The organism is Hymenobacter ruricola, from assembly GCF_015694525.1.
In the GTDB taxonomy this organism is placed as follows: Bacteria; Bacteroidota; Bacteroidia; order Cytophagales; family Hymenobacteraceae; genus Hymenobacter; species Hymenobacter ruricola.
The window spans coordinates 1-189,665 of sequence record NZ_JADQDM010000009.1; the positions used below are offsets into that span (position 1 = coordinate 1).

Genomic DNA, 189,665 nt, shown 5'->3' on the forward strand with positions numbered 1-189,665 from the left:
CTACCTGGCCTTTGTCGGCCTCATGCTGGCCAAGGCCGCGACCCTTAATTTGCTCGCGGGTTCATAACACCCTCTAGGCGCGTGGTGGCTAAAGCCTCCTCACCCTGTTCAGGAAAAGGGTCCAGGCAGGAGAACGAGGAGTTATTGCGTTCTACTAGGTCCATTGCTGGCCTGACGAATTACCTTTAAGCGGCGCATTGCCGCCCTCTGCTCGCCTTTCTTATGCCCGCTGATTCTTCCCACGTCGTGCTGTTCGCCGGGCCGTTTGATTACGCGGCCTTTGCCGTGCTGGTGCTGGCCAATGCGTGGTATGCCCGGCGTCCTGGTGCAGCAAGGCCGAAGTGGTGGGCCAAACCGGCCGTTATTGTGCTATTTGTGCTTGTCTTGCCCCTGCTCTCCATGCGGGCGGAAATGGTCCGCACCCTTCGGCCCCCGGGCACGCCCACCGACGCTTTCGAGCTTCTCTACACCATGTTTCGCTTCCCGATATATTGGTTCCTACTCGCTGTCCAAACAGGCGTATTCAATGCGTACAGCCGCCGCAAAAGACTCTTATTTATTCGCCGCTATCGGCTGAAAACGTAGCAAATCCCATGGTTTGACCAAGGTAGGCCCGTTCATTCAAAGGGTCGAGCAGGCAGGCCGCCATCCACGTAGAAGTCCAGGTAACTGAAATTGCGGCTTAGTTCGCTGCTCCACACGGCGGCCAGTAACCCACCCCACGAGCGCCAGCCGCAGCCCATGAAGTGCCTGCCCGCTACCACCGGCACGCCCTGCGGGCTGTACTGGTGCCAATCCCCTCCGGCCCACACCTGGCCCTCGACGATGGCGTGCCGAATGGCCTCGACGTACGGGTGCCATTCCGGCTCGTACCCGGCCAAGTAATCCGGCCAGCGCATGCCTTCCTTGAAATCGAAACTCCCGCCCAAGTCGTTCAGGTTGTAGCTCTCGAGGGTGTCGATGTTTTCATAGCGATGCCACGTGACGGGGAGCTGGTGCATGACGTAAAACTATGCGTCCTTGCTTGGGTGGTGCCGTTCACGCAAAGGGTCCAAAGAGCGAAAGGAGGGTACTGATGGTCACTCATCCGCTAACGCTAGTGTTGCCCGACCGCTTGGCGCGGCGTTTCACTGGGGGCATGTCCGAAGTGACGCGAAAAGCTGGTGGAAAAGTTGGACGGGTTGCTATAGCCCACTCGGTAAGCCGCTTCGGCTACGGTGGCCGCGCCGCCAGCCAGCAGCGCGTGGGCATGGGTGAGGCGCAGGAAGCGGATGAAGTCGCTGGGGGCTTGGTCGGTGAGGGCTTTAAGCTTGCGGTGCAGCTGGGTGCGGCTCATGCCCAACTCGCGGCTCAGTGATTCTACGCCCAGGGTTTCGTCGTCGAGGGCCGCTTCCACGGCTTGGCGCACTCGGGCCAGAAAGGTCTCTTCCGTGGTGGGCGGGCGGGCAGGGGATGGCTCGGTGAGGCTGCGGCGGTAGGCGACCTGCAACTGCTGGCGGCTGAGCACGAGGTTGCGCAGCTGGGCTAGTAGTTCGTCGCGCCGGAAGGGCTTGGTGAGGTAGGCGTCGGCTCCGGTATCGAGGCCCTGGAGCTTGCTGGGCAGGTCGGCCTTGGCCGTGAGCAACACCACCGGAATGTGGCTGGTGCGCTCGTCTTGCTTCAGCGCCCGGCACACGCCGTAGCCATCGAGGCGGGGCATCATGGCATCGGTCAGCACGAGGTCCGGCAAGTGTTCGACGGCGAGGGCGACGCCGACGGCTCCGTTTTCGGCCGTCAGCAACTGGTAAGAGCCCGCCAACAGGGTGCACAGGTAGGCGCGCACGTCGGCATTGTCTTCAATCACGAGCAGCAGCGGGGCGTCCGCTGGCGCGACGGCGAGGGACTCGGCGGCGAGGGAAGGCGGCGGGACGACCGCCTTACCCCGCCCAATGACCGGTGCGGATGCGGGCGCCCCGCTGGCCACCGCCAGGGGCAGCCGCACCGTCACGGTAGTGCCGCAGTCTACCTCACTGGCGAGGGCAATGGTGCCTCCATGCAGTTCAACCAACTCCTTGGTCAGGGCCAAACCGATGCCGGTGCCCTCCTGTTCGCGCGTAGGCGAATGGTCGACTTGGTAGAACCGGTCAAACACATGCGGCATTTGGGCCGGGGCGATGCCACAACCGGTGTCGCGGACCGTCAGCGTCACCCATGTTGGAGCCGGTGCTGGGGCGGCTTCTTCCTGGAGCCGCACCGTCACGGCGCCACCGGCGGGGGTAAATTTAAACGCATTGGTGAGCAGGTTGGCCAGTATCTTCTCCAGCATGTCGGCCTCAAAGTCGACGAATAATTCGAGCGGGTCCGCTTCGAAGGAGCAGCCGATGCTGCGTTGCTGGGCCAGCGACGCAAACGAACCGACCACGCCGCGCACGAAGCCCACCACCTCGCCCGGCGCGGGGTGCAGCACCTGCTGGCCGGCTTCGAGGCGGCTCAAATCCAGCAGTTGGTTGATGAGATGCTGCAGGCGCTGGGCGTTGCGCTGCACCAGCTCGGCCTGCTGGCGGGTGCCGGGCTCGCGGGTGTCGGCCGCAATCTGGGCGGCCGGCCCCAGCATGAGCGTCAGCGGGGTGCGGAACTCGTGGGTGATGTTGGTGAAGAAGCGGGTTTTTGCTTCGTCCAGCGTCCGCAGCTGGTCGGCCTGGGCGCTTATCTCGTCGCGCTGGGCCGCCAGGGTGAGGTTCTGGGCGCTGATTTCTTCGGTACGCGCCCGCACGGTGGCTTCGAGGCGCTCCTTTTCGGTGCTCAGCAGTTGCCGCCGCTCGGCTTCCTGGGCCAGGTTTTGCGCCGAGAGCTGCTCGACCTGCCGCAGCTGCACCTCCAGGTGGTGGCGCGTGGCGGCAAAGTCGCGGGCCAGGTAAATGGACATGCAAATCGGCAGCACGAGCCCGCAGACCTGAACGAAGATTTGCGCAGCCAGAAAATCGGGATTGTCCCAGCGGTGAACGAAACGGAAGGCACTACCGGCCACCAAAGGCATCAGCATGGCGCCCAGCATCCCGACGAGCAGCAGCCCCATGCCCGGCTGCTGCTGCTTCAGCGCCCGGCCCAGGGCCGGCAGCAACCGGAGCCAGGCCAGCAGAAAGACGCCTATCATCACGGCGGGCACCTGGTTGCCGGCGGTGGGCGCGGCCAGCCATTGGACGGCGTGGCCCAGGCTCGCCAGCCCCAGCAGCCCCAGCCAGAACCACGGCAGGCGGGTGCGGCACATGGCATACAGAAACACCAGCAGCGACCCGCTGCTCAGCGCCGCTCCCAGTTGAAAGCCCAGCTCCACCCACCAGCGAATTTCTTCGTCCACGCACGTGGCCCGCAGAAACACCAGGAAGGTGGTGGCCGCGGTGGCGGCCAGGTAGCAGCTGAAATACAGGTTGGTACGCTGGGGCCGGTAGAACCAGAACAAGCAGAAGTGCAGCACCGCTAGGACCATGGCGCTGGCCACGGTAATCAGGCTGAGCGTGTCGGAGCGCGCCTGGCGCACGCGCTCGGCTATCAGGCGCTCGGCGGGGGCCACCCACAGGTCCAGGCCGGCGTAGGGCCGGGGCCAGGCCGCAAACCTGGCGTAGCGAATGGCCAGCAAGTGGGGGCCCGGCTCGCGCAGCATAAACGGCAGCAGGCGGTAGCGCGGCCGCACCCCCTGGGTGGTGGAAGCCGAGGTGCCAATGGTGCCGTAGCGGCCCAACAAGCGGCCGTCGAGGTAGATTTCGGAGGCGCCGTCCTGCACCATGTGCAAGCCCAGGGGCTGCCCCAGCAGGGCCGGGTCGAGGGTGAAGCGCAGCCGGAAGCAGCCCGTGCCGCGCCAGCCCGGCGGCTCCTTGCCCACCAGAAAATGGGGGCCGACCAGCCGCCAGTGCTGGTCGCGGGTGGCGGGACTGGCCCAACCGGGAGGGGAACCCGGCTGGTAACGCCACGGCCGGCTGCCGCCGAGCCGCTGCATGGCTGGCGAATACACCTGCGCGGCGCGCAGCTGCACCAGGGCGCTATCGGACGCGGCCGGGACGATGGCCGCCGCTGCTTGGGGAGCGGACCGGGCGTAGGCCACCAGCCCGCTGAGCAGGCTGCTGAGGAGAACGACAAGATGACGAAGATTCATCAACATCGGCAGGAGGGAATGGAAAAACAGCAAGGCCCGCACTACTAAGGTAAAGGCTGCGACCTTGACGGTAAGCAGATTATCCTATCGATTAGTGGCACCCGCTGGTTTGTCAGCGCGAATCTGAAAAAATGCCCCGGCGTTACCTCCGCAAATGCATTTGCACCCTGCGCAAACGCTCCCGCTACGGCAGCATATGCTTTTGCAACGTGCGCAAAGGCCCACTGGGGTCATTTGGCCTTGCTTTGCAGGCGTTCCAGCGCCTCACTTTTCACTGGGTGCTGGGGCCCGCAAGGGATTTCCTGACCTCCGGCTGTCGTCGGTCAAAACGGTGGGTTGCTCGCCGGAGCTCCTTTTTAACCTCAAGCTACTTGTCAGGGCCTTTTTCACTTTTACACGAAGAATACTCATGCGCTTTTTCTTACTCCTCCTCCGGTTCTGCGGCTGCTGGCTGCTGGGGGCTGCCGCCCTTTTCGGCAGCGCTGATGCGCTGGCCCAAACGTCGACCACCTCATTCAGCTGCGGTTTCGACCGCTTGCAACAGGCGGCCTTTGCCCGGCAACCCGGCTCGAAAGCGGCCTATGAGCAGTTTTTGGCCCAGGCCGCCCGGCTGGCCGGCCAGCAGCGCAGCTCCTTGGGTGCGGCCCCCGATGTGACGGTGCCCGTGGTGGTGCACATTATGTTCTCATCGACGGGTGGAACGTCCGCCGGCATCACCGACGCGCAGGTGGCGGACGCGCTGCGGGTCGTGAACCTGGACTTCAGCAAAACCAACCCCGACACGGCCGCCGTCATCCCGGCGTTTCAGGCGCGGGTGGCCAACGTGGGCTTCCGCTTCCGGCTGGCCCAACTCGACCCCAACGGCAACTGCACCACCGGCATCACCCGCACGTTCTCGGCGACTGCCACGGCGCAGTCAGGCAACGACGACCTGCTGAAGCGGCAAGTCCGCTGGGACCCGGCCCGCTACCTCAACATCTGGGTGGTAGAAGGCATCAACAACAGCCTGACCAGCCTCGGCGGCTACGCCTACCTGCCCTGCACCGGCGGCACGCTCGATGGCATCGTGATTTTGAAGAGCCTGTTTGGCACCGTGGGGGCCGCCGCGGGCAATGGCTTTGCCGGGCGGGCGCTCACCCACGAAATTGGGCACTACTTCGGCCTGTCGCACACCTGGGGCAATACCAACACCCCCGGCCTGCCCGCCAACTGCGGCCTCGGCGATGGCATTGCCGACACGCCCACCACCATCGGCACGTTTACCTGCAACCTGGCCTTCACCTCTTGTGCCGACCCGCTCACCGGCGCGCCCATCCTGGCCAACGTGCAGAACTACATGGACTACGCGCCGTGCATCTGCATGTTCACGCTGGGCCAGCGCGCGGTGATGCGCGCCGCCCTGGCCCTGGGCTGCCGCCAGCAGCTGACCAGCGCGGCCAACCTGGCGGCCACCGGCACTGCCGATGGCTACCAGCCGCCGGCCGGCGGCTGCCCGGCGGCAGTGGCCATCGGCGTGGACCAGCGCCGGGTGTGCGCCAACCAGAGCGGCGGGCCGCGCTACTTCACGGGCTTCGGCACCAGCGACGCTCTGAACGCGGCCACCGCCACGGTGCAGTGGGCGTTTCCGGGCGGGGTGCCGGCCACCAGCACCTCGCGCGTGGCGCGGGTGAGCTACCCCACGCCCGGCGTCTACGCCGTGACCCTGACCATTACGCCGGCCGGCGGCCCGCCCGTGACCCGCACCGAGCCGCAGTGGATGCAGGTGAGCGGGCCCGGCACGGGCCTCGCGGGGGCCGTCAACGAATCGTTTGAGAACCCGGCCTTCCCCAACAACTTTGGCCCCGCCGACCTGCGCAACTGGTTGGTGGACACCGTGAACCGAGCCGTGGCCAACCGCTGGCAGCGGGCGGGCGGCGGCGCGTTGGTGGCGGCCGACGGCACGGCCTGCCTGGTGGTGCCCAACGTGCTGGTGCAGGCCAACCAGCCGTATTATTCCATCATCACCTCGCCCGCCCTCGACCTGAGCGCGTTTCAGGGGGCGGGCCATTCGGCGCGGCTCAGCTTCCGCACGGCGCGGGCTAGCAATCCCACCCTGTCGGGCTCCGGCAACGACGTGCTGGTGGTGCAGTACGGCCCTGACTGTGAAGTGTATAGCAACGTCACCGGCCAGAGCTACACCACCGGCAGCCTCCAGGTGCCGGGCCAGACGGCCCAAAACGGCTTCGTGCCCACTTCCGTGCAGCAGTGGACCACCATCACGCTGCCGCTCGACCCGCAGTACATCGGCCCGGCCACTTGGCTGCGCTTCCAGTTTCAAAGCACCGGCGGCAACCCCTTCTACCTCGACCGCGTGCGCATCGAAGACCCCGCTGCGCCCCTGGCCACCCACAACGAAACACTGGCCCGCCCCGCCCTAGAAGTGTACCCCAACCCGGCCACCCGCGAATTGCGCCTGCGTTACCCGGCCCCCGGTCCGGCCCCCACCGGGCTGCGCCTCTACGACGCGCTGGGCCGGCAGGTGCGGGCCTTTGCCGCGCCCGTCCCCGATGGCCCCCTCTCGCTGCAGGGACTGGCGGCGGGCGTGTACGTGCTGCGGGGCGAGCTGGCCGGCCACCCCATGAGCTGCCGCGTGGCGGTAGCCGAGTAAACCGCCACTGCCTCTTCACCCGCTCTTTTCTGCTTCTATGAAAACCTGTTTTTCCCTGTTTACCCTGCTGCTGTTGTCGGCCCGCTTTACCGCCTGCGCCCAGTCGGTGGGCATTGGCACCACGGCCCCCGATGCCAAGTCGGCGCTCGACATTCGGGCCAGCGACCGGGGCCTGCTCATCCCGCGCCTCACCGCCGCCCAGCGCACGGCCATCACCAGCCCACCCCAGGGCCTGATGGTGTACCAGACCGACGGCACGCCCGGCGGTGGCCTCCAGACCGGCTTCTGGTACTATGCCGGCACGCCTGCCGCCTGGGTGTTCCTCAACCCGGCCGGGGGCGGGGCCGACAACCTGGGCAACCACACCGCCACCCAGGTCCTGAACCTGCAAGGCAATGCCCTGACCGGTACCGGGGCCTCGGTGGGCACCGCGGTGGGCGTGGGCGTGCGGGCCGACGGGGGCCTGAACCTGGGCCAGAACACGACCGGCAACAACGTATTCCTCGGCTACCAGGCCGGTGCCACCACGACAGGCAGCTTTAACACGTTCAGCGGCTACCAGGCTGGGGCCGCCGCCACGACGGGCAGTTACAATACCTTCAGCGGCTACCAGGCCGGCACCCGCAATACGACGGGCAACTACAACCTGTTCAGCGGCTACCAGAGCGGCTATTCTAACTCGACGGGCAGCAACAACACGTTCAGCGGCGGCTATCGGAGCGGCTTCTACAACACGACGGGTGGCAACAACACGTTCAGCGGCACCGATAGCGGGTTCAACAACTCGACGGGCAGCAACAACGTGTTCAGCGGCTACAGCAGCGGTTTCTTCAACCAAACGGGTAGCAACAACTACTTCAGCGGCTATCAGGCCGGCTACTACAACTCAACGAGCAGTAATAACCAATTCAGCGGCTACCAGAGCGGCTACAACAACACGACGGGCGACCAGAACCAGTTCAGCGGCTACCAGAGTGGCTACGTCAACACCACGGGCTTCCGCAACCTGTTCATTGGGTACCAGAGCGGCATCAGCAACACGACGGGCTCTAGGAACTGGGCGTTTGGCTACCTGGCCGGCCCCAACGTCAATAACCTGACCAACGCGGGGGCCATCGGCTACCAGGCCACGGTCAGCCAGAGCAACAGCTTGGCGCTGGGCGGTCTCGGCGTCTTCGCCGTGAACGTGGGCATCGGCACGAGCCGGCCCAGCCAGCGACTGGAGGTGAACGGCAATATCCTGGCCACCGGCACCGTCAACATGGGCTGGACGCAGCTATCCGGCACATACAACCTGCCCGGCCACGTCCAGGATAGTTATACCCTCACCTGTCCCAGCGGCATGCGGGTGCTGGGCGGTGGCGGCGGCCACCGCGACAACACCATCGCCGCCTCGGTTATTACCATCCACTACTCGGGCCCCGACCCCAACGACCCCGAGCATACCTGGCGCGTAATCGTCGGCAACGTTGCCAACAACGCCCGCGCCATCCGCGTTTATTGCAACTGCGCCCGTATCGCGCCCTAATCCGGGAACTGCCCAGCTCGTGGTGCCGCTCGTGCAGGCCGTGCAGGAACTGAGCGCCGAGTACGAGGTGCTCAGCGCCGCCACCAACCACGCCGACTTGCAAGCGCTTCAAGCCCAGTTGGCCCGCCTGATTGGCGAAGTGCCCTCAATAAGTCTCTCCCCGGATAAATAAACTGGTACAGTCAGCTACTTCTGCTGGCACAACGCGAAATAACCAGACCGCACGTGCCTAACTAAGTTTACGCAAAGGGTGGTTTTACCCTACCCGCCCTACAGCATGCCCTCGTCGGCAAAACTATAGTAGCCCTGGTCGGAATAGATGAGGTGGTCGAGGATGGGCAAGTCCAGGAAGTTGCCGGCTTCCTTCAGCTTTTTGGTGAGCTGAATGTCGGCGGCGCTGGGGTTGCGGTTGCCGCTGGGGTGGTTGTGCACCAGGATGATGCTGCTGGCCAGCTGCTCCAGGGCTTCTTTGAAAATCATTTTGGGGTCGGCCACGGTGCCGGCCACGCCGCCCCGGCTGATGGCGGTTTTGCGCATCACCACGTTGGCCCGGTTCAGCAGGATAACCCAGAATTCCTCGTGCGGCAGGTCCATCAGGTTGGGCCGAATCAGGTTGTAGATGTCGCGCGAGCAGGTGATGGTGGTGCGCGGGGCGGCGTCGGCTTCCTTGCGGCGGCGGCCCAGCTCCAGCGCCGCCACCACCGTAATGGCCTTGGCCTCGCCGATGCCGGGGTGGCGGCAAAGCTGCTTCACGCTCTCGCGGGCCAGGGCGTTCAGGTCGTTGCCCACGCCTTGCAGCATGAGCTTGGCCACATCCACGGCCGATAATTTCACGGTGCCCGAGCCCAGCAGAATGGCAATCAGCTCGGCATCGGACAGGGCGGCGCGGCCCTTGGCCTGCAGCTTTTCGCGGGGCCGGTCGTCCTCGGCCCAGCTCTTGATGCCGGAAGCGGCGGGCGCGGCGTAGGGCGCGGCAGCGGGGGAGGGTTCGGGCAGGCGGTCAAGGGGTTCCATGCGGCTTGGGGCGGGTAGATGGCAAAAGTTCGATTAAATGTAAAGCAAAAGCCGCCGGGGCGCGTTTAAACTTGCAGCCCGCGGCGGCGTTAATGCGGCGGGCGCGTTCTCCGCTCCGTTTTTAGAATATGCGAAATCCGATTGTGTTGTGGTTGGTGCTGGGCCTCGTGGTGCTGGCCGAATGGTATGGGTATCAGGCCGTGCGCACGCTGGCGCAGCACCTCTCGCCGGGCGCGCGGCGCGGGGTGGCCATCGGCTACTGGCTGCTCACGGTGGCCGTGTGGGGCTTGGCCATCTGGGCCGGCAGCACCCGCCAGGCGGGCAACACCGTGCTGAAAAGCTACCTCATGAGCCTGCCGCTGCTGCTGCTGGCCGCCAAAATCGTCGTCCTCGTCCCGCTGCTGCTCGAAGACCTGACGCGCCTGGGCCGCTGGGCCCTGAGCTCGGCCACGCGGCCGGCCGGGGTGGCCGGCGAGGCCATTCCGCGCAGCAAGTTCCTGGCCATGGTGGCGCTGGGGCTGGGCGCCATTCCCTTCGCCGGCCTGCTGTGGGGCATGGTGAAAGGCGCCACCGACTACCAGGTGCGCCGCGTCACGCTGAAATTTCCCAACCTGCCGCCGGCTTTTGATGGCTTCAAGGTCATCCAGATTTCGGACCTGCACACCGGCAGCTTCAATTCCACCGAGCCCCTGCAGCGGGCCGTGGCCCTCATCAACCAGCAGGCCGCCGACCTCGTGCTGATGACCGGCGACCTGGTGAACAACCGCGCCACCGAAGTCGAGCCCCACATTCCGGCCCTGCAGGGCATCAAGTCCGACCTGCCCATTTTCTCCAGCCTCGGCAACCACGACTACGGCGACTACGTGCAGTGGGGCAGCGCGGCCGAGAAGCGCGCCAACCTGGAGCGCCTCATGCAGAACCACGCCAAAATCGGTTGGACCCTGCTCAACGACACCGCTCACACCATCGAGCGCGGCGGCGACAAAATTGCCATCGTGGGCGTGCAAAACTGGAGCAGCCACGCCAACTTCCCCAAGCACGGCAACCTGCCCAAGGCCCACGCCGCCAGCGGCGACGCGCCCTTCAAAATTCTGCTCTCGCACGACCCCTCGCACTGGGAAGCCCAGGTGCTGAGCTACCCCGACATCGACCTCACCCTCAGCGGCCACACCCACGGCATGCAGTTCGGTGTGAACCTGCCCTTCCTGAAATGGAGCCCCGTGGAATACGTGTATAAGCAGTGGGCCGGCCTCTACGAGCAGGGCCGCCAGAAGCTGTACGTGAACGTGGGGCTGGGCTTTCTGGGCTACCCGGGCCGCGTGGGTTTCCTGCCCGAAATCACGCTGTTCGAATTACGTCGGGCGTAACGTGACTGGTGAATAAGGAGAATAGATAGAACGCCGAACACTCAGAACGTCATCTTAAAAGAACGTCATGCTGAGCTTGTCGAAGCATCTCGCGTGCCGCAGTAATTATTCACTCTTGCCCGCGAGATGTCTCGACCAGTTCGACATGACGTTCTTTCTATATCGCCCGGCAACATCCGCTAGGCCATTGCCGTAAAGCGCCCCCAAACCAGTTACGGTTGTTCTTTTAATTCCTTCAACACCATGAAAAATTCCCTCCTGATGCTCGCGGGCGCTGCTGCCCTCTCGTTGGCTTCCTGCTCGCAGGAAAAAACCAAGGACACCACCGTGGCCGCCGGCGACGGCACCACGACCACTACGACCACCACGGGCCCGATGACGGACGCCCAGATTGAGGCCCGCGCCCAGCAGATTGCCGACAAGATGGCGGCCAACATGAAAATCACGGACGAGGCCACCAAAACCAAAATCCGCACCGTGTACGTGAACCGCTACAAGCGCATGAACGACCTGCGCAGCAAGTACACCGCCGACACCACCGGCATGGCCGCCGCCATGCGCGACGCCTACGCCGCCGAGGACCAGGAATTCAAAGTGATTTTCGTGGACCCCACCCAGTACCAGGCCTACGAGTCGAGCCGCTCGACCTACGACGACAGCAACTACGCCGCGGACCAGAGCAGCGACATGTCGTCGTCGTCGATGAGCGGCGACACGGCTTCTTCGGGTGCAATGTCCTCGGATATGTCGGCCGGCGGCACGCCCTCCAGCATGACCACCACCGAAACTTCCACCACGACCACCAACGGTGGCACGATGAGCGCCGATGCCATGTCGGCCTCGAAAATGAAAGCCAAAGCCGACGACGGCAGCAAGCTGAAGGTGAAAGAGAACGGCAAAGTGAAGGTGAAAGAAGCCGACGGCACCAAAATCAAAAACTAGCGGTTTGGTCGATGCAATCGGCCGAGCCGTCGTAGAAAAGCCCGCGCCTGCAACGGTGCGGGCTTTTTTTGGCTCGTTGGGTTGCTACTTTGTGGTTGCGATTTGCGTATTCAATGGATGTTTGCTGAAGTAGTGCCTTGTGTGCGTGCCGGTTGGGCCGTGTGGAGCCGGCGGCTGAACCTGCTAGCCGTGCTGTGCCTGCTGGCGCTGGCCGCCCGCGCCCAGGCACCCAACACCGTGCGCCTGAGCGGCAGCGTGGCCGAAGCCGGCGCCCGCACGCCCGTGCCCGGCGCCACCGTGCAGGTGCAGCGCACCCGCCGCGGCGTGGTCACCGACGCCACCGGCAACTTCGGCCTCGACGTGCTGCCCACCGACACGGTGCTGTTCCGGGCCCTGGGCTTCAAAACCCAGCGGCTGCCCATGGGCGGCACCGGCCTCTCGCAGCTGGTGGTGCGCATCCAGCTGGTGCGCGACAGCGTGCAACTGGGCGAAGTGCAGGTGGTGAGCGACCGCGCCGACCGCGCCGTCATCAACCGGGCGCTGCGCAACATCAAGCGCCCCGCGCCGCCCGTGGTGAGCGGCGCCAAGCGTCCGCCGAAACCCAAGCCCCTCTTCGCCGTCGACTCCACCGCGCCCAAAGCGCCGGTGCCCACCCTGGAAAGCCCCATCAGCCTGATTTACGACCAGTTTTCGCGCGAGGGCCGGCAGCGCCGCAAGATGGAGGAAATCGAAGCCGAGCAGAAAGCCGAGAAGCTGCGCAAAGCCCGGGCCGAGTACAACAAAGCCTTCCGCGACAACCGCGGCTACGAGCCGTAGGAAAAGAGGAATCAACAGAACGGTCATGTCGAGCCTGTCGAGACATCTCGCGTGGGGTAGTAATTATTTACTCCTGCACGCGAGATGTCTCGACAGGCTCGACATGACCGTTCTGTTGATTTGCTTGGGCCTTCTTCGTTCTGATAACCGTGCCGCTGCCCTTCCCGTAAGCCCGAAGTATGAAAATCGGGTATCCCTGCGTGAACGAGGCGATGGATTGCAGCGCCGCCAACACCTTCCGGCTGGCCTCCTACAGCGAAGAGCGGCTGGTGGCGGCCGTGACGGCCAACTTGGCCTGCCTGCGCCGCATGCTGGAATGGAACGTGGCCCAGGGCCTGCTTTTTTTTCGGATGGGCTCGGGCATCGTGCCCTTTGGCTCGCACGAAATCAACACCTTTCCCTGGCAAACGCATTTCGCGGCCGATTTCCAAAGCATCGGCGACTACATCAAGGCCCATAACCTGCGCGTCAGCTTCCACCCCGACCAGTTTGTGGTGCTGAACTCGCCCAGCCCGGACATTGTGCAGCGCAGCATTCAGGAATTGGTGTACCAGGGCTCGATGCTGGATTTGATGGGGCTGGACGGCACCGCCAAGCTTCAGATTCACGTGGGCGGGCTCTACGGCGAGCGGGAGCTGGCCATTGAGCGGTTTGCGGCGGTGCACGCCACGCTGCCCGAGGCCGTGAAAGCCCGCGTGGTGGTGGAAAACGACGACCGGCTGTATTCGCTGCGCGACTGCCTGCACTTGCACGAACTGACCGGCGTGCCCATTCTCTTCGACAACTTCCACCACGAGTGCCTCAACCACGGCGAGCCCATGCCCGAGGCCCTGCGCCTGGCCGCCGCCACCTGGCACCCCACCGCCGACGGCGTGCCCATGATGGACTACAGCTCCCAAGCCCTGGGCGAGCGCAAAGGCAAGCACACCGACGACCTGGTGGACGACCTGTTTCGGGCCTTTCTGGCCGAATTGAACGGGCTAGACTTCGACATGATGCTCGAAATCAAGAACAAGGAAGCCAGCGCCCTGCGCGCCGTGGCCATCCTGCGCGAGCTGGGCCTGAGCGCCCCAGCGCCCAACGTCCCCAGCCCGCCCCTCACCCTGCCGCCCGACCCAAACGCGCCCGCCAAGGCCAAGCGCGCCAAGAAAGAGGCAAAAGTTTAAAGCGAGGAGTTATAACCGGCTGATTCAACTCTTCTTCAGCACATCAGCACCTTAAAAAATCAATTCATCAACCTCATGCCCTCCGACCAACTTCTTGCCACCGTCAGCGCCCTGAAAAACGGCCTCACTAGCCTGCCCCTGGGCTCGGCCATGGACAACACCGAAACCTGGCAGCAAACCTTTCTGCAGAGCGGCGAGCCCGGCCTGCAGGACATTGCCCGCGAAATCGGCAACCTGCAGTCGCTGCTCACCAGCGGCGCGCTCAGCGCCCACGCCATCGGCAATTCCCTCACCATGCTGGGCAACCAAACCAGCCAGCTAGCCACCCAGGCTGCGGCCGACGTGAAAAAGCCCCTGCAAGAGCTGGCCGACCTGCTCCGCAAGCACGGCGGCGACCTGCTGGCCCACGCCGAAAAAAACCAGAAAAAGAAGTAGCCTCGCCCCAAGACAGCGCAAGCAAAAGCCCCGTTCAGCTACTGAGCGGGGCTTTTTTGTGTGGAAACCTAAGCTAAGCGGCCTAGCGTGGCACGTTGCTGCTGTTGCTGCGGCGCGAGCGGCTGGGCACCACCTCGTTGGACTGGCGGCGCTTGTCGTCGCGGATGAGGGGCTGCTCGCGCACGTCGGGCACGGTGTTGGGCGACAGCTCGGGCGTTCCGGCTGGGATGTAGGTGCTTTCCGACGACGTCTGGCGGCTGGGCTGGGCGTCGCGGTTGGTGGGCGTGCGCTGCACCTCCGGCGGCCCCTGAATGGTGCTTTGGTTCAGGGCCGGGTTCACGGGCGGGATGGTGGTCTGGCCCTGGCTGCCGCCGCGCACAGGCGCCGAGGGGTCGAAGGGCACGGTTTGGGCCTGGGCCGAGGCGGCCAGCAGCAGGTTGGCCAGTAACAGGAACGATTTCATGGGCGGGGAGGAAAGGAGGGAACAATAAAAAACCGGCTGCTTCGGGAGAAACAGCCGGTTTTAGACTACTTACGGCGCTGAGCCGCAAAAAGTTACTAGCGGGGCGACGAGGAGCCTTTCATTTTGCCTTTCGAAGCTTTGTCTTTCGACTTCATGCGACCCGAAGTGCTGCTGCCCGAAGTGCTGCCCGACGTGGAGCCCATGGTGCTGCCCGAAGTCGACATGGAGCCGGAGCCCGACGTGGTACCCATGGAGCCGCTGGTGCTGGTGTTCATCGTGCCCGTGGTGGAGCCGGTGGTGCCCGACGTAGTGCCCATGGAGCCGCTGCTGGTGGTGCTGCCCACCGTGGTGCCCGTGGTGCCGCCTACAGTGGAGCCGCTGGTGGTGCCCGACGTGGTTTGCGCGAAGGCGGCGCTGCTCAGGCCGGTAGTCAACAATAGGGCAAGAAGAATTTTGGTGATTTTCATGGTAAGCGGAGTGGAAATGTGGAAAGGAAGGGATTGTTGTGGATGCGGCTTTACGGACTAATACCCCGATTGGGTTACAGAAACAAAGCCGTAATATTCATTGCAACAGCTATTTGATTTAATTCTTGCCGCTGATTTTCAAGGTTCAGACCGCAATAGGCAGGAGCTAGGGACAGCAACAATAAAAAATCTGCTCACCTTCCGGTAACCTTCGGCGGCGGCAGCGGTGTCCACCGTCAAATAACCCTAACAACCCCTTGTACCTGCTTGGACTCGCTATCGGATAATGCCTTGATGCTGCGGGTGAAGGCCGGCGACGTGGACCGCATGGGCCTGCTGTTTGAGCGCTACCACCGGCCGCTGTTCGGCTTTCTCTACCACATGCTGGGCCACGCCGACACCAGCCAGGACCTGGTGCAGAACGTGTTCTACCGCATGCTCAAGTACCGCCACACCTTTACCGGCGAGGGCGAGTTCCGCACCTGGATGTACCACCTGGCCCGCAACGTGCTGGCCGACCACGCCAAGAAAAACCGTCACGCCCGGCACCACGCCGACGTGGACGACCTGGCGGAGCACCTCGGCGGCGGCAGCCCCGCCGACGCCGGCCTGGAGCGCGCCCAGGAAGTGGCCACCCTGCACCAGGCCCTGGCCCGCCTCAGCCCCGACCACCGCGAAGTGCTGGTGCTAAGTCGCTTCCAGGAAATGAAGTACGGGGAAATTGCCCAGGTGCTGGGCACCACCGAAGGCGCCGTGAAGGTGCGCGTGCACCGCGCCATGAACGAGCTGAAAACCGCTTACCTCCGCATCGAAAATTAACTACCTATATGAACTGTGACCGCACCAAAGACCAGTTGGTCGACTACCTAAGCAGTCAGCTTTCCGAAACCGAACAAGCCGCGTTGTCGGCCCACCTAGCCGAGTGCGCCGACTGCCGCGAGGAGCTGCAAACCACCCAGCGCGTGTGGCAAACCTTGGGCGCCGTGCGCGTGCCCGAGCCCAGCCCCAGCCTGCGCCCCGAGTTCTACGCCATGCTGGCGGGGTTCAAAGAAGAAGTGAAAGCCACGCCCGATTACTCGCTGAAAGGCCTGTGGCAGTGGTGGCTGCACCTGGACGTGCCCCGGCCCATTCTGCGGGCCGTGTACAGCCTGTGCTTGCTGGGCGTGGGCCTAGTGGGCGGGTACTGGCTGAACCGCCAGCCGCCAGCCGCTACCGGCCAGCAGGAGCAGATTGCCGCCCTGGCCAGCGAGGTGACCCACATGAAGCAAGTGATGCTGCTCTCGCTCATCAAAAACCCCTCGGCCACCGAGCGGCTGCGCGCCGTGAGCTATACCCAGCAGCTCGATGAGCCCACGGCCAAAGTGGTGAACGCCCTGCTCAGCACTCTGAACAACGACCCCAACGTGAACGTGCGCCTCGCCACGCTGGAAGCTTTGGCACCGCTGGCCGAAGACCCGCGGGTGCGCGAAGGCCTGGTGCACGCACTGGCCCAGCAGGACTCGCCGCTGGTGCAAACCGCCCTGGCCGACGTGATGGTGCAGCTGCAGGAGCGCCGCTCGGTGCAGCCGCTGCGCCAGCTGCTTCAGCAGCCCAACCTCGACGAGTCGGTGAAAAGCAAAATCGAAGAAAGCATCAAAACCCTGCAAACCGGCCGGCCCGCCGCGCCCTCAACCCCTCCCAGCCATGACCAGACCCTTATTTCGCCGCAGCCTGAGCGTGTTCGTACTCTCGCTGTGTAGCGCCGCCGCATGCCGCGCCCAAAGCAAAGAAGCCATCGAGAAAATCAGCAAAGAGCTTGCCCTGACCGCCGAGGCCGGCAAGAGCACGCTGGCGCTTTACAACATCTTCGGCTCGGTGCGGGTGGAGGGCTACGCGGGCAACAAAGTGCTGGTGGAAGCCACCAAAACCATTCGGGCCGACAACGCGGCCGCCCTGGAACAGGGCAAGAAGGAAGCCCAAGTAGGCTTCTACCAGCACGGCGACAGCGTGGTGGTGTACCTGACTGGTCCGCAGGACTCGCGCCCGCACGACAACCACAACCGCTGGGACAATCGGGACCGCGACATCGACTACCGCTACGAGTTCGATTTTGTGGTGAAGGTGCCCTACGCCATGAACCTGCACGTGCGCACCATCAACAACGGCACCATGGAAGTGAAAGACGTCACGGGCCAGCTGTTCGTGGGCAACGTGAACGGCCCCATTACCCTCACCAACGTGCGGGGCACCACCCGGGCCCACACCGTGAACGGCAACGTGGACGCCACTTACGCCGCCAACCCCAGCGGGGCATCATCTTACCACACCATCAACGGCAAAATCCGGGTGAAGTACCCGGCCGGCCTCGGCGCCAACCTGCACTTCAAGAGCATGCACGGCGAGTTTTACACCGACTTTCCGGACGCCGAAATTCTGCCGGCGCAAGTCACCAAAAACCAGGAAGGCAAAGGCGGCGGCACGGTGTACCGGCTGAGCAAAGACCAGGCCGTGCGCATCGGCAAAGGCGGCCCCGACTTCCGTTTCGAAACCCTCAACGGCGACGTGACCGTCTCCAAACTTTAGCTAATTCATTTCCTCACAATGACTATTTTCCTTCGACTATCCCGCGCCCAACTGGCGCGCCGGCTCGCGCTGGCCCTGGTTTTCCTTAGCACTGCCCTGGCCGGCCAGGCCCAGGACGACAAAGACGCCAAAGAAAGCCTCACCGTGGCCCTGAGCGCGCCCGGCAAGCCCGGCACGCTGGAAGTGGGCCTCGTGAACGGCTTCATCCACGTGACCGGCTACGGCGGCAAAGACGTGGTGATTGACGCCAGCACCCGGCCCGCCAAGGCCAGCCGGCGCTCGCCCGAGCCCCCCACGCCGCCCGGCGGCATGAAGCGCCTCTCGTCGGTGAGCGGGCTGAACCTGACGGCTGAGGAGAAAAACAACCACGTGGAAATCTCCACCCAGTCGCACGCCCACCCGGTCGACCTCACCATCCGGGTGCCGCAGAACTTCTCGCTGCAGCTCAGCACCGTCAACAACGGCGACATCATTGTGGAAAACGTGAACGGCCAGCTCGAAATTTCCAACGTGAACGGCGCCATTCAGCTCAACAACGTCTCCGGCTCGGCCGTGGCCAACACGGTGAACGGCAACCTCGTGGCCACCTTCAAAAGCGTGAACAACGGTGCGCCCATGGCCTTTTCCACCCTCAACGGCAAGGTCGACGTCACGTTCCCGTCCAATGTCAAAGCCTCGCTGAAAATGAAATCGGAGCGCGGCGAAGTCTTCAGCGACTTCGACGTGGCCGTGGACAAAACGCCCGCCAAAGTGACCCGCACCTCGCAAAACGGCCTCACCCGCCTCAGCACCGACGACTGGACCTACGGCAAGGTGAACGGCGGCGGCGCCGAAGTGATGATGAAGACCTTCAACGGGAATATTTACCTGCGGAAAGTGAGGTAGGCGTTAATTGGCAATAAGCAAAAACCAGAACGTCATGTCGAGCTTGTCGAGACATCTCGCGTGCCAGAGTAATTGATTACTTCGGCACGCGAGATGTCTCGACAAGCTCGACATGACGTTCTGATGTTAGGCTTTTATCTAACCCGGCTCAGCCAGGCTTTCTATCGCACCACTAGGCGGCTGGTGGCGCCATCGGAAGCGCGCAGCAGGTAGAGGCCCACCTGCAGCCCGCGCACATCCAGCCGGTCGGTGGCGGTGGGCAGTTGGCGCACGGTGCGGCCGAGGCCATCGAGCAGCGCACCAGACACCGGGCGGCTCAGCAGCACGGTGGCATCATTCGCAGCCGGGTTGGGGTAGCAATACAGGGCAGCGGGAGCGTTGAGGCCGTTTTTGGTGCTGCTCACCAGGCCGCGTAGGCCAATTTGGTATACGGCCACGGTGCTGCTCACTTCGTTGGCCAGCAGCAGGAGTGGGGCGCCGGTGGGGCTGTTGGCGGCCGACACGAACACGAGGCCTTCGGGGCCCTGGTCGCCGGCGCCGGTGGTCAGGCTGCGGTTGTTAATGTACTGCACCAGGCGCGGGTTGGCCGGGTCGTTCACGTTCAGAATCAGCACGCCGCCCTGGCGCTCCAGGCTCACGAAGGCGTACACCGTGTCGCGAATCATACCAGTGGTGGTGCCTTCGGGCTCGGGGCCTTTGTCGTCGGAGCGGTTTTTTCGCACGGGGTTGCCGGTGGTGTTGCTGGCGTTGAAGATGCTGCCAAACGCGGCGTCGGTGCTGGTGAGGCGTTCGAGCAGGTCGCCGCTGTCGTGCACCAGCGCGCCGGTGCCGGCATTCAGAATGCTGAACGAGCGGCCGCCGAAGGCATAAATCTGGTCGAAGTCGCCGTCGCCATCGGTGTCGCCCAGCTTGTTGGTCACGTTCAGCCGGCCCAGGGCGCTGGTGTTTTTCAGCAGGGCGGCCTGCGGGAAAGCGGTGGGGTCGAGCACGTAGCCGGCATCGCCGAGGCGGTTTACCTCGTTCATGCCGGTGTATTCGCGGGCATCGCCCTCGTTGGCCGTGATGAGGTAGCGGCCGCCGCCCAGCGCCGCCGGCAGCTCAAAGCTGGCAATGGCGTCGGGCTGGCGCATGCCGCGCACGGGCCAGTTGGCCAGCAGCACATCGGCGGCCTGGTCGGAGGCATCGAAGCTGAAACCGGGCTGGCTGTGGTCCTGGTAGCCCACGGGCCGCAGGCCGGTGAACTGCATGGTGGCCAAGTCGAGCGTGGCCAGGGCGTTGTTTTCCTGCAAGCTGATGTAGGCCGTGCGCGAGTCGGCCGAAACCGCCACGTACTCCGGCTCCAGGTCCTGCGCCACGGTGCTGGGCGTGCCCGCCGGCCCGCCGTAGATGCGGATGCCGGCCGTGCGCAGCGCCGCAGCCTGTGAGTTGTAACTGCTGAAATCCAGCGTGGTGACGCGGGCCTGGGTGACGGCCGCGATGCCGCCGGTCATATCCACCACCGACACCGAGCCGAGCGGGTCGTCGGTGTAGGCTTGGTTGGGTTCGCCCTCGTTGGCGGTGATGACGTAGCGGCCATCGGGCGAGAAAGTGACCATATCGGGCATGGCGCCGGCCGTGACCTGCTTGATGAAGGTGCCGTTCTGGTCGAAGAAGACGATGCTGCCGTTTTGCTGCGGCGCGGCGTTTTCCACGGCGCAGGCCACCAGTCCGTTGCGCACCGCCACCGAGTTGATGCCGCCGTACGGCGCCATGCTGATGGACGCCACCGAGGTGAGCGCGCCCGGCGTGCTGAAGTTGAGAATATCCAGCTTGCCGCCCACGGAATTGGCCACGTACAGCCGCTGCGTGGTGGGGTCGTGGGCCACGATTTCGGCCGAATTGGTACCGCTGACGCCGTTCTGGTAGCTGCCCAGCAGGTTCAGGCGCAGGTTGCCGGTGCGGGCCGGTGCCTGCGCGTCGTTGTCCTTGATGAACACCAGAAACTCCGTGGCCCCGGCCGTTAGAGTAGCATTAACCGGATTTTGCAGGCGCACCGTGAAGTATTCGGCCGCTTCCGCCGTGGCATCATCTATAATAGGAAGCGTGAGCGTGGCCGTGGTGCTGCCCGGCGCGAAGGTGATGGTCTGCGTGGTGGCAAAGGTGAAGTCGGCGCCGGCCGTGGCCGTGCCCAGCGGCGCCACAATGGCTTGCACCGTGCTGGCCGTGGCGTTGGCGTTGCGAAGGCTGAGCGGCAGGGCCACCGTGCCCGCGTTTTCGGTCACGATGAGCGGCGTGGCGGCGCCGGTGAAACCCAGGTCGGGCACCACCGCAGCAGCGCTTTGGCCCAGGCTGATTTCGTCGAAAGCCACCCAGTCGTCGTTGCCGTTCTGGCGCACGGCCAGGCGCAGGCGGGCGTGGGTGCTGCCGGCCGGCACGGGCACCGTGACGGTGGTCCAGGCCGCGGTGTTCTTGTTAAGCTGCGTGTAGGTGCGCGGGATGGGCCAAGTGGTGCCGTTATCAAACCGCACCACGTAGGCCAGCGAGTCGGGCGTATCGAACCCCGTGCTGTTGTATTTGAAGGTAACCGTATTGGCCGCCGTGGCGCCCGTGGCAATGGCCACCGGCGCGAAATCCAGGTAGTGCCAGATACTTAGGTTGTTGGTGAGCGGGCCTTCCAAATCGCGCCCGCCCCACAGGTTGGCGCCGGCCGAGGGCGTGGTGACCGTGACCCCGGTGCCGGCCGTGCCGATGGTGGTAAGCACGCCCCACTGGTCGGTGGCGGCGAGGTCGTTGTACGTGGCCGGGGTGGGGGTGAAGGCCCAGGTATCGGCGGCGCTGCCCTCGAAACTTTGGGCCACGGACTGCGCCTGGGCAGTGGTGCCCGCCACGCTCATAGCCAGCGTGAAGGCGATGGAAACACGAGAAAAGTAAGCGTGTAAGGGCATGGAATAAGCTTGGGTGAATAATCAGCCAAAACTATTGCCGTGCCATTACCCCAACATTACAAGCGAGTTACCGAATTACTTGGCCTTGCTTTAGGCGTCGCTGCCAAATTTTTTTCAGCACCTTGTAACGAATAGGCCAAGTCCCGGTACTCCTTGCACCTCACCCCAAAACACCCACCCGTGACCCTCACGAGTACGAGCGACGAAGAACTAATGGCCGCCGTGCGCGCCGATGACCTGGACCAACTCGTGCCCTTGTTCGAGCGCTACCACGGGCCCTTGTTCAACTACCTCACCCGCCTCACCAACGACCGCGAAACCGGCGAAGACCTCACCCAAACCGTGTTCGAGCGCATTCTCAAATACCGCAGCAGCTACCAGCCCACGCAGCCCTTCAAGGCCTGGGTGTACCAGATGGCCCGCAACGTGCACGCCGACTACTGGCAGCGCCAGCAGAAGCTGCGCGCCGCCGATGCCGACGTGGAGGACGTGGAACGCACCGGCGCCCTGCGCGGCGCGGCCTTCTCCCAAATGCGCGTCAGCAACCACCACGATGACCTGCACGAAGCCCTGAACCTGCTGCCCGCCCCGCAGCGCGAAATCCTGGTGCTGAACCGCTTCCAGGGCTTCGGTTACGAGGAAATCGGCCAGCTGCTGGGCTGCACCGCCGAAGCCGCCCGGGTGAAAGCCCACCGCGCCCTGCAAGCGTTGCGCAAAATCTATTTCGCCAATTGAGACCATGAAAACGCCCGAACTATCTGCCTGCCACGAGCTCGAAACGCTGCTGCCGGCCTACGTCGAGCGCAGCTTGCCCGCCGCCGAGGCCCAGCGCGTGGCCGCCCACCTGCCCACCTGCCTCAGTTGCCAGCTGCAAGTAACCCAGCTTCGCGCTCTCACGGATGACTTGGATGCAGCCCTGCCCGAAGTGCCCCGCACCGCCCTGCGCGCCAATTTCATGGCCCTGCTGGAGCAGGAAAAGCAACTGCTGAAACCTGCCGTGGCGCCCGCCGCGCCGGTTCAGCCCGAAGCCAAAGAAGCCAAAATGGTATCGATGTGGCCCACGGCCCTGGCCAACGGCTGGATGCGCATTGCCGCCAGCATCGTCCTCATCGCCGCTGGCGTGCTGCTGGGCCGCAACCTGAGCTGGAAGGACGGCGAGAGCAGCAGCGTGGCCACCAACGCCAAGCCGGCCCCGGCCGAACTGGCCCAGTCCATGCGCCAGGCTTCGGCCAGCGACCGGATTCAGCTGGTGAGCAATACCAGCAAGCAAACCGAGCCCGGCGACCCCACCGTGCAGGTGCTGCTCAACACGCTCAACTTCGACGCCAGCCCCAACGTGCGGCTGGCCGCTTGCGAGGCCCTCTACCGCCTGCGCGAAGACCCGCAGGTGCGCGAAGGCCTGGTGCACTCGCTGTCCATCCAAACCGACCCCAACGTGCAGATTACGCTGATTGACATGGTGGTAGCCATGCGCGTGCGCCGTGCCGTGCCGCAGCTTGAGAAGCTCTCGAAGCGCGCCGACGCCTTGCCCGTGGTGCGCGCCCAAGCCGAAGCCGGCATCGGCAAACTGATTTAGCAGAACGTCATGGCCAGTAATAGAACGTCATGTCGAGCGCAGTCGAGACATCTCGCGTGCTGCCGCTAATCAATGAATACTGCCACAAGCGAGATGTCTCGACTGCGCTCGACATGACGGCTGAACTTCACTTTCACCCTCCTTTTCTCACCTCTTTTTCTGCACGCGGCGCCGGCCCCTTGGTGCCGCGCCGGTACCTCACTTGCTTAATCTTCCCCTTATTATGAACAAGTTCTTATTGTTTGCCCTAACGGGCACTCTGGCAGTCCAGGTGGCCAACGCCCAGGAATTCAAAACCAAAATCGGCGGCAAAGACCGCAAAGTCGTGCTCGAAATGCAGGGCAGCGACATCACCGTGGAAGGCATCGGCGGCGACGAGCTAGTGATTCGCGGCAACGGCTTCGAGGAAGCGCCCAAGCGCGCCGAGGGCCTGCGCCCCATCTACAACTCGGCCGTGGATAACACCAAAATCGGCCTTTCGGTGACGCAGACCGACAACACGGTGCGCATCGTGCGGGCTTCGCGCCGCGACGCCAGCTACGTTATTCAGGTGCCCAAAGGCGTGAGCGTGCAGTACAACCAAACCAACTGGAACGGCGGCGACCTGACGGTGCGCGACGTGGCCGGCGACCTGGAACTGAACGTGAAAAACGGCGACATCAAGCTCACCAACGTGACCGGCCCCGTGGTGGCCAACACCGTGAGCGGGGACATTCAGGTGCGATTTGCTCCGATGCGGCAGGGCCCCAGCTCCATCTCCACGGTGAGCGGCGACGTGGACGTGAGCATGCCCTCGAACACCAAATCGACGCTACACCTGCGCTCGGTGTCGGGCGAAGTGTACACTGATTTTGACTTGACCATGGGCAGCAAGGGCGACAACATGCAGCACATCGGCGGGCAGGTGGTAGACGGCACCATCAACGGCGGCGGCAACTCGGTGTCGCTCAAGACGGTGAGCGGCGACATTTTCGTCCGCAAGGCCAAGTAGGCAGGCTGTAGCGCGGACTCTGCGAGTCCGCGTCTGGGCGAACGTTCTGCCATGCGCGGACTCGCAGAGTCCACGCTACAGCCTACCACGGCGTTCATGTGCACTGAAAATAACCTTTCCCTTCTGCAAAACTCCATCCTCATGCGCCGCTTCCTGTTCTTCCTCCTGTTGCTTGCCACCGCCGGCGCCCAGTCAGCTTTCGCCCAGAAAACCCTCGAAAAAAGCGTGAGCCTTGCCAAAGGCCAGCGCCTGTACCTCAACCTCAAGCAGGCCAGCAGCATCCGCATCCACGCCGGCGCCGGCGGCAAAATGACGCTGAAAGCCTCCGTCAGCATCAACCAAAACCACTTGAACGATGCCCTGCTGCTCGGCACCGAGCAAAGCGGTGAGGAAGTGAAGGTGACTTCGGAGTTCGACAAGGAAATGCTGCGCCAAGCCCAGCCCGGCGACTGCCCCACCGGCGGCTCCTACTACGGCGACACCTACATCAGCAACGGCAAGGCTCAGGACCGCGACGGCAACCACATCAGCCAGGTGTGTGCCGTGATTGAATACGACATCACGGTACCGGCCGACGTGAACCTGCGCGTGAGCACCCTCAGCGGCAACATCGACATCGCGGGCCTTACCGGGCCCATCGAAGCCAAGTCGCTGAGCGGCTTCGTGGACGTTGCCTGGTCCGCTAGCCAGGGCGCCGAGCTGGCCCTGAAAACCATCACCGGTGAGGTGTACACCGACCAGGAAATTGCCTTCACCTCGGAGCCCAAGAAAAACCCCCTGGTGGGCTACCAGATACGCGGCACGCTGAAGGGCAGCGGCCCGCTCGTTAAGCTCGAATCCATCAGCAACGACGTGTATTTCCGCAAGCGGAAGTAACCATTCGACACAACGGGAGTTTCCGCGCAAAAGAGAGCCTGCCTGGTTTTCTGGATGAACAAATGCGCCTAAAATTCAGCTGGTTGGGATGGTGATATAAAGCAATGGGAGTGGGGCACCCCGGGGCGCTGGTCTGCAAGCCGGCGCTTTGGGAGTAGCGGTTTTAGTCTGGTTTTGGTGAGTGAAAACAGCCTTATGAACCCGCCCCGTCCCGTTGTTTTTACCGCTTCGCAAGCAACGCTGTGACTATTAGGTACTCCTTGTGGCCTCGTTCTTTTCATTCCCGCTCTATGCCCTTCCCCTTTTTTCTGCGCGCCGTCTTTCTGCTGATATTGTTGGGCTTGCCGTGGCCTGACGTACAGGCCCAAACCCCCGCAGCCGCCCTAGCCCCCGCCACGGCCGCGCCCCGGCGCCAGTTGGCGGCGTTGCGCATTACCACGCCGCCCAAGCTCGACGGCGTGCTCGACGAGGCCGTGTGGCGCGAGGCCACCGTCACGGGCGGCTTCACGCAGCAGCGGCCCAAGCCCGGCGTGCCCGAAACCAACCCCACCGAAGTGCGCGTACTCTACGACGACGCGGCCATTTACGTGGGCGCCGTGATGCACGACGTCTCGCCCGATTCCATTCCGCGCGAGCTCACGGCGCGCGACAACACCGGCAACTCCGACTTCTTCGGCATCTTCCTCGATACCTACAACGACCACCTGAACGGCTACGGCTTCATCGTGACCAGCAGCGGCACGCAGCTCGACTCGCGCTACTCGCCGGCCGGGGGCGAAGACTTCAACTGGAACGCCGTGTGGGAAAGCCGCACCACCCTGCAAGGCACCGACTGGGTGGCCGAGCTGCGCATTCCCTACTCCGCCATCCGCTTCAGCACCGCCGATGTGCAGCAGTGGGGCCTGAACTTCATGCGCCAGCGCAAGCGCTACAACGCGGCTTATTTCTGGAACGAGGTGAAGCCCGAAGTCGACGGTTTCGTGAACCAGTGGGGCGTGCTCACGGGCGTCCAGGGCGTGAAGCCGCCGTTGCGCCTCTCGCTCACGCCCTACGTGAGCGCCTACGTGAACCACAACCCGCTGAACGCCGAAGGCACCCGGCGCACCACCACCAGCCTCAACGGCGGGGCCGACGTGAAGTGGGGCATCAACGAAAGCTTCACCCTCGATGCCATTCTGGTGCCGGATTTTGGGCAGGTGCAGAGCGACAACCAGGTGCTCAACCTCTCGCCCTTCGAGGTGCAGTTCAACGAAAACCGGCCCTTTTTCACCGAAGGCACCGAGCTGTTCAACAAGGGCAACCTGTTCTATTCGCGCCGCGTGGGGGCCACGCCCATTGGCTTCTACGACGTGACGGCAGGCGCCACCGAGCGCATCGTGCGCAACCCTTCGGAAACCCCGCTGCTGAACGCCACCAAAGTATCGGGGCGCACGAGCAAGGGCCTGGGCATCGGCGTGTTTAATGCCCTGAGCAACGACGTGTACGCCACCATCCGCAACAGGGAAACCGGCGAGGAGCGCGAGGTACTGACCCAGCCCTTCGCCAACTACAACATTGCGGTGCTCGACCAGAGCCTCAAGAACAACTCCTACGTCTCGCTCATCAACACCAACGTGACGCGCGCCGGCCAGACCTACGACGCCAACGTGACCGGCGGCCTGTTTCGCTTCGCCAACAAGGCCAACGCCTACGCCGTGGACGGCCGCGTGGTGTATTCCAACCGCCGCGGCAAGGTGTTTGGCCAAGACGCGGAAGTGGCCGACCGCGACGGCTACAAGTACCAAGTGGGGCTGAGCAAAATCAGCGGCAACTTCACCTGGTACCTCAACCACGGCATCGAATCGGACACCTACAACCCCAACGACCTGGGCATTCTGTTCGGCAACAACAACATCTCCCAAACCGCCGGCGCCGCCTACCGCCGCTACAAGAAGATTTGGAAGGTGAACAACTACGCCGTATTCGCCGAAGCCACGCAGTCGTTTCTCTACCAGCCCACGCTGTACCAGGCGCTGGGTTTCTACCTCGGCGGCAATACCACGTTCACCAAGAGCTTCAACCAGTTCGGGTTCGATTTCAACCTCGACCGGGCCACGCACGATTTCTACGAGCCGCGCCTGGAACCGCTGGGCCAGAAGTACGTGCGCGTGCCCGGCAACGCCCGCCTCGTGCTGTTCGAGAATTCCGACTCGCGCAAGAAGTTCGCCTACGGCTGGAACGCCGGCATTCAGCACTACAACCTGGACGAGCGCCTGCCCCGGGCCCGCCGCACCGGCTACAGCTTCGGCCTCTACCCGCGCTACCGCGTCAACAACCACCTCACCTTCCGCTACAGCATCGACTGGAGCCTCTACCGCAACCAAATCGGCTACGTGAACGGCGGCCTGGACGGCGCCCAGCCCCTCGACCAGCCCTTCCTGGACCAGATTATCCTGGGCCGGCGCGACGTGGCCACCGTCTCCAACGTGGTGTCGACGGCCTACACCTTCACCAACCGCATGTCGTTCACGCTGCGCCTGCGGCACTACATCAGCAACGTGCACTACCACGACTTCTCGGCCCTGGGCCAGGACGGCGACGAAACGCTGGTGGACTACCGCCGCAACCGCGACAACACCTACAACGCCTTCAACGTGGACGCCGTGTATTCGTGGTGGTTCGCGCCCGGCTCCCAAATCAGCATCGTCTGGAAAAACGCCAACAACACCGGCCTCAACTACTACGAAGGCAGCGCCGCCACCCCGCTTTACTTCGACAACCTGGCCAGCACCATCAATACCCCGCACAATAATTCCGTGTCGGTGAAGGTGCTGTATTACCTCGATTACCTCGCCCTGCGCCAGGCCGTGCGGTAGGAAGAACGGAGCATTCCGGAGAGCAAAGTGGCCTCGGCAAGGAAAATTCGCCGTCCTTTGCGCGGCCTTTTTCTCAAAAAAACTGCATGTCGGCACCTTCTGCTCCCGAACTCCGCACCGTGGCCGTGACGCGCTACGTGACCCCGCTCCGCGAGGGCGGCTCGCTGCCCGCCCTGGTTGAGGCCGACGACGGCTTCCTGTATGTCGTTAAATTCCGGGGCGCCGGGCAGGGCGTGAAAGCCCTCATTGCCGAGCTGATTGTGGGCGAGCTGGCCCGCGCGCTGGGTTTGCGCGTGCCCGAGCTGGTGTTTTGCGAACTCAACGAAGCTTTTGGCCGCACCGAGCCCGACGAGGAAATCCAGGACCTGCTGCGCGCCAGCACCGGCCGCAACCTGGCCCTGCACTACCTTTCCGGCGCCATCACCTTCGACGCGCTGGTGACCACCGTCGACGCGCGCCTGGCCTCGCAAATCGTGTGGCTCGATTGCCTCACGCTGAACGTGGACCGCACGCCCCGCAACACCAACATGCTGATGTGGCACAAGGAACTGTGGCTCATCGACCACGGCGCCGCCCTCTACGCCCACCACGCCGGCCCCGACTGGGCCGCGCCGCGCCCCCGCCCGTTTCCGCAGGTGAAGGACCATGTGCTGCTGCCCCGGGCCAGCGAGCTGCCCGCCGTGGACGCCGAAAGCCGCGCCAAGCTCACACCCGAAGTCCTCCGCGCCATCGTGGCGCTGGTGCCCGACGAGTGGCTCACCAACGGCGACGCCCCCGCCGCCGAGCAGCGTGCCGACTACGTGCGCTTCCTCGAAGCCCGCCTGGCGGCCTCAGAAACCTTTGTTCAGGAAGCCCAAGCCGCCCGCCATGCACTTGTTTGAGTACGCCGTGCTGCGCGTGGTGCCCCGCGTGGAGCGCGAAGAGTTTATGAACGTGGGTGTGGTGCTTTTGTGCCGGGCCCAGGGATTCCTGCAGGTCTGCATCGCCCTGCCCGAAGCGCGCCTGCGCGCTTTCGCCCCGGATTTGGATATGGAAGAAGTGACGGCACGCCTGCGCGCGTTCGAGCGCATCTGCCAGGGCCGGGCCACCGGCGGCACCATCGGCCAACTGCCCCTGGCCGAGCGGTTTCGCTGGCTCACGGCCATGCGCAGCACCATCGTGCAAACCTCGCCCGTGCACCCCGGCCTCTGCGAGGATGCGGGCGAGACGATGGCGCGGCTGCACGCGCAACTGGTGCTGTAAGGTGCTGTAAACAATAAAATAGAACGGTCATGTCGAGCTGGTCGGGACATCTCGCGTGCTTCAACTAATCTAATCCGCAGGATTACGGCGGCACGCGAGATGTCCCGACCAGCTCGACATGACCGCCTTTATTGCACCCGGCGCACCCGCAAATAATCCAGCATGGCCTGGTTCACCTCGCCGTTCATGTTTTCGTTGGCGGGCTCGAAGGCTAGTGTGAGCTGATGCGTGCCCTTTTCCAGTTGCACCAGCACCGGGTTCGAGAAGCCCCAGTTGCTCCATTCGCCGGTGCCGCGCTGGGGCAGCACCAGCGTCCCGAGCTGCTTGGTGCCCATGCGCAGCGTGCGGATGGCGCACTTGTTCTCGGTGTTGATGGGGCCGTTGCCGTTGGCGTAGCGCACGTCCACGGCGTAGAGGCCGGCTTCCGGCACCGTGACGGGCAGGGTAAGGCTTGTGTTTTTACTCTTGGTAATTTCCACGAAGCCTTTATCGGTGTAGCCTTTGTAGGGCAAGGAGGCTTTGGGGGCTACCGTTTCGAATTGCACCTGGCGTTCGGTTGTCCCTCCGGGACCCATCGAAATCAGTACCACCGGCTCGCTGGCGAAGGACATCAGGCCCTGCGCATTTTCGGCCACGACTTGGTACTCGTTGTTTCCGTCCGCATCGGGCAGGGCAAAGTTAGCTTCCGTGGTGCGGCCGAGCGGCTGGCCGTTGCGCAGCACCTGATACGCCCGAATGCCCGGCTGAGCAGCCCAGGTGATTTGGTGCTCTTTGGTTAGGGCCACCACCGGCGTTTCGGGCGAGAAGGCGTTGGCCACTTTGTTCACCTGAGCGGCGGGCGGTATCTGGTTTTTCAGTTGAATGCGCACGGCGTGGCGGCCCGTGAGGCTGGCCGGCACCGCGGCATCAGCCAGCGGCTGGCCGTCCATGGTGATGCGGCTGATTTCATTGCCGAAGCCTGCCATCTCAATATCCAGCACCGCCTTGCGGTAGCGGAAGCCGGTGAGCTTGCGCTGGCCCTGAAATGTTTGGGGCACGAAGGGCCGGAACACCAGCCGGTCGGCTTCCCACTGCATGCCAAACAGCACCTTGTACACCAAACTCAGGCTGCCCGATAGGCTCCAGAGCATGTTGCTGCTGTTGATTTGGGTGCCTGCGAAGTCGCCGTTTTCGGCCACGTAGTTTTCCTTGTTGGTCAAGAATAGCGCCGCCGGGCGGTAGATGGCGGCCATGCTTTCCAGCACCGAAGCCTCGTTGCCGGCCTTGGCCCCGGCCAGTGCCCAAAAGCTCTGCACGAAGGGCCACACGGCATTGTTGTGGTAGGGCGGCAGGCCCGGAATCTGCGGGTAGATGCACGAAATGCCGAAGGGCGTGGTGGGGGTTTTGGCCACCACTTCCCGTGCCCGCTCGCCCTCGGCCACGCCGAACAGCACGCTCAACGCCTCGCCCAACGCCTCGGCGCGGGGCGAGAGCAGCAGCGCGGTGCGGCCGTAGCGGTACTGGCCGTAGTAGCCTTTGTCGGCCTGCCAGAGGTGCTGGTTCAGGCCGGCCTTGATTTGCTGGGCCAGCTGCTCGTGCCGGGCGGCCACGGCGGGCTCGCCCAGGCGGGTGGCCATTTGGGCCAGCACCACGTTGGCGTGGTGGTGTACGGCGTTGGTGCCCAGGTTTTCGCTCTGGTAGATGTCGGCCGGCTGCATCCAGCGCGGGTAGGTTTGCTCGCGCCAGTCCAGAAACGACGACTCGCCGCGCACCAGGCCGGTGGCGGGGTCGTAGGCATTGTACACGTCGTCGGCAATCGACTTTCTGATGATGGGATACACCCGCTTCAGCCAAGCTTCGTCGCCCGTCACCTTGTAAATTTCCCAGGCCGCCGTGGCCCAGATAATACGGTCGGTGGAGCACGGATACGCGCCGCCCGTGCCGGTGTCCTGAATGATGCGCCCGTCGGCCGAAACCTTGCGCAGCAGGCTGTTCATGGCCACTTTGGGCTGCAGGGCGGCCTGCGCCAGAATGATGCTGTAGCTGATGTCGCGCGTCCAGACGCCGGCCCATTCCTTGCCGGTGCGGAAGGTGCTGTCGGGCTCCACGGCGCGGCGGGCTTCTTCTAGGGCCAGGTTGTAGAGCGCATCGGCCAGCGGATATTCCGACGAGTATTGCGGAAAGTCGGCCGTGTTGATACTTTGTTTCCACTGGCCGGCGGTGGTTTTGGCGGCCTGGGGCTGGTTCAGCACCAACGTCACTTCGTAGATGCCGTCGCCGTCGGCGTCCTGCAGCTCCAGCTCGGGCTTGTTCACCAGGTTGTCGAAATCCCAGCTCAGCGGCGCGGCCGAGCCGGCCACGAACACGTGCTTGAAATCCGACTGGTACAGCTTTTCGCCCTTGAACGTGGTGTAGTAACCCTGCTTTTTGAACGCCGCCAGCACCGGCCGCAAATCGAGCCGGATGCGCACCGGCGTGTTGGGCGCCAGGTAGGTATTGGGCGGCAGGGGCGTGGCGTCCGCATAGCGCTGGCCAAACACGATGGGCGGCGTCTCAATGGGGGCGCCGCCGGGCCGGGGCACGGCTACCAGTTGGTGGTCCTGGCCGGCGGGCATCTCGTTGTCCTTGCCGTTGATGCTGAACTTGAACGCCACCTGCGGGCTCTGGAAGGCATTGGCCGGGCTCTGGTAATTCGACACCAGCTCGGTGGCCGAGCGGGCCCGGCCCTCGAACCGGCCCTGCACCACCCGGTCGCGGTAGAGCGTGTAGGCGTCGGATTGCCAGACGGGCACATCCGCTACGGGCGCGGCCGGGGCCGCCGAGGCAGTAGTGCCCGCACTCGCGGCGGGTTTGGGGGTTTGGCAGGACAGCATCAGCAGGGGAGCCAGCAGGCCGGCCGGCAGCGAAAGATATTTCACGAGCAACAAGGTCGAAGAGGGCGGGAGTGCGCCCGCAAAGGAACAAAGTGCCCCGGGAATGGTCTTCGGGACACTGAGCTACCCGGCCAACCCGAACCGGAAACCCCAGCGCGGCAAATTCGGCCACGCGGCCTGCCACGGCCGCGCCCAAATCCGCAAGCTCGACCGCATCGGAAGCAGCGGCGACGCCGTACTACCCGTACCCGGCCGCGCCTTTCTTCTCCCTACTAGACTATTGTTTATGAACTCAGAACCCGAAGCCCCCGCCAACCACGACGACAACCGGCGCACCTTTCTCAAGCAGTCGTCGCTGCTCACGGCCCTGGCCCTGGTGCCGGGCCCGGTGGTGAGCGCCGCCGCGGCCAAGCTGGACGAGCGCGTGGCCGAAGCCTTCGAGCAGGTGCCAGTGAGCCTGAAAGTCAACGGCAAGAAGTACAAGCTCAACGTGGAGCCCCGCACCACGCTGCTGGACCTGCTGCGCGAAAACCTGCACCTCACCGGCACCAAGAAAGGCTGCGACTACGGCCAGTGCGGCGCCTGCACCGTGCACGTCGAGGGCCAGCGCGTGAACTCCTGCCTGAGCTTCGCGGTGATGCACGACGGCAAGGAAATCACCACCATCGAGGGCTTGAGCAAGGGCGACGACCTGCACCCCATGCAGGAGGCTTTCGTGAAGCACGACGGCTTCCAGTGCGGCTACTGCACGCCGGGCCAGATAATGAGCGCCGTGGCCTGCGTGCGCGAAGGCCACGCCGGCTCGGAGGCCGAAATCCGGGAGTACATGAGCGGCAACATCTGCCGCTGCGGGGCCTACACCAACATCGTGGCCGCCATTCAGGAAGTTAAAAACGGAGGGCAGAAAGTATGAACCAGTTCCAATACGCACGGCCCAGCAAGCCGCAGGCCGCCATCAGGGCCGTGGCCAAAGACGCCAACGCCCAGTTCATCGCCGGCGGTACCAACCTCGTCGACCTGATGAAGCGCGGCGTGATGACCCCGCAAAAGCTGGTCGACATCAACCGCCTGCCCCTGAACAAGATTGAGCGCCAGAACAATGGCCTGCGCCTCGGTGCGCTGGCCCTGAACTCGGCCGTGGCCGACGACAAGCTGGTGCGCGAGCGGCAGCCGCTGCTGGTGCAGGCCCTCAACGCCGGCGCCTCGGCCCAACTGCGCAACATGGCCACCGTGGGCGGCAACATGCTTCAGCGCACCCGCTGCCCCTATTTCTACGACACCACCATGCCCTGCAATAAGCGCGCGCCCGGCACCGGCTGCGGTGCCCTGGAAGGCATCAATCGCATGCACGCCATCTTCGGCTTTTCGGATAAGTGCATTGCCGTGCACCCCTCCGATATGAGCGTGGCCCTGGTCGCCCTCGACGCCACCGTGCTGGTGAGCGGCCCCCAGGGCGACCGTCGCATACCGTTTGCCGACTTCCACCGCCTGCCCGGCGACACCCCGCAAAAGGACACCAATCTGGAGCGCGGCGAGCTGATTACCGCCGTCGACATTCCCGATGCGCCCTTCACCCGGCACGTGAGCTACTACAAAGTGCGCGAGCGGGCCAGCTATGCCTTCGCGCTGGTGAGTGCCGCAGCGGCATTGGAATTGGATGGCAACACCATCAAAGCCGCGCGCCTGGCCCTGGGCGGGGTGGCCCACAAGCCCTGGCGCCTCACTGCCGCCGAGCAGGTGCTGGTGGGCAAGCCCGCCACCGAAGCCACGTTCCGGCAGGCCGCCGAGGTGGCCATGCAGGGCGCCAAGGCGTTTAAATACAACGAATACAAGCTGAAGCTGGCGCCGAATACGCTGGTGCAGGCTTTGAAAACCGCCACCGCCGCCTAGCTGTAGCGTGGACTCGGCGAGTCCGCGCCCGGGCGAACGTTCCGCTACGCGCGGAATCGCCGAGTCCACGCTACACCCCTTCCTTATGAAACCACTACAGAAGCAAATCGGGACCGGCATGAACCGGGTGGACGGCCGGCTGAAAGTGACTGGCGCGGCCACCTATGCGGCCGAGTACGAGCTGCCGGGCCTCGTCTACGCCGTGTTGGTGGGCAGCACCATTGCCAAAGGCCGCCTCGCCAGCCTCGACACCAAGGCCGCCGAGCGCGCGCCCGGCGTGCTGGCCGTCGTCAGTCACCTCAACGCGCCCAAGGCCCCGGGCGCCAAGCCGGCGGGCAAAGACCCCTCGCAGCCCCAGACGGTGGGCAACCCGTTGGCCGTGTTCACCGACGACAAGATTCGCTTCAACGACCAGCCCATTGCCGTAGTGGTGGCCGACACATTGGAGCGCGCCCGCTTCGCCGCCGGCCTGGTGAAGGCGCAGTATGCCCAGGAAGCCCACCAAACCAATCTGGAAGCGAACCGGCCCCAGGCTTTTCTGCCCACTCAGGCGAAGAAAAACCCGAAGTCGCCGGTGGCCGACTACCAGCGCGGCCAGGTGGACGCCTACAAAACCGGCGCTCTGAAACTCGAAGCCGAGTACGTGATACCCACCGAGGTGCACCACCCCATGGAACTGCAGGCCATCACGGCGCACTGGGAGGCGCCCGACCGCCTCACGCTTTACGACAAAACTCAGGGCACCATGGCCACCCGCCGCGACTTTGCCAAGCAGTGGGGCCTGCCCGAGGAGAACGTGAAAGTGGTGGCCACCTTCGTGGGCGGCGCTTTCGGCAACGCCCTGCACAGCTGGCCCCACGAGTCGGCGGCCATCATTGCGGCCAAAGTGGTGAACCGGCCGGTGAAGCTCATGCTCACCCGCGAGCAGATGTTCACGATGGTGGGCTACCGGCCGCACACCTGGCAGAAAATCGGGATGAGCGCCACGGCCGACGGCAAAATCACGGCCATCACCCACGAAGCCACGGGGCAGACTTCTACTTATGAAGAGTTTACCGAGTCGACCTTGGGCCAGACGCGCATGATGTACCAAGCGCCCAACCTCACCACGCGCTACCGTTTGGTGGCCCTCGACATCGGCTCGCCCATCTGGATGCGCGGGCCCGGCGAAGCCACCGGCGCCTTCGCCCTGGAGTCGGCGATGGACGAAATGGCCCACCTGCTGAACCTCGACCCGCTGGAATTTCGCCTGCGCAACTACACCGACCAGGACCCCGAGCGCAACCGCCCCTGGAGCACCAAATTCCTCAAGGAATGCTACCAGGCCGGTGCCGACCGCATTGGCTGGAGCAAGCGGCAGCTCAAGCCTGGCATGTTGCGCGACGGCGACTGGCTGGTGGGCTACGGCATGGGCGTGGGTACCTTTGGGGCGCACCGCGGCGCCTCCAAAGCCAATGCCCAACTGCTACCCAACGGCACCGTGCTGCTGCAAAGCGCCGTCACCGACATCGGCCCCGGCACCGGCACGGCCATGACCCAGATTGCCGCCGACACCCTGGGCCTCGACCCCGCAAAAATCCGGTTTGAATGGGGCAATTCCTCATTTGCATCGGCCCCTACCCAGGGCGGCTCGGCCATTGTGAATTCCGTGGGCCCAGCCGTGCAGGAAGCCTGCCTGGCCCTCAAAGCCAAGCTGCGCGAGCTGGCCGCCGCGGGCAACGGCGCCTTTGCCGCCGCCCGCCCGGAAGACGTGGCCTTTGCCGACGGCCACCTCACGCTGAATGGCAACCCCGCCGCCCGCGCCACCTACGCCGACCTGGTGAAGCAAGCCGGCGGCACCGCCGTGGCCGTGGATTCCAAGCCCGGCCCGGATGGGCAGAAGTACTCCATGTATTCCTTCTCGGTGCATTTTGCCGAGGTGCGCGTACACCCGCTCACGGGCGAGGTGCGGGTGAGCAAGCTGGTGAGCTGCGCCGACGCGGGCACCATCATCAACGAGAAAACCGCCGGCAACCAGATGAAGGGCGGCGCCGTGGGCGGCATCGGCATGGCCCTGATGGAGCACGCCATGATTGACGACCGGTTCGGCCGCTACGTGACCAAGGACTTGGCCGACTACCACGTGCCGGTGCACGCCGACGCGCCCGCCGTGGAAGTCTTTTTCGTGAACCAGCCCGACCCGCACGTGAATGCGCTGGGCACCAAAGGCATCGGCGAAATTGCCACCATCGGCGTGGCCCCCGCCATTGCCAATGCCGTGTTCAACGCCACCGGCAAGCGGGTGCGCGAGCTGCCCATCACGCCCGACAAGCTAATATAAACCGGCACCGATAGAGCAAAAGGCTGCCCTGGCGGCTCATGCTTTGGGGTGGTGTAAAACGAAAAAGCCCGTTTGCAATTTGCAAACGGGCTTTTCTGTGGAGATGCAGGGATTCGAACCCTGGTCCAGACAAGGAAATCAACGTGCTTTCTACGTGCGTATCCAGACTTGAATTTTCGAAGAACCTCAGGCGTCAGTCAGGCCCTTGAGTTTCCCTTAGCTGCAGTTGGGTTTCGCCCCCGCATCACAGCTCTGCGAAGGCTATTTTCTACTTACGACGCTCCGAACTCCCAGGTGTAGAAACTTACCCGGGCGGAACGATGACGTTACCTAATTCTAAACTAGGCAGCCATGGCGTACGAATAGTCGCCGGTTGTTTTTCGATAGATTTTTTTACAGGAGAGCTTCCATCAACTCCTGGCACGCTTACCCGCAATTTGCGCAAGCTGTCAATTCCGGTCATCCCCAAATGGTAAAGAACGAGTCCCGCGGACGCATCGAAAGGCCAAGCGGGCCGCGAAGGTACGCGGTGAAAGTGAAACGATGGGGGAGGAGGGAAGGTTTCCGGCGGTTTGGGTGTTTGTGAAAGAGGAAGAACGAAGGCGTCTGAATAAAAAAAGGCGGTCATGCAGAGCGCAGCGAAGCATCTTGCCCGCTTCGTTACAAGCAGTGAATTAGTTACGCTGGCAAGATGCTTCGCTGCGCTCTGCATGACGTTCTGAATACCCAAAACCGCTTCCAAAGCCGCCCGTTTCTGGGTAACTTTGTAGACAGAACTTATGGATAATTTCGTCGTTTCGGCCCGCAAGTACCGCCCTTCCACGTTTCGCAGCGTGGTGGGGCAGCAGCACGTCACCACCACGCTGCAGAATGCCATCCAGAGCCAGCACCTGGCCCAGGCGTTCCTGTTTTGCGGCCCGCGTGGCGTGGGCAAAACCACCTGCGCCCGCATCCTGGCCAAAACCATCAACTGCACCAACCTCACGGCCGAAACCGAAGCCTGCGGCACCTGCGCCTCCTGCGTGGCTTTCCAGGAAAACGCCTCGTTCAACGTGCACGAGCTGGACGCGGCCTCCAATAACTCGGTCGAAGATATCCGCTCGCTGGTGGAACAGGTGCGCTACGCCCCGCAGGCCGGCAAGTACAAGATTTACATCATTGACGAGGTGCACATGCTCTCGAACGCGGCCTTTAATGCGTTTCTAAAAACGCTGGAGGAGCCGCCGAGCTACGCCATTTTCATCCTCGCCACCACCGAGCGCCACAAGATTATTCCCACCATCCTGTCGCGCTGCCAGATTTTCGATTTCAGCCGCATTCGGGTGGAGGACATGCGCGGGCACCTGCGCTACGTGGCCACCCAGGAAGGCATCACCGCCGAAGACGACGCCCTGCACCTGCTGGCCCAGAAAGCCGACGGCGGCCTGCGCGATGCCCTGTCGATGTTCGACCAGATGGTGACCTTCGGCGGCAACAATCTCACCTACAAAGAGGTGGTGCAAAATCTGCACATCCTCGACTACGACTATTATTTCCGCTTAGTCGACAGCCTGCTGACCGAAAACCTCTCCGCCGCGCTGCTCTTGCTCGATGAGGTGATGCAGAACGGCTTCGACCTGCACAACTTCGTGGTGGGCACCGCCGAGCACCTGCGCGGCCTGCTCGTGTGCAAAGACGCCGTGACCGTGCAACTGCTGGAAGTGTCCGAGGGCATCCGGCTGAAGTACGTGCAGCAGGCCCAGGCCGCGCCGCTGGCTTTCCTGCTCTCGGCCCTGAACCTCATCAGCCAGTGCGACCGGGAGTTCAAGCAGGCCAAAAACCAGCGCCTCCACGTCGAGCTGGCCCTGATGAAGCTGGCCTACTTAAATGGCGCCGTGCAGTTCGTCCGCGAGCTAAGCCCCGCCGGTAACGGCGAGGCTAAAAAAAAAACTAGCAGCTTAGGTAACAGCGAAGCTCCGGCTCCCGCCAGCAACAGCAGCAACGGCCATGCCCAACCGGCGCCGACAGCTGCGGTACCTACGCCGGCCGCTTCGCACGCAGCCCCCGCGGCTTACGCCACCGAGTCGCTGGCCGCTTCTTATGCAACTGCGCCGCGCCCGGCGCCCGCGCCGGGTTCCGCCCCGCTCCCCATGCCGGCCGGTGCGCCCGTAGCCACCGGCCCGGCCCCGGCCGACGGCCCCGAGCCGCTGCCCGTGGAAAGCGGCGTGGAGGAATTGCACGACACGCCCAGCATCGAAGACGACCCGGCCGCGCCCGTCACCGAGCGCCACCAGATGCGCGACACGCTGCCGCACGTCGAAATCGGCGTGCCCAGCTTTGAGGGCATCGAGCCCGCGCCGCGCCCCACGCCCCAGGCCGCCCTTGCCAAAATCCCCAGTCTGGCCGGCAGCAAGCTGCCCAGCCTCAAAAGCCTGAGCAGCCGCACCGCCGCTACGGCCAATGCCGCCGCGGCATCGGCCGAGCCGCAGTCCACCAGCGGCCCGGTGGCGCCCACTGACCCCGCCGTGCTGCAGCGCGTGTGGCAGGAGCTGGCCGAGGAGCGCCGCGCCCAGGACCGCATGAGCGAGTTTTGGGTGCTGAACCGGCCGGTGACGGCCGACGCGGAGCACAGCATCGAACTGGCCGTGGATAACCCCATTCAGGTAGACCAGTTCAACGAAATGCGGGTGGAATTCCTGGCCGAGCTGCGCCGCCGCACCGGCAACCCGCGCCTCAACGTGCAACCGGTCGTGAACACGGCCGTGCCCACCGCCCGCAAGCTGTACACGTCTTCGGACAAGTTCGAGTACTTGGCCGAGCGGTTCCCCGCCCTGCGAGAGGCCAAGCAACGGCTGGGACTTGAGGCGGAGTTTTAGAACAATGCAAAAAAGGCAATGGGCCGCGCCACCGGAGACCTGCGGGTTTCTGGTGGCGCGGCCCATTGCCTTTTATTGCCGCAAACGTTTGGGGCGAGCCGCTTCCTCAAAGAGGAGACCAAACCCGGGATGAAACAATCTGCCAAGTTAAGACAAAATTTCGTTTTTTATTCCCCTATCAGCCAGCTACCTTTGTTTTTTGAATCCCCCAGCTACCCTCCTGCGCCCTTCGTGAAAAACAACTTTTTGCTGCTGTTTCCTGCCTTGGCAGTGTTAGGTTTTGCCACGCAGTGCCAATCAAGCAAGTCCGTTACGACGGCCCCGGTAGCGACCGCTGCCGCGCCTGCCGCCGCGCCTGCCGCCACTCCCGCCGCCCCGAAAGAATACCGCTACGAATCGGTGCCGGGCGACCCGCTGGGGGTACGAATTTATCATTTGGATAACGGGCTGACGGTCTACCTGTCGGACTACAAAGACGCCCCGCGCATCCAGACCTACCTGGCCGTGCGCGCCGGCTCGAAGAACGACCCCGCCACTGCCACCGGCCTCGCGCACTACCTGGAGCACATGGTGTTCAAGGGTACCTCGCAGCTGGGCACGCAGGACTGGGCCAAGGAAAAAGTAGAGCTCGACAAGATTGAGGCGCTGTACGAAGTGTACCGCGGCCAGCGCAACGACCCCGCCGCCCGCAAGCGCACCTACCACCAGATTGACTCGATTTCGGGCGTGGCCGCGCGCTACGCCGTGCCGAACGAGTACGACAAGGTAATGGGCGCCATCGGCGCGAAAGGCTCCAACGCCCACACCTCGAACGAGGAGACGGTGTACCAGGAGGACATTCCCAGCAACCAGTTGGAGAAGTGGGCCGCCATTCAGGCCGAGCGCCTGCGCGAAATGGTGCCCCGCCTGTTTCACACCGAACTGGAGGCCGTGTATGAGGAAAAAAACCGCGGCCTAGATTCGGACTTCAACAAGGAGTTTGAGGCGTTGAATGCCTCGCTTTACCCCACGCACCCTTACGGTACGCAGACGACCATTGGCACGATTGAGCACCTGCAAAACCCTTCCATCACGGAGATTAAGAAGTATTTCGGCCAGTACTACGTGCCGAATAACGTGGCGCTGTGTTTGAGCGGTGACCTGGATTTTGACCAGACCATCCGGGTTATCGACAAGTACTTTGGTGCCATGCCGAGCAAGCCGGTGCCGGCCTTCAACGCGCCGGTGGAGCAGCCCATTACGGCGCCCATTACCAAGGAAGTGCTGGGGCCGCAGTCGGAGAACGTGATGCTGGGCTTCCGCCTGCCGGGCAAGGCGTCAAAAGACGGCGTACGGCTGCGCATGATGGATAAAATCCTGACCAACGGCCAGGCCGGCCTCATCGACCTTGACCTGAACCAGCAGCAGAAGGTGCTGGAAGCCGCCTCGTTCACGGACCTGAACGACGACTACTCCACGCACGTCATCTACGGCACGCCGCGCCAGGGGCAGAAGCTGGAAGACGTGAAAGCCCTACTGCTGGGCGAGCTGGCCAAGGTGAAAGCCGGCAATTTTCCCGATTGGCTGATTCCGGCCATCATCAACAACGAGAAGCTGACGCGCACCAAAAGCTACGAAAGCAACGAAGCCCGCGCCAGTGCCATGTACGAGGCCTTTATCGAGCGCATCGACTGGAAAGACTACCTGCAGCAGCAGGACGATTTCGGCAAAATCACGAAGGCCGAAATCGTGAAATTCGCCAACGACAACTACGGCCAGAACTACGTGGCCGTATTCAAACGCACCGGCGTCGACCCCAACAAGGTGAAGGTGGTGAAGCCCGCCATCACGCCCGTGCCGGCCAACCGCGACGTGGCTTCGGCCTACTACAAGCAGCTCACGGCCCTGCCCAGCACGGACCTGCAGCCGGTGTTCGTGGACTACAAAAAGGACATTCAGGAAACCGAAATCAAGCCCGGCCTGCCGCTGTACTACACGCACAACGCCGAAAACGGCTTGTTCAGCCTGTACTACGTGTTCGACCTGGGCAAAAATCAGGACCCGCGCTGGAGCCTGGCCGCCGACTACCTGCAATACCTCGGCGCCGGCCAGTACTCGGCCGCGCAGCTGCAACAGGAATTCTATAAGCTGGGCTGCTCGTTCAGCGTGACCAGCGGCGCCGACCGCACCTTCGTAACCCTGAACGGCCTCGACAGCAACCTGGAGCCCGCCCTGAAGTTGTTTGAACAGCTGCTGAACGCGCCCAAGCCTGATGCCGCCGCCCTGAAAAACATGGTGGCCGGCGTGCTCAAGCAGCGCCAGGACGCCAAGCTCGAAAAGCGCGTGATTCTGAATCAGGCGATGGTGAACTACGTGAAGTACGGCCCGAAAAACCCCTTCACGAACATTCTGAGCGAGAAAGAGCTGAAGGCGCTGAAGCCGGAGCAACTCACGGCGCTGATTAAGAAGCTGCCGACGTACCAGCATCGGGTGTTGTACTACGGGCCGCGTCCGCAGGACGGCACCGTAGCCGTGCTCAAAGCCGACCATCAAACGCCCGCCAAGCTCACGCCCGCGCCTGCCGCCAAAGACTTCGCCGAGCAGCCGCTGAAGGACAAAAAGGTCTACTGGGTAGACTACAACATGGTGCAGGCCGAAATCCTGTTCCTGACCAAGGGCGATTTGTACAGCAAGGAACTGGCCCCGACGGTGGCGCTCTACAACGAGTATTTCGGCGGCGGCATGGGCAGCATCGTGTTTCAGGATTTGCGCGAGAGCAAGGCGCTGGCCTACTCGGCTTACTCCGGCTACTCGAACGCCGACAAGCTGGGCCGCTCCAACTACAACCTGAGCTACATCGGCACGCAGAGCGACAAGCTGCCCGAGGCCATGGCCGGCATGGAAGCCCTGCTCACCGACATGCCCGTGGCCGACGCCAACCTGGAAATTGCCAAAAACGCCATCCGCAACAGCATCAGCACGGAGCGCATCACCAAGGGCGACATCCTGATGAGCTACGAGCGCGCCCGCCGCCTCGGCCTGGATTACGACATCCGCCGCGACGTGTACGCCAGCACCCAGAAAATGACTTTCGACGAGTTGAAGAAGTTTCAGCAGGCCAAGATTAAAGGACAAAACCAGGTTATTCTTGTTATTGGCTCGAAGGACCGGCTGAATTTCAAGGAGCTGGCCAAATACGGCCAGGTGCAGCAGCTCACGCTGAAGGAGATTTTCGGGTATTAACCCACCAGTGGTTGAATGCAGGGAAGCACCTTATCCTGCCTGCACTCAGCGAGATTTTTACCAACGACGCCTGACGCGATAAGGTCCTTCGCTGCGCCCAGGACGACAGATTACTATAACACACGACCCACATGGCAGAGCAAAAAATCACCATTAAAAACGGCAAGCTGACCGTTCCGGACAAACCCACCATTCCCTTCATCGAAGGCGACGGCACGGGCCCGGACATCTGGCGCGCCTCCAAGCTGGTGTTCGACGCCGCAGTGGAAAAGGCCTACGGCGGCAAAAAGCAGTTGGTGTGGAAAGAAGTGCTGGCCGGTGAGAAAGCCTACAAAGCCACTAACAACTGGCTCCCCAACGAAACCCTCGACGCTTTCCGCGACTACCTGGTGGGCATCAAGGGCCCGCTGACTACGCCCGTGGGCGGCGGCATCCGCTCGCTGAATGTGGCCTTGCGCCAGGAGCTCGACCTGTATGCCTGCGTGCGCCCCGTGCGCTACTACGACGGCGTGCCATCGCCGGTGAAGCAGCCGGAGCTGACCAACATGGTCATCTTCCGCGAAAACACGGAGGACATCTACGCCGGCATCGAGTACATGAACGGCACGCCCCAGGCCCAGAAAATGCTCGAATTCCTGCAGGACGAGATGGGCGTGAAGAAAATCCGCTTCCCCGAATCGTCTTCGTTCGGCATCAAGCCGGTGAGCAAGGAAGGCACCGAGCGCCTCGTGCGCGCCGCCATCAAGTACGCCCTAGAAAACAAGCTGCCCAGCGTGACGCTGGTGCACAAGGGCAACATCATGAAGTTCACCGAAGGTGCCTTCAAAACCTGGGGCTACGAGCTGGCCGAGAAGGAATTCGGCGCCAAGGTGTTTACCTGGGCCCAGTACGATAAAATCGTGGCCAAGCAGGGCGTGCAGGTGGCCGATGCCCTGCAAAAGCAAGCCCAGGAGCAGGGCAAGCTCATCGTCAAGGACAGCATCGCCGATGCCTTCCTGCAGCAGATTCTGCTGCGCCCCGCCGAGTACTCGGTGGTGGCCACGCTGAACCTGAACGGCGACTACATCTCCGACGCGCTGGCGGCCATCGTGGGCGGCATCGGCATCGCGCCGGGCGCCAACATCAACTACCTCACCGGCCACGCCATCTTCGAAGCCACCCACGGCACGGCCCCCAAATACGCCAACCAGGACAAGGTGAACCCCGGCTCGGTCATCCTCTCCGGCGTGATGATGCTGGAATACCTGGGCTGGAAAGAAGCCGCCGCCCTCATCAACAAAGGCCTCGAAGCCGCCATCGCCAGCCGGCGCGTGACCTACGACTTCGAACGCCAGATGGAAGGCGCCACGCTCCTGAAAACAAGCGAATTCGGCCAGGAGATTGTGAACAATATGTAGTAGCTTGGCGGCTGCCTACCCAACCAGAGAAACCCCCGCGTCGGCTGCAAGGCTGGCGCGGGGGTTTGTTTATTCACGACATTATGAGAAGAAATAATTACCTGCTCGCCGGCTGGGTTTTATTATTAATTACAGCAATAGCTAGTTTGTATTTTTACTTATTTCACTTTGAAGCTACGCTCTACTTTATAGCTACTTCTTCTGAGAGAGTTAAAGATGTTTCTCATATGAGCCCACAAGATGAATATGAATTGTATGATACAATAATTCCTTATAAACAGCCTGCCTTTTTTACCCAGTTTGCTTTAGTTATCTCACTATTTATTTACACCATAATTATTCGCCGATATCTTGATTTGATTGTTGTCAGAGTAGTTTACTGGATAACATTGTTATTGATGATTTTATTTTCGCTACTAACACTGGCAATGCCATTCATCCCGTATGGGGGAATGGTTGGTTAAAGCTTTTAAGATACACTACTGGCCGGAACCAGTGGATGGCTTGGCCTTGGTGCTTTCGTCGCCCGCCGCGTTATTCTGTAATACTGCTTTCCCGAATTTAATGGTCATCATCAAGCTACAGCCGCTGCGGGAGTTTCTCGAAGCGTACCCCGATGCCCGCGCCAGCCTCAGCCAGTGGATTGCGACGGTGGAGCAGGCCGATTGGGGAACGCCGAACGAGTTGAAAGCCGTTTACCCCAATGCCTCGCTGGTAGCCAACGACCGGGTGGTATTTAACATTAGTGGCAACAAATACCGCTTGGTCGTCCTGATTATCTACCGGGTGCGAACGGTCTTTATCCGCTTCATCGGCCCGCACAGCGCTTACGACAAACTTGATGTTGCCACCATTTAATTATCTTTCGTTATGCTAGCCATCCAAACCATTACCACCGTTTCGCCCATCCGCACCGATGCCGAATTAGCGCAGGCTCACATCCGGCTGGATGAATTGATTGCCGCGAATGCCTACGATTCGCCTGTGCAGGACGTGCGCGACGAGTTTGAGGTCCTGACTGCACTGATTTACTACTACGAGCAGCGCACGAGGAAGCCCAGCGAGTTTGCCGCTTAGCAACCCCCGGCACTTTTGCCGCCCGCCGCGTAGTTTAGCAAACGCGCACCACCAAGCCCCTTCCTGCCATGACCAAAGAGCAAATTCTAGAAACTGTTCAGCAACTGCCCGACAACTTCGAGCTAGAAGACCTTTTTGAGCGCCTGCTGTTTATGCAGCGGCTGGAACAGGCTGCGCAGAACAACGTGGTTTCTTTCGAGGATGCCTGCAAGCTTGTCTGATACAACGCATCAAATATTGAAGACAAAGCAAGATGCTGATTGGGTATTTCGACTGGGCATTCATCATGCTTTTGGTAGGGCTGAATCTCAAATATCGCAATTGGGTAATAAGCTTTAATCAGGGGTGCTTGGTTGGGTTAGTAATTTTTGGTTTTGCACTACCGCTAATTTCGATAGCTATTGAGTTTCGAATTAGTGAATGGCAAAGAGGACCCATGATTGATGCGCTTGAGATGGCATACACCTATTTGCGATTTCCTCTGTATTGGATATTGTACTTGCTACAATGTGTTGTTCTAACCTTTCGAAAGGGAATAAGGAATGAGTACTGAGGCCAGTGAATTACCACGCATGCTTAGATATAAAAAAGGGCACCCGCATTGCGCAGGTGCCCTTTTTCGTAACCTAATTACGTCAGCCACCTACGTCGCCTTCGGACCCTTCGCGGCATCGCCGTCCTTTTGCTCGCGGCGCACCTGCTGCAAAATCTTGCGCAGCGTGTAGTCCTGCAGCTTCACCTTGTCGGCGGTTTGGTAGAGGCTTTTGCCGTCGTCGAGCAGGTGCTTCATCGGGGCGAAGAGGGCGCGGTAGAGCGTCACGTTGGCGGCCGTGAGCAGGCGCTGGTCGCTGAGGCTGCTGCCCTGGGCGGTGCTGTCGGCCACCAGCTGGTCGTAGAGCTCCTGCAGTTGGTCGATTTCGGCCTGGGTCTGGCCTTTGGCCAGCAGCGCGGCCTGGTTGGCTTCGATGTTTTGCAGCAAGGTGCGCAGCGACTCGGCCAGGCCCTCGTGCTCGTCGTTGTTGCGGTCGTGGCGCACGGCTTCCACGCCGAACTTTTTGGCCGCCACCGTGAGGCCCTCGGCGCGGCGCAGCCGGGCTTCGAGGCGGTTGAGCAGCTGCGGCAGGGCCTCAAGCAGCGTCTCGATGCGGGCCGTGATGGCCCCGCGCCGGGCCACGGCCACGCTGCTGCGCACGGCCTTTTCTACGGCCAGCACGGCCGCGTCGTAGTCGGCCAGGAACTTGGGTTTGTAGTCCTCGGGCAGCAGTTCCCGGAAATCGGGTTGGTCGCGCACGTAGCTGGCGCGCAGCCGGCGGGCCACGGGCAGCAGCTCATCGATGCGGAAAGAGAAGGGTAGACGTTCGTCAGCCATTGGGAAAGAGGGAAATAAAGTGAAAATGCAATGCGCAATAGTACCGCTTTTTCCCGACTGGCCGCGCCCGCCCGCGGAACCTCGTCCCAACCGCGCGGAACCCGTGCCCGAGCGTGCGGAACGCACCCCCGGATGCGCGGAACCGTCTCCCGGGCCCGCGGACCCTTTCCCGGACGCGCGGACCGCCCTTCCGGCTGCGCGGACCGCCTTCCCGGATGTGCGGAACGTCCTCCCGGATGCGCGGACCGCCTCACCAGGGGCGCGGACCCCGCCGCCCGTTGCCCAAAAGCGAAACGCGGGTATCTTGGGGCCGTATTGTACCCCTCCATTCTTCCTCCCGCTTCCCCGCCCGCCCCATGCGCATCTCCGGCAAAGGTTTCTGGTTGTTGATTTTGGTGTCGGCCTGCCTGCTGCTCAGCTCTTGGCTGCCGGCCCACCACAAGCTCTGGTTCGTGAGCGAAACCGGCCACGTGGGCCACGGCCAGGCCCTGAACGGGCTGCTGATTCTGCTGCTGTTTGCGCGGTGGAAGCACGCCCGCCCCCTCGCCCTGCTGGTGAATGGGTTCCAGTTTCTATTCGGGGCTTTGATTTTGTTCACCGCCTGGAAGTGGGGTGGCCCCGTGTTGGGCTACAGCCTCACCACCGCGCTGCACCTCGTGGCGCTCAAGGTGCTGAACGATTCCAAATCGGTGCGCGAATACTTGGAGGAAAAACCGGCGGAGTTAGACACACAGTCCACCTAAATCAGGCCGTAGCGAACCGTAGCGCGGACTTTGCAGTCCGCGTCCCCGCGCCGTTCGGTAGTCGTTTGGCTATCCGTCCGGGACGCGGACTAAAAGTCCGCGCTACTCCACCACCACCTTGGTCACGGTGCTGCCGGCGCGCACCAGGTAGGTGCCCGCGTGCAGCGTCTGGGTGTCGAAGTAGCACATCGTGGAGCCGGGCACCAGCGTTTGGCGGGCCACCACGCGGCCGCTCAGGTCGAGCAGCTCCACGGGCTGGGCCTGGCTGCTGGCCACGGCGGCCTGCACCACCAGCAGGTCGTGGGCGGGGCTGGGGTACACGGTCAGGCGCAGGTTTTCGGCGGCGCGGGCCGTGCTGCTCACCACCGGCGCATACACCGTCACGGGCTCGTTGATGACGACTTGCGTGGAGCCCGCGCCGGGGCCCATGAGGGGGAAGTTGGCGGTTTCGACCACGCCGTAGTAGGTCGGCCCCAGCACGTAGGGGTACACCGAATTGCCGTTGCGGTCGATGGTGGCGAAGTAGGCGTAGGTGCCGTTCGGGTACTCCGGCGTCTTGCAGAAGCGGCCGTTGTGGCTGTCGAGGTCGCCGGAGTTGGCCACGTACTCAAAGTCCTCAAAATAGCTGCCCAGGGGCTGGGCCGCCAGCGTGGGGCCCACCTGGCTGGCCGTGGAGCCGTCGGGCAGGGTGGTGCGGCTGCTGATGCTGCGCTTGCGGTAGGAGGGCACCATGCGCTTGAGGGCGCCGGGCGTGGTGGGGGTGGCGTAGCCGTAGCCGCCGTAGATGGGGAAACCGTCGAAGGCAAAACCGATGAGCGGGCCGTGCCGGGTGCTGTCGGGCACGTAAAGGCCATCGGCCAGGTACACGTTGCACACCGTGGAGAGCGGCACGGTGGCGATGTTGAAAGCCGACGGGTTCTGGTGGTGGTGGTAGCTGCCGCCCACCAGCGTGCCCCCTGGCCCGCCCTGAAACACCGGCGACGGGTGCCCCTTGGCGCAATCAAACCCGGCGTTTTCGAACATGATGGCGTTTTGGTGCCATACGCCGCCGTTGTTGTAGCTGCGGCCGTCGGCGTAGTTATACACCGGCACGCCGTTGATGAGCACGCCGGTATTGCCCATGCCCACGGCCGTGGGCGTGCCGGTGTTGGCCTGCGGCGTCAGGGGCAGCTTGAACAGGTAGCGGCGGTTGCTAGCCTGCGAGGGGTTGTTGTCGAGGTAGGGCCCGACGACGTAGGCCGGCAGCCCCGAGCAGTTCACGTACACGCTACTGGCGGAGTAGCGCACGCGCTGCACGTTGGCGTGGGCCGTGTCCTGCACGGGCGTGGGGTTGCCGCTGAGGTAGTGGCGGGCGCGCACGTTGGTGGTGTTTTGCAGCCATTTGGTGATGGCCGGATTGGTCTGGCCGAAGGCGGCTGGCAGCACCGGTAAGGCCAGCACAGCGGCCAGGGAGAGGAGGTGGCGGGTCATGGAGTAGGAATGGGTTGGATGGCAGCTGGGTCGGTGGGAAATGCCGGGCCCGCGCCGGGGTAAGCAAAGCGGGAATCGGTCAGGAAATCGTGGTCGGTCAGCGTCAGCAGGAAGGCGGTGAGGTCCTTCTGCTCATCGGGCGAGAGGCGCAGCGGCGCGCGGAGCTGGGGCGCCAGCGTGGCGCTTTGGTGCAGGCCGGCGGTGTAGTGGTGCAGCACGTCGCGCAGGCGCCGGAAGCGGCCGTCGTGCATGTAGGGCGCCGTCCGCTCGATGTTGCGCAGCGAGGGCACCCGGAACCGCAGCGAGTCTGCGGCCCGGCCCGTGATGGCCGCCCGTCCCGCATCCGGCGCCTGCGAATCGAGTGCCAGCCCGTTGTTCTGAAAGGAGTAGTCGGTGAACAGCGGCTCGCGGTGGCAACTGGCGCAGTTGGCCCGAAACAGTGCCAGCCCGTTCAATTCCTGCGCCGAAAACTCCCCGCCGGCCTCGTGGCGCACGTACTTATCGTAGCGCGAGCGGTACGACACCAGCCCGCTCGTGAACTGCGCCAAGGCCAGCAGCACCCGCTGCCCCGTCACCACCGAGTCGCCCCGAAACGCCCGTGCAAACTGCCCCCGGTATGCCCGGGAGCGGGTGAGCGTGCCCACCACGGCGGCCAGCGTGTTGTCCATCTCCGCCGCGTTGGTGATGGGGTTGAGGGCCTGCACGTCGAGCTGGTTCACGCCCCCGTCCCAGTGAAAAGTGGGGTTCCAGGCCAGGTTGACAAGGGCAAGGGAGTTGCGCCGCCCCAGCCGCCCCTCAATGCCGTGGCTCACCGCGTGGTCGACGTGCGTGAAGCCGGTGGCCTGTAAATGGCAGCTGGCGCAGGAAATGGTGCCGTCGCGCGACAGGCCAGGGTCATAAAACAAAGCTCGGCCCAGCGCCACGCCGGCCCCGGTGAGCGGGTTGCGGGTGGCGTCGTACGTGGGCCGGGGCCAGCCGGCGGGCTGCACCAGCGGCACCGGGCCGCCATCGGCCGGCGCTGGCCCAAAAGCCACCGCGCCCAGCAGCGTCAGGCTTGCGGCCGCCAGGGCCAGCCAGCGGCTAGCGGCGCGCACGGGCCGAGGGGGTTGCGGCCGCCGCAGCGGGCCAGCGGAACATGGCCGCCACGCGGTCGGCCTGGGCAGCGGCGGCGGCGCCGGGCACCTGCACGTCGGGCGTTTGGGCCAGCGGCGCGGCGCCGAGCCATTTATCGGCGTCGGCCAGCAGCGTCAGGGTTGCGGCTGGGCTGGGCGTTGGCAGCGGCAGCCGCACCGGGCGCCGGGTGGCGTAAGGCCGCGCGTACCCGCCGATGTGGAAGGCAAACGCTCGGCGCACGCTGGCGGGCCGGCTGGGGCTGTGGCCCTCAATCTTAGCGTTGATGTATCCGCTCTGCCAGGCCCAGTACATGCCCAGGGCGGGGTCGAGGGGGCCGCCCTGGGCGCCGCCAGTGCTGGCCGCACTGTCAATGCCCACGCTGAAGGCCACGGCCGCTACCGGCTTGGCTGGCGCCTGGGGCAAGTCGATAATCCAGGAATTAGCTTCCTCCAAATCCAGTAAGTGAGCCGCGGCAGGGTCGTGGTAAGTGGTGCCGTCCGTAAAATGCAGGGTGAGCGGGCCCAGGTAGCAGCGCAGCATGGTCACGCTCACGTCGTCGCCGGCCGAAGTGCGTACGGCCGGGCCGTCCAAAACGAGCGGAATCGTTTGCAGCACCGGCTGCACTACGATGCGCCGCCCCGGCATGGCAGCCGGCCGCAAGCCTGGCAAAGCCAGCAGCGCCACAAAGCAGGACAGCAAACGGAAAATCACGGGCTTAGCGGGCAGATGCTATTCGGTACAGCACAATGCTACGCGCCATTGCTTGCGCGCGCGCCGCCCACTCGACCAATGGAAGCCTGCACTCGACCAATTGCGAACTGCGCGCGCCGTTATTCGCCCGGCTTCAGCCGCTGGAAAGCGTTGTTCAGCACTTCGGCCCAGGTGGGGTGGGCCAGTATCATGTTTTCCAGCTCCTGGTAGCGCAGCCGGCCGGCCATGGCCAGTTGGAACATGGTCATGATTTCGCCGCCCTGCTCGCACAGCACGGCCGCGCCCAGCAGGCGGTCGTCCTCGCCCACCAGCACTTCCACGAAGCCATCCGTCTCGCCCGTTTGCACGGCCCTGCCGATGGTGCGGGCCGGCAGCCGGCTCACGCGGTAGGCGATGCCTTGTTCCTTAGCCTGGTTTTTCGACAAGCCGATGCGGCCCAGCTGCGGTTCCGTAAACACCACGTAGGGCAGGGGCCGGTGCGCGGTGGTGCGCTGCCCGGAGTGCAACAGCGCGTCGCGCACAATGCGGTAGTCGTCGTAGCTGATGTGGGTGAATTGCGGGCCGCCCTTCACGTCGCCCAGCGCGTACACGCCACGGGTGCTGGTTTGCAGGTGCTCGTTGACTTCAATGTAGCCCTTTTTGTTGAGCGTGATGCCGGTGTGCTCCAGGCCGAGGTGCTGCGTGTTGGGCTCGCGGCCCACTGCCACCAGCAGGTGGCTGCCGCTGAGGCGGCGCTCGCCGTCCTTAGTGTCCACGGTGAGGGTGATGCGGCCGTCGGCGGCGCGGGCCACGCGGTGGGTTTCGGCGCCCAGCACCAGCTCCACGCCCGAGGCGGTGAGCAACTCTTCCAGCGGGTGGCTCACGTCGGGGTCTTCGCGGGCCATGAGGCGCGGTTTGGTGTCGACGACGGTGACGCGGGTGCCCAGCCGCCGGAACATCTGGCTGAATTCAACCCCGATGTAGCTGCCGCCCATGATGAGGAGGTGCTCGGGCTGCTCGGTGAGGCCGAGCAGCAGCGAGTCGCTGGTGAGGTAGCCGCTGTCGGCCAGCCCCTCGATGTCGGGCACGGCCGCCCGGGTGCCGGTGTTGATGAAAATAAGCGGGGCCGTGAGCTGCTGCTCGCCGCCCCCAACCAGGGCAATGCGCAGGCTGTGCGGGGCCGTGAACTGCGCCCGGCCGCGGATGAGGGTGATGCCGTCGCGGTCCTCGGTAAGCTTGCGGTGGAGGCTGTCGCGCGAGTTCTGGCGCAGGCGGTGCATGCGTTCGATGACGGCCTGGAAATCCACTTCCGGCTCCGGGGCTTTGATGCCCAGCTCGCCGGCGGTGCGCACGTGGTGGGCCCGCTGGGCCGAGGCCAGCAGCGCCTTGGTGGGCGCGCAGCCGTAGTTGATGCAGGAGCCGCCCAGGTAGTCGCTTTCCACCATGGCCACGCGGCGGCCGGCGGCGGCCAGGGCGTAGGCGAGGGGCGTGCCGGCCTGGCCGGCCCCGATAATGATGGCATCAAATGAATCAGCAGGCATGGGGTGGGGGAGGCGAATGGTTGGTGCTACATACGGCCGGGCTTGCGTGCCCGGCTGAGCGCCGCCGCAGAAAACCGCCGCGATGTGCGGCGGAAACCCGAACTTGCCGTATCTGACGTGGTCCGCCGTCTTTTTTTCTTCGCTCTGCTATCCATGAAGCACTTGCTGCGCCTCACTTTTCTGCTGGTACTTGGGGGCCTCACCGGCTGCGCCTCGCTCTACTTTCCGCCGCCGCCGCACGCGCCCATGCTCACGCACCAGGGCGAATTTTACGGCGCCGTGAGCACCAACCAGCACACCAACTACGCCCTGCAGGGCGCCTACGGCCTCACCAACCACCTGGCCGTGGCGGGTACGTTCTCGTCGTTGCACCGCAAGAAATCCGACAAAACCGAAGACATCGACTTCGGCGAAGCCAGCCTGGGCTACTTCACGCGCCTGCCCGACAAGCGCGTGCTGGAAGTGTACGTGGGCGGCGGCGGCGGCGCCACCCGCCGCATCGAGCGCAACGACGCCCAGCTCGCCACCCGCACCCTCGACGGCAGCCTGTCCAAAATCTTCGCCCAAGTGAACTACGCGAAGAAAAAGCAAAACAGCCTGCACCTGTTCAACCGCGACTTCCCGCTCACCTACGGCGCCGCCATGCGCCTGAGCTACATGCAGCTCAACAACTTCACCATCGACAACCTTCCCGCGCCGGGCGAAAACAATGTGTTTTTCGAGCCCATCACCTTCACCCGCACCCAGATTGCGGGGCCGGTGCAGCTGCAGCTCATCAGCGGGCAGATTTTCGGCTTCCGCAACAACAAGTACCTGAAAGCGGCCAACTCGGTGTTTCAGGTGGGCATTGTCATCAACCTGGACAAAAACACCACGCTGGACGACTAGCCCGCAAGCGGCTTCTTTCCTATTGCGGCTTGCTCTCGAAGAAGGTTTTGAGCGGGCGCTTGAAAAGGCCGCCGGTGGTGGTCACGTACACCGTGTCGCGCAGCTGCTCGATGCCGGTGATGGCGGTTTGGCCCAGCCCGTCGTTCTTGAGCTCGCGCACGCGCCCCGTGCCGCCGTTCCACCGCAGGGAATACAGCTGGTTGAACGGGCGCACATAGCCCACCAGACTATCGCCCAGCACCTTAAATCCGCTGCTACGCAGCACCGACGGCACGCCCGTGTACGTGCGCCAGGTTTCCCCGGCGTCGGCCGACACCAGCAGGTTGCTGAGCCCGGCGTGCGCGTACACCTGGCCTTGGTACTTGTAAAAAGCCGTGACGTTATCCTGGCTGCTCACGAGCCGGACGGAGCCGTCCTGCTTTATTTTAAAGACGCTGCCGCCCGTCAGGGCCACCAGGAAATAGTCGTCGATGGCGGTGATGCGCAGGATGTAGGCCCCGGCCGTGGGCACCACGCCCGGCAGGGTGAGCACCCGGGGCTGGACCTGCAACACACGAAACGCATCGAACGTCACTGGGGCCAGCACCAGCCGGATGGCCGGGTCGGTGGGGCCCGCAGCAGTGCGGCGATAGCCCAGCAACAAGTACCGGTTCTGGTTGATGGCCGCAAATTGGTAGTCGCCCTGCGACGATTCTCCGGCCAGCGCCTTGTAGGTAATGGCCTGCGGGTCGAGTTGATGCAGCCGGATGTCCACCGAATAATCCGAGTCAGCCGCATTGGCGTAGGGGGTCACCCGCACTAGCGTATCCGTCAGGGGCCGGGCATACACGTCGGCCGCTAGCGGAAACCGCACGCTCACATCGGTGCCCGCAAAGCCGAGGACCGACAGGTACGGCTGGCCACTCACGCCCGGCGCGGCCTTCCACACGGCGGAGGCCGTTTGCAGGTACAGCGAACTGGCGTCTTTGCCGGTGCTCAGCAGGACTTTGTTGAGGCCGAAAAAGGTTTTCTCCTCGACCCAGCTGTAGGTCTTGTCCACCTCTTTGATTTGAACGTCGGTGTCCTTCTTGCACGCGCTGAAACTCAGCCCAGCGGCCAGCAGCAAGGCCAGGCGTGGGAGGGGAAATGATTGAAAGAGCATGGGGGATAAGTAAGAAAGCGGAAAAATACCGCGCCGGGCTATTCTTTCCGCAGGCGCAGCGTGCGCTGGCCTTCGGGGCTGGCCAGGTGCAGCTGGTAGATGCCGGCCGGCAGGCTCGCGGGCAGCCGCAAGCCGTCGCGCCCGGCCACGGCCACCGGGCCCAGCACCTGGCGGCCCAGCAGGTCGTAAAGCGTTGCCGTGGCCGCCTCCACGCCGCTTCCGCTGAAGAACACCTGCTCCTGGACCGGGTTGGGGTACGCCTGCCAGCCGGCCATCAGGTGGCTCGGCTGCGCAGCAGTGCCCAGGCTGTAGTCGGTGATGCCCACGTCGTCGAGGTTGATGCGCGGGTTGGTGGCCGCCGCAGTGTTGGTGCTCCGGAAGCGCAGGCGCACGTTGCCCACCCGGTTGGCCGTGAACGAATACGGCGTGAGCGTGCCCGTGAGCACCGGCGGGGCGCTGCCGCCCAGCAGGCTGGCGTACGTCACGCCGCCGTCGGTCGAAATTTCGGGCACGAAGGAAACGCCGGTTTCGGTTCCGTAGGTAGCGGCGCTCACCGTCACCACGCCCGCGCCGTTGGACTTGTCAGTGTCCATTTCGATGAAGCCGCCCCCGCGGAGGCGCGCGCCTTTGGCTCCGTTGAACTTGTCGGCCCCGGCGGTGGTGCCAATCAAGGCTTCGCCAAACGTCCAGCCGCCGCTTTGCAGCAGCACCGAAGCGGCGGCGTAAGAGCTTTTGGTGCCCTGTTCAAAGTCCTCGAAAAAGGGCGGCCGGGGCGGCGGCACCACGAACACGCTGGGGCTCACGGCGCCGCCGTTGCCGTTCGTGAGCGTGATGAAGCCCGTGGTGGCCCCGGCGGGCACCACCACGTAGTACTCCCGGTCAGACGGAATCCGAGGGGCCGCGGCGGCCGCAGTACCATTGAAAAAGATGGCGCTGCCGCTACCGCTCGAAACATAAAGATTGGTGCCATAAATGGTAACCAGGGTGCCTGGAGGGCCACTTGTAGGCGAGAATCCGGTGATGGTGGGCGGGCTGGGATTGATGGTAAAGAACTTCATGCCGCCGCTGCCGCCCCCGCCGGGCGGTGGGTTGCTGGCATAGAAATACGAAACCATGGGGGTCGCGACACTGGGCAACGTGACCAGCGCCGTGAGTTGCGTGGGAGAAACATAGGTGGCCGTGATGTTGCTGGCAAGGCCGGCCTGAAAACTGACCGAGGCCCCCGGCACAAAGCCGCTGCCATAAAAGGTGATGAGCACCTGCGTGCCGCCGGGCCCGGAAGTGGGCGAAATGCTGTTGAGCACGCTGGGCGGGTTGGGCGTGGCGGCCGCCGTCACCGAGCCCGCCACCGCCACGTTCTGCGTGGCGGCGCCCGGGCTGGCAATGGTCACCACGCCGCTCACGGAGCCCAGGGCGGCGCCCGTCAGGCGCACATACAGCGGAATGTTGACCACGCTGCCGTTCGTCTGGGTCAGAATTTGGCTGGCACTGAAATTAAAGCCCGACGTCCACGACACCTCAAAGCCGGCGGGCGCAGTGGCCGTCACGTTGCCGGTCAGGCCCGTGCCGTTCACCGTCACCGCTTGCTGGGCCGAGGGCGTGCCCACCGCCGTGGTGAAGCCGCTCAGGCTGGCGGGCGCGGCCGTGAGCACCGCCTGGCCGTGGGCGGCCCAACTGGCGAGCAGAAGAATCAGCAGCAGAAAATAAGGAGTAGCGGGTGCTTTCATAGGGATTGGGCGCACGGGTGGTGAAGTACGCTCCGCCAAAGTACAATGAAAAAGCCCCAGCCGTGGTGGCTGGGGCTTTTTGTGAGAAGCTTCTCGGCTTGCCTGGTCGCTGAACGCAACTACTTGTTGCCCAGCACGCGCAGCATGGTGTCGCCAATCTCGGCCGGCGAATCCACGACGTGGATGCCGCACTCGCGCATGATGGCCATTTTGGCCGCGGCCGTGTCGTCGGCACCGCCCACGATGGCGCCGGCGTGGCCCATGCGGCGGCCGGGAGGCGCCGTTTGGCCGGCGATGAAGCCCACCACGGGCTTCTTGTTGCCGGTTTCTTTAATCCAACGCGCGGCTTCGGCTTCCATGCCGCCGCCGATTTCGCCAATCATCACGATGCCTTCGGTTTCGGGGTCGTTCATGAGCAGTTCCACCGCTTGCTTGGTGGTGGTGCCGATGATGGGGTCGCCGCCGATGCCGATGGCCGTGGTCTGTCCCAGGCCGGCCTTGGTGAGTTGGTCCACGGCTTCGTAGGTCAGGGTGCCCGACTTGCTCACGATGCCGATTTTGCCTTTCTGGAAGATGAAGCCGGGCATGATGCCCACTTTGCACTCGCCGGCGGTCATCACGCCGGGGCAGTTCGGGCCAATCATCGTGATGCCCTCGCGGTCCTTGAGGTAGTGCTTCACGGCAATCATGTCCTTGGTCGGGATGCCTTCGGTGATGGTGATAATCACCTTGATGCCGGCGTCGGCGGCTTCCATGATGGCGTCGGCGGCGAAGGCCGGGGGCACGAAGATGATGCTGGTGTCAGCGCCAGCCTTCTCCACGGCTTCGGCCACGGTGTTGAACACGGGCCGGCCCAGGTGTTCGGAGCCGCCTTTGCCGGGCGTGACGCCGCCCACCACGTTGGTGCCGTAGTCCATCATCTGCTGGGCGTGGAACGAACCCTCGGAGCCGGTGAAGCCCTGCACGATAACCTTGGAATTTTTATTGACCAGAACGCTCATTCGGAGGTGTTTTTGGGAAATTTGATGGGGTGGGAAGGGTGGCCCGGACGGGCAACGGTGGTGCAAAAGTAGGGCTTTTTGAGGCTAGGGCAAGGCGCTTAGCGTAATAACCAAACGCCTGTCATCCTGAGCGCAGCGAAGGACCTTTTCACGTTGGCACTTATTCAACGATGGCAAAGGAGCAAGCGTGAAAAGGTCCTTCGCTGCGCTCAGGATGACAGGCGGTGCGCTACTACAACCAACCCAACCAACCGCGCCCCGACGCCGAAGTTCTTACCTTTGCCCCCTCACCCAAACCCATCCCCACCCAGCCACTTTCAATGTATTTCAACCACGTCATCGAGGCCGTTGGCCACACTCCACTCGTCAAGCTCAACAGCGTCACCAAGGGCATCAAAGGCACGGTGCTGGCCAAGGTGGAGTACTTCAACCCCGGCAACTCGGTGAAAGACCGCATGGCCATCCGCATGATTGAGGACGCCGAAAAGGCCGGCATCCTCCAGCCGGGCGGCACCATCATCGAAGGCACCAGCGGCAACACCGGCATGGGCCTGGCCCTGGCCGCCATCGCCAAAGGCTACCACACCATCTTCGTGATGAGCGACAAGCAGAGCAAGGAAAAGCAGGACATTCTGCGCGCCGTGGGTGCCCAGGTGGTGGTGTGCCCCGTCGACGTGGCCCCCGAAGACCCGCGCAGCTACTACTCGGTGGCCAAGCGCCTGAGCCAGGAAACGCCCAACTCGTTCTACCCGAACCAGTACGACAACCTCTCGAACACCGCCGCGCACTACGACCACACCGGCCCGGAAATCTGGAACGGCACCGACGGCAAAATCACGCACTGGGCCGCCGGCGTGGGCACGGGCGGCACCATCTGCGGCGTGAGCCAGTACCTGAAGGAGCAGAATCCCAACATTTTCACCCTGGGCCTCGACACCTACGGCTCGGTGTTCAAGAAGTACAAGGAAACGGGGATTTTCGACGAAAACGAAATTTACCCCTACAAAACCGAAGGCATCGGTGAAGACATTTTGCCCAAAAACGTCAACTTTGACGTCATCGACCAGTTCATCAAAGTCGCCGACCAGGACGCGGCCCTCATGACGCGCCGCCTGGCCAAGGAAGAAGGCCTGTTTGTGGGCTGGAGCTGCGGCTCGGCCGTGCACGGCGCGTTGGAGTACGCCCGCGAACACCTCGAAGAGGAGGACACAATGGTGATTTTATTGCCCGACCACGGCACGCGCTACCTCGGCAAGATTTACAACGACGACTGGATGCGCGCCCAGGGCTGGCTATAAATAAGCTGAACCATTGCCGGGGTAGTTTCGGTTCGGTATCTTCGTGGAAGCTACGATTAACGCTTTATCCATGTCTGCTAATTTGAACCACATTGTACTCGTTGACGACAACGAAACGACCAGCTTTCTCAACAACCGTTTGCTGGGCCGCTTAGCCGTGGCCGACCACGTGAGCACGTTTTCGCGGGCCGACGAAGCCTTCGAGCAGCTGTGGGGCAACGCCAAAGGCGGCAGCGCCGCCCCCGCGCCCGACCTGGTGTTTGTGGACCTGAAAATGCCCGGCGTGTCCGGCTTCGAGTTTCTGGAGCTCTACAACGCCCTGCCCCAGCCCGTGCAGGACAAAACGGTGATGGCCGTGCTCACCACCTCCATGCACGGCGCCGACACCGCCCGCGTGGCCAAGTACCCCAACGTGGAGTACCTCACCAAGCCCCTCACCGAAGAAAAGATGCTTAAGCTGCTCGAAAAACGGTTTCAGTAATCTGCGTTTTGTTGCAATAAAAAGCCCCGACTCCAACGAGCCGGGGCTTTTTATTTGCCTTTTACCTTGTCAATGATGTCCTGAAAAATGCCCGTCTTTTTCTGCTTCAGGATGATGTAGCGCACCGAGAAAGCCGTAGGGAAGCGGTTCCAGTCGGCGGAGTTGAATTCAATGGTGGGCTTGAAGTCGAAGGCGAGCACAACGCGCCCAAACGGCAGCTTGTACTCGGCCCCAATGATGCCGTCGAAGCCCCAGAAATTGCCGTCGTCCTTGTGCGTGCCGAAGTGCCCGCCGCCGCCCAGATAGTAGTTCAGGCTGGGCCCGAGGATGCCGAAATGCCGCTCGGCCAGCACCGTGGCGCTGCGCTCGCGCGGGGCCAGCATGCCGAGGCCTTCCACGGTGGCTTTGGGCAGAAACACCTGCTGCACGGTGAGGCCGTAGCTGCCCCCGCCGCTGCGCAGGCCGGCGGCGGTGCGGTATTTCTGGGCCGAAGCCGGCGCGGTGGCCAGCAGCGCCAGGCCAACCGAAAGCAAAAGAAGCAGGTGTTTCATAGCAGGGTGCGGGGCTTGCCCCCGTCCGCCGTTAGAACGTCACTTAACCGAAACCGTTCTGCTGGCGGGCGGGGGCGAGCCCCGCACCCTACAACACAACAGGCTATTCCACCGCGTCCACGAACGCGAATTGCTGCCCGTCGAACAAGCCTTTGTCGCTCAGCTTGAGGCTGGGAATGACCAGCAGCGCCATGAACGAAAGCGTCATGAACGGCGCGCCCAGCGGCGAACCCAATTCCTTCGCCAGCGCATCGACGGCGGCGTAGGCGGCGGCCACCTCGGTCCCGGGCTGGTCCGACATGAGGCCGGCCACGGGCAGCGGCACCAGGATTTCGCGGCCGTCGGCGCCCACGGCGGCCAGGCCACCTTTGGCCTGAATGACCAGGTTCACGGCGCGAGCCAAGCTTTCGTCGTCGCAGCCCACGGCGGTGATGTTGTGCGAGTCGTGCCCCACGCTGCTGGCCAGCGCGCCGTGCTGCAGCCCAAAGCCGTGAATGAAGGCCACGGCCGGCTTCGCGTGGGGCTGGTAGCGGTTGACGACGGCCAGCTTGAGCACATCCTGCCCCAGGTTGGGCACCACGAGGCCGTTGGCTACCGTGGCCGGCACGTCGACGCGCGCCGTGATGAGCTGCCCGTCGAAGCACTCGATGACGCGCAGCACCGGTTGCTCCGAAGCAGGCGCGGGCACCTGAAAATCGGTGGCCGCCACGGGCCTGGCGTGGAAATTGTTGACCACCGCAATGGGTGCGGCCGGCAGCAGCGACTGGCCGTTTTCGGCCACCAGTTCGCCGTTCAGGTAGGTTTGCAGCACTTCGAAGTTCTGCAAGTCTTTCACCACGATGAAGTCGGCGGGGTCGCCTTCGGCCAGCAGGCCCACGGGCAGGTTGTAGTGCTTCACGGGGTTGATGCAGGCCACGCGCAGGACGTGGAACAGGTCGTTGCCGAGGGCCACGGCGCGCTGCACCAACTGGTTGATGTGGCCCAGCACCAGCGTATCGGGGTGCTTGTCGTCGGAGCAGAACATGAGGTTGGCGTAGTGCTCGGGCAGCAGGCCGATGAGGGCATCGAAGTTGCGCGCCGCCGAGCCTTCCCGGATGAGCACTTTCATGCCCACGGCCAGCTTGTCGAGGGCTTCTTCGGCCGTGAAGCACTCGTGGTCGGTGCTGATGCCGGCGCTGGCGTAGTGGGCCGCGTCGGTGGCGCGCAGGCCGGGGGCATGGCCGTCCACGGGCCGGCCGGCGGCTTGCGCAATGGCAATTTTGGCCATCACGTCGGCGTCGCGGTGCAGCACGCCGGGCCAGTTCATCATCTCGGCCAGGTAGCCGATTTTGGGGTTCTCGAACAGCTTGGCGATGTCCTGGGCCGTAATTTCGGCGCCGGCGGTTTCAAACGGCGTGGCCGGCACGCAGCTGGGCGCGCCGAAGCAGAACTTGAACGGCGAATGCGCGGCGTTTTCGAGCATGAATTCCACGCCGGCCACGCCCAGCACGTTGCCGATTTCGTGGGGGTCGCTCACGGTGGCCACCGTGCCGTGCGTCACGGCCAGGCGGGCAAACTCGGTGGGCACCAGTAGGGAGCTTTCCACGTGCACGTGGGCGTCCACGAAGCCGGGCAGCAGGTAGGGGAGGGCCGGGTCGGGCGTGGCCTCGTCGGTGGGGGCGATGCCGACGATGCGACCGCCTTCGACGGAAACAATGGCGGGCTGAATGGAACGGGCGAAAACGTCGACGACGTTGGCGGTGAGCGAAAACGAGGAAGTCATGCGTTGGGCGAAAAAGCGGCGGGCCACCGGGTGGGTTCGCAAAGAAGCTTAACTTTGAGTAAAATGAAGGCGCTATGAAAAAATCCTCGTCGTGGCTGTGGCTGCTTGCGGTGGTGCTCGTGCTGGGCGGCAGCTTGTTGGGCGGGTGCGCGGCGCGCACCCCGCAGCAGAAAAAAACCAGCTGGTACAAGCACCACAGCGGCGGCAAGAGCGTGCCGTGCCCCTGCGGCCACTAGCCATTCACCCAAACTATGCCCGATACCAACCCCACGCCCCTCGAATCCATTGAACTGGCCGCCGAACAGGTCCGGCAGCAGCTCAAGCTAAAGGCCTTCGATGCCGAAGGTGTGGCGCACCTGGCCAACTTTATTGAGGCCCAGCGGGGCATCCTGCCGGCCGCTGAGCGCGAGGGCGTGGTGCTGGCGCTGGGCTGCTTTCTGGGGCAGTGCCTGGTGCAGGTGTACCGCGGCGAATGGGGCACCGGCAAGGACGGCAGCACCGGCGTGGGCCTGGCCGGCAGATTTTTTTTTAACCCCTTCCATTTGGTCAATGCGCAACTGAATGAGGGAGAAAGCGCGTCGGTAGCGGCCTTCTTTGCCTCGGTGCCGGGCCGGTTGAAGGCGCCTCCCGCCGCGCGTAAGGGCTGGATTTCGTAATCTTGCGGGGCCAATGGCCGCCCGCGTCGTTATGAAACAACTCGTTATCGCCATTGACGGCTACTCCTCGTGCGGCAAAAGCACCACCGCCAAGGCCGTGGCTGCATTGCTCCACTACGCCTACGTCGACACCGGCGCCATGTACCGCGCCGTGACGCTGTACCTGCTGGAAAACCACATCACCTTCGACGATTTGGCCGGCATCGAAAAGGCGCTGCATGACATCCACATCAGCTTCCGCCGCAACCGCCGCACCGGTCGCAACGAGCTGTTTCTGAACGGGGTGAACCGTGAGGACGACATCCGCCAGATGCGCATCTCCAACTCGGTGAGCGAGGTTTCCGTCATTCCGATGGTGCGGCACGCCATGGTGGCCCAGCAGCAGCAGATGGGCCGCAAGCGCGGCGTGGTGATGGACGGCCGCGACATCGGCACCACCGTTTTCCCCGACGCGGAGGTCAAGATTTTCATGACCGCCGACGTGGAGCTGCGCGCCCGGCGCCGCCAGGAAGAACTGGCCGCGAAAGGCGAAATCGTGCCCCTGGAAGACATCATCGAGAACCTGCGCAAGCGCGACCACCTCGACTCAACCCGCGCCGAAAGCCCCCTGCGCCGCGCCCCCGACGCCGTGCTGCTCGACACCACGCACATCACCATCACCGAGCAGGTCGATTTCGTGCTCGACCGGGCGTCGTCGGCGCTGTTTGCGGCGGGCTGGGATTGAGGGGGCTGGGTTGCGCCACATCATCCGCCCGTTATGTCGAGCTTGTCGAGACATCTCGCGTGGGGCAATTAATTAGTTTTTGCACGCGAGATGTCTCGACAAGCTCGACATGACGGGCGAATTTATGGGAGTGCCCCGCCGCCTTGCCGTACCTTTGCCCCGGCGAACCCCTCGCCGCCGCGTGGTGTTAAACTCACAGCATGAAGGTCACGATTGATAAAAATTCCGGCTACTGCTTTGGCGTTGAATTCGCCATTCAAATGGCCGAAGACGAGCTGGCCCACGGCCACAGCCTTTACTGTCTGGGTGATATCGTGCACAACCGCATGGAAGTGGAGCGCCTGCACCAACTGGGCCTGCGCATCATCGACCGCGAGCAGCTGGCCGAGCTGCACGACACCAAAGTCCTCATCCGGGCCCACGGCGAGCCGCCGGAAACCTATCAGCTGGCCCTGCAAAACAACCTGGAGCTGATTGACGCCAGCTGCCCGGTGGTGCTCAAGCTGCAAAACCGCGTGAAGCACGCCTTCGACCTGAGCCAGCGCCAGGACGGCCAAATTGTGATTTACGGCCAGCCCGGGCACGCCGAAGTGGCCGGCCTCACCGGCCAGACCGGCAACCGCGCCATCATCGTGATGAACGAGGCCGACCTCGACCAGATTGACTTTGCCCGCCCCGTCACGCTCTTTAGCCAAACCACCAAAAGCACGGCCGGCTTCTACAAAATGAAGGCCTTAATGGAGGCCCGCATTGCCGCGGCCGGCGGGCAGCTCGACAGCTTTGACGCCAACGACAGCATCTGCCGGCAGGTGAGCAACCGTGAGCCCGCCCTGGCCAAATTCGCCGCCGAGCACGACGTGGTGCTCTTCGTGAGCGGCCGCAAAAGCTCCAACGGCAAGGCCCTGTTTTCGGTGGTGAATGCGGTGAACCCGCGCAGCTACTTCATCGAAAACGAAACCGAGCTGGACGAGGAATGGCTGGCCGGTGCGCAGTCGGTGGGCATTTGCGGGGCTACCAGCACGCCGCTGTGGCTCATGCAGCAAGTGGCCGAGCGCGTGGAAGGCGTGGGCGAGCTCGCCTAAGGTTTAACGCAGCGTTTTTGTGGCCCGTCAGGTTCCGCTTGACGGGCTTTTTTGTGCGCTCAGCCCAATAACTCCTGTTCGTATAGCCGCCGGCTTTCCTCATCGAAAGCCACCAATACTACCAGCTTGGGAAACTCATTTTCCGCCAGCCATTGCCGCACTTCGCGCACGGCAATGGCCGCGGCTTGCGGCTTGGGGTAGCCGTAAATGCCGGTGCTGATGCCGGGAAAGGCCACGCTCTCCAACCGGCCGGCGGTGGCCAGGCGCAGGCTATTGCGGTAGCAGCTGGCCAACAGCTCCGGCTCGCCCTTGTGGCCGCCGTTCCAGACCGGGCCCACCGTGTGGATGACGTGCGCGGCCGGCAGGTGCCCGCCGGTGGTGATGACGGCCTCGCCGGTTTTGCAGCCGCCCTGGCGGGCGCGTATTTGGCGGCATTCGTCCAGGACTTGCGGGCCGCCCGCGCGGTGGATGGCCCCGTCGACCCCGCCACCGCCGAGCAGGCTGGAATTGGCGGCGTTGACGATGGCCGCCACGGGCTGGCGCGTGATGTCGCCCCGCACGATTTGGATACGACCGGAAAGGGGAGAAGCCATGCGAATGAGCAGCGGGTTGTAATGCCCCGCGAAGATGCGCGATTTAGTCCGTACGCTTCGGCAGCCCCAATTGCTGCTCCAGCCACGGGCTTCGACGCTTCGGCAACGGAAAGTGGCGAAGCCTGCCGGCAAAGGGCCATATTTGACCATCGATTTCAATCACCCTCAACCCCCAAGCTCATGGAAACCCTGCAACGCGACCCCTATCTGTGGCAAAAAGCCAAAGCCCGGGCCAAGTTTCAATCGCACCTCGTGGTGTACCTCGTGGTGAACGCCGGCCTCTGGGTGGTGTGGGCCCTGACCGAACGCCACTACTCCGGCGACATTCCCTGGCCCCTCTGGTCCACGGCTTTCTGGGGCTTTGGGCTGGTGATGCGCGGCCTCGCGGCCTACGGCGGCTTCAGCCACGAGCAGCGCACCCAGCGCGAATACGAGCGCCTGATGCGCGAGCAGGGCGCCCCCGACCCCCTGGATAAGTACCGCTAAGCGGTTTAGTGGCCGATAATTGTACCTTTCTTCTGCAAACTAGGATGGAAACCGTTCCGGCCGAGTCCGGAGGGCTTGGAATTCGAATTTTAGGTGCTCCGGTCGCGGCCGGACTGCTTAACATTCGAATTGCAAGCCCTCCGGACTCGGCCGGAACGGTTTCAACGGCTGTTGGGAGCCCTCCGGACCAGTCCGGAGGGCTTGCAACTCGGATTATAGCCGCCCCGGTCCTGGCCGTGCCCCTTCGCACGGCGTGGGGAAGCCGGCCGGCCCAGCCCAACATGCGGCCGTTGGGCCTATCTTCACCGCCATGAACCGCCCTCGCCCTCCCAAGCGCCTGCTCGGCCGCCGCGAGCTCATCGACTTCCCCGGCTTCGCCCTCGGCGGCGTGGAGGCCAAGGTGGACACCGGCGCCTACACCAGCGCCATTCACTGCACCGACATTCACACCGAAACCGATGCCCAGCAGCGCCCGGTGCTGGTGGTGCGCCTGCTCGACCCCGACCACGCCGACGCCAACGGCCGCCCCCTGACCTTCGACCGTTTCGACCTGCGCGACATCCGCTCCTCCAACGGCGAGGTGCAGGAACGCTACGTCATCCGGGCCGTGGTGCAGCTCTACGGCGAAGATTTTGAAGCCGAATTTTCGCTCTCCGACCGCTCCGACATGAAGTACCCCGTGCTGCTGGGCCGCAGCCTGTTGCGGCAGGGCCGCTTCGTGGTGGACGTGGCCAAGCGCAACCTTTCCTACAAAGCGCTGGCCCACGCCCGGGCCCGCCGCGCCCGGCCCTGACTAGTTTTGCGCAATCAGAACGTCATGCAACAGCCCGTCATGCCGAGCGCAGCGAAGCATCTTTACCGCAGTAGCAAACCAATTACTTGCGCGGTAAAGATGCTTCGCTGCGCTCGGCATGACGTTCTTTATTGCCCGGTGAATCCCTCCGTCCGCTTCTCCACCACCCCCGCCAATCCACCACAATGAAACTGGCCATTCTCTCGCGTGAGCCCAAATCCTACTCCACTCAACGGCTGGTGGAGGCCGCCCTTGCGCGGGGCCACGACGCCGTGGTCATCGACCATTTGCAGTGCAACATCGTGCTGGAAAAAGGCAAGCCCGGCATCATTTACCAGGGCGCGCGGCTCGATGGGTTCGACGCCATCATTCCGCGCATCGGGGCCTCGGTCACGTTCTACGGCACGGCCGTGGTGCGGCAGTTTGAGATGATGAAGGTGCGCACCGCCATCGACAGCCAAGCCATCGTGCGCTCGCGCGACAAGCTGCGCTCGATGCAGATTCTGAGCCGCGCCGGCGTGGGCATGCCCAAAACGGCCTTCACCAACTTCTCGGCCGACGTGCCGGCCATGATTGAGCAAGTGGGCGGCGCCCCGGTCATCATCAAGCTTCTGGAAGGCACCCAGGGCCTGGGCGTGGTGCTGGCCGAGTCGGCCAAAGCCGCCCAATCCGTCATCGAAGCCTTCCACAACCTCAAGGCCCGCATCATCGTGCAGGAGTTCATCGCCGAAAGCAAGGGCGCCGACCTGCGCGCCTTCGTGGTGGACGGCGAAGTGGTGGGCGCCATGAAGCGTCAGGGCAAAGAGGGCGAGTTTCGCTCCAACCTGCACCGCGGCGGCTCGGGCACCCTCGTCAAGCTCACCCGCGCCGAAAAGGCCGCCGCCCTATTGGCCACCAAAGCCCTGGGCCTGGGCATCGCGGGCGTCGACATGCTGCAAAGCAAGCGCGGCCCGCTGGTGCTCGAAGTGAATTCCTCGCCCGGCCTGGAGGGCATCGAGAAAGCCACCAAGCAGGACATTGCCGGCCGCATCATCGAGTACAGCACCACGCTGGCGGCGAAGAAAAAAACCAAAGCCAAGCCCAAAAAAGGCGCCGGCCAGGCCGTGGATGCGCAATCGGACGTGCCCAGCGGAAAGTAAGGAATGACTAGTAGCCGCAAGGCCGTCATTCTATTCGGAACGTCATGCAGAGCGTAGCGAAGCATCTCGCCTGCTTTCACTAATTCTGATGATTGAATTAGTTGTGGCACGCAAGATGCTTCGCTGCGTTCTGCATGACGTTCTTTCTGTTCTGTTGCCTTCCTGATAGCAATTCCTGCCCATGCCCAACCCCGCCGCCCCGTTTCACCTCAACGGCCTTGCCATTGCTCCCGGCGAGCAGGTGCTCACGCGCCTGGTGATTTCGCGGCTGCCCTCGGGCACGGTGATTGACGTGCCGGTGCACGTGTTCCGAGCCCTGGAGCCGGGCCCCACGCTGCTGCTCATGGGCGGCATGCACGGCGACGAGGTGAACGGCATCGAAACCATCCGGCGGCTGGTGCGGCGCGAGCTGCTGCGGCCGCTGCGGGGCAGCATCATCGCCATTCCCATCCTCAACATCTACGGTTTCCTGAATTTCAGCCGCGACGTGCCCGACGGCAAGGACGTGAACCGCTCGTTTCCGGGGTTTCCGCGCGGGTCGCTGGCCGGGCGCGTGGCGCACCGCTTCATGCGCGAAATCATGCCCCTGATTGACTACGGCATTGATTTCCACACCGGCGGGGCCGCCCGGGCCAACTACCCGCAGGTGCGCGGCCTGCTGGGCGTCGACCCCGAAATAGACGCCCTGGCGGCGGCGTTTTCGGCGCCCTTCACGCTGCACGCGGCCCTGCGGGCGGGCTCGCTGCGCGAGGCGGCGCACGGGCTGGGCAAGCGCGTCATCGTGTACGAAACCGGCGAAAGCCTGCGCCTCGACGAGTCCGGCATTGAGGAGGCCGTGGCGGGCACCTTGCGCGTGATGCACCACCTGGGCCTGGCGGCCGAGGCCCCGGCGCCGGCGCGGCCCAGCATTGTGTGCCGGCGGCATACGTGGCTGCGGGCGCGCTTTGCGGGCGTGTTCCGCGCGCACGTCGAGAACGGGCATTTTGTGGAAAAAGGCCAGATTTACGGCTCCGTGGCCGACCCCTACGGGCAGCAGAGCGTGCGGCTGGAGTCGCCGTTGAGCGGCTACGTCATCGGGCTGAACCACATGCCCGTGGTGAACCAGGGCGACGCCCTGCTGCACATTGCCGTGCCGGAATAAGGGAGGCACTGCGCTTAATGCAGGAGGAATGAGGAATGAAGATTGGGGAAGGGAAGAGGGGGCAGCGCCGGCTGTCATCCGGAGCGCAGTGAAGGACCTTATCAAGCCCGAGCAAGTCGTTTAAATGGGAGAAGGTCCTTCGCTGCGCTCAGGACGACAGAAGGGCCCAATTCCCCAATCTTCATTCCTCCTTTCCTCATCAAGCGCAGCGTTGCGCCTTACTTTTGTTTTTTCCTCATCTGCGCATTTCAATGAAAAATCCCCTTCAGTTAACCATTAACATCGTGCTGGCCCTGGCCGTGGCCGGGTTGTACTTCCTGCATTTCAACCAAAAACCGGTGGCCCCCGCCATTGCCACCGACAAATCCACGGCCGTGCTGGCCTCGCCCGAGTTGAACACCGCCGACACCACGGCCGCCGCGGCCCCGGCCGAAGCCAATGCGCCCGTGGCCGAAACCACGCCGGAGGCCTCGGCCGCTCCCGCCTCGGCCGCCGCTGCCGGCAACGAAGGCAAAATCGTGTACGTCGAGTCGGGCAAGATGCTGGACGGCTACCAGGGCATGAAGGACGCCCGCCGCGCCTTTGAGGCCAAAGCCCGCGGCTGGGAAAACCAGAACCAGAAGCTGATTGCCAACTTCCGCGCCGCCGTGGAAGCCTACCAGAAGCAGGCGCCCACCCTCACCCCGGAGCAACGCGCCGCCACCGAGCAGAAGCTGCAGGCCCAGCAGCAGGAGTCGGGCCAGGCTCAGCAAAAAATTCAGGCCCAGGCCCAGGAAGAAGAAGCCAAGCTGACCCAAACCGTGCTCGAAAGCGTGAACAAGAAAGTGGAAGCCTACGGCAAAGCCCACGGCTACAAGCTCATCCTGATTGCGGCTCCCAGCGGCACCATCGCCTACGGCCAGAAGGACCTCGACATCACCACGCCGGTGCTGGCCTACCTGAACGCGGAATACCGCAAGAAATAGGCGCGGCGGCCCTTTCTTCACCGTTTGCTCAGGCTGGGAGGCCGTATTTAGCCGAAACCCGCCGAACGATTAAACCCGGCGGCGGTGTTTTCGTCTAAAGTTCGTAATTGTCCTCTCATCACTAACGGACGCGCTTCGGCGCGATGTATCATGCGGACCAAATCACTGATTCTCGCTTTCGGCCTGTGCCTGCTGTTGCTGAGCAGCCACGCGGCCAGTGCCCAGGTTTCCGTCAGAATTGGCGGCGGGTATTATCCACGGGCCTATTATGGGCCGCGCTATTATTACCCGCCCCGCCCGGCCGTGGTGTATGCCGTGCCGCCGCCCCCCGTGTACTACGCCCCCGCGCCGGTGTATTATCCCCCGCGCCCGGTATATGTGGCGCCGCGGCCTTATTACCGCGGCCGCGGCTACGGCCGCCGCTGGTAAGTCTGGTTTAGCTTCGTTGCCCAAAGCCCCGCCCATTCCGGCGGGGCTTTTTGCTGCCCATGAGCCCCGGACGGCGGGCCGCGGCGCTGTGCGTAAGTTTAGCGCCCTGTTCCCGCCCGTTCCATGATTTCCGCTTTGAAAACGTCGCCACCGCCCGCTGGCCGGGTGCTGCCGCTGGTGGTGGCCGCGCAGTTTGCCTGCACTTCGCTCTGGTTTGCGGGCAATGCCGTGCTGCCGGGCTTGCTGCGCGAGGCCCACCTCACCGGCGCGGCGCTTGGGGCGGTGGTGTCGGCGGTGCAGCTGGGGTTCATCGTGGGCACGCTCGGCTTCGCGCTGCTCGCCCTGGCCGCCCGGGTGTTGCCGTCCAGGCTGTTTTGGTGGAGCGTGGTGGCCGGCAGCCTGGCCAACGCCGGCCTGCTGCTGCCCGGCCAAACCAATGCCACGCTGCTGGGTCTGCGGTTTGCGCCGGGTTTTTTTTAGCCGGCATCTACCCAGTGGGCCTGAAAATAGCCGTCGATTTATTACGACAACGGTCTGGACCGCGCGCTAGGCTACCTGCTGGGGCCGTTGCTGGGCCTGCTGGCCACGCGCCGGGCGGGCGCTGCGAAAGTGGGCTGATGCGCGGCATTTTGCTTAATCTTGCTTTCCCGAGCCAGTTGGTTGGCCGGGGCAAGCCTTTTTGCATGAAACGTTACACGTTGTTTTTAGGGGTTGCGCTGGCGGCAATGGCCGCGGGCTGCAACCAAACCGCCCCCGCTACCTCAGCTCCCACTGCGGCGCCCGAAGCAGCGGCCGCGTCCGTGGCGGCCGCTCAGGCCGATTCCGCCGTTGCCGCCACCGTAGCGCCGCCCGCCGATGCCGCGGCGGCAGCGCCTGCTGCCGCTCCCAAGCTGGCCGCAGCTCAGACCATCAAAGCCTCCTTCCGCTTTCAGCCCAGCCCCAACCCCGACGACCCCGCCCACCCGCGCACCAGCGCCCACCTCGTGCTGCAAGGCGGCAAGCCCCTGGACATTGACCTGGGAAAATTCGCGGGCAAGCCTGATGTGGTGGACGCTGCCAAGGCCAAAGCCGCCAACTTTCCGGCCGGCATGCTGATGGGCTTCCGCAGCTATTCGGCCGCCACCGGCACCAGCCAGGACCTGGCCGTGCTGAGCGTGGACGGCCACCGCCTGCGCATCGTGCAGCGCAAGGTGGAGGAAACCGCCTCCGAGCCCGGTACCTTCGAAACCGCCCGCGAAATCCCGCTGCCGGCCAACACCCAGGTGGTGGCCGCCGCGCAGAAGTGATTTTTAAGTAGTACGTTAGGGCATGGATAATGCTATACTGCTGGGCCCGCTGAAGGGCGCCACGCGCCGCGAAGTCGGCGGCGTGCAAGTCGACGTGGTGCCCACCGGCAATGCCCGGGTCAAGCGCATTGTGTACCCGGTGGGCTTCCGCTGGTCGAAAAACCTGAAGGACATCGTGGGCACGGCGCTGTGCACGCACGCGCACGTCGGCTTTCTGGCCAGCGGCCGCTTCACTATTCAGTACGCCGACGGCGCCATTGAGGAGTTTGTGGCGCCGCAGGCGGTGGCCATCGCGCCGGGCCACGACGGCTGGGTGGTGGGCGAAGAGCCGGCCATTCTCATTGAATTCGACTTCGAGGGCGAAACCGTGGAGCGCCTGGGCCTGGCCAGCCGGCATTAGCCAGGCGGGTGCATAGCCGGGCGCGTTACTTTGCGCTATCAACCTGCGCCCCACCATGCCCACCGGCACCATCCTGCTCATCGACGACGAAGCCATGCTGCGTCAGGCCGTGGCTCGCACCCTGGAGCTGGAAGGCTACACCGTGCGCCAGGCCCCCGATGCCATGCGCGGCCTCGAAACCCTGCGCGAGTACGCCACCGAAATTCTGGTGGTGCTGAGCGACGTGAAGCTGCCCGACGGGCGCGGCCTCGACCTGCTGCCTCGCTACAAAACCCTTGCGCCCCTGGCCGAAGTGGTGCTGATGACGGCGTACGGCACCATTGCCGACGGCGTGCGCGCCATGAAGGAAGGCGCGTTTGATTACCTCACCAAGGGCGATGCCGATGACCAATTGGTGGTAGTAGTGGAGCGCGCCGCCGAGAAAGCCCGCCTACAGCGCCGCGTGGCCGATTTGGAGAAGAAGGTCGGCGTGCAATACAGCTTCGACTCGATGATTGGGCACGCGCTGGCTTTGGAGCAAGCCAAGAAAACTGCTCAGCAAGTTGCTCTCACCGAGGCCACTGTGCTGCTGGAAGGGCCCACCGGCGCGGGCAAGGAGCTATTTGCCCAGGCCATTCACCAGGGCAGCCCGCGCCGGAGCAAGCCGTTTGTGGCCGTCAATTGCAGCGCCTTCCCGAAAGATTTACTCGAATCGGAGCTATTTGGGTACAAGAAAGGTGCCTTCACCGGAGCCATGACGGACAAGAAGGGCCAGTTTGAGGAAGCCAGCGGCGGCACCTTGTTTCTGGACGAGATTGGGGAGCTGGAAGCCGGCGCTCAGGCCAAGCTACTGCGCGCCCTCGAAACCCAGGAGTTCATCAAGCTCGGCGACAGCCGCCCCACCCGCGTGAACGTGCGCCTGGTGGCCGCTACCAACCGCAACCTGCGCCAGGAAGCCGATGCCGGCCACTTCCGGCCCGACCTATACTACCGCCTCTCGGTGGTGGTTATTCCGGTGCCGGCCCTGAGCGCGCGCCGGGCCGATGTGCCGGCGCTGGTGCAGTTCTTCGCCCAACAATTCGCTGTGAAGTTGCGGCAGCGTGCCCTCGTTATCAGCCCCGAGGCGCTGCGCGCACTGGAAAGCTACAATTGGCCCGGCAATGTGCGCGAGCTGAAGAACGTGCTGGAGCGCGCCTCCATTCTCACGCCGCCCAACCAACCGCTGGCCGTGGAAGACCTGCCCATCGAAATCCAGTTGGCCGCCGCGCCCGACAGCCCCATTTCCGACGACCCGCGCACCCTGCGCAACGTGGAGAAACAGCACGTACAGCGCATTTTGCTGGAATGCGGCGGCAACAAGGCCGAAGCGGCCCGCGTGCTGGGCGTGGCCCACACCACGCTCTACCGCAAAATTCAGGAATACGGGTTGTAGAGACGCATAATTGCGTCTCGTCGTCGAACAAAGCACCAGCACGATGTAGAGACGCGACCCTTCGCGTCTCTACATCGTGCTAGCGGCCTATGCCGTGCGGCGGCAGGTCGCCGTTGAACTCGCCGTTGCTGGTCCACAGGTCGAAGGCGGCCATGGAAAGCTGATGGGCCATGAATTCCCGGCAATTGTAGCCGCGCCATTCGAGGCAGAAGCGTAGGAATTCCGGCTCGGCCTGGCTGGCGGCGAAGCCGCGGGCCAGTACGCGGGCGCGGCGGGTGGGCGGCAGCGCATCCAGCCAGTCGTAAAAGTCGGTGGCGGTGAGGGTAAAATTGGCGGCCTGCTTATAGTAGGCTTTGGCCGCGTGGGTAATCTCGGCGAGTAAGTCGGGCATATTAAGGAATCGGGAAAAGGCTCTACCGAGCAGGGGAAGACCCTTTGCCGAATGCCAACGCGGGGCCAAGGCATCCTAAATGCCGTTGCCGCACTCTGGAGCGGCTTCCCGGCATTACCGCGCCCTAGCGTTTTGCAAACCGGACTAGCAAAACGCTAGGGTCTGGCTGCTGCTAGTGCGATGAGAAAGAGGTGGAGGAAAATTATTGTTATTCATAGTCAGTGAGTTGGGTGTTGATGGTGACGCTATGCGGCCCTTGGGGCCGGGGTTTGCCCTAGGGCTGGCACACCCAATCATTCACCCGTTTTCCTGACTCTTATGGCTGCTGCCCTCCTGATTCCGGTCCTCTACGTCGCCGGCCTTGGTGCCTTCTGGCTCTTCTACAAATCGGTCGATTTTTTCGACAACATCTAACCCCGCCATCGCTATGATGCTCGCCCTGCTTTTCCTCTCCCTTGCCACGTTCGGCTACCTGTGCTATGTGCTGCTGAAACCAGAGAAATTCTGATTTGAACGCTCCTGAACGGTCATGCTGAGCTTGTCGAAGCATCTCTACCTCAATAGTAATCAATGCTGACTCAACGAAGCGGTAGAGATGCTTCGCCAGGCTCAGCATGACGTTCTGGGCACCCAAATTCCTCTATCAACCATGAACAAAGAACTTCTCGGCATCCTCGTCATCTTCGGCAGCACGGTGCTGCTGGCGCTGCCGCTGGGCCGCTACCTGGCCACGATTTACCGCGGCGACAAAAGCTGGACCGATTTCCTGGCACCGCTGGAGCGCCTGCTGTTCCGCGCCGGTGGCATCGACGCCAACCGGGGCATGACCTGGCAGCAGCACCTAGTGGCCCTGCTCACCATCAACCTGGCGTGGTTCATCTGGGCCATGTTCGTGTTTTGCACCCAAGGCCTGCTGCCGCTCAACCCCGACGGCAACCCCTCGATGACGCCCGACCAAGCCTTCAACACGGCCATTTCCTTCCTGGTGAACTGCAACTTGCAGCACTACTCGGGCGAGTCGGGCGCGACCTACTTCTCGCAGCTGTTTGCCATCACCTTCCTGCAATTCGTGACGGCCGCCACGGGCATGGCCGCCTGCGTGGTCGTCTTCAACGCCCTGAAAGAAGGGACTACGGAGAAGCTGGGCAACTTTTACAACTACTTCGTGAAGAGCATCACCCGCGTGCTGCTGCCCATTTCGCTGGCCGTGGCATTGGTGCTGGTGTTCCAGGGCACGCCCATGAACTGGGCTGGCAAAGCCCCCATCGTGACGGTGCAGGGCGACTCCGTGAGTGTGAGCCGTGGCCCGGCTGCCGCCATGATTGCCATCAAGGAGCTGGGCACCAACGGGGGCGGCTTTTTCGGGGCCAACTCGGCCCACCCGCTCGAAAACCCCACCTACCTCACCAACGCCGTCGAGAACTTTGCGCTGGTGCTCATTCCGCTGGCCATGGTATTCGCCTTTGGGTATTACCTGAAACGCCCCAAGCTTTCCCACATGGTGTTCGGGGTGATGACGGTGGGCTTCCTGATGCTGCTGGCGCCCACGGTGTACTATGAAATGCACGGCAACCCCGCCATTGCCCACATGGGCGCCGGCCAGCGCCTGGGCGCCATGGAAGGCAAGGAAGTGCGTTTCGGCGCGGCGGCCTCGGCCTACTGGGGCATCACCAACACCGTGATTTCCTGCGGCTCGGTGAACTCCATGCACGACTCGCACATGCCCATTTCGGGCATGGCCGAACTGCTGGGCATGATGACCAACGCCTTCTACGGCGGCGTGGGCGTGGGCTTTCTCAACTTCTTCGTGTTCGTCATCATCGCCGTGTTTATCTCGGGGCTGATGGTGGGGCGCACCCCGGAATTCATGGGCAAGAAGATTGAGGCGCGGGAGATGAAAATTGCCATCATCGTGGCGCTGTTGCACCCGCTGCTCATCCTCACGGGCACGGCCCTTTCGGCTCACCTCTACGCCGGGAACCCCACCGAATACGCCGGCTGGCTGGCCAACCCCGGCTACCATGGCTTCTCCGAAATGCTCTACGAATTCACCTCCTCGGCCGCCAACAACGGCTCCGGCTTCGAGGGCCTCGGCGACAACACGCCGTGGTGGAACATCAGCACCGGCATCGTGATGATACTGGCGCGCTACCTGCCTATCGTCGGCCCGGTGGCCATTGCGGGGCTGCTGGCCCGCAAGAAATTCATTCCCGAAAGCGCCGGCACCCTGCGCGTCGACACGGCCACTTTCGGCGTGATGGTCTTCTTCGTGATTTGGATTATCGCCGCGCTGGCCTTCTTCCCGGCCCTGGCGCTGGGGCCGCTGGCCGAGCATTTCACGCTATACTAGCACCCGCTTACACACGCCGCGCGTCTCCTTACACACGCCTCGCGTCTCCTTACACACGTCTCGCGCTCGATTACACACGCCACGCGCTCGATTACACACGCCTCGCGCCCGATTACACACGTCTCGCGCCTGCTCACACACGTCTCGCGCCTGCTCATACACGTCACGAGCTCGCTGACACACGCCACGCGCTCGCTGACACACGCCACGCGCCTCCTTATACACGCCACAGGCCTCCTCATACAGGCAAAGTGCTTGCTCATACGCCCCACGGGCCGTCCCGCCCTTTGATTCTCTTTTAACATGGCTTCCCAATCCCAATCTTTGTTTCAACCCGCGCTGGTCCGCGAAGCCGTCGGCCAGGCCTTCGTCAAGCTCGACCCGCGCACCATGTTCCGCAATCCGGTGATGTTCACCGTGGAAATCGGGACAGTGGTAATGTTCTTCGTCACCATCGGCCTGCTCTTTAAGCCCGATGCGGCGCAGGGCAGCTTCGGCTACAACTTCACGGTGTTCGTGGTGCTGTTTCTGACCTTGCTGTTTGCCAATTTCGCCGAGGCCATTGCCGAAGCGCGGGGCAAAGCCCAGGCCGATTCGCTCCGCAAAACCCGCCAGGACACGCCCGCCAACGTGCGCCTCGACAACGGTCAGATGCAGGCCGTTTCATCGGCCCAGCTCCAGAAGGGCCAGGTGTTCGTAGTTGAAGCCGGGGAGATTATTCCCACCGACGGCGAGATTATCGAGGGCCTGGCTACGATTGACGAGTCGGCCATTACCGGCGAGTCGGCCCCCGTGATTCGGGAGGCGGGCGGCGATAAATCCAGCGTGACGGGCGGCACCAAGGTGCTTTCCGACCGCATTGTGGTGCAGGTGACCACCGCGCCCGGCGAGTCGTTTCTCGACAAGATGATTGCGCTGGTGGAAGGGGCTTCGCGGCAGAAAACGCCGAACGAGATTGCCCTCACCATCCTGCTGGCGGGCTTCACGCTGGTGTTCGTGATTGTGTGCGTGACGTTGCAGCCTTTCGCCGAATACTCGAAAACGCCCATTGCGGTGGCCTCGTTTATCGCGCTGTTCGTGTGCCTGATTCCGACCACCATTGGCGGGCTGCTCTCGGCCATCGGCATTGCGGGCATGGACCGCGCCCTGCGCGCCAACGTCATCACCAAGAGCGGCAAAGCCGTGGAAACGGCCGGCGACATCGACGTGCTGCTGCTTGATAAAACCGGCACCATCACCATCGGCAACCGCAAGGCCACGCACTTCTGGCCCGCGCCGGGCGTGCCCATGCAGGAGTTCATCGAGCAGGCCACCGTGAGCTCCCTCACCGATGAAACGCCCGAGGGCAAGAGCATTGTGGAGCTGGCCCGCGACAACAAAGTGGACCCCGCGCAGCTGCAAAGCCGCCTGAACGGGGCCGAACTCATCAAGTTCACGGCCGAAACCCGCAGCTCCGGCGTGACGCTGGCCAGCGGTGCCCGCATTCGCAAGGGCGCGGCCGATGCCATCCGCAAGCTGGCCGAACAGGCCGGCCAAACCTACCACAACGACGTGGCCGACCGCGTAAAAACGGTGGCCAGCAACGGCGGCACCCCGCTCGTGGTGAGCGAAAACGACCGGGTGCTGGGCGTGGTGGAGCTGCAGGACATCATCAAGCCCGGCATTCAGGAGCGGTTTGCACGCCTGCGGGCCATGGGCATCAAGACGGTGATGGTGACCGGCGACAACCCGCTTACCGCCAAATTCATTGCCGAAAAAGCCGGCGTGGATGACTTCATTGCCGAAGCCAAGCCGGAGGACAAGATGCAGTACATCCGCACCGAGCAGCAGCAGGGCAAGCTGGTGGCCATGATGGGCGACGGCACCAACGACGCCCCCGCCCTGGCCCAGGCCGATGTAGGAGTGGCTATGAACTCGGGCACCCAGGCCGCCAAGGAAGCCGGCAACATGGTCGACCTCGACAACGACCCCACCAAGCTCATCGAAGTGGTCGAAATCGGCAAGCAGCTGCTCATGACGCGCGGCACGCTCACCACCTTCAGCATCGCCAACGACGTAGCCAAGTACTTCGCCATCGTGCCGGCGCTGTTCATGGTGGCCATTCCGGCCCTGGGTGCCCTGAATATTATGGGCCTGAAGTCGCCGCAGTCGGCCATTCTCTCGGCCGTGATTTTCAACGCCATCATCATCCCGGCCCTGGTGCCGCTGGCGCTAAAAGGCGTGGCGTATAAGCCAGTCGGGGCCTCGGCCCTGCTCCGCCGCAACCTGCTCATTTACGGCCTAGGCGGAGTGGTGGTGCCCTTCATCGGGATTAAGATTATTGACTTGGTCGTGGGTGCGTTTTTGTAAACCAGAACGACAAACTCCCCTCCTCAGATGAGGAGGGGATGTTCGAGCCGCAGGCTCGGACGCGGGTGGTGCCACCGGAGGGAATCCGTTGAACGACACCCGAACGAAACCTGCGCTAAATCAGCCAAACGCTTCACGCTGCATAACCTCAACGCAAGTCGTTCAACGACTTCAACCACCCCAGCTGACGCTTCGCGCCAGCGTCCCCTCCTCATCTGAGGAGGGGAGTTTGACCGCCAAATTCCAACCCATGAAATCCCAACTCTTTTCCGCCCTTCGCCTCACCCTCGCCATGATGGTATTGTGCTGCGTGCTGTACCCTGCCTTGGTGTGGGCCGCTGCCCAACTTGCGCCCGGCCACGGCGAGGGCGTCCAGATTGCTAAAAACGGCCGCGTGGTGGGCTTCGCCAACGTGGGCCAGAAATTCGACAAGCCCGAGTATTTCAACTCCCGCCCCTCGGCCGCCGACTACCACGCCGACGCCAGCAGCGGCTCCAACAAGGGCCCCAGCAACCCCGAATACCTGGCCGTGGTGAAAGCCCGGCTCGATACCTTCCTGCTGCAAAACCCCGGCGTGAAAGCCGCCGACGTACCCGCTGAGTTAATTACCGCCAGCGGCTCGGGCCTCGACCCGCACCTTTCGCCGGCCGGCGCGCTGGTGCAGGTGCCCCGCGTGGCGCACGTGCGCCGGCTGGATGCCGCCCGCGTGGAAGCGCTGGTGCGCCAGCAAATCGAGCCCGGCACCCTCGGCCCCGACCACGTGAACGTGCTAAAGCTCAACCTGGCCCTGGATGCACTTTCGGGCTTGTAATGGCCGAGGTTAAGCAACGATTTAGTGACTGCGCCGCCCTGCGTGGCGTAACTCTTTTTATTCTTTTGGCGAGGCCTGAGGCCCGCCGGTTCTCCATGAAATACCTCTTATTGCCTGCCCTCATCGCCTTGAGCACGAGTGCCGCCCTGGCCCAAACCACTCCCACCACCGACCCGGCCCTGGCCGTGCCGCCGCCCGCCGCGCCCGCGCCACCTGCTGCGCCCGCGCCCGGCCCGCTCACCACCTACGGCTTCGTGGATGGGTATTACGGCTACGATTTCGACCACGCCAACGGCAACAACCGCCAGTCGTTCCTGTACTCGCACGGCCGCCAGAACGAGTTCACCATCAACCAAGCCCTCATTGGCCTGCGCTACGACGATGGCAAGGTGCGCGGCGCGCTGGGCCTGCACGCGGGCACCTACGTCTCGGCCAACTATGCCAACGAGGACCCCGTGCTGCAACACGTGTACGAAGCCTACGCTGGGTTTCGGCCCTTCGCCAAAGCCTGGTTGGATATGGGCATTTTCGGCTCACACATTGGGTTCGAGTCGGCCATTTCGAAGGACAACTGGACGCTGACGCGCTCCATCATGGCCGAAAATTCGCCTTACTACGAGTCGGGTGCGCGCTTGACTTATGAGGTCGGCCCCAAGCTGACCCTGGCCGGACTGGTGCTGAACGGCTGGCAGAACATCCGCGAAACCAACCAGGCCAAAGCCCTCGGCACCCAGCTGCAGTGGAAGCCTTCGGATAAGGTGCTCATTAACAGCAGTACTTTTTATGGCAACGAGCAGCCCAGCGCGGAGGCCGTGCGCCGGCGGTATTTCCACGATTTCTACATCACCTACGCCGCCACCAGGCGCACCAATCTGGCGCTGGTGTTCGACGTGGGCAAGCAGCAGGGCGTGGCCTCAGAAAAGTACGATACCTGGCACGCGGCCTCGGCCTTCGTCAAATACAAGCTGGCCGATAAGCTTTCGGCCACGTTGCGCGGCGAGTACTATTACGCCGAGCGCGGCGTGCTTATTCAAAGCATTAAGCCCGAAGCTACGGATGCTGATTTCCGCGTGGCTGGGGGTTCCCTTAACCTGGATTATGCCCCGGCCGACAACGTGGTATTTCGGGTAGAAGGCCGGTACCTGAACGGCATCAATGGAGTTTTTGCCCGCAGCGACAATGCGAGCAACGAGAGCTACGGCAACCTGACCACGAGCATTGCCATTTCATTCTAGCGGCTGCGCGCAGCAGGACGGCCCTTGTTCGTGATACTGCCTCAAACTCTTTCTTCCCATGTCTGAGCAAGACCTCCGCGATATCTCCGCCGAGCGGTTCCTGCGCCTGGTGCAGGCCAAGCGGCGCGGCACGCTCAAAATCTACCTGGGCCTGGCCGCGGGCGTGGGCAAAACCTACCGCCTGCTGCAGGAAGCCCACGACCTGTACCGGCACGGCGTGGACGTGCTGCTCGGCTACGTGGAAACCCACGGCCGCCCCGGTACCGTGGCCGAGCTAAAAAACGTGCCCCTGCTGCCCCGGAAACAGGTTTTTTACAAAGGCCGGGGACTGGAAGAAATGGATGTGGAAGCCATCGTTCAGCGCCGGCCGCAGGTGGTGGTGGTGGATGAGCTGGCCCACTCGAACGTGCCCGGCTCGCGCCACGACAAGCGTTGGCAGGACGTGGAATTTCTGGTCGCTCAGGGCATTTCGGTGATAACGGCCGTGAACGTGCAGCACCTCGAAAGCCTGCACGACCAGGTGCTGAAAATCACGGGCACCGACGTGACCGAGCGCATCCCCGACCAGCTATTGAAACAGGCCGACGAGGTGGTGAACGTGGACCTGACCGTGGGCGAGCTACGCGCGCGCTTGGAAGAAGGCAAAATCTATGACGCGGCCAAAGTGCCCACCGCGCTGGCCAACTTCTTCCGGGCCGAAAACCTGCTGCAGCTGCGGCGGCTGGCGGTGCGCGAAGTGGCCCAGCTGCTGGGCCGGCAAGTGGAATCGGAAGCCGGCGGGGCGCCCGCCGTGGCCGCCGCCCGCCGCAACGACGACCGCCTGCTGGCCTGCATCAACTCCAACGACCGGGCTGCCCGCGAAATCATTCGCAAGGCCTCGCGGCTGGCCGACCGGTTTTCGGCCGCCGCCTGGTACGTGCTCTACGTGCAAACCGGCCGCGAAACCGCCGACCGCATCGGCCTGGCCACGCAACGGCATTTGCTCAACAACCTGCAACTCGCCACCGAACTCGGCGCCCAGATTCTGCGGGTGAAGGACGACGACATTGTGGGCGCCATTCGGCGGGTGGCGCAGGAAAAAAATGCCACGTTGCTGGTGTGCGGCATCACCCGCGAGAAAAGCGTGTGGGAACAAGTGAGCCGGCGCGGCGTGACGAATGAGCTGCTGCGCGCCGTGGCTGCTGACGGCCGGGATGTGGATGTGTATTTGGTGACGTATTAAACTGTAAAAAGGCCGTCATGCCGAGCGCAGCGCAGCATCTTTACCACAGCAGTAGCTATTTTAATTGGATTGCGTTGCGCAGTAAAGATGCTGCGCTGCGCTCGGCATGACGGCCCTCGGAGTCTTAATGAAATGAACCTCAAAACCAAAATCAACCTGGGTTTCCTGGCCATGCTGCTGCTGGTGCTCAGCATCGGGGGCTACGCGTATTACTCGCTGCGGCAGCTCGACCGCAGCTCGCGCGACGTGCTCAAGGCCAACCTGTATTCCGTGAATCTGGGCCTGCAGATGCTGCGCAGCCTCGACCAGCTGGCCCGGCAGCCGCTGGCCGACACGGCGGGCACGGCCCGTTTCGTGGCGGCCCTGCGCGAAGAAGGCCGCAACGTAACCGAGCCCGGCGAGCAGCAGCTGGTGGACGAGTGCTGGCAGCTCACGCAGCAGCTGCAGCGGCGCCAGCAGCAGGCCCGGCGGCCCGCCCGCCCCCAAAGCGCCGCCGCGGAGGGTGTGAGCGAGCCTTTTGCCCTCGGCGAGCTCACCTACCGCATGATGGCCCTGAACACCGACGCGCTAAACCGCAAAACCGAAGCCGCCAACCAGCGCGCCGACCAGGCCAACCGCAACCTGCTCATCTTTATCACGCTGGCTGTGCTGCTGGCCCTGGCCCTGGTGGGCAGCGTGCCCGAAGCCGCCGTGCAGCCCCTGCGCAAGCTCACGGCCGCCCTCAACCACGCCATCGAGCGCGACTTTTCGGCCAGCATTCCGCAGGAAAGCCACGACGAGTTCGGGCAGGTGGCGCGGGCCTTCAACCGCATGCTGGGCCAGTTGCGCGAATACCGCACCTCCACCGAAGCCGAGCTCATCACCGAGCGCAACCGCGCCGCCAGCATCGTGAACACGCTGGACGAGGGCCTGCTGCTGCTCGATGAAACCCGCCGCATTCTGCTGGCCAACCCCGTGATGTGCGAGCTGCTGGCCCTGCCCGCCACCCAGCTGGTGGGCCGCCCCGCCGCCACCGTGCGCCTCGAAAACGACCTTTTCCAGGCCATGCTGCGGCCCCTGGACGCGCCCAACCGGGAAGCCGCCGTGGCCGAAGCGCCGCTGCTGCACATCACCCAGCGCGGCGAGGAAGCGTTTTACCGGCTGGCGGTGCAGGATTTGGTGTCGTTCAACGAAGCCACGGAGAAAACCGAATTCGTGGGCCACATCCTCACCCTGCGCAACGTGTCGGATTTCAAAAAGCTCGACCAGGTGAAATCGAACTTCCTGGCCACCGTGTCGCACGAGCTCAAAACGCCGCTTTCCAGCATCAACCTCAACACCAAGCTGCTGCAGGATGAGCGCCTGCCCGCCGACGAGCGCCAGCGCGTGACCGGCTACATCCGCCAGGAAACCCAGCGCCTGCAGCGCATGGTGGGCGAACTGCTCGACGTGTCGCGCCTCGACGCCGGTGCCGGCATTCAGCTCGACGTGCGGCCCACCGACCTGTCCGACGTGGTACGCTTTGCCACCGCCACCGTGCAGCCCCAGCTGGCCGACAAGCAGCTACGCCTCGACCTGCACCTGGCGCCCACGCTGCCCGCCGTGCGCGCCGACGTGGAAAAAACCACCTGGGTGCTCATCAACCTGCTGGCTAATGCCATTCGCTACTCGCCCGCGGGCGAATTTCTGACCGTGCGGGTGGGCCGGGCCGGGGCGTTTGTGCAGGTGAGCGTGCAGGACCGGGGGCCGGGCATTGCGCCGGAGCACCACGAAAAAATATTCCAGCGCTTCGCCCAACTGCCCGACCCCAGCGGCTACCGCGGCGGCTCGGGCCTGGGCCTGAGCATTGCCCGCGAGTTCATCGGCACGCAGGGCGGGCGGCTGTGGGTGGAAAGCGAGCTGGGCAGCGGCAGCACCTTCCGCTTCACGCTGCCGGCGGCGGGGTAGCGCAGCTTTTTCGTCGGCGAACGAGGGGGAGGGTTTCTTTCCTAGACGCTTACCGCGCCCCGTAATGCAATATGATTACCCCAGAACCGAGCGTTTTTGATGCTAATAGCTTCAAATTACTCCGCCGCGTACTGCCGTCGAACAGGCTGATGCCTTCCCCCAATAGCACGGGATGCAACGTCAATTTGTATTCGTCCACCAGTCCGAGATTCATCAGGCTTTTGGAGAGGCCCGGGCTACCAAACACCACCAAGTCCTTGCCGGGTTGCTGTTTCAGTTTATTCACCTCTTCCACCACCTTGTCTTTGACCAGCGTGGTGTTGTTCCAGCCCGCGCTGGGTAGTGTGGTTGAAAAGACAATTTTCGGGATTTCCTGCACCCAGCGGGCGTGCGCCAGCGCCTGGGGCGTGGCCGTGGGGTTGGTCAGCACGGTGGGCCAATAGCCTTGCATTAAATGATACGTGTTTTTGCCGTAAAGCGGCGCACCCACCGTTTGCACTAGGTCGTCGGCAAACTGTTGAAGCTCTTCGTTATAAGACAAAAAGTCGAGGCCGCCGTGAACGTCTCCGGCAAAACCGTCCAGAGAAATGTGTGCGAATAAAACCAGCTTTCTCATGTTGAAAGTATGTTGTGTTGAATGACTAGTCGTGAAAAGTCAACGAGCGCTCAGGCAGCAAGTCGTTGATGGATAAAAAGCGGCATGAAGTCTTGGCCGGCTGGCCGATGCGAACCACTGGTTTTTTAATGCACCAGAATGAAATACAGCAAATTGTGCAGTGTCCCGAACTAGCTAAAATCCGGCCTGATGCCATGATTAGGAGTTCTGTTCGCTGCCCTACCGGCCCCCGGCCATTTCCTGCAAGGTCCAGGTGTTGCCGTCGGGGTCGCGGAAGCCGGCGTATTTGATGCCGCCCAGGTCCTGGATTTCGCCCATGCCCACGCCCCGGCCGGCCAGCTCGGCGCGGGCCGCGGCAATGTCATCGACCACCAGGTGCAGGCCCCGGAGCGAGCCCGGCGCCATTGCGATGCCGGCCATGCCCGCGCCCAGCACAATGGAGCAAGCCGAGCCGGGCGGCGTGAGCTGCACCACGCGCACCCTGGCGCTGGGCCGCACGTCGTGGTCGAGCCGGAAGCCGACCTGCTCGGTGTAGAAGGCTTTGGCGCGGTCGATGTCGGCCACCGGCACGGGGATGAGTTGAAGTTTCAGGTCCATTTGTGGTAAGAGGATTGAGACTCGCGCGAGCGCCCGCGCAGTTGCTTCGGCCCAGTAGAACCGTGCGGGCTCTGGCGGGCCAAAGTAACGCGCGCGGGCACTCGTTCAGGCGCGTTCGTAGGTGAGCACGAGCACGCCGGTGCTGGTGGTGTAGCTCGAAATCAGTTTCATGGCTGCTCTGGGGCCGGGCTCGGCAAAGAGGCGCTTGCCGCTGCCCAGCAGCACCGGAAACACCATCAGGCGGTACTCGTCAATCAAACCGTGTTGGCGTAGGTACTGCACCAGCTGGCCACTGCCGTAGATGAGCAGGTTCTGGCCGGGCTCCTGCTTCAGCTTCGCCACCTCGGTTGCCACGTCGCCCCGTATGATTTCGGCGTTCCAGCCGGCGGTTTGCAGGGTGCGCGAGGCCACGTACTTGGGCAGGCCGTTCATGCGGGCGGCGAAGCCGGTTTCGTCGGTCATGCCGGGCCAGGCGGCGGCAAAGCCTTCGTAGGTGACGCGGCCCAGCAGCAGGGCGTCGCTGGCAAAAAGCAGTTCTTGCTGAAACTCGCCCAACTCGTCGTTGAAGTCAGAGCAGGTCCAGGGGGCGGGGTCTTCCATTACGCCATCCAGCGTAAGAAATTCGGCGGCAATTACTTTGCACATAGCTTCAGGGTATAGAAGGTTGAGAACTATTCGTTGGGAACGCGCTGGAAATTGAACATCCACGCGATGCCAAACCGGTCGGCCAGCGTGCCGAATTTGCCGCCCCAGGGCATGTCGGCCAGCGCGTCGATGACCTCGCCCCCGTCGCTCAGCCGGGCAAAGGTGGCTTCGATTTCGGGGTCGTTGTCGAAGTGCAAGCTCATCCGCAGGTTGTTGCCCACGGTGAGACTGCCGCCCATTCGGCCGGTATCGGACGCCATAAGGATGAAATCTTTGGTGGTGAGGGTGCCGTGCATGATGTTTTCCTGGGCATCGGCCGGCAGGTGCGCCGCCGCCGGCGAATCGCCGTAGCGCACAAGGTTGAGCTCGCCGCCCAAGCAGCTTTGGTAGAAGGCGAGGGCTTCGCGGCAGTTGCCGTTGAAGAAGAGGTAAGGGCTGAGGTGAACCATGGGATGTGCAGGGGTTTGGGGTGAATGAGTTGAGATGGTTGGTAATAAAACAGGACGGCAAAGCGATGACTACACCGCCGCCACCGGGGTCGCGAAAGCCGCCGCAGTTTCTGGCGTTTCAGCGCCTGCCCGGGCGTTGGCCAGGGTGCGCTTCCACAGGAAATACATGCCCAGCAGCACCGCCAGCATCACCAGGGCCGGGATGGCGGCCGCCGCGCCCATGCCCGCGAAGAGCACCGAGGCGCCGGCCCCCACAAAATCAATGGCGAAGCCGGCATACGCCCATTCCTTCAGGGTGCGAAACTTGGTCTGGAGCAAAGCCAGGGCGCCCAGGATTTTGGCCGCGCCGGTGATGTCCATGATGTACACGGGGTAGCCGAGTTGCTGCATGGCCACCACGCCGTTGTGCTCGTGCACGAGGCCGGCGACGCCGTCGGCCAGCATCATCAGGCAAAACAGAATGGTGAGGCCCCAATAGAGACGAGCGGTGGTGCGGGGTTTCATGGCGGGGTATTTTAAAGTAAGTGAGAGGTTGGTGACGGCTTTAGCATTCCTAATTGGTTTAGCAAAGGTATTAGCAAAGCCGGCGCGCCAACAGGGGCAGTTGCGCCCAAATGGGGGGCTGAATGCGGCAGCCTTGTGCCTACATTTGGGCCATGAAGCACGTATCCATTCTGGTGCCGGCCGGCGAGGCCGTGGTCGGCAGCATCGAAGGCCCGCACAAGGTCCTAAGCCAGGTCAACGACCTGCTGGCGAGCCTGGGGCAGGCGCCCGCTTTCCAGGTTGAGCTGGTGGGCCTCACCCGGCACAAGGCCTTCAACCGCGGCCTGTTCACGCTGCGCGCAGACCGCCTGCTGGACGAAGACTTCCGCACCGACCTCATCCTCATCCCCGCCCCGCACGGCGATTTGGTGGAAGCCGTGGCCCTCAACCAGGAATTTCTGCCCTGGATAGTGCGGCAACACCAGGCCGGGGCCGAAGTGGCCAGCCTGTGTCTGGGCGCGTTCATCCTGGCCGCCACCGGCCTCATGGACGGCAAAAAGTGCGCGACACACTGGCTCGGCGCCCCGCAGTTTGCGGCCCTCTACCCGGCCGTGCACCTCGTGCCCGAGCAGGTCATCACCGACCAGGAAGGCCTCTACAGCAGCGGCGGGGCCTATTCCTACCTCAACCTGGTGCTCTACCTCATCGAAAAGCACGTGAGCCGCGACGTGGCCGTGTGCTGCGCCAAGGTGTTTCAGATTGACATCGGGCGCCACAGCCAGTCGCCCTTCGTCATCTTCCAGGGGCAAAAGGCGCACGACGACGAGCCCATCCGAAAAGCCCAGGAATTCATCGAGCAGCACGTGGCGGGCAAAATATCTATCGACGACTTAGCCGCGCGCAGCTGCCTGAGCCGCCGCAACTTCGAGCGCCGCTTCCGTAAAGCCACCGGCAACGCCGTGGCCGAATACGTGCAGCGCGTGAAGATTGAAGCCGCCAAAATGAGCCTGGAATCGTCGCAGGACAATGTGAGCGAGGTGATGTACTCGGTGGGCTACTCCGACACCAAGGCGTTTCGGACGCTGTTTAAGCGCCTCACGGGCGTGTCGCCGCTGGCCTACCGCGACAAGTACAGCCGCAAAGGCCCCGTGGCGCAGGCCGCGTAGCCGTTTCCGCCAAACACGACTCGGCCCCTGGCGGCGCAGTGCGGGGCACTGCGTCATCAGGGGCCGAATCGTGTCGCGGGGGCCTCGTCGCCAGGCCCCCGCGGTGGTTGGGGTGGGATTAACGGGCAGTCGAGGCCACCATTGCGGGGGCTTGGGTGCCGGTCAGCTCGCGCACCGAAATGGTGGTTTGCTGGTCGTTTTGCACCTGCACGTTGTAGCGGTACCGCTCGCGGCCCACGCGCACCAGCACGGCGTACTGGCCGGCGGGCACCCCTTTAAAGTTGAGCTGGCTGCCGTAGGAAGCCTTGTGGTTCACTTCGTTGGTCAGGCAAGCGTACTTGGCCAGCGAAACGACTTTCACCTGCATCAGCTTCCGGGTGGGGTTTTCCACAGTGAGGAACAGGCCCTGGGCGTCGGCCTGCTTGGCTTTCACGGAAGGAGCGTCCTGGGCCAGGGCGGTGGCGGCGGTGCCGAGCACGGCCAGGCCGCCGAGCAGCAAGGCGCGTAGCACCGGGGCCGAGGTCAGGCGTTGGAACGAAGCGGCGGCGCCGGCTTGGAGTTGGGCGGTGGCGGTGCGGAGGGAGATGGAACGTTTCATGGTTTTTACAGAAAAAAGGTGAGGATGAATTTTTTGCAGAAAAAAGGTGAATAGGTGCAGAAAAAAGGCGGGTTGGGAGGCGGCGGCAGTGGTGTGAGTTATAGTACTGGGCGACGAACAGTACAAATGTATGGTAGGTACTTTGTAAAGCAAGGTACTGTTGTTGTGAGGATGCGAATTTCTTTATAATGGTTGCTTTACTTGTTGATAATCAGAAACAAAATTTTTGAAGAAATTTTGTTCGGGGCTGGGTCTGTGCTCACTGAGCAGGGCGGCCGGTGGTTGGGACGGGCTGTAGCGGGCGTTTCGCCCACGGCTGTAGCCGGTGGGGCGGCGAAGGCAAGTGGCCGGGGCTACGGGAAGTATTGGCTTTCATAAGACCGGCGATTGGGGCTTTCGAATGTGGATACCGCCGATGAAACCGAACGTTACACGCGGGTTAAAATATTTTTGATTATTCCTGCCAGCTGCTGGAAACCAAGCTCTGGAAGCTGGCAAAAACGCGTGGCCGCACGACTTCACCAGGCACTCACCGCCAGCCCAGGATATTTCGGCCCCGCGGGCGGCTGCGCCGTATGCCGGTTTTCCAACGAATCCTTCTGCTTAATGAGGCTGTTCTTTTTCTTCGCGCGGCTGGGCGGGTGCGGCGGGCTGGTGCTGCTGACGATGCTGGCGCTGCTGCCGGCCAGCGGCCGGGCGCAGTCGCTCACGGTCCTGCTGCGCGACTCGCTGAGCCAGGCCCCCGTGATTGGGGGCAGCGTGAGCGTGCCCGGCACCGGCGTGGGCGCGGCCACCGACGTGCGCGGCGCGGCCGTGCTGACGCCGGCCCCCGCGCCCGGCACCCGCCTGCACGTGGAGGCCCTGGGCTACCGGCCGCAGCTGGTGGCCGCGCCCGCCGCGGGCGCCACGCTCACGCTGCAGCTGGCTCCCAGCGCCGAGGCCATCGAAGAAGAAGTGCTGGTGACGGCCACGCGCACCAACTCGCGCCTCGAAGACCTGCCCACCCGCGTGGAGGTAATCGGCGAAGAAGAGCTGGTGGAGGAAAACGGCATCAAGCCCGGCAACATTGCCTCGCTGCTCGGCGACATCGCGGGCACCCAGATTCAGCCCACTTCGCCCACCACCGGCAACGCCGACCTGCGCATTCAGGGCCTGCCGGGGCGCTATTCGCAGATTCTGCGCGACGGCCTGCCGCTGCTGGGCGGCTACTCGGGCTCGTTCGGCATCCTGCAGATTCCGCCGCTCGATTTGCGCCAGATTGAGCTCATCAAGGGCTCCAGCTCGACGCTCTACGGCGGCGGCGCCATTGCCGGGCTGGTGAATCTGGTGAGCAAGTCGCCGGTGCTGAACGGCCCGCAGCTCACCGTCACAGCCAACCAGTCGACGCTGCGCGAAAGCAACCTCAACGGCTTTGCCAGCGGGCGCAACCAGCGGGCGGGCTACACGCTGTTCCTCGGCGGCACGGCCCAGCAAAGCACCGACGTGGACGGCGACGGCTTCGTGGACGTGCCCCGGCTGCGCAACTTTACGGTGCACCCGCGCCTGTTTTTTTACCCCAAGAACGGCCAGCTGGCCCTCGGCTACACCGGCACCGTGGAAGACCGCCAGGGCGGCAGCGCGGCCGTGGTGCAGGAACAAAACAGCGTCGCCAGGCCCCAGTTCTTCGTCACGAACCGCACCCAGCGCCACTCCGCCGACCTTATCTACACCCAGGACAGCCTGGCCGGCGGCAGCCTCACCGTGAAGGGCACCGCCAGTTGGTTTCGGCGCGGCGTGAATACCAATACCGTAGCCTACGCGGCCCGGCAGGTGTCGTATTATTCGGAAGTAAGCTACCTGCACCGCTACGGTCCCCACACCCTGGTGGGCGGCCTCAACGTGCTGGGCGAAGACTTCCGGCCTCTTTACACCGAAAGCCGGACGCCGCTGCTCAACGACTACACCTACGCCACCACGGGCGGCTTCGTGCAGGACGACTGGCAGCTCACGCCCGCGCTCAGCGTGCAGGGCGGCCTGCGCCTCGACCACCACAACGTGTACGGCAACTTCCTGCTGCCCCGGGCCGCCGTGCTCTTCAAGGCCAGCGCCGACTTTACGCTGCGCCTGAACGGCGGCTACGGCTACCGCGTGCCCGTGCCCTACGTGAACGACCTGGACGAGCGCGAAATCCCGCGGGTGCAGCCCCTGCAAAACGTGCGCGCCGAGCGCAGCCAGGGCCTCAACGGCGACGTGAACTACCAGCACCGCTTTGCCTCCGGCCTCAGCCTGAACCTCAACCAGGGCTTTTTCTATACGCGCCTGCAAGCTCCGCTGGTGCTAAGCGAGCCGCAGCAGGACTACGCCACCCCTCTGTTCAACTACTATCAGGAGCCCCGGTATTGGTACAACGCCGACGCGTCCACCGTGAGCCAGGGCCTGGAAAGCTATGCCCGCCTGCGCTACGATGAAACCGAAATCTACCTCGGCTACCTCTACACCCACGCCCGCCGCCGCTACGACGCCGCCCACCCCAACGTGCCGCTGGCGGCCCGCCACAAGCTGGCCACCGTGGCCACTCAGGGGGTGGGCAAGCACCTGGCCCTGGGTATCGAGGCCAGCTATACCGGCCGCCAGTACCTCGACGACGGCTCCGCGCGGCCCGGCTACCCCATTGCGGCGGCGCTGGTGCGCTACACCACCGGCCCCTGGACCGTCATCCTCAACGCTGAGAACCTGTTCGACTACCGCCAGACGCGCCGCGAAGCCGTGGCGCTCGGCAACCCCGCCGACCCCTTCTTCCCCGAACTCTGGGCGCCGGTAGAAGGCCGTGTGCTCAACCTGTCGGTGAACTGGAAGCTGCTGCGGGAGTAGGGCCAGTAGTCAGGCATAAAAAAGCCTCGTCTTTAGTTGACGAGGCTTTTTGGGGCTTATAGCGTGTAAAAACGCTCCTGCAACGTCATGCTGAGCGCAGTCGAAGCATCTCGCTCGCATCGTTGAACGATTGGTGTACTACCACACGCGAGATGCTTCGACTGCGCTCAGCATGACGTTTTTGTATTCAGCATGACGTGCTTTTGAATCTTAGCAGGGGCGCTGGCGCTGGAAGTGCAGCTGCAGCACGGTGTCGAGCTTTTCCTGAGTCAGGGGCTTGTTGACGCGGCCGGCGGCGGGCAGCGCTTCCAGGCGACTGAGGTCGCGCGCGTCCATCGACGTGGTGAGCACTACCACGGTGGTGGCGTGGCGCTGGGCCGGGGGCAGCAGCTGAAAGGCCTGCAAAAACTCGATGCCGTTCATGACGGGCATCTGGATATCGAGCAGAATAAGCGACGGGTAGCTGGGCTGCAGCCCCGCGCCGGCCTGGCGCAGCACGGCCAGCGCCTCCTGGCCATTTTCGGCCACCAGAATGCGCTCGGCCACGTCGAGGCGCTTGAGAAGGCGTTGGTTGAGGAAGTTATTGGTCGGGTCGTCGTCGACCAGCAGCACGCTGGTAAGTTTGGGCATAGCCCCTGCCTACGTACGGGGCGGCCCGGGGGTTGGGTCGGAGCCGGGCAGCAGCACCGCAAAAGTGGAGCCCTCGCCGGGCCGGCTCTGCACCGCCACGCGGCCGCCGGCGTTTTCAGCCATGCGCTTCACCATGTACAGGCCCACGCCGCTGCCCTCCACGTGGGTGTGCAGGCGCCGAAACATCACGAAGAGCTTGCTTTGCTGGGCTTCGCTCAAGCCGAGGCCGTTGTCCTGCACTTCGAGCCGCACCTGGCCGGCGGGGCAGCTGGCATGCAGCCGCACCACCGGCGGCCGGTCGGGGTGACGATACTTGATGGCGTTCGAAAGCAGGTTGTAGAGGATGCTGCGCAGGTTTTTGGGCGAGAAGCGCACCGTGGGGCAGGCGGCCACGTTTACTTCGAGCCGTCCCCCGGCCGCGGCCAGGGCGGGCGCCAGGTCGAGGCGCACCGCGTCAACCAGCGCGGCCAGATTCACGGCTTCCGAGGGCTCGGCGTGGGCCTGCTGCAGCTTGCTCACGTCGGTGAGGTGCACGAGGGTGCGCTGGAAACGGGCCACCGAGCCGCGCATGAGGCCCAGCAGGTAGGTCACGTCGGGGTCCTGGCGCACAGGGGGCGGCAACTGGTCTTCCAGGGCCAGCAGCAGGCCCTCGATGTTGGCGATGGGGGCCTTGAGGTCGTGCGAAGCCGTGTACACAAACGTGTCCAGGTCCACGTTGGTGTGGCTCAGGCGGTCGTTGGTGTCGCGCAGCTCCTCGTTGGCGGCCAGCAGCTCTTCGTTGATGGCGGCCAGCTCCTCGTTCAGCTCCTGCACCTGCTGGCGGGCCCGCACCTGCTCCGTCACGTCGGTGACGAGCGAGTAGAAGCCCACCACCTCGCCGTTTTGCACGTCCGGGATGTAGTCGGTGCGGATATGCTTCACGAAGTTCTCGCGGTAGGGCATGCGGGCTTCAAACGACAGCCGCTCGCCGGCCAGGGCGCGGGCCATGTAACCTTCGGTGGCCGCGTAGGCGGCTTCGCCCACCACCTCGCGCACGGGCTGGCCCAGCAGCGCGGCCGGGTCGCGGTTGAACCAGGCGCGGTAGGCGTGGTTGGCGAACCGGTAGCGCCGCTCGCGGTCGAGGTAGCCGATGAGCACGGGCAGGGCGTCGGTGAGCAGGCGCAGGCGCTGGGCGGTGGCTTCGGTGGCCTGGCGGGCCTGCACTTTGGCCGTCGAATCGAGTATAAAGGCCAGGATGCCGGCGGTGTGGCCGGCCGCGTCGCGCATGGGCTGGTACACGAAGTCGACGTAAATGGGCTCGGGGCGGCCGGTGGCGGGGTTTAGCAGCTCGGCCAGCATTTCTTTGCCCACAAACGGCTCCCCCGTGGCGTACACCTTGTCGAGCAAGCCAATGAAGCCCTGCGGCACCACTTCCGGAAACACCTCGGCCACGGTGCGGCCCAGCCGGGTGCGGCCCCCGGAAAGCTGTTGGTAGGGCTCGTTGAAAAAGGTGTAGCGGTGCTGCGGGCCTTCCAGCGTGGCAATGAAGGCCGGCACCTGGCCCAGAATCTGGCGAAACAGGGCTTGCTGCGCCAGCACTTCCCGGGTGCGCTCGGCCACGTGGGCTTCCAGCTCCTGGTTGAGGTCGGAGAGGGCCTGTTGCGAGTGGGTGAGGGCGGTGTTGGTGGTCAGGAACTCGTCGTTGCTGGCCCGCAGCTCCTCGTTGATGGCGGCCAGCTCCTCGTTGAGTTCCTGCACGCGCTGGCGGGCCAGCACCTGCTCCGTGACTTCCACCGCGATGTCGACCACGCCCAACACTTCATCGTTGGGCCCCAGCAGCGGCTGGTACACGAAATCATAATACGAGGTTTGCAGCCGCCCGTCGCGCAGGAGCTGGGCGGGGGTTTCCCGGCCCACGACGGGCACGCGGGTGTCCAGCACCTGGCGCAGCAGGTCGTCAAACCCCTGGCCGCGCAGTTCCGGCAGGGCGTCCAGCAAGGGCTGGCCGAGTAATTGCGCCGGCGTGCGCTGCCAGATGGCGCACACCTGCGCATTGGCCGACGCAATGCGCAGCTCCGGCCCCTGAAACAGGGCAAAGGCCACCGGCGCCTGCGTCAGCATGGCCTGCAGCAGGTTGCGCTCGCGCTCGGCCGCAGCGCGGGCTTGCAGCTCGCGGGCCTGGCTGGCGCGCAACTCCTGCTCGGCGGCGGTGCGGGGCTGGTCGTTGGTGTCGTGGAAACTCACCGCCAGCACGTCGCCCTGCCGCCGGGCCACCAGCAGGAAGTAGCCGTCGAGGCCGTCGAACTGGTAGTTGTTCTGGCGCCGTTCCACCTGCCCCGAAAGAAAGGCGTCGCGGTAAAAAGCAAACACGCCGGCCGTTTCCGCCGTGGGGTAAATCGTCCGGAACGACTCGGCGGGCCGCTCGGGCAGCCGCAGCATGCGCTGGGCGGCGGGGCTGAGGTAGGTGATGGCCAGGTCGACGATGGTAGTGCCGGCCGTGTCGTACACCGGCCGCATCAGCATCAGGCCGCTCTGCGAAATGTCGAGCAGCACGCGCAGCAGGTCCTCGGCGGCGGGCAGGTCGGGGGGCAGCGCGGGCAGGGGCAGGTCGGGCATGGGAACGCGGGTCAAAGCGCAGGAAGGCAGCGGGTACCAGGGTGGTGGCCTGGCTCGGCGTCAAGCTTACGTAACACCAGGCGCCGCGGCGAGGTTTGGGCCGAACCTTCCCGCCGCTCCATAAAAATGCGGCGGGTGCCGCTGGCGGCCTAGTTCTTGGTGCCGCACTCGGCACAGAATTTCTGTTCGGGTTTCAGCTTCTCGCCGCAGCCGGTGCAGTGGCGTTCCTGCGTTTTGGCGGCGGGGTTGGGGGTGCCGCAGCTGGCGCAGAATTTCTGGTCGGCCGTGAGCCTGGCGTGGCAGTTGGGGCACTGCAGCAGGGCGTCGCGGTTCAGGAAATCGATGTTTTGGGTGTAGTCCTGGGCGCGGGTTTTGGTTCGGATTTGCTCCTGAGTGGCCTGGGCCTGCTGGGCGCGCAGCTCCTCCTGCTCGTCGGGGGCGCAGTCTTCGCAGAGGCCGGCGCTGTGGTTCCAGCAGGCGTCGGGGCACACCCAGTGGCCGCAGCGGGTGCACTGCTTGAACTGCTGCTTGCCCTCGGCCACGGCCGTTTCCAGGGCGTCGTCGTGGGCCTTGCCGCCCACCGCCCGCTGGATGTGGTAGGCCGCATTCTCGGCGCCGCTCAGGCCCCCGAAAAAGCTGCCGGCGGCTTGCAGCAAGCTCCCCGCAATGCCAATGGCGTTGGGCTGAAACCGCGACATGTAGCCGTTGCGGCACCGGTCGCAGTGGAATTTGAACTGGAAGCCCTTGTCGGTGGACAGGTCGTCGTAGTTGGCAACGAATTGGATGAGCGTGCTCATGGCAGTGCTTGGAAAGGTGGTGAAGCAAAAGTAGGCGGAGCGGGGTATTCGGGCAGATGAATTAATTCCGCGTCACGGCCCAGCAGTGGGCATACGGGCAAAAAAGCCGGGCGTGCGCCACGGCGGCGCAACCAAGCGGCGCGGCGGCAAGTAAGCCGAATACCACTTTCCACCTCCATTCCTTTCCACATGGCAACCTCCCAAGCTTCCGACTCCGGCGACATCTACGCCAGCTTCAAACAAGACGTGAACATGACCGCCGCCGAGCTCGAAAAGTGGCTCAAAACCGACGAATCCAAGTCCGTGGGCCAGGACAGCGGCGACGGCAGCAGCATCGGCCACCACTCCGGCGAGCACATCGTTGACATTCTGCGCAAGAAAAAGGCCGACCTCACGCCCGCCGACGAAGCCCACATGCACAAGGTGCACAGCTACGTGGCCCGCCACTCGGCCCAGGGCCCGCACCACCAGAAGGACGTGGAAACCTCTGCTTGGCGCTATTCGCTCATGAACTGGGGCCACGACCCGCTGAAGAAATAAGTTGAGCGCAACGGCCGCGCGGCCGGGCCGGGCGCCCGCCGTTCAGCCGGCATTCCGCCCGTTCGGCGGCCGGAATCACCGTTCGCGGGAATTGCGTTTCGGGCGCTGGAAGGCGCCGGTAAGTTTGGGTCATTCAATCACCCACAACCCCGACTTACCCATGAAAACTTCTGCTTTCGCCCGCACCCTGTCCGTTGCCGCTTTGCTGCTGGGAGCCGCTGCTCCGGCCGTGCTGGCCGCTCCTGCAGTGGCCGCCTCAGCCCCCGTTGCCGACAACCCCGCCGCGCACCCCACCTTCACGGTGCGCGTGGTGGGCCAGGGCCGGCCCCTGCTGCTCATTCCCGGCCTGAACTGCCCCGGCGCGGTGTGGGACGAGACCGTGGCGCACTACCAGAAGCAGTACCAGTGCCACATCATTTCGCTGGCCGGCTTTGCGGGCACGCCCCTCGCCGCCCCGCTTACCGACCCGCTGCTGCCCGCCGTGCGCGACCAGCTCCTGGCCTACATCAACACCCAGAAGCTGAACCACCCGGTAGTGCTGGGGCACAGCCTGGGCGGCTTCCTGGGCCTGGCCATGAGCGTGGCGCAGCCCGATGCCGTGGGCCCGCTCGTCATCGTCGATTCCTTGCCCTTCCTGGCCGCCGCGCAAAACCCCGCCGCCACCGTGGAAACCGTTCGGCCAATGGCCGAGCAGACCCGCCAGCAAATGAAAAAGAGCCAGGCTCCCCTGGCCGCCCGCCGCGCAATGATGGCCGGCATGGTGACCGATACCGCCCGCCAGACGCAGGTGGCGCGCTGGGGCCTGGCCTCGGACCCCGCCACCACCGGCCAGGCCATGTACGACATGTACACCACCGACTTGCGCACTGACGTGGCCCGCATTAAGCAGCCGGTGCTGGTGCTGGGCGCCTGGGCCGCCTACGCTCAGTATGGCTCGACGAAAGAGAGCACGAAGGCCGTCTTCGCGCAGCAGTACGCCAAGCTCCCGCAAACCCGCATCGAAATGTCGGAAGCCGGCCGCCACTTCCTGATGTACGACGACACGGCGTGGTTTCTGGCCCAGACCGATGCCTTTCTGAAGCAGCCGGCCGTGGCGAAAAAGTAGCCGGTAGGGGCGGGGGCTAGCTCCCGCCCCGACATCGTTCAGCGGTGCCTGCTGGCCGAAACCGCGCCGGCGGCCCCGGCCTCTTTCCGTACTTTGCCCACCTTTTATTCTGCTTTTACCTTATGCCTGCCCTTTCCACCCGCCCTCGCCTGTATTGGATGCTTCAAATTGGGGGCTGGGGGCTGGTGGGGCTTTTCGGGACGGCGCTGGCCAGCATTTTTGGGAAGTTCCAGCCCATTGTCATTCCCATCGAAATCATTGTGGCGGGCACGCTGCTGTTGTGCAGCCACTGGCTGCGGCTGTACGTGCGGCGCCACGGCTGGACGCGCCTGTCGCTGCCGGCCCTGCTGCCCCGCCTGCTGGTGGCCAACCTGCTGGTGGCCGTGGGCAGCCAGGTCATCATTGGCTTGTTGGTGATACTGCTTTTCATGCTGGTGCACTCGCCGGAGTACGGCAAGGGCTTTCCCTGGCTGCAATACGTGGGCTACGCCGCCAACACGTTTTTCTTTATGTGGCTGTGGGCGGCGGCCTATTTCAGCCTGCACTACCTCGACAACGCGCGCCAGGCCGAAATCGACAAGTGGAAGCTGGCCGCCGCCGTGCGCGACGCCGAAATGCGCACCCTCAAGGCCCAGATTAATCCGCACTTTCTGTTCAATGGCCTGAACAACATCCGGGCGCTGGTGCTGGAAAACCCGGTGCGTGCCCGCGAGATGATGACCCACCTGTCGGACCTGCTGCGCTATTCCCTGCAGCTCAACAGCCGCGAGCAGGTGCCGCTGGCCCGCGAGCTCGAAATCGTGGCCCACTACCTCACCCTCGAAAGCCTGCAGCTAGAAGAGCGCCTCACCTACACCCTCGACGTGCACCCCGCCGCCCGGGAGGTGCTGCTGCCGCCCATGACGTTGCAATTGCTGGTCGAAAACGCCATCAAGCACGGCATTGCGCCGCGGCCGGGCGGGGGCCACGTCCACCTCACGGCCCAGCCCGACGGGCCGGCGCAGGTGCTCATCACCGTGCGCAACCCCGGCCACTACCGCCCCAACCCCGCCGCGCCCGACCACACCGGCGTGGGCCTGCCCAACGCCCAGGAGCGCCTGCAGCTGCTCTTCGGCCCCGGCGCCAGCCTGCGCATCGGCAACGATGCGCAGCAGGCCGACACGGTGACGGCCGAACTGCGCCTGCCAGTAGCGGGTGCGGGGGCAGGCGAGCTAAAAGGGCGTCATGCAGAGCGCAGCGAAGCATCTTTACCGTGGAAGTAAATAATTGCGTTGCGCGGGCAAGATGCTTCGCTGCGCTCTGCATGACGTTCTTTTTAGACTTATTCCTCCCTTCCTTCCTCCTCAAACATGAACGTGCTATTGGTTGACGACTCGCGCCTGGCGCGCACCGAGCTGCGCCACCTCTTGCAAGCCTTCCCCGAAGTAAACGTGGTGGGCGAGGCGCGCCACGCCGACGAAGCCCGCGCCCAAATCCAGGCCCTGCGGCCCGATTTGCTGCTGCTCGACGTGCAGATGCCCGGCCAGACCGGCTTCGAGCTGCTGGCCTCGCTGGAAGCGGCGCCGCACGTCATTTTCACCACGGCCTACGACGAGTACGCCCTGCAGGCCTTCGCCGTGAATGCCCTGGACTACCTGCTCAAGCCCGTGCAGGAAGCCCGCCTGGCCGCCGCGCTGGCCAAGGCCCGCGCGCGCCTGAAGGTGCCAGCCGCCGAAGCCCACGCGCCGGCCGCGCCCGAGGAGGCCCCGCTGGCGCCCCTCACGGCCCAGGACCAGGTGTTTGTGAAGGACGGCGAGCGGTGCTGGTTCGTGAAGCTGGCCGACATCAAGCTCTTCGAAATCAACGGCAGCTACACCCGCATTCACTTCGAGAACCACCGCCCGCTCATTCCGCGCACCTTGCAGCAGCTGGAGGCGCGCCTCGACCCCAAAGTGTTTTTCCGGGCCAATCGCCAGCAGATTATCAACCTGAAATGGATTGCCGGCATCGAGCCTTGGTTCAGCAACACGCTGAAAATTACCCTCAGAGGCGGGCCCGAAGTGGAGGTGTCGCGGCAGCAGTCGGTGCGGTTTCGGGAGCTGCTGAGCTTGTAGGCACGCGCTGAAGTGGTTGGCTTACTTAATGCGCTCCAGAAGCCAGGTGCCCAGGGGCGGGCCGTCGGGGGCGGAGCCGGTGGCGGGGGGCAAGAGCAGCGGGGCCACCACGCCGGCCGGCCGGGTGGGCTGGTCGGGGGCGGTGAAGGTGGGGCCGCTGTCGGTGCCGGCGTCGTAGGCGCGGGCGGGCACCCGGCGCTGGGCCACCCACTGGCCGGTGGCCTCCAGCAGGTTTTCATCTTCCAGCGCGGCAAACCAGTCGGGGCTGGGCGCAATCATGGTCACCAAACTCAGGCGGGGGTGCGCGGCGTCGAGGCGGATGGTGTCGGAGGCAGAGCCCGGCGAATTGAAATAGCGGCCTTCTAACAGGCGGAAAGCGGCCCCACTGCTCTGCAGGGCGCTGATTTCGGCGCGCAGCGCGGTGTTGTTGCCGCGCTCGGCCATGTCCTTGATGCCCAGGCTGGCCAGTTGGCCCGGCCGAAACAGGAGGGCATCGGCGCGGTGCGAGGCGCCGATGGGGGCCGAGAAATGCGCGCCCGCCGGGAAATTGGCGTGCGTGGCGGCGCTCCAGGTGGCCTCGAATGTGACGCGGTAGAGCGCCGAACCCACGGCCGGCGCGGGGGGCATTTCGGCGGGTTCGGCCGTTTGGGAGCAGGCGGCCAGCCCAAAAAACACGGGCAGCAGGCAAAAGCGGGGAAACGAACGAAGCATGGCGCACGAGAAAAACAGCCGGATAATCAGTAATATACGCCGCCAGACGTTGGCAGCCAACTGCCCTTACAGTTGCGTCCGTTTTTCTGTTGAATGACTCGCGGGGCTAGGTGGTGTGAATGGTGAAAGCAGCAATGGTCAGGCCAATAAACAGAACGTCATGTCGAGCTGGTCGAGACATGACGTTCTGTTTATTGGCCTGACGTTCTGGGAAATCGATTAATAAACGCTTTGGCCTGGTGTGTACAGCGCTAGTCGGGCTTCAGCGGGGGCGCGGCCGGGGCTTGCGGTGCCACGGGCGCGGCTTTGAGGGGCGCGCCGTTGAGGGTCACGTTTTCGAATTTTACGTCGGCGTACTTGTTGGGGAAGGTCGCGTTGTCGGCGGTGGCTTCCACATTTTTGAAGGTGATGTTGGAGACTTTGTCAGTGGGGTTGCCGTTCAGCATCGCAAACTGCTTGCACTTCACCTTGGCGTTGGCAACGGTGATGTTGCGGATGGTGCCGAAGGGCGTTGCGGTGCTGCCGGCCATGTTGAAAAACTGCGTCCAGGGCGAGAGCGTGACCAGGGTGCCGCACTTGCCGGTGATGCCGTCGACGGTGATGTTTTCGTAGACCTGGTAGGTGTCGGGGCGCATTTTGAAGAGCAGCACGGGCCGCTCGTGGTCCATGCGGCAGTTGCGCATGACGATGCGGTTGGCGTGCAGGCACTCGCTGCCGCAGGTGAGGGCGGCGTGCACCTCGCCGAAGGTGCAGTTTTCCACCAGCACGTCTTCGATGGGGCCGTTTTCAGGCAGTTGCTGGGCGGTGGGGCCTTTGCCGCCTTTCAGGGCAATGCCGTCGTCATTCACGGAAATATAGGTGTTGCGAATGGTCACCTTGCGGCACACGTCGATGTCGACGCCGTCGGTGCTGGGGGCCTTCACCGGGCGGAAGGGCGAGCGGATGTCGCAGCCGTCGATGAGCACGTTGGTGCACTGGTAAAGGTGGGTGGTCCAGAAGCCGGCGTTGTGCAGCTTCACGTTCCTGATGGTCACATTGTTGGAGCCCCAGATGAAAAGCAGCCGCGGCCGGTGCACCTCCAGGTTGGTAGACGACTTCCCGACCTGCTTCAGGGAATCGCGGTGCGCCCAGAAGCCTTTCCAGAACCGCAGCCCGTTGCCGTCGATGGTGCCGGGGCCCGTGATGCTGAAGTTGTTGACCTGCTTGGCGTTGACGAGGGCCGCGTAGTAGGGCAGGCTCTGGCCCTCCATGCGCGAGGGCAGCAGGGGGTAGTCGGCAATGTTGTCGGAGCCCTTGAGCCGGGCGCCGGCCTGCAGCAGCAGGTGGGTGCCCGGCTTGAAAAACAGCGCCCCGCTCAGGAACACGCCTTTGGGAACCACGACCGTGCCCCCGCCGGCCGCGCTGGCCTGGTCGATGGCTTTCTGAATGGCTGCCGTGCAGAGCCGGGTGCTGTCGACGCTGGCTCCGTATTGGGTGATGACGTACTCTTTGGGCGGGCTAGTGGCGCTGAAAGGGAGCGATAAAGCCGCAAACCATGCCGGCAGCAGCGCAAGTAAGAATTTCATAGGGCAGGGACTGGTGGTGACGGCGCAAAGAACCGTGGCCCGGTCCTGCGCACCGTTCTGTAGTTACCTGCTGCGGGCAGCCAGGGTGCGGGCAAGATTCTTACGTCCGACGCCCAGGGCCACGGCACCTGGCAACCCCTCAAAGCCGATAACAATTTTGACCTCGGCCCCTACGCGTTGGTGGACAACGGCGGCACCCGGGACCTGCGCATCGGCGCCGCCCGCTCCGCCAACAACCTCGACCTGGGCCTGACGTCGTACCATCAGGAGTACCGCATTCCCGGCCACAACCGCGGCCAGTACGCAATGCCTGTGTGGGCCACGGTTCGACAAATCGCCAAAAACGCGCCGGGCTGGCAATATTCCGGAAGCTTAGAGGAGCGGGCTTGGGCCGGCACCGCTTTTTATTTCGCTGCTGAACGCACGCCGCTTGGTTACGCCAGGGCCTGTTCGCGGGCCAGCTGCTGGTACTTCGCAACAGCCGCGTCTTTCCCCGCTTGAAGTTCTTCCAGCAAGCCCGGGGCGACGACGGTGGAGCCATGCTTGGCGCCCCACAGCACGAGTTCGACAATAATGGGGACGGTGTCCACGCCTTTCTCCGTGAGGCGGTAGGTGAATTTTGACTTCTTATCGGCGGCCACGGTTTTGGTTACGAGGCCCTGCGCCTCCAGCACCGCCAGGCGGTCGGCCAGCACATTGGTGGCTATTTTTTCTGCGGACTGCAGGAATTGCCCATAGGTTGACTTCCCCGCGAACACCATGTCCCGGAGAATGAGCAGGGTCCACTTGTCCCCCAGCAAGTCGAGCGAGGTGCTGACCGGGCAGGCAGAGCGCTGTTTTAACTCTTTCATAACCGAAAATTTATTTCAATTGCTTTTTGCAAGTAATATGCCATACCTTTGCACTTGCAAATTGCAAGTAAATATACACGCTTTTTACTCCTGACCCCATCATGATTTTAGTAACTGGAGCCACCGGTGGCCTGGGCCACGAAACCATCGAATGCTTGCTCAAGACCACCCCCGCCGCAGAAATCGTCGCCCTGGTGCGCGACGCCAGCAAAGCCACCGACCTTGCGCAACGGGGCGTGGACGTGCGGCAGGCCGACTACTTCGACTACCCCGCGCTGGTGCATGCTTTCCAGGGTGTGGAGAAGGTGCTGCTGGTTTCGGCCGTGGCGTTTACCGACCGGGTGCAGCAGCACCGCAACGTCATCGACGCCGCCAAGGAAGCCGGGGTGAAACACCTGTTCTACACCAGCATCCAGCGCAGCTCCGATTTTGTGATGCCGCAGGTGACGGAAAGCGACCTGGCCACGGAGGCCTACCTCAAAGCGTCGGGGCTGGTGTACACCATTCTTCGCAACGGCTATTACTTCGAAGGGCTGGTCTATATGATTGGGCGCGAGGTGCCGGCCGCGGAAATACGCTTCCCGGCGGGCGAAGGCAAAATAGCGTTTATCAGGCGCACCGAGCTGGCCGCCGCCACGGCCGCCCTGCTCACCAGCGAGGGGCACGACAACCAGGCATACACCCTGACCGGGAGCGAAGCCTACTCGTTCCACAACGTGGCCCAGGAGCTCTCCGCGTTGGCAGGCCGGCCCATCAGCTACCACAGCAGCGAGCCAGCGCCCTACATCGCGCAGACAGTAGCGGCTGGCTTCCCCGATTTCGTGGCCACCTTCTTTGCTCAGTGGGGCGCTGCTGCCGCGCACGGCATGCTGGCCGGGACCGATGATACCGTGGAGCGCCTGCTGGGCCGCAAGCCCACATCGCTGCGCGAGTACCTGCAAGCGGCGTATTTCGCGGGTGCCTGACCCTTGTGGACGCCGAGACGCGGCAGAAACTCAACGCCCCGCCAGTAGCTGGCAGGGCTTTTTTTGTGGGATTTTGTAAATGAGGTTAAGGCTGCTCGGCGTTGTGCGTTTGCGCTACGTCGGCCATGTAGTCCTTTAGCTGCTGGAGTTGCGTGGGCTTGTAGTTGCTCAGGCGTAGACGCTTGAAGCCGGCCGCACCCATTTCTTCAAACAGGGCACCGAGCGAAGAATTCAGGAAAGAGCTGGAGAAGCCAATGACGCCCGTTAGGTCGAGCGTGACGGGACCGGGCTGCGCGGTCATGGCCTCGTTTAGCGCCAACAACAGCTTGTAGCCGTCGGCGTTGGAAAGGGTGCCGGGGGTGAGGGTAGCTACCGTCAGAACCGGGCTGGTGGGAACGGTGGTGGACATGGAGTGGGGAAGCTAGTAATGCAGCAGGCTATCAGGCGGCGTTTTGCGTATAGGCCCATTCCGATAACAATTCAGATACCAAGCGGTGCAGCGACTGCGTTACCGCCGGCACTTCTGTCGCTTCAAACCCGTGCACCAATTGGTTGCGCACCTGTTGCGCCATGAGGGCCAGTTGAAATTGTTCGAAGGTAAGCTCGCCCTGCGAGTAGAGGTAATTGAGCAGCGCAGAGGTGGGCTGCCGGTCAACGGGCAATGCAATCTGTTCGGCGTGGCGGCGCAGCAGCGCCTCCAGCGTCACCCAAAGCATCAGAAAGGCCGCTTCGGTTTCGCCGCTGGCCAGCAACGCACTCGCCCGCCGGGCGCGCTCAGTAGTGGCCGGCCACGATACCAGGGGGCTGGTCGTGCGCAGCGACTGGCCCGGGCCTTCGTTGGCCGGCACCAGCAGCAATTGCCAACCCTGGTGCTGACGGACGGTTTCAGCCAAGCTTTGCAGGCGGTCGACCGAGAGGGGGGTGCCGGCGCGCTTCACTTCAATAAGCAGGTGCTGCCCATCTTTCTCGGCCAGCAAATCGGGCCGGTACCCGCCTAGGTCGAAGGGAATATCACCCGGGGCGGGAAGGACCTTCACCGCAAATCCCTTCTCCTCATAGCTACGAGCTAATTCCGTTAGGTTAGAGGATTCGCTATTGATGGGGTTCGTATTCATAAATAATTTTCGATTGAAACTGCACCCGCACATAAACGCATTCCTGCTGTAAGGCGATGCCTTGAATGAGCAAAGCGGGCAGGGAGGTTAGGTTAAAAGCGGCGGTAAATAAGCGCCGGTGGCTATCCACGTCGGTGATGAACTCATCGGCCGGGTACACCACCATTTCCAGCGCGTCCTGAATGGGCTTGATGATGTTGTCGATGTCAACCGGGCTGGTGTTGCAGAGGTACACCAAGGTAAGCCGAAAAGCGTCCGCATTGGATGGGCCAGTGGTCCAGACCCGGGCAGCTTCGGCGCGCACGTGGGCTTTCCAGGGTTGCAGCCGCTTGGCTTGCAGCGAAACAGGCCGGCGCGGCAACAGCAACTCAAAAATCGTGACCATTTGGGTAGGGGAGTTCCCCACGAAAGTAGGCAGTTCAACTCGCCCACCCCGCCCGCGGGTGGCTGCGCTTCCCGGGCTACCTCCGGCTCCTCATCCTCGGCCGCACCACGCTGGCGTCGGTGGCTGGCTGGCCCGCACTTTGGGCCACGGCCCACACCCCGCGCGGCTCCGTTGACTGACCAAATGCCGTCGTTCACATACTCGGATTAGATGGGATGAACAAGGCTTTGCATCTTTGATTGGGCATCGTCCCCGATTGAAATTCTTCCAGACTCCACGCTTGCTATTGTGATGAAGAAAAACGACTCCTGGCGCTGGCTGCTGCCGGCCCTGCTCAGCCTGCCGCTGGGGGCCACGGCCCAGTCGGTGGGCATTGGCACCACCACCCCCGACCCGAAGGCGGCCCTCGATGTCTCGGCCACGGACAAGGGCCTGCTGGTGCCGCGCCTGACGGCGGCCCAGCGCACCGCCATCAGCAGCCCGCCCGTGGGCTTGCTGGTGTTCCAGACCGACGGCACCCAACCGGGCTTCTGGTACTACTTCGGCGGGGCCTGGACCAGCATTCCCAACGCCAGCACCAGCGGCGACAACCTCGGCAACCACACCGCCACCCAAACCTTCGACCTGAACAACAAACGGCTGACCGGGGCGGCCACCTTGTCGCTGGGCGACTCGACGGCCCAGGTGGAGCTCAGCTCCTACGTGCAAGACCCCAGCGCGGCCCTGATTACGCGCAGCAAATCCAACCGCTTCTTCAGCCGGACCATGCTTTCCGGGTTCGGCCGGGGGCCTTATGGGCAGGACATCGACTACGCCGTGTGGGGCAACGCCTACCGCGCCGACGGCTGGGGCGGCGTGTTTTCGGCGGGCAAGCCCGGCGGGCCCGTGCGGTGGGTGGGCCTGGCCCAGCACCCGGGCTACGTGGGCTCCGGTGGCGTCATCCGCATCGTGGACGGCAGCCAGGGCGCGGGCAAGGTGCTCACGTCCGACGGCGTGGGCTACGGCACCTGGCAAAACCCCAAGGCCAACGCCAACTTCGACCTCGGCCCCTACTTCCTGGTGGGCAACGGCGGCAGCGCGGGCCTGCGCATCAGCAACACCGGCAACGTGGGCATCGGCCCCGACGCGCCGCGGGGCCGTTTTGACGTGAACGGGCCCGGCGACAGCTACCTCGTGGACGACCCCAACAACGGCAGCAGCCAGAGCGTGTACCTGCCCGGCCACCTCTACCTGGCGCCCTACTCGGGCACCAGCGGCACGGCCTACGTGCAGGCCCGCGTGCCCAGCCCCGGGGCCGGCACCAGCATCGGCCTGAACCTGCGCACCACCAACGCCGGCAACCTGGTGGAAGCCCTGCAGCTGAGCGCCAACGGCGACGCCCGCTTCGCCGGCACCCTCGACCTGGGCCTGTCCTTGACCTATACGGATTACAACCTCGGCGGCAACAGCTACGGCCAGTTTACCGCCACCTGCCCTGCCGGCACTTCCCTCGTGACCGGGGGCGGGGGCCACCGCGACTTCAACAGCGCCCAGCAGGACATCACCGTCAACTTCAGCGCCCCGGACCCCAACGCGCCCACCACCACGTGGCTGCTGCGCGTGAGCAACAGCAGCGGCAGCGGGCGAGCCATTCGGGTGTATTGCAACTGCGCCCGCATCCGGTAGGGGAGAATGGCTGGCCGCACCGGGCCGGCCGGGCGAAACGAAAAGCCCCGCCAACTGCTGGCGGGGCTTTTTGGGGAGAGGTGAGTATTTATAAACCGGTGTTAAAAGCAACCCTGTTTTGCTCGATTACGGAGTCTTTTATGCACTGCCTCCCAAGAACTGCTGACCGCAACGAGCCGCTTGCAACTGAAAAACCGCCGGGATGCCCTTGGCGCCACCGGGCTGCCCAGCGGCGGCCCTAGCGGATGCGCGCGCAGTTGCAATACACCCGAATGGCGCGGTCGTTGTTGGACGTGTTTTGCACACGCAACGCCCAACCCGTGGTGGGGTTGGCGGGGTCGGGGCCGTTGTAGCTGACCACGATGCCGGGTTGCGTAGAAGTGAAATCCTGGTTTCCGCCGCCGCCGCCCATCACGCGCATGCCCGCCGGGCAGGCAATGGCCTGCGTGTGAAAGGCGTTGCCCGCCACGGTGTAGTCGGACTGCACGAGCCGATAGCCCAGGCCCGCGCTGCCGGCCACGTCCAGGTCGGCGGCCGTGCGCACGTTGCCGCTGGGGGCCAGGGACAGGGCATCGGTGAGGGTGCCGGCGCTGGTGGTGCGCAGCGTCAGGCCAATATTGGTGCTGGTCCCGGGGTTGGGCACGCGGGCCTGCACGAAGGCCGTGCCGCTGGTGCCCGAGTAGGGCGCCAGAAACAGGTGGCCGGGCAGGTACACGCTCTGGCCGGCGGTGCCGTTGTTGGGGTTGGCCACAAGGTAGCTGTCGCCGCTGGCCACGTCGAGCCGGCCGCGGGGCGTGGCCGTGGCCGTGCCCAGGCCCAGGCTGCCACCGAGGCGGCCGTCGCCGCTGAGGCGGAAGCCCCCGGTTTGGGTGGCCGCGGTTTGGTTCTGGATGAAGTCGGCGCCGGTGAGGGCCGCCGTGGTGCTGAGGTTGCCGTCGCCGTCGCTCTGCACCAGGCCCGCGCCCAGCCCGCGCAGGCGGGCGCTGCCGGCCACGTCGAGCGCGGCCGTGGGGGCGGCCGTGCCGATGCCCACCCGGCCGGCGCCGTTGGCGTGGAGCACGGGCGCGGCGGGCGCGGTGTAATACACCACGAACTTCATGTCGAAATTGGTGGAAAAGAAGGGGAAGGCTCCCCCGTAGGCCAGGCCCCCGGCGTAGGGGTTGGCGCTTTGGAGGGCAAACGGACCCCGCTTGTCGGTGCTGAACGAATAGGTGCCGGCCGCGCCCACCGTGACGGGCACATCGAGCACGATGCTGGTCGGGGCGAAGCCGGGGTTGAAGACGACGGCCTGCGGGGTGCCCAGCACCGGGCCGCCCGGCGCGCCCTCGTAGATGGTGAGGGTGCCGCTGCCGCCGGTCTCGGCGTACACCTCCACCTGCGTGAGGGTGGCCCCGGCCGGCAGCGTGAAGCTTTGGCCCACGCCCATGGCGTTCGACGTGCTGCCCGTGGTGCTGCTGGCCAGCTGGCTGATTTGTTGGCTGATGGGGCTGGCCAGCGTGAGGCTGCGGCCGGCCAGGTCCAGGGTGGTGGGCTGGCGCAGCGGGCCGCCCAGCTCCAGGGTGCTGCCGGTTTTGGTCAGGCCGTTGCCCGCGTCCAGGGCCGTGCCCGCCGCCGTGGCCAGCTGCTGCCAGCCGGGGGCGGCGGCCGTGCCGGCGTTGTAGTAGAAGCCGGCGGGGCTGCCGGTCTGGTACACCAGCAGGCCCGGCGCCGGGCTGGCAATGGCGGCGGCCGCGGCCACGCGCGGCAGCAGCAGGCCCTTGTCGGAACTCACGATGTCGAGCGCCGCCGAGGCGTCGGGGGCGGTGGTGCCGATGCCCACGCCGCCGGCGGGCATGGTCTGGGCCAGCAGGGCCGCGGGGCCAGCCAGCAGCGCGGCCAGGGCTAAGAGGCGGAATAAGCGGTGGTTCATAGGGCTGAGCGGCGGCGCGATGGATGAAACGAGGCCGCCGGGACCCAAAACTGCTGACCGCGCCGGTCGGGGTCAACAAAAAGCAGTAAACAACCGGATTTGGTAAGTGAACGACGCCCCCCGGGAGGCGGCCGGTGCCGGGCATTGGCATCAGGCCCGTTGGCCAGACGTGCATTCACGGCCGACACCCTCCTGGCCGTGGACACTCAGTTGCCGCGCCTCACCAAGCACCACTCCACGCTCATCTTCCTCAGCGGCCCCAAAATCGACTGCGCCGCGAAGAAAGGCGTCCAAACCGCGAAAAAAGCAAAAGGCCCCGCCAGCTGCTGGCGGGGCTTTTTATGCAGGCCGAAACCCAAGCGCGGGAGCGGGGCTATGCCGAATTAGCAACGAAAGGGCACTGCCGGATGAACTCGCGGCTGGCCAGCTGCCCCAGAAGAAACTGCGCCAAATCGGCGGCGGTAATGTGCGGGCCCGGGCGGTGGGTGAGGCTGGTGCGCACGGCGCCGGTGGCGGGGCCTTCCACCACCAGGGGCAGCCGCACGCAGGTCCAGTCCAGGGGGCTGCCGGCCAGCAGGGCCAGCTCGCGCTGCCGGTCGGCCATGAAGGCGGGGAAGTGCTGCGCCATGTAGGCGGCGGCCTGCCGGGTGGCCGCGTGGGGCTGGGGCTGGCCGGTGTCGTAGAGGCTCGTCACGGCCACGTAGCGGCCGATGCCCAGCGCCGGCAGCAGCGCCAGCAGCTGCGCCGTGACCGCGCTCAGGATGGGCGCGGTTTCGCCCCGGGGGTTGCCCAGGGTGCTGAGCAGCGCGGTGCTGCCGGCCAGCAGCCGGCGCAGGGCGGCCGGGTCGCGGGCGTCGCCTTCGAGGATGGTGAGCCGCGGGTGCTGCACGGCAAACAGCGCCGGCTGCCGGAGCAGCACGCGCACGCGGTGGCCGGCTTGCAAAGCGGCCTGCACCAGCGGGCGGCCGGCCTTGCCGGCCCCGCCCAGCAGGGCCAGGCAAGCAGAAGAAGGGGAAGAGTTCATGCGGCTAAACGGTTGGGGACCCGCGCCCGGCAAGGCCGGCGCGGACCGGTGGAAACGGGCCGGCCCCGCCCGGGCCGGACGGGTGGCCGGCGGGGTCGGAGCGTATTGCCCAAAAAGGAAAAAGGTGGCCACGGCTTCTGGAAGCGGCGGCGGCAGCCGTTCGGGCGCGGCAAGGCGCCAGGCCCCGCGCGATAGGCGGGGCGCTCTGAAAACGGCGAAAGGGGTGTTTAGCAGCGTTTGATGCGGCGAAGATAAAGCCGGGGCCGCGATGGCGCAGGTCCCCGGCGAACAACGCAAGGTCAGGGCGAACAACCCGAGGTCACGAAGAACAACGCGAGGTCACGAAGAACAACGCCGCCGGTAGCACGAACAACGGGCCGGGCGGCGCGAACAAGGCGCCGGGCAGTGCCAACAAGGCGCCTCAACCCCCGAACAATGCCCCGCGCAGCACCACCAAAGCCCCCGGCCCCCCAAACAATGCCGCGGGCGGTGCGAACAATGCCCCGGGCCGCGCCGACAATGCCCCCGGCCAGCCCCACCCGCTGGGCGGTATTATCCCGAAAAATCCTTACGTTTGGGCTAAACCATCTACCTATATACCTCATGGACAACAACCGCCTCAACGCGCTGCTCAAGCGCGACACCGACACCGCCGCCGGCCTGCTCGCCGACCAGGCAAACTACGCGCCCCTGGAGGACGACATTGCGCCCCTGCGCACCGAGCACGCCGCCAACCTGGCGCTGGCCCGCACCCTGGAAGAGCAGGTGATGGCCGACGACCAGGACGACGCCACCGCCCAGAAGCAGGGGGCCCGCCAGCAGCTCAAGGCCCTGGGCACCCGCCTGGCCGCCGCCCTGCAAGCCTATGCCGCCAGCGCCACCAACACGGACGAGGACCTGGCCGGCCGCGTGAACTACAACGCCACCGACCTCAACCGGGCCGACGACGCCAGCTTCGCCACCATCATCGGGACGCTGCGCAAGGAGGCCCAGCCCCTGGCCGCCCCCCTGGCCAAGCGCGAGTTCACCGCCGACGACCTCCAGGCCGTGGACACCCAGCTGCTGCGCTTCAACAAGAAGCTGGCCCGCCAGCGCGCCAGCACCGTGAGCGGCAGCACCGCCCGCCAAACGCTCATCGGCCTGCTGGCCCGCAACACCGACCTCATCAAGAAAATCCGGGTGCAGCTGCGCCCCTACCAAAAATCGCCCACCAAGCACGATGTGTGGCTGCGCTTCCAGGGCTACACCAAGCTCATCATCCTCGGCGGCGGCGGCCCCAAAGACGACCCCGACGCGAAGAAGCCCGCCTAAGCCGCGAAAGAAAGTCAAAAGCCCCGCCAGTTGCTGGCGGGGCTTTTTTTGTGGCCGCTGCTGCCGCGAAGCTTCACCAAGCAATCAATTCAGGAGTAAGTTACTTTTGTAGCTATGGCCCAAGAATCTGAATCCACCGCCAAGCGCGCCGAGCTACCCATGCGCTTAACCCGTCTGCGCGTCAAAAACTTCCGCAGCATTGCGGATATTGACATTCCCTTGTCGCCCCTCACGGTGTTGGTAGGCCCCAATGGCTCGGGCAAAAGTAACGTGGTAGATGCCCTGCGCTTCGTGCGTGATGTGCTTGCTCATGGATTGGACCAAGCCGTTATGGATAGGGAGGGAATGGGTGTGGTGCAGCGGTGGGGTACGGAAGGTGAGGGCGTTACTATTGGGATAACAGTTGAATTACCGGAAATGGTAAATCCTCACAAATACGGTTCAAATCCTACGCCTGAGCCGGCTGCTAAAGTTGATTACGAATTCTGTATTGGGGATTTGCACGGTGAAGGGCTAGTAGTTATTGGTGAAAGCATCCTAATTAATGCTAAAGGAGAACCTCCTATGAAGGTTGTCGTGAATGAGGAGGGAGAGTTTGTTGAATATGGCAAAAGACAATGGAAGCGTACAAATTTTGACTCTGACTTCTGGCAACGCCAGGATGTCAATGGTCCAGAAATACATTTTATGAAATCTGAAAGCTATTTATTTGGCGACGGAAAATGGTCAAAGAAATACGTTGAAGAAAACGGGTATTCGTGGAGGAGAAACGGAATAGCAGCTATTAGAACAGAAAAAGAAATTCATGATTCTCTTTTTTACAACCTGAATCCATCTGACCTTCGCCAGCCTCAAAAGATGGTGAAAGAGAGTCCATATGACGAAAATGGCCGCAACTTAGCGGCTGTATTGCGTAGCCTTTTCCGTACAGGTGGTGGTGCTAATTGGGATGGTTTGCTGTTTGCTTTACGCCAGACTGTGCCAGGATTTAGTGACATTGAAGTGGAGTCTGTGGGTGGGTATCTCGCTACGAAACTTCTATATCATAATGGAACAGCCAAGTCCCGTGCATCCTACCTTGGTCAAGAATCTGATGGTACCATCCGAATGATGGGATTACTGGCGGCACTATACCAAGAGCCGGCACAACCATTTATTTGCATCGAGGAACCGGAAGCCAACATTCACCCTGGCGCGCTAGCAATATTGGCGGGAGTGATTGATGAAGCCAGCTTACGCAGTCAAATATTGGTGACCACGCACAGCCCCGATATGCTGGACCATCTACCCGTTGAGTCGTTCTTAGTAGTAGAAAAAGTAGGCGACACCACGCACGTCGGCCCGCTTGATGCCAGCCAAATTTCCTCCGTGCGCAAGCGTCTATTTACACCCGGTGAGTTGTTCCGCATGGAAGGCTTGCAGCGCCAAACTGAATCGGCTTCGTAATGCAGACGCTGCACTTGCTGGTAGAAGGAGAGGGAGACATGAAAGCCGCGCCGATATTGTTGCGGCGGCTGTTGCACGAGACACACGCCCGCTACGACTGGCAGGTAGACCCCAAGCACACCATGAAAGTGTGGGGCCTGGCCAAGCTGCGGAGCCGCCTTTCGGATTACATCGAGCACCTGCGCAACAAGCCTGCCTGCCACGGCGCCATGATTCTGCTGGATTTGGAAGACCAATTGCCCTGCGAGGAAGCGCCCGCGCTGGCGGAGGAAATTGCGGCCTTGCAGCCGCTGCCGTTTCCGGTGGTCGTGGTGTTTGCCTGCCGGGAGTTTGAGTCGTGGTTTCTGGCAAGCCTGGGGAGTATTGCCAACGGTTCCGAGTTATTCACCAGCGGCCTCACGTATCCCAACGACCCCGAGGCCAAGCGCGGCGCGAAAGAAGAATTAGACAAGCGCATGCCGCCGCTCGTCAAGTACAAAGAGGTGTTGCACCAAGCCGAATTTACCAAGCTGCTGAGTTTCGAGGAGGCGCGGCGGGCACCGTCGTTTCAGCGGTTGGAGCGGGCGTTGGGCGAATTGCTAACGGCCGTAGATGCAGATGGGGGCGCGGGGGTTATTTCACCACGTAGACGGTAGGAATTATGCTTAAAACAGAAGTGCAAACCCAGTTTGGGCAGTTAGTTTCAGAAGTTATTTGGCCAGAGTTCAAAGCCCGTAATTATCGTAAGACCGGCAACAACTTTCGCATTTATCATTCTGATGGGTGGGGGAAGATTCTGAATATTCAGAAGAGTGCTTACAGGGATAGAAACGAAATCAGCTTTACGATAAATACTGGCCTGTATTTGGTAAAAGCAGATACCATGTTTGAAGAGCCACGCGCTGCAAAGTTTCTGGAGCCAGATTGCTTAGTTAGGAATCGAATCGGGCGTTTGAACGGTAGTAATCATGATTTATGGTATGATTTGAACGAACTGACGCCAGCGCTTCTAATCCAGCAACAGGTACTCGATGATGTGAAAGGGTTCGTTTTACCCTATCTGGACAAGATTGATTCCGTTGATGACATTGTGCAGCAAATTCTGCGGGAGCGACTTCCTAAATCACGTCAAGCTATTCAGGCAGTGTTTAATTATGGGTACACGCAGGAGGCTTTGAATTGGGTAGAGGAGGAAATAGCAACTACCATTTACCGAACCTGGCGCCAAGAGTTAGAAGACCTTCGCAAATCATTCAAATAACCCGGTAACAAAACGCCTCGCCAGACACTGGCGAGGCGTTTTGTTGCTTAGGCTACGGGGCTCATTCGTCTGGCTGGCGCATGGGGGCCTGGCCGTTCTGGATGCGGGCCACTACGCTGGCGACGGATTGGTTGTATTCGGCTTCGCTGGCAAACACCGCGTGCGAAAAGGCCGGGGTGTCTTTGCGCGCCGCCTTCGTTTTCGGCGCAGGGCGCGGAGAAGTGGCGGTAGTGGTTCGTTTTGCTACGGCAGAAGCCTTTTTGCGGAGCTGGGCCATGGGAATGAATTGTTAGTCGGCGAATAAGGCGCGGTATTGCTGCTTGTTGCTCAATAATGGTCTTTGCAGGCCAGAATATGGATGGCGATATCATCGACGCGGTACACAAAGCGGTGTTCGCGGGTGATGCGGTGCGACCAATAGCCTTGCAAGGGGCCGCGCAGCGGCTCGGGCTTGCCGGTGCCCGTGAAGGGTGTGCGCAGGCATTCGCGGATGAAGGTGTTGATTTTCTCCACGTTTTCGGGCTCGGTGGCGCGCCAGTCGAGGTAGTCCTGTCAGGCGTCGGGGTCCCAGAGGATGCCGCGGCGGAGGCTCCTCACGCGGCCTTGGTTTCCAGGGGCTGCCGGGCAATGAGCTGGCGGTTTTTGTCGCGCTCAACGGCGGCCAGCAGGCGGCGGCGGTTAGCGGGCGTGCGCAGCAGGTGGTCGGTGGCGTCCATTTCCTCCTCCTCGTCTTTGCCGGCATCGAGCAGGCGCGCCGTGCCGAAGGCAATGGCCGCCGCAATGGCGAATACGCTGCCTACTTTTTCAAGCAGCGGGCCGTAAGGGTGACTGGTTTTCATGAGGATAGAGGCTGTGCCGGTGACAACACAAATATAACGAGGGAAGGGGGCGGGTGGGTTTTCGTGAAATGTCATGCCGAGCGCAGTCGAGGCATCTCGCTCGCGCCGTCTGTCATCCTGAGCGCAGCGAAGGACCTTATCACGTCGGCGTCGATTGAAATTACTGCGAATCGTTTGGGCGTGATAAGGTCCTTCGCTGCGCTCAGGATGACAGATGGTAATAAAAAAGCCCCGCCAGACACTGGCGAGGCTTTTTGTTACGCAAGCTACGGCGCCTACTCCTTCACCAGGCGTTTCACCACCGTGCCTTCCTGGGCGTGGATGCGGACGGTGTACACGCCGGTGGCCAGGCCGTTGAGGTCGATGGTTTCGGAGAGGAAGCCCTGCTTGGGGCGCGTGCTCAGCTGGCGCACGGTCTGGCCCAGCACGTTCACCACTTCCACCTGCACCGGGCCCTGCTCGCGCAGGCCGGCCAGCTCCAGGGTGGCGCGGGCGGTGGTGGGGTTGGGGTAGAGGGCGGTGCGGGCGGCGAGCTGGCCGGTGGTCACTGCGGTTACGGTGCCGGCCACGAAGTTGAGGTAGAAGCGCTGGCCGGTGTAGTTGGCCAGCATCGTGAAGGCGTAGGTGGGGTTGGCGGCCAGGTTCTGGCGGCGGTTCAGCACCCGGTCTTCGAGCCACACCTGGGTGCCGGCGGGCGCATCGGTCAGGCCGGTGAGCACCAGCTCGTGGGCGCCGTCCTGGCTCACGCGCACCCCGAGCGGGATGACGGGGGCCGTGGCCAGGTCGGGCAGGCCGTTGATGGCGAAGCTCTCGGCGCCGGCCTGGCTCCAGAGGCTGGGGCGGCCGTTGCCGTTGAGCTGCACCTTGTAGGCGTCGTGCCGAGCCGAGAAGCCGAGGGCCGCGCCGGGCTCGAAATACACCACCGTTTCATCGGCGGTGGCGGTGGCCAGGTTGCGGGCTTCGAGGCGCAGCACCGGGGGCGCCGTGGTGGTGCGGTTGAACACCGGCGAGCCGTAGCTGGTGGCGCGCACGGCGTTGGTGAGGCTCACGCTGGCCGTGGGGGCGGTGGCCCGCACGAAGAAGCCCTGCATGGCGGCCAGGTCCTTGGTGCCGCCGTTCTGGCCGAGGCCGTTCACGTAGGCTTTGTAGGTGCCGGTGTACTGGCCGCTGGGCTCGAACACGTAGAGGGCATCGGCCACACCGCTGAGCATGCCGGGGGTGCTGCGGGCCACGTCCCAGTCCATGGGGGCGGGGTAGGGGTTGCCGAGCAGGTGCCAGCCCGAGTTGGCCAGGCTGCCGCGGCCCAGGCTGTAGCTCACGTTGCCGGTTTGGAGCAGGCCCGAAATGTCCACCGTGGTGGTGGGCAGGGTTTGGGCGGTGTAGCCGCGCAGGGGCAGTAGGTCGTCGGTGGCGGTGGGCACCATCCAGCCGTCGTCGAAACCGGGTTTGGAGGCCGTGAGGCGGGTTTCGTCGTACTGGAAGAAGGTCGGGAAGGGCGTGGCCGTGTTGCCGGCCGAGTTGTAGGCCGGGTTCAGCTCAAACACCGGCAGGTCGTCGGCAAACTCCTGCACGGTGGTGCTGATGCCGGCGGCGCTCAGCTTCATGGGCGAGGAGTAGTGGCGGTAGCCGGGCGCCCCGCTCAGGCCCGTGATGAAGCGCTCCATGGTCGAAACACCCGTCACCACGCCGCCGCCCACGGGGTTCACCACCATGGCGGTGCCGCTGGCGTTGCTCGTGAGGGTGAGGTGGCCGTTGGAAGCCAGGTTACCGGTGGTCAGGGTCAGCATATGGGTCAGGAACCAGTTGTCGGTGGCCGTCACGCCCGCGGCGTTCTGGATGTAGAGGTCGTAGAAGCGCGTGGGCGTGGTGCTGACGCCGCCCAGCGTCTGGGCCGCCGTGCCGATGCAGTACCAGCCGAAGGCGCCGCAGTTCACCAGGCCGGTGTTCACGAAGTTGCCGAGCAAATACACCGGGCCGGCGTAGGTCACGCCGGCGGGGTTGGCGCAGTTCAGGCCGAAGAAGCGGATTGGCTGGGTGCCGCCGCAGGTTTGGGCCACCGTGCCGTTGAAGTACACCGTGTAGGTGGCCGGGTTGAAGGGCCCATTGCAGAGCCAGTTGCCGGCCACGTAGATGTCGCCGCCCAGCACGCAGCCCACCAGGTTGGCCCAGGTGATATGGTGGAAGTAGCTGCGGGCCGTGGCGCCGGTGGTGGTGATGGTTTGCAGCGCCGTGCCGTTGAAGCTGACGCCGAAGCCCTGGCCGTGGAAGAGGCCGGTGTTGTTCCAGAAGCCGGCCACGGTGATGTCGCGCAGCAATTGCACGTCCACCGCGTTGGTGATGCCCACGTTGTAGAAGGCGCTCAGGACCGTGCCGCCGATGGTTTGCAGGGCCGTGCCGTCGAAAATCACCGTCTGGTTGTTGGCCAGGTAGCCGCCGTTGTTCACCCACAGCCCGCTCACGTAGATGCCGTCGAGCAGCGTCACGCCGGCCGTATTGGCAAAGGTGATATCGTGGAAGTGCGTGCGGCCCGAGGTGCAGGTGATGCTCTGCGCCACCGTGCCGTTGAAGCGGGTGCGGAAGCCGCAGCCACAGTAGCCGCCCTGGTTCACGAAGTTGCGCGTCACGTCGATGTCGTGGCCCAGACTCACGTTCACCGCGTTGTTGAAGGTCACGTCGTAGAAGGTGGTCAGGGCCGTGCCGGCGATGGTTTGCAGCACCGTACCGTTGAAGTACACCAGCAAGTTGTTATGCAAGAAGCTGCCGTTGTTGGTCCAGTCGCCGAGCAGCGTGATGCCGAGGTTTTGCTGAACCGAAGCGCCGGTGGCAATGGTGAAGTGGTGGAACATCGTCGCCACCGAGCCGCCAATAAGCTGGAGCACCGTGCCGTTGAAGGTCACCAGCTTGCCATTGGCCAGGAAGCCGCCGTTGTTGGTCCAGCTGCCGGTCAGGAAGACGTTGTTTTGCAGCGTCACGCCGGCCAGGTTGGCAAATACCACGTCGTGGAAGGTGAGCGTGCCGGTGGAGTAAATCCCCTGGGCCGCGCTGCCGTCGAAGTAGGTGGTGAAGCCGCCGGCCGTGAACAAAGCCAGGTTGCGGAAGTCGCCGCGCACCCGGATGTTCTGGCCCAGGGCCACGCCCACCGCGTTGTTGGTGGTGAGGTTGCCGAAGATGGTCGTGCTCGTTCCGCCGATGTTCTGCAGGGCCGTCCCGTTGAAGGTGACGAGGTAATTGGCGCAGCTGAAGAGGCCGTCGTTCACCAGGTTGCCCCCGATGAAGATGGGGCCGCCCAAACTCACGCCGCCCACCGTGTTCAGGATATTCAGCCCGAAGAAGGTGGTGACGGCCGTGCCGCCAATAACCTGCGCCACGCTGCCGTTGAAGAACACCGTGTAAGTAGCCGGCACGAAGACGCCGCTATTCGTCCAGGCGCCCGCCACGCGGATGTTGCTGCCCAGCGTCACGGTGCCCGTGTTCAGGAAGGTGATGCCATAGAAGTTGGTCACCACCGCGCCGTTGATGAGCTGGGCGCCGCTGCCGGCGAAGGTCACCGTGTAGCTGCCGTGCAGGAAGCTGCCGTCGTTCGTCCAGTCGCCGAGGATGGTGACCACGCGGGCCAGCTGCACGCTAGCGCCACTCACGATGGTGAGGTGGTGGAATTGCGTGAGCACCGTGCCGGCAATGGTCTGCAAGGCCGAACCCGAGAAGAACACCCGGAAGCCGTTGGCGACGAAGCCGCCGTCGTGGGTCCAGTTGCCGTTCAGGTAGACGTTCGAGAGCAGCTTGACGGTGGTCGGGTTGTTGAAGCGCAGGTCGAAGAAGCGCGTATTCAGCCCGGCGAGGATGGTTTGGGCCGCCGTGCCGTTGAAGTACACCAGGTAGCCATTGCCGAGGAACACGCCCGTGCCGGCCCAGTTGCCGAGCACCGTCACGGCCTGCAGCAGGCTCACCGAAACCGTGTTGGTGATGGTGACGTGGTGGAACGTGGTAAGCACCGAGCCGCCGATGGTTTGGGCCACGTTGCCAATGAAGTTGACGAGGTAGCCGTTGGCCAGGTAGCCGCCGTTGTTCAGCCAGTTGCCCCACACGCTGATGTTCTGGTTGAGCGTAATGCCCGCCAGGTTGTTCCAGGTCACGTGCCAGAACTCGTACACCCCGCCGCCCGTCAGGCTTTGCGCCCCCGAGCCGCCGAACACGAAGGTGTAGCCCGTGTACACGCCACCCACCAGGTTGTAGCCGTAGAACGTGCCCAGGTTGGCGAAGCCGCCCAGCAGCGTCACGTTCTGAATCAGCCGCACGGAGGACGTGCCGCCGATGTTCCAGCCATAGAAGCTGAGCGCCGTGTAGCCGCCCACCGTCTGCACCACGCCGGGCTCGTTGCCGTTGAAGTACACCGTGTAGGTGCCGGGGCTGAAGCTGCCCGAGTACAGGTAGTAGTTGCCGGCGATGTAGATGTTGGTGGCCAGACTCACGCCCGCCGCGTTGTCGGCGTAGAAGTGGTAGAAGTAGGTCGTCGCGTTGGCCGTAATCACCTGCGCCGCCGTGCCGCCGAAGCGCACGAAGTAGCCCAGGGTGCTGCCGCCGCTCAGGTACCAGCCGTAAAAGACGCCGGTATTCACGAAGCCGCCCAGCACGTAGATGTTCTGGTGCAGCGTGACGGAAATCAGGTTGTTGAAGGTGACGTTGTAGAAGTTCGTTACCTGAGTGCCGCCGATAATCTGGGCCACCGTGCCGGCGAAAATCACCGAGTACGTGCCGCCCGAGAACAGGCCGTTGTTAATCCAGTCGCCGAGCACCGTGATGTTGCTCACCAGCGTCACGCCCACCGTATTGTTGATGGTGACGGTGTAGTAGCTGCTGCTGCCGGAGCCGCCGATGGTCTGAGCAACTGAGCCGTTAAAGGCCACGCCGTAGATGCCCGCGTTGAAGGTGCCGGTGGTGTTGAGGTTGCCCAGAAAAATGGTGTTAATGCCCAGGTTCACCACCGAGCCGCTGTTGATGGACACGTTGTAGAAGCTCGTAACGCTACCGCCGCCAATAACCTGCGTGCCGCTCGGGCCATTGAACACCACGTTGTAGGCGCTGTTGCCCACGTAGAGGCCGTTGTTGGTCCAGCTGCCGTAGATGTTCAGCGTGGCATTCACGTTCAGCGTCACGCCGTTGTTGATGACGAAGCTGCCGATTTGCAACGGGTTACCGCTGATGCTCTGGTTGCTGCCGCCCACGAAACTCCACGTCGAAGTCGTGCCCGCCAGTACCGTGCCGTTGTTGACGATGTTACCGTAGAGGTTAAAGCTGGAGTTGACCGTGAAGGTGGCCGTATTGGCAATGGTGATGTTCAGGGCCAGAGCTGTGCCGCCGGTGATGACTGGGTAGAAGCTCACGCCGCCCGGAATCGTGACCACGCTGCTGGCGTTGGGTACCTGCCCGCAACTCCAGTTGGCGCCATTAAACCAGTCGGTGCTCACGCCGCCCGTCCAGGCGTAGGTAAGCGCGCCGACGGTCAGGTTGGCGCCGTTGTCGGAGCCCACGGCGGCCGGGTTGTCGGCCACCACGCGCACCCGGTAGCCGGTGCCGGCCGAAGTGCTCACCGGAATCACCGCCGGGATGGTGCCGCTGGTCGCGCTGCTGCTCAGCGAGCCAATGCTGACCGGCGAAGCGAACGAGCCGCTGGCGTTTGAAAGCTGCACCGTGAAGGTGTTGCCGCCGTTCACGCTGCCCGTCGTCACGCTATAGGGCACCGAAATGGCCGAGCCGGGACAGAAGCTGCCGCTCACGTTGCCAGTGGCAAGCGTGAGTACCGGCGCGCCGACTTGCACCTGCACCGAGCGCGTCACCGAGCAGCCGTTGAGGCTGGCGGTGAAGCTGTAGGTGCCCGCGTTGGCTGCGTTGGCGTTCGGGATGCTGGGGTTTGACTGCGTGCTGTTGAAGCCGTTCGGGCCCGTCCAGGCGATGCTGTCGCCGGCTGGCACCCCGCTGCTGCTAAACTGAATCAGCGCGCCCGCGGATACCGGCGAGTTGGAGCTGGCCACCACGTTCGTAAGGTTCGAGATGGTCAGGTTGGTGCCGTTGTCGTTGCTGGTTAGCGCCGGATTGGTGCTCACCAGGCGAATGCGGTAGCCCGCGCCATCCACCGTCGAGGCCGGCAGGGTGAAGCCCAGGCTGCCGCTACCGGTACCGTTGAAGTTGATGCTAGCCAGCGTCACCGGCGCGGCAAACGAGCCGCTGGCATCCGATAGCTGCGCCGTGATGCTGCCGCTGCTCAGGCCCGCGCCCCCCACGGTGTAGTTCACCGCGTAGTTGTTACCGGCACAAAACTGCCCGGAGAAGGTACCCAGCGCCAGCGTACTCGTGGCCGGCGGGTTCACCAGCACGCGCACAGAAGCGGAATCAGTGCAGCCCCCTTGCGTTACAAACACATAGTAGAAGCCCGACGAAGCCGTAGTCACGTTGTTAAACGTCGGGTTCTGTTGGTTGCTGATGAAGGCCGTGCCGCCTGCCGTGTACTGCACATACCACTGGTAGGTGGCCGCGCCGTTGGGCCCAGCGTTCAACTGCAAAGTGCTGCCCGAGGCGACGGGCGAGTTGCTGCTGGCCGTGGCCACCAGTGTAGTGGGCACCGTCAGGTTGGCGCCATTGTCGGTGGTGCTGGTCACGCTAGGGTTCGAGCCTACTAGGCGAATGCGGTAGCCCGTGCCGGCGGGCGTGCCCTGCGGCACTGTGGCCGAAACTGTGCCGTTGCCCTGCCCAGTGAAACTCACCGAACCAATGGCTACTGGCGAAGCAAACGAGCCGCCGGCATCCGACAGCTGGGCCGTAATCACGTTGCCGCTGCCAAACACGTTGCCCGTCACCGAGAAGCCGATGTTCAAACCCGTCCCGGGGCACAGGCTGCCGTTGAACTGCGAGATGGCCAGAATGGGCTGCGCCGACGGGTTCACCGTGACCTGCGTAGCGGTGCCGGGGCTCTGGCAGCCGTTCACCGTGACGTAGAGGGTGTAGGTGCCGCTGTTGCTGGGCGTGGCGTTGGCAATGGTTGGGTTTTGCTGATTGGAGGAGAAGCCGGGACCGGTCCAGAGGTAGGAGGCGCCGGCCACCGTGGCCGCCGTGAGCTGAATGGTGCCGTTGTAGGCCACCGGCGAGTTGCTGCTTGGCGTGGCCGTGGGCTGCGTCGTGATGCTCAGGTTCGAGCCGTTGTCCGTCGTGCTGGTCACGGCCGGGCTGGAGCCCACCAGGCGAATGCGGTAGCCGCTGCCCGTGGGCGTGTTAGTCGGAATCGTGACCGGAATAGCCCCGCCGCCCTGGCCCGTGAAGGGCGCCGAGCCAATCACCGCGGGTGCGGCAAACGAGCCGCTGGCATCCGAAAGTTGTGCCGAAAGGGTGTTGCCGTTCAGAAAGTTATTGCCCGTCACGGAGAAGCCGATGTTGAACGTGGCGCCCGCGCAGCCATTGTAGCCGAACTGGCCCATGGCCAGCACCGGCACCGCATTGGGTTGCACCAGCACCCGCACGCTGGCCGAGTCCTGGCAACCGTTCGAGTTCGTCACGTACACGAAGTACTTGCCGCTCTGCGCAGGCTGGGCATTGGCCAGGTTCAGCGTTTGGCCCGAGCCCACGAAAGCTGTACCGCCGCCGTTATACTGCACGTACCATTGGTAGGCGCTCTGGCCCGTGGGCTGCGCTGCCAGCTGAATGGTGCCATTATACACCACCGGCGAATTGCTGGTAGCCGAGGCCACCGGCGTGGGATAAATGGTCAGGTTCGTCCCGTTGTCCGTGCCCGTAATGCCGGGGTTCGATGCCACCACGCGCACCCGGTAGCCGGTGCCGGCCGGCGTCCGAAACGCCACCGTGTCGGTGAGGACGCCGCCGTTGGCGTTCTGGCCGCTCAGGAAGCCATACAGCCGCGACCCCGCCGTGAAGTTGCCGCTGGCGTCCGAGAGCTGGAATTTGAACTGGTTGCCGGTGTTGTAGCTCGATGTGTTGGTGGTGAAGGGCACCGAGATGAAGGTGCTGCTGCAAAACGCCGTGGGCGACACCGTGCCCGTGGCAATGGTGGGCGGATAGGTGTAGTTGGCCGCCGAGCAGGCCGTGCCGCCGGGCGTGGTCACGCACAACTGGCCGGTGCTGCCGCCAGCGGGCGCGACGGCCGTGATGCTGGTGCTGGAGTTCACCACAAAGCTCTGCGCCGCCACCCCGTTGAAGGTGAAGGCCGTGGCGCCCGTGAAGTTGGTGCCCGTCACGGCCACCGAGGTGCCCGGCCCGCCGCCCGTGGGCGTGAAGCTGGTGATGGTGGGGCCCGCGCAGTTGAAATAATAGGCGCCTGCGCCCGACACCACCACGTAGTTGCCGCCCGGCGTCACCACCCGCACCCGCAGCACGCGGGCGCTGACCGGCGTGGTGAGCGTGCGGGCCACGTTGGTCGTGACGTTGGCCACGAGGCTGCCCGAGTAGGTATCCACGGCCGTGAAGGGCCCGCTGGTGCTGGCCGCCGTTTGCACCTGCACCGAGTAGGTGCCGTTGCCGCCGGCCGTCACCTTGTAGCGGAAGTCGCTCAGCGTCTGGGCGCTGCCCAGGTCGACTTGCATGTAGCTGCCGTTGTAGCCGAAGAAGCTGTTGCCGGTGGTGGGCGTGGCCGGGTCGGTGTTGAAGGCCGTTTCGGCCAAGCTGTTGCCCACTGTGCCGGCCACGCTGTAGCTGCTGCTGGCCAGCCCCGCCGCGAAGTTGGGCGAGGAGGCGCAGCCGTTTTTCACGAAGCTGCGGCTGCTCACCAGGCTCCACTTCCCGTTGGTATCGCGCGAGCGGAAGAAGATGCGGTGCGAGCCATCGGCCAGCGCGCTGGCGTCGGCCGCGAAGCCGAAACTGGCCAGGTCCGGTGCCGGCGTGGGCACCGGCACGTCGGTGGCGCTGCCAAAGCCGGGGTCGGCGTCGAAGTAGTACTCAATCTTGTTGATGTTGGGCGCGGCGGCCAGCGCGGGCTCGTAGTAGAAGCTGCGCACGTTGGTGAGGCTCCATTTTCCGTTAGCATCGCGCGAGCGCACGCTCAGGGTGTGAAAACCGGTGCCGACGCTGCTCAGGTTCACATTGAAGGCAATGCCGCTGATGTCCGATGACGCCGTCACGGGCACGTCGATGCCGCTGCCGAAGCCGGGCTCGGCATCGAGGAAGTACTCAACTTTGGTGATGGTGGGCAGCGTATTTGCCGCCAGGGGCTCGTAGTAGAAGGTGCGCCGGCTGGTCAGGCTCCACTTGCCGTCGGCGTCCTGGCTGCGCACGCCCAACTGGTGGAAGCCGGCGGCAAGGCTGCTGATGTTCAGGTTGAAGGCTACGCCGCTGACGTCGGCCGCGGCGGTCACGGGCACGTTGGTCGCGCCGCCAAACCCGGGGTCAGCATCAATAAAATACTCGACTTTGGTGATGTTGGCCAGCGTGCCGGAGGCCAGGGGCTCGTAATAAAACGTGCGGCGGCTGGTCAGGCTCCAGGCGCCGTTGGCATCGCGCGAGCGGAGCCCCAGCTGGTGAAATCCCGCGCTCAGGCTGCTCAGGTTCACCGCGAAAGCCACGCCGCTGACATCCGTTGCGGCCGTCACGGGCACATCCGTCGCGGCCCCAAAACCCGGGTCGGTATCGACGAAATACTCCACCTTGGTAATGTTGGCCAGCGTGCCGGCGGCCACCGGCTCGTAATAGAACGTGCGGCGGCTGGTCAGGCTCCACTTGCCGTCGGCGTCCTGGCTGCGCACGCCCAGGGCGTGGAAGCCAGCGCTGAGGCTGCCCAGCGGCACGGCCGCCGTCAGGCCCGCCACGTCGGCCGCCGGAATGGCCGGCAGGGTGAAGGCTGTGGCCGCCCCAAAGCCGGGGTCGGCATCGATGTAGTACTCGGCGCGGGCAATGGGGGCCTGGCCGTAGCTGCGGGCAACTGCTCCCAGCAGCAGCAGGAGCAGCAGCGCCAACGGCAGCAGCCAGCCGAACTGCCTCGGCTGGCCGCCCCGCGTGGGGCGGAAGTCGTAAAAGCGGTGCATAAAAAGAGCCGCGCTTAGTTATTGGAGCGCGTGCTCAGGTTCACGTTCAGCGTGTTGCCGGTCACGCTCTGGTTGAGCTGGTAGATGGCCGGGATGGCCGGGATGCCGCTCAGCTTGTAGGCGTAGCCGGTGGCCGAGCCAAACGCGCCCACGTCCACGCCGCCCTCGCCGCCGCCGGTGGCCGGGTTGGTGCCCGTCTTGAGCTTGTACCAGGCATCAAACTGCGTGCTGCCCGGCCCCAACACAAACACGGTGGCCTGCGGCACGTTGGCCGTGTTGTTGCTCTGGCTGCCGGTGGCGGGCAGGCTGCTTGAGCCCAGCAGGTTGTAGCGCCAGGTGGTGTTGGCCGTGGGCGTGAAGTTGCTGGCGAGGTAGTTGTTCTTCACCGTGAAGTTGTCGAAGCTTGAATAGCGCAGCACCACGTTGTTGGAAAACTCACCGTTGAGGTTGCCGGCGTTCAGGCTCACATCGAGCGTCACAATGTTGTTGGTGATGAGCAGGTTGCTGCCCGCCGTGCTGTACTGGGCCAGGAAGGTGACGTAGTTCTGGCGCACCAGCGCGTTGTTGGACGCCGCGCTGTAGCCGAAGTAGATGTACGACCCCACGTAGTTGCGCTGCACCGAGAGGTTGTTGGCGCCCAGAAACACGCTGCTGTTCACCGTCACGCCGGCCAGCGAGGCGCCGGCGCTGCCCGTGGTGAAGTACACGTTGTCGACCTGCGCCGCGATGACGCTGGCCTGCAGGGCGGGCGGCTGGTTATTACTCAGGAAATACCCCGGCCCCACAATGCTCAACTGCTTGGTACAGGTGAGGCTGCCGTAGCTGACGGTAGAGGGCTCCAGCTGGATGATGTCACCGGTGGCGGCCGCGTCGTGTGCCAGCTGCACCGTGCTGTAAATGTTGGTGCCCGTCACGCCGTTGTTGTTCACGCGGCGGATGGTTTGGGCCGAAGCCAGCTGAGCGGCCAGGGCCAGCAGCACAAAAAGCAGGGAGGCGGAGAGGTTTTTCATAAAAAACAGAAAATGGGTGTAAGAGTAAGCCATTGATGCTCAGCGCCGCCGCTTCTTATCGCAAGGCGTAAAAACGCTGGGTGTAAGAATGGGTAAAGGTTGGTTATATAGTAAATAATTAATATCCGTGCTGCCCCCTATTTTTTCCGGGCATCTCCTCCGTGCCAGCACGGATGCCGCCGGTTGGAATGGGCGGGCCCATCGCCGTTGAAGGCACTTGGACTACCCCGCCGATACCACCCCTTGAGCCGCGCCAAAACGAACCGGCCCCACGAGGCGGCCCTCGCCGACGCATCGGGAGAAGCCGCCCCGTGGGGCCGGGTTGAGGAAAAAAATAATGGTGCAGAGACGCAATACTTTGCGTCTCGTCGTTGAACAATGTGCCTGAACGACTCGCGGGCGCTTGCGGCGCGCATGGCACCCGCACGGCGCGCCCGCTGAGACGCAAAGTATTGCGTCTCTACACCGTTCTGGCCGCCGCTAAGCCGTAGCCAGCTCTGCCGACTGGTGCACGCGCACCCCGCCGCCATCGTCCTCGGCGGCGCGCAGCATGGCGGCGGCCACTGCCGCGCCCGTCACGGGCCGAAACTTCAGCAGCGGGCCGCGCAGCAGCGGGCGCAGCAGGCCCAGCACCGCCCCCCCCAGGCGCTCGCCCAGGCGGGGCTGCGCGCGCGCGCCCAGCAGCAGCGAGGGCCGGAAAATGTGAATGGCCCGAAACGGCGTCTGGCGCACGGCGGCTTCCATTTCGCCCTTCACCCGGCTGTAGTAGAGGCGGCTTTCGGCGTCGGCGCCCAGGCTGCTCACCACCAGCAGCTGCGAGGCAAAGTTGGCCGTGGCCACCGCCGCCAGCTTCACCACGTACAGAAAGTCAACTTTATAAAACGCCTCCTTCGAACCGGCCTGCCGCATGGTGGTGCCCAGGCAGCAAAACACGTCGTCGGCAATGAGCTTCAGGCGCACGGCTTCCAGCTTATCCAGCTCGGTGGTCACCTGCACCAGCTTGGGGTGAATGGTGGGCACGGCCCGGCGCCCCACCACAATCACCTTGGCATACCGTTCCGACTGCAACAGCAGCGGCAACAGTTGTGACCCAATCAGGCCCGTGGCCCCGGCGAGTAAAGCGGTTTTTTGCATAGCGAGGGAGCGTTTGCAGCGTGCTTGTCATTGCGAGCGGAGCGAAGCAATCCGTCCTGGTCTCAGCGACAAACCTAATAATGTGACAAAGCTGTTGCCACACGGGTAATTACACTGTGCAGCGCAAAGCCAAATACCTTACGCCAGAAAAGGTGTCTGGTTAGTCAGAAAAGGTCGCGCTTTGAGAGGAAGGATTGCCACGGCCTGCGGCCTCGCAATGACAGCCGAACCCCTTACTTCAATACCGTTGCTTCCGGCTCCAGCGTCACCAGTCCCTGCCGAAACAGGGCGCCTACTGCCTTTTTGAATACCTTTTTGCTCATGCCCACGCGGCGGTACACGTCCTCGGCCAGGCTCTTGTCGCCCAGCGGCAGGCGCCCGCCGGGCGCGGCCTTGAGGGCCTTGAGCAGCGTGTCGGTGGCCGATTCCACTTCGCCGTAGCCGGTCTGCTGCAGGCGCACGTCGAGCTTGCCATCGGGGCGAATTTGCTTGAGGAAGCCGGGCAGGGTTTCGCCCAGGCGCAGGGGCCGGAATACCTCGTTGTGAAACAGCAGCCCCTGGTGCGTGCCGTTCACAATGACGGGGTAGCCCAGCTCGGTTTCGTCGGCCACCAGCAGGCGCACCTCGTCGCCGGGCTGGCCGGGGAAGGGCGTGTTTTTCAGAAACTGCTTCCACTTGGTAGAGGCCACCAGCCGGTCGCTTTCCTCGTCGAGGTACACGTACACCAGCACCCGCTCGCCCACGCGTAGGTCGCGGCGCTGGTTGCGGTAGGGCAGGAGCAGGTCTTTCTCCAGGCCCCAGTCCAGGAAGGCGCCGGCCGGGCCGTGGTCCTTCACGGTGAGGGCGGCGAAGCTGTCGACCAGCGCCAGGGGCCGCAGGTTGGTGGCAATGAGGCGGTCTTCCGAGTCGCGGTACACGAACACGCGCACCACGTCGCCCACGCGGGTGCCGGCCTCCACGTATTTTTCGGGCAGCAGCAGGTCGCCGTCGTCGGAGGTGAGGTAGAGGCCGATGCTGGTTTCGCGGGCTACTTCGAGGTCGTTGTAATCGCCGAGGAGGAGGCTGGCCATAGGGTCGGGCGTTTGGGGTGAAGGGGCAAAGGTCGGGCGAAAATTTGGAGGTAGGGGCGGGGCCTGCCCCCGCCCGGACGTTCGCACAACTTCAACGGCGCCGTTCAACGTCCGGGCGGGGGCAGGCCCCGCCCCTACGCCGCCCGGCTTATTTCCGTAAGTTTGGGCCTTCCCTTTTCCCGTCGCTATGTTCGGTCTCGGCTACGCCAAATTCGATTCGATAACCTACGTTATCCAGTACAAAAACGGCAAAGTGGTGCGCGAGGGGCGCGGGCTGGCCTTTTTCTACTCCACCTTCAACAGCTCCATCGCGGCCGTGCCGCTGGCCTCCAACGACCTGCCGTTCATTTTCAACGAAACCACGGCCGACTACCAAAGCATTACCATCCAAGGCCAGCTCAGCTACCGCGTGCGCGACCCGCGCCAGCTGGCCGAGCTGCTCGATTTCACGGTGAACAGCCTGGGCATCTACAAGAAAAACGACCTCGAAAAGCTCAACCAGCGCCTCGTGAACGAGGCCCAGACCGCCACCTCGGCCTACGCCCACAGCCTCACCCTCAAGGATGCCATCCGCTCCAACAAGTTCATTGAGGAGCAGATTCAGGCCGGGCTGCAAAGCTCGCCGGCCGTGGCCCAGCTGGGCATCGAGGTGCTGGGCGTGAACATCCTGGCCGTGAAAGCCACCCCCGAGATGGAGCGCGCCCTGGAGGCCGACGCCCGCGAGCGCCTGCAGCAGGAAGCCGACCAGGCCATCTATGAGCGCCGCAACTTCGCCGTGGAGCAGGAGCGCCGCATCAAGGAAAGCGAGCTGAACACCGACATTGCGGTGGAGGAAAAGCGCAAGCAGATTGACGAGAAACGCTCCGAAGCCCAGCTCCAGCGCGCCGCCAACGACCGCAAGCTGCGCGAGCTGCAGGTGCAGGCCGACATCGCCGTGGAAGCCAGCCGCGCCGACCTGCTTACCCAGCAAACCGCCAACCAGCGCCAGGCCGCCGACGCCCAGGGCTACGTGACCGAAGCCACCCTGCGGCCCTTCCGCGACCTGGACTGGCGCACCCTCACCGCCCTGCAAAACAACCCCGACCCGCGCCTCAACATCGCCCTGGCCTTCCGCGAGCTGGCCGAGAACGCCGGCAAAATCGGCACCCTCAACATCACCCCCGACCTGCTCGACAACCTGCTGGGCGACACGCCTGCGCCGGCCCCGGACGCCCCCAAGCCGCCCACGCGCCGGTAGGGGCGGGGCTTGCCCCCGCCCGCCGTTGAACGATGGGCCGCGCCGGCTGGTGTAGGGGCGGGGCCTGCCCCCGCCCACCGTTGAACGGAATCGTTATGATGGTGCAAGCGTCCGGGCGGGGGCAGGCCCCGCCCCTACACCGTTCAGGCACCGAATCACCACCCCCGCCACCGAAATGCCCAAAATCGAATACGCCATCATCGTGCGGGCCAAAACCCGGCTCGAACAGCTTAAGGCCCGCTACAACACCGCCGCCCAGGCCCGTTTCGTGGTGGAGCGCGCCGGCGGCAACTTCAGCGACTACGAAGCCGAGCAGGCCGCCCTCGACCTGGCCGTGAGCCAGGTGCAGCGCGAGCTGGCCCAGGTAGTGAAAAGCAAGGTGGTGGACCGCGAGTTTCTGCCCTCCTTCATTTTCGCCGACGACCAGGTGGTGGTGGTAGTGGGCCAGGACGGCCTGGTGGCCAACGCCGCCAAGTACGTGCGCGGCCGGCCCCTGGTGGCCGTCAATCCCGACCCCGGCCGCTACGACGGCGTGCTGCTGCCGTTCCGCCCCGACACCTGCCGCGCCGCCGTGCAGGCCCTCGTGCGCGGGGCCGACGTGCCCATCCGCACCCAGCCGCTGGCCCAGGCCACCCTGCAGGACGGCCAGCGCCTGCTCGCCTTCAACGACCTGTTCATCGGGGCGGCCTCGCACGTCTCGGCCCGCTACCGCCTCACCTTCGGCAAAGACACCGAGGAGCATTCCTCGTCCGGCATCATCGTAGCCACGCCGGCGGGCAGCACCGGCTGGCTCAGCTCCATCTTCAACATGGCCGCCGGCCTCGAAGACTTCCTGGGCACCGACCACGTGGCCGAGCAGCCCGCCCTACGCCCCGATGAGCTGCTGTTTGTGGTGCGCGAGCCTTTCCGCAGCCGGCGCACACAGTGTGGCCTGGTGGCGGGGCGGCTGCGCGCCCGCCAGCCCCTGCACGTCGAGTCGCTGATGCCCAGCGGCGGCGTCATCTTCTCCGATGGCGTGGAGGCCGACTTTCTGCGCTTCAACGCGGGCAGCGTGGCCACCATCGGCCCCAGCCAAGAGGTGACGCGGCTGGTGCAGCCGGGGTAGCGGGGGGCCGAATGGCCCCTTGCTTCTCTCACGTGACGGGTTTCGGTGATTGAGCCACGGGCCCGGCTGAGGCCATTATTTGGCCTGCGCGAGCTTTTCGGGCAGCCGGTCGCCGTTGACGCAGGCAGGAGAGCGGCCAACGCGGGTTTCGTGGGCTGCTGCCAGCCGCCTGGGCGCTTGCGCCGGGCCCCGCGCAGGCCGTGGCCCCGGCGCAAGCGCGTTTTCGGAGGGCCGGGAGGCTTGTGGTAATTATCGGGAAAACAAAAAATATTACCACAACCCAGGTCCCTGCTTCTGTGGTAATATTTTTTGTTTTCCCGATAATTACCACACCCTCTTGCGCACCAATGCCTCCGGCCACGGGCCGGAGGCATTGCATAATAGAAGCCGAAGCCGCCCGCTAATAGCGCACGAGGCGCTTGCTAAAGCTGCCGGCGCTGGTGTTCACGCGCACGGCGTACACGCCCGGGGGCAGGCCGCGCAGGTCCAGGGCCACGGCGAGCGCGCCGCCCGCGGGCCGGGCCTCGGGGCGGAGCACCGCGCGGCCCAGGGCGTCGAGCACGGCCACGGCCACGGGGCCGGGCGGGAGCTGGTCGAGGGCGAGGGTGGCCGCGTCGTGGGCGGGGTTGGGAAACAGTTCCGCGCGGGCGGCCAGGGCGCGGCCGCGCTGGGCGGCGGTGGGCCGGCCGAAGGGGTAGAGCGTGAGCGTGCCGGTGCAGCCCAGGTTATTCGTCACGGTGAGCGTGACGGGCGTGCCGGGGGCGGGCGCCCGGGCGTAGCGGTAGCGCAGGGTGCCGCCGGCGGCGGTTTCGCGCACGGCGCCGTCGCCGAGCTCCCAGCGGAAGGCCACGTTTTGGGCGTGGCGCGGGCCGGCGCTGCTGAGCTCGGTGAGCACGAGCGAGTCGGGGTGGGCCGGGTCGAGGGGGCGCCAGCCGGCGTTCGCCTGCGGGGGGTAGCGGCAGTAGTCGGGCACGAAGGGCGCGCCCACCGGGGCCCCGGCGGCCCCCTGCCCGCCGATGCCCAGGCCGTAGAAGCGCTGCTTGTAGGCGGTCTGGGCCGGGGTGTCGTAGACGTAGGCCGAACCCCAGACCATGAGCGAGTCGCCGGGCTCGTGCACCAGCCGCGCCGGAATAGCGCCCAGGGAGGCCGCGCCGGGCACGCCGTAGGGGCCGTAGGCGCGCACCGGCTGGCCCGCGGCCGAGTAGCGCAGCACCTGGGTCTGGCCCGCGGCGGTGCCCGTGCGGGCGAGCAGCAGCAGGTCGCCGTTGCGTAGCTGGCGCAGGTCCACGACGTCGGAAGCGGCGGGCAGCGCCACCTGCCACTGCACCCGCCAGAGCGAATCGAGCTTGACCAGGCGCTTGACGTAGGCGTTGGCCGTCGTGCGCGGCTCGTACTCGGCGAGCACGGCCAGTCCCTGGTCGCTGGTCGGAATCAGGCGCAGGGCGTTGTCGAAGTCGCCCTCGGTGCCGAAGCGCTTGGTGCGCACCGTGTCGCCGGTGTGGGTGAACTCCACCAGGCGCCAGTCGAGGGAGAAGTACGCCGAGTTGGTCAGCGGCGTGCGCACGCCCACGTAGCCGCAGGCCACGTAGGCCCCGTTGGCTTGCAGGCGCAGGTCTGCGGTCCGGGCGTCACCGGGAAGGGTGCGCTCCCACACCAACTGGCCTTGGTTATCGAATCGGTTAAGGGTCTGCCTGTCCAGCCGGGTGAACCCCGTAGGCATGGTAAAGAACAGCGTGTTGGCCGCAACCACGTAGCCGTCGGGCGTACGCACCAAGCCGCCCATGCCGTAGCTGGTCTGCCGGCCGATGGGGTCGAGTCCATGGAAATTGGTCTGCCAGAGTACTTGCCCTTGCTGGTTTACTTTAGACAAGGTATGTGTCTGGGCACTGCCGCGGCCGCCAAGCTGAGTTGCGCCGCACCAAGTGAAGGTGCCGTCGAGGTTGCTGGCTACATATTCGACACCGCTGTTTCGGGCAGAAAGCACCTGGGAACGCAGGGAATCGCCTTGGGCGTTGGTGTAGAGAAAATAAGGATGCAACTGACCGGAAACATCGACCGAACCAGCGTGCACGTACAGGTTTGGGCCTAGCTTGGCGGAGCTAGTATAATAATTGGCAGTTTCAGTTAAGAACCCGCTTCGGTAGCTGTGCTGCCAGAGTGGTAGTTGGGCTTGGGCGCGGAGCCCGGCCACGAGTAACAGGAGCCCGGCCATCAAGGGTCCGGGTAGAAGGCGAAAGGGTTTCATGAGGACGGGTAGATTAGTGGTTGACCAATAAGCGACGGGTGGCGACAGTCCGGCCATTGACGAGCAAACTCACGGCGTACACCCCGTTGGGCAGCGCCTGCGTGGGCAGCGTGGCTTCGGTGCCGGCGGCTGATAGTGGCAGTTCCTGCACTACGGCGCCGTTGAGCAGGGAACGCACCACTATGGCCGCAGGTTGGTCAGCATCCGTTAGGGTGAGGTGGTAGCGAAGCACGATGCGGTCCGAGGCGGGATTGGGGGCGAGTGATTCTAGGGTATTGCTGGCAGTTGGGATAGTCACTGGTTTACCCTTCGGCGGATTGGGTGTGGTGCGGGCTTGAATGCCAGCATTGGGGTATCCGTCATTGGCACAGTCGTTACTTGACGTAATAGGAATGTTTCCCTGCGACGAGACAATCACATTGACAGTCGTCAAGGGGGCCATACCAAATTGATTGCCGTTGGCTACATCAAAAAATGTATCGTAGGCAAACGGCGCATTGGACGGGTCATTCCACACGTCTGTAATATAGGGCGTATTATAATTGACAAAGTAGTTTTTCAGCAGGGTTGCGGCTAGGCTAGGAGGGGTCGCATTGGGCACCGCTCCCGTCAGCGTCACTTGGTAGTTGGCGTCGATGAAAATGCCGCGCGGGTAGCTGGCGCTGCCAAACCGGGAGGCCGCCGGCCACACGAAGGTGTTGCATTGCAACTGCACCCGGTAGTTCGGGCCGTAGCCCGGGGCGCCGGGCCCCACCAGGTGAATGCCGTAGACGCACCCCTCGAACTGGTTTTCGGTGATGGAACCGTCGACTTTCAGCTGCAGGCGCAGGCCCTCGTAGAGGTTGGTGAAGTAGTTGTTGCGCGGCAGGGAGTTGGTGTTGGGAAAGGCGGTGGCGCTGATGCCCACCTGCCGGTAGTGCACCGGGAAATCATTCAGGCGCAGCACCGCCGGGCCGCTGAACTGGTTGCCTTGGGCGGTGGCAATCTGCCCGTTGGCGAGCACGCCGTAGGTTTCTTCCGGCGAGCTGCTGGGCGCCTGGGCATAGGCGGCGGCCAGCTGGGGCGGGTTGGCATCGTGCACGGCCGCCGTGGGCAGCTGGAAGGTGTTGCCGGTCAGGGGAAACATGACGACGCTGGCCCCGTCGGTGCATACCCCGGCCACGTAGTTGTTTTCAAACCGATTGTTGGTCAGCGGGGACAAGACCGAGGCGCCCGCGGCGAATACCCCGAACATGCCGCGCTTGAGCTGGTTGCCGTCGAAGGCGATGTTGTCCCACAGGCGCGCGTCCAGCACGGCCACGTGCCGCAGGCTGTAGGAGAAGTCCGTGGCCGACTGGTACTGGTAGGGCGGCAACATGCCCAGCGGGGCCGAGTCGAAGGTGCAGCCGGTCACGCGGCCCTGGCGGTCACCCTGTTGCAGGTCCTGAAACGTAATGCTCTGGTAGTTGAACAGAAAATCCGTATCGGCCAGTTGCAGGGGCGTGGGCTGCGCTTCCAGAAACACCACGCCCTGCAAGCTGTGGGCAATGCCGGGCCGGCCGCCACCGGGGCCGGGGTGGCTGAGCAGGTTGCCCCCGGCGCGCACGTACACCCCGTCCCACATGTGGGAGCAGGCCGCCGTGAGGTGGCCGCCGGCCAGCTCCAGGGTGGCCTGGTCGTCTACGAACACCGACACGTCCTGCCCCAGGTATAGGGTGCTGCTCTCGGGCAGCGTGAACACGCCCTGCGTCAGGCGCAGGTTCAGGGGCACGTAGTAGTTGGTGTTGGGTTGCAGCTGCAGGTCCTGGGCCGTGTAGTTGCCCTGGTCCAGCACCGTCATTGCGAAGCCGGTGCCGGGGGTGATGCAGCACCGCACGTTCATCGTCACCTGGCTTTGGGTGGTGCCCTGGCCGGGCAGCGTCACCGTGAGGGTATACACGGTGGGCAGGGTGGCGGGGAGCACCGGCACGGTGGTTTGCAGGGTAGCGGACGAGAAGGTGGGGTCGGTGCTCGACGTCCACCGGTAAGTGGCGCCCACACCGGCGGGCAGGGCCAGCCCGTCCACGGGCAGGGTCACGCTCTTGCCGCAATCGGTCACAAAGTCCGGCCCCGCCTGGGGCACTTGCACCAGCAGGGCGTCGTCGGCGTAGTACTGCACGTCGGGCCGCACGGCCGGGGCCTGGGGGTTGGTGGTGGCGCCCGGCACGAAGGTGATGAAGGCGGCCGGCTCGAAGTAGCCGATGGTGAAATACTGCTCGCCGCCCGCGGCCGCAAACAGCCCCCGCACCCGCTGCCAGCCGGCGCGGTCGTCCAGCACGGCGGCGTTGTCGTTCACCACCTGGTCTACTTGGGTCAGGAGCCCGTCGGTGGTCTGGGCGGGGTATTGCCGCGAGAGGGCCATGCCCAGGCTGCTCACGCGGCTGGCCGAGGCATCGGCCAGGCTCACCCAGTACTCGGCGTAGTAGAGGCGGCCGGCCGCCAGGGGCGTGGTGATGGGCGTGCCGGCATAGGAGCGGTGCTCCACCACGGGGCTGCCGTTGTTGCCGTAGCGGGCGTAGGCCCGGAAGCCCACGTAGCCGTTGCCCGAGCGGGCCGCCTGGCTGCCATACAGGTTATCGGGCACGCCGTAGCGCGCAGTATCCGGTTGCGCGTTGCCGGTGGCGCAGGCGTTGAACGGGTCGGACGCCGTGTTGTTCTGGTCCCACCAAAAGCACAGCTTCGAGGTGGAAGAGTTGGCCATGTTGCGGGGCTGCACCACCGTGCAGTTAAGCAGCGACTCGAAATTGGAGTTGCTCAGCAGGTTGCCGGTGGTGGCCGCGCTGGGCCGGCACTGAATCGCGGCCGGGCCGGCGAGCGCGGCCGGGGCCTGCGCCCGGGCCGTTAGCCCCCCCCCCCGCTGCCAAACCAACGGCGAGCAGGGCTTGGAGGAACACGGCGGGTAAGCCGCCAGTGGGTAGCATGTGTTTCATGTGGAGTAGAGAAGTGAAAATGGTGAAGTAGGCGGGTAAGGTACAGCCCATTGCGCCACTCCCATCACAATACTCAAAAAAATAAATACTGCAGGGGCAAGAGCCGGGGCAGGGGGGGGCCGCCGGCCGTTTCGCCGCCAGAAAAAGCCCCTCGGCAACCCCGGCGCTGGCGCGGTTTTGGAAGCCACCAAGTGCCCGGTTCGCGCCGGCACCGACCGTTTCCTGGCCACCGTCGATGCCGCCCAGGTGCAGGACCAGGTTGACCGGCTCACGGCGGTGCTGGCCGGCATCGCGCAGCGCCGCTCGGAGCTGCCGGGCTAACTCTGCGGTAATGGCTGAAACCAAAAGCCCCCGGTGCCTGGCGCCGGGGGCTTCTTTTGTAGCGCGCAGTAGCGCGGACTTTGCAGTCCGCGTCCCCGGCGGACACCCGAACAATTCAACCGGCGCGGGCACGCGGACTACAAAGTCCGCGCTACTCCGTTCGGCGTAGTTGCAGCCCCCTGTCCACGGCCACGGCCAGCAGCGCGCCGGCCACCGGGCCTATTATATACACCCACCAATCGGTCCAGTTCCCGCTGAGCAGGGCGGGGGCCAGTGAGCGGGCCGGGTTCATGCTGGCACCCGTGAGCGGGCCGGCCACCAGCGCCTCCAGCGCCACCGTGCTGCTGATGGCCAGCCCCGCCAGAATGCCCACTTCCTTCGAGCCCGAAGTGACCCGAAAAATCACCAGCATCAGCCAGAACGTGAGGAACGTCTCGATGCCCAGCGCCTGCCCGGCGCCGTGTGCCGGCAGCGTGGCCCCGAGGTCGGAGCCCGGGGTGGCTATCAGTTTCACCAAAAAGCTGCCCAGGGCCGCGCCGGCTAGCTGGGCCAGCACGTAGGGCAGCACCCGCCGCCCCTCAAACCGCCCCATGGCCCAGAAGGCCACGGTCACGGCCGGGTTCACGTGGGCGCCGCTGGTTTCGCCCAGGCTCTGGATGAGGATGAACACCACCAGCCCAAAGGCCGCGGCCACGCCGCCGTGCCCCAGCGCGTGCGTCTGGGCATCGACCACCGCCGCGCCCGTCCCAAAAATCAACAAAATGGCCGTGCCCAGCACTTCGGCCAGCAGGCAGGTTCGGAGGGTTGGTTGCATCAGGCCGAAAGAGTATCCGTGGTGCCCACCGTGGCGCTGCGGCGCTCCAGCAGCAGGGTGTCGCGCCAGTGCCCGCGCAGCTGCCCAATCCGCTCGCGCCGGCCCACCAGCCGAAAGCCGGCCGCCTCGTGCAGGCGCACACTGGCCGCGTTCTCGGGGAAAATACCGGCTTGCAGCGTCCACAGGCCTTGCCGTTCCGACTCGGCCACCAGCGCCGCCAGCAGCGCCCGGCCCACGCCCTGCCCCCGCGCGGCGGCCGCGATGTAGATGCTCACCTCGGCCACGCCGCCGTACACGCAGCGGCTCGACACCGGCGAGAGGGCCGCCCAGCCCCGCAGCTGGTCCGGGGCGTCGTCGGCCGCGGCCACCAGCCGGCAGGCGGGCAGGTGGCCGGCGTCCCAGGCATCCCAGGTGGGCAGCTCGGTGGCGAAGGTGGCCTGACCGGTGGCCAGCCCCTCGGCGTAAATGGCGCGCACGGCCGGCCAGTGCGCGGCCGTCATCGGAAGTAGGCTCATGAAAAGGCGTAGGGGCGGGGCTGGCCCCCGCCCGTCGTTGCGCAAACTACGAAGCCCGGCCCCGCTTGGAGTTAGGCCAACCCAATTTTTTCCAACGGTGAGCGCGGACCAGCCCCGTCCTTACGTCGTTTGGAACTGTGCCCGCACGAAGTCGTGGGCGTAGGCTTTCACCTGCTCGCGCACGGCCCGAAACTGGTCCATAATTTCCTCCTCGCTGCCCGTGGCTCTGGCCGGGTCGGGGAAGTTGTGGTGCAGCTGCCGGGCGGTGGAGGGAAACACCGGGCACGCCTCCCGGGCGTGGTCGCACACGGTCAGCACGTAGTCGAAGGGCACGTGGGCGTACTCGTCCACGTGGTTGCTGGTGTGCTGCGAAAGGTCGACGCCGTCCTCGGCCATCACGCGCACGGCGCGCGGGTTCAGGCCGTGCACTTCCACGCCGGCGCTGTACACGGCGGCGCGCTCGCCCAGCAGTTGCTGCAGGTAGCCGTGCAACAGCTGGCTGCGGCAGGAGTTGCCGGTGCACAGCACCAGCACGTTTTTCTTGTCAGGCATAGGGGTTTCAATTGAAGAAGAGAGTAGCGCGGACTTTGCAGTCCGCGTCCCCGCGCCGTTCGGTGGTCGTTCGGGCATCCGCCGGGGACGCGAACTACAAAGTTCGCGCTACGCCGCTACGGTCCATTCAGCAGCACCCGCCGCCCGGCGCGCAGCCCGCCGCCTGCACCTGCGGCAAGGCCAGCAAATCGGCCGGAATGCCGCAGGCGTCCTGGGCCAGGCATGCGGTGTGCTTCGCGGTCAGCACGAAGTCGGTGCCGTCGAAGTCCAGCCCAAACCTGCCGATGGTGGCCTGCTGGTACTCCACTTCAATGGCCAGGTCCTCCGGGCCCAGAATCCGCTCCGAGAGCTGCAGGATGTGCAGGAGTTTCTGCGGCGCCAAGCGGTGGTCGTAGTCGCCGGCCTCCCACAGCTGGAAGTTGGCCACGGTTTCGCGGCGCTCCACGCCGCCGCAGTCGATGAAATGCTTGCTCACCCGCCCCACTTCCGTCACGTGGAAATGGGCCGGCAGGTAAGTGCCGTCCGGCAAGCGGAATGTAACGGCCGCTAGGCCCGCCAGGGCCTGCTTCATTTCGGAGATGTTCATAGCTGAGTTTGGTTAAAGCACGAAAGGATGATTTCAGCAGGCGTAATCGGCGGCCGGCAACTCGGCCAGCAGGCCATCGAGCAGCTGCCGGGCCCGGGCCCAGCCAGTGGGCGAGAGGCAGTAGCACACGCGGGGCCCGTCCACCTCGCCCTGCACCAGCCCGGCCGCCTTCAGCTCCTTGAGGTGCTGCGACACGGTGCTCTGCGACAGGGGCAGCTCCAGCACCAGCTCGCCGCACACGCAGGCCCGGCGCCGGGCCAGCAGCCGCACAATGGCCACCCGCGCCGGGTGCCCCAGCGCCTTGGCCACGGCCGCCAGCTCCTGCTCCTCGGCCGTGAACTCCTCCCGTTTGTGCGTGGCCATAGCTAGTTCCTTTGCTTATCGTCGATTTACGATTGCAAAGCTATGACTTGATTCGGTATTCAAAGTCTCATTCTGAATAATCTTGAAATTGTTAAACAAAATTTTTTAGAAAATTAACACCGGTGATATTTGCATAGTGCCAAAAGCCTTTACCTTTGTCATAGTAGTAGAGCCCCTACAGGCGCTTTATGAAAGATTTATAACCGTCCGTCCTATAATAAGTGCATTTAGCCAGTGGTTTGCCGCTTTCGGATAGCAAAATCATAATTATGCCGAAAAGACAATTTTTATTCAAAAACAATTCGTACCTTTAATTCGTTAGTTGCGGCAGGCGGGCGCCCAGTCCCGCTAGTATCTACCTCCTTATCCCAACTGCTCGTGATGCATTCTTTACGCTTCCTTTCTCTCGTTGGCCTGGTTGGGTTGCTGGCCTCCGTTCAAGGCCACGGGCAGGCCCGGGGCTACGCCGCACTGCCCGCCGGCCCCGCCACCGCCTCGGCGGCCCCGGTGCCGGCCGCAGCGGCCAAGACGCCCGCCGCGCCCACTTTCAGCCCCGATTCGGTGTTCATCAACCCCGAAGTGCGGCCCCAGTTCGTGGGCGGCGACAAAGCCTTTTCGGCCTACCTCGCCAAGTCCATTCGTTACCCGCAGCTGGCACTGCAGCGCCGCGTGTCGGGCAAAGTCTACGTCAATTTCATTCTGAGCGCCCAGGGCAAGGTGACCGATGCCCACGTCATCAGCGGCCCCGGCAACGGCCTCAACGACGAAGCCCTGCGCCTGGTGTGGCTGATGCCGCCCTGGGAGCCCGCCCGCGTGAACGGGCAGCCCGTGCGCGTGGCCTGCACCATTCCCATCGCCTTCACCGCCGACCGCTAAGCCCGGCCGCCGCTCTTTTAAATTAAAAACCAGCGCACTGCTACCTCTATTGTCCGGCCTTCTCCGAGCCGCGCTAGCCCGGAGAAGCCACTTTATCCCTCTATTCTATACCATTTCCGTGTTTTACCAAGTGCTTTAATTATTATATTAGGTGATAGCAAAAAGCCCCGCCCAGTTATTGGGCAGGGCTTTTTTGTGCGGTTGGGCGTCCGCCGAGGGGGCGGCCCTACGCCGAGGGGGCGGCCCTACTGATAAAGGGCGGTGCCGGGGGCGCCCAGGCCGAAATCGGTGAAGGTGACCGTTTCGCGGGCCGACTCGAATAGCCGCACGCCGTTGGGCGCGGTGAGGCCGCGCGGGTAGTAGCCCAGCAACACCTGGAAGGTGCGCAGGGCCGTGAACTCGTTGCGGAAGCGCACCCCCAGCCCAAACCCCATGTAGGGCGCCCCCCGAAACGGCGAGCCCCCGCGCGGCTGCTCGCTCACCCAGGCCGCGTCGGCAAAGGCGAGGCCGGCCAGCCGGAAGCCCAGCAGCGACAGGGGCGTGAACAGCGTGGTTTCGTAGTTGACCACGAAGCGGCTGGTGGCCAGCACGGGAAAAGCCGGCGAAAAGCCCCGCAGGCCCCGCTCGTTGGTGATGCCCTGGAGCAGGTCGCCGGGGCGGCGGTTGAGGCCGATGGTGCCGCGGCTGCTGAGAAAGTGCCGGTACTGCCAGTTGCCCAGGTGGTAGAGCCGCGTGAACGACGTGAGCTCGGTGGAAAGCACGCCCTGCTCCCAGGCCCGGCTTTGGTCGAGGCGCTGGAAGGCGCCCACGTCCACGGCGCCGTAGAGGTAGCCGCTGCGGGTGCTGAAGCCCGCCGCCGCCACGCGCGCGCCCAGGTAGCGGCGGGGCACCACGCGGTTCAGGTCGTAGCCGGCCGTGAGGCTGAGCAGGGTGCCGGCGGGCACGTCTTCGGTGCGGCCAAAACCGAACAGGTACCGGTCCTTGTAGTAGCGCCGCACGGAGTAGCCCACCGTGCCCAGCGCCAGGGTGCCGTCGTGGTAGTCGGGCGTTTCGAGGCCGGTGTCGGGGGCGGGGCGCGGCACGGCGCTGTAGTCGGTGCGAATGAGGCGGGCGGCCACAATCACGCGGCCGGGGTTTTCGTAGCCCAGGTCGTAGGAGCGCAGGCGCAGCGCGCGGCCCACCCAGGCGTCCTGCACCAGGGATTTCAGGGGGTAATACACGTAGGGCTGGCCGGGCGGCGGCGCCACCAGGGCCACGTCCTGCGAGTAGCTGTCGAAGCTGAGGGCGCCGGCGTAGCGGGCGCTGGGCGAGTAAAAGTCGCGCTTGAGCGTGACGCCGCCCGAGCGGTAGTTATTCTCGTTGCGGTAGCGCGCCTGGCCGTACACGAAGTTGCGAAACGGGGCCGTGTAGCTGCCCTGGTACGACCATTGCTGCGGGGTTTCGCCGTTGTCGGTGCTCAGGCCGCGGCCGTACTCGTAGCTGTTTTCGAGCTGGTGGCCCTGGCCCAGGAAGTTCTGGTCGCCAAACGTGACGATGCCCGCCGTGGCCGAGCCCAGCTGAAACCCCGCCGTGATGCTGAACACGTCGGTGGTGAGCACCGTGATGTCGACGCTGTCGCGGGTGCTGCTGGCCTCGTTCACCAGCACGCGGGCGTCCAGGATTTCGGGCGTGGTGCGCAGCAGGCGCTCCGACTCGGCCAGGGCCTGGGGCTCCAGGGGCTGGCCCGGCCGGAACAGCAGCACTTGGCGGATGCGCGAGCGGGCCGTTTTGATGTGCAGCGTGTTGCCCGATTTTTCCCAGAAGGAGCGGGGCACCCGCGTGGAGTCGCTGATGCTGTAGCCGAAGGCGTCGAGGGTTTTAATCTCGACGCGGCGCACGATTTTGAAGTTGTGCTGGTCGAACTGCCGGTTCAGTAGCACGGCATCGAGGCCGGCCTGCTCCTCCTGGCGCTGCGTGAAGTTGAACAGCCCGGACAGGGCGCGGCCGGCAATGGTTTTGCGGCGCGAGTAGGCCTTGAGCCGGCTGATGAGGCGCTCCTGGTCGAAGCGGCGGCGCAGGGAGTCGGCGCGGTGGGGCAGGATTTCCGCGGCGGCCTTCAGGGAGTCGGGCGGTGCGGCCGAGCGCGGGTCAAAGCCCTGCCCCGCCGCCGGCCGGACGCCCCCGGCCAGCAACACAAACAGCCAAAATAACCAACCGCGAAATCTCATAATGGGGCGCAACGCTGCAAAATACGAAAAGGAGCCCCGCCCGTTGGCCGGCCGGGCCCGGGCCGGGCAGCGCTTGCTAAAAGCCGGCGCAATGGCACCGGGTTATTTTCCCGAAAAAAGAAACTATTCCCAAAAAAATTAGCTTAGAACATATTGCCGCTACGGCCGCCGCCTATTACTTTTAAGCCCGAAAGCCAGCCCTTCCTCATGAACGAGCGCATTCAAGAGAAACTAAGCATATTAGCCGATGCCGCGAAGTACGATGCTTCGTGCAGCAGCAGCGGCGCCAAGCGCAAAAATGAGAACAAAGGCCTGGGCAACGCCGAAGGCATGGGCATTTGCCACAGCTACACCGAGGACGGCCGCTGCGTGAGTTTGCTGAAAATTCTGCTCACCAACCACTGCATCTTCGACTGCGCCTACTGCGTGTCGCGCCGCTCCAACGACGTGAAGCGCGCCGCCTTCACCGTCGACGAGGTGGTGGACCTCACCATCAACTTCTACCGCCGCAACTACATCGAAGGGCTGTTCCTGAGCTCCGGCATTTTCAGCAGCCCCGACTACACCATGGAGCGCCTCGTGCGCATCGTGAAAAAGCTGCGCACCGAGCACAAGTTCAACGGCTACATCCACGTCAAAACCATTCCGGGTGCTTCGGAAGAGCTGATTCAGGAGGCCGGCCTCTACGCCGACCGCCTCAGCGTGAACATCGAGCTGCCCTCGGAGCTGGCCCTCACGCAGCTGGCCCCGGAGAAGAATTACCAGGAAATCCTGACCCCGATGAGCCAGATTCGGGACGGCATCATCCAAAATAAAGAGGAAAAGGCGCTGTTCAAGAAAGTGCCCAACTTCGCCACTGCCGGCCAGACGACGCAGCTCATCGTGGGCGCCAGCGCCGAGACGGACCTGCAAATCATCAAGCTCACCGACTCGCTCTACCAGGGCTACGGCCTGAAGCGCGTGTACTACTCCGGCTACATCCCCGTGACCGACGACGCCCGCCTGCCGCAGGTCACGCAGCCGCCCGTCATCCGGGAGCACCGCCTGTACCAGACCGACTGGCTGATGCGCTTCTACGGCTTCCAGGCCGACGAAATCCTGGACCCTGCGCACCCGCACCTCGACCTGGAAATCGACCCCAAGCTGGCCTGGGCCCTGCGCAACCGCCACGTGTTTCCGGTGGACGTGAACACGGCCGACTTCGAGATGATACTGCGCATTCCCGGCGTGGGCGCCCGCTCGGCCAAGCGCATTGTGGCCGCCCGCCGCTTCGCCAAGCTGAACATGGAGACGCTGCGCCAGCTCGGCGTGGTGCTCAAGCGCGCCAAGTTTTTCCTCACCTGCGAGGGCGAGCACCGGCCCATCCTCGGCGAGCTGAGCGAGCAGCAGGTGCGCCGCCAGATTCTGTTCGGCGCCGGTTCGGTGCGCTCGGCCCTCGTCACCCAACAGCTCGACCTTTTCGCCCAAGCTTCCTAGCTGCTATGAACTACGACGCTCTTTTCTCGAACAACCTGCCTGCGCTGCCCAAAAGCAGCAGCCTGGGCGGCGTGCAACACGACATCTTTTTTTCTGTCATGAAAGTCATTCACCGCCAAAACCAGCCCCTTCCCGTCACGCAGTCGTCGGACAAAGTGGCCCGCCTTTCCTGCGTGTGCCGCCTCAGCGAGCTCATGCCGCTGGTGCGCCAGATGCACGACGAAGCCCGCGCCCGGCACCAGGCTCAACTGCAAGAAAACACGCAGCAGGCGGCGTAAAGGCTTAGCGCGCCCCGCGTAAGGAGGGCGGCGGGAGCCTGCTCTATTCTATCAATAGGCGGCCGGAAGCTTCCCCGGCCCGCACCACGTATACCCCCGGCGCCAGGCCGGCCACCGGCAGCGTGAGCGTGGTGGCCAGGGCCGGCAGCGTGGCGCGGCGCACCGTCCGCCCCAGGGCATCGAGCACCGTTACGGCGCGGGCCTCCACTGCAGCGGGCAGGGTGATGGCCACGGCCTCCAGCGCCGGGTTAGGAGCCAGCGCCAACGGCGCACTGCCAGCCCGGCCCTCTTGTATGGCCAGCGGCAGGGCGGTGTCAACGATGGTGGCCAGGGCGGCGGAGGTTCCGGTATTGGGCACGGCGATGGGCCCGAACGTTGCCGGGCCGTCGAGGGCGGCAGCCATGTAAATGGTCTGGTTGCCGACGGCCACGCCCTGGCCCGCGTCGGACCGGGGGCCGCCACCGGACGTGCCCCAGGCCCAGGTGCCGGCGGTGCCGTTGTCGATGAGCTTGGCCAGGAAGGCATCATTGCTCCCGGCGTAGGCCAACGCGCTGCCGCCAATGCTGAGCGGTCCCTGGAAATACCCCGTGACGTAGAGGCTGTTGCCGCGCAACGCCAGGTCCGTCACCGACTCGTTGGTGGGGCTGCCGGCCACCGCGCCCCAGGCCCAGGTCGGGGTGGTGCCGGCCAGGTTGACTTTGGCCACGTACACGTCGCTCTGCCCCGCCGTGGGCACCCTGGTACTGCCGAAGTCGATGGTGGGGCCGTTGGTGGTGCCGGCCACGTAGAGGTTGTTGCCGTTCAGGGCCAAGCCCATGGCTTCGTCGGTGCCGGTGCCACCCGTGCGCAGGGCCCAGGCCCAGGTGGCGCTGCTGCCGTTGTCGGTCAGCTTGGCTACGTAAGCATCGTTGGCGCCGGCGCTGGTCAGGGTCAGGCCGCCAAAGGTGGCCGTCGCCGCCCCGAAGCCGCCACACACGTACACGCTGCCGCCGCTGGCCAGCACGTCGTACACATAGTCGTTGCTTGGGCTGGCGCAGGACGTGGCCCAGGCCCAGGTGGCGGCGTTGCCCCCGTCGAGCAGCTTGGTTACGAAGCCGTTGGCGCGGTTGTTGGCGTCGCGGGGCAGCGCGGTGGTGCCAAACGTGGCCGTTTCCGTGTAAAACCCGCTTAAGTACACGTTGCGGCCATCGACGGCCACTTTGGCGGCGCCTTCGTCCGAATTGCCGCCCCCCGAGACGGCCCAGGCCCAGACCGGCGCACCGGAGGCTTCGTTCACTTTGGCCACAAAGGCGTCGTTGTTGCCTCGGTTGGGCACCGTAATCCCGCCGAAGCTGGCCCCCCCAGTCACAAGGCCGCTCACCAGCACCCCATCAGGGCCGAGGGCGATGCCGCTGCCCGAATCGGAGTCGGGCCCGCCCGCGCCGATGGCCCAGGCCCAGGTGCCGCGGCGGGCGTCCCACCGGGCCACGAAGACGTCGTAGCGGCCCCGGCTGACCAGGCGGGTGCTGCCAAAATCAACCCGCCCCGAGAACCGGCCCGTCACGTAGGCATCGTCGCTGGGGAGGGACGCCACGGCCCCGGGCCAGTACGCGCCGCCGGGGTTGACGCTTTGCACGGCCAGCCAGGTGCCCGTGGGGCTCAGGGCGCCCATTACCAGGGTGTTTTGGCCACCGGTTTGCAGGGGCGAGTTGAGGGCACTGCCGAAAGTGGCCGTGGCGCTGAACAAAACGCCCGTGACAAACACCGTGGTGGCGTTGGCCGCGATGCTGTTGAGGTTGTCCTCGTCGGTGCCACCGCTGGCCTGGGCCCAAGCCCAGGCGCTGCTGGCGCCGGCATCGGTTAGCTGGGCCACAAAGCCGTCGGCCGTGTTGGTGCCGGTGTTGGCCAGGGTGGGCAAGCCACTGAACGCAAGCGAAGTGCCCTGGATGGTGCCGCCCAGGTACACCGTGCCCGCGGCGCCGATGGCCAGGCCATTGGCCTTGTCGGAGCCATTGCCCACGGTGCGGTTGGCCCAGTTCCAGGTGGCCGTGGTGCCGGCATCGGTCAGCTTGGCCACGAACACATCGGCGCCCGCGCTACTGATGGCGGGCAGGCTGACGGCGGTGCCCAGCCGGAAATTGTAGCTGTTGTAATCGCCCGCGATGTAGACGGTGTTGCCCGTCACGGCCAGCGCGGTGCTGTTGTCGTTGAGGGCTCCGCCGCCGCTGTAGGCCCAGGTCCAGGCCCCGTTGGCGTCGTTGAGCTTGGCCACGTACACGTCGGTGGCGCCCACCGGCACGAGGTTGCGGGTGCCAAAGGAGGCCGTGCCGGTGTAGGTGCCCGTGAGGTACACGCCGCCGCTGCTCACCCCCAGGCCGCCGGCCGAGGTCAGCCCGCCGTTGGGAATGTTCTGCACCCAGTTCCAGGCCACGCTACTGCCGCCGTCGGTGAGCTTGGCGATGAATACGTTGGACGGGCCGATGTATTTTATCAACGGTGTGCTGCCGAACACAGCATCGCCGCTGCTGTAGTCGCCGGCCACGTACACGTTGCTGCCCCGCGCGGTTAGAGTAGCGGCCCGTTCGTCGTCGTCGGAGCCACCGCCGCGAACGGCCCAGCCCCAGGTGGCCGTGGTGCCCGCGTCGCTGAGCTTGGCCACGAACATATCGAGGCCGCCTGCGCTGCTCAGCGTGGTGCTGCCGAAGCTGGCGCCCGTGGCGCCGAACGAGCCCGCCACGTACACGTTGCCGCCGCTCACGGCCAGCGCCGAAGCGCGGTCGTCGCGGGCGCCGCCGGCGGTGCGCACCCACACCCAGGCCGCCGTGGTCGGGTTCCATTTGGCCACGAAGACGTCTTGGCCGCCCGTGCTTTCTACCACGGAGCCGCCCACTTCCACCCGGCCCGTGAAGTAGCCGGTCACGTACACGTTGCCGGCGGCGTCGGCCGCGTTGGCCTGGGGCACCACGGTGCCCGCCACCGGGTTGGGCGCGCCGGTGGCTACCCGCGTCCAGGCCGGGGCTTGGGCTCGCGCCGCAATCGTGATGAAAAAAGCCGCCAATAGGCAAAGAAAGCGTAGCGAAAAGGCCATATAATGAATGGAATAGGAATTGTCCCACAAGGTACGACGTTGAGTATAATACCAACTGACGGGCCACTCGCCGCACCTTTAACCACACCGGGGCTGGCAACCTCCACCCAACCGTCGCGGTACACCCCAGCATGCCGTACCCGCTCGAACAAAGCCTGATTGCCACCAACGGCCTGCGCCTGCACGTGGCCCGGTGCGGCCCCGAAACCGGTCCGTTGGTGGTGCTGCTGCACGGCTTCCCCGAGTTCTGGTACGCGTGGCGCAAGCAGCTGGAGGTGCTGGCCGATGCCGGCTACCGCGTGTGGGCGCCCGACCAGCGCGGCTACAACCTCAGCGACAAGCCGCGCCGGGTGCGCAGCTATGTCATCGACGAACTGGCGGCCGACGTGGTTGGGCTAATTGACGCGGCCGGGTGCGAAACGGCCGTCGTCATCGGGCACGATTGGGGCGCGGCGGTGGCCTGGCACCTGGCCGCGCATTGCCCCGGCCGCGTCAGCCGGGTGGCTATTCTGAACGTGCCGCACCCGCGGGTATTGGGCCGGGCCCTGCTGCGAAAGCCCGGCCAGCTCTTGAAAAGCTGGTACGTTTTCTTCTTTCAGCTGCCGTGGCTGCCCGAGGCGCTGGTGAAGCTGCGCCGCTGGCGCTTTGCCCGGCAGGCGTTGCGCGGCACCAGCCGCCGGGGCACCTTCAGCTCAGCCGATTTGGCCCGGTACGAGGTGGCGTGGGCTCAGCCCGGCGCCATGCGCAGCATGATAAACTGGTACCGGGCCGCGGCGCGGTTTGCCAGCCGGCTGGGCAAAACGGGCCGGGTTTCGGTGCCCGTCCGCATCATCTGGGGCGAGCGGGACGCATTTTTGAGGCGCGAACTTGCCCAGGAAAGCCTGGCTTACTGCGATGACGCCGAGCTGACCTACCTGCCCGCCAGCCACTGGGTGCAACACGAAATGCCCGCCGAAGTAAACGAGCTGCTGCTGCGGTTTCTTAAGCATCAGCAGCAAGAACAAACCTGAACTTGAAGCTGGGCAGCCGGACCGTTCTTGCCCTGCTGCCGTCCATCCAACCCATCGCCTTGGCAAACATTCGCCCTCTCCGCCGTCCGTCGGCCGCACCTGCGCCCGCCGGCGCAGCCCCGCGCCGGCCGCTGCCGCCCTTCACAGGCCCGCCGCAGGATTACACCTACGATGGCACTTTTGAGGGGCTGCTGACGGTGCTTTTCACCGTGTACGACCGCAAGGCGTCACCCAATAGCATTCAGCCCGAAGCCCGCGTGCAGGGCGGCTTATTCGCCGCGCCCGCGCCCGTCGAAACCAGCGAAGCCCTGGCGGCCCGCGTGTGGGAAGGCCTGGCCAACTCCATGGACGCGGAGGCCCGCACGCGCCTCTACCACGTGTTTTTGAGCGAGGACGCGGACCGGGAAATGCTCATTTTTCGCTACGTGGACTTGGCGTTGCGCGCCGACCGCGACATTGCCGAAAACTACGCCAACGCCGACGTGCGCCGCGTGCAGCGCCTGGCCCAGATGATGTTCCGCGAAAAGCACCGCATGGAAGCCTTCGTGCGCTTCGAGAAAACCCAGGACGAGCTGTTTCACGCCACCATCGAGCCCGACATGGACGTGCTGCCGCTCATCGCCGCGCACTTCACCACGCGCTACGCCGACCAGCGCTGGCTGATATACGACCGTCGCCGCCACTACGGCCTCTACTACGACCTCACGCGCACCGACGTGGTGCAGTTTGAAACCGCCACCGCGCCGAAAGCCAGCGGCCTCTCGGCCACGGTGCTCGATGAGCGCGAACCCTTGTTTAAAGTGCTGTGGCAGGCGTATTTCGACCACGTCAACATTCCGGAGCGCAAAAACCTGAAGCTGCACCGCCGCCACATGCCGCTGCGCTACTGGAAATACCTGAGCGAAAAGCAGCCGCGCGAAACGCGCTTCGCGCCCATCCCGAACAAGCAGCCGCCCCGCAACGGTGGCTTGCAGCTACGGGCGCCGGAAGGGGAGGAGTAACGCTTGGCGATGTTGGTTTTTGGCGCAAGCTGCCGGTGCCGCTTGGGGCAGGTGGCCGGCCGGGCCTGGCGCAGGCTTGGTCAGACGGCGTTGTTTTCTTCGAGGCGCAGCAGGACCTCGTCGATGGTCAGCTCGCCGATGACGAACTGGCTGAGCAGGGCGCGCTCTTACTGCTTGGGGGCCAGCGCGGTGTTCTCGGTGAGGCGCAGCGCCGTTGTGACGAGGCGCTGGCGGCCCTGAGAGGTAGCCAGCACCGAAGTGGATGGCTCAGCTTGGAGGGAATCAGGGACTTTCATAAAGCTGATGGGGTGAGTGCCTCGCAAAGCTAGCTCCCGATTGAACCAGATTTGTTGCGTATTTAAGCGGATTTTTGGAAGGATAAAGCGCGTGTTAGCCTCAGAAAACACGCAGCTTAAGGCAAAGGATTTCCTGGAAAACAGGTCGGGCGGAAACCGGCACTTCTGCCGGTTTCCGCCCGAAGGATTGAAGCAGTGCGCGCGCCGCCGCTTACTCGTGCACCACTTTCAGGCTGGCCTGCTGGCCGCCTTGCGCCAGGCGCAGCACGTAGGGCCCGGTAGCCAGCTGGCCCAGTTCGGGCAAAGCCACGGTGGTGAGGCCGGCCGGCAGCTCCAGGGCGCGGCGTAGCAGCGCCCGGCCCAGGGCATCGAGCACCTGCAGGGTGGCCGGGCCGGCGCTGGCCGTGCGCACGCTGAGCGAAGCGCCCCCGATGCCAAAGGGATTGGGCCAGGCGGCGGCCGTGAGGCCGAGCGGTGCGGCCACCTTCAGGTTGCGCACGGGCGAGTAGCTGGCCGTGCCGTCCTGGTCGACCTGGCGCAGGCGGTAGTACACCACGTCGGCGGCGTAGCGGGTTAGGTTCTTATCAACCAGCTGGTAGTCGTGCGGCTGGGTGGTGCTGCCGTGGCCCTTCACCGTGCCAATGCGCCCAAATGCCTTGCCGTCGGCGCTGGCTTCCACCTCGAAATGGTCGTTGTTTTTCTCTGAGGCCGTGGCCCACTTCAACAGGCCGTCATTTTCGCCCAAGGGCTCGGCCGTGAACAGGGCCAACTCAACGGGCAGCGGGTTGGCGGCGTTGCTGACAGTGAGGCGGCCCAGCGCGGCCGTACTGAAGGAGAAGCTGCGGCTGCTGCCGCTCACGGTGGCGGCCTGCAGGCCGCTGGCCGGGCCCCACAGCGCCGAGCCCAAATCGGCGTGCCAGGCCTGGGCCTGGGCGAAGCTGGTCAGGCCGTTGTCATCATCGGCGAGCCACTGCAGCGTCACGGGCACAGGCGCCGCCGGGGCCACGGCCGTTTCCACGGCCCAGATGCGGTCGATGCCTTTGAGGCCGGCGTTGGTGAAGTTCACGCCGCGGCTCACGTTATCCGTTTGCAGGCCAGCGGTGCGCGTAATGGCCACCTGGCCCAGGCCCGTGCGGTCGAGGGCGGCGCCGTGGCCGAAATCGAGCACGCCGCTGCCGGCCGCGCGCACCACTTTCAGGTTGCCCTGCACGTAGCGGCCGGTTTGCTCACCGCTGAGCGTGGCCCCGTCGGGCAGGGTGAGGGTCACGGTGGGGTCGGTGCGGAGCAGGCCGCTGCTGAGCAGTAGCTGGTTGCTCACACTCAGGTCGCCGCGCAGCAGCACGCGGTTGGCGCCGGCGGCGCCGGTGTTGGCCACTTCCAGCCGGGTCAGGTCAGCGCCGCCGGGCGTGAGCTGCTGGTCGGCGCTGCCCGTGAAGCGCAGCAGCCCGGCGCCGCTCAGGGTGCCGGCGTTGGCCACGTCGCCGGTGGTTTGCAGGGTGCCGTCGTTTTGCAAGGCGCTGCCGGCCTTGTTCAGCACGCCACCCTCCACGGAGAGCACCGCGCCCGACTGTACCGTGATGGTGGCGCCGTTGTTGGTGAGGGTTTGGGCAAAGCCGGGGGCAGAAGCCAGCAGCAGGGCCGTTGCCAGGGCGGGAAAAGAGTAGTTCTGTGTCATAACCTGAAAATGCAAGCGTGGAAAATTACGAAGGAGCTGCTGCGGGCGCCAACTCTCCCGCCGGATAAATAAAATTACAGAAGCCGTTGGTATCCGGTATCGCGCTGCCGGTGAGTACATTCGTGTCGTTGCCGGTGCGGGAAGGCACCAGAGCCAATGCAGCGTATTTACTTTAAAAATGACGAAGCATCGGGGCGCTGCCCTTGGTTCGGGATTGGGTTATACCGGGCATTGCCAGCAAAAAGGAGGTGCCCAAAGCAGTATAGAATTATTCTTCATAAGCAGAAACTTCAGGTCAGAGTTCGAGAAGGCGCTGGTGCCGGAGTAAGAAATCCCGTCGGGATAAGAGTCGTTGTTGTAGAGAGAATATGCGCTGCTCAGGCCGGTGCTGAAGGAATACGTGCCGGCCGTGGTGATGACGGGTGTGGTGAGCACCACGGAGGTGAGGCCGTAGTTCGCCGCGTAGGCCACAGACTTTGTGGCCAGCACCGTGCCGCCCGGCGCCCCCCGGAAGAGTTGAAACGTGCCCGAGCCTCCGTTCACGTACACGTCGATGCTGGTGATGGTGGCCCCCGCCGGCGGGGTGAAGCTCTGGCCGGGGTTGTTGTAAAAGCTGCTGCCGTACGGGGCGTCGAACTGGCCCACGGTGCCGTTGTTGACCGTCGCTGCGCCCAGCCGGAGCGTGCCGCGCACGTCGAGCGTCGCCGAGGGCGTGGTGGTGCCGATGCCCACGTTTTGGGCCAGGGCCGGGCCGCTGGCCAGGGCCGCCGCCAGCAGCAGGGCCGCGCGGCATAAAGAAGGAAGGACTGTGATGAAGCGGAGAAGTGTTTTCATTGCAGAGCCGGACAAAGCCGGTGCGCGAGGCCGCACGCCGTCGGTTTCTTCAAAAGTGCCCCTGGCGCGGCCCGCTGCCAACAAAAAGTAGCAGACGCCCGCCCGTGGTATGCGAACGGCTGGCCCGTGGTATGTGAGCCGGGGCGCGTTCGTAACTTTCGGAACCCGCTTGGTGCGGGCCCCCGCCGTATGCCTCCTGCTGCCCAACTCCTCATCATCGAAGACGAAGCCGTGCTGGCCCTCGACCTGCGCGCCACCATCCAGGCCGAAGGCTACGGCGTGGTGGGCATCGCGGCCAGTGGCCCGCGGGCGCTGGAGTTGTTTGGGCAGCACCCGGAAATTGCCGGCGTGCTCTGCGACATTCACCTGCAAGGCCCCTGGGACGGCATCGAAACCGCCCGGCGCCTGCTGGCCGTGCGCCCGGTGCCGCTCATCTACCTCACCGCCCTGGCCGACCAGCCCACCCTCGATGCGGCCCTGACCACGGCCCCGGCGGCGTATTTGCCCAAGCCCGTGTCGGCGGCCAGCCTGCGGGCAGCGCTGGCCCTGGCGCTGCACTCCATTGCGCGGCCCGCGGCGCCCGCCCCGGCCGAGTCCGCCGCCAGCGCCGACGCCCTCACCCGCGACACCATTCTGCAGCTCGAAGGCCACGTGTTCATCAAGGACAACAACCAGTTCGTGCGCATTCCGCTGGCCGATATTCTGCTGCTCGAAGCCGACAACACCTACACCACCCTCGTCACGGCCAGCCGCAAATACGCCCTGCGCCTTACCCTGGGAGCCGTGCTGGAGCGCCTGCACTTTGCGCAACTGGTGCGGGTGCACCGCTCGTTCGCCATCAACATTCAGCGCGTCGAGAGTTTTTCGGATACCGAAACCACCGTGGCCGGCCAGGCCGTGCCCCTGGGCCGGCAATACCGCGAGGCCTTCCTGAAGCAGTTCCAGTTTCGGTAGGCCCGGGCGCGGTTCACTTACCAAACGCGGTTGTTCACTACCCCGGCTGGGGCGTTGGCTGCCATTGTTGGGGCCGGGGCCGCGCGGGACTCTACTTTCGCACGGTGCCAGTGGGCTAGCCGCCCAGCCACCGGGCATTAGTCAATTTTATGATGCGTCGGTTGAGGTTATTTCGGGAAATGGGCCGCTGCCGCTGGCTGGCGGTGCTGGTGTTGCTGCGCCTGCCGCTGGCTGGCCACGCGGCCGGGCCGCAGCCCGGCCCGGGCGCTCCCACCGATACCGCCCAGGTACGGCAAAACTTCCAAACCGTGCAGGTGTTGCTCATGCGCAACGCCGACTCGGCCGCCGTGCTCAGCCGGCAGCTGCTGCGCACCAGCCAAAAGCTGCGCTACCCCTACGGCATGGCCCAGAGCTGCCTGCTGCTGGGCACGGCCCTGCGCAACCAAAGCGAGTTCGATTCGAGCTTTTACTACGGCCGGCGGGCCCAGGCCCTCTTCGAGGCCCAGCACCGCCCCGAGGGCGTGGCCTGGGTGCTCAACCTCAACGCCCAGACCTACAAGCGCATGAGCGACGCCCAGGGGGTGGAGCTGCTCACGCGCAAAGGACTGCAGCAGGCCCAACAGGCGCTGGCGCTGGCCCGGCGCGGCCCGTACCCGGCCGCGATGGTGTCGGCGCTGATTACGCAGGGCATCATTTACCGCGACTTGCACCGGCCCGACTCGGCGCGCACCTGCTACCAAGAGGCCATGCGCATCGAGCAAAAATACCGGCCCGTGCCCTCGTCCCTGGGGGTGGTGTGCGCCAACTACGGGCAGCTGCTGATGGACTACGACCACGACTACCCGCAGGCCATTGGCTACTTCCGGCGGGCGCTGGGGCTGCACCGCGCCCAGCACAACCGCAACGGCCTGGAGCACGCCTACCGCCAGCTCAGCTGGGCCTACCGCCGGCAGGGCCGCCTGGCCCAGGCCGTGGCCGCCGCCGACACCTGCCTGGCCCTGGGCCGCGCCATCGGCGACCCCCACCGGCTCAGCAACTCGCTGGAAGCGGCCTGCTTTGCCTACCGCGACGCCGGCCGCTACCGCGAAGCCACCGACCTGATGGAGGAGCGCCGCCAGCTGGACAACCAAACCAACCGCCTGGAAAAAACGCAGGCCGTGGCCCGCATCGAAGCCGCCTACCGGCTCGAAAAGCAGCAGGCCCGCATTGCCAGCCTGGCCCTGGCCAATGCGCATAAGAAAAGCCTGCTGGTGGGCCTGGCCCTGGGCCTGACGGCGCTGGCGGGCCTGCTGGTATTCGGCGCCTGGCAGTACCGGGCCCAGCGGCGGGCCAATGCCCAATTGCGCGCCACCAACCAAACCATCAACGAAAACAACGCCCGCATTCAGGAGCAGGCGGCGCGCCTCACGCTGCTGCTGCGCGAGCTGCACCACCGCGTGAAAAACAACCTGGCCATCGTGAGCAGCCTGCTCAACCTGCAGTCGGGCAGCCTGGCCGACCCCGTGGCCGCCCGCGCCGTGCGCGAAGGCCGCCAGCGCGTGGAGGCCATGGGCCTGATTCACCAGCGCCTCTACCAGACCGACGATGTGGCCACCGTCGACATCCGGCCCTACCTCACCACGCTGGTCGAAAACCTGCTGGCGGCCTATGGCTTCGACGAGGACCGGTTCGACCTGGTGCTGGAGCTCGACCTGCCGGTGGTGGACGTGGACCGCGCCGTGCCGCTGGGCCTCATTCTGAACGAGCTGGTGACCAATGCCCTGAAGCACGCCTACGGCAAGGTGGCGCGCCCGCTGCTGCGCGTGTACCTGGGGAGCCCCGCCGGCGGCCTGCTGCTGGAAGTGGAAGACAACGGCCCCGGCCGGCCGCCCGGCTACGACACCGGCAATTCCTTCGGCACCCAGCTCATCGAGGCCCTCAGCCAGCAAATCGGCGGCGAGATGACCATGAGCAACGAGCCCGGCGCCTGCTTCCGGCTTTGGGTGCCGGCCGCCGGGGTGCTGGTAGAGAAGTAGCGCGGACTTTGCAGTCCGCGTCCCCGGCGAACACCCGAACGGCTCTAACGGCGCGGGGGCGCGGACCACAAAGTCCGCGCTACTTCCGCCCGTAGAACCGGCTAATCAGCCACGCGGCACCGGCCAGGCCGGCCCCCAGCAGGCACACGCCGGGCCAGCCGGCGTGCGTCCAGGCCAGGCCGCCGAGCACGGAGCCGAGCGAGCCGCCCGTGAAATAGCCGGTCATGTACACGGTGTTGAGGCGGCTGCGGGCCTCGGGCACCAGCGAGAAAATGAGCGACTGGTTGGAGATGTGGGCCGACTGCACGCCCACGTCCAGCACGATGACGCCCAGCACCAGGCCGCCCACCCAGGCGCCGCCGAAGCCCAGCACCGCATAGGCCCCCAGCGCCAGCAAAATACCCAGCCCGATGGTGTAGTCCGGGCCTTTGGTGTCGGCGGTTTTGCCGGCCAGCGGCGCGGCCAGGGCCCCCACGGCCCCCACCAGCCCAAAGAAACCGGCCACGTCGGAGCCGTAGCGGAAGTGCGGGCCTTCGAGGTAAAACGCCAGCGTGGTCCAGAACACGCTGAAGGCGCCGAACAAAAACGCCCCCACCAGCGCCGCCCGCCGCAGGGCCGGCTGCTCGCGCACCAGCGTGCCCAGGGACTTCATCAGCGAAGCATACGTGCCGGTGAAGGTGGGCCGGTCGGTGGGCAGTTGCCAGGCCAGCAGGGCCACCAGCAGCACCATCAGCCCGGCCCCGATTTCGAACATAGCCCGCCAGCCCAGGTGCACGCCCACGTAGCCGCTCACGGTGCGCGAGAGCAGGATGCCGATGAGCAGGCCGCTCATCACGCGGCCCACCACCCGGCCGCGCTCGGCCTCGGGCGCCAGGTGCGCGGCCATGGGCACCAGCAGTTGCGGCACCGACGACAGGATGCCGATGCCCACGCTGGCCGCCGCCAGCAGCCCAAACGTGGGCGCATACGCCGCCGCCGCCATGGCCCCGGCCGCCCCCAGCAGCATGAGCAGCATCAGGCGCTTGCGCTCCAGCATGTCGCCCAGCGGCACCACCAGCAGCATGCCCAGCGTGTAGCCAATTTGGGTGGCCGTGGCCGCGAGGCTGGCGCCGCTATCCGTCTTGTGAAAGGTGCGGCCAATGGCGGCCAGCAGCGGCTGGTTGTAGTAAATATTGGCTACCACCAGCCCGCAGGTCACGGCCATGAGCCACACCAGGGCACTATTGAGTGGAGGTGAAACGGGAGCGGAATGTGGAGCGGCCGCCGCGCCGGCAGGTTGGTTTTCGATAGCAGATTGGGACATGGAAAGAAGGAGCAGGCCCACAGGCCGCCTGGGCACAAGGACTCTCAAACCGCTCATAAGGCCCGATGGTTGCGCCCGAACGCTCAAAAAGAGCTTGCGCTGACCGTTTGTAGAGATGCGCGGAGCGTTCGGAGGGCCGGGCTGACCGATTGGAGGAGTGGGCCGGGCGTGCGGAAGGCTTCGCGGAGCGTTTGAAAGGACCGGCTGCGCGTTTAGGGGCCTAAGCCCCGCAACCGGCCGCCTGAGGCGGGGGCTTGCGCCCACAACTCCGCCCGTGGGCTTGCGTTGAAAAGGCATGAGCCGAGGATTTACCAAGGAAGACGACGCGCAGACGCCGCCCATCATTCCGCCCCGCGCGGCGCTGCCGCCGGGCACGCCCAACTACGTGACGCCCCACGGCCTGGAAATGCTGCGCGCCGAGCTCAGCACCCTCGAAGCCGAGCGCGCCCGGGCCGAGGCCAACCGCGACAACGACACCGACCGCACCCACCAGCTTTCGTTCTACAACGGCCGCATTGCCCTGCTCACCGAGCGCCTTGGCAGCGCTAAAGTGGTGGACCCCGCCGGTCAGCCGCCCAAAGAAGTGCGCTTCGGGGCCACGGTTCGGCTGCGCACCGTGGGCGGCGGGAAGGCGGGGTTTGAGCGTACGTTTACCATCGTGGGCGTGGACGAAGCCGACATTGCGCAGGGCAAAGTGGCCTTTGTGGCGCCCATTGCGCGGGCCGTGCTGGGCGCGAAGCTCCGGCAGCAAGTGCCGCTGAAGCTGGGGCCGCAGGAGGAGCTGGTGGAGGTGACGGGCATTGCTTATTAAGCACCTGGCGCCACTGTTGGCCAGAACGAGGTAGAGACGCAAGATTTTGCGTCTCGTCGTTCGCGCCGTTCGGGTGTTGTTAACACAGCATCGTTCTGGCGCGAGCCGTTCTGCCGCCGGTCGTTCAACGACGAGACGCAAAATCTTGCGTCTCTACCTCGTTCTAGTGCTATCGATTGGCTTCCGACAGCCAGTGGAACTGGCGCTCGGCCAGCTGGAAGTGGCGGGGCTGGCGCCGCAGGGCAATGAGCACCGAGTCGTGGCGGATGGTGCCGCGCAGCACCAGGCGGGTGCTGTCGGGGCGGGCGTAGCGCAGGGTGAAGAGGGGCAGCGAGTCGGCGGCTATTTTCTTGAAGGCGATGGTGCTTTGCGTTGAATCGAGGGTGTAGGCGAAGTAGCCGCGGCGGTAGCGCTGGCGCAGCAGGGTGTCGGTAGTGCCCACGCTGCCGGTGGTATTGGCTTCAAACACCACGTCGTGCCAGCGCAGGCTGTCGGGCAGCGGGGCGGCGGTTTCGAAGCGCTCGACTTCAAAAAAGCCAGTGGCCAGCCTGCCCTTGGTAAGAGTGGGGGCCGAAGCCTTCTGCTGCCAGAACTGGTAGAGCGGCAGCAGGGCAAACAGGGCAATGAAAATGGTTTTGAGGGTAAGCCGCGCCACGCGCCAGCGCCAGGGCAGGGCCGGGAGCACCGGCGTGGGGGGAGTGGGCCGGTTGAACACGAAGAAATTCAGCAGCCGCCCGGCATCGCCCAGTAGCAGGAAGACGCTGAGCGCGAACAGGTGAATCGAGAAAATCTTCACCGGAATGTCGTAGCACAGGTTCAGCATCATCACGTTCAGAAACACGCCGGCCGCCACCAGGGCGCCCAGCGTGCTGGTGCGGCGCCACAGCAGCAGCACGCCCGCCGTCAGCTCGGCCGCGCCCGAAAACATTTGGTAGGGCGTGGAATACCCGATGAAATACCACGAAAACCGCATGGGCAGCAAGTCGCCCAACGGGGTGGCCAGCGCGCTCAGGCTGGGCGCCACCATTTGCAGGGCAAAGAGCTTGATGAGGCCGTAGCCCAGGGCATTCATTGCCACGAAATAGCGCACCAGCACCAGCAGCCAGTAGTAGCCGCGGGCGTAGTGGGCCCGGCGCCGGTCGAGCAGCACCCACAAGCAGGCGCCCACCACGGCTGCCAGCCCACAAAAGCACAGCTGCGCGTAGCCGTAGGAGGTATCGCCGCTGCCGTTGGTGGGCACTAGCACGTCCTTCACGTGGAAGAGGTAGCGGTTGCCCAACTCCACCAGCCAGCTTTCGGCCGCGCCGTACATGCCGGCCACAATGCCCACTTCCGGCACGCTGCCCAGCCAGGTCAGGGGCGAGATGAACAGCAGCAGATAAATGCACGAGAAGCAAAAGAGCCATTTGCGCCACAGGGGCCAGCGAAGCGCGGAAGGGGATAGGGCGGGTTGCATAGGAGGAGCAAAAAGAACGGTTTCGCTGCTAAAGTATCGCATTGTTGCAATGTTCCCGCCGCGGTGGCGTAGGCTTGCCCCCGAAAGGTGAAAAATAGGCGGCTCGCGGCCGGGCGGCGCGGCCTGCCCGGGCCGGCCCCGGGCCCGGGCGCTAACTTGCGGCCGGGTGTTCAGCCGTTTTCTTACTCATGATTGTCTACAAATCGACCGACTGGTGGGAGGCCCTGCGCCACCTGGGCTCTTCCAAAATCATCCGCTCGCTGTTCAAGCGGGTGCTCTACGTGGGGCTCTACGCCACTTTTGTAGAGGCCGCCGCCGTGGAGTTTGAAATCCTGAAATTCACCGTCGATAAGGAGTTTTTCACCTTTCTGGGCATCATGCTCAGCCTGCTGCTGGCCTTCCGGACCAACACGGCCTACGACCGGTTTTACGAAGGCCGCCGCCTCTGGGGCCAGCTCACCAACAACTGCCGCAACCTGGCCGGCCTGCTCCACGCCCGCCTGCCGGCCCACGACCAGGCCCGCCGAGCCTACCTGGCCGGCCTGCTGTCCAACTTCCCGCTGGCGCTGGAAGGCCACCTGCGCAGCAAGATAAAATTCCATAACCTGGCCGAAGTTGAGCCCGGCCACATCGAGCAGCTGCGGCAAGCCGGCCACGTGCCCTCGCGCATCGCCACGCGGCTGCAGGAATTCTACGAGCAGCTGCTGCGCGAGGGCCTGATTTTGCCCGAGCACCTCATCACCATCCAGCGCCACCACGAGGCCCTGCTCGACGTGGCCGGCGGCTGCGAGCGCATCCGCAGCACGCCCATCCCGTTTTCCTACAGCTATTTCATCAAGGGCTTCATCACGGTGTTCATCCTCACCATGCCCTTCAATCTCCTCGACAGCTACCGCTGGCTCACCATTCCCATCACCATGTTCGGGGCCTACGCCCTGCTGGGCGTGGAAATGATTGGCGACGAAATCGAGGACCCCTTCGGCAAGGACAGCAACGACCTCCCGCTGACGCAAATGGCCAACCGCATGCGCGCCAACGTGCACGAAATCCTGGGCGTGGACCTGCACGAAGAAATCCGGACCCTGGCCGACGTGCCCTACAGCGTGGTGTTTTAGCGGGTGGGCCCAGCCGTTGCCTTAAGCGAGTTGCGTTATTTTTTCAGGTACGGGAAGTCGTCCTTCATGTCGCGCACCAGGGCTTTGGCCAGCGCGGCCGGGCTGGTGCTGGGCTTGCCGTGCAGCTCGTGGTCGAAGCGCCACACCAGCTGGCCGGACTGGGTGTCGTAGATGTCGAGGGCGGTGCGCACCGAGTTGTCGGCCATGGGGTTGCTGCCGTTGCTGAGCACAAACACGGCAATGCTCACGCCGCCGGGCAGCAGTTGGTGCATGCTGGTTTGCCCCGTGAGCACGGCGTCGACGCCGAGGGCGGCGCGCAGCTCGGCCATGGAGCGGGTGGGCAGGCTCTCGTAGGTGATGCCCGCGCGGGCCAGGCGCTGGTTGGTTTCGGCGGGGTTCTGGAAGGTGCTGGTGATGGGGCGCTGCGCCTGCTGGCGCATCAGCTCGGCCTGCAGGGCGGCTTGCAGCAGGTAGCCCATCTGCCGGCGCTCGGCCTGCAGGCCGCTTTCCAGGGTGCTGCCCAGCGGGCGGGCGGCGCTGTCCCTGGCCCACACGCCGGCGTGCTTGGCCAGGTCGCGCAGCCGCTCCAGCTCCACCGCAAAGGGCAAAATGGCCACCGTGCGGTGCGCGGCCAGCGCCGCTGGGGCCAGCGCCTCGGCCTGGTGGCTGCGCCGGGCACAGCCGGCTAGCCACAGGCTGAGCATCAGCAGGATGGCGAAGGAAAAGCGAGGCATACGAGAAGACGAGTGAGGCATAATGGACGAAGGACGGGCACTGCGCCGCCGCGTTGTTTCTGCCCGCGAAGTTCGGGGTAAATAACCCGGCCTGGCTGGCCTGGCGCTTTCCTACGCCACCAGCTGCTTCTTGTACGCCCCCGGCGTCATGCCCTCGTACTTCTTAAACAGCGCCTGGAAGTACGACAGGTTGTTGAACCCGGCCCGCAAACACACTTCGGCCACGCTGGCCAGCGGGTGGCGCAGCAGCCGCTTGGCCTCGCTCAGCCGCTCCCGGATGATGTACTCGACCGGCGTAATGCCGAATTCGCGCTTGAACAGCCGGAAGAACGTGGCCTTGCTCATGCAGGCCAGCGCGCTCAGCTTGTCGATGTTCAGGTTTTCGGCCAGGTGCTGCCTGATGTAGTCGACCACGGCGGCGAAGCGGTGCGTGGTGAGGTAGCGGGCGTAGTCGTGGAAGATGAGCTGGCGGGCCTGCGTCTGCATCAGGCGCACCAGCAGCTCCTGCAAGGTGAAGCCGGCCAGCACATCCTTGTTGATGTCCGAAGCGCGCGACACGGCCACTAGGCGGCCCAGCGTGTCGGTCAGCTCGGGCGTGTTGGTGAGGTGGGCGTACTCGGGGCCGGAAATGGCCCAGGGCTGGTGGGTTTCGGCTTTGGGGTAGCGTTCGTTCAGCAAGTCCACGGTGTGGCGGATGGTATCGGGCGCGATGGCCACGGCCAGGCACTGCGTGGGCTGGCCCAGGCTGGCCTCGGGGAAGTCGATTTCCATCAGCTCGTCCTTGTCCACCACCACGCTCTCGCCGGGCAGGTAGTCGAAGGCCGCGCGGCCGGGCAGGTGCATCACTTTTTTGCCGCGCAGCATGGTGGTCAGGGCCAGGCCGTCGAGGCGCAGGGGCACGCGGTGGGCGGCGCGGTGCGTCTCAAACACGTTCAGCTCGAAGCCTTCCAGGGCGTACACGGTGCGGTTTTCGACCAGCGAATGCAGGCGTTCGAAAGCCAGGGGAGCCACGGCGGCGGGCAAATGGACGCGCGAAGTCATGGAAAAGCGGGTTGGTGAGGGAGTGCACACTTTCAACAAGGGAGGCGCCGGCAAGTTGCGACAATTTTCGCACACATTGATACAATACCACAACCCAACGGCCTAGGGAAAAAGGACCTTTACATCGTTTCCCGTTCACCTAATTCCCTATCTCAAAAGCCATGGCTGAAACCTTAGAAGCAACCACCACCGCGGTGGCCCGCCCCCAGTTCAAAGAGCATTACGACAACTTCATCGGCGGCAGATGGGTGGCCCCGGTCAAGGGCCAGTACTTCGACAATCCTTCGCCCATCGACGGCAAGGCCTTCACCAAAGTGGCCCGCAGCACGAAGGAAGACATTGAGCTGGCCCTCGATGCCGCCCACGAAGCCTTTAGCACCTGGAGCAAGACCTCGGCCACCGAGCGCAGCAACATCCTCAACAAAATTGCCAACCGCATCGAGGAAAACCTGGCCCACCTCGCCGCCGTGGAGTGCGTGGAAAACGGCAAGGCCCTGCGCGAAACCACCTACGCCGACCTGCCGCTGGTCATCGACCACTTCCGCTACTTTGCCAGCGTGATTCGGGCCGAAGAAGGCAGCGCTACCGAGCTGAACGCCAGCACCGTGTCGCTCAACATCTCGGAGCCGCTGGGCGTGGTCGGCCAGATTATTCCCTGGAATTTCCCGCTGCTCATGGCCACCTGGAAGCTGGCGCCCGCCCTGGCCGCCGGCTGCACCGTGGTGATGAAGCCCGCCGAGCAAACCCCCGCCAGCATCATGGTGCTCATGGAGCTGATTCAGGATTTGCTGCCAGCCGGCGTCGTGAACGTGGTGAACGGCTTCGGCCTCGAAGCCGGCAAGCCGCTGGCCTCTTCGCCGCGCGTGCAAAAGGTGAGCTTCACCGGCGAAACCACCACCGGCCGCCTCATCATGCAGTACGCGTCGGAAAACCTGATTCCGGTGACCATGGAGCTGGGCGGCAAGTCGCCGAACATCTTCTTCAAATCGGTGCTGGACGCCGACGACGACTTCCTCGACAAAGCCATCGAAGGCGCCGTGATGTTTGCCCTGAACCAAGGCGAAATCTGCACCTGCCCCTCGCGGATGCTGGTGCACCAAGACATTTACGACGAGTTTATTGCCCGCGTGATTGAGCGCGTGAAGGCCATTAAGCTCGGCAACCCGCTGGACATGGACACGATGATGGGCGCCCAGGCCAGCAACGACCAGTTCGAGAAAATCCTGAGCTACCTCGAAATCGGCAAGGCCGAAGGGGCCGAAGTGCTGGTGGGCGGCGACGCCTACCACCAGGAAGACGGCGCCCTGGCGGAGGGCTACTACATTCAGCCCACCATGTTCCGGGGCCACAACAAGATGCGCATCTTCCAGGAAGAAATCTTCGGGCCCGTCGTGTCCGTCACCACCTTCAAAACCGTGGAAGAAGCCATCGAAATCGCCAACGACACGCTCTACGGCCTCGGCGCCGGCGTGTGGACGCGCGACGCGCACGAACTCTACGAAGTGCCCCGTGCCATCCAGGCCGGCCGCGTGTGGGTGAACTGCTACCACGACTACCCCGCCGGCGCGCCCTTCGGCGGCTACAAAGCCTCCGGTTTCGGCCGCGAAAACCACAAAATGATGCTGAGCCACTACCGCCAGAACAAGAACATGCTCATCAGCTACAGCCAGCAGAAGTTGGGTTTCTTCTAGGCCGCTGAGTAGCGCGTGCTTCAGCTTGCGTCTAACCAGAACGTCCTGCCGAGCGAAGCGAAGCATCTTTACTGCAACACTAAAATTGGTTGGTGGAGCATTATAGACACTTCGAAAAGCTCAGCATGACGTTCTTCTTTAGGAGGTTGCGAAGCATCCTTTTGCTCGCAGGTGCGTCTTACTTGAAAACGTTAGCGCTACTTGTATGAAAATCCTGCCCATTTTGGTCGCGTTGTATTGCAGCATTTCGGTTGCGCACGCGCAGCTACTGCCCGTTCCGGGCGTCAAGAACCCGGACTGGAAAGTTGAAAAAAAGGAAGCCTTGCCGGATGCGACCCCGTTTGACGAAGCTCCGAAAACCGACCGGATGCCCAACGCCGCGCAAAAAGGCATCTCCAGCATTGGCAACCGCCACTACCACTGGGACGCCGAGCACCAACTGGCGTACCAGTGGCTGAGCCGCCCCGGCTCGGGCACCGTGGCGCCCGATAAGGAAGTGCTGGTACGGGAAGAGCGCACGGGCATCACCTACACTTTCCGCCGCAAACAATAATTCACAACACCCCCATGCCCACCCCGAGAGTCCTCGTCACCCAAGCCGCGGAGGCCACCATTGATTTGCTGCGCGACGAGCACGGCCCGCTCATGTTCCACCAAAGCGGCGGGTGCTGCGACGGCTCCTCGCCCATGTGCTTCGCCAAGGGCGAGTTCCGGGTGGGCGGCAACGACACGTGGCTGGGCCGCATCCACGGCTGCGACTTCTTCATGAGCGCCAGCCAGTTTGCGTACTGGCAGCACACCCAGCTCACGGTGGACGTGGTGAAAGGCCGCGGTGCTAGCTTCTCGCTGGAAATCCCGCTGGGCGTGCGGTTTCTCATCCGTTCGCGGCTGTTCACCGAGGCCGAGGAACAGGACATGGCGCCCGTGTACGCGGGCGACGAATACCCGGAAATGGCTGCCGAAGCCTAAGAGAGAAGTAAGCACGGGGCGTCATGCAGAGCGCCAGCGAAGCATGACGGCCCATTTCTTAGTCCTGAAAATGGTACAGAAACGTGACCACGCCCGTGTAGGCCGGTTTTTTCTGGCCTTCAATCTCCAGCGTCACGCCCACGCGGGCCTTGGCAATGCCGCGCAGGTTGGCCACCGACAGCAGCGTGGCGCGCAGCCGCACCTGGCTGTTCACGGTCACGGCCTGGTTGAAGCGCAGGTTTTCGACCTCGTAGTTCACCTGCATTTTCAGGTTTTCGATGGCCACGATTTGCTGCCACAGGTAGGGCAGCAGCGCCACCGTGAGGTAGCCGTGCGCAATGGTGGCCTGAAACGGCGACTCGGCCTGCGCCCGCTCGGCATCGGTGTGAATCCACTGAAAATCCAGCGTAGCGGCGGCAAACTGGTTTATCTGCTCCTGCGTGATGGCGTGGAACTCGGAAACTCCCAGCTCCTGGCCCGCGCAGGCTTCCAGTTCGGCGAGGCTGCGAATGGTGATTTTGGACATGAAAGGTGGCGTGCGGTTGCGGTTTGGGGGCCGCAAACATACGCCACACCACAGAACGCCATCCTAATTGAACGTCATGCAGAGCGCCAGCGAAGCATCTTTACTGCGAGAGTAATTAATTCTAGCATTGCGGTAAAGATGCTTCGCTGGCGCTCTGCATGACGTTTTGCCAAGACAAAGTTCCGTTTTCAGCAACGCCTTTTAGCTATTGCTGCCAAACACGCGGCGCAGAATCTCAGTGGTGCGGGCTACTGGGTTTTCGCGAATGTTGGCTTCTTCTTGGGCAATGAGCGTGAACAGCCCGTCTACGGCCTTGCCGGTGGCGTATTGGTTGAGGTCGGGCTGCACTTTCTGGGTCAGCGGGAGCTGGTTGTAGGTGGTGGCCAGCTGGGTGTAGTACCTGGTGGCCCCCACCTTGTCGAGGCTTTGCTGCACAATGGGCGCGAAAGCAGCGGTGAGCTGGGCGCTGGTGGTCCGCTTGAGGTACTGCGTGGCGGCGTCTTTTTGGCCCGTCAGGATGTTCCACACGTCCGAGAACGTGAGGCTTTTGATGGCCGAAATGAAAATAGGCTTGGCGCTTTTGGCCGCGTCTTCGGCGCCGCGGTTCAGGCTCAGCTCAAACTTGTCGACCTGGCTGCCCAGGCCGATGCTGCGCAGGGTGGTGGCCACGCGCTGGGCATCGGGCGGGAAGGGAATGCGAATGAGCTTGTTGAGGTTGAAGCCGTCGGTTTGCGAAGCCTGGTCGGCCCCCTTGCTGATGCCCTGCAGCAGGGCTTCCTTGAGCCCGCTGGCCGCTTCGGTGTTGCTGACGTTGCCTTGGCCCGCGCCGGCCGCAGTGCCCGCGGGCGTTTTCAGGATATTGGGCAGGTTGATGCCTTTGACGGTGGGCAGCTTGAATACCTGCGCCGAGGCGTCGAACGAAACAGCCAGCACAAGCAGCAGGGCGGAGGAAAGGAGCTTTTTCATGGGAAAGACGGGCAAGGAGACGACCAAAGCAGCGAAAGCGGCGCTGGTTTCGATGAACCCAGGGCCGCTTTCGGCAGCTATTGTCCCAACTTGCAAGGGCCGTGCCTGGTGCCCGGCTCGGGCCAGAACCTAGGCAGAAAGCTCCAAAAGGTCGACCAATCCCACTTGCAAACCGTCCGTGCGCTTAGGCAACCATGCGCCCGTCCTCGTTCCCCGACGAGACCCAACTATGCGTCTCTACAGCCGGTCCAGACGGCCGCCGTCCACGCGCACCTCGGCGCCCTGCACGAAGGCGGCGTCATCCGAAGCCAGGTAGGCAATGGTAGCGGCCACGTCCTCGGGCCGGCCCACGTCGTTTTTGTCGATGACTTCGACCCCGGATTTCACGTTGGGGTTTTCCCAGAGCATGGGCGTGTCGATGGCGCCGGGCAGGATGACGTTGGTCCGGATGCCCTTGGGCTTGCCTTCCAGGCTTGAAGAGCGGGTGAGCGAGAGCATAGCGGCCTTCGCGGCGGCGTAAGGGGCCACCAGCGGGCTCGTTTCCACGGCGTGGATGCTGGCCACGTTCACGATGCTGCCGCCGGGCTTCATGTGCAAAAAGGCTTGCTTCGTGAAAAAGAAAGCGCCCAGCAAATCCACGTTCAGGATGCGCAGCCAGTCGTCGCCGGTCAGCTCCTCCAGGGGCTTGAACTGCATGAGGCCCGCATTATTCACCACAACATCCAAGCGGCCAAACTTTTCCAGCGTACCGGCTACGGTGGCTTCCACTTGGGCTTCCACGGCCACGTTGCAGAGGCTGCCCCACACGTCGGGGGCGCCGGCGGCTTTCACTTCGGGCACGGCGGCATCAAGGTTGGCTTGGTTGTAATCGGCAATGACGACGCGGGCGCCTTCGGCGGCCAGGCGCTTGCACACGGCCAGGCCAATGCCGCTGGCGCCGCCGGTGATGAGGACAACTTTGTCGGTGAAACGGGCTTCCATAGGTTGGGATGGGTAAGAATTAGAATTTATTGGGCAGCCGGGCTTTCTGTAGCGTGGACTCTGCGAGTCCGCGCATCGTAGAACGTTCGTTCAGGCGCGGACTCGCAGAGTCCACGCTACAGGAAGCCCGCTACGACTCCGGCGCGGTGTTCGCCGCCACCGTCGACTTGTCGGCAGTGGCTTCTTTCACGTCTTGCTTTTGCTCGCGGGCCCAGGCGTCGTTGCTGTCCTGGGGCATCACGATGGGCACTTGCAGGCACACGCTTTGGGAGGGCAGCACCTGCCGCCAGTCGGCGATGAGTTGCTTGTAGGCGGTGCCCACGGGGCGGATGTTGCGGTCGAGGTCGTAGAGGCCCACGGGGCACAGGCGGCCGTTGTCTTCGCGCAGGGCGGTGTCCCAGTCCACCTGGTCGGTGAGGGAATACCAGGTGAAGCCCACCATGGGCACGCCGTCGTTGCGCACGCGCAGCACGTTGGCCCACTCTTTCCAGAGCCAGTTCACGGCCTCGTCGCCGTTGGGGCCCTGCCAGATGTTGGTTTCGGTGTGCATCACGGGCAGGCGGTACCGGTCGTGGTACTGCGAGGTGATGACGTGGTAGCCAAATATTTCGCCCGAAGCGCGGGTGCTGCCGTCGGCCGACACCCGGTGCTCGTTGGTATAGTAGTAGTCGTTGCCCATAATGCAGTGCCGCTTCATCTTGTTTTCCAGGAAGAAGTGGTACTCCGCGCGGGTCATGCCGTTGTCCATCAGAAACTCGTACATGCTGGAGTTCACGCGCTTGCCGTAGTTGAGGTCGAGCGACAGGAACCGCTCGGCGTTCATGGTTTCGGCGGGCTTGATGGCGGCCGGATTTTCGGCGTGGAAGTATTCCGACGACTCGCTCTGGATAAAAATGGCGTCGGGCCGCACCTCAAGGATGGCCTGCATGGCCAGCACGTTGGCTTTCACGATGTACTTCAGGGCCGTTACAAAGGCTTGGTCGCTGCTCAGCTGCTCGTTCCACCAGCCGTAGCGGGCCGAAAACACCGCGCAGATGTACATCTCGTTCACCGGCGTGTAGAGCTGCACCCACGGAAACCGCTGCGCAAACGCCCGGGCGTACTGCCCGAACAGTTCCGGAAACTCCGGGTTCTGGAAGTTGCCAATCCAGTCGGGCACGCCGAAGTGGCACAAATCCACGATGGGCGCGATGTTGCGCCGCAGCAAGTCCTGAAACGTCACGTCGGCAAAGCTCCAGTCGTACTTCCCCGGCCCCAGCCAGGTGGTGTGAATGGGCGGCCCGTAGCGCAAAAAATTGATGCCCAACTCCTCCACCAGGTCAAAATCCTTTTGCCAGTACTGGTAATGCTTGCATTTTTCCAGCTCATCCACGCGTAGCTTGCCGTTCTGGATGGTGGGGTTGCTGTTTTCGATGCCAGTGGCGAAAAGGAATTGGGGACCCATGGAATAAGGGAAGGAGGGGATGGGGGAAGAGGGTGGGTGGGAGTGGCCCGCCGCTGCCAAGCGTTACTCCAATAGCCTCGTCCGTGTTGCGTTGCGGCGGTGCCTGGTGGCGGCAGCGCCGGCCGGGCAATACTCGGCCGCGTAAGATGAACTTAACCTGAATTCGCGCTTCTACGTTGGCAAAAGGCCGTCTTCTCTTTCCTCCGCTATGAACCCGCTCGCTCACATCCTCGAACACAAGGTCGTCGCCATCGTGCGCGGCGCCAACCCGCCCGACCTGCTCCGCATTGCCCGGGCCCTGCACGCCGGCGGCGTCCGCATGATGGAAATCACGCTGAACTCGCCCGGCGCGCTGGCGTCCATCGAAGAAATCTCGCGCGAAATGGCCGGCCAGCTGCTCGTCGGGGCCGGCACCGTGCTCGACCCGGAAACGGCCCGCGCCGCCCTGCTGGCCGGCGCGCAGTACATCATTTCGCCCACCCTCAACAAGAAAACCATCCGCATGACCAAGCGCTACGGCGCCGTCAGCATCCCCGGCGCCTACACCGCCACCGAAATCCTGAAAGCCTACGAATACGGCGGCGACATCATCAAGGTATTCCCGGCCGGCAGCAGTGGCGCCAGCTATTTCAAGGACATTGCCGGGCCGCTGCCGCACATCCCGCTCATGCCCACCGGCGGCGTGTCGCTCGATAACATCAAGGGATTTGCGGAAGCCGGCGCGAAAGCCTTCGGCCTGGGCAGCGCCTTGGTCGACACCAAGCAGGCGGTGACGGACGAGTACCTAACCAAGCTCACGGAAAAGGCCCGAGCGTTTGTGGCGGCCGTGGCGTAGAGACGCAATACTTTGCGTCTCGTCGTTGAACGACCAACGCTGCGCCGACCGCGCAGCCCTGCACCGTAGACACTGCGCCATTTAAACAACATCAGCAACGATTGAGACGCGAACACGCGTCTCTACGCCGTTCAAAACAGATTTATGATAATTACCCGCTTTACCCTCTTCCAGGTGCCGCCGCGCTGGCTGTTTCTCAAAATCGAAACCGACACCGGCCTCGTGGGCTGGGGCGAGCCCGTGATTGAGGGCAAGGCCGCCACCGTGGCCGCCGCCGTCACGGAACTGATGGAGAACCTCATCGGCAAAAATCCGCTCAACATCGAAGACCATTGGCAGGTGATGTACCGGGGCGGCTTCTACCGCGGCGGGCCCATCCTGATGTCAGCCATCGCCGGCATCGACCAAGCCCTGTGGGACATCAAGGGCAAGTATCACAACGCGCCCATTCACCATTTGCTGGGCGGCCGGGCCCGCGACACCATGCGCGTGTATTCCTGGATTGGCGGCGACCGGCCCCACGACGTGGGCCTGGCCGCGGCCGCCATGGTGGCCAAAGGCTTCACCGCCATCAAGATGAACGGCACCGACGAGATGAACTACGTCGACTCGCACGTCAAAATCGACGAAGTACTGGCCCGCGTGGCCGCCGTGCGCGAGGCCGGCGGCCCGGCCCTGGGCATCGGCATCGACTTCCACGGCCGCGTGCACAAGCCCATGGCCAAGGTGCTGGCCAAAGAGCTGGAGGCGTTCCACCCGATGTTCATTGAGGAGCCCGTGCTGCCGCAGAACAACGAGGCCCTGCGCGAGATAGCCCGGCACAGCAACATCCCCATCGCCACCGGCGAGCGCATGTTTTCGCGCTGGGATTTCAAGCAGCTGCTCATTGACGGCTACGTCGACATCATTCAGCCCGACCTCTCGCACGCCGGCGGCATCACCGAGTGCAAGAAAATCATCAGCATGGCCGAGGCCTTCGACGTGGCGGCCGCGCCGCACTGCCCGTTGGGGCCCATTGCGCTGGCCGCCTGCCTGCAGGTAGACGCCACCTGCCACAACGCCTTCATTCAGGAGCAAAGCCTGGGCATTCACTATAACCGCGAGAATGACCTGCTCGATTATCTGGTCGACGCGAAGGTGTTTGACTACGAAAACGGCTACTGCAAAATTCCGGAAGGACCCGGCCTGGGCATCGAGATAAACGAGGAATACTTAATCAGCCGCGCCGCCATCGGCCACAACTGGCACAACCCCGTGTGGCGCAATGTGGACGGCAGCGTGGCAGAATGGTAAGGCAGGACGGGTAAAAGAACATGCCAACAGCCCGTCATGCTGAACGAAGTGAAGCATCTTTACCTCAATCGTAAAGTTTAATAAATGAATTAGTTGCGCGGTAAAGATGCTTCGCTGCGCTCGGCATGACGGGCTTACAATATTGAACAACGCATGGACCCCAAAACCACCTTCCTCAGCTGCGACTGGGGCACCTCTTCCTTCCGCCTGCGCCTCGTGGAGCGCGAGACGCTCAAGGTGCTGGCCGAGACGAGCTCCAAAGAAGGCAACGCCGCCACGGCCGAGCTGTGGCAGCAGGCCCAGCTGCCGCCGGAGCGGCGCGTGGGTTTCTACCTGGCCATCATCCAGAAGCATTTGGAGGAGTTGGAAAAGGAAGTAAAAACTTTTCTGGATGACGTGCCGGTGGTGATTTCGGGCATGGCTTCGTCCACGGTGGGCATGAAGGAGGTGCCGTATAAGCCGCTGCCGTTTGCCGTCGACGGGTCGGATTTAGCCACGGAAACCATTACGGCGACGACTGATTTCAACCACGAAACCTTGCTGATTTCGGGCGTGAAAAACGACGACGATGTGATGCGCGGCGAGGAAGTGCAGTTGGTGGGCTGCCGGTTTGAGAGCACGGCAGAAGAACAGCTTTTCCTGCACCCCGGCACCCACGCCAAGCACGTGCGGGTGCAAAATGGCCAGGCCGTTTCGCTGAAAACCTACATGACCGGCGAGTTTTTCTCCCTGCTTTCCACCAAAGCCATTCTGGCGGCGTCGGTAGAAGAAGGTGGCAAGCTAGGGGAGGGAAAAAACCGCGAATGGTTTGAACAAGGCGTGCGGGCCAGCCAAGAAGCGAATTTGCTACACAATGCTTTTCTGGTTCGCACCAACGACTTGTTCAAAAAAGCCGGCAAGCCGGAAAATTATTTCTATCTCAGCGGCCTGCTCATCGGTAGCGAGTGCCACGACCTGGTGGCCAACCCACCCGCTGGCATCATGCTGGCCGGCGAACCGGCGCTGGTGGAGCTCTACGGCGCGGCTTTGCGGGTGCTGGGCGTTGCCGACCAGTGCCCGGTGCAGACCAAAACGGCCGAGGAAGTAACCCTGAACGGCCAGTTCGCCGTTCTTCAACACCACCTCAACGCCCCGAGCAACCCCTAAAGCTTACCCGCCATGCAAGCCGAATCCATCCTGCCCGCGCAGGCCAAGCTAGGCGAAGGCGCCCTCTGGAACCCGGAAACGGCGCGGCTGTACTGGGTCGACATCGAAGGCCGCGCCTTGCATGTATTCGACCCTGCCACGGGCGAAGACCGGCGCTACCCCACCGGCAAGCGCATCGGCACGGTGGTGCCCATGCACAACGGCCACGCGCTGGTGGCCCTGCAAAGCGGCCTGCACGAAATCGACCTGGACACCGGCCAGCTTACCCGCCTCGCCGACCCGATTACCGATGAGCACCTGCGCTTCAACGACGGCAAGTGCGACCCGGCAGGCCGCTTCTGGGTGGGCACCTTCGACCTGCAGGGCCGCGCCCACGCCGGCACCCTCTACCGCTTCGACCCCGACGGCAGCACCCACGTCATGCTGCGCCACGTGACGAACTCCAACGGCCTGGCCTGGTCCCTGGACCAGCGCACGATGTACTACATCGACACGGCCACCCAGGCCGTGCAGGCCTTCGACTACGACCACGCCACCGGCGCCATTGCCAACCCGCGCGTCATCGTCCGCATCCCGGAAACCGTGGGCGGGCCCGACGGCATGACCCTCGACGCCGAGGGCAACCTGTGGGTAGCCATTTGGGGCGCCGGCCGCGTGCAGTGCTACGACCCCGAAACGGGAGCCCTGCTGCACGTGGTGCAAGTGCCCGCGCCGCACACGTCGTCGTGCGCCTTTGGCGGGCCGGAATTGAAAACGCTCTACATCACCACCGCCCGCGGCGGCCTCAGCCCGGAGCAGCAGGCGCAATTCCCGCTCAGCGGCAACGTGTTTGCCGTAGAGCCGGGCGTAGCGGGCGTGCCGGCATGCTTTTTCGGTGACAGGTAAGCAGGAGCCTCTTTGCAATGATTTCATTGCCTAACAAGCCCTAAAGCAAGAGAGCTGACCAAGTACGGAAACTTGGTCAGCTCTCTTGCTTTAGGAAAGACGTTGCCTTAATTAAGCGGGCTGGGGCGCGGGTTCGGGGCCCTTCTCTTCTTTATGGCCGCCGTGTTCCTCATCGGGCTTGTAATTTTTCTCCAGCTCGGCCAGCTTTTCTTTGCCGTAGGCGAAGCGGGTGATGATGACGTAGAGCACCGGCACGATAAAAATGGCGAGCGACGTGGCCGCCAGCATGCCGCCCAGCACCGTCCAGCCTAGGGTTTGGCGGGCCAGGGAGCCGGCGCCGGACGCGAACGTGAGCGGCGCAATGCCCAGGATGAAGGCCAGCGAAGTCATGATGATGGGGCGCAGACGCAGGCGGACGGCCTCCAGCGTGGCCTCCACCAGCGGCATGCCTTTATCAACCCGCTCCTTGGCGAATTCGATAATCAGAATGGCGTTTTTGGCCGACAAGCCAATCAGCGTAATCATGCCGATTTGGGCGTAGACGTTGTTCGTGAGCTTGGGCAGGAAGAACAGCGCCAGAATGGCCCCAAAGATGCCCACCGGCACCGCCAGCAGCACTGAGAACGGCACCGACCAGCTCTCATAAAGCGCCGCCAGGAACAGGAACACGAAGGCAATGGACAGCGCGAAGATGTAAATCGTCTGGCCGCTGGCCAGCAATTCTTCGCGGCTCAGGCCCGAGAATTCGTAGCCGTAGCCCTGCGGCAGCGATTTCGCAGCTTCATCTTGCAGGGCTTTGATAGCGTCGCCAGAGCTTTTGCCGGGGGCGGGGTTGCCGTTGATTTCGGCCGAGCGGAACAGGTTGTAGTGCGAGATGAGGGGGGCGCTTTCGGTGCGTTTGTAGCTCGTCACGCTGCTCAGGGGCACCATGGTGCCGGCTGCGTTGCGCACGTAGTATTGGCCGATGTTCGAAATATCGCCGCGGTAGCTGCTGTCGGCCTGGGCTAGCACGCGGAAGTTGCGGCCGTAAAGCGTGAAGTCGTTCACGTAGGCCGAGCCGAGGTAGGTGCGCAGGGCGGTGGCGATGTCGGCAATGCTCACGCCCAGCTTCTTGGCTTTCTCGCGGTCGATGGTGAGCTGGTAGCCCGGCGTGTTGGCCGTAAAGAACGAGAAGGCGCCGGCAATTTCGGGGCGCTTCCGCATAGCGCCGAGGAAGCCTTGCAGGTTGTTATCAAAGGTTTTCACGTCGCCGCCCTGGCTTTCGCGCTCTTGGAGCACGAAGGAGAAGCCGCCGGTGTTGCCCAGGCCGGGGATGGCGGGCGGCGAAATCACCACGGTAGTGGCCTCCTTGAACTTGGCCATGCGCTGCTGCACGGTGGCCATCAGCCCTTGCAAGCGCAGTTCTTCGTCCTTGCGGTCTTCCCAGGGTTCAAGCTGGCAGAAGATGGTGCCGGAGTTCGATTTTGAGGAGAAGTTCACGGCGTTCAAACCACCGAGAGCAGCATAATGCGCAATGCCTTTCACCTGCGAAAGCTCCTTCATCATGTTCTGCAGCGTGGCCACAGTGGCCGCTGTGCTGGAGGCCTCGGGCAGGTTGAAGGTGATGATGATGCGGCCTTCGTCCTCGGTGGGCAGGAAGCCGCTGGGCTTATTTTTAAACAGCAAAGCGGCGCCGGCCACGATGCACACCAACACCACCACCACCAGGCGTGAATGCTTGATGCTGCTGTTCACGCCGTTGCCGTACTTTTCAGTGACGCGCCCAAACCAGTTGTTGAACTTGAAAAAGAACTTATCCAGACCCGTCGAATTCTCATCGCGCTTGGTGGGCTTCAAGAGCAGCACGCATAGCGCCGGCGTGAGCGAAAGCGCCACGAAGGCCGAAATCAACACCGAAATGGCAATGGTAACGGCAAACTGCTGATACAAGCGGCCGGTGATGCCCGGAATGAAGCCCACCGGCACAAACACCGCCGCCAGAATCAGCGCAATGGCGATAACCGGAGCCGAAATCTCGCGCATGGCTTCCAGCGTGGCATCGAGCACGTTCATCTCCCGCTCGTTCATGTTGTGCTCCACCGCTTCCACCACCACAATGGCGTCATCGACCACAATGCCAATGGCCAGTACGAAGCCGAACAGCGTGAGCGTATTAATGGTGAAGCCCAGCGGAATGAAGAACATGAACGTGCCCACGATGGACACCGGAATGGCCAGCACCGGGATGAGCGTGGAGCGCCAGCTTTGCAGGAACAAATACACCACCACGATAACGAGCAGCAGGGCGATGACCAGCGTTTCCACCACTTCGTGAATGGACACCTTTACTACACTGGCCGCCTCGAAGGGAATCACGTAGCTCAGGTCGGAGGGGAACTGCTTTTTGAGCTGTTCCATGGTGTTTTTTACGTTCTCGAAGGTTTCGAGGGCATTGGCGCCGGGGGCCTGGTACACCAGCAGGTAGGCGGCGCGCTTGCCGTCCACGTAGGAGTTGTTGCCGTAGTTGAACTTGCCCAGCTCCATGCGGGCCACGTCCTTGAGGTACACGATGCCGCCGTCCTGGTCGGGCCGCGTTTTCACGATGATGTCGCCGAACTGCTCGGTGGTGGCCAGGCGGCCCTGCACCTGCACGATGTATTCAAACGTCTGGCCCATCTGCTGGGGCGGCGCGCCGATGGAGCCGGCCGCAATCTGGGCGTTCTGCTCCTGAATGGCCGCCAGCACGTCGTTGGCCGTGATGCCGAGCTGCGAGAGCTTGTCGGGCTTCAGCCAGAGGCGCATCGAAAAGTCATCGGCCCGACTCACGATGTCGCCCACGCCCTTGGTACGCAGTAGCGCGTCCTTGATGTACACGTTGGCGTAGTTGTCGAGGAAAGTGGCGTTGTGCGTGCCTTTGGGGGCAAACATGGCCACCAGCATCAGGATGCTCGGGTTGCGCTTGCGCACCGTGAGGCCCAGGCGCTGCACTTCCTGCGGCAGGGTGGGCAGGGCAATGCCCACGCGGTTCTGCACATCGAGGGCGGCGATGTTGATGTCGGTGCCGACCTCAAAGTTCACCGTCATGCTCATCTGGCCGTTGCTGGTGCTGTTGCTTTGCAGGTAGGTCATGCCGGGCGTGCCGTTCACCTGCACTTCCACGGGCGTGGCCACGGTCTGCTCCACGGTCTGGGCATCGGCGCCGGTGTAGGTGCCGCTCACCGACACCGTGGGCGGCGTGATTTCGGGGTACTGCCCGATGGGCAGCTTCAACATGGCCAGCAAACCCACCAGCACGATGACCAGCGAGCTGACAATGGCCGTGACGGGCCGGCGTATAAAGGTTTCTGCTATCATTTTCTATAGCTGTTGGCAGCGGGCGGGTAGCCGTTAGCTCGCTTGTGGATTCAATTAGATAAGGAAGAACGTCATGCTGAGCGTAGTCGAAGCATCTCTACTACAGCACTAATCAATGCTGAGTCAACGAAGCGGTAGAGATGCTTCGACTGCGCTCAGCATGACCGTTTAGGCGGCGCTGGGGGTAGCCATGCAGGCCTATTTCCCCGGCGCGGCCGGTGGGGCCTTGGGCACTTCCGTGGTAATCTTGCCGCCGTCGCGCAGCTTTTGCACGCCTTCGGTTACTACTTTGTCGCCTTCTTTCACGCCGCTCATCAGCACAATCTGGTCCTTCAGGCGCGGGCCGAGGGCCACCTTGCGCTGCTGGGCGGTGCTGCTGTCGGTAGCCACGTACACGAAATTCTCGCCCATCTGCTCCACAATGGCTTTGAAAGGCACCACGATGCGCTGGCCCGATTGGGTGTTGAGTACCTTCACCACGGCGCTCATGCCATCCTTCAGGTCCCGTTTGGGGTTAGCGAATTCCACGCGCACCGTGATGGAGCCGGTCTGGCTGTTCACGCCCCGGTCGATGGTGCGGATGCGGCCGGGCAGGGGGTAAGTCACGCCGCCGGGCAGCACCAGGCGGAGCGTCGAGTCGGCGCGGGAGGTTTTGGCGTTTTGCAACGCAATGAAACGGTCGATGTCCGTTTGCGTCACCACGATGTCGACCCCCATCGGGTCTTCGCTTGAAATGGTGTTGAGCAGCGTGGTGCCGGCGCCCACCTGCGAGCCCAGGCGCACGTCCGAGATGCCGATACGGCCCGTGAAGGGCGCCGTCACCCGCGAAAAGCCGAGGTTGTTGCGGGCAATGTTGACGCTGGCCTGCGCGGCGGCTACCTGGGCGCGGGCCGTGGCGGCGGCGGTGTTGGCATTATCGACCAACTGCTTGGCTACGGCATCCTGCTCGGCGAGGCGGCGGTAGCGGCCGGCATTCACTTCGGCGTTGGTGGCGTTGGCCTGCACGCTGCGCAGGTCGGCCAGGGCTTGTTGGTAAGCGGCCTGGTACTGGCGCTGGTCAATTTCATAAAGCAGCTTGCCCTTGGGTACCACGTCGCCTTCCTTGAAATACACCCCGGTGACGAAGCCCGTGGCCTGCGAGCGCAGCTCCACGGTGTTCAGGGCCACCACAGTAGCGGGATATTCATCATAGTACACCGCCTCGGTGGTGCGCGCGGCCACCAGCGTGACCGGCGTGGGCGGCGGGGACGCGTTTTTCTTCTGGTCGTCCTCTTTCTTACCGCACGAAGCCAGGGCCAGCAGGCTCAGTACTAAGTATTTATTGTTCATCTGTAACATAGCTTGGAGCTCTTTAGAACGTCATGCCGAGCGCAGCGAAGCACCTCGCGGGGAGAAGTAAATAAGGCCTTTGAACGGTTGAATTGCTGCCACAAGCGAGATGCTTCGCTGCGCTCTGCATGACGTTCGAAGAACGTTGGAATGCTTTAATAATCGGTCGGCAACGAGCCCAGCGCGCGTTGCAGCTCCACCTTGCTGCCCAGCACCTGAAACAGCGACGTGTAGTAGTTGAGCTGGGCCGTACGGAGCGTGGTTTGGGCTACCAGCAGGTCGATGTAGGCCTTGATGCCTTCGCGGTACTGCAAGTCGACTACCGTGTACACCTGCCGGGCCAGGTCCAGATTTTGCTTTCCTACGAGGTAGTCGTTGAAATTGCTCTTGTAGGTGGCCAGGGCGGTGGCGTATTCGGTGGTAATCTGGTTGCGGGTGCTGTTGATATCTTCGTCGAGGCGGTTGTCCTGCAGGCGGGCGCGGCGCAGGTTCTGGGTGCGCCGGAAGCCCGTGAAAATGGGCAGCGCCGCCTGCAAACCGGCGTAAGAGTTCGGGAAGCGCTGGGCGTAGAGGTTGCCAAACTCGTTGTTCTGGTACACCGCGTTGTAGTTGCCGAACGCGCCGATGGACGGCAGGAAGCCCAGCCGGTAGTAGTCGATGGTGAGCCGCTGCAGCGACTTCTGGGTCAGGAGCTGCTGGTATTCCAGGCGGCTGGCCACGTTCAGGCCGGTGGTGGTGTCGAATACAGCTTCCGTTTCCAGCTTGAGCGTGTCGTACTGCAAGCTCAGCGGGCGCTCGGCTGGCAAGCCCATGAGCTGCTGGAGGAAGGCCGTTTTGGCCTTGATGCTTTCCTGGGCCTGCTTGCGGCCGGCCAGCGAGTTGTTCAGCGAAATCTCGGCCTGCAGGTAGTCGGTTTTGTCCACGATGCCCGCGTCGTAGCGCGCCTTGGCGTCCTGGTAGTTGCGGCGCAGCCGGGTGATGTCCTCGTTGAACACGTCCAACTGGCGCTGCGAAAGCAGCACGTCATAAAACGCCTTGCTCACGTCCGACACCACGTTGATGCGCGTGTTGGCCGTGTTTTGCCGGGCCGCCTGCCGCGAGAAGCGGGCCCCGCGCGAGGCCAGGTTCACCTCGTTGTTGTAAATGACCTGCGTGCCCGCCAGCCCAAGGGTAGAGGTGTTGCGCACCCCAATCTGGCGCGGCTCGTTCAGGCCGGTAGCCGGGTTAGGAAAAAAGGTGGTCGGCAGCTCAAAATAATGCTGCCCCGAAGCCGTGAGGCCCAGCTGCGGCAGCCAGGCCGCCCGCGCAATGCGAATGTCAGCCTCGGTGGTTTCCTCGTCAATGCGGGCCTGCCGCACCACGGGCTGATTCACCAGGGCGTAGTTCAGGCACTGCGAAAGCGTGAGGGTGCTAGCGGGCGGAGGCGGGGCAACGGATTGAGCGAAAGCGTAAAAAGGGAAAAATAGCAGTAGTCGAAACAGCGGTTTTAACGCCAGTTGTGTTTGTTTCATAGATAGATAAACAGAGGCAGCCCATCCCTTACGCAATAGTGCCCGCGCCGTTCGCCCCTTTCGGAAATGCTTAAACCAAGATTCGTTAACACCTTTTAAATGGAAAGGTTTTGATGGGTTAGCAGTGGCGCCTTATTTATCTATCAACAGCTATGTGTTGCCTATCAATAGCCGCATGTTATCTATTAACGGTGGTGTGTGCCTTATAACTCGGCCACCTGCAATTGGATGTCCACGTTGCGGCCGTGGTCGTCGGCGCAGGAAATCTTCACGGTGCCACTTGGCGGCCGGAAAAACACCCGCTCCGTGGCCGCCGCGGCCCGCAGAAACCGGTCGTTCACGTACCAAAACACCTGGCGCACCTCGCTGCCCGCCGCGCAGCTGAGCAGCATCTGCTGCTTGTCTTTGCGGTCGAGCACGTACTCGGCGTGGGCCAGGGGCGAGGTGATGGCGAGGGCCGTGCCGGCGTTGTCCGTCGCGTCGCGCACCAGGCGGCAGGCGGGGTTGTGCGGCGGCAGCCGCGAGGCGGGCAAGCCCTGCGCTTCGCGAAAAGCCAGCACTTCAGGCAAGGGGTTCGGAAACAATTGCCGCTTGAAACCGGCCGCCGGCACGCAGGCCCGGCAATAAGCCACGGCGCCATCGGCCGACACCAGCGCTTCTTTCTGGTGCTCGCAGTGTCGGGCCGACGACGTGCCGGGCAGGTAGTAATCGATGAGTTGGTTGGGGCAATGCTCGCCGGGCACGAGGCCGGTTTCGGCGCACACCAGCCGGAAGTCGAGCGTGGCGGGCGGCGTGGCCCAGTTGTTGGGCGAGTTGTAAGCCAGGGCGTTGAACAGGTCGAAGAGCAGGGGGGAGGCGATGTCGGCCCCCGTCAGGGCCGGGCTGCCCAGGCCGTTGAAGTTGCCCACCCACACGCCGATGGTGTAGTCTTTATTATAGCCAATACTCCAGGCGTCGCGGCGGCCGTAGCTGGTGCCGGTTTTCCAAGCAATTTTGGGCAGGTGGCGGCTGTTTTGGTAGCCCATCGGCAAGTCGGGCCGCGTGCGCTGGGCCAGGATGTCGGTGATGAGGAAGGCGGCGGCGGGAGAAATCAATGCACCATTTTCGGGTGAGGTTTTCGGCGTTTTCGGAGCCGATTTCCATTCCTCATTATTCGTTCTTAACTCTTCATTAAGCGTCAGCGGCGCGTACCGCCCGCCATCGGCCAGCGCCGCGTATAGTCCCGTGAGTTCCTCCAGCGTGGCCCCGCAACCGCCCAAAACCGTGCTCAATCCCAGCCGCGGCGCCGCTTTCGCCACGGTGTTGAAGCCGGCCGCTCGCAGCTTGTCGGTAAACGTGGGCACGCCCACCTCGGCCAGCACGCGCACGGCCGGAATGTTAAGCGAGTAGGTCAGGGCCCGTTCCACGGTTACTTCGCCGGCGCAGCTTTTGTCGAAGTTCTCGGGCCGGAAGCCGCTGAAATTGGTGGGCACGTCGGGCAGCTTCAGCTTCGGCGTCACGATGCCGCGGTCCACGGCCAGGGCGTAGAGGAAAGGCTTGAGCGTGCTGCCGGGCGAGCGAATGGCCCGCACGCCATCCACTTGACCCGCGCTGGCGGCATCCGCAAAATCGGCCGAGCCCACGTAGGCTTCCACGGCGCGGGTGCAGTTGTTCACCAGCAGCACGGCGGCCTGCGAAATGCCCAATTCGCGCAGGCGGCGCACGTAGTTGCGGGTCAGGTCCTCGGCCTTGGCCTGGGGGCTGCGGCGCAGGGTGGAGCGGATGATGGGCTGCGTGGGAAACTGCGTCACCAGGCGCCGCGCTAGGTGCGGGGCCAGCGTGGGCGCCGCGTGGCGCTGCACATCGAGCGGCTCGGCCAGGGCATCGGCAATGTCCTGGTCCGGAAACAAGTGCTGCTCCTGAAACTGCCGCAGCCAGCGGTTGCGCTCGGCCAGAATCCGGTCGTTGTTTTTGCCCAGCACCAGCACCCGCGGCTGGTTCGGGATGATGGCCAGCGTCACGGTTTGGGCCAGCGAAAGGTAGTCGGGCGGCTGCTGGAAGTAGAGCAGCGCGGCCGATTTCACGCCCTCGATGTTGCCGCCGTAGGGCACCAGGTTCAAGTAGAGCTGCAGGATTTCGGCCTTGCTGTAATGGGCCTCCAGTTGCATGGCGCGCAGCATTTCCAGCAGCTTATTGCCGAAGGTGCGCTCCTTGGGCTCCAGCAGCCGGGCCACCTGCATGGTGATGGTGCTGGCGCCGGTGGTGCGGCCTTTTCGGAAAATATTACGCCCGGCCGCCTGCAGAATGGCCACTGGGTTCACCCCAAAATGGTAGCGGAAATACCGGTCTTCTTTGTTGATAATGGCCTGCTGCAAAGCGGGCGTGATTTCCGCCAGCTCGGTTTTCATCCGCCATTTCTGCGTGGGGTTCAGGAAGGCATGGAGCACGCTGCCATCGGCCGCCAGCACGATGGGCGAGTAGCGCGGCGCGGGCGGTAGCGGAAACAGGCGGTCGAGGGCAAAAAGCAGCAGTAGCCCACAGGCTATGCCAGTTATGCCCCGTACCCATTTTCGCTTGCTCATCCCGAAAGTTACTATTGGGCTGCTTTTTCCCGGAAGCGACGGCGGCGCAGGGTATCGAAACGCTGCTCCAACGCATCATCGGCGATGAACATGGCCGGATTGAGGTCGGCATCGCGCAGGGAATCAAGCAGCGTTTTAGCGGCGGCGTACTGGCGTTGGTTTAGGAGGTTATCGGCCCGGCCGAGCAGCTGCTGGCCCCGGGCTTCGGCGGCCGGGCTGTCGGCTTCCCGCAGCACGTGGCCTCGGCCATCAGTGCGGAAATAAAAGAAATAAGCCATCCATAGGACCATGCCGAAGAACATGACCAACAGGATGATAAGCAGGCGTCGGTTGAAAACGAACATAGACAGTTGCCGGAAATAGAATTCGCGTACGCTTGTGGTCGGTGACTGGCCATAGTCGTCGCTTCGCTCAGACCATAGCCAGCGCAGCGTGCGCCATCAATTATTATTTCACGTGCACCACCCCGGCCCCGTTGTAGCTGTGGTACTCCGCGTTGTACATCGCATCCGCATTTACCGGCCCCAGCTTAAACGTGCCTTTGCTCACGGCGCGGCAGAGGTAGTAGAAGTGCTGCGGTGTGCCCGTGGCCGTGGCAAACATGTTAATCCGGTCGTCGCGCACGTCCAGGTAATCGGGCGTGCTGGTGTCCTTGGCCCAACTCAATTCGCGCAGGGCGCCGATGCGCGGGTTCTCGATTTCCAGGCCGGCGGGAAGCAGGTCGGTGATGGCCACGTTCTTGATGACGCCGGCCGCTTCGCCGGCTTCGAGGGTGATTTTTACCACCACTAGGTCATTCTGGCGGAAACTTGGCGCACCGAGCGGGGCGCCGTCGCGGGTGAGGAACTGGCGGCGCACTTTCAGGTAAGAATCTTCCTCCTTTACCTGGCCGCTGGCCGAGATGCCTTCGGTTTCCCAGAAGTAGTAGAGGCTGCCCTTGCCTGCGCTGCGAATGCTCACGTTGCGGTTGGCTACGTTGGTTATCGTGAGGTCTTTGCCAGTGAAATTCCCTGCTGGTTTGCCGTCAATGAACAGATTGGCGGTGGCGGTGCTGCGGGCATTCTGGCGGGCTATTTTGCCGAGGGCCAGCAGGGCGAAGGACGTTTCCTGGGTGTTGAGCCAGTAGGCCGCTTTCATCTGGCGGCTGAGCTGGCGGGCAATGCCGGGGATTTGCGGGTTGTTGGGGTCGGTGCTGACGAGGGCGTTGAGGATGAGGCCCAGGTCGCGGATGGGGGAGTAGAACGAGCCGTCGAGGGCACGCTTGGCGGCCCTTTCGCTGCCGAACTTGGTGGGCAGTAGCTCGCGGAAGGCACGCTGGTTGCCGAGCAGGCTTTGGGTGCAGGCCAGCAGGAACTTGGCGTCTTCGGTGAGCAGGGGGCGGTTGGCGCGGTAGTAGCTCATGGCCACGGGGTCTTGGCGGCCGGCCAGGGCGAGGACGTAGAGCGAGTAGGCAATTTCCTTGCTGGCGATGGTGCGCTCGCGGGCAATGTTGCTGACGTCGAAGTACTGGTAGGGCTCGGTTTCGCGCTTTTTGAGGCGGAATTCCAGGTATTTCAGCACCTTGTCGAGCACGGATTTATTCACCGCGAAGCCGGCCTGCTGGGCTTCCTGCAGGAAATGGGCGGCGTAGGCGGTGGCCCACCAGTTGTCGTAGTCGCCGCCCGGCCAATAGCTCAGGCTGCCGTTGTAGAGCTGCATGCTCTCAATCTTGCGGATGGCTTCCTGTACGTGGTAATTCGGGTTGTAGCGCTGGGACTTGGCCGCGGCGCCGGTTTTCTGCTGCAGCGTGGACGCCAAATCGGCGTAGTAGAGCTGCGGGAAAGCGGCCGACACGGTTTGCTCCAGGCAACCGTAGGGGTATTGCAGCAGGTAGCGCAAGTCCTTGCTGAACTCCGTGAGCGGCGAGCGGCTCACCACCAGCCGGCTGGTGAGCGAGGCAGGCATGAAATCGGTTTTCAGGTTGAGCGGGAGCGTGGCCCCGCCGGCCAGCACGCCACTGCCGGTGCGCTTTTCAAGCGAGGCGGCGGGGCGGACGGGGAGGTCAATAACCTCCGTGAATTTTTCGCCCATTGCCGTTACGGAAGTTGTTAGGCGGCTTTCGCCAATACCAGCCGGAGCCAGTACCTGGAACATCACGCGGCGCTCAGCATTTGGCGGCAGCGTGATGTTTTGCGAAGCAACACCCAGCAGCCGAAGCTGACCGGAAACAGCCACGCCAGCGGTACCCGTCGTGTTTTTGCTGGTCGTATTCGTCAGCGTCACCGGCACGTCAATCGTGTCGCCCGGGCTCATAAACCGGGGCAGCGCCGTGGAAATCACCACCGGGTCGGCCACCTTCATCGTGAACTCGGCCGAGCCGAAGGCATCGTCCTTATACCCCACGGCCATGATGCGGAGCGCCCCGCTGAACTGCGGCACGCGCACCCGGTAGCGCACTTTGCCGTCGCCGTCGGCGGTGAGCACGCCGCTCCAGTTGGCCACCAGTTTCACGCGGCGGTTGGGCACGGGGTTGGTGCGGCGGCGCAGGTCGGCGGCGTCGCCTCCGCTGCTGCTGGTGCCGAGTTCGGGCAGCAGGAAGGGGTACACGTCGAAGGCCGATACTTCCAGGGCCCGTTTCTGGTAGAAGTAGGCGTGCGGGTCGGGCGTCTGGTAGTTTTTGAGCTGCAGAATGCCTTCGTCCACCACGGCCAGCGTGACCTGGGCGCGGGGCGCAGTGGTTACTTCCACCGTTTGCCAGGTCTGCGAGCGGCTTGCTGCCGGCGCGGCAATGGCCACCGGGAGGCGCGAATCGGTTCTTTCCACGGTCAGGGGCAGGAAGCCGCGGGCCACGGTGAGGGGCAGGCGGTCGCGGCCGTCGTGGGCGCGCACGGCCGTGGCGGTGATGTACACGTTGGGCACGTGGTCGGCCTTGATGGGCACTTTCACCTCGGCCGCCTTGCCGTCGGTGCTCACGTAGAAATGGTCGAGCACGTTGGCCCGCTCCACCGTCACGAGAATGCGGCCGGCAAAGGGCGCTTTCAGCAGCAGCTTGGCGGTTTCGCCGGGTGCGTACTTGGGCTTATCGGCCTCGATGGTGACGGCGCCCTCGTTGTTCACCTCGAAGGAATTGGCCTGGGTGTCGCCGTAGCCGTAGGCGTAAAATTGCTGCGTGACGTAGCTGGTGGCGCCCGGTCGGCTCACGCGCACCTCGTATTCGCCCGAGTAAATGGGGGTGAAGCTGAAGCTGGTTTCGGCCCCCACGGTGCGGGTTTGGCTCAGAATGGTTTGCTCGCGCTGCTGCGAATTATACACGTAGCGGCCCCCCTGGCGCTCCAGCACGGTTTCCCAGAGCTTGCGTACCACCTTCACTTCGGCCTGGGCCGTGGTGGGCTTGCCGGCCGGCGTGAGGGCCAGCAGCTTCACCGTGAGGGCGTGCCGTGTGCCGATGAGGTCGGGCAGGTTCTGGATGCCGAACATGGTGGCCTGGGTCTGCACGTCGAAGGTGGCGAGGCGGTTCACGGGCCGTCCGGTTTCGTCGAACACCGTGGTGAAGGCCACGCCTTCCAGCGTGCCGAGGTCGCGTAGCTCGGGCACGGTGTAGGTGGCGGTGCCGCGGCCGGCGGCGTCGGTGGCGCCTTCGCGCACGGTTTTCTCGAAGCGCGAAGTGAGGGCGCTTTCGCTGCTTTCTTCGCCGTCTTCGCTCAGGGTGCGGCGCTTTTCGCCGCTGTTGATGGTGAAGTTGTAGTCGGGGTATTTCGGGGCCGAGAAGTACTTCTGCTTCAGCGAAAACTCGACCTCAAACTTGCGGTCGGCCGCCGGCGGGCCAAAGAGGTTCACGGCCGTGATATTGGCCGTTACGTCCTGGCCCGGCCGCAGCACGGCGGGGGCGGCCGTCACGGTCACCTTCATGCGGTCCGGAATGAATTCTTCCACGCTGATTTGGCGCGAGGTCAGTAGCACGTCGTTGCCGGTCAGCACCTCCAGCGTGTAGAGGCCCGTCATCACCGAAGGCGGCAAAATAAAGCTGCTCTCGAAGCTGCCCGCCGCGCTCAGCTTCTGCCGCAGGCTGCTGTATTCCTTGCCGCTGGGCAGCAGCAGGCGGATTTTCACGGGCAGGCCGGTGGGCGGAGTCTTCCAGTCCTCGGTGCGCACCACGGTGTTGGTGCGCACCGTGTCGCCGGGCCGGTACAGGTCCCGGTCGCCGTACAAAAACGCCTGGTAATGCGCCGCGTTCGACGTCAGCCCGCCCACTTCGTAGCGCGAGGTTTCAACCCGGCTTTTGGTCAAATCCAGAAACGAAAAGTCGGCGTCTTTCACTGCCGTAATCATGCCCAGCTGGAAGCGTTTCATACTGGCCGCCGAGTCGAACTGCGCCACGCCGGCCTTGTCTGTGGTAGTCGTGCCAATCACCTGATTGTTCGAACTCACCAGGTTCACCGTCACGCCGCTGAGCGGTTCAGCTGTGCGAATGGAATTGGCGAAAACCACCGTGCCGCCCGTCGCGCCCTGCTTCACAATCAGGCCAATATCCGTCACGGCTACCAGCTTGCTCACTTGCAGCCATTGCCGCTCGGTGTCCTGCACCCGAATGACGTACAGGCCCTTCATCGCGCCCTGGAATTCCAGCGCCTTGAGGTCCAGATTGAGCAGGCGCAGTCCCCCTTCCTTGGGCAGCCCATCCACCGAAATGGTGCGCTCCGAAATCACGTTGCCGATGTTTTCGGTGTCGTAATACCGGAAGCTGCGGTCGATGTAGTTGCCTTCCTCGTCGGTGTTCGATTCGCGGGGCTCGTCCTCGTCGTATTCGGGGTAGCCGTACTCTTTTTCGGCGCGCAGCAGTTGCTGGATGTTATTGGCGTACACCTTGGCGATGGTCACCTTCACCTTCTGCACCTGGTTGATGCGCAAGCCCAGGTTGCGGGCGCCCAGCGCATCGAGGTACATGGCCTTGTCGCCGGTCGAAAAATCCAGGCTCGGCCGCTCATCGCCGAACGAAACCGACTGGCTGTATTTGTCATTCAGCACGCCGCCCAGCACGCCGCGCGTGCCCTGCGCCAGGGTTATCTGGTAGGATTTGCCCACCTCAAACCCGCCCTTTAGCGCGAAGCCGCTTTCCAGGGCTTCGACCGAAAAGGCAACTTTGGGCGATACCGTCAGGTTGGGCTCGATGGCGGACGCAGCCACGGGCTGGGTGGTGAGCACCGTCACCACGGCTTGGCCGTTGAGGAGCGAGCCGGTGAGCTCGCGCACTTCCAGCGTTTGCTGGTCGGGCACGTCGGCCTGGGCCGTGAGGGTGGCCGTGGTGGCAATGGTGCCGCCGGCCGGTTTCAGGCCGGGCGCAATGTCAATTTGCAGCGGCGAGCCCGTCCGCACTTCCTGCTTGAAGGTGACGCCCAGCGCGACATCCGGCTCAGCCGAGCTGATTTCCACCGCCACGGGCTTGCCGTCCTGGGTCACGCGCAGGCGGGGCCGCAGGTCGGCGGGCCGCACCGGGTAGTTGAACACGAGGTTGGCGGCCAGCTCGGCCGTGCCCGCGGCCCGCTTCGAGGCGCCGTAGAACACTTGCGGGTCGGCCATTTTCAAGTACGGCGTGTGGAAGGCCCGCCGGTTCAGCCCTAGCTCCTGCTTGCCGCTGGGCATATTTTCCGACCGCAGCGCGGCCTTGAACACGGTGCTGGGCCGAAACGGGCTCAGCGGCGAAAACGTGAGCTCGTTGGCGCTGGTCCACTTGAAGCGGCCCCGCACGGCCGGCGAAAACTGCACAAACTGCGTGGTGTCCCACTGGTTGATTTTGGCGGCGTCGACTACCTCCTTGTCGAAGGTGAAGGTGACGTTGGCGTAGGGGTCGATTTCGTCGCCGTCGGTTTGTTCCTGGGCGGCCTGCTCCTGGGCCGATTTTTTGGAGCACGACGAAGCAGCCAGCAGCAAGAGCAGCAGTGGCAAAAAGCGGTAACGGGCCAGCATGGGAGTGGGGAAGGGGGTAAATCCGGCCGGAAGGTAGCAACAAGCCGGGAGTTTGCCACAACGCAAAAGCGGCGCGGTAATTATAAATTTAAATATCTACAAAAGTCATGCTGAGCGCAGCCGAAGCATCTCGCGTGAGTTACTAAATCAATCGATTGGATTACTGCCCCACGCAAGATGCTTCGCTACATTCAGCATGACGTTCAGGTATCATTTCGTGCTTGCTGCTCCTGTTTTATTAAGCCCGGCCAACCTACCGGCTCCACCCCAAGCCGTATAGCCGCCAAGCATCCAATTCCCACGTTCTATGCCCGCCGACCAAGTCCGCCTCCACTCCGACGTGCAGTTTCTCACCGGCTTGCAGCCCGCCCGCAACTGCCACAACCTGCAATCCCTCAACCAAGCCGCCGACTATATCAAAGGCTGCTTCGAGAAGCTGAGCGGCCACGTTTCGGAGCAGGCTTTTACGGCCGATGGCCGGCGCTACCGCAACATCATCACCTCCTTCGGCCCGGCGGAGGCGGCGCGCATCGTCATCGGCGCGCACTACGACGTGTGCGGCGACCAGCCCGGCGCCGACGATAACGCCAGTGCCGTGGCCGGCCTGCTCGAAACTGCCCGTCTGGTGCATCAAAATCAGCCCCCGCTCAAGTACCGCCTCGATTTTGTGGCTTACCCCAACGAGGAGCCGCCCTACTTCGCCACCGATTACATGGGCAGCGCCGTGCACGCCAAAAGCCTGCACGCGGCCAACGTGCAAGTGCGCGCCATGCTTTGCTACGAAATGATTGGCTACTTCAGCGACCAGCCCAACTCGCAAAGCTTCCCCAACGAAGCCTTGGCCAAACTTTACCCCAGCACCGGCAATTTCATTGTGGTAGTGGGTAAAACCGGCCAGGAAAAATTTACCCAACAAGTGCAAAGCCTGATGCAGCCCCACGCCGGCCGGCTCGACGTACAGCGCATCAACCTGCCCGAAAGCATGGGCCTGGCCGGCCTCTCCGACCACCGCAACTACTGGCGCCACGGCTACGACGCTGTCATGATTAACGACACATCTTTCCTTCGCAACCCGAATTATCACCAGAAAACCGATACCATCGACACGTTGGACTTCCCACGCATGGCGCAAGTGGTGAACGGCGTGTACGGGGCGCTGCTGGGGCTGTAAGAAATAAAGAACGTCCTGCCGAGCGCAGCGAAGCATCTTTACCGCAATACTAAATAATTAGTGACTGCGGTAAAGATGCTTCGCTGCGCTCGGCAGGACGGTTGAATACCTTTGCGCCATGCGCATCCTCCACGTTCTTTCGGCTGAGTTTTTTGCGGGCTCCGTGGCGTATGCCGTGCAGCTGGCCGAAGCCCACCGCGCCCAGGGCCACCAGGTCTGGCTGGTGTCGGATGCCGCGGAGCTGCCCACCGGCGCCACGCTGGTGCCGGCGCCCATCAGCAACCGGCGCTACGGGCAGCGCCTGCGCAACGCCCGGCTCATCCGCCGCCTCATTCGGGCCGAAGACATCCACGTGGTGCACGCCCACTCGCGGGCGGCCAGCTGGGTAAGCTACGCGGCCTTGCGCGGCCTGAAAGTGCCCCTGGTGAGCACCGTGCACGGCCGCCAGCACCTGCACGCCTCCACCTCGCTGTTCGACATCTACGGCGATAAAGTCATTGCCATCTGCGGCAACCTGCGCACGCACCTGGTGACCGAAGTGAAGATGGAAGCTGCCAAAATCGTGGAAATTCCCAACGGCGTGGGGTTTGGCAATGAGGAATTATCAGACGGTACTTCCTCATCGAGCGAGCCGCCCAGGCTCGCGTTCATTGGGCGCTTCAACGGCGGCAAGGGCGAGCGGGCCGCGGCCCTGCTGCATCAGGTGTTTCCGGTGCTGATGCGCGAGTTTGCGGACTTGCGCGTGGCGCTCATCGGCGGCGAGCTGGAGCACTTGCCCGAAGCCGGGAAATCGGCGCTGGAACAACTGCAGGCCAAATTTGGCGAGCGGGTGGAAGTAGTAGGCTTTACCACCGATGTGCCCGGTTGGCTGGCGCGCACCACGCTGGTCATTGGCGCGGGGCGGGTGGCCATTGAGGCGCTGGGGGCCGGCCGGGCGGTGCTGGCCCTGGGCGAGGCAAGCTACGACGGGCTGGTGACCGAGGCCACCTTTGGCACGGCCGCGGCTTCCAATTTTGGCGATATCTCAGCGGCGCAAGCCCCGGCGACAGTGGACTTTGCGGCGGTACTGGCCGAGGCGCGGGCCTACCTGCAAGCGCCCCAGCCGGTGACGGCGGCGCTTCGGCAGCAAGTGCAGGCGCATTACGACCTCGCGGCCGTGGCTGCCCGGGTACTGGAAACCTATCAGACGGCCCGCATGCGCAAAGCGGTGCCGGGCTTCATCCCGGTACTCATGTACCACAAAATCCCAGACGCGCCCCTGGCCACCAAGCACCAGATTTACGTCACCAAAGACAATTTTGCCAAGCATCTGGCCTATTTCAGGTCCCGCAAGCTCACACCCATCACCTTCGCCGACTACCTGCGCTACGCCAGCGGCGAGCGGCCGCTCACGGAGTTTCCGCCCCGCCCCATCATCCTCACCTTCGACGACGGCTACCTCGACAACTACACCAACCTGCTGCCCCTGATGCAGCAATACGGCTACCGCGGCGTGCTCTACCTGCTTGGCGATTTTGAGGTGCGCTACAACCAGTGGGACCTCGCCGCCGACCCCACCGAACCCCGCGCCGACATCATGGACCCGGCGCAAAAACAGGCTTTCGTGGCTGCCGGCTGGGAAATCGGGGCGCACACCATGAGCCACCCGCGCCTCAGCACCCTGCCGCTGCCCGAAGCCACGCGGGAGATTGCGCGCAGCAAAACGGCCCTCGAAAAAGCCCTGCAAACCGAAATCGTGAGCTTTGCCTACCCCTACGGCGACCTCAGCGAGCCCGTGAAGCAGGCCGTGCGTGCCGCTGGCTTTGCCCTCGGCGTGGCCACCGACACGGGCGGGCTGCACTTGGAAGATGACCGGATGCAGGTGTTCCGCATCAACATGTTTCCGAATGAGACAGCCAGCAGCCTGTTCAAAAAAACCTCCGGCTGGTACCGGAAATACTACCGCTGGAAGCGTGGGAAATAACGGCGGCCGTAAAACAGAAATAAGAACGTCATGCAGCGCGCAGCGAAGCATCTTGCCCGCTTCGTTGGGTAGCCGTATTTACTTCCGAGGTAAAGATGCTTCGCTGCGCGCTGCATGACGTTCATTTCAGGCTGAGTTCAATCAAACCGGGCTTGCTGCCCGAAACCGCGCCAGCACCGCTTGCAGCTGCTCTTCAGTCACATCGGCCAATTCTACTTTCTTGAACGGCGAAGTGTGGCCTGCCAGCAGCACGACGCGGCTTTTGGCGATGCCGAAGGTGGCGGCCAGGTAGGCCAGCAGCGCCGCGTTGGCTTTGCCTTCCTGCGCGGGCGCGTTCAGGCGCACCGTGGCCGTGCCGTCGGGGCCAATGGCGAGTTGGTTGATTCGGCTACCGGGCTTGGCTTTGAGGTGGAGGATGGCCATGCGGCCGCAAAACTACTCAGGCCGGGCGACCCAGGCGCGCCTGCCCAAACGGGCACTGGTCCAGCACCACGCAGCGCCCGCAGGCCGGCCCACTGAAATAGCAGCACTTCTGCCCGTGAAACATGAGCGCTTCGTGGTGGTCGTACACCTGCTGGGCGTCCCAGCCCGGCGGCAGCAGAGCCTCCAGCAGCTTGTGGGCCGGCCCTTCGCCCACCTTCGGCCCGATGAGGCCCAGGCGCTGGGCCACGCGGTGGTGGTGGCTGTCGACGGGCATGGCCGGGATGCGCAACGAGCTGAATAGGAGGGTGGCCGCGCTGGTTTTGGGCCCCACGCCGCTGATGCTTTCCAGCCAGGCCCGCGCTTCGGGAATGGGCATCTTGGCCAGGAAATCCAGCGAGCAGGGCGCATCGGAGCCGCAGCGCTGGCTGATTTCGCGCAGCACGGCCTGGATGCGGGGCGCCTTCTGCTCGGGCCAGGTACAGGCGCGCAGGGCGTGCTGCACGGCTTCGGTGGGCGCGTCGCGCACGGCCTCCCAGGTCGGAAACGTGGCCCGCAGCTCCTGGTAGGCGCGGTGCGAGTCGGCGTTTTTGGTGCGGTGCGAAAGCAGGGCGCTGATGAGCTCGCTCAGCGGGTCTTTGGTGCTGAAAAAGGGGAAGGGCGCCCCGTATTCGGCGCACAGCCGCGCGTGCACCAGCAGGGCCTTGGCTTGAAGGGCGGTGAAGTCGGCAGCCTGAACTTCGGCGGTGGCGGTAGGAGCGGCGGCATTTTTCATCCCTGGCCTACGCGGTGTGCGCGGGCGGCGTTACGCTACGCTTGGACAGGAGTAAAAAATTTGTCAGCACGAGCAGTCATTCGTTACCTCATCGAATTATACAGGGCAATGACTTGGCGCTGGTTACTGGCGTTCTTGCTTTGGAGCACGACGGGGATAATGAGTATCGGAATGGCCGCGTAAACCAGTGGCGAAGTTTGGGCAACGCCGAGACGCAATGACTGGAAGAGGCCAACCACGAGCAGCCCGCCGCCCACTACGTAGCTACCCAGCACAATGCGCTGGTTCCGGCGCGACTGCAGGAGCAATTTCTGAGCTTCGGCATTATCCAGGGTGGCGGCTATCAGATTGTTGGTGGTTATCTTCTGCACGAGGCCATTATTCTTGGAAAAGTACTCCGTTTTTACGTCAGAATAGCCGCTGTAGGAGTAGCTGCTAAGCCCTTCGTAACTGGTTTCAGAAGTCCAGAAGCTATAGCCTACATCATCGAAACTGCTCGCCCCCGAGCCGAAACGCGAATGAGACATGGAATAAAGGCTGAGGCGTCCCGTTTTTTCGCGGCGCAGCACGGCTTCCCGCGAGGAGTTGGGCAGGATAGTGCGCACGTAATGGCCAGTTTCATCCTCATAGAACCCGACTTCTGAAAGCTCAAACTTCTGCCCTCCGTCCAGCAGCAGGTAAGAGTGGCCGAAACGTGAATTCTCCTTTTTCACATGGGTGGCCGAGTAAAGCATCCCGTTTTTCAGGCCTACCCGGAGGTAGGGCGTGGCGGTATTGGTGCCTGGCAGCTGGCCAGCTGGCGTGGGCGCGTATACAGGCGCAGGAATGGGCGTCGCCGTGACCGCGCGGCGGGTAGAGTCAGGTGGGGCAACGGGAGTGGTCACCGGCAGGGCGGAGGTCGGGCGGGGCCAGGCAGGCTCGGGCATGGCCGGCGGCGCGCCCAGTTGAACGGGAACGTCGTCTTGGGCCTGCACCCGATGGCCACTTAGCATGACCAATAATGCGACTGGGAATAGAACGAGAATTCTCATGTAGTAAGTCCAGCAGAAAAGGAAAGCCTACAGGCCGAGCAAGGTACCCCTGTCCCACTATGATAATATCGGGCCTCGCGTAACCATTTGTGTCCGCTGGCGCGTGCCTCCGACATGCGCCAGCCGTTCTCGTTCCTCATTAAGCCGCAGGCGTTATCGCCCCGCGTTATACAGCGAAATGGCCTGGCGCTGGTTGTTGGCCTGCTTGCTTTGCAGCACAATGGGCACGATGAGCACCGGAATGGACGCGTAGACCAGCGGCGAAATGGCGCGCCCGCCTCCGGTGCCCTGCACCGACTGCACCAGGCCGTAGAGCAGCAGGCCGCCGCCCACTACGTAGGCGCCCACGGTGGCGCGCTGGTAGCGCTGGGCATCGGCCAGCAGCTGCTGGGCGCCGGCGTTGTCGGTGGTGGCCAGCGCCAGGTTGCGGGTGTTCAGGTTCTGGATGGGGCCGTTGTCTTTCGAGAAGTACTCGGTTTTCACGGTGCGGTAGCCGCCGTAGGGGTAGCCGCCAAAACCGCCGTAGCCGTAGCCCCCGTAGCCGTAGCCGGGGTAGCCAAAGCCGCCCGGCCCCGAGCTATACTGCGTGGTGGTGATGGAGTAGAGGCTGATGCGGCCGGTTTTTTCGCGCCGCAGGGTGCTCTCGCGCGACGAGCCCGGCAGGGTGGTGCGCACGTAATGCCCGGTTTCGTCTTCGTAAAAGCCCACCTCGGCCAGCTCAAACTTGCGCTGCCCATCGAGCAGCAAGTACGAGCGGCCAAACAGCGGGCTCTTGGTTTCCACGTCGTTGGCGCTGTACACCAAGCCGTTTTTCAGGCCCACCTGGAAGCGGGGCGGGCGCGCGTTGTTGCCCGGCAGCTGGCCGGCCGGGGTGGGCGCATACACCGGCGCGGGCAGGGGCGCGGGCAGCGGGGCCGTCACGGCGGCCCGGCGCGTGGTGTCGGGCGGGGCCACGGGCACGCTGTCCAGCTC

Annotated in this window: 159 protein-coding genes, 1 other RNA gene and 2 pseudogenes; 88 read left to right on the forward strand and 74 right to left on the reverse strand. The window is 64.0% G+C overall.

The window, feature by feature from the left end:
- The first annotated feature begins 222 nt into the window (after window positions 1-222).
- Window positions 223-585: a hypothetical protein gene (locus tag I2H31_RS16425; RefSeq protein ID WP_196294138.1), complete on the forward strand. Its 363-nt coding sequence runs from the start codon at window positions 223-225 to the stop codon at window positions 583-585.
- 32 nt (window positions 586-617) lie between these two features.
- Here I2H31_RS16425 and I2H31_RS16430 read toward each other — a convergent pair whose 3' ends face one another.
- Together I2H31_RS16430 and I2H31_RS16435 are read right to left on the reverse strand one after the other, a co-directional pair.
- Window positions 618-1,001, reverse strand: a complete 384-nt coding sequence (locus tag I2H31_RS16430; RefSeq protein WP_196294139.1) for a hypothetical protein — start codon at window positions 999-1,001, stop codon at window positions 618-620.
- Between the two features lie 95 nt (window positions 1,002-1,096).
- Entirely contained in the window at window positions 1,097-4,129 is a 3,033-nt protein-coding gene (locus I2H31_RS16435) for a hybrid sensor histidine kinase/response regulator transcription factor (RefSeq protein WP_196294140.1), read from the reverse strand.
- Between the two features lie 409 nt (window positions 4,130-4,538).
- On the opposite strand from I2H31_RS16435, the gene I2H31_RS16440 reads away from it, so the two are divergent.
- From I2H31_RS16440 to I2H31_RS16450, 3 genes are read left to right on the forward strand one after another with little or no spacing between them, the layout of a single operon-like run.
- Entirely contained in the window at window positions 4,539-6,776 is a 2,238-nt protein-coding gene (locus I2H31_RS16440; protein ID WP_196294141.1) for a M43 family zinc metalloprotease, read from the forward strand.
- Between the two features lie 37 nt (window positions 6,777-6,813).
- Entirely contained in the window at window positions 6,814-8,304 is a 1,491-nt protein-coding gene (locus tag I2H31_RS16445; RefSeq protein WP_196294142.1) for a hypothetical protein, read from the forward strand.
- A 19-nt stretch (window positions 8,305-8,323) separates the two neighbouring features.
- Window positions 8,324-8,476, forward strand: coding sequence for a hypothetical protein (locus I2H31_RS16450; RefSeq protein WP_196294143.1), 153 nt, complete (start codon window positions 8,324-8,326; stop codon window positions 8,474-8,476).
- A 98-nt stretch (window positions 8,477-8,574) separates the two neighbouring features.
- Here I2H31_RS16450 and radC read toward each other — a convergent pair whose 3' ends face one another.
- Entirely contained in the window at window positions 8,575-9,318 is a 744-nt protein-coding gene (radC, locus tag I2H31_RS16455) for a RadC family protein (RefSeq protein ID WP_196294144.1), read from the reverse strand.
- A 128-nt stretch (window positions 9,319-9,446) separates the two neighbouring features.
- Here radC and I2H31_RS16460 point away from each other — a divergent pair, with 128 nt between their 5' ends.
- From I2H31_RS16460 to I2H31_RS16480, 5 genes are all read left to right on the forward strand, one after another.
- Window positions 9,447-10,685 carry a metallophosphoesterase gene (locus I2H31_RS16460; RefSeq protein WP_196294145.1) on the forward strand — a complete coding sequence of 413 codons (1,239 nt, stop codon included), beginning with the start codon at window positions 9,447-9,449 and terminating at the stop codon, window positions 10,683-10,685.
- Window positions 10,686-10,928: 243 nt separating this feature from the next.
- Window positions 10,929-11,627 (forward strand): hypothetical protein, encoded by a 699-nt coding sequence (locus I2H31_RS16465; RefSeq protein ID WP_196294146.1) that lies wholly within the window; start codon window positions 10,929-10,931, stop codon window positions 11,625-11,627.
- Window positions 11,628-11,768: 141 nt separating this feature from the next.
- Window positions 11,769-12,443: a carboxypeptidase-like regulatory domain-containing protein gene (locus I2H31_RS16470; protein WP_196294147.1), complete on the forward strand. Its 675-nt coding sequence runs from the start codon at window positions 11,769-11,771 to the stop codon at window positions 12,441-12,443.
- Between the two features lie 179 nt (window positions 12,444-12,622).
- Entirely contained in the window at window positions 12,623-13,609 is a 987-nt protein-coding gene (uvsE, locus tag I2H31_RS16475) for a UV DNA damage repair endonuclease UvsE (protein ID WP_196294148.1), read from the forward strand.
- A 75-nt stretch (window positions 13,610-13,684) separates the two neighbouring features.
- Window positions 13,685-14,044 carry a hypothetical protein gene (locus I2H31_RS16480; protein WP_196294149.1) on the forward strand — a complete coding sequence of 120 codons (360 nt, stop codon included), beginning with the start codon at window positions 13,685-13,687 and terminating at the stop codon, window positions 14,042-14,044.
- 82 nt (window positions 14,045-14,126) lie between these two features.
- On the opposite strand, the gene I2H31_RS16485 is transcribed toward I2H31_RS16480, so the two are convergent.
- Together I2H31_RS16485 and I2H31_RS16490 are read right to left on the reverse strand one after the other, a co-directional pair.
- Complete coding sequence (locus tag I2H31_RS16485) at window positions 14,127-14,507, reverse strand: hypothetical protein (RefSeq protein WP_196294150.1); 381 nt, start codon at window positions 14,505-14,507, stop codon at window positions 14,127-14,129.
- Window positions 14,508-14,602: 95 nt separating this feature from the next.
- Window positions 14,603-14,974 carry a hypothetical protein gene (locus I2H31_RS16490; protein WP_196294151.1) on the reverse strand — a complete coding sequence of 124 codons (372 nt, stop codon included), beginning with the start codon at window positions 14,972-14,974 and terminating at the stop codon, window positions 14,603-14,605.
- A gap of 294 nt (window positions 14,975-15,268) precedes the next feature.
- On the opposite strand from I2H31_RS16490, the gene I2H31_RS16495 reads away from it, so the two are divergent.
- The 4 genes from I2H31_RS16495 to I2H31_RS16510 are packed head-to-tail and all read left to right on the forward strand — an operon-like array spanning window position 15,269 to window position 18,421.
- Window positions 15,269-15,793 carry an RNA polymerase sigma factor gene (locus I2H31_RS16495; protein WP_196294290.1) on the forward strand — a complete coding sequence of 175 codons (525 nt, stop codon included), beginning with the start codon at window positions 15,269-15,271 and terminating at the stop codon, window positions 15,791-15,793.
- 8 nt (window positions 15,794-15,801) lie between these two features.
- Complete coding sequence (locus I2H31_RS16500; protein ID WP_196294152.1) at window positions 15,802-16,713, forward strand: HEAT repeat domain-containing protein; 912 nt, start codon at window positions 15,802-15,804, stop codon at window positions 16,711-16,713.
- Entirely contained in the window at window positions 16,658-17,536 is an 879-nt protein-coding gene (locus I2H31_RS16505; RefSeq protein WP_230687884.1) for a DUF4097 family beta strand repeat-containing protein, read from the forward strand. The genes I2H31_RS16500 and I2H31_RS16505 overlap by 56 nt, the downstream gene beginning before the upstream one ends.
- Before the next feature lie 18 nt (window positions 17,537-17,554).
- On the forward strand, window positions 17,555-18,421 hold the full coding sequence (locus I2H31_RS16510) for a DUF4097 family beta strand repeat-containing protein (RefSeq protein ID WP_196294153.1): 867 nt from the start codon (window positions 17,555-17,557) through the stop codon (window positions 18,419-18,421).
- A gap of 161 nt (window positions 18,422-18,582) precedes the next feature.
- Here I2H31_RS16510 and I2H31_RS16515 read toward each other — a convergent pair whose 3' ends face one another.
- Complete coding sequence (locus I2H31_RS16515; protein ID WP_196294154.1) at window positions 18,583-21,345, reverse strand: choice-of-anchor I family protein; 2,763 nt, start codon at window positions 21,343-21,345, stop codon at window positions 18,583-18,585.
- A 180-nt stretch (window positions 21,346-21,525) separates the two neighbouring features.
- On the opposite strand from I2H31_RS16515, the gene I2H31_RS16520 reads away from it, so the two are divergent.
- The 7 genes from I2H31_RS16520 (at window position 21,526) to I2H31_RS16550 (ending at window position 28,885) form a co-directional block, all read left to right on the forward strand.
- Entirely contained in the window at window positions 21,526-22,080 is a 555-nt protein-coding gene (locus I2H31_RS16520) for an RNA polymerase sigma factor (protein ID WP_196294155.1), read from the forward strand.
- Between the two features lie 4 nt (window positions 22,081-22,084).
- Entirely contained in the window at window positions 22,085-22,921 is an 837-nt protein-coding gene (locus I2H31_RS16525) for a HEAT repeat domain-containing protein (protein WP_196294156.1), read from the forward strand.
- A 223-nt stretch (window positions 22,922-23,144) separates the two neighbouring features.
- The gene (locus I2H31_RS16530) at window positions 23,145-23,912 is read left to right on the forward strand and encodes a DUF4097 family beta strand repeat-containing protein (RefSeq protein ID WP_196294157.1); all 768 of its coding nucleotides are present in this window, start codon (window positions 23,145-23,147) and stop codon (window positions 23,910-23,912) included.
- A gap of 96 nt (window positions 23,913-24,008) precedes the next feature.
- Window positions 24,009-24,788, forward strand: a complete 780-nt coding sequence (locus tag I2H31_RS16535) for a DUF4097 family beta strand repeat-containing protein (RefSeq protein WP_196294158.1) — start codon at window positions 24,009-24,011, stop codon at window positions 24,786-24,788.
- Between the two features lie 290 nt (window positions 24,789-25,078).
- Window positions 25,079-27,643 carry a DUF5916 domain-containing protein gene (locus I2H31_RS16540; protein WP_196294159.1) on the forward strand — a complete coding sequence of 855 codons (2,565 nt, stop codon included), beginning with the start codon at window positions 25,079-25,081 and terminating at the stop codon, window positions 27,641-27,643.
- Between the two features lie 86 nt (window positions 27,644-27,729).
- Complete coding sequence (locus tag I2H31_RS16545) at window positions 27,730-28,524, forward strand: HipA family kinase (protein ID WP_196294160.1); 795 nt, start codon at window positions 27,730-27,732, stop codon at window positions 28,522-28,524.
- Window positions 28,511-28,885 (forward strand): DUF3037 domain-containing protein, encoded by a 375-nt coding sequence (locus I2H31_RS16550; RefSeq protein ID WP_196294161.1) that lies wholly within the window; start codon window positions 28,511-28,513, stop codon window positions 28,883-28,885. The genes I2H31_RS16545 and I2H31_RS16550 overlap by 14 nt, the downstream gene beginning before the upstream one ends.
- Window positions 28,886-29,013: 128 nt before the next feature.
- Here I2H31_RS16550 and I2H31_RS16555 read toward each other — a convergent pair whose 3' ends face one another.
- Window positions 29,014-31,782: an alpha-L-rhamnosidase-related protein gene (locus tag I2H31_RS16555; protein WP_317192236.1), complete on the reverse strand. Its 2,769-nt coding sequence runs from the start codon at window positions 31,780-31,782 to the stop codon at window positions 29,014-29,016.
- 241 nt (window positions 31,783-32,023) lie between these two features.
- On the opposite strand from I2H31_RS16555, the gene I2H31_RS16560 reads away from it, so the two are divergent.
- From I2H31_RS16560 to I2H31_RS16570, 3 genes are all read left to right on the forward strand, one after another.
- Window positions 32,024-32,650: a (2Fe-2S)-binding protein gene (locus tag I2H31_RS16560; protein WP_196294162.1), complete on the forward strand. Its 627-nt coding sequence runs from the start codon at window positions 32,024-32,026 to the stop codon at window positions 32,648-32,650.
- Entirely contained in the window at window positions 32,647-33,627 is a 981-nt protein-coding gene (locus I2H31_RS16565) for an FAD binding domain-containing protein (RefSeq protein ID WP_196294163.1), read from the forward strand. Before I2H31_RS16560 ends, I2H31_RS16565 begins: the two co-directional genes overlap by 4 nt.
- Window positions 33,628-33,712: 85 nt before the next feature.
- Entirely contained in the window at window positions 33,713-35,947 is a 2,235-nt protein-coding gene (locus I2H31_RS16570) for a xanthine dehydrogenase family protein molybdopterin-binding subunit (RefSeq protein WP_196294164.1), read from the forward strand.
- Window positions 35,948-36,042: 95 nt separating this feature from the next.
- Here I2H31_RS16570 and ssrA read toward each other — a convergent pair.
- Window positions 36,043-36,414: a transfer-messenger RNA gene (gene ssrA / locus I2H31_RS16575) on the reverse strand.
- Window positions 36,415-36,726: 312 nt separating this feature from the next.
- On the opposite strand from ssrA, the gene I2H31_RS16580 reads away from it, so the two are divergent.
- From I2H31_RS16580 to I2H31_RS16610, 7 genes are all read left to right on the forward strand, one after another.
- Entirely contained in the window at window positions 36,727-38,802 is a 2,076-nt protein-coding gene (locus tag I2H31_RS16580; RefSeq protein ID WP_196294165.1) for a DNA polymerase III subunit gamma/tau, read from the forward strand.
- Window positions 38,803-39,033: 231 nt separating this feature from the next.
- Window positions 39,034-42,024 (forward strand): M16 family metallopeptidase, encoded by a 2,991-nt coding sequence (locus I2H31_RS16585; RefSeq protein ID WP_317192237.1) that lies wholly within the window; start codon window positions 39,034-39,036, stop codon window positions 42,022-42,024.
- Window positions 42,025-42,155: 131 nt separating this feature from the next.
- Window positions 42,156-43,421: an NADP-dependent isocitrate dehydrogenase gene (gene icd / locus I2H31_RS16590; RefSeq protein ID WP_196294166.1), complete on the forward strand. Its 1,266-nt coding sequence runs from the start codon at window positions 42,156-42,158 to the stop codon at window positions 43,419-43,421.
- A gap of 83 nt (window positions 43,422-43,504) precedes the next feature.
- Window positions 43,505-43,885 carry a hypothetical protein gene (locus tag I2H31_RS16595; RefSeq protein ID WP_196294167.1) on the forward strand — a complete coding sequence of 127 codons (381 nt, stop codon included), beginning with the start codon at window positions 43,505-43,507 and terminating at the stop codon, window positions 43,883-43,885.
- Window positions 43,886-43,985: 100 nt separating this feature from the next.
- Window positions 43,986-44,279 (forward strand): type II toxin-antitoxin system HigB family toxin, encoded by a 294-nt coding sequence (locus tag I2H31_RS16600; protein ID WP_196294168.1) that lies wholly within the window; start codon window positions 43,986-43,988, stop codon window positions 44,277-44,279.
- A gap of 12 nt (window positions 44,280-44,291) precedes the next feature.
- The gene (locus tag I2H31_RS16605) at window positions 44,292-44,498 is read left to right on the forward strand and encodes a folylpolyglutamate synthase/dihydrofolate synthase family protein (protein ID WP_196294169.1); all 207 of its coding nucleotides are present in this window, start codon (window positions 44,292-44,294) and stop codon (window positions 44,496-44,498) included.
- A gap of 68 nt (window positions 44,499-44,566) precedes the next feature.
- Window positions 44,567-44,719 (forward strand): hypothetical protein, encoded by a 153-nt coding sequence (locus I2H31_RS16610; protein ID WP_196294170.1) that lies wholly within the window; start codon window positions 44,567-44,569, stop codon window positions 44,717-44,719.
- Window positions 44,720-45,141: 422 nt separating this feature from the next.
- On the opposite strand, the gene I2H31_RS16615 is transcribed toward I2H31_RS16610, so the two are convergent.
- Window positions 45,142-45,867, reverse strand: coding sequence for a hypothetical protein (locus I2H31_RS16615; RefSeq protein WP_196294171.1), 726 nt, complete (start codon window positions 45,865-45,867; stop codon window positions 45,142-45,144).
- A 356-nt stretch (window positions 45,868-46,223) separates the two neighbouring features.
- Here I2H31_RS16615 and I2H31_RS16620 point away from each other — a divergent pair, with 356 nt between their 5' ends.
- On the forward strand, window positions 46,224-46,610 hold the full coding sequence (locus I2H31_RS16620) for a hypothetical protein (protein ID WP_196294172.1): 387 nt from the start codon (window positions 46,224-46,226) through the stop codon (window positions 46,608-46,610).
- Between the two features lie 102 nt (window positions 46,611-46,712).
- On the opposite strand, the gene I2H31_RS16625 is transcribed toward I2H31_RS16620, so the two are convergent.
- The 4 genes from I2H31_RS16625 to I2H31_RS16640 form a co-directional block, all read right to left on the reverse strand.
- Window positions 46,713-48,080 (reverse strand): YHYH protein, encoded by a 1,368-nt coding sequence (locus tag I2H31_RS16625; RefSeq protein ID WP_196294173.1) that lies wholly within the window; start codon window positions 48,078-48,080, stop codon window positions 46,713-46,715.
- Entirely contained in the window at window positions 48,077-49,174 is a 1,098-nt protein-coding gene (locus I2H31_RS16630) for a cytochrome-c peroxidase (protein WP_317192238.1), read from the reverse strand. The genes I2H31_RS16625 and I2H31_RS16630 overlap by 4 nt, the downstream gene beginning before the upstream one ends.
- Window positions 49,161-49,904 (reverse strand): MbnP family protein, encoded by a 744-nt coding sequence (locus I2H31_RS16635; RefSeq protein WP_196294174.1) that lies wholly within the window; start codon window positions 49,902-49,904, stop codon window positions 49,161-49,163. The genes I2H31_RS16630 and I2H31_RS16635 overlap by 14 nt, the downstream gene beginning before the upstream one ends.
- A 119-nt stretch (window positions 49,905-50,023) precedes the next feature.
- A complete protein-coding gene (locus tag I2H31_RS16640; protein ID WP_196294175.1) occupies window positions 50,024-51,424 on the reverse strand; it encodes a mercuric reductase in 1,401 nt (466 codons plus the stop codon).
- 153 nt (window positions 51,425-51,577) lie between these two features.
- Between I2H31_RS16640 and I2H31_RS16645 the strand changes: the two genes are divergently transcribed.
- Window positions 51,578-52,312 (forward strand): hypothetical protein, encoded by a 735-nt coding sequence (locus I2H31_RS16645; RefSeq protein ID WP_196294176.1) that lies wholly within the window; start codon window positions 51,578-51,580, stop codon window positions 52,310-52,312.
- 19 nt (window positions 52,313-52,331) lie between these two features.
- On the opposite strand, the gene I2H31_RS16650 is transcribed toward I2H31_RS16645, so the two are convergent.
- The 3 genes from I2H31_RS16650 to sucD all read right to left on the reverse strand — a co-directional run bounded on the left by I2H31_RS16650 (window position 52,332) and on the right by sucD (window position 56,181).
- Entirely contained in the window at window positions 52,332-53,453 is a 1,122-nt protein-coding gene (locus tag I2H31_RS16650; protein WP_196294177.1) for a hypothetical protein, read from the reverse strand.
- A 38-nt stretch (window positions 53,454-53,491) separates the two neighbouring features.
- Window positions 53,492-55,180, reverse strand: a complete 1,689-nt coding sequence (locus I2H31_RS16655) for an IPT/TIG domain-containing protein (protein ID WP_196294178.1) — start codon at window positions 55,178-55,180, stop codon at window positions 53,492-53,494.
- Window positions 55,181-55,299: 119 nt separating this feature from the next.
- A complete protein-coding gene (sucD, locus tag I2H31_RS16660; RefSeq protein ID WP_196294179.1) occupies window positions 55,300-56,181 on the reverse strand; it encodes a succinate--CoA ligase subunit alpha in 882 nt (293 codons plus the stop codon).
- Window positions 56,182-56,501: 320 nt separating this feature from the next.
- On the opposite strand from sucD, the pseudogene I2H31_RS16665 reads away from it, so the two are divergent.
- Both I2H31_RS16665 and I2H31_RS16670 read left to right on the forward strand, forming a co-directional pair.
- A pseudogene (locus I2H31_RS16665) lies at window positions 56,502-57,476 on the forward strand (PLP-dependent cysteine synthase family protein); the annotation flags it as partial.
- A gap of 73 nt (window positions 57,477-57,549) precedes the next feature.
- On the forward strand, window positions 57,550-57,960 hold the full coding sequence (locus I2H31_RS16670) for a response regulator (protein ID WP_196294181.1): 411 nt from the start codon (window positions 57,550-57,552) through the stop codon (window positions 57,958-57,960).
- A 50-nt stretch (window positions 57,961-58,010) separates the two neighbouring features.
- On the opposite strand, the gene I2H31_RS16675 is transcribed toward I2H31_RS16670, so the two are convergent.
- Together I2H31_RS16675 and ade are read right to left on the reverse strand one after the other, a co-directional pair.
- Window positions 58,011-58,511 carry a hypothetical protein gene (locus I2H31_RS16675; RefSeq protein WP_196294182.1) on the reverse strand — a complete coding sequence of 167 codons (501 nt, stop codon included), beginning with the start codon at window positions 58,509-58,511 and terminating at the stop codon, window positions 58,011-58,013.
- Between the two features lie 103 nt (window positions 58,512-58,614).
- Complete coding sequence (gene ade, locus I2H31_RS16680; protein ID WP_196294183.1) at window positions 58,615-60,273, reverse strand: adenine deaminase; 1,659 nt, start codon at window positions 60,271-60,273, stop codon at window positions 58,615-58,617.
- A 74-nt stretch (window positions 60,274-60,347) separates the two neighbouring features.
- Here ade and I2H31_RS16685 point away from each other — a divergent pair, with 74 nt between their 5' ends.
- The 4 genes from I2H31_RS16685 to I2H31_RS16700 all read left to right on the forward strand — a co-directional run bounded on the left by I2H31_RS16685 (window position 60,348) and on the right by I2H31_RS16700 (window position 62,735).
- The gene (locus I2H31_RS16685; protein ID WP_196294184.1) at window positions 60,348-60,509 is read left to right on the forward strand and encodes a hypothetical protein; all 162 of its coding nucleotides are present in this window, start codon (window positions 60,348-60,350) and stop codon (window positions 60,507-60,509) included.
- Window positions 60,510-60,524: 15 nt separating this feature from the next.
- Window positions 60,525-60,929, forward strand: a complete 405-nt coding sequence (locus tag I2H31_RS16690; protein WP_196294185.1) for a hypothetical protein — start codon at window positions 60,525-60,527, stop codon at window positions 60,927-60,929.
- Window positions 60,930-60,960: 31 nt separating this feature from the next.
- Window positions 60,961-61,653: a (d)CMP kinase gene (cmk, locus tag I2H31_RS16695; protein WP_196294186.1), complete on the forward strand. Its 693-nt coding sequence runs from the start codon at window positions 60,961-60,963 to the stop codon at window positions 61,651-61,653.
- A gap of 200 nt (window positions 61,654-61,853) precedes the next feature.
- Window positions 61,854-62,735 (forward strand): 4-hydroxy-3-methylbut-2-enyl diphosphate reductase, encoded by an 882-nt coding sequence (locus I2H31_RS16700; protein ID WP_196294187.1) that lies wholly within the window; start codon window positions 61,854-61,856, stop codon window positions 62,733-62,735.
- 59 nt (window positions 62,736-62,794) lie between these two features.
- Here I2H31_RS16700 and I2H31_RS16705 read toward each other — a convergent pair whose 3' ends face one another.
- Window positions 62,795-63,328, reverse strand: coding sequence for an O-acetyl-ADP-ribose deacetylase (locus tag I2H31_RS16705; RefSeq protein ID WP_196294188.1), 534 nt, complete (start codon window positions 63,326-63,328; stop codon window positions 62,795-62,797).
- 180 nt (window positions 63,329-63,508) lie between these two features.
- Between I2H31_RS16705 and I2H31_RS16710 the strand changes: the two genes are divergently transcribed.
- From I2H31_RS16710 to I2H31_RS16755, 10 genes are all read left to right on the forward strand, one after another.
- A complete protein-coding gene (locus I2H31_RS16710) occupies window positions 63,509-63,814 on the forward strand; it encodes a 2TM domain-containing protein (protein ID WP_196294189.1) in 306 nt (101 codons plus the stop codon).
- Window positions 63,815-64,124: 310 nt separating this feature from the next.
- On the forward strand, window positions 64,125-64,607 hold the full coding sequence (locus tag I2H31_RS16715; RefSeq protein WP_196294190.1) for an ATP-dependent zinc protease family protein: 483 nt from the start codon (window positions 64,125-64,127) through the stop codon (window positions 64,605-64,607).
- Window positions 64,608-64,792: 185 nt separating this feature from the next.
- Window positions 64,793-65,746 (forward strand): 30S ribosomal protein S6--L-glutamate ligase, encoded by a 954-nt coding sequence (gene rimK / locus I2H31_RS16720; RefSeq protein WP_196294191.1) that lies wholly within the window; start codon window positions 64,793-64,795, stop codon window positions 65,744-65,746.
- 181 nt (window positions 65,747-65,927) lie between these two features.
- The gene (locus tag I2H31_RS16725; protein WP_196294192.1) at window positions 65,928-66,887 is read left to right on the forward strand and encodes a succinylglutamate desuccinylase/aspartoacylase family protein; all 960 of its coding nucleotides are present in this window, start codon (window positions 65,928-65,930) and stop codon (window positions 66,885-66,887) included.
- Window positions 66,888-67,138: 251 nt separating this feature from the next.
- Window positions 67,139-67,852 (forward strand): OmpH family outer membrane protein, encoded by a 714-nt coding sequence (locus tag I2H31_RS16730; RefSeq protein ID WP_196294193.1) that lies wholly within the window; start codon window positions 67,139-67,141, stop codon window positions 67,850-67,852.
- A gap of 150 nt (window positions 67,853-68,002) precedes the next feature.
- Window positions 68,003-68,281 (forward strand): hypothetical protein, encoded by a 279-nt coding sequence (locus I2H31_RS16735; RefSeq protein ID WP_196294194.1) that lies wholly within the window; start codon window positions 68,003-68,005, stop codon window positions 68,279-68,281.
- A gap of 123 nt (window positions 68,282-68,404) precedes the next feature.
- Window positions 68,405-68,761, forward strand: a complete 357-nt coding sequence (locus I2H31_RS16740; protein WP_196294195.1) for a hypothetical protein — start codon at window positions 68,405-68,407, stop codon at window positions 68,759-68,761.
- Between the two features lie 203 nt (window positions 68,762-68,964).
- A complete protein-coding gene (locus tag I2H31_RS16745) occupies window positions 68,965-69,567 on the forward strand; it encodes a hypothetical protein (RefSeq protein ID WP_196294196.1) in 603 nt (200 codons plus the stop codon).
- A 22-nt stretch (window positions 69,568-69,589) separates the two neighbouring features.
- The gene (locus tag I2H31_RS16750; RefSeq protein ID WP_196294197.1) at window positions 69,590-69,967 is read left to right on the forward strand and encodes a cupin domain-containing protein; all 378 of its coding nucleotides are present in this window, start codon (window positions 69,590-69,592) and stop codon (window positions 69,965-69,967) included.
- 55 nt (window positions 69,968-70,022) lie between these two features.
- Window positions 70,023-71,378 (forward strand): sigma-54-dependent transcriptional regulator, encoded by a 1,356-nt coding sequence (locus I2H31_RS16755; protein ID WP_196294198.1) that lies wholly within the window; start codon window positions 70,023-70,025, stop codon window positions 71,376-71,378.
- A gap of 79 nt (window positions 71,379-71,457) precedes the next feature.
- Here I2H31_RS16755 and I2H31_RS16760 read toward each other — a convergent pair whose 3' ends face one another.
- A complete protein-coding gene (locus I2H31_RS16760; protein WP_196294199.1) occupies window positions 71,458-71,769 on the reverse strand; it encodes a hypothetical protein in 312 nt (103 codons plus the stop codon).
- Window positions 71,770-72,199: 430 nt separating this feature from the next.
- Here I2H31_RS16760 and kdpF point away from each other — a divergent pair, with 430 nt between their 5' ends.
- The 7 genes from kdpF to I2H31_RS16795 all read left to right on the forward strand — a co-directional run bounded on the left by kdpF (window position 72,200) and on the right by I2H31_RS16795 (window position 81,662).
- Entirely contained in the window at window positions 72,200-72,277 is a 78-nt protein-coding gene (kdpF, locus tag I2H31_RS25830) for a K(+)-transporting ATPase subunit F (protein ID WP_394368967.1), read from the forward strand.
- A gap of 141 nt (window positions 72,278-72,418) precedes the next feature.
- Window positions 72,419-74,119 (forward strand): potassium-transporting ATPase subunit KdpA, encoded by a 1,701-nt coding sequence (kdpA, locus tag I2H31_RS16770; protein ID WP_196294201.1) that lies wholly within the window; start codon window positions 72,419-72,421, stop codon window positions 74,117-74,119.
- A 303-nt stretch (window positions 74,120-74,422) separates the two neighbouring features.
- Window positions 74,423-76,468: a potassium-transporting ATPase subunit KdpB gene (kdpB, locus tag I2H31_RS16775; RefSeq protein ID WP_196294202.1), complete on the forward strand. Its 2,046-nt coding sequence runs from the start codon at window positions 74,423-74,425 to the stop codon at window positions 76,466-76,468.
- A gap of 250 nt (window positions 76,469-76,718) precedes the next feature.
- Window positions 76,719-77,279: a potassium-transporting ATPase subunit KdpC gene (gene kdpC / locus I2H31_RS16780; protein ID WP_196294203.1), complete on the forward strand. Its 561-nt coding sequence runs from the start codon at window positions 76,719-76,721 to the stop codon at window positions 77,277-77,279.
- Window positions 77,280-77,374: 95 nt separating this feature from the next.
- Window positions 77,375-78,514: a porin gene (locus I2H31_RS16785; protein ID WP_196294204.1), complete on the forward strand. Its 1,140-nt coding sequence runs from the start codon at window positions 77,375-77,377 to the stop codon at window positions 78,512-78,514.
- A gap of 58 nt (window positions 78,515-78,572) precedes the next feature.
- Complete coding sequence (locus I2H31_RS16790) at window positions 78,573-79,736, forward strand: sensor protein KdpD (protein WP_196294205.1); 1,164 nt, start codon at window positions 78,573-78,575, stop codon at window positions 79,734-79,736.
- A gap of 132 nt (window positions 79,737-79,868) precedes the next feature.
- Window positions 79,869-81,662, forward strand: a complete 1,794-nt coding sequence (locus I2H31_RS16795) for a HAMP domain-containing sensor histidine kinase (RefSeq protein ID WP_196294206.1) — start codon at window positions 79,869-79,871, stop codon at window positions 81,660-81,662.
- Between the two features lie 49 nt (window positions 81,663-81,711).
- Here the strand turns inward: I2H31_RS16795 and I2H31_RS16800 are convergent, their stop codons facing one another.
- The 5 genes from I2H31_RS16800 to I2H31_RS16820 form a co-directional block, all read right to left on the reverse strand.
- Complete coding sequence (locus I2H31_RS16800; RefSeq protein WP_196294207.1) at window positions 81,712-82,278, reverse strand: dihydrofolate reductase family protein; 567 nt, start codon at window positions 82,276-82,278, stop codon at window positions 81,712-81,714.
- A gap of 219 nt (window positions 82,279-82,497) precedes the next feature.
- A complete protein-coding gene (locus tag I2H31_RS16805) occupies window positions 82,498-82,875 on the reverse strand; it encodes a VOC family protein (RefSeq protein ID WP_196294208.1) in 378 nt (125 codons plus the stop codon).
- Between the two features lie 105 nt (window positions 82,876-82,980).
- Window positions 82,981-83,520, reverse strand: coding sequence for a dihydrofolate reductase family protein (locus I2H31_RS16810; protein WP_196294209.1), 540 nt, complete (start codon window positions 83,518-83,520; stop codon window positions 82,981-82,983).
- Between the two features lie 26 nt (window positions 83,521-83,546).
- Complete coding sequence (locus tag I2H31_RS16815) at window positions 83,547-83,969, reverse strand: VOC family protein (RefSeq protein WP_196294210.1); 423 nt, start codon at window positions 83,967-83,969, stop codon at window positions 83,547-83,549.
- Between the two features lie 69 nt (window positions 83,970-84,038).
- Window positions 84,039-84,473, reverse strand: a complete 435-nt coding sequence (locus I2H31_RS16820) for a DoxX family protein (RefSeq protein WP_196294211.1) — start codon at window positions 84,471-84,473, stop codon at window positions 84,039-84,041.
- A gap of 152 nt (window positions 84,474-84,625) precedes the next feature.
- Between I2H31_RS16820 and I2H31_RS16825 the strand changes: the two genes are divergently transcribed.
- Window positions 84,626-85,618, forward strand: a complete 993-nt coding sequence (locus tag I2H31_RS16825; RefSeq protein ID WP_196294212.1) for a GlxA family transcriptional regulator — start codon at window positions 84,626-84,628, stop codon at window positions 85,616-85,618.
- A gap of 118 nt (window positions 85,619-85,736) precedes the next feature.
- On the opposite strand, the gene I2H31_RS16830 is transcribed toward I2H31_RS16825, so the two are convergent.
- Window positions 85,737-86,216, reverse strand: coding sequence for a hypothetical protein (locus tag I2H31_RS16830; protein ID WP_196294213.1), 480 nt, complete (start codon window positions 86,214-86,216; stop codon window positions 85,737-85,739).
- A 606-nt stretch (window positions 86,217-86,822) separates the two neighbouring features.
- Here I2H31_RS16830 and I2H31_RS16835 point away from each other — a divergent pair.
- The gene (locus tag I2H31_RS16835; protein WP_196294214.1) at window positions 86,823-89,066 is read left to right on the forward strand and encodes a TonB-dependent receptor; all 2,244 of its coding nucleotides are present in this window, start codon (window positions 86,823-86,825) and stop codon (window positions 89,064-89,066) included.
- Window positions 89,067-89,276: 210 nt separating this feature from the next.
- Here the strand turns inward: I2H31_RS16835 and I2H31_RS16840 are convergent, their stop codons facing one another.
- The 3 genes from I2H31_RS16840 to I2H31_RS16850 form a co-directional block, all read right to left on the reverse strand.
- Window positions 89,277-89,696, reverse strand: coding sequence for a response regulator (locus I2H31_RS16840; protein ID WP_196294215.1), 420 nt, complete (start codon window positions 89,694-89,696; stop codon window positions 89,277-89,279).
- Window positions 89,697-89,705: 9 nt separating this feature from the next.
- Window positions 89,706-92,291, reverse strand: coding sequence for a PAS domain-containing protein (locus tag I2H31_RS16845; protein WP_196294216.1), 2,586 nt, complete (start codon window positions 92,289-92,291; stop codon window positions 89,706-89,708).
- 149 nt (window positions 92,292-92,440) lie between these two features.
- On the reverse strand, window positions 92,441-93,088 hold the full coding sequence (locus tag I2H31_RS16850) for a zinc ribbon domain-containing protein (RefSeq protein WP_196294217.1): 648 nt from the start codon (window positions 93,086-93,088) through the stop codon (window positions 92,441-92,443).
- Between the two features lie 189 nt (window positions 93,089-93,277).
- On the opposite strand from I2H31_RS16850, the gene I2H31_RS16855 reads away from it, so the two are divergent.
- From I2H31_RS16855 to I2H31_RS16870, 4 genes are all read left to right on the forward strand, one after another.
- Window positions 93,278-93,628 carry a DUF3140 domain-containing protein gene (locus I2H31_RS16855; protein ID WP_196294218.1) on the forward strand — a complete coding sequence of 117 codons (351 nt, stop codon included), beginning with the start codon at window positions 93,278-93,280 and terminating at the stop codon, window positions 93,626-93,628.
- Between the two features lie 160 nt (window positions 93,629-93,788).
- Window positions 93,789-94,733, forward strand: a complete 945-nt coding sequence (locus I2H31_RS16860) for an alpha/beta fold hydrolase (protein ID WP_196294219.1) — start codon at window positions 93,789-93,791, stop codon at window positions 94,731-94,733.
- Window positions 94,734-94,855: 122 nt separating this feature from the next.
- Window positions 94,856-95,995, forward strand: coding sequence for a sensor histidine kinase (locus I2H31_RS16865; RefSeq protein WP_196294220.1), 1,140 nt, complete (start codon window positions 94,856-94,858; stop codon window positions 95,993-95,995).
- Between the two features lie 87 nt (window positions 95,996-96,082).
- Window positions 96,083-96,826 carry a LytR/AlgR family response regulator transcription factor gene (locus I2H31_RS16870; protein WP_196294221.1) on the forward strand — a complete coding sequence of 248 codons (744 nt, stop codon included), beginning with the start codon at window positions 96,083-96,085 and terminating at the stop codon, window positions 96,824-96,826.
- A 21-nt stretch (window positions 96,827-96,847) separates the two neighbouring features.
- Here I2H31_RS16870 and I2H31_RS16875 read toward each other — a convergent pair whose 3' ends face one another.
- From I2H31_RS16875 to I2H31_RS16885, 3 genes are all read right to left on the reverse strand, one after another.
- Complete coding sequence (locus tag I2H31_RS16875; protein WP_196294222.1) at window positions 96,848-97,537, reverse strand: spondin domain-containing protein; 690 nt, start codon at window positions 97,535-97,537, stop codon at window positions 96,848-96,850.
- A 251-nt stretch (window positions 97,538-97,788) separates the two neighbouring features.
- Window positions 97,789-99,102: a glycoside hydrolase family 28 protein gene (locus I2H31_RS16880; RefSeq protein WP_196294223.1), complete on the reverse strand. Its 1,314-nt coding sequence runs from the start codon at window positions 99,100-99,102 to the stop codon at window positions 97,789-97,791.
- A gap of 434 nt (window positions 99,103-99,536) precedes the next feature.
- Window positions 99,537-99,953 (reverse strand): winged helix-turn-helix transcriptional regulator, encoded by a 417-nt coding sequence (locus I2H31_RS16885; protein WP_196294224.1) that lies wholly within the window; start codon window positions 99,951-99,953, stop codon window positions 99,537-99,539.
- Window positions 99,954-100,054: 101 nt separating this feature from the next.
- On the opposite strand from I2H31_RS16885, the gene I2H31_RS16890 reads away from it, so the two are divergent.
- Window positions 100,055-100,918 carry an SDR family oxidoreductase gene (locus I2H31_RS16890; protein ID WP_196294225.1) on the forward strand — a complete coding sequence of 288 codons (864 nt, stop codon included), beginning with the start codon at window positions 100,055-100,057 and terminating at the stop codon, window positions 100,916-100,918.
- Between the two features lie 85 nt (window positions 100,919-101,003).
- Here the strand turns inward: I2H31_RS16890 and I2H31_RS16895 are convergent, their stop codons facing one another.
- Genes I2H31_RS16895 through I2H31_RS16905 form a run of 3 tightly spaced genes read right to left on the reverse strand, consistent with a single transcriptional unit; the run spans window position 101,004 to window position 102,418 of the window.
- Complete coding sequence (locus I2H31_RS16895) at window positions 101,004-101,327, reverse strand: STAS-like domain-containing protein (RefSeq protein ID WP_196294226.1); 324 nt, start codon at window positions 101,325-101,327, stop codon at window positions 101,004-101,006.
- Between the two features lie 31 nt (window positions 101,328-101,358).
- Entirely contained in the window at window positions 101,359-102,033 is a 675-nt protein-coding gene (locus tag I2H31_RS16900) for a hypothetical protein (RefSeq protein WP_196294227.1), read from the reverse strand.
- Window positions 102,011-102,418, reverse strand: coding sequence for a RusA family crossover junction endodeoxyribonuclease (locus I2H31_RS16905; protein ID WP_196294228.1), 408 nt, complete (start codon window positions 102,416-102,418; stop codon window positions 102,011-102,013). The genes I2H31_RS16900 and I2H31_RS16905 overlap by 23 nt, the downstream gene beginning before the upstream one ends.
- A 291-nt stretch (window positions 102,419-102,709) precedes the next feature.
- Here I2H31_RS16905 and I2H31_RS16910 point away from each other — a divergent pair, with 291 nt between their 5' ends.
- Complete coding sequence (locus I2H31_RS16910) at window positions 102,710-104,083, forward strand: hypothetical protein (RefSeq protein WP_196294296.1); 1,374 nt, start codon at window positions 102,710-102,712, stop codon at window positions 104,081-104,083.
- 238 nt (window positions 104,084-104,321) lie between these two features.
- On the opposite strand, the gene I2H31_RS16915 is transcribed toward I2H31_RS16910, so the two are convergent.
- Both I2H31_RS16915 and I2H31_RS16920 read right to left on the reverse strand, forming a co-directional pair.
- On the reverse strand, window positions 104,322-105,992 hold the full coding sequence (locus tag I2H31_RS16915) for a hypothetical protein (protein ID WP_196294229.1): 1,671 nt from the start codon (window positions 105,990-105,992) through the stop codon (window positions 104,322-104,324).
- Between the two features lie 373 nt (window positions 105,993-106,365).
- Window positions 106,366-107,016, reverse strand: coding sequence for an NAD(P)-dependent oxidoreductase (locus tag I2H31_RS16920; protein WP_196294230.1), 651 nt, complete (start codon window positions 107,014-107,016; stop codon window positions 106,366-106,368).
- Window positions 107,017-107,619: 603 nt separating this feature from the next.
- On the opposite strand from I2H31_RS16920, the gene I2H31_RS16925 reads away from it, so the two are divergent.
- From I2H31_RS16925 to I2H31_RS16940, 4 genes are all read left to right on the forward strand, one after another.
- Window positions 107,620-108,327: a hypothetical protein gene (locus tag I2H31_RS16925; protein WP_196294231.1), complete on the forward strand. Its 708-nt coding sequence runs from the start codon at window positions 107,620-107,622 to the stop codon at window positions 108,325-108,327.
- Between the two features lie 114 nt (window positions 108,328-108,441).
- Window positions 108,442-109,773 carry an AAA family ATPase gene (locus tag I2H31_RS16930; protein ID WP_196294232.1) on the forward strand — a complete coding sequence of 444 codons (1,332 nt, stop codon included), beginning with the start codon at window positions 108,442-108,444 and terminating at the stop codon, window positions 109,771-109,773.
- Window positions 109,773-110,408, forward strand: a complete 636-nt coding sequence (locus tag I2H31_RS16935; protein WP_196294233.1) for a DUF4276 family protein — start codon at window positions 109,773-109,775, stop codon at window positions 110,406-110,408. The genes I2H31_RS16930 and I2H31_RS16935 overlap by 1 nt, the downstream gene beginning before the upstream one ends.
- A gap of 5 nt (window positions 110,409-110,413) precedes the next feature.
- Entirely contained in the window at window positions 110,414-111,013 is a 600-nt protein-coding gene (locus I2H31_RS16940) for a DUF4304 domain-containing protein (protein WP_196294234.1), read from the forward strand.
- Between the two features lie 61 nt (window positions 111,014-111,074).
- Here I2H31_RS16940 and I2H31_RS16945 read toward each other — a convergent pair whose 3' ends face one another.
- The 7 genes and pseudogenes from I2H31_RS16945 to I2H31_RS16975 all read right to left on the reverse strand — a co-directional run bounded on the left by I2H31_RS16945 (window position 111,075) and on the right by I2H31_RS16975 (window position 125,085).
- A complete protein-coding gene (locus tag I2H31_RS16945) occupies window positions 111,075-111,290 on the reverse strand; it encodes a hypothetical protein (RefSeq protein ID WP_196294235.1) in 216 nt (71 codons plus the stop codon).
- 50 nt (window positions 111,291-111,340) lie between these two features.
- A pseudogene (locus I2H31_RS16950) lies at window positions 111,341-111,553 on the reverse strand (Txe/YoeB family addiction module toxin); the annotation flags it as partial.
- 53 nt (window positions 111,554-111,606) lie between these two features.
- Window positions 111,607-111,852, reverse strand: a complete 246-nt coding sequence (locus I2H31_RS16955) for a hypothetical protein (RefSeq protein ID WP_196294236.1) — start codon at window positions 111,850-111,852, stop codon at window positions 111,607-111,609.
- Window positions 111,853-112,127: 275 nt separating this feature from the next.
- The gene (locus I2H31_RS16960; protein ID WP_196294237.1) at window positions 112,128-121,871 is read right to left on the reverse strand and encodes a T9SS type A sorting domain-containing protein; all 9,744 of its coding nucleotides are present in this window, start codon (window positions 121,869-121,871) and stop codon (window positions 112,128-112,130) included.
- Window positions 121,872-121,885: 14 nt separating this feature from the next.
- Window positions 121,886-122,881, reverse strand: coding sequence for a hypothetical protein (locus tag I2H31_RS16965; RefSeq protein ID WP_196294238.1), 996 nt, complete (start codon window positions 122,879-122,881; stop codon window positions 121,886-121,888).
- Between the two features lie 480 nt (window positions 122,882-123,361).
- Window positions 123,362-124,015, reverse strand: a complete 654-nt coding sequence (locus I2H31_RS16970) for an NAD-dependent epimerase/dehydratase family protein (RefSeq protein ID WP_196294239.1) — start codon at window positions 124,013-124,015, stop codon at window positions 123,362-123,364.
- Window positions 124,016-124,248: 233 nt separating this feature from the next.
- Complete coding sequence (locus I2H31_RS16975) at window positions 124,249-125,085, reverse strand: CvfB family protein (protein ID WP_196294240.1); 837 nt, start codon at window positions 125,083-125,085, stop codon at window positions 124,249-124,251.
- 187 nt (window positions 125,086-125,272) lie between these two features.
- Here I2H31_RS16975 and I2H31_RS16980 point away from each other — a divergent pair, with 187 nt between their 5' ends.
- Window positions 125,273-126,322: an SPFH domain-containing protein gene (locus I2H31_RS16980; RefSeq protein ID WP_196294241.1), complete on the forward strand. Its 1,050-nt coding sequence runs from the start codon at window positions 125,273-125,275 to the stop codon at window positions 126,320-126,322.
- A gap of 175 nt (window positions 126,323-126,497) precedes the next feature.
- Complete coding sequence (locus tag I2H31_RS16985) at window positions 126,498-127,427, forward strand: NAD(+)/NADH kinase (protein ID WP_196294242.1); 930 nt, start codon at window positions 126,498-126,500, stop codon at window positions 127,425-127,427.
- A gap of 400 nt (window positions 127,428-127,827) precedes the next feature.
- On the opposite strand, the gene I2H31_RS25675 is transcribed toward I2H31_RS16985, so the two are convergent.
- The gene (locus I2H31_RS25675; protein WP_196294243.1) at window positions 127,828-129,411 is read right to left on the reverse strand and encodes a T9SS type A sorting domain-containing protein; all 1,584 of its coding nucleotides are present in this window, start codon (window positions 129,409-129,411) and stop codon (window positions 127,828-127,830) included.
- A gap of 274 nt (window positions 129,412-129,685) precedes the next feature.
- Window positions 129,686-132,559 carry a hypothetical protein gene (locus I2H31_RS16995; protein WP_196294244.1) on the reverse strand — a complete coding sequence of 958 codons (2,874 nt, stop codon included), beginning with the start codon at window positions 132,557-132,559 and terminating at the stop codon, window positions 129,686-129,688.
- 238 nt (window positions 132,560-132,797) lie between these two features.
- Here I2H31_RS16995 and I2H31_RS17000 point away from each other — a divergent pair, with 238 nt between their 5' ends.
- Window positions 132,798-132,941: a hypothetical protein gene (locus I2H31_RS17000; protein WP_196294245.1), complete on the forward strand. Its 144-nt coding sequence runs from the start codon at window positions 132,798-132,800 to the stop codon at window positions 132,939-132,941.
- A gap of 151 nt (window positions 132,942-133,092) precedes the next feature.
- Here the strand turns inward: I2H31_RS17000 and I2H31_RS17005 are convergent, their stop codons facing one another.
- The 5 genes from I2H31_RS17005 to I2H31_RS17025 form a co-directional block, all read right to left on the reverse strand.
- The gene (locus tag I2H31_RS17005; RefSeq protein ID WP_196294246.1) at window positions 133,093-133,755 is read right to left on the reverse strand and encodes an MIP/aquaporin family protein; all 663 of its coding nucleotides are present in this window, start codon (window positions 133,753-133,755) and stop codon (window positions 133,093-133,095) included.
- A complete protein-coding gene (locus I2H31_RS17010; protein WP_196294247.1) occupies window positions 133,755-134,270 on the reverse strand; it encodes a GNAT family N-acetyltransferase in 516 nt (171 codons plus the stop codon). Before I2H31_RS17010 ends, I2H31_RS17005 begins: the two co-directional genes overlap by 1 nt.
- Window positions 134,271-134,390: 120 nt before the next feature.
- Window positions 134,391-134,822 (reverse strand): arsenate reductase ArsC, encoded by a 432-nt coding sequence (locus I2H31_RS17015; protein WP_196294248.1) that lies wholly within the window; start codon window positions 134,820-134,822, stop codon window positions 134,391-134,393.
- Window positions 134,823-134,949: 127 nt separating this feature from the next.
- The gene (locus tag I2H31_RS17020) at window positions 134,950-135,408 is read right to left on the reverse strand and encodes a DUF6428 family protein (RefSeq protein ID WP_196294249.1); all 459 of its coding nucleotides are present in this window, start codon (window positions 135,406-135,408) and stop codon (window positions 134,950-134,952) included.
- 33 nt (window positions 135,409-135,441) lie between these two features.
- Window positions 135,442-135,771, reverse strand: coding sequence for an ArsR/SmtB family transcription factor (locus I2H31_RS17025; RefSeq protein ID WP_196294250.1), 330 nt, complete (start codon window positions 135,769-135,771; stop codon window positions 135,442-135,444).
- Between the two features lie 381 nt (window positions 135,772-136,152).
- On the opposite strand from I2H31_RS17025, the gene I2H31_RS17030 reads away from it, so the two are divergent.
- Complete coding sequence (locus I2H31_RS17030; protein WP_230687896.1) at window positions 136,153-136,647, forward strand: energy transducer TonB; 495 nt, start codon at window positions 136,153-136,155, stop codon at window positions 136,645-136,647.
- 245 nt (window positions 136,648-136,892) lie between these two features.
- On the opposite strand, the gene I2H31_RS17035 is transcribed toward I2H31_RS17030, so the two are convergent.
- Window positions 136,893-138,854, reverse strand: a complete 1,962-nt coding sequence (locus I2H31_RS17035) for a BamA/TamA family outer membrane protein (protein WP_196294252.1) — start codon at window positions 138,852-138,854, stop codon at window positions 136,893-136,895.
- A gap of 207 nt (window positions 138,855-139,061) precedes the next feature.
- Here I2H31_RS17035 and I2H31_RS17040 point away from each other — a divergent pair, with 207 nt between their 5' ends.
- Both I2H31_RS17040 and I2H31_RS17045 read left to right on the forward strand, forming a co-directional pair.
- Window positions 139,062-140,330, forward strand: a complete 1,269-nt coding sequence (locus I2H31_RS17040; RefSeq protein ID WP_196294253.1) for a putative DNA modification/repair radical SAM protein — start codon at window positions 139,062-139,064, stop codon at window positions 140,328-140,330.
- 5 nt (window positions 140,331-140,335) lie between these two features.
- Window positions 140,336-140,608 (forward strand): hypothetical protein, encoded by a 273-nt coding sequence (locus tag I2H31_RS17045; RefSeq protein WP_196294254.1) that lies wholly within the window; start codon window positions 140,336-140,338, stop codon window positions 140,606-140,608.
- Window positions 140,609-140,651: 43 nt separating this feature from the next.
- Here the strand turns inward: I2H31_RS17045 and I2H31_RS17050 are convergent, their stop codons facing one another.
- The gene (locus I2H31_RS17050; RefSeq protein ID WP_196294255.1) at window positions 140,652-143,675 is read right to left on the reverse strand and encodes a T9SS type A sorting domain-containing protein; all 3,024 of its coding nucleotides are present in this window, start codon (window positions 143,673-143,675) and stop codon (window positions 140,652-140,654) included.
- Window positions 143,676-143,806: 131 nt separating this feature from the next.
- Between I2H31_RS17050 and I2H31_RS17055 the strand changes: the two genes are divergently transcribed.
- Entirely contained in the window at window positions 143,807-144,685 is an 879-nt protein-coding gene (locus tag I2H31_RS17055) for an alpha/beta fold hydrolase (RefSeq protein WP_196294256.1), read from the forward strand.
- A gap of 59 nt (window positions 144,686-144,744) precedes the next feature.
- On the forward strand, window positions 144,745-145,686 hold the full coding sequence (locus I2H31_RS17060; protein ID WP_230687885.1) for a TIGR03915 family putative DNA repair protein: 942 nt from the start codon (window positions 144,745-144,747) through the stop codon (window positions 145,684-145,686).
- A gap of 167 nt (window positions 145,687-145,853) precedes the next feature.
- On the opposite strand, the gene I2H31_RS25505 is transcribed toward I2H31_RS17060, so the two are convergent.
- The 3 genes from I2H31_RS25505 to I2H31_RS17070 form a co-directional block, all read right to left on the reverse strand.
- Window positions 145,854-145,982, reverse strand: a complete 129-nt coding sequence (locus I2H31_RS25505) for a hypothetical protein (protein WP_262895794.1) — start codon at window positions 145,980-145,982, stop codon at window positions 145,854-145,856.
- A gap of 211 nt (window positions 145,983-146,193) precedes the next feature.
- Window positions 146,194-147,657 (reverse strand): T9SS type A sorting domain-containing protein, encoded by a 1,464-nt coding sequence (locus I2H31_RS17065; RefSeq protein WP_196294257.1) that lies wholly within the window; start codon window positions 147,655-147,657, stop codon window positions 146,194-146,196.
- A 219-nt stretch (window positions 147,658-147,876) separates the two neighbouring features.
- The gene (locus I2H31_RS17070; protein ID WP_196294258.1) at window positions 147,877-148,491 is read right to left on the reverse strand and encodes a hypothetical protein; all 615 of its coding nucleotides are present in this window, start codon (window positions 148,489-148,491) and stop codon (window positions 147,877-147,879) included.
- 189 nt (window positions 148,492-148,680) lie between these two features.
- On the opposite strand from I2H31_RS17070, the gene I2H31_RS17075 reads away from it, so the two are divergent.
- Both I2H31_RS17075 and I2H31_RS17080 read left to right on the forward strand, forming a co-directional pair.
- Window positions 148,681-149,445 (forward strand): LytR/AlgR family response regulator transcription factor, encoded by a 765-nt coding sequence (locus I2H31_RS17075; protein WP_196294259.1) that lies wholly within the window; start codon window positions 148,681-148,683, stop codon window positions 149,443-149,445.
- 179 nt (window positions 149,446-149,624) lie between these two features.
- The gene (locus tag I2H31_RS17080; protein ID WP_196294260.1) at window positions 149,625-151,460 is read left to right on the forward strand and encodes a sensor histidine kinase; all 1,836 of its coding nucleotides are present in this window, start codon (window positions 149,625-149,627) and stop codon (window positions 151,458-151,460) included.
- 79 nt (window positions 151,461-151,539) lie between these two features.
- Here the strand turns inward: I2H31_RS17080 and I2H31_RS17085 are convergent, their stop codons facing one another.
- A complete protein-coding gene (locus I2H31_RS17085) occupies window positions 151,540-152,763 on the reverse strand; it encodes an MFS transporter (RefSeq protein ID WP_196294261.1) in 1,224 nt (407 codons plus the stop codon).
- A gap of 295 nt (window positions 152,764-153,058) precedes the next feature.
- On the opposite strand from I2H31_RS17085, the gene I2H31_RS17090 reads away from it, so the two are divergent.
- Entirely contained in the window at window positions 153,059-153,574 is a 516-nt protein-coding gene (locus I2H31_RS17090; protein ID WP_196294262.1) for a GreA/GreB family elongation factor, read from the forward strand.
- Window positions 153,575-153,743: 169 nt separating this feature from the next.
- Here I2H31_RS17090 and I2H31_RS17095 read toward each other — a convergent pair whose 3' ends face one another.
- Window positions 153,744-154,991, reverse strand: a complete 1,248-nt coding sequence (locus I2H31_RS17095; protein ID WP_394368968.1) for a hypothetical protein — start codon at window positions 154,989-154,991, stop codon at window positions 153,744-153,746.
- A 227-nt stretch (window positions 154,992-155,218) separates the two neighbouring features.
- On the opposite strand from I2H31_RS17095, the gene I2H31_RS17100 reads away from it, so the two are divergent.
- Window positions 155,219-156,145: a bestrophin family protein gene (locus I2H31_RS17100; protein WP_196294264.1), complete on the forward strand. Its 927-nt coding sequence runs from the start codon at window positions 155,219-155,221 to the stop codon at window positions 156,143-156,145.
- Window positions 156,146-156,180: 35 nt separating this feature from the next.
- On the opposite strand, the gene I2H31_RS17105 is transcribed toward I2H31_RS17100, so the two are convergent.
- The gene (locus tag I2H31_RS17105; RefSeq protein ID WP_196294265.1) at window positions 156,181-156,879 is read right to left on the reverse strand and encodes a DUF4136 domain-containing protein; all 699 of its coding nucleotides are present in this window, start codon (window positions 156,877-156,879) and stop codon (window positions 156,181-156,183) included.
- Window positions 156,880-156,990: 111 nt separating this feature from the next.
- On the reverse strand, window positions 156,991-157,920 hold the full coding sequence (locus I2H31_RS17110) for a helix-turn-helix transcriptional regulator (RefSeq protein WP_196294266.1): 930 nt from the start codon (window positions 157,918-157,920) through the stop codon (window positions 156,991-156,993).
- 161 nt (window positions 157,921-158,081) lie between these two features.
- On the opposite strand from I2H31_RS17110, the gene I2H31_RS17115 reads away from it, so the two are divergent.
- The 3 genes from I2H31_RS17115 (at window position 158,082) to I2H31_RS17125 (ending at window position 160,580) form a co-directional block, all read left to right on the forward strand.
- Window positions 158,082-159,611: an aldehyde dehydrogenase family protein gene (locus I2H31_RS17115; RefSeq protein ID WP_196294267.1), complete on the forward strand. Its 1,530-nt coding sequence runs from the start codon at window positions 158,082-158,084 to the stop codon at window positions 159,609-159,611.
- A 205-nt stretch (window positions 159,612-159,816) separates the two neighbouring features.
- Complete coding sequence (locus tag I2H31_RS17120) at window positions 159,817-160,164, forward strand: hypothetical protein (RefSeq protein ID WP_196294268.1); 348 nt, start codon at window positions 159,817-159,819, stop codon at window positions 160,162-160,164.
- A 14-nt stretch (window positions 160,165-160,178) separates the two neighbouring features.
- A complete protein-coding gene (locus I2H31_RS17125; protein WP_196294269.1) occupies window positions 160,179-160,580 on the forward strand; it encodes a DUF779 domain-containing protein in 402 nt (133 codons plus the stop codon).
- 58 nt (window positions 160,581-160,638) lie between these two features.
- Here I2H31_RS17125 and I2H31_RS17130 read toward each other — a convergent pair whose 3' ends face one another.
- The 4 genes from I2H31_RS17130 to I2H31_RS17145 form a co-directional block, all read right to left on the reverse strand.
- On the reverse strand, window positions 160,639-161,106 hold the full coding sequence (locus tag I2H31_RS17130; RefSeq protein ID WP_196294270.1) for a MaoC family dehydratase: 468 nt from the start codon (window positions 161,104-161,106) through the stop codon (window positions 160,639-160,641).
- 201 nt (window positions 161,107-161,307) lie between these two features.
- Complete coding sequence (locus tag I2H31_RS17135; protein WP_196294271.1) at window positions 161,308-162,072, reverse strand: DUF4197 domain-containing protein; 765 nt, start codon at window positions 162,070-162,072, stop codon at window positions 161,308-161,310.
- A 237-nt stretch (window positions 162,073-162,309) separates the two neighbouring features.
- Window positions 162,310-163,053, reverse strand: a complete 744-nt coding sequence (locus tag I2H31_RS17140) for an SDR family NAD(P)-dependent oxidoreductase (RefSeq protein ID WP_196294272.1) — start codon at window positions 163,051-163,053, stop codon at window positions 162,310-162,312.
- 130 nt (window positions 163,054-163,183) lie between these two features.
- On the reverse strand, window positions 163,184-164,497 hold the full coding sequence (locus I2H31_RS17145) for a family 1 glycosylhydrolase (RefSeq protein WP_196294273.1): 1,314 nt from the start codon (window positions 164,495-164,497) through the stop codon (window positions 163,184-163,186).
- Between the two features lie 208 nt (window positions 164,498-164,705).
- On the opposite strand from I2H31_RS17145, the gene I2H31_RS17150 reads away from it, so the two are divergent.
- From I2H31_RS17150 to I2H31_RS17165, 4 genes are all read left to right on the forward strand, one after another.
- Entirely contained in the window at window positions 164,706-165,332 is a 627-nt protein-coding gene (locus I2H31_RS17150) for a bifunctional 4-hydroxy-2-oxoglutarate aldolase/2-dehydro-3-deoxy-phosphogluconate aldolase (protein ID WP_196294274.1), read from the forward strand.
- A 144-nt stretch (window positions 165,333-165,476) separates the two neighbouring features.
- Window positions 165,477-166,625: a galactonate dehydratase gene (gene dgoD / locus I2H31_RS17155; protein WP_196294275.1), complete on the forward strand. Its 1,149-nt coding sequence runs from the start codon at window positions 165,477-165,479 to the stop codon at window positions 166,623-166,625.
- A 153-nt stretch (window positions 166,626-166,778) separates the two neighbouring features.
- The gene (locus I2H31_RS17160; protein WP_196294276.1) at window positions 166,779-167,771 is read left to right on the forward strand and encodes a 2-dehydro-3-deoxygalactonokinase; all 993 of its coding nucleotides are present in this window, start codon (window positions 166,779-166,781) and stop codon (window positions 167,769-167,771) included.
- 12 nt (window positions 167,772-167,783) lie between these two features.
- Window positions 167,784-168,656: an SMP-30/gluconolactonase/LRE family protein gene (locus I2H31_RS17165; RefSeq protein ID WP_196294277.1), complete on the forward strand. Its 873-nt coding sequence runs from the start codon at window positions 167,784-167,786 to the stop codon at window positions 168,654-168,656.
- Window positions 168,657-168,767: 111 nt separating this feature from the next.
- Here I2H31_RS17165 and I2H31_RS17170 read toward each other — a convergent pair whose 3' ends face one another.
- From I2H31_RS17170 to I2H31_RS17195, 6 genes are all read right to left on the reverse strand, one after another.
- Window positions 168,768-171,989, reverse strand: a complete 3,222-nt coding sequence (locus tag I2H31_RS17170) for an efflux RND transporter permease subunit (protein WP_196294278.1) — start codon at window positions 171,987-171,989, stop codon at window positions 168,768-168,770.
- Between the two features lie 198 nt (window positions 171,990-172,187).
- Window positions 172,188-173,318 carry an efflux RND transporter periplasmic adaptor subunit gene (locus I2H31_RS17175; RefSeq protein ID WP_196294279.1) on the reverse strand — a complete coding sequence of 377 codons (1,131 nt, stop codon included), beginning with the start codon at window positions 173,316-173,318 and terminating at the stop codon, window positions 172,188-172,190.
- Between the two features lie 155 nt (window positions 173,319-173,473).
- The gene (locus I2H31_RS17180) at window positions 173,474-174,829 is read right to left on the reverse strand and encodes a TolC family protein (RefSeq protein WP_196294280.1); all 1,356 of its coding nucleotides are present in this window, start codon (window positions 174,827-174,829) and stop codon (window positions 173,474-173,476) included.
- A 203-nt stretch (window positions 174,830-175,032) separates the two neighbouring features.
- The gene (pbpC, locus tag I2H31_RS17185; RefSeq protein ID WP_196294281.1) at window positions 175,033-177,390 is read right to left on the reverse strand and encodes a penicillin-binding protein 1C; all 2,358 of its coding nucleotides are present in this window, start codon (window positions 177,388-177,390) and stop codon (window positions 175,033-175,035) included.
- Between the two features lie 11 nt (window positions 177,391-177,401).
- Window positions 177,402-177,734, reverse strand: coding sequence for a hypothetical protein (locus tag I2H31_RS17190; protein ID WP_196294282.1), 333 nt, complete (start codon window positions 177,732-177,734; stop codon window positions 177,402-177,404).
- A 103-nt stretch (window positions 177,735-177,837) separates the two neighbouring features.
- Window positions 177,838-183,333 (reverse strand): alpha-2-macroglobulin family protein, encoded by a 5,496-nt coding sequence (locus I2H31_RS17195; protein ID WP_196294283.1) that lies wholly within the window; start codon window positions 183,331-183,333, stop codon window positions 177,838-177,840.
- A 307-nt stretch (window positions 183,334-183,640) separates the two neighbouring features.
- Here I2H31_RS17195 and I2H31_RS17200 point away from each other — a divergent pair, with 307 nt between their 5' ends.
- Both I2H31_RS17200 and I2H31_RS17205 read left to right on the forward strand, forming a co-directional pair.
- Entirely contained in the window at window positions 183,641-184,504 is an 864-nt protein-coding gene (locus I2H31_RS17200; RefSeq protein WP_196294284.1) for a M28 family peptidase, read from the forward strand.
- A 118-nt stretch (window positions 184,505-184,622) separates the two neighbouring features.
- The gene (locus I2H31_RS17205; RefSeq protein ID WP_196294285.1) at window positions 184,623-186,467 is read left to right on the forward strand and encodes a polysaccharide deacetylase family protein; all 1,845 of its coding nucleotides are present in this window, start codon (window positions 184,623-184,625) and stop codon (window positions 186,465-186,467) included.
- Window positions 186,468-186,608: 141 nt separating this feature from the next.
- Here the strand turns inward: I2H31_RS17205 and I2H31_RS17210 are convergent, their stop codons facing one another.
- The 4 genes from I2H31_RS17210 to I2H31_RS17225 all read right to left on the reverse strand — a co-directional run.
- Window positions 186,609-186,890, reverse strand: a complete 282-nt coding sequence (locus tag I2H31_RS17210) for a DUF167 domain-containing protein (RefSeq protein WP_196294286.1) — start codon at window positions 186,888-186,890, stop codon at window positions 186,609-186,611.
- A 16-nt stretch (window positions 186,891-186,906) separates the two neighbouring features.
- Window positions 186,907-187,662 (reverse strand): endonuclease III domain-containing protein, encoded by a 756-nt coding sequence (locus I2H31_RS17215; protein WP_196294287.1) that lies wholly within the window; start codon window positions 187,660-187,662, stop codon window positions 186,907-186,909.
- An 83-nt stretch (window positions 187,663-187,745) separates the two neighbouring features.
- Window positions 187,746-188,693, reverse strand: coding sequence for a hypothetical protein (locus I2H31_RS17220; RefSeq protein WP_196294288.1), 948 nt, complete (start codon window positions 188,691-188,693; stop codon window positions 187,746-187,748).
- Window positions 188,694-188,846: 153 nt separating this feature from the next.
- A partial coding sequence (locus I2H31_RS17225; protein ID WP_196294289.1) for a hypothetical protein occupies window positions 188,847-189,665 on the reverse strand: 819 nt, incomplete at its 5' end.

What these genes read in the sequence shown, in the direction of transcription:
- I2H31_RS16425 (WP_196294138.1), top strand. Translation starts at nt 223, where the DNA reads ATGCCCGCTGATTCTTCCCACGTCGTGCTGTTCGCCGGGCCGTTTGAT.
- I2H31_RS16430 (WP_196294139.1), bottom strand. Translation starts at nt 1,001, where the DNA reads ATGCACCAGCTCCCCGTCACGTGGCATCGCTATGAAAACATCGACACC.
- I2H31_RS16435 (WP_196294140.1), bottom strand. Translation starts at nt 4,129, where the DNA reads ATGAATCTTCGTCATCTTGTCGTTCTCCTCAGCAGCCTGCTCAGCGGG.
- I2H31_RS16440 (WP_196294141.1), top strand. Translation starts at nt 4,539, where the DNA reads ATGCGCTTTTTCTTACTCCTCCTCCGGTTCTGCGGCTGCTGGCTGCTG.
- I2H31_RS16445 (WP_196294142.1), top strand. Translation starts at nt 6,814, where the DNA reads ATGAAAACCTGTTTTTCCCTGTTTACCCTGCTGCTGTTGTCGGCCCGC.
- radC (WP_196294144.1), bottom strand. Translation starts at nt 9,318, where the DNA reads ATGGAACCCCTTGACCGCCTGCCCGAACCCTCCCCCGCTGCCGCGCCC.
- I2H31_RS16460 (WP_196294145.1), top strand. Translation starts at nt 9,447, where the DNA reads ATGCGAAATCCGATTGTGTTGTGGTTGGTGCTGGGCCTCGTGGTGCTG.
- I2H31_RS16465 (WP_196294146.1), top strand. Translation starts at nt 10,929, where the DNA reads ATGAAAAATTCCCTCCTGATGCTCGCGGGCGCTGCTGCCCTCTCGTTG.
- uvsE (WP_196294148.1), top strand. Translation starts at nt 12,623, where the DNA reads ATGAAAATCGGGTATCCCTGCGTGAACGAGGCGATGGATTGCAGCGCC.
- I2H31_RS16480 (WP_196294149.1), top strand. Translation starts at nt 13,685, where the DNA reads ATGCCCTCCGACCAACTTCTTGCCACCGTCAGCGCCCTGAAAAACGGC.
- I2H31_RS16485 (WP_196294150.1), bottom strand. Translation starts at nt 14,507, where the DNA reads ATGAAATCGTTCCTGTTACTGGCCAACCTGCTGCTGGCCGCCTCGGCC.
- I2H31_RS16490 (WP_196294151.1), bottom strand. Translation starts at nt 14,974, where the DNA reads ATGAAAATCACCAAAATTCTTCTTGCCCTATTGTTGACTACCGGCCTG.
- I2H31_RS16495 (WP_196294290.1), top strand. Translation starts at nt 15,269, where the DNA reads ATGCTGCGGGTGAAGGCCGGCGACGTGGACCGCATGGGCCTGCTGTTT.
- I2H31_RS16500 (WP_196294152.1), top strand. Translation starts at nt 15,802, where the DNA reads ATGAACTGTGACCGCACCAAAGACCAGTTGGTCGACTACCTAAGCAGT.
- I2H31_RS16505 (WP_230687884.1), top strand. Translation starts at nt 16,658, where the DNA reads ATGACCAGACCCTTATTTCGCCGCAGCCTGAGCGTGTTCGTACTCTCG.
- I2H31_RS16510 (WP_196294153.1), top strand. Translation starts at nt 17,555, where the DNA reads ATGACTATTTTCCTTCGACTATCCCGCGCCCAACTGGCGCGCCGGCTC.
- I2H31_RS16515 (WP_196294154.1), bottom strand. Translation starts at nt 21,345, where the DNA reads ATGCCCTTACACGCTTACTTTTCTCGTGTTTCCATCGCCTTCACGCTG.
- I2H31_RS16525 (WP_196294156.1), top strand. Translation starts at nt 22,085, where the DNA reads ATGAAAACGCCCGAACTATCTGCCTGCCACGAGCTCGAAACGCTGCTG.
- I2H31_RS16530 (WP_196294157.1), top strand. Translation starts at nt 23,145, where the DNA reads ATGAACAAGTTCTTATTGTTTGCCCTAACGGGCACTCTGGCAGTCCAG.
- I2H31_RS16535 (WP_196294158.1), top strand. Translation starts at nt 24,009, where the DNA reads ATGTGCACTGAAAATAACCTTTCCCTTCTGCAAAACTCCATCCTCATG.
- I2H31_RS16540 (WP_196294159.1), top strand. Translation starts at nt 25,079, where the DNA reads ATGCCCTTCCCCTTTTTTCTGCGCGCCGTCTTTCTGCTGATATTGTTG.
- I2H31_RS16545 (WP_196294160.1), top strand. Translation starts at nt 27,730, where the DNA reads ATGTCGGCACCTTCTGCTCCCGAACTCCGCACCGTGGCCGTGACGCGC.
- I2H31_RS16550 (WP_196294161.1), top strand. Translation starts at nt 28,511, where the DNA reads ATGCACTTGTTTGAGTACGCCGTGCTGCGCGTGGTGCCCCGCGTGGAG.
- I2H31_RS16560 (WP_196294162.1), top strand. Translation starts at nt 32,024, where the DNA reads ATGAACTCAGAACCCGAAGCCCCCGCCAACCACGACGACAACCGGCGC.
- I2H31_RS16565 (WP_196294163.1), top strand. Translation starts at nt 32,647, where the DNA reads ATGAACCAGTTCCAATACGCACGGCCCAGCAAGCCGCAGGCCGCCATC.
- I2H31_RS16570 (WP_196294164.1), top strand. Translation starts at nt 33,713, where the DNA reads ATGAAACCACTACAGAAGCAAATCGGGACCGGCATGAACCGGGTGGAC.
- I2H31_RS16580 (WP_196294165.1), top strand. Translation starts at nt 36,727, where the DNA reads ATGGATAATTTCGTCGTTTCGGCCCGCAAGTACCGCCCTTCCACGTTT.
- icd (WP_196294166.1), top strand. Translation starts at nt 42,156, where the DNA reads ATGGCAGAGCAAAAAATCACCATTAAAAACGGCAAGCTGACCGTTCCG.
- I2H31_RS16595 (WP_196294167.1), top strand. Translation starts at nt 43,505, where the DNA reads ATGAGAAGAAATAATTACCTGCTCGCCGGCTGGGTTTTATTATTAATT.
- I2H31_RS16600 (WP_196294168.1), top strand. Translation starts at nt 43,986, where the DNA reads ATGGTCATCATCAAGCTACAGCCGCTGCGGGAGTTTCTCGAAGCGTAC.
- I2H31_RS16605 (WP_196294169.1), top strand. Translation starts at nt 44,292, where the DNA reads ATGCTAGCCATCCAAACCATTACCACCGTTTCGCCCATCCGCACCGAT.
- I2H31_RS16610 (WP_196294170.1), top strand. Translation starts at nt 44,567, where the DNA reads ATGACCAAAGAGCAAATTCTAGAAACTGTTCAGCAACTGCCCGACAAC.
- I2H31_RS16615 (WP_196294171.1), bottom strand. Translation starts at nt 45,867, where the DNA reads ATGGCTGACGAACGTCTACCCTTCTCTTTCCGCATCGATGAGCTGCTG.
- I2H31_RS16620 (WP_196294172.1), top strand. Translation starts at nt 46,224, where the DNA reads ATGCGCATCTCCGGCAAAGGTTTCTGGTTGTTGATTTTGGTGTCGGCC.
- I2H31_RS16625 (WP_196294173.1), bottom strand. Translation starts at nt 48,080, where the DNA reads ATGACCCGCCACCTCCTCTCCCTGGCCGCTGTGCTGGCCTTACCGGTG.
- I2H31_RS16640 (WP_196294175.1), bottom strand. Translation starts at nt 51,424, where the DNA reads ATGCCTGCTGATTCATTTGATGCCATCATTATCGGGGCCGGCCAGGCC.
- I2H31_RS16645 (WP_196294176.1), top strand. Translation starts at nt 51,578, where the DNA reads ATGAAGCACTTGCTGCGCCTCACTTTTCTGCTGGTACTTGGGGGCCTC.
- I2H31_RS16650 (WP_196294177.1), bottom strand. Translation starts at nt 53,453, where the DNA reads ATGCTCTTTCAATCATTTCCCCTCCCACGCCTGGCCTTGCTGCTGGCC.
- I2H31_RS16655 (WP_196294178.1), bottom strand. Translation starts at nt 55,180, where the DNA reads ATGAAAGCACCCGCTACTCCTTATTTTCTGCTGCTGATTCTTCTGCTC.
- sucD (WP_196294179.1), bottom strand. Translation starts at nt 56,181, where the DNA reads ATGAGCGTTCTGGTCAATAAAAATTCCAAGGTTATCGTGCAGGGCTTC.
- I2H31_RS16670 (WP_196294181.1), top strand. Translation starts at nt 57,550, where the DNA reads ATGTCTGCTAATTTGAACCACATTGTACTCGTTGACGACAACGAAACG.
- I2H31_RS16675 (WP_196294182.1), bottom strand. Translation starts at nt 58,511, where the DNA reads ATGAAACACCTGCTTCTTTTGCTTTCGGTTGGCCTGGCGCTGCTGGCC.
- ade (WP_196294183.1), bottom strand. Translation starts at nt 60,273, where the DNA reads ATGACTTCCTCGTTTTCGCTCACCGCCAACGTCGTCGACGTTTTCGCC.
- I2H31_RS16685 (WP_196294184.1), top strand. Translation starts at nt 60,348, where the DNA reads ATGAAAAAATCCTCGTCGTGGCTGTGGCTGCTTGCGGTGGTGCTCGTG.
- I2H31_RS16690 (WP_196294185.1), top strand. Translation starts at nt 60,525, where the DNA reads ATGCCCGATACCAACCCCACGCCCCTCGAATCCATTGAACTGGCCGCC.
- cmk (WP_196294186.1), top strand. Translation starts at nt 60,961, where the DNA reads ATGAAACAACTCGTTATCGCCATTGACGGCTACTCCTCGTGCGGCAAA.
- I2H31_RS16700 (WP_196294187.1), top strand. Translation starts at nt 61,854, where the DNA reads ATGAAGGTCACGATTGATAAAAATTCCGGCTACTGCTTTGGCGTTGAA.
- I2H31_RS16705 (WP_196294188.1), bottom strand. Translation starts at nt 63,328, where the DNA reads ATGGCTTCTCCCCTTTCCGGTCGTATCCAAATCGTGCGGGGCGACATC.
- I2H31_RS16710 (WP_196294189.1), top strand. Translation starts at nt 63,509, where the DNA reads ATGGAAACCCTGCAACGCGACCCCTATCTGTGGCAAAAAGCCAAAGCC.
- I2H31_RS16715 (WP_196294190.1), top strand. Translation starts at nt 64,125, where the DNA reads ATGAACCGCCCTCGCCCTCCCAAGCGCCTGCTCGGCCGCCGCGAGCTC.
- rimK (WP_196294191.1), top strand. Translation starts at nt 64,793, where the DNA reads ATGAAACTGGCCATTCTCTCGCGTGAGCCCAAATCCTACTCCACTCAA.
- I2H31_RS16725 (WP_196294192.1), top strand. Translation starts at nt 65,928, where the DNA reads ATGCCCAACCCCGCCGCCCCGTTTCACCTCAACGGCCTTGCCATTGCT.
- I2H31_RS16730 (WP_196294193.1), top strand. Translation starts at nt 67,139, where the DNA reads ATGAAAAATCCCCTTCAGTTAACCATTAACATCGTGCTGGCCCTGGCC.
- I2H31_RS16735 (WP_196294194.1), top strand. Translation starts at nt 68,003, where the DNA reads ATGCGGACCAAATCACTGATTCTCGCTTTCGGCCTGTGCCTGCTGTTG.
- I2H31_RS16740 (WP_196294195.1), top strand. Translation starts at nt 68,405, where the DNA reads ATGATTTCCGCTTTGAAAACGTCGCCACCGCCCGCTGGCCGGGTGCTG.
- I2H31_RS16745 (WP_196294196.1), top strand. Translation starts at nt 68,965, where the DNA reads ATGAAACGTTACACGTTGTTTTTAGGGGTTGCGCTGGCGGCAATGGCC.
- I2H31_RS16750 (WP_196294197.1), top strand. Translation starts at nt 69,590, where the DNA reads ATGGATAATGCTATACTGCTGGGCCCGCTGAAGGGCGCCACGCGCCGC.
- I2H31_RS16755 (WP_196294198.1), top strand. Translation starts at nt 70,023, where the DNA reads ATGCCCACCGGCACCATCCTGCTCATCGACGACGAAGCCATGCTGCGT.
- I2H31_RS16760 (WP_196294199.1), bottom strand. Translation starts at nt 71,769, where the DNA reads ATGCCCGACTTACTCGCCGAGATTACCCACGCGGCCAAAGCCTACTAT.
- kdpF (WP_394368967.1), top strand. Translation starts at nt 72,200, where the DNA reads ATGCTCGCCCTGCTTTTCCTCTCCCTTGCCACGTTCGGCTACCTGTGC.
- kdpA (WP_196294201.1), top strand. Translation starts at nt 72,419, where the DNA reads ATGAACAAAGAACTTCTCGGCATCCTCGTCATCTTCGGCAGCACGGTG.
- kdpB (WP_196294202.1), top strand. Translation starts at nt 74,423, where the DNA reads ATGGCTTCCCAATCCCAATCTTTGTTTCAACCCGCGCTGGTCCGCGAA.
- kdpC (WP_196294203.1), top strand. Translation starts at nt 76,719, where the DNA reads ATGAAATCCCAACTCTTTTCCGCCCTTCGCCTCACCCTCGCCATGATG.
- I2H31_RS16785 (WP_196294204.1), top strand. Translation starts at nt 77,375, where the DNA reads ATGAAATACCTCTTATTGCCTGCCCTCATCGCCTTGAGCACGAGTGCC.
- I2H31_RS16790 (WP_196294205.1), top strand. Translation starts at nt 78,573, where the DNA reads ATGTCTGAGCAAGACCTCCGCGATATCTCCGCCGAGCGGTTCCTGCGC.
- I2H31_RS16795 (WP_196294206.1), top strand. Translation starts at nt 79,869, where the DNA reads ATGAACCTCAAAACCAAAATCAACCTGGGTTTCCTGGCCATGCTGCTG.
- I2H31_RS16800 (WP_196294207.1), bottom strand. Translation starts at nt 82,278, where the DNA reads ATGAGAAAGCTGGTTTTATTCGCACACATTTCTCTGGACGGTTTTGCC.
- I2H31_RS16805 (WP_196294208.1), bottom strand. Translation starts at nt 82,875, where the DNA reads ATGGACCTGAAACTTCAACTCATCCCCGTGCCGGTGGCCGACATCGAC.
- I2H31_RS16810 (WP_196294209.1), bottom strand. Translation starts at nt 83,520, where the DNA reads ATGTGCAAAGTAATTGCCGCCGAATTTCTTACGCTGGATGGCGTAATG.
- I2H31_RS16815 (WP_196294210.1), bottom strand. Translation starts at nt 83,969, where the DNA reads ATGGTTCACCTCAGCCCTTACCTCTTCTTCAACGGCAACTGCCGCGAA.
- I2H31_RS16820 (WP_196294211.1), bottom strand. Translation starts at nt 84,473, where the DNA reads ATGAAACCCCGCACCACCGCTCGTCTCTATTGGGGCCTCACCATTCTG.
- I2H31_RS16825 (WP_196294212.1), top strand. Translation starts at nt 84,626, where the DNA reads ATGAAGCACGTATCCATTCTGGTGCCGGCCGGCGAGGCCGTGGTCGGC.
- I2H31_RS16830 (WP_196294213.1), bottom strand. Translation starts at nt 86,216, where the DNA reads ATGAAACGTTCCATCTCCCTCCGCACCGCCACCGCCCAACTCCAAGCC.
- I2H31_RS16835 (WP_196294214.1), top strand. Translation starts at nt 86,823, where the DNA reads ATGAGGCTGTTCTTTTTCTTCGCGCGGCTGGGCGGGTGCGGCGGGCTG.
- I2H31_RS16840 (WP_196294215.1), bottom strand. Translation starts at nt 89,696, where the DNA reads ATGCCCAAACTTACCAGCGTGCTGCTGGTCGACGACGACCCGACCAAT.
- I2H31_RS16845 (WP_196294216.1), bottom strand. Translation starts at nt 92,291, where the DNA reads ATGCCCGACCTGCCCCTGCCCGCGCTGCCCCCCGACCTGCCCGCCGCC.
- I2H31_RS16850 (WP_196294217.1), bottom strand. Translation starts at nt 93,088, where the DNA reads ATGAGCACGCTCATCCAATTCGTTGCCAACTACGACGACCTGTCCACC.
- I2H31_RS16855 (WP_196294218.1), top strand. Translation starts at nt 93,278, where the DNA reads ATGGCAACCTCCCAAGCTTCCGACTCCGGCGACATCTACGCCAGCTTC.
- I2H31_RS16860 (WP_196294219.1), top strand. Translation starts at nt 93,789, where the DNA reads ATGAAAACTTCTGCTTTCGCCCGCACCCTGTCCGTTGCCGCTTTGCTG.
- I2H31_RS16865 (WP_196294220.1), top strand. Translation starts at nt 94,856, where the DNA reads ATGCCTGCCCTTTCCACCCGCCCTCGCCTGTATTGGATGCTTCAAATT.
- I2H31_RS16870 (WP_196294221.1), top strand. Translation starts at nt 96,083, where the DNA reads ATGAACGTGCTATTGGTTGACGACTCGCGCCTGGCGCGCACCGAGCTG.
- I2H31_RS16875 (WP_196294222.1), bottom strand. Translation starts at nt 97,537, where the DNA reads ATGCTTCGTTCGTTTCCCCGCTTTTGCCTGCTGCCCGTGTTTTTTGGG.
- I2H31_RS16880 (WP_196294223.1), bottom strand. Translation starts at nt 99,102, where the DNA reads ATGAAATTCTTACTTGCGCTGCTGCCGGCATGGTTTGCGGCTTTATCG.
- I2H31_RS16885 (WP_196294224.1), bottom strand. Translation starts at nt 99,953, where the DNA reads ATGAAAGAGTTAAAACAGCGCTCTGCCTGCCCGGTCAGCACCTCGCTC.
- I2H31_RS16890 (WP_196294225.1), top strand. Translation starts at nt 100,055, where the DNA reads ATGATTTTAGTAACTGGAGCCACCGGTGGCCTGGGCCACGAAACCATC.
- I2H31_RS16895 (WP_196294226.1), bottom strand. Translation starts at nt 101,327, where the DNA reads ATGTCCACCACCGTTCCCACCAGCCCGGTTCTGACGGTAGCTACCCTC.
- I2H31_RS16900 (WP_196294227.1), bottom strand. Translation starts at nt 102,033, where the DNA reads ATGAATACGAACCCCATCAATAGCGAATCCTCTAACCTAACGGAATTA.
- I2H31_RS16905 (WP_196294228.1), bottom strand. Translation starts at nt 102,418, where the DNA reads ATGGTCACGATTTTTGAGTTGCTGTTGCCGCGCCGGCCTGTTTCGCTG.
- I2H31_RS16910 (WP_196294296.1), top strand. Translation starts at nt 102,710, where the DNA reads ATGAAGAAAAACGACTCCTGGCGCTGGCTGCTGCCGGCCCTGCTCAGC.
- I2H31_RS16915 (WP_196294229.1), bottom strand. Translation starts at nt 105,992, where the DNA reads ATGAACCACCGCTTATTCCGCCTCTTAGCCCTGGCCGCGCTGCTGGCT.
- I2H31_RS16920 (WP_196294230.1), bottom strand. Translation starts at nt 107,016, where the DNA reads ATGAACTCTTCCCCTTCTTCTGCTTGCCTGGCCCTGCTGGGCGGGGCC.
- I2H31_RS16925 (WP_196294231.1), top strand. Translation starts at nt 107,620, where the DNA reads ATGGACAACAACCGCCTCAACGCGCTGCTCAAGCGCGACACCGACACC.
- I2H31_RS16930 (WP_196294232.1), top strand. Translation starts at nt 108,442, where the DNA reads ATGGCCCAAGAATCTGAATCCACCGCCAAGCGCGCCGAGCTACCCATG.
- I2H31_RS16935 (WP_196294233.1), top strand. Translation starts at nt 109,773, where the DNA reads ATGCAGACGCTGCACTTGCTGGTAGAAGGAGAGGGAGACATGAAAGCC.
- I2H31_RS16940 (WP_196294234.1), top strand. Translation starts at nt 110,414, where the DNA reads ATGCTTAAAACAGAAGTGCAAACCCAGTTTGGGCAGTTAGTTTCAGAA.
- I2H31_RS16945 (WP_196294235.1), bottom strand. Translation starts at nt 111,290, where the DNA reads ATGGCCCAGCTCCGCAAAAAGGCTTCTGCCGTAGCAAAACGAACCACT.
- I2H31_RS16955 (WP_196294236.1), bottom strand. Translation starts at nt 111,852, where the DNA reads ATGAAAACCAGTCACCCTTACGGCCCGCTGCTTGAAAAAGTAGGCAGC.
- I2H31_RS16960 (WP_196294237.1), bottom strand. Translation starts at nt 121,871, where the DNA reads ATGCACCGCTTTTACGACTTCCGCCCCACGCGGGGCGGCCAGCCGAGG.
- I2H31_RS16965 (WP_196294238.1), bottom strand. Translation starts at nt 122,881, where the DNA reads ATGAAAAACCTCTCCGCCTCCCTGCTTTTTGTGCTGCTGGCCCTGGCC.
- I2H31_RS16970 (WP_196294239.1), bottom strand. Translation starts at nt 124,015, where the DNA reads ATGCAAAAAACCGCTTTACTCGCCGGGGCCACGGGCCTGATTGGGTCA.
- I2H31_RS16975 (WP_196294240.1), bottom strand. Translation starts at nt 125,085, where the DNA reads ATGGCCAGCCTCCTCCTCGGCGATTACAACGACCTCGAAGTAGCCCGC.
- I2H31_RS16980 (WP_196294241.1), top strand. Translation starts at nt 125,273, where the DNA reads ATGTTCGGTCTCGGCTACGCCAAATTCGATTCGATAACCTACGTTATC.
- I2H31_RS16985 (WP_196294242.1), top strand. Translation starts at nt 126,498, where the DNA reads ATGCCCAAAATCGAATACGCCATCATCGTGCGGGCCAAAACCCGGCTC.
- I2H31_RS17005 (WP_196294246.1), bottom strand. Translation starts at nt 133,755, where the DNA reads ATGCAACCAACCCTCCGAACCTGCCTGCTGGCCGAAGTGCTGGGCACG.
- I2H31_RS17010 (WP_196294247.1), bottom strand. Translation starts at nt 134,270, where the DNA reads ATGAGCCTACTTCCGATGACGGCCGCGCACTGGCCGGCCGTGCGCGCC.
- I2H31_RS17015 (WP_196294248.1), bottom strand. Translation starts at nt 134,822, where the DNA reads ATGCCTGACAAGAAAAACGTGCTGGTGCTGTGCACCGGCAACTCCTGC.
- I2H31_RS17020 (WP_196294249.1), bottom strand. Translation starts at nt 135,408, where the DNA reads ATGAACATCTCCGAAATGAAGCAGGCCCTGGCGGGCCTAGCGGCCGTT.
- I2H31_RS17025 (WP_196294250.1), bottom strand. Translation starts at nt 135,771, where the DNA reads ATGGCCACGCACAAACGGGAGGAGTTCACGGCCGAGGAGCAGGAGCTG.
- I2H31_RS17030 (WP_230687896.1), top strand. Translation starts at nt 136,153, where the DNA reads ATGCATTCTTTACGCTTCCTTTCTCTCGTTGGCCTGGTTGGGTTGCTG.
- I2H31_RS17035 (WP_196294252.1), bottom strand. Translation starts at nt 138,854, where the DNA reads ATGAGATTTCGCGGTTGGTTATTTTGGCTGTTTGTGTTGCTGGCCGGG.
- I2H31_RS17040 (WP_196294253.1), top strand. Translation starts at nt 139,062, where the DNA reads ATGAACGAGCGCATTCAAGAGAAACTAAGCATATTAGCCGATGCCGCG.
- I2H31_RS17045 (WP_196294254.1), top strand. Translation starts at nt 140,336, where the DNA reads ATGAACTACGACGCTCTTTTCTCGAACAACCTGCCTGCGCTGCCCAAA.
- I2H31_RS17050 (WP_196294255.1), bottom strand. Translation starts at nt 143,675, where the DNA reads ATGGCCTTTTCGCTACGCTTTCTTTGCCTATTGGCGGCTTTTTTCATC.
- I2H31_RS17055 (WP_196294256.1), top strand. Translation starts at nt 143,807, where the DNA reads ATGCCGTACCCGCTCGAACAAAGCCTGATTGCCACCAACGGCCTGCGC.
- I2H31_RS25505 (WP_262895794.1), bottom strand. Translation starts at nt 145,982, where the DNA reads ATGAAAGTCCCTGATTCCCTCCAAGCTGAGCCATCCACTTCGGTGCTG.
- I2H31_RS17065 (WP_196294257.1), bottom strand. Translation starts at nt 147,657, where the DNA reads ATGACACAGAACTACTCTTTTCCCGCCCTGGCAACGGCCCTGCTGCTG.
- I2H31_RS17070 (WP_196294258.1), bottom strand. Translation starts at nt 148,491, where the DNA reads ATGAAAACACTTCTCCGCTTCATCACAGTCCTTCCTTCTTTATGCCGC.
- I2H31_RS17075 (WP_196294259.1), top strand. Translation starts at nt 148,681, where the DNA reads ATGCCTCCTGCTGCCCAACTCCTCATCATCGAAGACGAAGCCGTGCTG.
- I2H31_RS17080 (WP_196294260.1), top strand. Translation starts at nt 149,625, where the DNA reads ATGGGCCGCTGCCGCTGGCTGGCGGTGCTGGTGTTGCTGCGCCTGCCG.
- I2H31_RS17085 (WP_196294261.1), bottom strand. Translation starts at nt 152,763, where the DNA reads ATGTCCCAATCTGCTATCGAAAACCAACCTGCCGGCGCGGCGGCCGCT.
- I2H31_RS17090 (WP_196294262.1), top strand. Translation starts at nt 153,059, where the DNA reads ATGAGCCGAGGATTTACCAAGGAAGACGACGCGCAGACGCCGCCCATC.
- I2H31_RS17100 (WP_196294264.1), top strand. Translation starts at nt 155,219, where the DNA reads ATGATTGTCTACAAATCGACCGACTGGTGGGAGGCCCTGCGCCACCTG.
- I2H31_RS17105 (WP_196294265.1), bottom strand. Translation starts at nt 156,879, where the DNA reads ATGCCTCGCTTTTCCTTCGCCATCCTGCTGATGCTCAGCCTGTGGCTA.
- I2H31_RS17110 (WP_196294266.1), bottom strand. Translation starts at nt 157,920, where the DNA reads ATGACTTCGCGCGTCCATTTGCCCGCCGCCGTGGCTCCCCTGGCTTTC.
- I2H31_RS17115 (WP_196294267.1), top strand. Translation starts at nt 158,082, where the DNA reads ATGGCTGAAACCTTAGAAGCAACCACCACCGCGGTGGCCCGCCCCCAG.
- I2H31_RS17120 (WP_196294268.1), top strand. Translation starts at nt 159,817, where the DNA reads ATGAAAATCCTGCCCATTTTGGTCGCGTTGTATTGCAGCATTTCGGTT.
- I2H31_RS17125 (WP_196294269.1), top strand. Translation starts at nt 160,179, where the DNA reads ATGCCCACCCCGAGAGTCCTCGTCACCCAAGCCGCGGAGGCCACCATT.
- I2H31_RS17130 (WP_196294270.1), bottom strand. Translation starts at nt 161,106, where the DNA reads ATGTCCAAAATCACCATTCGCAGCCTCGCCGAACTGGAAGCCTGCGCG.
- I2H31_RS17135 (WP_196294271.1), bottom strand. Translation starts at nt 162,072, where the DNA reads ATGAAAAAGCTCCTTTCCTCCGCCCTGCTGCTTGTGCTGGCTGTTTCG.
- I2H31_RS17140 (WP_196294272.1), bottom strand. Translation starts at nt 163,053, where the DNA reads ATGGAAGCCCGTTTCACCGACAAAGTTGTCCTCATCACCGGCGGCGCC.
- I2H31_RS17145 (WP_196294273.1), bottom strand. Translation starts at nt 164,497, where the DNA reads ATGGGTCCCCAATTCCTTTTCGCCACTGGCATCGAAAACAGCAACCCC.
- I2H31_RS17150 (WP_196294274.1), top strand. Translation starts at nt 164,706, where the DNA reads ATGAACCCGCTCGCTCACATCCTCGAACACAAGGTCGTCGCCATCGTG.
- dgoD (WP_196294275.1), top strand. Translation starts at nt 165,477, where the DNA reads ATGATAATTACCCGCTTTACCCTCTTCCAGGTGCCGCCGCGCTGGCTG.
- I2H31_RS17160 (WP_196294276.1), top strand. Translation starts at nt 166,779, where the DNA reads ATGGACCCCAAAACCACCTTCCTCAGCTGCGACTGGGGCACCTCTTCC.
- I2H31_RS17165 (WP_196294277.1), top strand. Translation starts at nt 167,784, where the DNA reads ATGCAAGCCGAATCCATCCTGCCCGCGCAGGCCAAGCTAGGCGAAGGC.
- I2H31_RS17170 (WP_196294278.1), bottom strand. Translation starts at nt 171,989, where the DNA reads ATGATAGCAGAAACCTTTATACGCCGGCCCGTCACGGCCATTGTCAGC.
- I2H31_RS17175 (WP_196294279.1), bottom strand. Translation starts at nt 173,318, where the DNA reads ATGAACAATAAATACTTAGTACTGAGCCTGCTGGCCCTGGCTTCGTGC.
- I2H31_RS17180 (WP_196294280.1), bottom strand. Translation starts at nt 174,829, where the DNA reads ATGAAACAAACACAACTGGCGTTAAAACCGCTGTTTCGACTACTGCTA.
- pbpC (WP_196294281.1), bottom strand. Translation starts at nt 177,390, where the DNA reads ATGAGCAAGCGAAAATGGGTACGGGGCATAACTGGCATAGCCTGTGGG.
- I2H31_RS17190 (WP_196294282.1), bottom strand. Translation starts at nt 177,734, where the DNA reads ATGTTCGTTTTCAACCGACGCCTGCTTATCATCCTGTTGGTCATGTTC.
- I2H31_RS17195 (WP_196294283.1), bottom strand. Translation starts at nt 183,333, where the DNA reads ATGCTGGCCCGTTACCGCTTTTTGCCACTGCTGCTCTTGCTGCTGGCT.
- I2H31_RS17200 (WP_196294284.1), top strand. Translation starts at nt 183,641, where the DNA reads ATGCCCGCCGACCAAGTCCGCCTCCACTCCGACGTGCAGTTTCTCACC.
- I2H31_RS17205 (WP_196294285.1), top strand. Translation starts at nt 184,623, where the DNA reads ATGCGCATCCTCCACGTTCTTTCGGCTGAGTTTTTTGCGGGCTCCGTG.
- I2H31_RS17210 (WP_196294286.1), bottom strand. Translation starts at nt 186,890, where the DNA reads ATGGCCATCCTCCACCTCAAAGCCAAGCCCGGTAGCCGAATCAACCAA.
- I2H31_RS17215 (WP_196294287.1), bottom strand. Translation starts at nt 187,662, where the DNA reads ATGAAAAATGCCGCCGCTCCTACCGCCACCGCCGAAGTTCAGGCTGCC.
- I2H31_RS17220 (WP_196294288.1), bottom strand. Translation starts at nt 188,693, where the DNA reads ATGAGAATTCTCGTTCTATTCCCAGTCGCATTATTGGTCATGCTAAGT.